Origin of the sequence: Streptomyces sp. DH10 (genome assembly GCF_029813805.1) — a bacterium.
Classification (GTDB): Bacteria; Actinomycetota; Actinomycetes; order Streptomycetales; family Streptomycetaceae; genus Streptomyces; species Streptomyces coeruleofuscus.
The window spans coordinates 114,787-310,701 of record NZ_JARVKU010000010.1; the positions used below are offsets into that span (position 1 = coordinate 114,787).

General features: G+C 72.6%; 176 protein-coding genes and 5 pseudogenes (1 of these 181 only partly in view). 76 read left to right on the forward strand and 105 right to left on the reverse strand.

Annotated features, from left to right (window positions below):
* Positions 1-389 carry the 5' portion of a MarR family winged helix-turn-helix transcriptional regulator gene (locus QC385_RS21680; protein ID WP_279542962.1) on the reverse strand. The gene continues 82 nt to the left of window position 1, outside the view, so the window shows 389 of its 471 coding nt (coding positions 1-389); the start codon lies at positions 387-389; its stop codon lies beyond the left edge, outside the window.
* Between the two features lie 75 nt (positions 390-464).
* Between QC385_RS21680 and QC385_RS21685 the strand changes: the two genes are divergently transcribed.
* Positions 465-947, forward strand: a complete 483-nt coding sequence (locus QC385_RS21685; protein ID WP_279542963.1) for an ester cyclase — start codon at positions 465-467, stop codon at positions 945-947.
* A 61-nt stretch (positions 948-1,008) separates the two neighbouring features.
* On the opposite strand, the gene QC385_RS21690 is transcribed toward QC385_RS21685, so the two are convergent.
* From QC385_RS21690 to melC1, 5 genes are all read right to left on the reverse strand, one after another.
* Positions 1,009-2,439, reverse strand: coding sequence for a polysaccharide deacetylase family protein (locus QC385_RS21690; protein ID WP_279542964.1), 1,431 nt, complete (start codon positions 2,437-2,439; stop codon positions 1,009-1,011).
* A 196-nt stretch (positions 2,440-2,635) separates the two neighbouring features.
* On the reverse strand, positions 2,636-6,367 hold the full coding sequence (locus QC385_RS21695; protein ID WP_279542966.1) for an nSTAND1 domain-containing NTPase: 3,732 nt from the start codon (positions 6,365-6,367) through the stop codon (positions 2,636-2,638).
* A gap of 185 nt (positions 6,368-6,552) precedes the next feature.
* Positions 6,553-8,070: a hypothetical protein gene (locus tag QC385_RS21700; protein WP_279542967.1), complete on the reverse strand. Its 1,518-nt coding sequence runs from the start codon at positions 8,068-8,070 to the stop codon at positions 6,553-6,555.
* A gap of 143 nt (positions 8,071-8,213) precedes the next feature.
* Entirely contained in the window at positions 8,214-9,035 is an 822-nt protein-coding gene (gene melC2, locus QC385_RS21705) for a tyrosinase MelC2 (protein ID WP_279542969.1), read from the reverse strand.
* 32 nt (positions 9,036-9,067) lie between these two features.
* Entirely contained in the window at positions 9,068-9,433 is a 366-nt protein-coding gene (gene melC1, locus QC385_RS21710; RefSeq protein WP_279542970.1) for an apotyrosinase chaperone MelC1, read from the reverse strand.
* A gap of 347 nt (positions 9,434-9,780) precedes the next feature.
* On the opposite strand from melC1, the gene QC385_RS21715 reads away from it, so the two are divergent.
* A complete protein-coding gene (locus QC385_RS21715) occupies positions 9,781-10,995 on the forward strand; it encodes an FAD-dependent monooxygenase (RefSeq protein WP_443032956.1) in 1,215 nt (404 codons plus the stop codon).
* An 8-nt stretch (positions 10,996-11,003) separates the two neighbouring features.
* On the opposite strand, the gene QC385_RS21720 is transcribed toward QC385_RS21715, so the two are convergent.
* Positions 11,004-12,728 (reverse strand): cholesterol oxidase substrate-binding domain-containing protein, encoded by a 1,725-nt coding sequence (locus QC385_RS21720; RefSeq protein WP_279542973.1) that lies wholly within the window; start codon positions 12,726-12,728, stop codon positions 11,004-11,006.
* 153 nt (positions 12,729-12,881) lie between these two features.
* Between QC385_RS21720 and QC385_RS21725 the strand changes: the two genes are divergently transcribed.
* Complete coding sequence (locus QC385_RS21725) at positions 12,882-13,865, forward strand: aldo/keto reductase (protein ID WP_279542974.1); 984 nt, start codon at positions 12,882-12,884, stop codon at positions 13,863-13,865.
* 60 nt (positions 13,866-13,925) lie between these two features.
* Here QC385_RS21725 and QC385_RS21730 read toward each other — a convergent pair whose 3' ends face one another.
* Positions 13,926-14,273: a hypothetical protein gene (locus QC385_RS21730; RefSeq protein WP_279542975.1), complete on the reverse strand. Its 348-nt coding sequence runs from the start codon at positions 14,271-14,273 to the stop codon at positions 13,926-13,928.
* 147 nt (positions 14,274-14,420) lie between these two features.
* Here QC385_RS21730 and QC385_RS21735 point away from each other — a divergent pair, with 147 nt between their 5' ends.
* Positions 14,421-14,918, forward strand: coding sequence for a DUF6328 family protein (locus QC385_RS21735; RefSeq protein ID WP_401480521.1), 498 nt, complete (start codon positions 14,421-14,423; stop codon positions 14,916-14,918).
* 89 nt (positions 14,919-15,007) lie between these two features.
* On the opposite strand, the gene QC385_RS21740 is transcribed toward QC385_RS21735, so the two are convergent.
* From QC385_RS21740 to QC385_RS21750, 3 genes are all read right to left on the reverse strand, one after another.
* Entirely contained in the window at positions 15,008-15,433 is a 426-nt protein-coding gene (locus QC385_RS21740) for an SsgA family sporulation/cell division regulator (protein ID WP_279542977.1), read from the reverse strand.
* A 66-nt stretch (positions 15,434-15,499) separates the two neighbouring features.
* Positions 15,500-16,531 (reverse strand): hypothetical protein, encoded by a 1,032-nt coding sequence (locus QC385_RS21745; protein ID WP_279542978.1) that lies wholly within the window; start codon positions 16,529-16,531, stop codon positions 15,500-15,502.
* A 95-nt stretch (positions 16,532-16,626) separates the two neighbouring features.
* Complete coding sequence (locus tag QC385_RS21750; RefSeq protein WP_279542979.1) at positions 16,627-17,598, reverse strand: LLM class F420-dependent oxidoreductase; 972 nt, start codon at positions 17,596-17,598, stop codon at positions 16,627-16,629.
* A 73-nt stretch (positions 17,599-17,671) separates the two neighbouring features.
* On the opposite strand from QC385_RS21750, the gene QC385_RS21755 reads away from it, so the two are divergent.
* Positions 17,672-19,105, forward strand: a complete 1,434-nt coding sequence (locus tag QC385_RS21755; protein WP_279542980.1) for a serine hydrolase domain-containing protein — start codon at positions 17,672-17,674, stop codon at positions 19,103-19,105.
* Here the strand turns inward: QC385_RS21755 and QC385_RS21760 are convergent.
* The 5 genes from QC385_RS21760 to QC385_RS21780 form a co-directional block, all read right to left on the reverse strand.
* Positions 19,097-20,758 carry a serine/threonine protein kinase gene (locus QC385_RS21760; protein WP_279542981.1) on the reverse strand — a complete coding sequence of 554 codons (1,662 nt, stop codon included), beginning with the start codon at positions 20,756-20,758 and terminating at the stop codon, positions 19,097-19,099. The genes QC385_RS21755 and QC385_RS21760 overlap by 9 nt on opposite strands.
* Positions 20,759-21,109: 351 nt before the next feature.
* A complete protein-coding gene (locus tag QC385_RS21765) occupies positions 21,110-22,213 on the reverse strand; it encodes a polyprenyl synthetase family protein (RefSeq protein WP_443032958.1) in 1,104 nt (367 codons plus the stop codon).
* On the reverse strand, positions 22,210-23,280 hold the full coding sequence (locus QC385_RS21770; RefSeq protein WP_279542982.1) for a tetratricopeptide repeat protein: 1,071 nt from the start codon (positions 23,278-23,280) through the stop codon (positions 22,210-22,212). The genes QC385_RS21765 and QC385_RS21770 overlap by 4 nt, the downstream gene beginning before the upstream one ends.
* A gap of 184 nt (positions 23,281-23,464) precedes the next feature.
* Positions 23,465-24,142 carry an AIM24 family protein gene (locus tag QC385_RS21775; RefSeq protein WP_279542983.1) on the reverse strand — a complete coding sequence of 226 codons (678 nt, stop codon included), beginning with the start codon at positions 24,140-24,142 and terminating at the stop codon, positions 23,465-23,467.
* A gap of 76 nt (positions 24,143-24,218) precedes the next feature.
* Complete coding sequence (locus QC385_RS21780; protein ID WP_279542985.1) at positions 24,219-25,658, reverse strand: CAP domain-containing protein; 1,440 nt, start codon at positions 25,656-25,658, stop codon at positions 24,219-24,221.
* A gap of 118 nt (positions 25,659-25,776) precedes the next feature.
* Between QC385_RS21780 and QC385_RS21785 the strand changes: the two genes are divergently transcribed.
* Together QC385_RS21785 and QC385_RS21790 are read left to right on the forward strand one after the other, a co-directional pair.
* Positions 25,777-26,034 carry a glycoside hydrolase family 95-like protein gene (locus tag QC385_RS21785; RefSeq protein WP_336621317.1) on the forward strand — a complete coding sequence of 86 codons (258 nt, stop codon included), beginning with the start codon at positions 25,777-25,779 and terminating at the stop codon, positions 26,032-26,034.
* A gap of 39 nt (positions 26,035-26,073) precedes the next feature.
* Positions 26,074-27,318, forward strand: coding sequence for an SGNH/GDSL hydrolase family protein (locus QC385_RS21790; protein ID WP_279542986.1), 1,245 nt, complete (start codon positions 26,074-26,076; stop codon positions 27,316-27,318).
* 42 nt (positions 27,319-27,360) lie between these two features.
* On the opposite strand, the gene QC385_RS21795 is transcribed toward QC385_RS21790, so the two are convergent.
* From QC385_RS21795 to QC385_RS21815, 5 genes are all read right to left on the reverse strand, one after another.
* The gene (locus QC385_RS21795; RefSeq protein ID WP_279542987.1) at positions 27,361-30,297 is read right to left on the reverse strand and encodes a helix-turn-helix transcriptional regulator; all 2,937 of its coding nucleotides are present in this window, start codon (positions 30,295-30,297) and stop codon (positions 27,361-27,363) included.
* Between the two features lie 115 nt (positions 30,298-30,412).
* Positions 30,413-30,766 (reverse strand): UBP-type zinc finger domain-containing protein, encoded by a 354-nt coding sequence (locus tag QC385_RS21800; protein ID WP_279542988.1) that lies wholly within the window; start codon positions 30,764-30,766, stop codon positions 30,413-30,415.
* On the reverse strand, positions 30,763-32,208 hold the full coding sequence (locus QC385_RS21805) for an ATP-binding protein (protein WP_279542989.1): 1,446 nt from the start codon (positions 32,206-32,208) through the stop codon (positions 30,763-30,765). The genes QC385_RS21800 and QC385_RS21805 overlap by 4 nt, the downstream gene beginning before the upstream one ends.
* The gene (locus QC385_RS21810; protein WP_279542991.1) at positions 32,205-33,881 is read right to left on the reverse strand and encodes an FAD-dependent oxidoreductase; all 1,677 of its coding nucleotides are present in this window, start codon (positions 33,879-33,881) and stop codon (positions 32,205-32,207) included. Before QC385_RS21810 ends, QC385_RS21805 begins: the two co-directional genes overlap by 4 nt.
* A 106-nt stretch (positions 33,882-33,987) precedes the next feature.
* Positions 33,988-34,341 (reverse strand): VOC family protein, encoded by a 354-nt coding sequence (locus QC385_RS21815; protein ID WP_279542992.1) that lies wholly within the window; start codon positions 34,339-34,341, stop codon positions 33,988-33,990.
* Between the two features lie 77 nt (positions 34,342-34,418).
* Here QC385_RS21815 and QC385_RS21820 point away from each other — a divergent pair, with 77 nt between their 5' ends.
* Entirely contained in the window at positions 34,419-35,300 is an 882-nt protein-coding gene (locus QC385_RS21820) for a universal stress protein (RefSeq protein ID WP_279542994.1), read from the forward strand.
* Positions 35,301-35,313: 13 nt separating this feature from the next.
* Here the strand turns inward: QC385_RS21820 and QC385_RS21825 are convergent, their stop codons facing one another.
* The 3 genes from QC385_RS21825 to QC385_RS21835 form a co-directional block, all read right to left on the reverse strand.
* Positions 35,314-36,546, reverse strand: a complete 1,233-nt coding sequence (locus tag QC385_RS21825; RefSeq protein ID WP_279542995.1) for a DUF4032 domain-containing protein — start codon at positions 36,544-36,546, stop codon at positions 35,314-35,316.
* 41 nt (positions 36,547-36,587) lie between these two features.
* A complete protein-coding gene (locus QC385_RS21830; protein WP_279542996.1) occupies positions 36,588-37,334 on the reverse strand; it encodes an MBL fold metallo-hydrolase in 747 nt (248 codons plus the stop codon).
* A gap of 114 nt (positions 37,335-37,448) precedes the next feature.
* Entirely contained in the window at positions 37,449-38,072 is a 624-nt protein-coding gene (locus QC385_RS21835; protein ID WP_279542997.1) for an alpha-ketoglutarate-dependent dioxygenase AlkB family protein, read from the reverse strand.
* Positions 38,073-38,174: 102 nt separating this feature from the next.
* On the opposite strand from QC385_RS21835, the gene QC385_RS21840 reads away from it, so the two are divergent.
* Both QC385_RS21840 and QC385_RS21845 read left to right on the forward strand, forming a co-directional pair.
* Positions 38,175-38,813: a TetR/AcrR family transcriptional regulator gene (locus QC385_RS21840; RefSeq protein ID WP_279542998.1), complete on the forward strand. Its 639-nt coding sequence runs from the start codon at positions 38,175-38,177 to the stop codon at positions 38,811-38,813.
* Between the two features lie 16 nt (positions 38,814-38,829).
* Entirely contained in the window at positions 38,830-40,503 is a 1,674-nt protein-coding gene (locus QC385_RS21845; protein ID WP_279542999.1) for an FAD-binding dehydrogenase, read from the forward strand.
* Positions 40,504-40,526: 23 nt separating this feature from the next.
* Here QC385_RS21845 and QC385_RS21850 read toward each other — a convergent pair whose 3' ends face one another.
* Positions 40,527-40,877, reverse strand: a complete 351-nt coding sequence (locus QC385_RS21850; protein ID WP_279543000.1) for a DUF488 domain-containing protein — start codon at positions 40,875-40,877, stop codon at positions 40,527-40,529.
* Positions 40,878-41,027: 150 nt separating this feature from the next.
* Between QC385_RS21850 and QC385_RS21855 the strand changes: the two genes are divergently transcribed.
* Entirely contained in the window at positions 41,028-41,471 is a 444-nt protein-coding gene (locus QC385_RS21855) for a DUF6098 family protein (RefSeq protein WP_279543002.1), read from the forward strand.
* 84 nt (positions 41,472-41,555) lie between these two features.
* On the opposite strand, the gene QC385_RS21860 is transcribed toward QC385_RS21855, so the two are convergent.
* Positions 41,556-41,807, reverse strand: coding sequence for a WhiB family transcriptional regulator (locus tag QC385_RS21860; protein ID WP_279543003.1), 252 nt, complete (start codon positions 41,805-41,807; stop codon positions 41,556-41,558).
* A gap of 103 nt (positions 41,808-41,910) precedes the next feature.
* A complete protein-coding gene (locus QC385_RS21865; RefSeq protein WP_279543004.1) occupies positions 41,911-43,128 on the reverse strand; it encodes a saccharopine dehydrogenase family protein in 1,218 nt (405 codons plus the stop codon).
* Positions 43,129-43,242: 114 nt separating this feature from the next.
* On the opposite strand from QC385_RS21865, the gene QC385_RS21870 reads away from it, so the two are divergent.
* Positions 43,243-43,950: a TetR/AcrR family transcriptional regulator gene (locus tag QC385_RS21870; protein ID WP_279543005.1), complete on the forward strand. Its 708-nt coding sequence runs from the start codon at positions 43,243-43,245 to the stop codon at positions 43,948-43,950.
* Positions 43,951-43,954: 4 nt separating this feature from the next.
* Here the strand turns inward: QC385_RS21870 and QC385_RS21875 are convergent, their stop codons facing one another.
* Positions 43,955-44,854 carry a LysR family transcriptional regulator ArgP gene (locus QC385_RS21875; RefSeq protein ID WP_279543140.1) on the reverse strand — a complete coding sequence of 300 codons (900 nt, stop codon included), beginning with the start codon at positions 44,852-44,854 and terminating at the stop codon, positions 43,955-43,957.
* Between the two features lie 69 nt (positions 44,855-44,923).
* Here QC385_RS21875 and QC385_RS21880 point away from each other — a divergent pair, with 69 nt between their 5' ends.
* Positions 44,924-45,541, forward strand: a complete 618-nt coding sequence (locus QC385_RS21880; protein WP_279543006.1) for a LysE/ArgO family amino acid transporter — start codon at positions 44,924-44,926, stop codon at positions 45,539-45,541.
* A gap of 81 nt (positions 45,542-45,622) precedes the next feature.
* Positions 45,623-46,912 carry an MFS transporter gene (locus QC385_RS21885; RefSeq protein WP_279543007.1) on the forward strand — a complete coding sequence of 430 codons (1,290 nt, stop codon included), beginning with the start codon at positions 45,623-45,625 and terminating at the stop codon, positions 46,910-46,912.
* Positions 46,913-46,916: 4 nt separating this feature from the next.
* Here the strand turns inward: QC385_RS21885 and QC385_RS21890 are convergent, their stop codons facing one another.
* From QC385_RS21890 to QC385_RS21900, 3 genes are all read right to left on the reverse strand, one after another.
* Complete coding sequence (locus QC385_RS21890; protein WP_086849192.1) at positions 46,917-47,372, reverse strand: cyclic nucleotide-binding domain-containing protein; 456 nt, start codon at positions 47,370-47,372, stop codon at positions 46,917-46,919.
* A gap of 258 nt (positions 47,373-47,630) precedes the next feature.
* Positions 47,631-49,109 carry an aminotransferase class I/II-fold pyridoxal phosphate-dependent enzyme gene (locus QC385_RS21895; protein ID WP_279543008.1) on the reverse strand — a complete coding sequence of 493 codons (1,479 nt, stop codon included), beginning with the start codon at positions 49,107-49,109 and terminating at the stop codon, positions 47,631-47,633.
* 69 nt (positions 49,110-49,178) lie between these two features.
* Positions 49,179-49,400 (reverse strand): hypothetical protein, encoded by a 222-nt coding sequence (locus QC385_RS21900; RefSeq protein ID WP_279543009.1) that lies wholly within the window; start codon positions 49,398-49,400, stop codon positions 49,179-49,181.
* 336 nt (positions 49,401-49,736) lie between these two features.
* Between QC385_RS21900 and QC385_RS21905 the strand changes: the two genes are divergently transcribed.
* The 6 genes from QC385_RS21905 to QC385_RS21930 all read left to right on the forward strand — a co-directional run bounded on the left by QC385_RS21905 (position 49,737) and on the right by QC385_RS21930 (position 53,919).
* The gene (locus tag QC385_RS21905) at positions 49,737-50,168 is read left to right on the forward strand and encodes an ATP-binding protein (protein ID WP_279543010.1); all 432 of its coding nucleotides are present in this window, start codon (positions 49,737-49,739) and stop codon (positions 50,166-50,168) included.
* Between the two features lie 207 nt (positions 50,169-50,375).
* Positions 50,376-51,239 (forward strand): SigB/SigF/SigG family RNA polymerase sigma factor, encoded by an 864-nt coding sequence (locus tag QC385_RS21910; protein ID WP_279543011.1) that lies wholly within the window; start codon positions 50,376-50,378, stop codon positions 51,237-51,239.
* 36 nt (positions 51,240-51,275) lie between these two features.
* On the forward strand, positions 51,276-51,542 hold the full coding sequence (locus tag QC385_RS21915; RefSeq protein ID WP_279543012.1) for a DUF5133 domain-containing protein: 267 nt from the start codon (positions 51,276-51,278) through the stop codon (positions 51,540-51,542).
* Positions 51,543-51,654: 112 nt separating this feature from the next.
* The gene (locus QC385_RS21920; RefSeq protein ID WP_279543013.1) at positions 51,655-52,512 is read left to right on the forward strand and encodes an ANTAR domain-containing protein; all 858 of its coding nucleotides are present in this window, start codon (positions 51,655-51,657) and stop codon (positions 52,510-52,512) included.
* A 104-nt stretch (positions 52,513-52,616) separates the two neighbouring features.
* Complete coding sequence (locus QC385_RS21925) at positions 52,617-53,456, forward strand: DUF1206 domain-containing protein (protein ID WP_279543014.1); 840 nt, start codon at positions 52,617-52,619, stop codon at positions 53,454-53,456.
* Between the two features lie 28 nt (positions 53,457-53,484).
* Positions 53,485-53,919 (forward strand): hypothetical protein, encoded by a 435-nt coding sequence (locus QC385_RS21930; protein ID WP_059416936.1) that lies wholly within the window; start codon positions 53,485-53,487, stop codon positions 53,917-53,919.
* A gap of 16 nt (positions 53,920-53,935) precedes the next feature.
* Here QC385_RS21930 and QC385_RS21935 read toward each other — a convergent pair whose 3' ends face one another.
* The 8 genes from QC385_RS21935 to QC385_RS21970 form a co-directional block, all read right to left on the reverse strand.
* Positions 53,936-56,176, reverse strand: a complete 2,241-nt coding sequence (locus tag QC385_RS21935) for an FUSC family protein (protein ID WP_279543015.1) — start codon at positions 56,174-56,176, stop codon at positions 53,936-53,938.
* An 84-nt stretch (positions 56,177-56,260) separates the two neighbouring features.
* Complete coding sequence (locus tag QC385_RS21940; protein WP_279543016.1) at positions 56,261-57,634, reverse strand: NAD(P)/FAD-dependent oxidoreductase; 1,374 nt, start codon at positions 57,632-57,634, stop codon at positions 56,261-56,263.
* A gap of 217 nt (positions 57,635-57,851) precedes the next feature.
* A complete protein-coding gene (locus QC385_RS21945) occupies positions 57,852-59,582 on the reverse strand; it encodes a PP2C family protein-serine/threonine phosphatase (protein WP_279543017.1) in 1,731 nt (576 codons plus the stop codon).
* Complete coding sequence (locus QC385_RS21950) at positions 59,579-60,997, reverse strand: ATP-binding protein/SpoIIE family protein phosphatase (RefSeq protein ID WP_279543018.1); 1,419 nt, start codon at positions 60,995-60,997, stop codon at positions 59,579-59,581. Before QC385_RS21950 ends, QC385_RS21945 begins: the two co-directional genes overlap by 4 nt.
* A complete protein-coding gene (locus QC385_RS21955) occupies positions 60,997-61,437 on the reverse strand; it encodes an anti-sigma regulatory factor (RefSeq protein ID WP_279543141.1) in 441 nt (146 codons plus the stop codon). The genes QC385_RS21950 and QC385_RS21955 overlap by 1 nt, the downstream gene beginning before the upstream one ends.
* Positions 61,437-61,856, reverse strand: coding sequence for an STAS domain-containing protein (locus tag QC385_RS21960; RefSeq protein ID WP_279543019.1), 420 nt, complete (start codon positions 61,854-61,856; stop codon positions 61,437-61,439). Before QC385_RS21960 ends, QC385_RS21955 begins: the two co-directional genes overlap by 1 nt.
* Complete coding sequence (locus tag QC385_RS21965; protein WP_279543020.1) at positions 61,853-62,740, reverse strand: STAS domain-containing protein; 888 nt, start codon at positions 62,738-62,740, stop codon at positions 61,853-61,855. Before QC385_RS21965 ends, QC385_RS21960 begins: the two co-directional genes overlap by 4 nt.
* A gap of 253 nt (positions 62,741-62,993) precedes the next feature.
* The gene (locus QC385_RS21970) at positions 62,994-63,395 is read right to left on the reverse strand and encodes an STAS domain-containing protein (RefSeq protein WP_279543021.1); all 402 of its coding nucleotides are present in this window, start codon (positions 63,393-63,395) and stop codon (positions 62,994-62,996) included.
* A gap of 337 nt (positions 63,396-63,732) precedes the next feature.
* Between QC385_RS21970 and QC385_RS21975 the strand changes: the two genes are divergently transcribed.
* Positions 63,733-64,104: a PRC-barrel domain containing protein gene (locus QC385_RS21975; protein ID WP_279543022.1), complete on the forward strand. Its 372-nt coding sequence runs from the start codon at positions 63,733-63,735 to the stop codon at positions 64,102-64,104.
* A gap of 51 nt (positions 64,105-64,155) precedes the next feature.
* Here the strand turns inward: QC385_RS21975 and QC385_RS21980 are convergent, their stop codons facing one another.
* Both QC385_RS21980 and QC385_RS21985 read right to left on the reverse strand, forming a co-directional pair.
* Positions 64,156-64,590: an ATP-binding protein gene (locus QC385_RS21980; RefSeq protein WP_279543023.1), complete on the reverse strand. Its 435-nt coding sequence runs from the start codon at positions 64,588-64,590 to the stop codon at positions 64,156-64,158.
* Positions 64,591-64,706: 116 nt separating this feature from the next.
* Positions 64,707-66,605: an AMP-dependent synthetase/ligase gene (locus QC385_RS21985; RefSeq protein ID WP_279543024.1), complete on the reverse strand. Its 1,899-nt coding sequence runs from the start codon at positions 66,603-66,605 to the stop codon at positions 64,707-64,709.
* A gap of 151 nt (positions 66,606-66,756) precedes the next feature.
* Here QC385_RS21985 and QC385_RS21990 point away from each other — a divergent pair, with 151 nt between their 5' ends.
* Positions 66,757-66,990 (forward strand): DUF6480 family protein, encoded by a 234-nt coding sequence (locus QC385_RS21990; protein ID WP_279543025.1) that lies wholly within the window; start codon positions 66,757-66,759, stop codon positions 66,988-66,990.
* A gap of 43 nt (positions 66,991-67,033) precedes the next feature.
* Here the strand turns inward: QC385_RS21990 and QC385_RS21995 are convergent, their stop codons facing one another.
* The 6 genes from QC385_RS21995 to QC385_RS22020 form a co-directional block, all read right to left on the reverse strand.
* On the reverse strand, positions 67,034-68,122 hold the full coding sequence (locus tag QC385_RS21995; protein ID WP_279543142.1) for a glutamate--cysteine ligase 2: 1,089 nt from the start codon (positions 68,120-68,122) through the stop codon (positions 67,034-67,036).
* Between the two features lie 111 nt (positions 68,123-68,233).
* Positions 68,234-70,441, reverse strand: a complete 2,208-nt coding sequence (gene glgB, locus QC385_RS22000; protein WP_279543026.1) for a 1,4-alpha-glucan branching protein GlgB — start codon at positions 70,439-70,441, stop codon at positions 68,234-68,236.
* A gap of 3 nt (positions 70,442-70,444) precedes the next feature.
* A complete protein-coding gene (locus QC385_RS22005) occupies positions 70,445-71,815 on the reverse strand; it encodes a maltokinase N-terminal cap-like domain-containing protein (RefSeq protein ID WP_279543027.1) in 1,371 nt (456 codons plus the stop codon).
* A gap of 28 nt (positions 71,816-71,843) precedes the next feature.
* Positions 71,844-73,562, reverse strand: a complete 1,719-nt coding sequence (treS, locus tag QC385_RS22010) for a maltose alpha-D-glucosyltransferase (protein ID WP_279543028.1) — start codon at positions 73,560-73,562, stop codon at positions 71,844-71,846.
* Complete coding sequence (locus QC385_RS22015) at positions 73,559-75,556, reverse strand: alpha-1,4-glucan--maltose-1-phosphate maltosyltransferase (RefSeq protein ID WP_279543029.1); 1,998 nt, start codon at positions 75,554-75,556, stop codon at positions 73,559-73,561. The genes treS and QC385_RS22015 overlap by 4 nt, the downstream gene beginning before the upstream one ends.
* A 70-nt stretch (positions 75,557-75,626) precedes the next feature.
* Positions 75,627-75,950: a DUF5133 domain-containing protein gene (locus QC385_RS22020; RefSeq protein WP_279543030.1), complete on the reverse strand. Its 324-nt coding sequence runs from the start codon at positions 75,948-75,950 to the stop codon at positions 75,627-75,629.
* 362 nt (positions 75,951-76,312) lie between these two features.
* Here QC385_RS22020 and QC385_RS22025 point away from each other — a divergent pair, with 362 nt between their 5' ends.
* Both QC385_RS22025 and glgX read left to right on the forward strand, forming a co-directional pair.
* A complete protein-coding gene (locus QC385_RS22025) occupies positions 76,313-76,825 on the forward strand; it encodes a pep a2 (protein ID WP_279543031.1) in 513 nt (170 codons plus the stop codon).
* Positions 76,822-78,978 carry a glycogen debranching protein GlgX gene (gene glgX / locus QC385_RS22030; RefSeq protein ID WP_279543032.1) on the forward strand — a complete coding sequence of 719 codons (2,157 nt, stop codon included), beginning with the start codon at positions 76,822-76,824 and terminating at the stop codon, positions 78,976-78,978. The genes QC385_RS22025 and glgX overlap by 4 nt, the downstream gene beginning before the upstream one ends.
* Positions 78,979-79,490: 512 nt before the next feature.
* On the opposite strand, the gene QC385_RS22035 is transcribed toward glgX, so the two are convergent.
* Positions 79,491-80,294: a VOC family protein gene (locus QC385_RS22035; protein WP_279543033.1), complete on the reverse strand. Its 804-nt coding sequence runs from the start codon at positions 80,292-80,294 to the stop codon at positions 79,491-79,493.
* Positions 80,295-80,546: 252 nt separating this feature from the next.
* Here QC385_RS22035 and QC385_RS22040 point away from each other — a divergent pair, with 252 nt between their 5' ends.
* On the forward strand, positions 80,547-80,867 hold the full coding sequence (locus QC385_RS22040) for an ANTAR domain-containing protein (RefSeq protein WP_279543034.1): 321 nt from the start codon (positions 80,547-80,549) through the stop codon (positions 80,865-80,867).
* Positions 80,868-80,900: 33 nt separating this feature from the next.
* On the opposite strand, the gene QC385_RS22045 is transcribed toward QC385_RS22040, so the two are convergent.
* Positions 80,901-81,692 carry an RNA polymerase sigma factor SigF gene (locus QC385_RS22045; RefSeq protein ID WP_279543035.1) on the reverse strand — a complete coding sequence of 264 codons (792 nt, stop codon included), beginning with the start codon at positions 81,690-81,692 and terminating at the stop codon, positions 80,901-80,903.
* Positions 81,693-81,903: 211 nt separating this feature from the next.
* Between QC385_RS22045 and QC385_RS22050 the strand changes: the two are divergent.
* A pseudogene (locus QC385_RS22050) lies at positions 81,904-82,032 on the forward strand (ABC transporter permease); the annotation flags it as partial.
* A 234-nt stretch (positions 82,033-82,266) separates the two neighbouring features.
* Complete coding sequence (locus QC385_RS22055; RefSeq protein ID WP_279543036.1) at positions 82,267-82,788, forward strand: hypothetical protein; 522 nt, start codon at positions 82,267-82,269, stop codon at positions 82,786-82,788.
* Positions 82,789-82,812: 24 nt separating this feature from the next.
* Here QC385_RS22055 and hemC read toward each other — a convergent pair whose 3' ends face one another.
* From hemC to ligD, 4 genes are all read right to left on the reverse strand, one after another.
* On the reverse strand, positions 82,813-83,748 hold the full coding sequence (gene hemC / locus QC385_RS22060) for a hydroxymethylbilane synthase (RefSeq protein WP_279543037.1): 936 nt from the start codon (positions 83,746-83,748) through the stop codon (positions 82,813-82,815).
* Between the two features lie 68 nt (positions 83,749-83,816).
* Entirely contained in the window at positions 83,817-84,839 is a 1,023-nt protein-coding gene (locus QC385_RS22065) for a questin oxidase family protein (RefSeq protein ID WP_279543038.1), read from the reverse strand.
* A gap of 99 nt (positions 84,840-84,938) precedes the next feature.
* On the reverse strand, positions 84,939-85,712 hold the full coding sequence (locus tag QC385_RS22070; protein ID WP_279543039.1) for an NPP1 family protein: 774 nt from the start codon (positions 85,710-85,712) through the stop codon (positions 84,939-84,941).
* A 140-nt stretch (positions 85,713-85,852) separates the two neighbouring features.
* Complete coding sequence (ligD, locus tag QC385_RS22075) at positions 85,853-86,833, reverse strand: non-homologous end-joining DNA ligase (protein WP_279543040.1); 981 nt, start codon at positions 86,831-86,833, stop codon at positions 85,853-85,855.
* 175 nt (positions 86,834-87,008) lie between these two features.
* Between ligD and QC385_RS22080 the strand changes: the two genes are divergently transcribed.
* Positions 87,009-87,524 (forward strand): MarR family winged helix-turn-helix transcriptional regulator, encoded by a 516-nt coding sequence (locus tag QC385_RS22080; protein WP_279543041.1) that lies wholly within the window; start codon positions 87,009-87,011, stop codon positions 87,522-87,524.
* A gap of 9 nt (positions 87,525-87,533) precedes the next feature.
* Here QC385_RS22080 and QC385_RS22085 read toward each other — a convergent pair.
* A pseudogene (locus QC385_RS22085) lies at positions 87,534-88,691 on the reverse strand (MFS transporter).
* 90 nt (positions 88,692-88,781) lie between these two features.
* Between QC385_RS22085 and QC385_RS22090 the strand changes: the two are divergent.
* The 4 genes from QC385_RS22090 (at position 88,782) to QC385_RS22105 (ending at position 92,853) form a co-directional block, all read left to right on the forward strand.
* Complete coding sequence (locus QC385_RS22090) at positions 88,782-89,528, forward strand: AraC family transcriptional regulator (RefSeq protein ID WP_279543042.1); 747 nt, start codon at positions 88,782-88,784, stop codon at positions 89,526-89,528.
* A gap of 76 nt (positions 89,529-89,604) precedes the next feature.
* Positions 89,605-89,985, forward strand: coding sequence for a DoxX family protein (locus tag QC385_RS22095; RefSeq protein ID WP_279543043.1), 381 nt, complete (start codon positions 89,605-89,607; stop codon positions 89,983-89,985).
* Positions 89,982-90,449, forward strand: coding sequence for a peroxiredoxin (locus tag QC385_RS22100; protein ID WP_279543044.1), 468 nt, complete (start codon positions 89,982-89,984; stop codon positions 90,447-90,449). The genes QC385_RS22095 and QC385_RS22100 overlap by 4 nt, the downstream gene beginning before the upstream one ends.
* Before the next feature lie 61 nt (positions 90,450-90,510).
* Positions 90,511-92,853, forward strand: a complete 2,343-nt coding sequence (locus tag QC385_RS22105; protein ID WP_279543045.1) for an ATP-binding SpoIIE family protein phosphatase — start codon at positions 90,511-90,513, stop codon at positions 92,851-92,853.
* A gap of 367 nt (positions 92,854-93,220) precedes the next feature.
* Here QC385_RS22105 and QC385_RS22110 read toward each other — a convergent pair whose 3' ends face one another.
* Positions 93,221-95,341 (reverse strand): amylo-alpha-1,6-glucosidase, encoded by a 2,121-nt coding sequence (locus QC385_RS22110; RefSeq protein ID WP_279543046.1) that lies wholly within the window; start codon positions 95,339-95,341, stop codon positions 93,221-93,223.
* 121 nt (positions 95,342-95,462) lie between these two features.
* Between QC385_RS22110 and QC385_RS22115 the strand changes: the two genes are divergently transcribed.
* The 4 genes from QC385_RS22115 (at position 95,463) to QC385_RS22130 (ending at position 99,999) form a co-directional block, all read left to right on the forward strand.
* Positions 95,463-96,527: a LacI family DNA-binding transcriptional regulator gene (locus QC385_RS22115; RefSeq protein WP_279543048.1), complete on the forward strand. Its 1,065-nt coding sequence runs from the start codon at positions 95,463-95,465 to the stop codon at positions 96,525-96,527.
* A gap of 146 nt (positions 96,528-96,673) precedes the next feature.
* Positions 96,674-97,918 carry a sugar ABC transporter substrate-binding protein gene (locus QC385_RS22120; protein WP_279543049.1) on the forward strand — a complete coding sequence of 415 codons (1,245 nt, stop codon included), beginning with the start codon at positions 96,674-96,676 and terminating at the stop codon, positions 97,916-97,918.
* A gap of 6 nt (positions 97,919-97,924) precedes the next feature.
* Positions 97,925-99,106 (forward strand): carbohydrate ABC transporter permease, encoded by a 1,182-nt coding sequence (locus tag QC385_RS22125; RefSeq protein ID WP_279543051.1) that lies wholly within the window; start codon positions 97,925-97,927, stop codon positions 99,104-99,106.
* On the forward strand, positions 99,103-99,999 hold the full coding sequence (locus QC385_RS22130) for a carbohydrate ABC transporter permease (protein ID WP_279543052.1): 897 nt from the start codon (positions 99,103-99,105) through the stop codon (positions 99,997-99,999). The genes QC385_RS22125 and QC385_RS22130 overlap by 4 nt, the downstream gene beginning before the upstream one ends.
* A gap of 135 nt (positions 100,000-100,134) precedes the next feature.
* Here the strand turns inward: QC385_RS22130 and QC385_RS22135 are convergent, their stop codons facing one another.
* From QC385_RS22135 to QC385_RS22145, 3 genes are read right to left on the reverse strand one after another with little or no spacing between them, the layout of a single operon-like run.
* Complete coding sequence (locus QC385_RS22135; RefSeq protein WP_279543053.1) at positions 100,135-100,377, reverse strand: hypothetical protein; 243 nt, start codon at positions 100,375-100,377, stop codon at positions 100,135-100,137.
* Between the two features lie 7 nt (positions 100,378-100,384).
* Positions 100,385-100,999, reverse strand: coding sequence for a DNA polymerase ligase N-terminal domain-containing protein (locus tag QC385_RS22140; RefSeq protein ID WP_279543054.1), 615 nt, complete (start codon positions 100,997-100,999; stop codon positions 100,385-100,387).
* A 54-nt stretch (positions 101,000-101,053) separates the two neighbouring features.
* Entirely contained in the window at positions 101,054-101,884 is an 831-nt protein-coding gene (locus tag QC385_RS22145; protein ID WP_279543055.1) for an aldo/keto reductase, read from the reverse strand.
* Positions 101,885-102,008: 124 nt separating this feature from the next.
* Here QC385_RS22145 and QC385_RS22150 point away from each other — a divergent pair, with 124 nt between their 5' ends.
* A complete protein-coding gene (locus tag QC385_RS22150) occupies positions 102,009-103,073 on the forward strand; it encodes a LacI family DNA-binding transcriptional regulator (RefSeq protein ID WP_279543143.1) in 1,065 nt (354 codons plus the stop codon).
* Here the strand turns inward: QC385_RS22150 and QC385_RS22155 are convergent.
* The 4 genes from QC385_RS22155 to QC385_RS22170 are packed head-to-tail and all read right to left on the reverse strand — an operon-like array spanning position 103,036 to position 107,640.
* Positions 103,036-104,412 carry a glycoside hydrolase family 32 protein gene (locus QC385_RS22155; RefSeq protein WP_279543056.1) on the reverse strand — a complete coding sequence of 459 codons (1,377 nt, stop codon included), beginning with the start codon at positions 104,410-104,412 and terminating at the stop codon, positions 103,036-103,038. The genes QC385_RS22150 and QC385_RS22155 overlap by 38 nt on opposite strands.
* Positions 104,409-105,263: a carbohydrate ABC transporter permease gene (locus tag QC385_RS22160; protein ID WP_150484839.1), complete on the reverse strand. Its 855-nt coding sequence runs from the start codon at positions 105,261-105,263 to the stop codon at positions 104,409-104,411. The genes QC385_RS22155 and QC385_RS22160 overlap by 4 nt, the downstream gene beginning before the upstream one ends.
* 14 nt (positions 105,264-105,277) lie before the next feature.
* Positions 105,278-106,234, reverse strand: coding sequence for a carbohydrate ABC transporter permease (locus tag QC385_RS22165; RefSeq protein ID WP_279543057.1), 957 nt, complete (start codon positions 106,232-106,234; stop codon positions 105,278-105,280).
* Positions 106,231-107,640 carry an extracellular solute-binding protein gene (locus tag QC385_RS22170; protein ID WP_279543058.1) on the reverse strand — a complete coding sequence of 470 codons (1,410 nt, stop codon included), beginning with the start codon at positions 107,638-107,640 and terminating at the stop codon, positions 106,231-106,233. The genes QC385_RS22165 and QC385_RS22170 overlap by 4 nt, the downstream gene beginning before the upstream one ends.
* 159 nt (positions 107,641-107,799) lie before the next feature.
* Here QC385_RS22170 and QC385_RS22175 point away from each other — a divergent pair, with 159 nt between their 5' ends.
* Positions 107,800-109,344: a glycoside hydrolase family 32 protein gene (locus QC385_RS22175; RefSeq protein ID WP_279543059.1), complete on the forward strand. Its 1,545-nt coding sequence runs from the start codon at positions 107,800-107,802 to the stop codon at positions 109,342-109,344.
* A gap of 94 nt (positions 109,345-109,438) precedes the next feature.
* Positions 109,439-110,413, forward strand: a complete 975-nt coding sequence (locus QC385_RS22180) for a TauD/TfdA dioxygenase family protein (protein ID WP_279543060.1) — start codon at positions 109,439-109,441, stop codon at positions 110,411-110,413.
* A gap of 130 nt (positions 110,414-110,543) precedes the next feature.
* On the opposite strand, the gene QC385_RS22185 is transcribed toward QC385_RS22180, so the two are convergent.
* The 4 genes from QC385_RS22185 to QC385_RS22200 all read right to left on the reverse strand — a co-directional run bounded on the left by QC385_RS22185 (position 110,544) and on the right by QC385_RS22200 (position 114,598).
* Complete coding sequence (locus QC385_RS22185) at positions 110,544-112,049, reverse strand: metallophosphoesterase family protein (protein WP_279543061.1); 1,506 nt, start codon at positions 112,047-112,049, stop codon at positions 110,544-110,546.
* A gap of 46 nt (positions 112,050-112,095) precedes the next feature.
* A complete protein-coding gene (locus QC385_RS22190) occupies positions 112,096-112,953 on the reverse strand; it encodes an MHYT domain-containing protein (protein ID WP_279543062.1) in 858 nt (285 codons plus the stop codon).
* 120 nt (positions 112,954-113,073) lie between these two features.
* The gene (locus QC385_RS22195) at positions 113,074-113,829 is read right to left on the reverse strand and encodes a dienelactone hydrolase family protein (protein WP_279543063.1); all 756 of its coding nucleotides are present in this window, start codon (positions 113,827-113,829) and stop codon (positions 113,074-113,076) included.
* A 148-nt stretch (positions 113,830-113,977) separates the two neighbouring features.
* Positions 113,978-114,598, reverse strand: a complete 621-nt coding sequence (locus tag QC385_RS22200) for an L-threonylcarbamoyladenylate synthase (RefSeq protein ID WP_059416624.1) — start codon at positions 114,596-114,598, stop codon at positions 113,978-113,980.
* 164 nt (positions 114,599-114,762) lie between these two features.
* Between QC385_RS22200 and QC385_RS22205 the strand changes: the two genes are divergently transcribed.
* The gene (locus QC385_RS22205; RefSeq protein ID WP_279543064.1) at positions 114,763-116,256 is read left to right on the forward strand and encodes a helix-turn-helix domain-containing protein; all 1,494 of its coding nucleotides are present in this window, start codon (positions 114,763-114,765) and stop codon (positions 116,254-116,256) included.
* 229 nt (positions 116,257-116,485) lie between these two features.
* Here the strand turns inward: QC385_RS22205 and QC385_RS22210 are convergent, their stop codons facing one another.
* Genes QC385_RS22210 through QC385_RS22235 form a run of 6 tightly spaced genes read right to left on the reverse strand, consistent with a single transcriptional unit; the run spans position 116,486 to position 122,011 of the window.
* On the reverse strand, positions 116,486-117,712 hold the full coding sequence (locus QC385_RS22210; protein ID WP_279543065.1) for a cytochrome P450 family protein: 1,227 nt from the start codon (positions 117,710-117,712) through the stop codon (positions 116,486-116,488).
* Complete coding sequence (locus QC385_RS22215) at positions 117,709-118,947, reverse strand: cytochrome P450 (RefSeq protein ID WP_279543066.1); 1,239 nt, start codon at positions 118,945-118,947, stop codon at positions 117,709-117,711. The genes QC385_RS22210 and QC385_RS22215 overlap by 4 nt, the downstream gene beginning before the upstream one ends.
* Positions 118,944-119,567, reverse strand: coding sequence for a GTP-binding protein (locus QC385_RS22220; RefSeq protein WP_279543067.1), 624 nt, complete (start codon positions 119,565-119,567; stop codon positions 118,944-118,946). Before QC385_RS22220 ends, QC385_RS22215 begins: the two co-directional genes overlap by 4 nt.
* Positions 119,539-119,901: a DUF742 domain-containing protein gene (locus QC385_RS22225; RefSeq protein ID WP_279543068.1), complete on the reverse strand. Its 363-nt coding sequence runs from the start codon at positions 119,899-119,901 to the stop codon at positions 119,539-119,541. Before QC385_RS22225 ends, QC385_RS22220 begins: the two co-directional genes overlap by 29 nt.
* Positions 119,898-120,320: a roadblock/LC7 domain-containing protein gene (locus QC385_RS22230; protein ID WP_086855613.1), complete on the reverse strand. Its 423-nt coding sequence runs from the start codon at positions 120,318-120,320 to the stop codon at positions 119,898-119,900. Before QC385_RS22230 ends, QC385_RS22225 begins: the two co-directional genes overlap by 4 nt.
* Positions 120,317-122,011 carry an ATP-binding protein gene (locus QC385_RS22235; RefSeq protein ID WP_279543069.1) on the reverse strand — a complete coding sequence of 565 codons (1,695 nt, stop codon included), beginning with the start codon at positions 122,009-122,011 and terminating at the stop codon, positions 120,317-120,319. The genes QC385_RS22230 and QC385_RS22235 overlap by 4 nt, the downstream gene beginning before the upstream one ends.
* Positions 122,012-122,356: 345 nt before the next feature.
* Here QC385_RS22235 and QC385_RS22240 point away from each other — a divergent pair, with 345 nt between their 5' ends.
* Positions 122,357-122,593: a hypothetical protein gene (locus QC385_RS22240; RefSeq protein WP_020276938.1), complete on the forward strand. Its 237-nt coding sequence runs from the start codon at positions 122,357-122,359 to the stop codon at positions 122,591-122,593.
* Between the two features lie 98 nt (positions 122,594-122,691).
* On the opposite strand, the gene QC385_RS22245 is transcribed toward QC385_RS22240, so the two are convergent.
* Positions 122,692-123,306: a hypothetical protein gene (locus tag QC385_RS22245; protein ID WP_279543070.1), complete on the reverse strand. Its 615-nt coding sequence runs from the start codon at positions 123,304-123,306 to the stop codon at positions 122,692-122,694.
* Positions 123,307-123,357: 51 nt separating this feature from the next.
* Here QC385_RS22245 and QC385_RS22250 point away from each other — a divergent pair, with 51 nt between their 5' ends.
* The gene (locus QC385_RS22250; RefSeq protein WP_279543071.1) at positions 123,358-124,677 is read left to right on the forward strand and encodes a hypothetical protein; all 1,320 of its coding nucleotides are present in this window, start codon (positions 123,358-123,360) and stop codon (positions 124,675-124,677) included.
* Between the two features lie 240 nt (positions 124,678-124,917).
* Positions 124,918-126,576, forward strand: a complete 1,659-nt coding sequence (locus tag QC385_RS22255) for a catalase (protein ID WP_279543072.1) — start codon at positions 124,918-124,920, stop codon at positions 126,574-126,576.
* Positions 126,577-126,580: 4 nt separating this feature from the next.
* Here QC385_RS22255 and QC385_RS22260 read toward each other — a convergent pair whose 3' ends face one another.
* Complete coding sequence (locus QC385_RS22260; protein ID WP_279543073.1) at positions 126,581-127,435, reverse strand: fructosamine kinase family protein; 855 nt, start codon at positions 127,433-127,435, stop codon at positions 126,581-126,583.
* A gap of 71 nt (positions 127,436-127,506) precedes the next feature.
* Complete coding sequence (locus tag QC385_RS22265; RefSeq protein WP_279543074.1) at positions 127,507-127,962, reverse strand: hypothetical protein; 456 nt, start codon at positions 127,960-127,962, stop codon at positions 127,507-127,509.
* 224 nt (positions 127,963-128,186) lie between these two features.
* On the opposite strand from QC385_RS22265, the gene QC385_RS22270 reads away from it, so the two are divergent.
* Entirely contained in the window at positions 128,187-128,510 is a 324-nt protein-coding gene (locus QC385_RS22270; protein WP_279543075.1) for a hypothetical protein, read from the forward strand.
* A gap of 27 nt (positions 128,511-128,537) precedes the next feature.
* On the opposite strand, the gene QC385_RS22275 is transcribed toward QC385_RS22270, so the two are convergent.
* The gene (locus QC385_RS22275; protein ID WP_279543076.1) at positions 128,538-129,071 is read right to left on the reverse strand and encodes a hypothetical protein; all 534 of its coding nucleotides are present in this window, start codon (positions 129,069-129,071) and stop codon (positions 128,538-128,540) included.
* A 265-nt stretch (positions 129,072-129,336) separates the two neighbouring features.
* On the opposite strand from QC385_RS22275, the gene QC385_RS22280 reads away from it, so the two are divergent.
* The 10 genes and pseudogenes from QC385_RS22280 (at position 129,337) to rfaE2 (ending at position 140,607) form a co-directional block, all read left to right on the forward strand.
* Positions 129,337-129,864: a hypothetical protein gene (locus QC385_RS22280; RefSeq protein ID WP_279543077.1), complete on the forward strand. Its 528-nt coding sequence runs from the start codon at positions 129,337-129,339 to the stop codon at positions 129,862-129,864.
* A gap of 761 nt (positions 129,865-130,625) precedes the next feature.
* Positions 130,626-131,591: an NAD-dependent epimerase/dehydratase family protein gene (locus QC385_RS22285; RefSeq protein ID WP_279543078.1), complete on the forward strand. Its 966-nt coding sequence runs from the start codon at positions 130,626-130,628 to the stop codon at positions 131,589-131,591.
* A 78-nt stretch (positions 131,592-131,669) separates the two neighbouring features.
* Positions 131,670-133,334 carry a carbamoyltransferase family protein gene (locus QC385_RS22290; protein WP_279543079.1) on the forward strand — a complete coding sequence of 555 codons (1,665 nt, stop codon included), beginning with the start codon at positions 131,670-131,672 and terminating at the stop codon, positions 133,332-133,334.
* Positions 133,331-134,404, forward strand: a complete 1,074-nt coding sequence (locus QC385_RS22295) for a glycosyltransferase family 2 protein (RefSeq protein ID WP_279543080.1) — start codon at positions 133,331-133,333, stop codon at positions 134,402-134,404. Before QC385_RS22290 ends, QC385_RS22295 begins: the two co-directional genes overlap by 4 nt.
* Positions 134,401-134,895, forward strand: a pseudogene (locus tag QC385_RS22300) (D-glycero-alpha-D-manno-heptose-1,7-bisphosphate 7-phosphatase); the annotation flags it as partial. The gene QC385_RS22295 and the pseudogene QC385_RS22300, both read left to right, overlap by 4 nt.
* 264 nt (positions 134,896-135,159) lie before the next feature.
* On the forward strand, positions 135,160-136,233 hold the full coding sequence (locus QC385_RS22305) for a glycosyltransferase family 9 protein (RefSeq protein ID WP_279543144.1): 1,074 nt from the start codon (positions 135,160-135,162) through the stop codon (positions 136,231-136,233).
* Positions 136,230-137,195, forward strand: a complete 966-nt coding sequence (locus tag QC385_RS22310) for a glycosyltransferase (protein WP_279543081.1) — start codon at positions 136,230-136,232, stop codon at positions 137,193-137,195. Before QC385_RS22305 ends, QC385_RS22310 begins: the two co-directional genes overlap by 4 nt.
* Positions 137,192-138,469 carry a glycosyltransferase gene (locus tag QC385_RS22315; RefSeq protein ID WP_279543082.1) on the forward strand — a complete coding sequence of 426 codons (1,278 nt, stop codon included), beginning with the start codon at positions 137,192-137,194 and terminating at the stop codon, positions 138,467-138,469. Before QC385_RS22310 ends, QC385_RS22315 begins: the two co-directional genes overlap by 4 nt.
* 99 nt (positions 138,470-138,568) lie before the next feature.
* Positions 138,569-139,204: a D-sedoheptulose-7-phosphate isomerase gene (locus tag QC385_RS22320; RefSeq protein ID WP_279543083.1), complete on the forward strand. Its 636-nt coding sequence runs from the start codon at positions 138,569-138,571 to the stop codon at positions 139,202-139,204.
* Positions 139,201-140,607, forward strand: a complete 1,407-nt coding sequence (rfaE2, locus tag QC385_RS22325) for a D-glycero-beta-D-manno-heptose 1-phosphate adenylyltransferase (protein WP_279543084.1) — start codon at positions 139,201-139,203, stop codon at positions 140,605-140,607. The genes QC385_RS22320 and rfaE2 overlap by 4 nt, the downstream gene beginning before the upstream one ends.
* Before the next feature lie 9 nt (positions 140,608-140,616).
* Here the strand turns inward: rfaE2 and QC385_RS22330 are convergent, their stop codons facing one another.
* The 4 genes from QC385_RS22330 to QC385_RS22345 form a co-directional block, all read right to left on the reverse strand.
* The gene (locus QC385_RS22330; protein WP_443032961.1) at positions 140,617-141,855 is read right to left on the reverse strand and encodes an MFS transporter; all 1,239 of its coding nucleotides are present in this window, start codon (positions 141,853-141,855) and stop codon (positions 140,617-140,619) included.
* 415 nt (positions 141,856-142,270) lie between these two features.
* Positions 142,271-142,834: a hemerythrin domain-containing protein gene (locus QC385_RS22335; protein WP_279543086.1), complete on the reverse strand. Its 564-nt coding sequence runs from the start codon at positions 142,832-142,834 to the stop codon at positions 142,271-142,273.
* Positions 142,835-142,913: 79 nt separating this feature from the next.
* Entirely contained in the window at positions 142,914-143,447 is a 534-nt protein-coding gene (locus QC385_RS22340; RefSeq protein WP_279543087.1) for a DoxX family protein, read from the reverse strand.
* A gap of 63 nt (positions 143,448-143,510) precedes the next feature.
* A complete protein-coding gene (locus QC385_RS22345) occupies positions 143,511-144,695 on the reverse strand; it encodes an amidohydrolase (RefSeq protein WP_279543088.1) in 1,185 nt (394 codons plus the stop codon).
* Positions 144,696-145,468: 773 nt separating this feature from the next.
* Here QC385_RS22345 and QC385_RS22350 point away from each other — a divergent pair.
* Both QC385_RS22350 and QC385_RS22355 read left to right on the forward strand, forming a co-directional pair.
* Complete coding sequence (locus QC385_RS22350) at positions 145,469-146,947, forward strand: aminotransferase class I/II-fold pyridoxal phosphate-dependent enzyme (protein WP_279543089.1); 1,479 nt, start codon at positions 145,469-145,471, stop codon at positions 146,945-146,947.
* A 102-nt stretch (positions 146,948-147,049) separates the two neighbouring features.
* A pseudogene (locus QC385_RS22355) lies at positions 147,050-147,538 on the forward strand (serine hydrolase); the annotation flags it as partial.
* Between the two features lie 62 nt (positions 147,539-147,600).
* On the opposite strand, the gene QC385_RS22360 reads toward QC385_RS22355, so the two are convergent.
* The 5 genes from QC385_RS22360 to QC385_RS22380 form a co-directional block, all read right to left on the reverse strand.
* A complete protein-coding gene (locus QC385_RS22360; RefSeq protein ID WP_279543090.1) occupies positions 147,601-148,977 on the reverse strand; it encodes an alpha-lytic protease prodomain-containing protein in 1,377 nt (458 codons plus the stop codon).
* Positions 148,978-149,138: 161 nt separating this feature from the next.
* Positions 149,139-150,803, reverse strand: a complete 1,665-nt coding sequence (locus QC385_RS22365; protein ID WP_279543091.1) for an alkaline phosphatase D family protein — start codon at positions 150,801-150,803, stop codon at positions 149,139-149,141.
* A gap of 235 nt (positions 150,804-151,038) precedes the next feature.
* On the reverse strand, positions 151,039-151,803 hold the full coding sequence (locus QC385_RS22370; RefSeq protein ID WP_279543092.1) for a metallophosphoesterase family protein: 765 nt from the start codon (positions 151,801-151,803) through the stop codon (positions 151,039-151,041).
* Complete coding sequence (locus QC385_RS22375; RefSeq protein WP_279543093.1) at positions 151,800-152,087, reverse strand: BON domain-containing protein; 288 nt, start codon at positions 152,085-152,087, stop codon at positions 151,800-151,802. The genes QC385_RS22370 and QC385_RS22375 overlap by 4 nt, the downstream gene beginning before the upstream one ends.
* A 16-nt stretch (positions 152,088-152,103) precedes the next feature.
* On the reverse strand, positions 152,104-152,781 hold the full coding sequence (locus QC385_RS22380; RefSeq protein ID WP_279543094.1) for a nucleotidyltransferase family protein: 678 nt from the start codon (positions 152,779-152,781) through the stop codon (positions 152,104-152,106).
* A 268-nt stretch (positions 152,782-153,049) separates the two neighbouring features.
* On the opposite strand from QC385_RS22380, the gene QC385_RS22385 reads away from it, so the two are divergent.
* From QC385_RS22385 to QC385_RS22395, 3 genes are all read left to right on the forward strand, one after another.
* Positions 153,050-153,295, forward strand: a complete 246-nt coding sequence (locus tag QC385_RS22385) for a hypothetical protein (protein WP_279543095.1) — start codon at positions 153,050-153,052, stop codon at positions 153,293-153,295.
* A gap of 142 nt (positions 153,296-153,437) precedes the next feature.
* A complete protein-coding gene (locus QC385_RS22390; RefSeq protein ID WP_279543096.1) occupies positions 153,438-154,013 on the forward strand; it encodes a hypothetical protein in 576 nt (191 codons plus the stop codon).
* Between the two features lie 15 nt (positions 154,014-154,028).
* Positions 154,029-158,366 (forward strand): cation-translocating P-type ATPase, encoded by a 4,338-nt coding sequence (locus QC385_RS22395; RefSeq protein ID WP_279543097.1) that lies wholly within the window; start codon positions 154,029-154,031, stop codon positions 158,364-158,366.
* An 86-nt stretch (positions 158,367-158,452) separates the two neighbouring features.
* Here QC385_RS22395 and QC385_RS22400 read toward each other — a convergent pair whose 3' ends face one another.
* Positions 158,453-158,902: an SRPBCC family protein gene (locus QC385_RS22400; protein ID WP_279543098.1), complete on the reverse strand. Its 450-nt coding sequence runs from the start codon at positions 158,900-158,902 to the stop codon at positions 158,453-158,455.
* Between the two features lie 96 nt (positions 158,903-158,998).
* Here QC385_RS22400 and QC385_RS22405 point away from each other — a divergent pair, with 96 nt between their 5' ends.
* On the forward strand, positions 158,999-159,451 hold the full coding sequence (locus tag QC385_RS22405; RefSeq protein ID WP_279543099.1) for a flavodoxin family protein: 453 nt from the start codon (positions 158,999-159,001) through the stop codon (positions 159,449-159,451).
* Between the two features lie 5 nt (positions 159,452-159,456).
* Here the strand turns inward: QC385_RS22405 and QC385_RS22410 are convergent, their stop codons facing one another.
* Both QC385_RS22410 and QC385_RS22415 read right to left on the reverse strand, forming a co-directional pair.
* Positions 159,457-160,584: a YihY/virulence factor BrkB family protein gene (locus QC385_RS22410; RefSeq protein WP_279543100.1), complete on the reverse strand. Its 1,128-nt coding sequence runs from the start codon at positions 160,582-160,584 to the stop codon at positions 159,457-159,459.
* A gap of 75 nt (positions 160,585-160,659) precedes the next feature.
* Complete coding sequence (locus QC385_RS22415) at positions 160,660-161,196, reverse strand: hypothetical protein (RefSeq protein ID WP_279543101.1); 537 nt, start codon at positions 161,194-161,196, stop codon at positions 160,660-160,662.
* 98 nt (positions 161,197-161,294) lie between these two features.
* On the opposite strand from QC385_RS22415, the gene QC385_RS22420 reads away from it, so the two are divergent.
* The 4 genes from QC385_RS22420 to QC385_RS22435 all read left to right on the forward strand — a co-directional run bounded on the left by QC385_RS22420 (position 161,295) and on the right by QC385_RS22435 (position 166,058).
* The gene (locus QC385_RS22420; protein WP_279543102.1) at positions 161,295-161,927 is read left to right on the forward strand and encodes a GNAT family N-acetyltransferase; all 633 of its coding nucleotides are present in this window, start codon (positions 161,295-161,297) and stop codon (positions 161,925-161,927) included.
* A gap of 219 nt (positions 161,928-162,146) precedes the next feature.
* On the forward strand, positions 162,147-162,818 hold the full coding sequence (locus QC385_RS22425; RefSeq protein WP_279543103.1) for a lytic polysaccharide monooxygenase auxiliary activity family 9 protein: 672 nt from the start codon (positions 162,147-162,149) through the stop codon (positions 162,816-162,818).
* Positions 162,819-163,070: 252 nt separating this feature from the next.
* Positions 163,071-165,113 carry a DUF1996 domain-containing protein gene (locus QC385_RS22430; RefSeq protein WP_279543104.1) on the forward strand — a complete coding sequence of 681 codons (2,043 nt, stop codon included), beginning with the start codon at positions 163,071-163,073 and terminating at the stop codon, positions 165,111-165,113.
* Positions 165,114-165,308: 195 nt separating this feature from the next.
* The gene (locus tag QC385_RS22435; protein ID WP_443032966.1) at positions 165,309-166,058 is read left to right on the forward strand and encodes a sulfite exporter TauE/SafE family protein; all 750 of its coding nucleotides are present in this window, start codon (positions 165,309-165,311) and stop codon (positions 166,056-166,058) included.
* Between the two features lie 10 nt (positions 166,059-166,068).
* On the opposite strand, the gene QC385_RS22440 is transcribed toward QC385_RS22435, so the two are convergent.
* From QC385_RS22440 to QC385_RS22450, 3 genes are all read right to left on the reverse strand, one after another.
* Positions 166,069-168,300, reverse strand: a complete 2,232-nt coding sequence (locus tag QC385_RS22440) for an MMPL family transporter (protein WP_279543107.1) — start codon at positions 168,298-168,300, stop codon at positions 166,069-166,071.
* Positions 168,301-168,358: 58 nt separating this feature from the next.
* Positions 168,359-169,348: a DMT family transporter gene (locus QC385_RS22445; protein ID WP_279543108.1), complete on the reverse strand. Its 990-nt coding sequence runs from the start codon at positions 169,346-169,348 to the stop codon at positions 168,359-168,361.
* A gap of 89 nt (positions 169,349-169,437) precedes the next feature.
* Complete coding sequence (locus QC385_RS22450) at positions 169,438-170,259, reverse strand: chitosanase (RefSeq protein ID WP_279543109.1); 822 nt, start codon at positions 170,257-170,259, stop codon at positions 169,438-169,440.
* Positions 170,260-170,488: 229 nt separating this feature from the next.
* Here QC385_RS22450 and QC385_RS22455 point away from each other — a divergent pair, with 229 nt between their 5' ends.
* Positions 170,489-170,662, forward strand: coding sequence for a hypothetical protein (locus tag QC385_RS22455; protein WP_279543110.1), 174 nt, complete (start codon positions 170,489-170,491; stop codon positions 170,660-170,662).
* A 13-nt stretch (positions 170,663-170,675) separates the two neighbouring features.
* Here the strand turns inward: QC385_RS22455 and QC385_RS22460 are convergent, their stop codons facing one another.
* Positions 170,676-171,404 carry an ankyrin repeat domain-containing protein gene (locus tag QC385_RS22460; protein WP_279543111.1) on the reverse strand — a complete coding sequence of 243 codons (729 nt, stop codon included), beginning with the start codon at positions 171,402-171,404 and terminating at the stop codon, positions 170,676-170,678.
* A 183-nt stretch (positions 171,405-171,587) separates the two neighbouring features.
* Here QC385_RS22460 and QC385_RS22465 point away from each other — a divergent pair, with 183 nt between their 5' ends.
* Positions 171,588-173,720 (forward strand): SpoIIE family protein phosphatase, encoded by a 2,133-nt coding sequence (locus QC385_RS22465; protein ID WP_279543112.1) that lies wholly within the window; start codon positions 171,588-171,590, stop codon positions 173,718-173,720.
* Positions 173,721-173,743: 23 nt separating this feature from the next.
* Here the strand turns inward: QC385_RS22465 and QC385_RS22470 are convergent, their stop codons facing one another.
* Positions 173,744-174,409: an ANTAR domain-containing protein gene (locus QC385_RS22470; RefSeq protein ID WP_443032967.1), complete on the reverse strand. Its 666-nt coding sequence runs from the start codon at positions 174,407-174,409 to the stop codon at positions 173,744-173,746.
* A 145-nt stretch (positions 174,410-174,554) separates the two neighbouring features.
* Positions 174,555-177,128: a SpoIIE family protein phosphatase gene (locus QC385_RS22475; RefSeq protein WP_279543113.1), complete on the reverse strand. Its 2,574-nt coding sequence runs from the start codon at positions 177,126-177,128 to the stop codon at positions 174,555-174,557.
* Positions 177,129-177,276: 148 nt separating this feature from the next.
* Between QC385_RS22475 and QC385_RS22480 the strand changes: the two genes are divergently transcribed.
* Positions 177,277-177,864 carry an AMIN-like domain-containing (lipo)protein gene (locus QC385_RS22480; RefSeq protein ID WP_279543114.1) on the forward strand — a complete coding sequence of 196 codons (588 nt, stop codon included), beginning with the start codon at positions 177,277-177,279 and terminating at the stop codon, positions 177,862-177,864.
* 48 nt (positions 177,865-177,912) lie between these two features.
* Here the strand turns inward: QC385_RS22480 and QC385_RS22485 are convergent, their stop codons facing one another.
* The 4 genes from QC385_RS22485 to QC385_RS22500 all read right to left on the reverse strand — a co-directional run bounded on the left by QC385_RS22485 (position 177,913) and on the right by QC385_RS22500 (position 182,130).
* The gene (locus QC385_RS22485; protein WP_279543146.1) at positions 177,913-179,016 is read right to left on the reverse strand and encodes a GNAT family N-acetyltransferase; all 1,104 of its coding nucleotides are present in this window, start codon (positions 179,014-179,016) and stop codon (positions 177,913-177,915) included.
* A 776-nt stretch (positions 179,017-179,792) separates the two neighbouring features.
* Positions 179,793-180,473 (reverse strand): hypothetical protein, encoded by a 681-nt coding sequence (locus QC385_RS22490; RefSeq protein ID WP_279543115.1) that lies wholly within the window; start codon positions 180,471-180,473, stop codon positions 179,793-179,795.
* Positions 180,474-180,556: 83 nt separating this feature from the next.
* Complete coding sequence (locus tag QC385_RS22495) at positions 180,557-181,624, reverse strand: LLM class flavin-dependent oxidoreductase (protein WP_279543116.1); 1,068 nt, start codon at positions 181,622-181,624, stop codon at positions 180,557-180,559.
* Complete coding sequence (locus tag QC385_RS22500; protein ID WP_279543117.1) at positions 181,624-182,130, reverse strand: SRPBCC family protein; 507 nt, start codon at positions 182,128-182,130, stop codon at positions 181,624-181,626. Before QC385_RS22500 ends, QC385_RS22495 begins: the two co-directional genes overlap by 1 nt.
* Before the next feature lie 321 nt (positions 182,131-182,451).
* Here QC385_RS22500 and QC385_RS22505 point away from each other — a divergent pair, with 321 nt between their 5' ends.
* Positions 182,452-183,804: a diacylglycerol/lipid kinase family protein gene (locus QC385_RS22505; protein WP_279543118.1), complete on the forward strand. Its 1,353-nt coding sequence runs from the start codon at positions 182,452-182,454 to the stop codon at positions 183,802-183,804.
* A gap of 47 nt (positions 183,805-183,851) precedes the next feature.
* Here QC385_RS22505 and QC385_RS22510 read toward each other — a convergent pair whose 3' ends face one another.
* Positions 183,852-185,096 (reverse strand): serine hydrolase domain-containing protein, encoded by a 1,245-nt coding sequence (locus QC385_RS22510; protein WP_279543119.1) that lies wholly within the window; start codon positions 185,094-185,096, stop codon positions 183,852-183,854.
* A 377-nt stretch (positions 185,097-185,473) separates the two neighbouring features.
* On the opposite strand from QC385_RS22510, the gene QC385_RS22515 reads away from it, so the two are divergent.
* Both QC385_RS22515 and QC385_RS22520 read left to right on the forward strand, forming a co-directional pair.
* Positions 185,474-186,673 carry a sensor histidine kinase gene (locus QC385_RS22515; protein ID WP_279543120.1) on the forward strand — a complete coding sequence of 400 codons (1,200 nt, stop codon included), beginning with the start codon at positions 185,474-185,476 and terminating at the stop codon, positions 186,671-186,673.
* Positions 186,670-187,398 carry a response regulator transcription factor gene (locus tag QC385_RS22520; protein ID WP_279543122.1) on the forward strand — a complete coding sequence of 243 codons (729 nt, stop codon included), beginning with the start codon at positions 186,670-186,672 and terminating at the stop codon, positions 187,396-187,398. The genes QC385_RS22515 and QC385_RS22520 overlap by 4 nt, the downstream gene beginning before the upstream one ends.
* A gap of 225 nt (positions 187,399-187,623) precedes the next feature.
* On the opposite strand, the gene QC385_RS22525 is transcribed toward QC385_RS22520, so the two are convergent.
* Positions 187,624-187,950: an antibiotic biosynthesis monooxygenase family protein gene (locus tag QC385_RS22525; protein WP_031116253.1), complete on the reverse strand. Its 327-nt coding sequence runs from the start codon at positions 187,948-187,950 to the stop codon at positions 187,624-187,626.
* 113 nt (positions 187,951-188,063) lie between these two features.
* On the opposite strand from QC385_RS22525, the gene QC385_RS22530 reads away from it, so the two are divergent.
* On the forward strand, positions 188,064-189,014 hold the full coding sequence (locus tag QC385_RS22530; RefSeq protein WP_279543123.1) for a TIGR01777 family oxidoreductase: 951 nt from the start codon (positions 188,064-188,066) through the stop codon (positions 189,012-189,014).
* 7 nt (positions 189,015-189,021) lie between these two features.
* Here the strand turns inward: QC385_RS22530 and QC385_RS22535 are convergent, their stop codons facing one another.
* Both QC385_RS22535 and QC385_RS22540 read right to left on the reverse strand, forming a co-directional pair.
* Positions 189,022-189,894 carry a hypothetical protein gene (locus QC385_RS22535; RefSeq protein WP_279543124.1) on the reverse strand — a complete coding sequence of 291 codons (873 nt, stop codon included), beginning with the start codon at positions 189,892-189,894 and terminating at the stop codon, positions 189,022-189,024.
* A 126-nt stretch (positions 189,895-190,020) separates the two neighbouring features.
* On the reverse strand, positions 190,021-190,167 hold the full coding sequence (locus tag QC385_RS22540; protein WP_167537512.1) for a hypothetical protein: 147 nt from the start codon (positions 190,165-190,167) through the stop codon (positions 190,021-190,023).
* 138 nt (positions 190,168-190,305) lie between these two features.
* Here QC385_RS22540 and QC385_RS22545 point away from each other — a divergent pair, with 138 nt between their 5' ends.
* Both QC385_RS22545 and pgm read left to right on the forward strand, forming a co-directional pair.
* Positions 190,306-190,734, forward strand: a complete 429-nt coding sequence (locus QC385_RS22545) for a hypothetical protein (RefSeq protein WP_279543126.1) — start codon at positions 190,306-190,308, stop codon at positions 190,732-190,734.
* Between the two features lie 274 nt (positions 190,735-191,008).
* Positions 191,009-192,649, forward strand: coding sequence for a phosphoglucomutase (alpha-D-glucose-1,6-bisphosphate-dependent) (pgm, locus tag QC385_RS22550; protein WP_279543127.1), 1,641 nt, complete (start codon positions 191,009-191,011; stop codon positions 192,647-192,649).
* A 54-nt stretch (positions 192,650-192,703) separates the two neighbouring features.
* Here pgm and QC385_RS22555 read toward each other — a convergent pair whose 3' ends face one another.
* On the reverse strand, positions 192,704-193,195 hold the full coding sequence (locus QC385_RS22555) for a DUF5949 family protein (protein ID WP_279543128.1): 492 nt from the start codon (positions 193,193-193,195) through the stop codon (positions 192,704-192,706).
* A gap of 173 nt (positions 193,196-193,368) precedes the next feature.
* Between QC385_RS22555 and QC385_RS22560 the strand changes: the two genes are divergently transcribed.
* Positions 193,369-193,656, forward strand: a complete 288-nt coding sequence (locus QC385_RS22560) for a zinc-ribbon domain-containing protein (RefSeq protein WP_279543129.1) — start codon at positions 193,369-193,371, stop codon at positions 193,654-193,656.
* Positions 193,657-193,714: 58 nt separating this feature from the next.
* Here QC385_RS22560 and QC385_RS22565 read toward each other — a convergent pair.
* Positions 193,715-193,930 (reverse strand): annotated as a pseudogene (locus QC385_RS22565) (winged helix-turn-helix domain-containing protein); the annotation flags it as partial.
* Positions 193,931-193,960: 30 nt separating this feature from the next.
* Between QC385_RS22565 and QC385_RS22570 the strand changes: the two are divergent.
* Positions 193,961-194,590 carry a flavin reductase family protein gene (locus tag QC385_RS22570; RefSeq protein ID WP_279543131.1) on the forward strand — a complete coding sequence of 210 codons (630 nt, stop codon included), beginning with the start codon at positions 193,961-193,963 and terminating at the stop codon, positions 194,588-194,590.
* A gap of 42 nt (positions 194,591-194,632) precedes the next feature.
* Here QC385_RS22570 and QC385_RS22575 read toward each other — a convergent pair whose 3' ends face one another.
* Positions 194,633-195,025 carry a hypothetical protein gene (locus tag QC385_RS22575; RefSeq protein WP_279543147.1) on the reverse strand — a complete coding sequence of 131 codons (393 nt, stop codon included), beginning with the start codon at positions 195,023-195,025 and terminating at the stop codon, positions 194,633-194,635.
* Positions 195,026-195,236: 211 nt separating this feature from the next.
* Between QC385_RS22575 and QC385_RS22580 the strand changes: the two genes are divergently transcribed.
* Positions 195,237-195,719, forward strand: coding sequence for an SRPBCC family protein (locus tag QC385_RS22580; RefSeq protein WP_279543132.1), 483 nt, complete (start codon positions 195,237-195,239; stop codon positions 195,717-195,719).
* Positions 195,720-195,915: the final 196 nt, after the last annotated feature.

Below are 195,915 nucleotides of genomic sequence, written 5' to 3' on the forward strand. Positions count from 1 at the left end.
TCGTCGGTGAAGTCGTTCAGGGCCTGGTCGAAGGCCCTGCCGGGTGTCTCCCAGGCGGCCTCGATGTGCGGGGTGCGCGCGGTGGTGAGGGAGACGAGTGTCTTGCGCCGGTCGTGCGGGTCGGGTCGGCGTTCCACGAGGCCGGCTTTCTCCAGCCGGTCCACGAGGCGGGTGGCTGCCCCGGAGGTCAGACCGGTCAGTTTCGCGATCTCGCCGGTGGTGTGCGGCCCGGGCTCCAGGCCGAGCAGGCTCACGCACTGCAGATCGGTGGGATGCAGGCCGAGCCGTTCGGCCATGGCCTGGTTGAAGAGGGTGTAGGCGGCGTGGTGGCGCCGGGCTGCCGCGGTGACCGCCGTGACCGCCGCCGCGCGGGTCGTCTGGTCTGGCATGAGGTGACCCCCTGGCTCCCTTCCCGGCAGATATCTGTGTTGCGCAGATGTTGTGTGATGCAGCATCTTTCTACCATGACCATACGAAGAGAGCCCACGGCCACACACAGCCGCGAGCAGATGCGCGCCCTCTACGACCGCTGGAGCCAGATGTGGCGTGGTGACCTCCGCCACGCCGAGGACATCCTCGCCCCCGGTTTCCTCGTCCACCAGGCGCGCCCCGACGGCAGCGACTCCGAGGCGGTCACCGGCCCGGCGCGGCTGCTGCCCGAGATCGAGCAGACCATGGCCGCCTTCGGCGACATCACCATCACGGTCGACCTCGGACCGATCGTCGACGGAGACATGCTCGCCGCGCGGTGGACCATGCGCGCCACCTACACCGGCGGCATCCCGCACGCCACCGCCCCCGTCGGCACGAAGATCTCCTTCAGCGGACACGACATCCTGCGCGTCGCCGACGGCAGGTTCGTCGAGTACTGGACCTGCACCGACATCCTCGACGGCCTGACCCAGCTCGGCGCCGTCTCCGGCCCCAACGGACCGGCTCGGCACTAAAGGGCGCGCGGGAGAGCAGCAGGGCGCCAGACAGGGAACCCTCCGTCCGGCGCCCCCGGCGTCACAGCGTGGCGCGCAGGTGGCTGACCGTGACGAAGTGGTAACCCCGGGCGGTGAGGGTGCGCAGGATCTCGGGGACGGCTGCGACCGAGGTGGCGTGGATGTCGTGCAGGAGGACGACGTCGTTGGGCTGAGCCTTGGTGATGACGGTGCGGGCCACCTTGGCGGGGTCGCGGTACTTCCAGTCCTCGGTGTCGACGTCCCACAGCACCGGCGAGAGGGCGGTGGCGGCCCTCACGGTGCGGTTGACGGCGCCGTAGGGCGGCCGGAAGAGGATGGGGGTCCTGCCGGTGGCGGCCTTGATGGCGGCGCTGGTGCGGTTGAGCTGGGAGGCGACCTGCTGCGGGGTGAGCCGGGTGAGGTCCGGGTGGTTCCAGGAGTGGTTGCCGATCTCGTGGCCGGCCTTCGCCTCGGCGCGGACGAGGTCGGGGTGGGCGGCGACGTTCTGGCCGACGGTGAAGAAGGTGACGCGCGCCTTGTACCGGGCCAGGTGCGTCAGCAGGGCCGAGGTCTCGGGGACGGCGGGTCCGTCGTCGAAGGTCAGGGCGATGCACTTGACCTTCTTGCAGTCGGTGTCGTCGTCTCCGGACGCGGTGTGGGTGGGGACGGCCGGGGCGGGGACGTGGGGCGCGCCCAGGTCGAGTGAACGGCTGGGGCTCACGGTCTGCCGCTGGGCGCGCTTGCCGAACGCGGACAGCCATGGCGTGATCGTCTTCTTGGGGATGGTCACCGTCTGGGCCCCGGCGGCCGGAACGCCCACGTCGCCGCGGTCGAAGTGCACCCGCAGGCCGCCGTCGGCGGTGAAGGCCATGTCGTCCAGGGCGACGTCGCGGCTCTCCGGGGCGGAGAACGTGTCGTCCAGGCCGGCTGCATCCACGCCCTCCCGGTCCTTGAGCTGATCCTTCAAGGCGGCGACGAAGGCGTCCCGGGAGCCGTCGGCGACAAGTCCGAGTGTCGTGCGGTACGCGTCGGCCTTGCCGTCGTACCAGTACGTCCTGGCGAACAGCCCGTCGCCCGCCGAACTCTGGTCCTGGGTGGTGAGGCGGACGCCGAGCACGTCGCCGGAGGCGACCAGGAACTGGTGGCTGATGTTGAGCTCGCGGCCGTCCGCTCCGCCCGAATCCGAGCATGCCCCCGAGCGGAAGGTTGCCAGGCGCCGCTCCACTTCCTTCTTCATCGCGGCCGTCATCGCCTCCGCGCCGGGAACGTCCGGGTAACTGGTCGCGAAGGGGCAGGAGCCGTTCTCGCTGCTGTCGCTGACGATCTCCAGGCCCTTGATCCTTGACGGGTCGACCGTCCGGGCCGGGGACGGCGACGCGCCGGGCCGTGCGCCGTCGGCTGCCGTGACCGGCGGCTCGGACGTGCCGTGCGCACAGGCCGCGGTGAGCGAGCCGAGCAGCACGAGGGCGGGGAGCAGGGTGTGAGAGCGCATGTGACCAGAACCCGAGGAGAGGAGACCTTCCGGGCGTCGCGGACCGGACGCCGGGCGGCCGCCGCGTCCGAGGGACGCCGACGGCCGTTGTGATCTCCGATCGTTCTGGTCAGGGGCGTTTTTCAGCGAGCCCCGGGGTCACCGTGAACAATTTCAGGGCCGGGTCCTGCGGCACTCTGTCCCTTTCTGCGTGCATTCAGCGCGCTCCTGGGCAGACCTGCCGGTACGGCGCGTCGGGGACGTACCGCCGCCACTGCGCCCGGGTGAGTCCACCCCCGGCGCGTTCGCAGATGGCGCGGACGGCCGCGTCCGGGGCGATGGGGCGGCGTTGCAGCAGCACGTTCGGGCCGGTGGCGTAGAGCGTGCCATCGTTCCCTCCGAAGGCGAGCGAGCGGACCTCGTCCCCGGACGTGGGCAGATCGCCGCCGAGCAGTCGCTGCCCGGCGGCGTCCCACAGCCGGAGGGTCCCGCCGGCTCCCCCCACGGCGAGAGTGCCGCCGTCGGAGGAGAAGGCCAGAGCGCCCACGGCCTCGGTCCGGCTGCTCGGGGCCGTGTCGGCGGTGCCGGTCAGGACACCCGTGGTGTGCCGCAGGTCGCCGTCCCAGAGGGTCACGTGCCCGGTGGTGTCGCCGACGGCGAGCCGGGTGCCGTCGGGGCTGAAGGCGAGCGCGGTGACCTCCCGGCCGTCGGCGAGCGCCCACCCGGTGACCTTGCCGGAGGGGACGTCGGCGTACTGGTCGGCGGAGCCGACGAGCAGCCGTCCGTCCGGCCGCACGGCCACACCCTGCCCGAAGAGGCCGCGCAGGGTTCGGGAGACACGGTGGGTCCGGGTGTCCCAGACCTCCGCCGCCTCGCCGTCACCCGCGGAGCGCACGGCCAGCAGTGTGTGCCCGTCGGAGCCCAGGGCGAGCGCGGACACGGGGCGGTCGGCCGCTCCGGAGGTGGTGAAGCTCGTACGGACCGTGTGGGTCCGTACGTCCCACACGGTGACGCGCAGCCGCAGGGAGCCGCCCGAGGAGGTGGTGTCGGCGACGGCGAGCGTGCGGCCGTCCGGGCTGAAGGACAGCTGCGGGGTTTCGTCGCCGGTGTCGCTCGGCAGGGGGCCGAGCGTGCTCCGGGCGAGGACGGCGCCGGTGCTGGTGGAGCGCAGCTCGAAGCGGTAGCCGTGCCCGGACCGGGTGGCGGTGGCGAGGGTGGTTCCGTCCGGGCCGAGGAGGGTGGCGTCGGCCGAGGTGCTCTGCCAGTGTGCGGCGAGGCGGTCGGTGAGGTCGAAGGTGTGGACGGTGGCGCGGTCGAGGTAGCGCAGGACGCGGCGGCCGTGGTCCGGGGTCCACGTCAGCCCTGTGACCTCCGCCCCGGCCAGCGGCCGGTGGAAGACCTGCCCGCCCCCTGACGCCAGCTGCCATACGGCGATCTCCTGGTCGTCGGTGGTGGCGAGGAACTCCCCGTCGGGCGAGAGGTCCGCCTGGGCGAACCCGGTGGTGCCGCCGCTGGCGAAGTCGGCGACGACACGCCCGCTGCCGACGTCCCAGACGGTGGCCGCCGTCCCGTGGACCGAGGCCAGCCGCCTGCCGTCCGTGCTGAGGCGCAGCAGCCGGTCCCCGCCGTCGGCTCCCGAGCCGGTGCCGCACACGGTTTCGTCCGCCTTCTGCCAGGCGCCGGGTACCTGCCTGCCGCGCACGGTGTCCCACACCTGGGGCGGGCTCTCGGCAGGGCAGAGGGCGACCAGACGTCCGCCGCCGGCGAGGGCCGCCGTGGTGATACTGCGAGAGACCCCGGTGGTGAAGAGGACCTCGCCGTTCTCCGTCCGGCGGACCTGCGCCTGGCCGGACCCGTCGAACGGCTGGGTGAGGTAGGCGCCTGTGTCGGGTGCGGTCGCCCCGAGCGCGGCGTTGCCCAGATCGGCGACGGACCTCCCCTCGGGGAGGTTCCACAGCGTGTCACTGTCCGACCCGGTCAGGACGAGGGACCGACCGTCCGGGCCGACGCCGGTCGCCTCCGCGTCGCTCGGCAGGTGGTAGGCGGCGGTACGGCGGTGTTCGGCCACGTTCCAAGCGGTGACGCGACCGCCGTCGGCCCTGAGCAGGGTGCGGCCCTGGTCCGTGAGGAAGCGCCGGACGTTCTGGCCGGTCTGCGGGTCGGTGAAGGCGTCCCGTTCCGGCTGGGCGAGCGCGCCCAGCAGGCCCGAGCGGGTCTCGGTGAGCGGGGCGATCCGCCACGCGGCGGCGCCGAGCAGGGACGCGGTACGGGGGTCGGTGGCGCGCAGGCTCTCGGCGACGGTGGCCAGGCGGCGGGCGGCGGCCTTGGCGGCCTCCTCCTCGCCCACCCGGTCGCGCTGCCAGGCGACGAGTCCCGCGGTCAGCGCGAGCACGAGGAAGACGGAGAGACCGACGGTGAGCGCGCGCGTGCGGCGAGCGGTCCGCGTGACCGCGTCCCGTTCGGCGTCACGGGCCGCGGCCGAGGCGGTCAGGAACGCCCGCTCCGACCGGGTGAGGTCGTCGGTGTCGTCCTTCTCCCGCTGCCCGCCGAACAGCTCCTCGGCGCGCTCCAGCCGTGCCCCCCGGAACAGCGCGCCGGGGTCACGCTCCAGCTCCTCCCAGGCCCGGGCGGCCTCGCCGAGGACCCGCTGGACGCGCAGGCGGTCCCGGCTCTCCTCGATCCAGCCGGCCAGGCGCGGCCACCCGGTGATCAGGGCCTCGTGGGCGAGTTCGACGGTGTCGCCGTCCAGGGTGACCAGGCGGGCGGCGGCCAGTCGTTCCAGGACGTCGAGCGCGCCCGGTCCCAGCTCGGACCGGGACGCCGGGCGGCGCGTGTCGGCCGCACGGTCGCCCGGGGCGATCAGTCGCAGCAGGATGCGCCGGGCCGTACGGGCCTGGCCCTCGTCCAGATCGCCGTAGACCTGCTCTGCGGTGGCGGCGATCGCCCCGCGCACGCCGCCCGCCTCCTCGTAGGCGGCCAGCGTCAGCGTGCGGCCCCGGCGACGGCGCCAGGTCTCCAGCAGAGCGTGCGAGAGCATCGGCAGCGCGCCCGGCCGGTCGCCGACCTCCTCGATGATCCGGGCGGTCAGGACCCGCTCCACGTTGAGCCCCGCCGCGGTGGCCGGGCCGGTGACGACTTCCCGCAGCTCGTCCCCGCTCATCGGCCCGACCAGCAGGTTCGCGTGACGGACCGCCTCCGCCAGCTCCCGGTGCTCGGCACAGTGACCGTAGAAGTCGCCGCGCACCGCGACCACCACCCGCAGGCGGCTCTCCGGCTCGCGTGCGCCGAGCAGCAGGTCCAGGAACCGGCCCCGTTCCTCGCGGTCGTGACAGAGGGTGAACACCTCCTCGAACTGGTCGATGATCACCCAGGTGTCCAGCTCACCGTCCTGAGGAATGAGCGCCTGCCCGTGTGCGTGGGCGGGGCGCTCGCCGGGAGTGAGCACCCGGACCACCGCCGGTCGGTCGGCACCCGTGCCCTCCCGCAGCAGCGGGACGAGGCCGGCCCGCAGCAACGAGGACTTGCCGCTGCCGGACGGCCCGAACACCGCCGCGAACCGGTGTGCGCGGGCCAGGTGCAGGAGTTCGCGGGCCAGTGCCTCCCGGCCGAAGAACAGATCGCTGTCAGCAGGTTCGAAGCGGGCCAGCCCACGGTACGGAGCCCGCTCGTCGGCCGCGGGAGCACGCAGCTCGGCGTCCGCCTCCCGCCAGCGGGCCTCCCACTCGTCCGGGTCGCCGCCGAGCGCCTCCACGTACGCGCGCACCACGGTCAGAGTCGGCAGCTGATCACCGGCTGCCGCCTGCGACAACGCGGTCGTGGAGTACCCCGCCCGTTCGGCCATCTCCCGGTACGGCGGCTTCCCGGCCTTCTCCCTCAGCAGGCGCAGGTCGTGCGCGAGGCGCTGCACCGGACCGGCGCTGGGATCCACCGGTTTCTCGCGTCGACCCACCTGGTGGCACCTTTCGACCCTCGAACAAGAAAACGGAGCTCAACCTACGTTTTCACCCGTCCGCAGGCAATTCCGGTCCACCACTCGGGGGCCCCTCAGGGCACCAGCTCGACGGCGTCGTACGACACCCCGGGGCTGAGGTAGGCGGTGCCGCCGGAGCCGCAGCGCTGAAAGACGCGGGGCGTTCACTGCCGGCGCAGCAGGTCCCACATGACGGCAGGAGGCAGGGACGGATTGGCCGCTGCTGATGCCACCACCTGCCAGTCCGGGTCGGCGAGCAGTTCGACGAGGACCGGCGGCGGCACTGCCGGGTGGCCGGCGGCTATGGGTCTGGCCTCGTCGTCCGTCAGGCAGACGAGCAGGGCAGAGGCCGTGGCGCTGCGATGCCGGGCAACCTCGCGGAACATCTTCTGCACGGCCGGTTTGTGCCGGACCAGGTCCTCCAGCAGCGCCGGGGACGCGTCCGGGTTGGTCGCTGCCTTGGCCAGGACACGGACGCCGTGTCGGTCGACCATGGCGCGCAACTGCGCTTCGGTGAGGCCAGGGTGCGGAGCGAGGGCCTTGACCACCTTCGCGTCGGGGTCGTCGGCCAGCCGGTTTCGGATCTCGGGCGGCAGATCGCGCCGTTGGGCCACGAGCATGCGGACAGCCGGCTCCGGTGACATGGCCAGCTCTTCGACCTCGGCGGGAGACGAGGCGGCGATACGGGGCAGCAGGCTGGAGCCGATCTTGGCAGTTCGGGCCAGGTGGATGAGTACGTCGAGCGGTACGCGTGGGTGGTGTGCGAGGCTGCGGCGCACGTCGGGGGCGCGGTCGCCGGCCAGCGCACGGATCAGGGCATCGTCGAGCGCGGGATTCTCGGCAAGGTCGGCGCGGATGCCCGCAGTGGGGTCCGAGGCGAGCTGTGCGCACGCCGGTCGTGGCAGGTCCTCGCGGGTGGCGAGCGCCCAGCGCAGCAGCGTCGACGGATGGTCGACGAAGCCGACGACGGCCTCGACAGGGGTGGCGGGGTTGCGGAGTGCCGCTTCCCGCGTGTCGTGGACGGCGGACTCGTGGGTGCCGTCACAGGAGGCGCCCGGTGGCAGATCGCAGTCGGGCCGCGGACACTGCGGATCGTGAACGAAGGGGGGCTCGTGGTGGTCGCAGACCGGGCAGCGTCGTGCCGCGGGCAGCCCCTCCCCGGTCACCAACGCCGCCAGTACGGCCGGGGGTGTCGCCTCGTTGCCCGCCACCGCGCGCCGGACCTCGGCGTGCGGATGGGCCGCGAGCCTGGCGGCCACGTCCGAGGTGGTCCCCGACGCGAGCGCGGCGACGACACGTACGTCCGGGTCCACCGCGAGCGTGTCCACCGCGTCGGACGGGAGGCCGGGGCAGGCCGCCAGCTTCTCGCGGCGTTCAAGGACCGGGTCCGCCGCGAGGAGACGCGCCCACTCAGGCAGGCCGGCGCCTTGGCCGAGCAGGGCGAGGGCGGCATCCGGCCGGAGAGAGGGATCGATGTCGGCGGCGGTCAGCCGGCCCTCGTACGCGAGATGCACCGCGCTCGCCTCGACGCGCCCGGCCAACGCGACCGCCTGTGCGCGGCTGAGGTCCGCGCGATAGGCGAGGTGTGTGGCGATGTCGTCGTCCGCCATGGATATGAGGCGGTCGACCAGCTCGGGCGGCAGGGCTGGATTGGCGGCGAGGCCGCACAGGATGGGATGCACAGCGGCATCCTGCCTGGAGGGTGCACGACGAGTCCGGCATTTTCGCTGCCCATGAGTCGCTGCCTGAGGCGCTCCTGGGAACGAGGAGAGCGAAGGGGCTGTCACCGCCGCGCCGGCACTGACAGCCCGCAACCCCCTGGGCGTCAGGCGTCGAACGTGTAGTGCGCCGTGTGGTCCAGCAGATCCGCCGGGCTCGTGTCGTGCCAGGGCCTCATCGTCTCGCGCAGGTCGATCACGTTCGGCGTGCCCGCGGCCGGCAGGTAGCCGGAGCCCGGGTGCCGTCGCTGCCACTCGGCCCACAGCTTGTCGATGAACGCGTGGTGCAGCCAGAACACCGGGTCGTTGGGGGACGCCCCGGTGGCCATCTGCCCGCCGACCCACACATGGACGCGGTTGTGCAGGTTGACGCCCCGCCACCCTTCGAGGTGATTGCGGAAACCGTCCGAGGCGCTGTTCCAGGGCGCCATGTCGTACGTGGGTATCGACAGCACCGACTCGACCTCGGCCGGCGTCGGCAGCTGACGCCCCCCGCCACCGAGAGACCGCCGCAGGAACGTACGGCCGTCGACCCGCACGTTGATCGACCAGTTCCCTGAAGTAGCGGAGAACGGCCCGTCCGTCACCCGGCCGTCCCGCTCGCGCCCGGTGCCCCCGAGGAAATCGGGTGCCCACAGCGAGGCGCGCGGCGAACGGTCGACGCTCCAGTCCCAGTACGGCAGCGCCACCGACGCGTCCACCGACTGCAACGCCCGCTCGAACTCCAGGAGGAATCTCCGGTGCCAGGGCAGGAAGGACGGTGAGCGATGCCCCGTCCGCTCCCCGTCGTCGGTGTCGGAGACGATGAACGCGTTGTGCGTCGTGACGAATTCGTCGTAGCGGCCGCTGCGCTTCAACTCCAGGAGCGCGGCGACGAAGCGCCGCTTCTCGTCGGCGGTCAGGGCGGACTGGTTCTTGCGGACGGTCATGTGCGGGTGCTCCAGGTGCCTTGCGGGAAGGGTCAGTTGGCGGGGAAGGGCAGCAGTGGCGCGCCCTGGAGCTCGTCCACGGCCGCGCGGGCGGCGGCGCGCGGGGTGGGCACCGGGTCGTAGTGGCTGACGACGCTGATCCACGTGCCGTCGGCGTTGCGCATCACGTGCAGTTCCACACCGTCGACGAACACCGCGTATCCCGCGCCGTGGTGGTGGTGACCGGCTCCGGCGGCCGGGCGGCCCTGTATTCGGCGGCCCTTGTAGACCTCGTCGAAGGTCCCCTTGGAGTCGTGATGCCCGGCGGCCGTGGCCGGGGCACTTGCCGACCATGTCCCCGCGGTCGTGGCGACGACGGCCGCGGCGGTGAGCGCACGGCGACGGCTGAGTTCCGGCATGCGGATCTCCTGAGTTCGTTCGGCTGATGACCTCACATGCCTATCGGCCCGCCCGGTACCGGGAGAAATCCGTGCGAGCCGGTTGGCTGTGAATCGGGCAAGTCCCCTTATGTCGTGCAAGGTTGAACCAAGATGTTCTTGCCGCCCGAGGGTGTCCCGGCGGGTGCGGAAGGGGAAGTTCCGCCCGTGGGGCGTGCTGTGACGGATGTTTCTCCCCGTGTGGCCCGCTGCCCGTGGTGCGCGTCACGCCGAGAAGGTGACGCGATTCGGCCGTCCGGCCGATGATGCTTTTGTCCTGCTACTCTGCGTCCACAATTGACAGCTCTCGGTAATCCTCAGGGGTGTGCGTGAAGGTCGCCTGTGTCGGCGGCGGGCCCGCCGGTCTGTATCTCTCGGTCCTGCTGAAGCGGCAGAACCCGTCCCACGACGTCACCGTCCACGAACGCGACCCGGAGGGCTCGACCTACGGCTGGGGTGTCACGTACTGGCGCGGCCTGTACGACCGACTCCACGAGCAGGATCCAGAGTCGGCGCGCGCCCTCGACCACGAGTCCGTCCGCTGGCGTGACGGCGTCGCCCACGTCCGGGACCTGACGGCCAGACACAGCGGCGACCAGGGGCACGGCATCGGCCGCCACCGGCTGCTGGAGATCCTCACCGCCCGGGCCCGCGAACTCGGCGTGCGCCTGGAGCACGAGCGTGAGATCACCGCCGACGACCTGCCCGACGCCGACCTCGTCGTGGCGGCCGACGGTGTCCGCAGCGCCCTGCGCACCCACCACGCCGCACACTTCGGCACGGAGGTCACGGCCGGACGCAACCCGTACGTCTGGCTCGGCACCACAAAGGTCTTCGACGCCTTTACCTTCGCCTTCGTCGAGACCGATCACGGCTGGATCTGGTGCTACGGCTACGGATACGGCCCCGACCGCAGCACCTGTGTCATCGAGTGCGCGCCCGAGACCTGGACCGGACTCGGACTGGACCGGGCGGGCGAGGACGACGGGAGGGCGCTGCTGGAAGAGCTCTTCGCCGGCGTTCTGGACGGCCACCCCCTGCTCGGCCGCACCGGCGGCACTCCCTGGCAGACCTTCCGCACCCTCACGAACCGCACTTGGTACCGCGACAACCTCGTCCTGCTCGGCGACGCCGCCCGCACCTCGCACTACTCCGTCGGCCCCGGCACCACCCTCGCCCTGGAGGATGCGATCGCCCTGGCCGCAGCGCTGCGCGAGCACTCCGCGCTCCCGCAGGCCCTCGCCCGCTACGAACGGGAACGCAAGGCGGCGCTCCTGCCCGTGCAGAGCGCGGCCCGCTACAGCGCCAAGTGGTACGAGAACCTCCCGCGCTATGTGCGACTGCCCCCGGAGCGGATGTTCGCCCTGCTCGGCCAGCGGCACTCACCCCTGCTGCCGCACGTCCCGCCGCAGCTGTACTACCGGCTCGACCGGGCGGCCGGGCAACTGGAACCGCTGCGCCGGTTCAAGCGCTGGCTGGGCCCGAGGGTAGCCCGGACCGTGCACGCGCGGACGCTGGCCGCCCGCGAACAGGCGCCGGGTTGAGGCGCGCCTCACTTCTCGGCGCCCTGCCCGAACAGCCGGTCCAGGAAGGCGTTGCCGTAGACGCGGTGCGGGTCCAGCCGGTCCAGCACCGCGTCCGCCTCGGCCCACTCGGCCGGCCCGACCGCGGCCGGCACCACCGAGCCCAGCACCTCCTCGTCGCTCCACACCCCGTCGTCCGTGTACGCCCACCCCTTGGACCACTCCACCCGGGTCAGGGCGGACCCTCCGTCGTACGTGCGCAGCAGGAACCGCTCGACCTCGCGCAGGAACGCCTCCGCGTCCGGCGTGCCCGGCAGCGTCAGGATGTCCAGCCACACGGCCGTGTCCCACTCGGGGTGGTCCGCGCGCGGCCGGAGAGCGGACAGCAGCGGCGGACGGGCCCCGGCCACCCCGGAGTCGCCCGGGTCGTCGAGGCCGGTCACCCGGATCTCCACCGAGCCGTTGACCGGGAAGCTGCCCCTGGCCGCGTACGCCGTCAGCCGCTCCCGGTAGAACGCGGCGAACTCGGAGACGACTTTCTGCACCCGGTCCCTGGAGGTGAGCACCGCGTAGCCGTTCGCGTGGACCCGCAGGGTGGTCGGCTTCAGGTACAGCAGCGTGTTCTTGGAAGGCCCCCAGATGTCCCCGGACAGTGTCGCCACCAGCCCGAGCGCCGCCGCGTCGTACTGCGCGGTGCCGAGCACGGGCGCGAGGTACCACGCCGCCTGAGACGTCATACGGCCCACCAGCTCCGCCACCGGGGTCGGGACGTTGTCGGAGAACGGGTAGTTGTACGGCCGTGTCACGTGCCGTGAGGGCAGCGGCCGCGTGGGGGAGACGCTCCACACCTTCAGCCAGGGATGCTCGGTGAAGGCGAACCAGATGGCCTCGACCCGCCCGGCCTCCTCCAGGAAGCTCGCGAACGTGCGCCCGCTCCCGGAGCCGGGCGCGGCGAACAGATCGCCGGCCGGGATGTCCGTACGGCTCACGCACCGCAGGTTGGTGTTCGCGCCCACCCGCAGCACCACCTCGGTCACCAGGGACCGCCCGAGATGGGTCAGCAGCGCGGCGCTGTCCACTTCGTCACGGTGGAACGTGCGCAGCGCGTAGGCGCCGGACCGGGAGTCCCACACCACCGCCGTGAGCGACAGGATCAGGTTGCTCAGCGAGCCGTACGTGTGCCCCGGAATGCGTCGTTCGCCCCGCGCGGGAACGGCGGTGCCGTGCGCGTCGATCGCCAGGGCGCCGCCCACGGTGAGGACACCGGGAGCGGGAGTCGCCGTGACACCGAGGCCGTGCTCCTCCAGGAAGGTGAGCAGGGCCTCCATGGTCGCGCCGGTGCCGGCGCGCACGGCGGCCGGCGAGTCCAGGGCGAGACCGGTGAGGTGGGGCGCGGTGTCGACGAGGAGGACGGGCGCACCGGACGGGGTCCCCTCCGTCACCGTCAGGGGCGACCAGCCGTGCGAGGCGCCGCGGGCGCGCACCCTCCAGCCGTGCCGCCAGGCCCAGTTGACGACGTCGACCACCTGGCCGGGGCTTCCCGGCGCACAGGCCCACAGCCCGTCGGCGGTGATCTCGCCGACCCAGTTCCGGTACGCCGAGCGGTACAGCGCGACGTCCGCCGGAAAGTCCGGCAACTCCGCCGCGGCGGCGGCCGGATCCGCCGGCAACCCCGGCACCACGGCCAGTGCGGCCGCGGTGAGGAAGAAACTCCGCCGCGACCGACGCGCCCCGTCCGACGGAGAGTTGCTCACTGAACCAGTTGTCACGTCAAGCCACGCTAGGGGCCCGTTGACACGTGACGCGTTCCTGTCGACTCTATTCACTCGTGTGAGTGAAGCTGGCGGGGCCGGCGGCCCGGATCCGGACGGTCCGCGCGCGGCTGTGACGGATGACAGACTGACGCCATGGACGAGCGCACATTCGACAGGTCGGGTCAGCACGCTTCCGTCGTCGGTCTCGGCACGTGGCAGCTGGGTGCCGACTGGGGAGACGTCGACGACAAGGAAGCCCTCGCGGTACTGGAGGCGGCGGCCGAGGCCGGGGTGACTTTTTTTGACACCGCCGACGTGTACGGCGACGGCCGCAGCGAGCAGACCATCGCCGCGTTCCTCAGCGGCAGGCCGGACCTGCACGTGATGGTCGCCACCAAGATGGGCCGCCGGGTCGACCAGATCCCCGAGAACTACGTGCTCGACAACTTCCGCGCCTGGAACGACCGCTCCCGGCGCAACCTCGGCGTCGACCGTATCGACCTGGTGCAGCTGCACTGCCCGCCGACGCCCGTCTACTCCGCGGACGAGGTGTTCGACGCCCTCGACACCCTGGTCGAGGAGGAGCGGATCGCCGCGTACGGCGTCAGCGTCGAGACCTGTGCGGAGGCGCTGACCGCGATCGCCCGGCCGAACGTGGCGAGCGTGCAGATCATCCTCAACCCGTTCCGCATGAAGCCCCTGCGCGAGGTGCTCCCGGCCGCCCGCGAGGCGGGCGTCGGCATCATCGCCCGCGTCCCGCTGGCCTCCGGCCTGCTGTCGGGCAAGTACACGCGCGACACGGTCTTCCCGGAGAACGACCACCGCACCTACAACCGGCACGGCGAGTCCTTCGACGTGGGCGAGACCTTCTCCGGCGTCGACTACGTCACCGGTGTCGAGGCGGCCGCCGAGTTCGCGGCGCTCGCCCCCGCGGGCTGCACCCCGGCCCAGCTGGCCCTGCGCTGGATCATCGACCAGCCCGGCGTCACGACCGTGATCCCCGGCGCCCGCTCACCCGAGCAGGCCCGCGCCAACGCGGCCACCGCCCGCCTGCCGGAGCTGTCCGGCGAGACGCTGACGGCGATCCGCGACCTGTACGACCGGAGGATCAAGGACCAGGTCGAATCCCGCTGGTAGGCGAGTCCCCCGCCACGGCACCGGGAGCTCACGGCACGAAGAGCTCATGGCACCAGCAGCTCACGGCACCAGGAGCAGCTGCCGCTCCTGCTCCTGGTCGCCGGAGGCGGCACCGTCGTCGCGGGCCGTGAAGACCCGGGTGAGCGTGTCGCTCGCGCGCCGCACCGCCTCCGGGGCGCCCTGGACGGTGACGGTCACCGGGGCGGACAGGCGCTCCGCCCCTGCCCCGGCATCACTCGCGGGACTCCCGTCCGTGCCTCCGTCGAAGGTCGCCATGTGCACCGTCGCGTTCTCGTCGCCGGGAAGCTCGTCCGGCGCCCCGAACGTGCCTTCCAGGGCCCGGACGACCGCTCGTGCGTCGTCGGCGCCCCCGCCGCTGAGCGTGACGGTGAGCTGCGTACCGGACATGCGTCCACGACCTCCTCGGGCTGTGCTTCAGTCGCCGTCCGTGTAACCGCCCGCTGATCGGTCAAACCGCCCCCGGGCCGCGGGACGACGGCCGCTTACGGGGAACACGCGTGAGAGAAGCACTCACGTCTCACCCGGGGAGGAACAGTGGCGGACACGGCAGAGGGCGCGCCGAGGCGCCGGGGGCGCAACGAAACGGAGGAGGAGAGAGCGGACCGGATGTGGCAGGAGCTCATCCAGGAGGTCCGCGTGGCCCAGATGGGCGTGCAGATCCTGTTCGGCTTTCTGCTCACCGTGGTGTTCACCGAGAAGTACGACGACCTGACCGACACGGACCAGACGATCTACCTCGTGACGGTCGTCCTCGGCGCGTGCGCGACCGGGGCGCTCATCGGACCGGTGTCCCTGCACCGCCTGGTCTCCGGGCGGCGCGTCAAGCCCCAGGCCGTGCGGCTGGCCTCCCGGCTCACCCTGCTCGGCCTCGTGCTGCTGCTCGCCACGACGACCGCCTCGCTGCTGCTGATCCTGCGCGTGGCGACGCACGACGGATTCGTGCCCTACCTCGTCGCCGGCGTGGTCGGCTGGTACCTGCTGTGCTGGTTCGTCCTGCCTCTGTGGACCCGGCACCGCTACACGGCGAAGTGACGGACTGCGGTGTGTCCGCCGTCAGCACCACTGCGTGGGCGGCGGCGGACAGCACGGCAGGTTCTTCGTCAGCGGGAAACGCTCCCGGGTCAGCCCCCGGCGATGACGTTCGCAAGGAAGTCGTCGACGCTGACTTCCTCGCGGCCCGGCGGGACCACCTCGTGCGTCTCGCGCAGGAACGCCGCGAACGCCGGGGCCCACGCGAACACCACCGCGTGGTGACGGCCGCCGTCGGGGCGGGCGTCACCGAGGAACTCCATGCGCAGCTCCTGCCACACGCCCCGTGACTCGGGACGCATCCGCACGTCCCCCACCCCGACCGGACGCCGCAGCCCCTCGCCGAGCATCTCGCGGTCCAGCTGCCAGCGGGCGAGGACACGGCCGTCATGGCTGAAGACCACGGTGACGGCGAACGGATCCGCGGCGTCGTAGCTCAGGTGGGCGAGCACGGAGAAACGGTCCGTGTCACCCGCCTGGAGCTGCACCACCAGGGTCTTGTGCACGAAGGAGTTCACGAGAGGGCCTCCGGGAAGAACCAACCGACGTAGAGCCCTCTAGTACCCCCTACACGCACAAGATGCTCAGCCCTCCGGGTGATTCCCGCGGGCACCGCGCAGGGACTCGATGCACACGGCCACGGCCCGCTGGAGCTCCTCCAGGCGCTGGACCATGTCGTCCTCGTAGAACTCCCCGGCGTCGTCGAAGGTCAGCTCCTCGAACACCTTGGTCGCCTTCTGGAGGCTGCTGTAGAACTTCGTGCGCCGCTCCCGCACCCGCAGCGCCGGGTCGGTCTCGACGGTCTCGACGACGAGCGACTTCATGGTGTCGTACGCCTCGGCGGCCCACTCGCCGGCGTCCTCGTCCTCGTCCAGCTCGTCGATGAGCGACAGGTGCCGCTCGGCCTCCTGACGGAGGTCGGCCGGCGCGTCCAGGGTCTGCCCGGCGGGCGTCTTGATCTGCCCCGATTCGGCGATCTGGCGCACGTATCCGATCCGGTCGGCCGCCCTGCTCTCGCCGGCGACAGCCTTCTTCAGCTCGTCCGTGCGAACGACGTCGCGGGCCAGCTCGGACTGGAGGTCCGGGTCCTCCCGGACGCGGTCCAGCAGGGCCTGGCGTGCCGCGCGGGCGGTGGCGGGGTCGGCGAGGATCGCGGCGCGCAGAGCGGTGGGGTTCTCCGCGACCTCCAGCGCCTTCGTGGGCCGGATGCCCTCCGCCTCGGCGGCCTCGGCGATGGCGGTGCCGCGCTCGGAGGTGGCGCCGGAGCGGGAGACGTAGTAGCTCAGCCACACGTCGGCGTCCGGGAGTTCCACCTCCTGCCCCGGCGTCAGGGCCTCGAAGTGCGGGACCAGACCGTCGTCGGCCGCCCGGTCCCACGCCTTGTAGTAGCGCATGACCCGCTCGGGGGAGCACCCGGCGAGTTCCGCGAACTCCTTCGCCGACACCTTCGGCGTCTCGTCCGAGCCCTGCCCGCCGGGCCGCACGCTGCGCGCCACCTTCAGCCCGAAGGCCCACCCTCCGGTCCGGGCGTACGCCCCGAACTCCCGCGCGTCCCGCGCGATCGGTTCAAAGACGGGCGCCGGGGAGCTTACGGGCGGGGTGATCGCTAGGGTCACGGACGACTCTCCTGAACAGACTGGCCGGTTGGGTATGTGCAGGTCGGCAGCCTATACGTGCCCATGGCCCGGGCCGGCCCGGAAGGGGGCGGACCTCAGCCGAACGCGTCGCGCAGGGCCGGGAGCAGGGTCTTCTCCGACCAGTCCAGATACGCCGGTTGCGACTCGCCTCCGATCTGGACCAGGGCGATCTCGGTGAACCCGGCCTCGGCGTACGGGCGGACGGCCTCGACGAACGCGTCCGGGTCGTCTCCGCACGGGATGGAGTCGGCGACGTCGTCGGGGGTGACGAACTGGGTCGCCGCCTCGAAGGAGTCCGGATGCGGCAGCTCCGAGTTGACCTTCCAGCCGCTGCCGAACCAGCGGAACTGGGAGTGCGCCCGTTTGATCGCCGTGTCCCGGTCGGGGTCGTAGCAGACCGGCAACTGGCCGACGCGGGGCTTGCCCTCGCCGCCGTGCCGGTCGAACGCCTCCAGCAACCCCGCCTTGGGCTCCGTGGCGATCACCAGATCACCCAGCCGGCCCGCGAGTTCGCAGGACCGCTCCCCGGAGACGGCGATGCCGATGGGCGGCGCCTCGTCCGGCAGGTCCCACAGCCTGGCCGACTCCACGTCGAAGTGCGTGCCGCGATGGTTGACGTGGCCGCCCTTGAAGAGGGCGCGGATGATGTCCACGGCCTCCTCGAACATCTCGTGCCGTACGTCGACGGACGGCCAGCCGCCGCCCACCACGTGCTCGTTGAGGTTCTCGCCGGAGCCGAGCCCCAGCCGGAACCGGCCCTCGGACAGCAACTGGACCGTCGCCGCCTTCTGCGCCACCACCGCCGGGTGGTAGCGGAACGTCGGGCACGTCACGTACGTCATCAGCGGGATACGTGACGTGGCCTGGGCGGCCGCACCGAGCACCGCCCACGCGTAGGGCGAGTGTCCCTGCGAGCGCAGCCAAGGGAAGTAGTGGTCGGAGGTCACCGAGAAGTCAAAGCCCGCCTCCTCGGCCCGCACCACATGGTCGACGAGCTCTCGGGGGCCGGCCTGCTCGGTCATCATCGTGTATCCGATTTGCACCATAACCGCCGGGTCCCCTGACAACGGCCGTGAAAACTGCTCGATCAAGGTCCGCCGCCGGGGGCAGGATGCCTCCATGAGTGCCTCCTCTCTGCCCGCGGACACCCCCGCCGCCCAGGGCGTCGACGCGTCCGGCGTCCACGCCTTCCTCGACGCCCTCGAAGCGGCCCCCGGGATCGAGCCGCACAGCCTGATGATCATGCGGCACGGCCGGCTGGTCGCCTCCGGATGGTGGGCGCCGTACACCGCCGACCGTCCCCACCTGCTGTATTCGCTCAGCAAGAGCTTCACCGGGACAGCCGCCGCCCTGGCCGAGGCCGAGGGACTGCTCGACTTCGACGCGCCGGTGATCTCGTACTTCCCGGAGCTCGAGGCCGAGATCACCGACCCGCGCAGCCGGGCCATGCTCGTACGGCACGTGGCGTCCATGTCGAGCGGCCACGAGCGGGAGACCGTCGACGCGGTCTACGGCCTGGACAAGGAGGAGCCCGTGCGCGGGTTCCTCCTGTTGCCGCCGGACCGCGACCCGGGCACGGTCTTCGCCTACAACCAGCCGACCACCTACACCCTCGCGGCGATCGTCCAGCGGGTGACCGGGCAGCCGCTCACCGCGTATCTGCGCCCGCGGCTGCTGGATCCGCTGGGCATCGGCGAGGTGTTCTGGCAGCGGGACCGCGCCGGCCGCGAGATCGGCTACAGCGGTCTGCACGCCACCACCGACGCCGTCGCCAGGCTCGGCGAGCTCTATCTGCGCGACGGGGTCTGGGAGGGCGAGCGGTTGCTGCCCGAAGGATGGGTGGCCCGGGCCACGCGCCCGCACATACCGACCGCCGGAGCCATGGGAGACGAGGACCGGCAGGACTGGGACCGGGGTTACGGATACCAGTTCTGGATCTCCCGGCACGGCTACCGGGGCGACGGCGCGTACGGCCAGTTCTGCCTGGTGCTGCCCGAGCACGACGCGGTGATCGCGACGACGGCGGCGTCCGAACGGATGCAGGACTACCTGAACCTCGTCTGGCGGCACCTGCTGCCCGCCTTCGGCCCCGGGCCGCTGCCCGGCCGGGAGGCCGCCGACGAGGCCCTGCGGGAGCGCCTCGCAGGGCTCGCGCTGCCGCCCGCCCCGGGCAGGGCGGCACCGCCGGACCGGGCGGAGGAATGGGCGGCCGCCGAGTTCACGACCTCCGGGAGGGGCGGTCCCGCTCTGTCTGCCGGGCTCGTACCGGGTGCGGACGGCTGGACGCTCGCGCTCACCGAGGGCGAGAACCGGCTTGACCTGCGGATCGCGGCGGAGAGCTGGACGGTGGCGGAGAAGCCGCTCCCGACCGCGGTGAGCGGCGGCTGGACCGACTCCGGCACGCTGGCCGTGGAGGTGGCCTTCCTGGAGACCCCGCACCGCCTGGCGCTGACGTGCTCCCTCGCGGACCGTACGCTCAGCGCGAGCTGGCGCACGCAGCCTCTCGGCGGCGGCCGGCTCACCTCCCTGCGCGCCCCGCGCGGCTCAGTCTGAGCCCGGCCGGAACGTCTTCAGGAAAGTCCGCAGCGCCTCCTGGTTCGCCTTGTCCTCCCAGTCGTCGTCCGGGGTCGTCCAGCGCAGCGAGAAGCTCCGGCCCTCGCCCAGCAGGAAGCCCCGGCCGAAGGTGTGCACCCGGGTGCCGTCGACGTCCGCCGTCCACTCCATGTCGGCGGCCTCGCGTCCCTGGTACGTCGTGGCGCGGATCTCGCCGATGCGCCGGTAGTCGCCGGACCGCTCCAGGTTGGGTTCGACTTCGTCCCGCCATACGGCCACGGGATCCGGGCCCACGCGTTTGCTGTAGGTGACGGCCAGCGTGCGGTCGTCACCGTCGGCGCCGAAGGTCACGCGGTACCGCAGATCGCCCTGGCGATCGGTGTCCAGCGGCTCCCAGCCCGCGGGGAGCGCGACGGAGAAGCCCTCCGGCGCGCGGTAGGTCCGGAAGCCGGGCGGCAGGCCCGTCCCCGGGGCTGACGGCGGGGGTGTCGGGGTGGGGGTCGGCTTGGGGTCGGGGGACGACGGAGAGGGCGTGGGGGAGGGGGAGCCGGTCCGGCCGGGTGGCTCGGAGGGCTCGGGGCTGCCGCCGCCGGTGCCCTCGCCCGGCGTGGCGGCGGAGGCCGGAGGCCGGGCCGGGGACTCCGCCACGTCGCTGCCCGAGTCGCCGCCGGGCAGCCCCTGGGTCGCGGCGAGCACGGCGACCGCGACGGTGACGACGGCCAGGGTGGTGCCGGCGACCATGGTCCGTCTGCTCCACGCCGGACCCCCCGGCCGCATCGCGGCGTACGCGCCGCGCAGCCGTGGCGCGGGCACCGCCCCCATGGCCGCTTCCGGGTCCTCGCTGAGCGCGCGGGTCAGCGCCTCCCGGACCACCGGGCGGGTCAGCCGTTCCCGCGCGTCCTTGCGGAGCAGCCCCTGCACGACCTGAGTGAGCGGCCCGGCGCGCACCGGCGTGCGCAGCGGCAGCCGGTCCACGGCCTTCAGGGTGTTCTCCGGCCGGCCCCGGTCCCGGAAGGGCGGGCGGCCTTCGACCATCGTGTAGAGGATCGCGCCGAGGGCCCATACATCGGCCGCGGGCCCGATGTGCTGGTCGCGGGCCTGTTCCGGGGAGGCGAACGCGGGTGCCGTGAGCCGGGGGGCGAGGGTCGCGCCGACCAGACCGTAGCCGGTGACGACGACCGATTGGTCCTCGCGTACGAACACCTGGCCGGGGCTGAGCTCGCCGTGCGTGATGCCCTCGGCGTGCGCGGCGTCCAGCACGTCGAGTACCCCCAGGCCGATACGGGCGGCCCGCACGTAGTTGAACGTGCCCTGCTCCGAGAGGAGTTCGCCGAGCGGGGTGCCGTCGATCCACTCGGTGACCGTCCACAGGGTGCCGGCCTCCTCGATGGCGTCGACGACCGTGGCGATCCGGCCGGGGCACAGCGATGCCATGCGTTCGGACGTGCGCAGCAGCCGTCCGGCGGTCCGGCGCTCGGTCTCGTACGCGTCGTCCGGGAGCCCGATCTGCGTGACGAGACACGGGCGGGAGACCTCGCCGGCACCGATGTCCTCGGCGTACCAGCAGATGCGGTTGGTCTCGCGCTGGATGATCTCGAGCAGCCGGTACCGGCCGGCCACCAACTGGTGTGTGGAGACGTGCGCCCTGCCCATGGCCATCCCTCGCTGGAAATCTGGCTCTCACCTTTTCCAGAAGTACGGGGCATGGACCGTGCTGCGTTCAACCGGATCACAACTCCGGGTTCATTCTTGTCTTTTATTCAAGAGAGAGGATCAAGTGTGCGAGAGAAAGCGGTGTTTCGCGGGCTCGGGAGCGGGCTCACCTCGGTCGCCCGGGGCCGCCGGGGGTGTCGGCGCGGGTGCGGAAATTCGTCCGCGCGGCCCGCGGATTCCACAATCCCCGGCTGGCCTGCTGGTAACCGACGGTAAATGCGATGGTGTCCACCGGCTGAACTCGGCACCCCTCCGACGAATTCACCGACGGATTCTCCGGGCGCGGTCGGCTCAGACGTCGCGCCGTACCAGGAAGCCGAGCAGTGACCGCAGTTCACCGAGGGCTCTCGCTTCCAGCGGGACCGCGGCGAGCGCCGTCTCGACGGCGGCGAGGTGACGCCGGGCCTCGGCCATGGCCGCCGTACGGGCGCCCGCCCGCTCGATCAGCTCCGCCGCCGCCCCGGGGTCTTCGCCCGCCTCCAGGAGCGCGGCGAGCCGGTCGCCGCGGGCCGATTCGAGCGCGGCCAGTACCGGGAACGTCTTCTTCCGCTCCCGCAGATCCCCGTGGGCCGGCTTGCCGGTGACCTGCGGATCGCCCCAGATGCCCAGCACGTCGTCGACGATCTGGAAGGCGATCCCGAGGTGCCGGCCCATCCGGTCGAGCGCGGCGGCCGTCTCGGGGGCGGCGCCGCCGAGTACGGCACCCAGCGCGGCCGCGCAGCCCAGCAGCGAGCCCGTCTTGTGCTCCGCCATCGCCCGGTACTCGTCCGGCCGGACCCGCTCCGGCCCCGTCCAGGGGCGGTCGGCGAACAGCAGGTCGTCCGCCTGCCCGCGCACCAGGTCGCCCAGCGCGACGGACAGCGTCCGCACGGCCGCGGCACCGCCCGGCTGCGCGGCGAGCGTCTCGACGGCCAGCGCGAACAGGGCGTCACCCGCGAGGACCGCGGGGCCCGTGCCGTAGGCCTTCCACACGGCCGGGCGACGGCGCCGGTCCGCGTCGCCGTCCATGATGTCGTCGTGCAGCAGGGAGAAGGCGTGCACCAGCTCGACCGCGACCGCCGCTGCCACCCCGTCCCGCCCGGCCGCACCGGCCGCCTCGGCACCGAGCACCGCGAGCGCCTGCCGTACGCCCTTGCCGCCCGAGGCGCCGGCGGGGGCACCCCCCACCTCGCACCAGCCGAAGGAGTAGGCGGCCATCTCACCGACCCAGGGGTGCAGTCGGCTGACGGCTTCGGTGAGGGCGGGGCGTACCAGGGTGCGGCAGCGGTGCAGGATCCGGTGGGGGTCGGCAAGGTGAGGCCCGTCCGCCCGGCGGCCGTCCCCGTGCTCCTGCTCCCCGTCACGCGCGACCCCGCCCCGCAGTGCCGCCTCCACCGCTGTGGAGGAGGCCGTCACCGTGCCACCTCCGCCGTGGGCCTCGCCCCGGCGCGCCCGGCGTCCGGTATGCCGAGTTCGTCGTAGGCGCGAGCCACCATCTTGCGGGCGTGCTGGAGGCCGATCCGCTCCAGCGTGCCGGCGAGCTCGGACAGTTCGGCCGCCGTCTCGGCGCGGTCGCGGCCCAGCCGGGCCAGGGACTTGGCGAGGCCCAGCCGCGACAGCGCCTCCCCGCGCGGTTCGCTCATCTCGCGGAACTCCGCGAGGGCCTGCTCGTACAGGGCACGTGCCTCGGCGTAACGCCCGGCCCGGTACAGGACGTTGCCGCGCATCTTGTGGTTGTAGGCCAGCGCGCTGGACAGCCGCATCGCGCGGCACGTCGTCTCCGCCTCGCTCAGCAGCTCCAGCGCCCGCCCGGTGTCCCCGTCGCGCACCGACACGACGTCGGCCAGGCCGCGCAACGCCCAGGCGTGACCGCGCCGGTCATCGGCGCGCGAGGCGATCTCGGCCGACTCCTCGAACAGGGCGTACGCCGTGTCGTAGTCCCCGGTGTTGCGGTGCATCTGCGCGATGCCCTCCAGCGCCCACACCGTGTGCCGCGCCTCCCCGCGCCGCCGGGCCTCGGCGAGCAACTGCTCGTGCAGCCGGCCGACGGCCTCGTAGTCGCCCTGGATGCGGCCGGTCTCGGCCAGACCCGCCAGCGAGTAGCCGCGTACGACGATGTCCCCGCCGCGTTCGCCCAGGTCGGCCGCGAGCTGGAGCAGCCGGCGAGCCAGCCGGAACGCCCCGCGCTGCCGGGCCAGCGTGCCGCCGCTCCACAGCGCCCAGGCCATCGCCGCGACGTCCCCGGCCCGGCGGGCGGCCCGGTAACTCGCCTTCCACGCCCGGTCCGCGTCCTCGACGCGGCCCAGCCGGCGGTGCGCCTCGGCCACCGCGAGTCCGGAACGCGCCGCCTCCCCGGGCTTCCCCGCGCGCTCGGCGGCCCTCAACTGCTCGATCCCGGCGGCCAGGACGTCGGTCAGGGTGGAGTTGACGGAGAGGGTGGTGAGCGCGCCCTGGTACTCCGGGGCGAATGCCTTGCCGTACATCGATGCCTTTCGGTCCGTATGCGCACCATGTATACACAGTGCGTATACATAGCGTGTATAGAAAGGTGGAAACCTGCCCTGGCCCATCAGGGCCAGGGCATCACCTGTTGTGGATCAAGACGTCGACCGCACGGACGGGGTTGCCTGTGAGGCGCAGATCACCATGGGGGCCTGCTGGCCGGCCTCAGTGCTGACCGGCCTTCTGCGGTGTCGCCTCGCTCGGCCGCACGACGACGTATCCCTCGCCCTGGAGCGCCAGTTGCACGGCCTCTCCGGAGCCGCCGCGCAGCATCGAACCGATGGACTGGGAGCGGTGCAGCGAGGTCTGGAGGCCCGCCGTCCAGCCGACGACCGCGTCGGTGTCGACGTACACCGGATACCGCGGCGAGACCGGGATGACCAGCGGATTGCCCTCGCACACCAGGCCCAGTTCGCCGTGCCCCGTGAAGACGCTGTTGAACAGGCCGCCGCCGGTGATGCCGGCGCCCTTCACGGTCGCGATGCGGTAGGACAACGTGGCGTCGAAGCACAGGACATTACGGCCGTTGACCGTGAACTCGTCGCCGGGTTCGACTTCGACGATGAAGCAGTTCTGCGCTTCGTGGGCGAACCAGGCCTCGCCCTGCCCGCGCACGGCCATCAGCGGAAGCCCCTCCCCGGTGACCGCGCGCTTGAGCATGCCGCCCACGCCCTGGCCCTTGCGCTCGAACTGGAGGTTGCCGCGGTAGGCGATCATCGCGCCCTGTCGGGCGAGCATCTCGCCGTTCACCGTGTAGCGGAGGCACTTGGCGTTCTCGACCGTCATACCCGGTGCGACGGCCGGCTGCGCCATGTGCCTGCTGGAAAAGAGGTCACCCTTCATACGCGCATCCTCGCCCGGAGAGTTCCCCTCCGCCAAGATCGGGGCGAGCGACGGCACGGCGCGCGGTGGTGCGGTGTCAGCCGCCGAAGAGTTGCGTCCAGTACGTTCCCGCCCGGCCGCCGCCAGCGAAGCCGACCCCGAGGTGCGTGAAGCCGGGCTTGAGGATGTTGGCCCGGTGGCCCGGGCTGTTCATCCAGCCCTCGACCACTTCGGCGGGGGAGCGCTGGCCGCACGCTATGTTCTCGCCGATGGAACGCCGGGTGGAGCCCGCGGCCGCCGCTCTGTCCCAGGGCCTGCTGCCGTCGGGCGCGGTGTGCGAGTAGAAGGCGCGGGCCACCATGTCCGCGCTGTGCGCCTGGGCGGCGGCGGTGAGCAGGGGATCGGCGGCCAGGGGCGGGAGCCCGGCCCGGACGCGCTCCCGGTTGGTGAGGTCGGTGACGGCCGCCGCCGCGCCCGCCAGCCCGTCCGGTGTGAGGGGCCTGGCCCAGAGCGCGGTCCAGTACGTGTCGTCGGTGGGGCCGTCGTGGACGTGGGCCACTCCGGCGTGGGTGAACGCCGGTTCATGAAGGACGCGGCGGGCCCCGTCCGTGCGCAGACAGTACGCGACGAACTCGGCTGTGGTGCGCGGGCCGGACACCAGGTGCTCGCCGACGGTGAGGTAGACGTACCCGGCGCCGACGACCCGCTCATACACGGAGACGCCGTCCCGGCTCTCGACACCCAGGCGCCCGGACGCGGCCATGGCGGCGGCGTGGGCCCGCGCCGCGGACACGAGCCGCGGGTCGAGCGAGACCGGTGGTGAACCGACGCCGGTTCGCGCGGAGTTGACCAGGGCGGTGAAGCCGTCCGGGTCGAGGGCGGACGGTACGGAGGCGGAGGGGCCGGGGGAGGGGCCGACGCCGGTTGCGCTCCCGGCCGGGGCCGGTGTCGGCGCGAGCGTGCGGGCGCGGGCCGCTCGCTGCGCGTCGCCGCCGGGGGAACCCGGCCGCACGCCCGGCCCACCGGCCGCCTGCGAGTCCGGCCCGGTCGCGGGCGTGTCGTCCACGACATCGACGCCGAAGTCCCTGGCGAGTCCCGCCAGTCCGTCGGCGTACCCCTGGCCCAGGGCGCGCAGCTTCCAGCGGTCGCCGCGCCGGTAGAGCTCCGCGAGCAGCAGGACCGTCTCCTGGCGGGGAGGCGGCGGGGTGAACCGGGCGAGCGGGCGGCCCGACGCGTCGGTGACGTGCAGCGTGGGGGAGGGCAGGCGGCCGAGGGGGGTTCCGGGCTCGGCGGGGCTGACGGCGACGGTGACCCGGGTGGCGCCGGTACGCAGCCTCGCCGGGTCCACGGAGAGCGCGTCGCCCCGCAGCGTCGCTCCCGGCGCTGCCGGCTGGTTGTAGAAGACGAAGTCGCCGTCGTCGCGCACCTTTCCGCCGTCGTCCGTGACGAGCGCGGACACGTCGAACGGGCCGGGCACCCGGACGGTCACCGCTCCGCCCGGAAGCGGCAGATTGCCACCGGGGACCAACTCGCTCATCACACCCCCCTGCTGTCGTCGTACCGGCCTCCCCATGGGGACGCGGATGCCCGGACAACGGCCGTGACGGCGCGAGGGTTCCCACGTCAGCCCCCTCCACGACCGCAAAGCCCGGCAGATGCTCGTCCAGTCGCGGCCGGGTCATGTGGAACTGCTGCCCGCCCTGCCCGAGGCGTGGGCGGACGAGGGCCGGGTACGCGGAGTCGGCGTGCGCGGCGGCCTCGTCCTCGACCTGCGCCGGCGGCACGGCAGGCCCACCGAGGCCACCCTGCACAGCGTCGGGGGCCGCACCACTACCGTGTCGTACGCCGGGACGGCACGCAGTGTCCGACTCGCTCCCGGTGGCTCCGCGACGATGCGGGATCTCGCCCCCTGACACCGCCCGCCCGTGCACACCGGCCGAAGGAGCGCCCCGATGCCACGCCCCGCCCGCCCCCGCGGCCGCACCGCCCTGGCCGCTCTCTCCTGCTGCCTGTTGCTGGGCTGCGGTTCCGGCGGCGCACCCCAGGGCGACGAGCCGGAACCGCCGGCCGGCGCGCCGACGGGGACCGGGTACGGCGTGGTCACCTGGGCCTCCTCCGCCGACCGCATCGGCGAGGCGGTCGACGGCCGCGGCTACCGGCTGGTCGTGCGCACCAGCGTCGGCGGCACCGGCCTCAGGGTGCGGCTGTCCAACGCCTTCGGGGACCGGCCGGTGACGTTCGGCAACGTCCACGCGGGGCTCCAGCGCGACGGAGCCGCACTCGTCCCCGGCAGCAACCGGCGCCTGACCTTCGGCGGCGCGCGCTCCGTCACGGTCCCCGCCGGCGGCATCGTCTACAGCGACCCGCTGCCCGGCCACGTCCCCGCCGCGAGCAAACTCGTGGTCAGCCTCTACGTCCCCCGGGCGGGAGGAGTGCTCACCGGGCACTGGATGGCGATGCAGACGTCGTACACCACCGCCGGCGACCACACCGCGGAGGAGAGCGGCGCCAACTGGGCACAGCGGACCGGCTCCTGGTTCTACCTCGACGCCGTCACCGTGCGGCCCAGGCCCGCGGCGGGCGCCGTGGCCGCCCTCGGCGACTCGATCACCGACGGCTGGCAGTCCACGACCGACCTCGACCGCCGCTGGCCCGACTACCTCGCCCGCCGGCTGCGCGCGTCCCCCGCGACGTCCGTCGAGGGAGTGGCCAACGCGGGCATCGCGGGCAACAAGGTCCTCATCGACGGCCCCGGACAGAGCGCCCTGAACCGCCTGTCACGGGACGTCCTCTCACTTCCCGGCCTGCGCACGGTGGTCCTCTTCCAGGGCGTCAACGACATCAAGGCCGAGCCCGGCGCCACGGCCGACGAACTCATCGACGGATACCGCACGCTGGCCGAGCGGGTGCACGCGGCCGGGAAGTGCGTCGTCGCCGCCACGATCGCCCCCTACAAGGGCTGGCGGGAATGGGACCCCGCCGGCGAAGCCGTGCGCCAGGAGGTCAACACCTTCATCCGCAGCAGCGGCGAGTTCGACGCGGTCACCGACTTCGACCGCGTCCTGCGCAGCCCCTACGACCGCGAGCGGGTCCTCCCCGCCTTCGACGGCGGCGACCACCTGCACCCCAACGACAAGGGGATGCGGGCGATGGCCGACGCCGTCGACCTGGAGAGCCTCGACTGCCGGACTCACTAGCCCGGGTCGGGGACACGCCCCCGCCGGCCGGCGGTCCGCCGGTCAGCCGGACGCCGACGGCTCCGGGGTGATCAGACCATCCCGGTAGGCGATCGCCACCGCCTCGCCACGGCTCGACGCGCCCAGCTTGGCGAGGATGTTGGAGACGTGGACGCTCGCCGTCTTGCCGGTGATGAACAGCTCCTCGCCGATCTGCCGGTTGCTGCGGCCGAGCGCGAGCAGCCGCAGCACCTCCTGCTCGCGTGCGGTGAGCCCCCCGGCGCGCTCGTCGGCGTCCGGCGTGTCCGCCAGGCGACCGCGCCGGACCAGGGCGTCCACCTGCTCCCGCAGCGGCGTGGCGCCGAGGCGGTCGGCGGTCTCCCGGACCTCACGGGCCTCGGCCGCCGCCTCCTCGCGACGCCCGGCCGCCATCAGGGCCTCGGCGTACCGGAGCCGGCAGCGCGCCTGCTCGTAGACGTCGCCGTAGCCGAACGCCGTCAGCGCCTGAGACCAGGCCGCGGCGTCCGGCCCCGAGACGGCCCGGATCCACTCCGCCTCCGCACGGGCCAGCCACGCCTGGCCCTCGGGGCCCTGCGGGGTGCCGTCCTCGCCGTGGGTGGCGGTGGCCCGCGCCAGCTCCACCAGTTCGGCCGCCGTGTCCGTCCAGCGGCGGGTCGTCGCCTCGTCGCCGGCCGACCGGGGCTCGGCGGCCGCGTCGGCCACCGCGGACAACGCCAGAGCGGCGAGCCGGACCGTGACGTCCGGGCGGGTCCCCGCCTCGCCGGTGAGGGCCGCGACCGTGGACCGCGTCCACCGCACCGCGTCCTCGGGATCACGCCGCAGTGCCGCGGCGTCGGTGAGTGCGATGCCCGCGATCAGGGTGGCCATCCAGTCGAAGGGGCCCTCCAGCAGGGCACGCGCCCGGTCGGCGGCCGTCATGTCCCCCCGCGCCAGGGCGACATACAGCGCGGGACCGACCGTGTAAGCGCCGGCGGACGGCCGCAGTTCGGCATCGGCCGCCGCCGCCCCCACACACTCGTCCCAGCGGCCCAGGACATGCAGCACCACCAGCCGCAGGTACCGCATCTCCAGCGGATACGGGGACGACAGCAGCCCGGCGCGCCGGGCCCGGTCCAGGCCCTCCGTCAGCCAGGGCACGCACTCCGCCAGCGCACCGGACTCGTAGCAGCCCATGGCAAGGTTGAACAGGGCACGCAGCTCCACGGCCGCGTTGCCCGAACCCCGGGCCAGCTCCCGGGCCCGCAGCAGCCGCTCACGGCCCTCGGGGCCGCGCCGCCCGCTTCCGTCGAAGACGGCCAGGGAGATCAGCAGGTCCGCCTGGGCGTCGGTCAGCCGCAGTTCCTCGGCCACGCTCAGGGCCCGCCGGGCGACCCGCAGTGCGGTCTCGTTCTCCCCGACGTGGCGTGCGGCCATGGCATGTGTGGCCGCCGCCCACACCCACGTACGCGACGGTGGATCCTCGGGGATCATCGCCAGGGCCTCGCTGCTGTAGGCGAACGCCGACGTCAGGCTGTCCACCCTCAGCAGGTTCCCGGCGAGGGTGTAGCGGACCCGAGCGGCGAGTTCGGAGTCGGCGTCCTGGCCGAGCTCCGCCAGCGCGGACCGCGTGAGCGAGACCGCCCGGTGCAGCTCCCCGGCGTGCGCGGCCGCCGCCGAAGCCCGCAACGTCAGCGTCACCCGGTCGACGCCTCCGCCCGAGGGCCGGGCCTCGGCACCCACCGCCGGCCACAGGTCGAGGGCCGCTTCGAGATGCCGCTGCTCCTCGGCCGGCGCGCCCACCCGCTGGGCGTGGTCGGCGGCCTCCAGGGAGGCGGTCAGCGCCTCGACGAGGTCGTGGCTCTCCCGGTAGTGGTGGGCACGCTCGGCGGCGCTCTCCGCGGTCCGCCCCTGCCCGGCGAGCAGCCGGGCGAACGCGCCGTGCAGCCGCGCCCGCTCCCCGGGGAGCAGATCGGCGTAGACGGCCTCACGGGCGAGGGCGTGCCGGAAGGAGTACGTGTCGTCGTCCCCGGCGACGAGCAGTTGCCGCCCCACCGCCTCGCGCAGCGCCGACTCCAGCTCCTCCTCGGGAAGCCCGACCGCCTCCCGCAGCAGCTCGTGCTCCACCCGGCGCCCGGCGACGGCCGCGGTCCGCAGCACTTGCTGCGCGGTGTCGGACAGCTGCTCGAAGCGGATCAGCAGCACGTCGGCGAGCCCGCTGGGCACCCCACCGGACTCCGTGTCCGTCGCCGCGAGCAACTCCTCCGCGTAGAAGGCGTTCCCCTCGGCCCGCTCCACGATCCGCCGCACCGTGGCCTCCGCCAGCGGTCGCCGTTCGAGCTGCCGCACCAGCCGGGCCACGTCGGAATCGCCCAGCGGCCGCAGCTCCAGCCGCTCCACGGCGGGCAGTCGTATCAGCTCCGCGAGCAGCGGCCGCAGCGGATGGCGCCGGTGCAGGTCGTCCGCCCGGTACGAGGCGAACACCGCCAGCCGGTGCCGCAGAACACCCCGGCCGAGCAGGAACCGCAGCAGATCCCGCGACGACTGGTCGGCCCAGTGCAGATCCTCCAGCACGAGCAGCAGCGGCGCGACATCCGCCACATCGGCCAGCAGCCCCGCCATCCCCTCGAACAGCCGCAACCGCCCGTCGACGTCCCGCGCGGAATCGGTTCCGCCTCCGAGCATCCGCCCGACCACGGGATGGGCGGCCAGGGCGGAAGCGAACCGCTCGTCGGCGGCGAGCACGCCCAGGATCTCGGTAAACGGCAGATAGGGCAGACCGACGTCACCGAGATCCACGCAGTGCCCGGTGACCACGGTCATGCCTGAAGCGGCGGCCCGCCCCCCGACCTCATCCAGAACCCGGGTCTTGCCCACTCCGGCGTCCCCGGCAATCAGTACGGCCCGCGCCTCACCTCCGCGCGCACGCTCCAGCATCCCGGAAAGCCGCTCGAGTTCGGCATCCCTCCCGATAACGGGCGTGTCAGACGAAGCCTGCGGCACAGAACCAACCTTCTCTTTCAGGGGCGCGGGGCTGTGACATTATGCGGCTCCGCCGCGTGGGCGCGATCAACCCCCGACAACCCGCAGCCGCCACCAAACAGAAGCTCCCGGGCTCCTAGGCCCGCAAGACCCTCGCCCAATCATCCGGCACCCGCCCCGCAGGCCCCGGCACCGGCTGATCCGCGGGATGACTCACCGGCGCCGCCAGCTCCGGCCCCGACTCGTACAACTCGTTCGTCGAGTAGTCCCAGTACCAGCCCTCACCCGGCTCGAAGCTCTGCACCAACGGATGCCCCGACTCCCTGAAATGAGCCGTCGCGTGCTGCGCGGGCGAACTGTCGCAGCACCCCACGTGCCCGCACTGCGCACACCGCCGGAGGTGGTACCACCACCCGCCGGCCGCCTCGCACTCCGCGCACCCGCTGCCGCTCGGCGCAGCACCCGGGTCGATCCCGTTCTCACCACTCATGGCGACTCCTCCTCGACCGCTGTCAGCGGAAGCAGCACCTGGAACCGCGTGTCCCCGGGCTCCGACTCCACCTGAATGCTCCCGTGATGCTTGTTGACCACGATCCGCCAGGAGATGTCGAGCCCGAGCCCGGTCCCCTCACCCACCGGCTTCGTCGTGAAGAACGGGTCGAAGATCCGCCCCCGGTCCTCCGCCGGGATACCGACGCCCGTGTCCCGGAACTCCACCAGCAGCCGGTCGTGGTCCCGGGCCGTCCGTACGGTCAACGTGCCTTCCCCGCCGGCGCTGTTCATCGCCGAGACCGCGTTGTCGACCAGGTTCGTCCAGACCTGGTTGAGCTCCGCCGGGTACGCCGGGATCCTCGGCAGCGTACGGTCGTAGTCCTTGGCGACCTTGATCTGCCGGCCGATCTTGCCCGACAGCATCAGCAGTGTGCTGTCGAGGAGTTCGTGGACGTCGGCGTTCTGGAAGGGCGCCCGGTCGAGCTGGGAGTACTGCTGGGCCGCGTCGACGAGATGCGAGATGCGCGCGGTGGAGTCGTTGATCTCGTCCATCAGCAGCTCGGTCTCGACGGTGTAGTTGAGCCACCCGACGGCGCTCGGCAGGAGCTCCTCGTCCACCGCCGCCGCGACCTGGTCCAGCCAGTCCTCGTCGAGACCGGCCTGGACGAAGGCGGGCGCGATCCGCCAGCCGTCCGGGATGCCGTGGTCGTCGAGCCAGTCGGTGAGCGCGTCCTCGCGGTCGGAGGCCTCCAGCGGACTCAGCACCGGGGCCTTGGCGACGCGCTCGGCGGTGCGTTCCTGGAGGTCGATGAGGTTCGCCATGACCTCGGGGGAGTACGAACCCTGCGCGATGACCGCAAGCTTGTGCCGCATCTTGCCCACCCGCTCCCGCAGCGTCGCGGTCGCCCGTACGGCCGCCGCCGCGGGGTTGTTGAGCTCGTGGGTGAGGCCGGCGGACAACGAGCCGAGCGCCAGCAGCCGTTCGCGCTGCCCGACGGCCCGCTGGGTGTTCTTCGAACCGAAGAAGAGCCCCTCCAGCAGATGCACCGCCATCGGGAACCAGTCCTGCATGATGCCCGCGAACGTGTCGGCCGGCAGCACGAAGAACCGCGTCGGCTCGGTGACGCGCATGGAGTTGTTGTAGACCTGCGGCACCCGGTCACCCAGATACGCCTGCATGGACCCGGCGTACACCCCGCGCTGGGAGGTCCGGGTCACCTCCACGTCGTCGCCGCCGACCCGGCGGTACAGCACGACCGTGCCCTCCAGCAGCACGTAGAAGCAGGTGGCGGGGTCGCCCTCGGTGTAGACGGGGCCGGGCTCGAACGTCTCCACCCGCCCCTCGCCGCACAGCCGCCCCAGCTGCTCGGGCGTGAGCTTCTCGAACAGGAACAGCGAGCCGATCTCCTGCGGGCTGCACGGCGCGGGCTGCCCGCTCACGACTGCTCCAGATAACGGTGGACGAGCATCACGGCCATGGCTCCCTCTCCGACGGCGGACGCGACCCGCTTGGCGGACTCGGAGCGGGCGTCGCCCGCCACGAAGACGCCGGGCACACTGGTCTCCAGGTGGTACGGCGGCCGGTCCAGCTCCCAGCCCTCCGGCGGGCGGCCGTCGGCGGTCAGGTCGGGCCCGGCGAGGATGAACCCGCGCTCGTCCCGCAGCACCGTGCCGTCGAGCCAGTCGGTCCGCGGGGCCGCGCCGATGAACACGAACACCCACTGCGCGTCGACCTGTTCGGTCTCGCCGGTGTCCACGTCCCGCAGGCTCAGCCGCTCCAGGTGACCGTCGCCGTGCGCTTCCTCGACGACCGTGCGGGCGCGCACCTGGATGTTCGGGGACTCCTCGATCTGCTGGATGAGGTAGTGCGACATCGACGCCGCCAGCGACTCGCCGCGCACCAGCAGCGTCACCGACTTGGCGCCCCGGGACAGGTACATCGCAGCCTGCCCGGCGGAGTTGGCGCCGCCGACGATGTACACGTCCTGCCCCTGGCAGGAGGGAGCCTCCGTCAGGGCCGACCCGTAGAACACCCCGCACCCGGTCAGCTCCTCGCAGCCGGGCGCCGCCAGTTGCCGGTAGGACACGCCGGTCGCCAGGATCACGCTGTGCGCGGCGACCGCCGAGCCGTCCGAGAACCGTACGATCCGGGCGGCGCCGTTGACCTCCAGTGCCGTCACCTCGCGCGCGGTGAGGATCTCGGCGCCGAACTTCGTCGCCTGCCGCCGCGCCCGGTCGGTGAGCTGGGCCCCCGACACGCCGTCGGGGAAACCCAGGTAGTTCTCGATGCGTGAGCTCTGCCCGGCCTGTCCGCCGGTCGCGGACCGCTCCACGAGCACCGTCCGCAGCCCTTCGGAGGCGCCGTAGACCGCCGCGCCGAGCCCGGCCGGACCGCCGCCGATCACGACCAGGTCGTAGAACTCGGCCGTCGGCGTCGTCGCCAGCCCGACCCGGGCGGCGAGGTCGACGGCCTCCGGCTCCACCAGCGGTGTCCCGTCCGGCGTGATCACGACCGGCAGTCGCATCCCGTCCTCACCGGCCGCGGCCAGCAGCCGCCGCCCCTCCGGCTCGTCGGAGGAGTACCAGCGGTACGGCACCTGGTTGCGGGCCAGGAACTCCCGGACGTCCGAGGAGTGCGCCGACCAGCGGTGCCCGACGACCTTCGTGCTGGTCACGGGCCGGTGGTCGCCGGTCCGCCATGCCCGGAGCAGATCGTCGAGGACCGGGTAGAGCTTCTCCTCGGGCGGGTCCCACGGCTTGAGCAGGTAGTGGTCGAGGTCGACGACGTTGATCGCGTCGATCGCCGCGTTCGTGTCCGCGTACGCCGTCAGCAGCACCCGCCGGGCGCCCGGGTAGACGTCCAGGGCCTGTTCGAGGAACTCGATGCCGTTCATCTGCGGCATCCGGTAGTCGGCCAGGATCACGGCCACGAGATCGCCGCGCAGCTTCAGCTCCCGCAGCGCGTCGAGCGCGGACTCGCCGGACTCCGCGCGCACGATCCGGTACGACGCGCCGTACCGCCGCCTCAGATCCCGGGCCACGGCCCGGGAGACCCCCGGGTCGTCGTCCACGGTCATGATGACGGTCCGCGCCGCATCGGCGGCCTGTGCCATACGTCCCCCACACCGGGCGGTCGACTCACGGCACGGCAACCCGGGGCACCGCGCCGACCTTCGCCCATCGTATGTTCGATCGCCGCGGTGCGCTCCGATACGGAGATCAGCTCCGGCGGGCCCCCAGCACGCAGAACTCGTTGCCCTCCGGGTCGGCCAGCGTCACCCACGGCTGCTCGCCCTGCCCCACGTCCGCGTGCCGCGCGCCGAGCGCCAGCAGCCGGGCCACCTCGGCCTCCTGGTCGTCGGGCCGGAAATCGAGGTGGAGGCGGTTCTTGACCGTCTTGCTCTCCGGCACGGTCGTGAAGAGCAACCCCGGCAGCCGGTCCGGTGCGGGCCGGATCTCGAACTCGTCGGGTTCGTCGTTCACCACGGTCCAGCCCAGCGCCTCGGCCCACCAGCGGCCCAGGGCCTCGGGATCGGCCGAGTCCACCATTACCTGCTCCCACTCCAGAGACATGCGGGAAGAATAGTGAAAACTGATCATCGTCGCAGTGACTTTTCCATGCAGCGGCATTCACACAAGGAGGCAGCCGGATGACACGCCCGATCACCGCAGGGGTCGACGGAACGCAGGAGAGCCTCGCGGCCCTCGCCTGGGCGGCCCGCGAGGCGGTGCGGCGCGACCGGCCGCTGCGCGTGGTGCACGCCTGGCGGTTCCAGCCGCAGGAGGCGCTCGAAGCCGGGATCGCCGGGGACGCGGACAGCCAGGCGGAGTGGGTGCACAGCGCGGTGACCGAGGCGGTCGGGACCATCGCCGAACGGCACCCGGACCTGGAGGTGACCACCGACGTCGTGGAGGGCGCGGTCGTCGACACCCTGGTCGCCGCGGCAGCCGAGGCCGAGCTGCTGGTGCTGGGCTCGCGCGGCCACGGGCCGATCGTCGGTTTCCTGCTCGGCTCGGTGGGCCAGCAGGTCATCGCCGAGGCCACCTGCCCCGTCGTGCTCGTCCGGGCCGGTGACCAGCCCTCGGTCGAGGCCGCCGGGCGCGAGATCGTCGTGGGCCAGCAGGGCGACCCGGAGGACAGCGCCGACGCGCTGCGGTTCGCGTTCGAGACGGCTGCCGCGCGCGGGGCGACCGTGCGGGTCGTACGGGCCTGGACCCTGCCGCCGGTGTTCGCCTACAGCCCCGGCTCGCTGAAGCTCCTCGACGAGGCCGGGGGACTGGAACCGTACGAGAGGAAGGCCCTGGCCGCCGCCGTCCTGCCGTGGCGGGAGCGGTTCCCCGACGTGCCGGTGGAGGAGCACGTCGAAATGGGCAGCGCCGGGCAGGTGCTGCTGTCGGTGGCCGGGACGGCCCAGCTGATGGTCGTCGGACGGCGGGCCCACCGTACGGCCGTCGGTGCCCGGATCGGCTCGGTGGCGCACGGGATGCTGCACCACGCGGACTGCCCGGTGGCCGTGGTCCCGCACGCCTGACGGTGGCGGTGGCTCAGTCCGCCGTCGGCTGGAGCGTCTTGCGGGCCTTCGGGAGGATGTTCTTGATGTAGTCCTCGACCGCCGTTTCGATGCCGATGTCGTGCTGGGCCCGCTCGGACATGTACCAGCGGTGTTCGAGGAGCTGGTGGTAGATCTCCGCCGGGTCCATGGAACCGCGCAGTTCGGGCGGCACCGCCCGCACGGTCGGCCGGAACACCTCTCGCACCCAGCGGTGGGCCAGCACCTCCGGGCGGGCGCCGAGGGGGTCGCCCGGGGCGTAGTCGTCCTGGGTCGCCATCCAGCTCTCCAGGTCGTTGAGCAGCCGCCGGGCCTGGTTCTCCTCGGCGTCGAGCCCGGTCAGGCGCAGCAGCTGGCGCTGGTGGTGGCCCGCGTCGACGACCTTGGGCACGAAGGTGACCGTGTCGCCGTTCGAGGCGTGCTCGATCTGCATCTCGGCGACGTCGAAACCGAGGTCGTTCAGACGGCGGATCCGGCGTTCTATGTAGTGGTGCTTGCCGGCCGGGTAGACGGAGGTGCGGGTCAGTTCGTCCCACAGGCCGCGGTAGCGGGCGCAGATCTCCATGCCGAACTCGACCGGGTCCACCGACGGATGCAGCGCCCCGGACGCCTCCAGGTCCAGCAGCTCCCCGCTGATGTTCACGCGGGCGAGGTCCAGGTCGTACTCGCGCTGCCCGGAGCTGAGCCGCGGATGCAGGTCACCGGTCTCGGCGTCCACCAGATACGCGGCGTAGGCGCCCGCGTCGCGCCGGAAGAGGGTGTTGGACAGCGAGCAGTCGCCCCAGGCGAACCCGGCCAGGTGCAGCCGCACCAGCAGCACGGCGAGCGCGTCCATCAACCGGTGCATGGTGGCGGGGCGCATGGTCGTCTCGAACATCGAGCGGTACGGCATCGAGCCGCCCAGGTGCCGGGTGATCAGCACGCTCTCCAGCGGGGCGCCGTCGCGGTCGGTACGGCCGGTGACCACGGCCAGCGGGTCCACAGCCGGGATGCCGATCCGGTCCAGGTCGCGCAGCAGCCCGTACTCGCGCTGCGCGGGCCGCTCGGCCAGCTCCTTGACGGCGATCACCTCGTCGCCGGCCCGGGAGTAGCGGACCACGTGCCGGGAGATGCCGCGGGGCAGCGGCACGAGGTACTCCTCCGGCCACTCCTCCAGGGGCAGGTCCCACGGCAGCTCCAGCAGAAGCGCGGGATGCTCCGGGTTGGTCGCGCTGATCTGAAGTGCCATGAGCCGGGTGTCCTTGTCTCGCCGCTGATCGTCACCTCAGATTAGAGGGCGCGCTCCCGGGCCCGTTGTGCGGCGTCCTTCAACGAGCCGCGGTGGACCGGACCGTGCCCGGGCAGCAGCAGCTCGCCCTCCAGTTCCGCGAGGACGTCCAGGGACGCCACGGCACGCGGGCGCTCGTGGTGGAACATGTCCGGCAGCAGCTGCGGCCCCTCGGCTCGCGAGGTGGGGTGCCCGCTGACCAGGGCGTCGCCGGAGATGAGCACACCGGTGCCCGGCAGGTGGTAGGCGCAGTGCCCGTCGGTGTGGCCCGGTGTGTGCACCGGCACGGGCCGCCCGGGCAGGTCCAGGGGGCCCGCCGCCGGGAACGGCTCGGGGGCCGTGACCGGGTTGTGCGTCGTGCCGCCGGAGCGCAGCGCGTGCACGGCCCAGGGCAGTACACCCGGCCGCCAGCCGTTCCTCAGCACCGTCCCGACGGACACCTGGTGCAGGAACTCCCGGCGCGCGTGCGGTGCTTCGGCCTCGTGCAGGTGGACGGGCGTGCCGTACGTGGCGCGCAGGTACTCGGCGGAACCCAGGTGGTCGTTGTGCGCGTGCGTGATGAGCACCGCCGCGACCGCCTCCGGGGCGCTTCCCACCGCCGCGAGCGAGGCGAGGAGCCGCTCCCGGTCGCCGGGGTAGCCGGTGTCGACGAGCGTGACGGCGTCCCCCTCCGCGAGGATCACCCAGTTGGTGTCGGAGCCGTGCACCAGGTAGGTGCCGTCCGCGACTTGGTGTACGTCTGCCCGCATGATCTGCCCCGCGTTGGTGTGGTTCCAGCCCGACGGGAGAAGGAAAGCAGACCCCACGGCAAGGGGAATGGGCAGGTCCTCATCAACGGACCGGCGGGGCACGGTCGTTCGGGCTCAGTGCACGCCGTGCGGGCGGAACTGGATGCTGATCCGCGGCTCCGTCGCGCGGGCGCTCTTGGGGACGGAGTGCTCCCAGGTGCGCTGGCAGGAGCCGCCCATCACGATCAGGTCGCCGTGGCCCAGTGGCCGGCGCACGGTGTCGCGACCGCCCCGCATCGGACGCAGCAGCAGGTCACGGGGCGCTCCCACCGACAGGATGGCGACCATCGTGTCCTCGCGCGCACCCCGCCCGATCCGGTCGCCGTGCCAGGCCACGCTGTCCCGGCCGTCGCGGTAGTAGCACAGCCCGGCCGTGGTGAACGGCTCGCCCAGTTCCTCGCCGTAGTGGGCGCTCAGCGCGTCGCGCGCCTCGGTCAGGACCGGGTGCGGCAGCGGGTCCTCGGCGCCGTAGAAGGCGAGCAGCCGGGGGACGTCGACGACGTGGTCGTACATCGTGCGCCGCTCCGCCCGCCACGGCACCTCGGCGGCCAGCTGTTCGAACAGCGTGTCGGAACCGCTGAGCCACCCGGGCAGGACGTCGAGCCAGGCGCCGAAACCGAGGTCGGTACGGCTGATCCCGTCGAGGGGCCCGAGCCGCAGCTCGTCCGTCTGGTCGAAGAGGGAGCCCTGGAGGTGCATGGCCTCAGCGTACCTCGTAATCGAAAACTTGTTCCATGTAAATCGGAGGCTTTCGATACATCGATGTATCGAATACAGTCACGTATCGAAAGGAGGCCGGGCATGGCCGTGGAGAGAACGACCGGGCGTGTGACCAGGCGCCGAGTCCGCACCCGGGCCAACCTCCTGGACGCGGCGTTCTCCGTGTTCGCGGCCAAGGGCTTCGGGCGCGTCTCGATCGAGGAGGTCTGCGAGGCCGCCGGCTACAGCAGGGGCGCCTTCTACTCCAACTTCTCCAGCCTCGACGAGCTGTTCTTCGCCCTCTACCGGGAGCGGGCCGACCTGATCGCGGAGCAGGTGTCCGGGGCCCTCGCGCTCGACGGGCCCGGCCTCGACGTCCCCGCCGCCGTGGACCGCGTCACCGACGTGCTGCTCCTCGACCGGGACTGGCTCCTGGTGAAGACGGACTTCCTGGTGCACGCCGCCCGCGACCCGGACGTGGCGCGCAGTCTGCTGGAACACCGCGCGCGGCTGCGGCAGGCGATCGCGGACCGGCTCGCCCGGGCCCGCGGGCACACCGCACTGCCCGCTGTCCTGGGCGACACCGACGGCGCCGCCCACGCCGTGGTCGCCGCCTACGACGGCGTCACCACGCAACTGCTGCTGGACCGGGACGTCGAACACGCCCGCGCCTGGCTGAAGCAACTGCTCACGGCCCTGCTGACCGACGGCAGCGGCACCCCCGACCACAGGCAGAACTGAAGAAGGGAACGTCGCCATGGACGCCGACGTCATCGTCGTCGGAGCGGGCCTCGCAGGCCTGGTCGCGGCACACGAACTGACCAGCAGGGGTAGGAGGGTCGCCCTCGTCGACCAGGAGAACGCCGCCAACCTCGGGGGACAGGCCTTCTGGTCCTTCGGCGGGCTGTTCCTCGTCGACTCGCCGGAGCAGCGGCGGCTGGGCATCAAGGACTCCTTCGACCTCGCCTGGAGCGACTGGCGGGGCAGCGCGGGCTTCGACCGGCTGGAGGACGAGGACTCCTGGGCCGTGCGCTGGGCGCGCGCCTACGTGGAGTTCGCCGCGGGGGAGAAGCGGTCCTGGCTGAACGGGCACGGCATCACCTTCCTGCCCACCGTCGGCTGGGCCGAGCGCGGCGACCTCACGGCGCACGGGCACGGCAACACGGTGCCCCGCTTCCACATCGCCTGGGGTACCGGCACCGGTGTCGTGGAACCCTTCGTCCGCTACGCCAAGCAGGCCGCGCGCGACGGACTGCTCACCTTCCACCACCGCCATCGCGTCGACGAACTGGTCATGGAGGACGGCAGCGCCCGCGGCGTGCGGGGCACGGTGCTGGCCGAGGACCCCTCACCCCGGGGTGTCGCCTCCAGCCGCGACGCCATCGGCGAGTTCGAACTCACCGCCCAGGCCGTCGTCGTCACCAGCGGCGGCATCGGCGCCAACCCCGACATCATCCGCCGCTACTGGCCCGAGCGACTCGGCACCCCGCCGAAGGAGATGGTCACCGGCGTACCGGCCCACGTCGACGGACGGATGCTCGACATCAGCGCCGAGGCGGGCGCACGGCTGGTCAACCGGGACCGCATGTGGCACTACACCGAGGGCCTTCAGAACTGGGACCCGATCTGGCCCGGCCACGGCATCCGCATCCTGCCCGGCCCTTCCTCGATGTGGTTCGACGCCCTCGGCCGCCGCCTGCCCGGGCCCTACCTGCCCGGCTACGACACCCTCGGCACCCTGAAGCACCTGCGCACCACCGAGGACATCGCCGGGTACGACCACTCCTGGTTCATCCTCACGCAGAAGATCATCGAGAAGGAGTTCGCCCTGTCGGGCTCCGAGCAGAACCCCGACATCACCGCCAAGGACCGCGCCGGGTTCCTGAAGGAACGCATCCTCGGCAAGGGCGCGCCCGGGCCGGTCGACGCGTTCCTGCGCAAGGGCGCCGACTTCGTGACCGCGCCCAGTGTCGAACAGCTCGTCGAGAAGATGAACGAGCTCACCGACAAGCCGCTCCTCGACGCGGCCGGGATCAAGCGCCAGATCGAGGCCCGCGACCTCCAGATCGCCAACCCCTACGCCAAGGACGCCCAGGTGCAGGGCATCCGCAACGCCCGCCGCTACATCGGCGACCGCCTCGGCCGGGTCGCCACCCCGCACCGCATCCTCGATCCGGCGGCCGGCCCCCTGATCGGCGTCAAGCTGCACATCCTCACCCGCAAGACGCTCGGCGGCATCCAGACGGACCTTGACTCCCGTGCCCTCGGGATGGACGGCAAGCCGGTGGAGGGTCTGTACGCGGCCGGTGAGGTCGCCGGATTCGGCGGCGGCGGTGTCCACGGCTACAACGCGCTGGAGGGCACGTTCCTCGGCGGCTGCCTGTTCTCGGGGCGGGCGGCGGGGCGGGCGGCGGCGAAGCAGACCGCCTGACCGTGCCCGGACGGCCCGCCTCCTCAGCTCCGCACGAGGCGGGCCAGCACCGTGGCGTGGCTCTGTTCCGGCGTCTTCGACGCGGTCAGCAGCGTCACACCGCCCTTGCGGGCCAGGTCGCGGACGTGGTCGAGGAGCTCGGCCGCCTCGTCGGCGGCGAGTTCCGCCTCGTACCGCCCGGCGAACTCCTCGTACGAGCCCTCGCCGGCGTGGTACCAGCGGCGCAGCTCCGTCGACGGGGTGATCGCCTTCGGCCACTCGTCCACCCGCGCCGCGTCCTTCGCCAGCCCCCGCGGCCACAACCGGTCGACCAGGACGCGCACCCCGTCCTCCGGCTCGGGCGGATCGTAGACGCGGCGTACGCGGACGCTCATGCTCGGCCCCTTTCTGCTGCTGGGACAGACGATGTGCCGCGAGCGTAACCCCGGCCCGGCGCCGGCACCCGTCCGCGCCGAAGGGCCGATTCCGCTCGCGCCGAGCGGGTACTCCGTCCGCCTGACGGCGTCGAGGGAGGAGGACACGACATGAGTGGATCGGACGACCTGCCGGTCGTGCGCACACTCGCCGAGCTCACCGAGCTGGTCGAACAGCATCAGGGCCTGTACGTCCGCTGGTCGCGCGGCCCCGCGACCGATCTCCGCGACGTGTCCAGCACCGACGATCTGACGGGCGTGTCCATGCCGGGCCTGTCCGCCAATCCGCTCGACGTCGAGGACTGGTGGGAGGACCGGCCCGTCCGGGTGTGGGTGGCGCGCCGTCTGCACGACTACGCCCATCTGCCGCACGAGAAGGGGCCCGGTGTGCGGGCCTGGGTGCTCGCGGGCCAGGAGACCTCCCGCGGACCCGACAACGAACCGCTGGTCACCGACGCCCGGCCGATGTGCTGGATCGACCAGCAGGTGATCGACGAGGCGAAGGCGGAGGTGTCCCGGCAGGAGAACCCCTGGGGGCCGCTGCGCCGCAGCTGAGGCCCTCAGGGGGGTGGGGGCGCCGGCCGGAGCGGCGGCGCCCCCTTCTTTGGCGGAGTGGCGTCCTTCTTTGGCGGAGTGGCGTCAGCCGGAGCGCCGCCGGGCCGCCGCCCGCCGCTTCAGCGCGCGCCGTTCCGTCTCGCTGGTTGCGCCCCACACACCGATGGACTGCCCCGTGTCCAGCGCCCACTGCAAGCACGGCTCCTGGACGGGGCAGCGCCGGCACACCGCCTTGGCCTGCTCCGTCTGCATCAGGGCCGGGCCGGAGGTGCCGATCGGGAAGAAGAGCTCGGGGTCCTCGTGCCGGCAGGCAGCGTGGTCTCGCCAGTTGTCCATCGAAGTCACCTGCGATCGCAGTAGAAACGTGCCCGTTCGGATGATTGCTCCTCTTCGGGTCACCTGTCGACGCGTGGTGAAACAGCGCCGCCCCGGACATTGCTCACTGCTCGCGCATGCCCCAGGGCGAGCCGTAAGCGGTCAGCAGGTCGAGGAAGGGCCGGGCCGGGAAGGCCTCCGGGCCGAGCACGCCCGCGCCGGACCAGGCGCCCGTGGCGAGGAGTTCGAGCGCGACGACGGGGTTGACGGCGGTCTGCCACACCACGGCCTGAGAGCCGTACTCCGCCATGGACCACTGGTTGTCGACCACGTGGTAGAGGTACACCTCCCGCGGCTTCCCGTCCCGCACGCCCCGCACCCACGTGCCCGCACACGTCTTCCCGCGCATGCGCTCCCCGAGCGTCGCCGGGTCGGGCAGGCATGCGGCGACCACGTCCCGGGGCGAGACCGCCACCGGACCGTCCGGACCCGGCACGGTCACCGGATCGGTGCTGTCCAGGCCCAGCAGGTGCAGCGTCTTCAGCGTCTCGACGAACTCGCCGCCCAGGCCGTACTTGAAGGTGACGCGGCGCGCGTCGACCCAGCGCGGGACGAGCAGCACCTCCTCGTGCTCGACGTTCACGCACTCGACCGGGCCGATGCCCTCGGGGAAGTCGAAGACCTCGGGCTCGCTGAAGGGTTCCGTGGTGAACCAGCCCCGGTCGGCCTCGTAGACGACCGGAGGGTTGAGGCACTCCTCGATGGTGGTCCAGATGCTGAACGAGGGCGCGAAGCCGTAGCCGTCGACCGTCAGGTTCGCGCCGTCGCGGACGCCGATCTCCTCGATCTCGTCGAAGAGTTCGTCGGCGGCGTACCGCGCGAAGACGTCCGACAGGCCCGGCTCCACGCCCATGCCGACGAGGGCCAGCACACCCTCCTTCTCCCAGTCGGCCGCCTGCGCGAACTGCTCGTCGCCGAGCTTGAGCCCGCACTCCTCGTACGGCCGCTCGGCGTGCGGCCGGGACAGCGACATCGCCATGTCGACATACGTGGCGCCCGCGGCGCGGGCCGCGCGGAACAGCGGCATCACGAACCGGGGATCGGTGGCGTTGAGCAGGACGTCGCAGCGGTGCCGCGCCAGCAGCCCGGCCACCGCCGCCTCGTCGCCGGCGTCCACCTGCCCGGCGGTGAACCGCGCGTCACCGCCGAGCGCCGCGACCGCCGCCTCGGCCCGGCCCAGGTCGTAGTCGGCCACCACCATCGCCTCGAAGAACGGCCGCCGGGCGGCGATCCGGGTGATCGCGCCGCCCACGCCTCCGGCACCCACGAGCAGTACACGCATGACAGAAACTCCCTTTTTGCGAAGAACGTGGCGCGCCCTCGGGGAGATACAACGCCGCCTCGTCACTTAAGGTCAATGGCGTTGGCATAAGGAGCCGCGCGGAGGGAGCCCGTCGTGCCGAAGCCCGTGGTGCCCGAGGAGAAGCGCCGCCGGCGCAGGCCCACCAAGAGCGGCACCGTGCTGTCCGAACAGCTGATCGTCGACACGGCGCTGCGCATGCTGCGCGAACACGGCAGCGCCGGGCTGACCGCCCGCAGGCTCGGTCTGGCCCTGGACGCCGACCCGAGCACGCTCTACCGGTACTTCCGGGGCATGGACGACCTGACGCTCGCCATCGGTGACGCGCTGATCGGGCAGGCGCTCCGCGGCTGGGCGCCGACGGGGCAGTGGCGGGCGGACCTGCGGGCCGTCGGGCTGCGCATCCACGCCGCGTACGTGGAGCATCCGCAGGCGGCCGTGCTCACCGCGAGCCGCGTCTCCGGCCGGGCCCACGAACTCGCGGCCGACGAGGCCGTCCTGGACATCCTGCGCACGGCGGGCTTCCCGGTGCCGGACGCGGTGCGCGTCTACCACGCCTTCGTCGACACCACACTGGCCTTCGCCGCGCTCGACGCCGCCTCCCTGGCCCTGCCCAGCGCCGCGCTGCGGGCCGACGAGGAGATGTGGCGCTCGACCTACGCCCGCCTGCCCGCCACCACCCACCCCCGCATCGCGGAGGCGGCACCCCTGCTCGCCACGCGCATGCTCACCAGCGCCTATCCGACCGCCCTGGACATGCTGCTGGACAGCGCGGCGGCCCAGCTGGAGGGCGTCCGGGAGTAGGGCGTCACACCCGCAGTGCCTCCCCGGCGGTCGCCGTCACCGTCTCGGCCACCTGCGCCAGCGCGGGGGAGTCGAGCTTCCACTGCTGCCAGTACAGCGGCACGTCCACCGTCCGGCCCGGGGCGAATTCGACCAGCCGCCCGGTGCGCAGCAGCGGGTCCGCCTGGGCCTCGGGCACCAGGCCCCAGCCCAGTCCGGCGGCCACGGCCTCGACGAAACCCTCCGAGGTCGGCACGTAGTGCCGCAGCGCGCTCGCGCCGCTCCGTCCCGGGGCGAGCCGGCGCACGAAGCCGTCCTGGAAGTCGTCCCGCCGGTCGAAGGCCACCACGGGCAGTCCGGGGAGCACCTGTTCCAGCGGCCCGTCGAGGTGGCGCGCGGCGAAGTCCGGCGCGGCCACGGGGAGGTAGCGCATACGCCCCAGCGACCGGACGGAACACCCCGGCACGGGATCCGGTGACGAGGTCACCGCCGCCATCACCACCCCCTCCCGCAGCAGCGCCGCCGTGTGGTCCTCGTCCTCGCGGCGCAGTTCGAAGTAGAGCCGCAGCTCCTCCGGCACGCGCGTGAGCACCCGGAGGAACCAGGTGGCCAGCGAGTCCGCGTTCACCGCCACCGAGACCCGGGTCGGCTCCCCGGCCCCGCTCAGCCCGAGCTCCGTGTACGCGTCCCGTTCCAGCCGGGCCACCTGCCGGGCCAGCCGCACCAGCACTTCGCCCGACTCGGTCGGCCGCACCGGCTTGGTCCGCAGCAGCAGCACCCGCCCCGTGCGCTGCTCCAAAGCCTTCACGCGCTGACTGATCGCCGACGGCGTCACATGCAGCGCGGCCGCCGCCGCGTCGAACGTCCCCTCGTCCACGACCGCGAGCAGGGTCCGCACCTGATCCAGCGGGAGATCGGTCATCATCACGACTGCTAATGATACGTAAGAATCTTTAGCTGGACCCGGATCGGGCCCGTCCGTAGCGTCGACGCCATGACCAGCACTTTCACCGTCGGCGCCGCCGGTTTCGGCACTGGACTGTCCCTCATCGTCGCCATCGGCGCCCAGAACGCCTTCGTCCTGCGCCAGGGGATCCGCCGCCAGGCCGTCCTCGCCGTCGTCGCCATCTGCGCCCTGTCCGACGCCGCGCTCATCGCCCTCGGCGTCGGCGGGGTCGGTGCGGTGGTCGTGACCTGGCCGGGCGCGCTGAAGGCGGTCGGCTGGATCGGTGGCGCGTTCCTGCTGGGCTACGGCGCCCTGGCCGCCCGCCGGGTGTTCCGGCCGGACGGAGGCGCGCTGGGGACGGAGGGGGAGGCGGCCGGATCCGTGCGCCGGGCGGTCCTCACCTGCCTGGCGATGACCTGGCTCAACCCGCACGTCTACCTCGACACCGTGTTCCTGCTCGGCTCCGTCGCCGCCGACCACGGCCCGCTGCGCTGGACCTTCGGCCTCGGCGCCGTGCTGGCCAGCCTGTGCTGGTTCACCGCCCTCGGCTTCGGCGCCCGGATGCTCGGCCGCTTCCTCGCCAAGCCCGCCGCCTGGCGGGTCCTGGACGGCCTGGTCGCCGCCACCATGATCGTGCTCGGCGCCGTGCTCATCACCGGAAGCTGAGACCGGCCGCCGCGCGCTGGGCGACCGGTGCGATAGTGATCCCCGCCCAGAAAGATGTAGCGGACATCGAGGAAGCGGCGAGTGGACACGAGCGAGAGCAGGACGGCAGAGCAGGACCCGGAGCCGCACGCGCCCCGGCGGCGCGGCTGGCGGCGCTGGGCCATGGACACCCGCCCGCTGCGCCGCCCCGCCTACCGACGGCTGTGGGGCTCGACCATCGTCACGGCCGTCGGCAGCCAGCTCACCGCCGTCGCCGTGCCCAAGCAGATCTACGACATCACCGGCTCCTCGGCGTGGGTCGGCGCCGCGAGCCTGGCCGGCCTGGTGCCGCTGATCGTGTTCGCGCTGTGGGGCGGGGCGATCGCCGACACCATGGACCGGCGCAAGCTGCTGCTGATCACCAACACCGGCATCGCCGTCACCTCGCTGCTCTTCTGGCTCCAGGCCTTCACCGGCCTGGAGTCGGTGGCCGCGCTCATGGTGCTGCTCGCCGTGCAGCAGGCCTTCTGGGGCCTGAACGCACCGGCCCGCAGCGCCTCCATCGCCCGCCTGGTCCCCGAGGACGAACTGCCCGCGGCGAACGCCCTCGGCTCGACCGTGATGCAGACCGGCCAGGTGGCGGGCCCGCTGCTGGCCGGCGCCCTCATCCCCGTCATCGGACTGCCCGAGCTGTACCTCATCGACGCGCTGGCCCTGTGCGTGACGGTGTGGGCGGTGTACCGGCTGCCGTCGCTGCCGCCCCTCGGCACGGTGGTCCGCCGCGCGGGCGTGAAGGAGATAGCCGCCGGATTCCGCTACATCTCCGGGCACACCGTGCTGCTGCTGTCCTTCCTCGCGGACATCATCGCCATGGTCCTCGGCATGCCCCGGGCCCTGTTCCCGCAGCTCGCCGCCCAGACCTACGCGCCGTACGGCGAGGGGCTGGCGCTGGGTCTGCTGTTCGCGGCGATCCCCATCGGGGCCGTGCTCGGCGGACTGTTCTCCGGCACCTTCTCCCGGGCCCGCCGGCACGGCTGGATGGTCATCGGGTCGGTGGTCGTCTGGGGTGCGGCCATCACGGGCTTCGGGCTGAGCGGCAACCTGTGGGTGGGGGTGGCGTTCCTCGCCGTGGCCGGAGTGGCCGACATGGTGTCGATGGTCTTCCGCGGGTCGATCCTGCTGTCCGCCGCGACCGACGAGATGCGCGGACGCATGCAGGGCGTCTTCACCGTCGTCGTGGCGGGCGGCCCGCGCCTCGCCGACGTGCTGCACGGCACCGCCGGCTCCGCCTTCGGCCCCCGCACCGCCGTCGCGGGCGGCGGGCTGCTGGTCGTCGCCGTGATGCTGGTCCTGGCCGCCGCCGTACCGGCGCTGCGCCGCTACCGCGTCTGACGTCTCACAGCGCGCCTCGCCGGTGCAGCGTGTACTGCTCCATCAGCTTGCCCCGGGTCATCTCCAGCCGGTGCGCGAGCACCTCGGCGACGTTCCGCACCAGCATCAGCCCGAGCTCCGTGTCCTCCTCGCACCGTGCCAGCACGGCCCTGGCGTCGAACTCGTAGGCCCGTACGGGGCTGAACGCCACCGCGCCGAAGTCCCAGGTGTACGGCGGGAACAGCCAGGACCAGCCGAGCAGGTCGCCCGCGCCGAGGCTGGCCACGGTCACCCGCTGGAGCGAGTTCACCTGCTGGTCCAGGGAGACCGCGCCGGAGCGGATGACCCAGAAGCGGTCGGCCGTGCCGCCCGCCTCGAAGATCCGGGCGTCCTCGGGGAAGGACACCTCCCGGGCGAGCGTCATCAGACGCTGCCGCTGGGGCGGAGGCAGGGCGGTCAGGAGTTTGATCGCTTTGGTCATGCGGAGCTCCTCGCCGGGCGGTCGACTTCCGGTGCTTTCCCTACGCCCATTTCAGCCGCTGGCGGGGCCCAGGGCACCTCGGCGTGCGCAACTTTCCCGGGGCATGAAAAAGCCCTGGCTGGACGGGGGAGACCAGCCAGGGCCGTAAGCGGTGGTGCGGAGGACGGTGGGTCGACTCCGGCACCACGTATGAGTGAACGGTAAACCATCCAGGGGGCGTGCGCGTACCCAGGACCGGGTTGCGTGACCCGTTTCACTTCAGTCCGCGTCCCCGGCGAGGACCCGCACCGTCTCCAGCTCGGGGTTCGTGGGGTCGGGCAGGTGCATGCCCGCGGCCAGTCCGGTCCGCAGGTAGGCCAGCACCGGCTCGGTGAGGCGCTCGCCCGGCAGGACGGCCGGGATGCCGGGGGGATAGGGCGTGATCATCTCCGCCGCGACCCGCCCGGCCGCCCGCGCCACCGGCACGTCCTCGGCCGGGCCGAAGAACGCGTCGCGGGGCAGCGCCGCCTGTTCCATCCGCAGCTCCGCCGGTGACGGCACCTCCACCCGCGGCGCCCGGGGCAGGTCCCGCGCGGCCCGCGCCAGGTCCCGCAGCGCCTCCAGCAGCTGCCCGGTCGTCTCCTCGTCGTCGCCGTGGGTGATCTGCGCGCCGATGCGGCGGTGGTCCACCAGATGCGCGTCGATCTGCCGGTGCTCGCGCAGCCAGTCCGCCGCCTGGAAGCCCGTGATCCCGAGCCCGTCGAGGTCGATGACGCCGGGCAGCGGGTCGAGGTCGTCGGACAGGCCCGGGCCGCAGAAGTCGTCGCGGTCGTTGACGTGCAGCCCGTCGATCTCCTCGATGGCGGACCGGACGTCGGCCGCCAGAGCCAGCGCGCCGCCCATCAGCTCCTCGCCGTGCAGCGCCATCTGACGCCGCCAGCCGTCCAGACCGGCGAAGATCAGCACCGACGGGCTCGTGGTGCCCAGCAGGTCCGCGCGCATCCCCAGCAGCGCCGGCGGGACCAGATCGCCCTGGAGATGGAAGACGGAGCCCTGTTCCAGGCCGCTGCCCATCTTGTGGATGCTGGTCACGCAGATGTCCGCGCCCGCGTCCATCGCCCAGGACGGCAGATCGGGGTGGAACGGCAGGTGCGCGCCCCAGGCCTCGTCCACGATCAGCGGCCGCGAGCGCCGGTGGCACACCTCGGCGACCGCCCGCAGGTCCGCGCTGCCGCCGTACGGCGTGGGGCTCGTGACCAGCGCGCCCCGTGCGTCCGGGTGGGCGTCGAAGCCCCGGTCGAAGTCCTCGGCGGACGGGGGATGGGCGAGGTGCCGTTCGGCGTCCCAGCGGGGCTCGATCCAGACGGGCTCGATACCGGAGATGATCAGTCCCGCCACCACCGACTTGTGGGCGTCCCGCCCGATCAGCAGCTTCTCGTGCGGCCCGGCGACCGACAGCATCGCGGCCTTCACCGACAGGGAGCTGCCGCACGTGCTGAAGAACGTGTGCTCGGCGTGCACCGCGTCGGCCATCAGCTCCTGGGCGCGTTGCAGCACCCGGCCCCGGGTGAGCCGGTCGTCCAGACCGCCCGAGGCCAGCACGTCGCCGTGGAAGACCGCGTCGCCCAGGACCTCCCGGACCGCCGGGTCGGCGCCGCGGGCCTGCTTGTGGCCGGGCGGCGTGAACGACAGGTGTCCCTTGCGGCGGTACGCGTCCAGGGCTTCCAGGACCGGTGCTCTGGTGTGGTCGACTGTCATGCGCACCGGGTTCCCGGCACGTGACCTCACAATCCGCCGTTGCCCGTCACCGGGCAACGGCCCTCCTGGTCAGCCCTCCTCGGCGTGTTTGCCCGGAGTCACGATCTCGTCCAGCACCCTGAGCACCGCCTCGTAGGACATCTGCCGCACGGTCGCGTCCCGGGCTGCCTGTGGGTCGGTCGCGCCCAGTTCCTCGCTTCTGCTCCGCCACGTCCGCTCCTCGTCCACCGCGCAGGCCCTCGCGCGCTGGATGCGCCGCAGCAGTTCGTCCGAATCCACCACATCGGTCATGGACACCGCGTACCCCGAGGACGCGTGGTGATGGCATCCATTCACGGCCGTTGGCACCGGTTCACGGCCGTCGGCATCGATTCACGGCCGTCCCGGGGCTCCCAGGGGTCTTTTCGGGCTCTTTTTCCGGCAGTGGGGCGGACCGAGGTTTGCAGGTGCGGGGAGAGGTCAGCCGAACTAGGAGACCCGCGGCGTTCGAGCGATACGCGCTCCCGAAGCCGCGGGCGGTGGAAGGGAACACCGACAGCGGGTCCGTGAGCCCACGGCGTGCCCGGGCGGGCGGCCCCGGTACGCGGCCGGACCCGGCTCATGCCTGACCGAGCAGGGAGCTTAAGGATGTGCGAGGAGCACATGATCGAATCGGTATTCGAACCGCCCGGTGTGAACCGGGCCCGGCCGAGCAAACCCGCCGAGGCGCGCCGGGCCGTGGAGCGCGCCGTGGCCGAGCGCTGCCGCACCACCCACACCGCGTGTGACGCGAACGCCCTGTCCGACGCGCTGCTCGTCGCTTCGGAGCTGACGACCAACGCGATCCTGCACGGCGGCGGAGTCACCGACTTCCGGGTCGACATCGACGGCCCCGGCGTACGGCTCTCGGTGAGCGACCGCAGCGACGAACTGCCGGTGATCGCGCCCGCCGATCCGCACGGACGGCTGCGGCACGGGGGTCACGGCTGGCCCATCGTCTGCAGGCTCTCCCGCGACGTCCGCGTGTCCGACCTGCCCGCCGGTGGCAAGTGCATCACCGCCGTCGTGCCCCTTTCCTGAACGCCCGTGGACTGGTTCCCTCCACATTGCACAGCAAAGTGGAGTTTGTTCCACCGGGGGTAGGGCAGACGCAATCTCGTGCTTCGGACCGGAGGCGCGCCAGCGGGAGCGGTATGCATGACTGCCCCGGAGGCCCTCCAGGCGATCCGGGCGGCGACCGTCCCGCGGTAAGTCCCTGAGACCATCGTTGTTCAGGAGCGAATCCGCATGCTCATCGATACGCCCACCAACCGTCCCGGCACGCCCGAAACGACGGCCACCGCCACCCGGCGGCGGCACGACGACGCTCCGGACACCGCGGCCCTCTTCGCCCGGCTGGCGGAGCTTGAGGAAGGGCCGGACCGGGAAGCCGTTCGCGACGAACTCGTCACGCTGTGGCTTCCCATGGCCCACCGCATCGCCGGCCGCTTCCGCGACCGCGGAGAGTCGATCGAGGACCTCCGGCAGGTCGCCGCCCTGGGGCTGGTCAAGGCCATCGACCGGTTCGACCCGAGCCGGGGAGCCTTCGAGAGCTACGCCGTCCCTACCATCACCGGTGAGGTCAAGCGGCACTTCCGGGACCGCATGTGGGCCCTGCGGGTCCCCCGCCGTGTGCAGGAACTGCGCAACAAGGTGCGGGTGGCACGCCGTGAACTCACCCAGAACCCGGGCAGCCCCGAGCCCTCCGTGGCGGACATCGCCACCCACACCGGCCTCAGCGAGGAAGAGGTCAACGCCGGGCTCGAGGCGCTGGAGAGCTTCAGCACCCTGTCGCTGGACGCCGAGCTCTCGGCCGACGACGACGGCTACAGCCTCGCGGACACCCTCGGCGCGGCCGACTCGTCCTACGACGTCGTGGTCGACCGCGAGTCCGCCAAGGAGGGCCTGCGCCGCCTGCCGGAACGCGAACGGGCCATCCTCTACATGCGCTTCTTCGAGGACATGACACAAAGCCGCATCGCCGATCACCTGGGCATCTCCCAGATGCACGTCTCCCGCCTCATCAGCCGCAGCTGCGCCCGCGTGCGCGACGAGGTCCTGGGGCAGCGGACGGGCACCCGCGGTACCGGCGGCACCTCCACGACGGCCTGACCACCCGACCCCGACCCCCAGAGGAGCGAGGAATTGATGCTGAGGCCCCACCCCGCCGTGCTGCGCCGCCTCGTCGACGAGTACGAGGCGCTGTCGGCCGCCGTGGCAGCGAGCGAGCCGGCCGATCTGAGCACCCGGGTACGCGACCTGGCGTACACGCTGTGCGTGTCCACCGGTACCCGGAACGTCGAGCGCGCCCTGGAGGCCGCTCACCAGTGGCTCGGGACCGCACCCGCACCGGCCCGCGGGACCACCCCGCCGACCGTCACCGACAGGCGCGTGGCGACCCCGGAGCCCGCGTGATCCGAGTGTGCGCGTGACGTGACGGGGAAGGCGTGGCAACGCAGGGGCCCGGCCGACGGCGGAAACCGCGGCCGGGCCCCCGCATGTCACGCCACCTAGACCGGGGAGTTCCATGTCCACAGCGGGACCGGCAGCCGCCGACGACGACAGCGACCTGGAGCGTCTGCGCGCCGAGGTGCGCGACCTTCGTGCCAGGGCCCGCGTGTACCCGCTCGTCTCCCAGGCCCAGGGCATGCTCCAGGAGCGGTACGCGCTGCCCGACGGGGAGAGTGCCTTCGCGCTGATGCAGCGGGCGTCCCAGCGGTACAACGTCAAACTCCGGACCCTGGCGGGATTCTTGCTGACCGCACCACGTCCCGGGGGAGGGGAGCGGCTGTGGTTCCCGCGCCGCGTCCGCCGGCCGGAACCCGACCTCACCTTCACCTCGGCCCACCGGTCAGGGTCCGGCAGTCGCGGTGCCGTCCTGAAAGCCGTGCTGAGCCACACTCTGACGGTGACCGGCGCCGACATGGGCAACGTCCAGCTCACCGACCGGGCCCGCGGCGGCCTGCGCATCGAGGAGCACACCGGACACCCCCCCGAGTTCGTCGACTTCTTCGCCCACGTCGACGACGACGGAACCGCCTGCGCGCGGGCCGCCCGCGACGTCGCCCCGGTCACCGTGCGGGACGTGGAGAGCGACCCCGTGTTCAGCGAACCGGCCCGCCGGGCCATCCTTGCCGCGGGCAGCAGAGCCTGTCACAGCGTCCCCCTGACCACCGCGTCCGGGCTGTGCGTCGGCATGGTCTCGGCCCACCTGGACCGGCCCGTCCAAGGACTGACGACGGCCCAGGCCGAGGCCCTCGACACCGTGGGCGGCCAGGCGGGCCGGTGGCTCGCCTGGCACGACCACACGGTGGTCCTGGACGCCCTGGAGCACCTGCACGCCCTCGGCCGAGCCGGCCGGGGATCGAGGTTCCGGCGGTCCTGAAACCGGCGCGGCATGGCCCCGCCGTGACCGGAATCCCCTGGTCCGCAGGCCGTGCCGGGTGTGGGGTGGCCCGGCCGGGGCATCCGGAGTGCCGGGAGGTCGACATGAACACGAGTGCGATGGCACAAGGCGGTCGGATCCGGGCCCGGCGAGCGGCGCGGGGTTCGGTGACCGAGGGGGCGGCACGGGCGGGCCTGGCCGCCCGGGGTGTGATCTATCTGCTCGTCGGGGCCCTCGCCCTGCAGATCGCCTTCGGCGACAAGGGCGAGCAGGCCGACCGCGGGGGAGCCCTGGCCGAACTGTCACAGAAGCCGTTCGGCGCGGTGCTGCTGTGGGCCCTGGGCATCGGCCTCGTCGGCATGGCCCTGTGGCGGCTGTCCGAGATGCTGTTCGGCTCCGTCGGACAGGACGGCCGCAGCGCACGCAAGCGGCTGCTGGCGACGGCCCGCTTCGCGTTCTACGTCTTCGTCGCCTACTCCGTGCTGTCCTTCGCGGCGAACCGCGGCGGGAGCGGCTCCGGATCCAGCGACCGGCAGTCCCAGGACGCCACCGCCAGGGCACTGGAGATGCCCGCCGGTCAGTGGCTCGTCGGCGCGGCCGGCCTCGCGATCGTCGCGGTCGGCGGGTGGATCGGCGTACGGGCGGTGCTCCGCAAGTACCACGACAAGCTCCGGCTCGGGCAGATGAGCCCCCGGACACGGCGGCTGGTGGACGTCACCGGCGTGGCCGGCGGCGCCGCCCGCGGGCTGGTCTTCGCTGCGGCCGGCGTCTTCGCCGTCCGCGCCGCGGTCGACTACGAACCCGACCGGGCCAAGGGCCTGGACGACACCCTGCGCAGCTTCGCCGACACCCCCCTCGGCCCCTGGCTGCTGGTCTGCGTCGCGGCCGGGCTCGTGCTGTTCGGGGTGTTCTCCTTCGCCATGGCTCGCTGGCGCCGCGTCTGAGCCGCGCCATGCGGGGAACACGAAGCCAATGAGCGATTCCGAGATTCCGCATGGCGACGGCCGGCCCGTGGACGTGTACCTGGACCTCCTGCGCATCCGGATGGACACGGAGGACTACCGCCTCCTGATGCGCGTGGTGGAACCCGTCCTCGAGGCGATCGACGAGGAGCGCCTGTCCAGCCTCGACTTCGCACTCGACTCAGGGGCCAACGACGAACTGCCCCAGGAGGTCCGTGACGAGGTGGCCCTCGTCATCGCCACCGCCGTCACCGGCCGCCTGGACAACGAAGTGATAGAGCTCGACGTCGACGAGACCGGCCCGGTCAGGATCGTCACGGACGCGTCCACCGCGTCCGACCCGGTCCGCCTCGGCGAGATCGCCGACTACATCAAGGAACGGCACCGGCAGACGGAGGAGCTGCGGGGCATCGCCGAGGTGAGCGGACTGCCCACCGACTTCTGAGCGGCCCCGGCTCCTCTCAGGCCCGGGGCTCCGCCATCGGCACGCCCAGCGGACGTGCGAGACCGACCACGGCCTCGTCCAGCCGCTCCAGATGCCGCAGCACGCGGTCGGTGATCCGGCCGTAGCGCGGTGTGCCCGCGTCGGAGCCCAGCAGCGAGGCGATGCTCGGCCCGGTCTCGACCCGGGCGGCGGCGTGCTCGTCCGCGACCCGGGCCGCGATGGTCTCGATGTTGCGCACGGTGCGCCCCGCGGCCCCGCGCAGCCGTGGATCCGCCGCGATCGAGGGATGCGTGGGCAGCAGCTCGGCGGTGGCCGCCAGCGTCCGCGCGTGGTACGCGCACGTCTCCAGCAGCGCCACCACGTACCGTGCGGTGTGGCGCCGGGCCCGCAGCGGCGTGACCGGATGGGTCAGCGGCTGCGTCGCGGCCCGCAGGTCGGCCAGCGCCTGGTCCAGGTCGCGTGCCTTGTCCAGCAGCTCGTCCGCCGGCCCGCCGCTCAGCTGGCCGACCGCGGCCTCGGTGACCTCGGCCAGCCGGTCCAGGACGGTCCCGAGCAGCTCGTTCGTACGGCGGTCGGTCCGCACCGGCAGTACCAGCGCCGCCGCGATCACCCCGCAGGCCGCACCCAGCGCCGTCTCCTCCACCCGCAGCAGGAGCACGTCGAGGCTGTAGGTGTGCAGCAGCGTGTACAGCAGCCCCAGCATCGCCGTCACGAAGAACGACATCAGCGTGTACGACAGCGGCGCCACGTAGAACATCGCGAAGATCAGCACCAGGACCAGGCCGAACGCCGTCCAGGTGTGCTGCCCGACCAGACCCGCCAGGACGATGCCCGCCACCACGCCGAACACCGTGCCCAGCAGCCGGCGGTAGCCCTTGACGAGGATCTCGCCCGTCGAGGCGGTGTTGAGGAAGACGATCCAGCACGTCAGCACCGCCCAGTACCAGCGCTGCGTGGACAGCAGCTCACCGCCCACGATCGCCAGCGTCGAGCCGACGGCGACCTGCACGGCCGCGCGCGTGGTCGGCCGCCGCAGCCCCGTCTCCTGCTCCTCCGCCGGCTCCTCGCCGCCGTCGATCGCGGCGTCCTCCGCGTCCAGTTCCTCGCGGGAGCGGGCGGTCGAGGGGGTGTCGTCCGACTCGTCCTGCGGGCCGTCCAGCGCGATCCGCAGCCCCAGCACCGAGCGGGCCGCCTCGCCGATGCCCCGGAACACGTCCTGCACGGCCGCGGGCGCGGACGGCAGGTTCTCCTCGTCCCGGTAGCCGAGGAGACGGTTGCGCACATGGGCCAGGGCGGTCCCCGAGTCCCCGCTCCCGGCCCGCAGCACGAGAGCGCGCAGCGCCTGGAGATCACGGCGGAGCGTGGCGGTGGTCTCGTCCGGCACGGCCGGCTGCCCCACCGACGGCGCGGGAGCGCCCGGCAGGTGCAGGGTCAGCGTGTCGGCCCGTTCGGCGCTGCGGGAGGTCAGCAGCAGCAGACCGAGCCGCTCGGCGGCGATCTCGGCGTCCGCGATACGCCGCTGCACGAGACGGGCCGCCGACTCGTCCGGGGTGCCCTCCTCCAGCTGTGCCTGGATCATCATCGCCGTCTCGTGCAGCCGCGCCGTGCCGTCGCGCACGGCCTCCAGGGCCTTGTCCATCTCGTCCGGGGCGGCGTCGAGAAGGTCGAGCTGCGCGGACACCAGCTGGGCCAGCCGGGCGCGGAAGGCCAGACGCAGCCGCAGCAGGACGCCCGTGGGGGTCGCGGGCACGACCGCGAAGCGCAGCAGGGCACTGGAGCAGAACGCCACGGCGATGGCGCCGCACAGCGTGGGCAGCGCGGACACCTCGGCGCCGACGAACAGGGACAGGAAGTAGACCTGGAAGCCGATCAGCCCGAGCGCCGTGCCCCGGTCGCCGAAGCGGCGGCCGTAGACCGCGCAGAAGATCAGGACGACGAAGAAGACGTCACCGACGTACAGACGCGCGTTGAGCACCGCGCCCAGCGTCACGGAGACCAGCGCCACGGGAAGACCCAGCGCCAGCGTCACGGCCTGGGCGCCGAGCTGCTTCTCCCGGATGGCGAAGGTGGCGACCATCGCCGCCATGGCCCCCGCCACCAGGAGATGCACGTCTGCCCCGAGCGCGGTGAGCACGGCCAGCGTGAGGGCGATGGCGCCGACCGTCCGCAGCCCGGCCGTCAGGCGCAGCAGACCCGGGTCGGACGCCGCGATCCGGTCCCGCAGTCGTGCCCGCACCGACCGTCCCGCTGCCCTCACGCCGCCGCACTCTCTCCCGACTCACACCAAGATCCGCACCTCAGCATGACATGCCACGAGCGGAAGGCCCCCTCCGGCCCGGCCCTACTCCAGCCGGGCTGTTCCCTCGACGTGAGCCCGCACCTGCTCAGGCGTCAGATAGGCGTCGGTGTACTCGAAGTCCTTCAGCCTGGCGGCCTTGCGGGCCTGGAACCCGGTCCGTACGAAGTCGTCGCCGGCGACCGCGTTGAGGAGCCAGTTCGTCATCACCCGGGTCTTGGCGACGTTGGTGCGCAGCGCCGACCAGTGGTAGCCGCGGGCGACTGCCTGGGCGGGCAGGCCGCGCAGTTCGATGCCCAGCGGCTTGGAGACCGCGTCGGTGCCGCCGAGGTCGACGACGAGCCCCAGGTCCTTGTGGACGTACGGCTTGCGGGCCTGACCCCGCAGCGTCGCGATGACGTTGTCCGCGACGTGCTTGCCCTGCCGCAGGGCGTGCTGCGCGGTGGGCGGGCACATGGCGCTGTCGTCGCCCTTGGCCAGGTCGGGCACGGCGGCCGAGTCGCCGAGCGCGAACACCCCGTCGTTGCCCGGCAGGTTCATCTCGGGGGCGACCGCCAGCCGCCCCTTGACGGTCTCCGCGCCCAGCGTGGCGATGAGAGGGCTGGCGACGACCCCGGCGGTCCAGATGAGCGTGCGGGTCGGGATCACCCGCCCGTCGGTGAAGGTGACCTCCTCCGGGCCCGCCTTCGCGATGGAGACGCCGAGGGAGATCTCGATGCCTCGTCGGCGCAGGATCTCCTGGGCGCTGCTGCCGAGCTTCTCGCCGAGCTCCGGCATCAGCTTCGGCGCGATGTCGATCAGATGCCACTTGATCAGGCCCGGGTCCAGCCGCGGGTAGCGCTTGACGGCCGCGTGGGTGAGCCGCTGGAGGCACGCCGCGGTCTCGGTGCCCGCGTAGCCGCCGCCGACCACCACGAACTGGAGCCGCGAGGCCCGCTCGGCCGGGTCCTGGCTCGCGTCGGCCAGGTCCAGCTGCGAGATGACGTGGTCCCGGACGTACGCCGCCTCGGCGAGCGTCTTCATCCCGAACGCGTGCTCCGTCAGCCCCGGGATGTCGAAGGTGCGGGTGATGCTGCCGGGGGCCAGCACGATGTAGTCGTACGGCTCGTTGACGATCTGGTCGGTGATCGTGCGGATGACGCAGACCTTGGACTTCAGATCGACGCCGATGGCCCCGCCCGGAATGATCCGCGTGCGGTACTTCTTGCTGCGGCGCAGCGAGACGGCGATCGACTGCGGCGTCAGCACGCCGGAGGCGACCTGGGGGAGCAGCGGCAGGTAGAGCTGGTAGGCGAACGGCGTCACCAGCGTGACGTCGGCCTCGTCCGGGGAGAGTTTCCGTTCCAGACGGCGGACGCACTCCACGCCGGCGAAGCCTGCGCCAACCACCAGGATCCTGGGTCGTGTCACGGTGTTCATCCCTTTCTGCGGCTCCAGGCGGTCTGCCTCGAACGCCTATCGACTGCCCCTGGATCGCTGGTTCGCACCCCATTGATCCCACCGCGTCTTCGACCGGCACGCCAGTCGGACGCGGCGGGCAGACGAACGCGTCGATCACCACCATGCCCGCCTTGTGGCCGAAAAGCACCAGGCGGGAGTGAAGAACGCGTGCACACACGGCCGGCCGGCCTGCCCGTCAGGACTCGGCGTCCCCCTGGATATGACACAGCAGCAGACACACGTCGTCGTCGCGCTCCGAGTCACTCAGCAGCGGATGCAGGATCCGGTCCGCCGAACCCTCCAGGTCCGCGTCCAGCTCCGCCGAACGGAACCCGCCGAGCGCCGAGGCCAGCCGCTCGATGCCCGGGTCTATGCCCTGCGCGCGCCGTTCGACCAGCCCGTCCGTGTAGAGCGCGAGCGTCGAGCCGGGCGACAGACGGACCGTGTGGTCGCCGATCTCCTGGGTCAGGGGGATGCCCAGCATGGCGCCCGGTTTGGCGTCGAGGGTGCGTACGGTGCCGTCGGGCAGCCGCAGCACCGGCGGCGGATGGCCCGCGGCGGCCCAGGTCAGCGTGGGCTCGTCCGGGTGGAGCCGGGCGATGACGGCGGTGGCGTACAGATCCGGCTGGAGGTGGTGCAGGAACCGGTGCAGCCGGGTCAGCAGCCGGCCCGGGCTGTCGCCGTCGACCGCGTACGCCCGCAGCGCGGTACGCAGCTGGCTCATCATCACGGCCGCGTGCAGACCGTGCCCGGTCACGTCGCCGACGACGGTGATGAGACCGCCGTCCCGCTGGGGGAACGCGTCGTACCAGTCACCGCCGATGTTCAGCCCGTGGGTGGCGGGCAGATAGCGCGCGGCCAGGCCGAGACCCGGCGTGGCCGGCAGATCCGTGAGCAGGGCGCGTTGCAGCGTCTCGGCGATGTCGCGGTTGTGCTCGAAGCGCCGGGCGTTGTCGATCGCGATACTGGCCCGCCGGGTGAGCTCGATCAGCATCACCGCGTCGTCGGGGTCCCAGCGCGCACCGGGCGGTGACAGGGTCAGCACCCCCAGCGGCGCCCGCCGCGTCGGCAGCGGCACGCACAGCAGCGGCCGGGTGGGATCCAGCGCGGACGGCGGCTGGTCGTCGACGCCGGGCAGGCCGCCCGGATGGTCGGCCGCGTACTGCGGCCGCCCGGTCCGGGCCGCGACCACGGCGGCGGCCGGATGCGGCGTCGACCGGTGCTTGTCGTCCTCGTGGTCGAACAGCCAGACGTCGACACTGCGGGCGTACTCCGGCACCAGCAGGTCCGGCAGCCGGCGCACGATCTCCTCGTGGTTGAGCGAGGCGGTCAGCACCGCGCTCGCGTCCGCGAGGAACGTCAGTCTGCGGCGGGCGCTCTCCGCCTCGTTGCGTGCCCTGCGCTCGGCGGCGAAGGCCTCGCGCTGGGCCCGGCCCGCCGCGTCCAGCTCGGCGTGCAGCGCCAGGACGCCCTGGTTCGTCTGGTGCAGCTCCTCGCGGTGGAAGGCGACCAGATCCTCCTGCTCGCCGAGCTTGTCCAGCACCACGGCCGTGTCCTCGTCGGCACCGAGCAGCGCCTCCGCGAGGGCGGCGGGATCGTCCTCGACGGCACCGCCCTCCGTGGCCCGGGCCGTCTCGGGGCAGGGGACCGTGACCTCCCACGGCGGTTCCCCGGCGGCGGCGGACGCGTCCGGCGACGGCGTCACCACGGCGTGCAGCAGTCCCTCCTCGGCGGGGGACCCGGCCATGTCCAGGGTGAGCAGCCAGGTGCCGCCCTTGGTGAGGCACTGCCGCAGGTGGGCACTGAGAGCGGCGGCCAGCCTCGTCCGTTCGACGGTGGGCACACCGTACGCGGCGGCCAGGCGCGCGAGGGCGATGCGGGCGCGAGCCGCGTCGGTGACGGTGGTGATCTGCCAAATGCGCATCATGGGTGTTCCGGCGGGGTCGTAGTCAGCACGGCCACGGCGGTGTCGTCCCGCACCGGACGGGCGGGACTGCTCGCGTCGCGTATCGCCAGGGCGGCCGTCACGGCCGGGTCGGCCGCGGGCAGACCGGCGTCGGACGGCGGCGTCCAGCGGCTGGGCAGGCCGTCGGTGTGCAGGACGAGCAGCCGGTCGGCCGCCCAGTCGGCCTCCTCCTCGCGGAGGGTGGTGGGCCGGTGCACGCCGACGATGCCGGGCCGCGACAGCAGCGGACGCCAGGTGCCGTCCGCGCGCAGCCGCGCCCCCACGTTTCCTATGCCGGCGAACCGCAGCCGCCCGGCCCGCACGTCGAGCTGGGCCATGGCGACGGCCGCGCCCCGGGTGCCCTTCAGGGCGTCGTGGAGCCGTTGCAGCGACTCGGCGGGGGAGAGGTGAGCCCAGCGGTGCAGCGCCGCCACCGCCGCGGACGAGGCCCGGGCCGCCTCGGGGCCGTGTCCCAGACCGTCCGCCAGCATCAGCGTCAGCCGGTCCCCCGAACGCACCCACGCCCAGGCGTCACCCGAGTACTCGGCTCCGCCGTAGGGGATGTTCACACCTCCGGCGCGCACGCCGGCGACGGGCAGGGACCGGTCGCCCGCGACACCGGACCGCTCGTCAGGCTCCGGTGCGCCGGGGCCCCGCACGTCGCCGCCCGGAACACCGGGGACCTGCTGGAAACGGGGCTCGTTCTCGACGGCACCACTGTGCCCGGGCATCTCGGCGAACCCCGGCGAGCCGCCGGGCACCGCCGCGTGCCCCGTCAGGGCGCCGCACGCCACGGCTCCCACGGGTGCTTCGCCGCCTTCTGAGGCACCGCCCGGCCACCAACCGCCGGTGGAGGCGGAGGCCCCGCCCTCGGGCCACGCCGGGGCGCCGGGAACGGCCGAGCCGTCCGCCGCACCGCGGCCGCCCGACACCACGTCGGCCCCCAGCCCCGCGGACGGACCGCCGCCACCGCGGGGCGTGGTGCCCACGCGGGCCACCGCGACCGTGCCGCGGCCGGGCGTGCTGTGCAGGGCGAAGTCGTCGGCGAGACGCTGACACGTGCCGAGGCCCGCGCCGAGCGAGCCGGTCGTGGAGAAACCGTCGCGCAGGGCCGCCGGTACGTCCGCGATACCCGGGCCGTGGTCGATCGCGGCGATCTGCACCACCCGGGACTCCGCACGGCCCTCCCGCGGCGCGGGCGGCGCCACCACCTCGATGAGCACCTGACCACCCTCGGCGTACTTGAGCAGATTCGTCGCGAGCTCGGTCGCGACCAGCGCGGCGGCCGCGGTGCGCCGCTCGTCGAGACCGGCCAGCGCGGCCGCGCCCTCCGCGGCGACCCGCGCGTCGCGCACCCGCGTCGAGTCGCGCACCGGGACGTCCCACACGCGCGGCATCAGGCCTCCTCGCGGGGCCGCGGCGGCCGGCCCACCCAGCACGTCACCCGCACGGTGGTGCCGTCGCCCGGCGCGCTCTCGATGTCGAAGTCGTGCACCAGGCGCCGGGCGCCGCTCAGCCCCATCCCCAGCCCGTCGCCGGAGGTGTAGCCGTCGCTGAGCGCCTGGTCCAGGTCGGTGATGCCCGGCCCCTCGTCGGTGAAGGCCAGCCGGAGCCCCTGCGCACCTCCGCTGCTGAGGTGCGTCGCCTCCATCTGTCCGCCACCGCCGTGCACCAGGGTGTTGCGGGCCAGCTCGCTGGCCGCCGTGACCAGCTTGGTCTGCTCCACCAGGCCGAAGCCGAGCCGGGCCGCGGCCTGCCGCACGTGTTGTCGCACCCACACCAGGTCCATGTCCGACCGGATGGGCAGGCAGGCCTCCACGCCCGCGGCAGTGTGCATCACGGACTCTCCTGACGCGGCCTGCCCGGGCGGTAGGCCGGGGTCTGCTGCGAGAGGAGCTCCATGCCCGCCTCCGTGCTGAGTGCCGTGGTCAGGCCGGGCAGCGTCAGGCCCAGTTCCGCCAGGGTGATGGCGACCGCCGGGCGCATGCCGGCCACCACGGTCCGCGCGGCCAGCAGCTTGGCCTGCGCGGCGATCTCGGCCAGCACCCGGCCGAGGAAGGAGTCGACGATCTCCACACCGGAGATGTCGATGAGGACACCACGCACCCCGGTACGGGAGATGGTCTCCGCGAGATCCTGCTGGAGCTGCTGCGCCGTGCTGTCGTGCAGGTCCCCCTGGAGCGTGACCAGCAGGACGTCACCGAGCCGGAGAACCGGCACGTGGCCCGTGACGGGACGGGAGTACGCGTCGCTCACCGCTGACCCGCACCCGGGTTCACGATGTCCGCGCCGAGCTCGTGCAGCGCGTAACCCAGCGCGTCGGCGAGGCTCGCACGGGTGATCACGTCGAGGTCCAGTCCGAGGTGGACGATGGTCTGCGCGATGGCGGGGCGGATGCCCGAGACGATGCACTGGGCGCCCATCAGCCGCGCCGCGGCGACCGTCTTCATCAGGTGCTGCGCCACCAGCGAGTCCACCGTCGGGACCCCGGTGATGTCGAGGATCGCGAACCGGGCGTGCTGGTCGACGACGGCGTTGAGCAGCGTCTCCATCACCACCTGGCTGCGGGCGCTGTCCAGCGTCCCGATCAGCGGCACGGCCACGACACCGTCCCACAGCCGGATGACGGGCGTCGCCACCTCCATCAGCTGGAGCCGCTGGCGGTCGCTGAGCGCCTGCCACTCGCTGAGCGCCGTCTGCATGGCGACCAGCCGCAGGGTGCCCATCAGCACGGTGAGCGTGGTCGAACACGCCCGCAGGTGCTCGGGCGGCGCCTCCTCCAGATCGGACGCCAGCAGGTTCTCCACCGGCGGCCGCAGGGCGGCCAGCTCGCTGGCGACCTGGGTGTTCGACAGCCCGGCCCGCGAGCGGGCCGCGCCCATCCGGGCCAGCTGCTCGCGCACCCCGCTGAATCCCGCGGCGTCCGGGTCCTCCACCTGCTCCGAGTCGGCCACCTGGGCCAGCGCGTCCACGACGACCTTGCTCGCCTCCACCGCCTCGTCACGCGAGACGGTGAACACCGTGCGGAACAGGGGCTCGTCCGCCCATCGCTGCGCGATCTGCTCACGCCTGCGATGCAGGAAGTCCCTGACCTCGTGTGTCGGCATGGCGAGCTGTCCGTCCGCTTCGTGCTCCGGCACCTGGTTCTCTCCTCATCCGCGTTGCGTCGACCGAGCCCGCATCAGGCAACGGGACGGTGCTGTGACACTTGCCGGGCGACAACTCTAACCATGCGCCGACCTCGTACGACACCGGATCCGGCGCAACCGATGCGGTTCGGGACAACGGGGGTTGGCCACCGCCGTCACCGGCGCGCGCAAGGAACGAACACCGTCCGGGCGGGGCGGAGCGAGCGCACCGGAACGCCGGTTCCGCCGGCGGCGCGCCGACCCGTCAGGCGCTCTGTGCCCCCGACTCCTCCGGGGTGTCCGGCACCTCGTCGGCGCGGGCCAGAGCCTCGTCGACGCTCTCCGATATCGGCACCGTGATGCTGACGCCGGTCAGGTCGAGGACGCGCCGCACGGCCGGCGTCGGGCTGATGACGTGCACGCTGCCGGCGGTCCTGCGGGTCTCCTGGTACACGCGCAGGATGATGTTCATCCCGGACGAGTCCATGAAGGGGACGGACGAGAGGTCGAGCAGGAAGTGCCGTCGGCCGTGGTGGAGTTGGTTGGCCAGGTGGGCCTGGAACTCGGTCGCGGTGTCGACGTCCAGGTAGCCGTCGACCGTGATCAGGGCCACGTCCTCCCGGGGCAGTTCGACTTCCACGGACAGCGGGTTCTGGGCGAGGGGCACGGGTACCTCCATCAAGTGCTACGGCCTGGGCAGGTCACCTCTGTGGATGACCGCGGTGCGGGGCGATGCCGGTCGTGACGCGGGCTCTGCTGCTGTTTCTCACGTTCCTCCCTCCGCTACCGGGCTCCGAATTCCACCGCGCCCCCGCGATTACCCCGGAAACCGCCGTCCATGCCCCCGGGTGCGGAACCCTGCCGAAGCCCGCCGACGACGTACGGTGGACGTGTGTGCGCCGAATGCGCTTGCGGCAGGAGGGTAATTGGCCTGTGGAGAGGGACGGGCGGGAACCGCCCGCCGGGCTCTACGATCCGCACACCGTCAGGGAGGATGGAGCAGCGTGGCCATCGACAGAATCTGGTCGTACGCGCCGGACAGCGGTCACATCGAGGGGCAGGACCTGGCCGGTTTCACCGTCGCCGCGACCGACGGCACGATCGGGCACGTGGACCGCGAGGACGCCCCGCACGGCATGCGGCACCTGGTCGTCGACACCGGCGTCTGGGTGTTCGGCCGCAGCGTCCTGGTGCCGGCCGGAGTCGTCACCGGCATCGACACGCAGGGCCGGAAGATCACACTGGGCTGCACCAGGGGAGACGCCAAGGCGGCACCCCGCTTCCAGACCGACAGCGAGACCCGGGACCGGGGGTACCTCACGGCCGTGGGCGACTACTACGACCGGCTGCCACCGCGCACGACGACTTCGGCATGACCGAGCCCTGAGCCGGTCACGGGCGGGCCGCGCTCGGGACCGGCTCAGGGCTCACCAGGGCAGGAACACGTGTACGTCCTTGCCGCGCTCGTCGCTCACCACGCTCACCTGGTCGCACAAGGTGTGGATCAGGTGCCAGCCGATGCCGCCGCCCCCGCTGCGCGGATCGAACGGGCGCGGAGCCGGCTCCGTGGAGCTGGTGTCGTGCAGGATCACATGCACGCCGTCGAAGGTCCGGCGCATCCGCAGCGCGAACGGACCCGGGGCGTACTGGACCGCGTTGGCGGCCAGTTCCGTCACCACCAACAGAATGTCGTCCCAGTACTCGGGGGCAGAGGGGGGAGAGGAGCGTGACAGATCACGCAGGAACTCCTCCGCGGCCAGCCGCGCTCCCGTCACGTCGTGCGGCTCGCCCACGAAGCTGTTCGTGCGGCTCGGGATCTCCTCGGAGGTCAGTGCGTCATCCCCACGCGGCTCGGTTGACATATCGCCTTTCCGGCCCGGCGTCAGCAAGGGCTGTCGTCAGGGCTGTCGTCCTTTCTCTTGCGTCGCCACTGTTGCGTGTTCCCGAGGGGCCGAGGCCTACTCGTCCGGTTCCGTGCTCAGCGGAACACGTTGTCCGCGTCGTCCCAGTTCGATGGCTCTTCCCGGGGGCTGGGACGGCCGGGACGCCTGCGCGACTCGTACATCGCGTCGATCTCGGACGAGTAGTGCCGCACGATCTCGTCCCGGCGCAGCTTCATCGAGGGCGTCAGCAGCCCGTTGGTCACGTCGAACGGTTCCGGCAGGACCCGGAACACCCGGATCGACTCCGACCGCGACACGGCGCTGTTGGCCGCGGCCACGGCACGCGCCACCTCCTCCCGCAGCGCGTTCTCCTCCCGCGCCTCCCGCATCTCGCCCTGAAGCGCCAGCGCCGCCCGCCAGTGCGCCAGGAAGTCCGGATCCAGCGTGATCAGGGCACCGACACACGGCCGGTTGTCGCCCACGACGACCGCCTGGTGAATGAGCGGGTGCATCCGCAGCCGCTGCTCCAGGGCGGCCGGGGCGACGCTCTTGCCGCTGCTGGTGACGATGATGTCCTTCTTGCGGCCGGTGATCGTCAGGTAGCCCTCGGAGTCCAGCTGCCCGAGGTCCCCGGTGGCCAGCCAGCCGCCGCGCAGCGCGGCCCGGCTGGCGGCCTCGTCACCGACGTATCCCTGGAACACCGACGGGCCGCGCACCAGGATCTCCCCGTCCTCGGCCACCCGGATCTCCGTGCCCGGCAGAGCCTGCCCGACGGTCCCGGACTTCTCCCGGCCCAGCGGCTGCATCGTCACCCCGCCGCCGGTCTCCGTCAGGCCGTAACCGTCGTTCACGTAGATGCCGATGCCCTCGTAGAAGAGCGACAGGTCGCGGCTGAGGGGAGAGCCGCCGGACGTCGCCCGCCGCACCCGGCCGCCCAGCGCGGCCCGCAGCCTGCGGTACACCGTGCGCTCGTACAGGGCGTGCTGGAACCGCAGGTCGAAGCCGGGCCCGCGCCCCCGGCCCAGCCGCTGGCGTTCCAGGGCACGGGCGAAGTCCCGCGCCGTCTCGGCGGCCCGCTCGAACAGACCGCCATGGCCTCCCTGCTGGGCCGTGCGCAGGAAGTTCTTGTAGATCTTCTCGAAGACCGACGGGACCGCGTAGAAGTACGTGGGTCTGAAGGAGCGCAGCGCCGACGACAGTGCCTCCCCGCCCAGCTCGGCCTGGTGTCCCATCAGCAGGCCGCCGCGCAGGCACAGTCCCTGGATCATCAGCCCGTACACGTGGGAGAAGGGCAGGAACACCAGCACGGAGCCCTGTTCCCCGCGCGGTGCCGCCGTGTGTCCCCAGCCCGTCAGCAGCGTGTCGCAGGGGGCGGCGAGGTTGCGGTGGCTGAGGGCGCAGCCCATGGCGTGGCCGGACGTGCCGGAGGTGTAGGCGATGACGGCCGTGGAGTCCGGCAGCACGATGCGGCGCATCGAATCGACCGTGGCGTGCGGGACGAACTCCCCGCGCGCGGCCAGTTCCTCCAAGGCGCCCGCGTCCAGCTGCCAGACGTGACGCAGCAGCGGCAGCGAGGCGCACACCGAGCCGACGGTCATGACGCCCTGCTCGTCCTCCACCACCACCGCCACACAGCCGGCGTCCCGCAGGATCCACTCGACCTGGTCGCGCGACGACGTCGGGTACACCGGGACGACCTCGGCACCCACGGCCCACAGCGCGTAGCACAGGACCGTCCACTCGTACCGGGTGCGCGCCATGATCGCCACGCGCTGCCCGGGTGCTAACCCGGAGGCGATCAGCCCCTTGGCGACGCCCACCACCTCGTCGCGCAGCTCGATCGCCGTCACCTCCTCCCAGGAGGCGGAGGCCGGGTCGGCGCGGCGCGCGAGCACCGGCCGGGTGGGTTCGCGGTCCGCCGTCTCGAAGACGCTGTCGGCCAGTCCGCCGGTCAACGGCGAGACGGCCGGTGGAGCGAGGGCGAGGTCGCGCATGCACTGCTCCTGACGTGTACGGGGTGTCACATTGCCGACGGGTAGCGTCATCGGCGGGGCTCGAATGTAGTCGAGCCGCGGCCGTCAGGGGTCGGGAAATACGGAAGTCGTCCCGCTGATGATCTCGGCGTGATCGGGGGACCCGGACGGCATGAATCACATCAGTCCCGATCCCGAACCCGAACGCACCTCCGGCCTGGAACCGGGCGGCGGCGTACCGCCGGGCGAGACCCCGCCCGCGGAGAGCAGCATGCCCGAGGCGGGGCCCAGAGAGACGCACAACCCGCCCAAGGGCTGGGCCAAGGCACCGATGGCCGTGATCATCGTCCTCGTGGTGCTGATCGCGGCGTTCTTCCTGGCCTACGCCCTCGTTCTGATCCTCTGAGGTCCGGATCCTCCGAGCCCGCCTGAGGAAGCAGGCGGGACGCTCACGCCTGGGTGTGGCGGACGCACTCGGTGACGACGTCCCGCAGGCTCCCCGTGCGCTCCATCAGCGCGCGCTGCACCTGTGCGCCGTTGCCGTCCCGCAGCAGATCCTCGCAGGAGGCCCGGGCCCGCTCCAGGTCACCGGAGTCCGCGAGGGCCTCCTCGACGTGGTCCAGCAGGGCCCGCACGACCGCCTCGGCGGGCAGGCGCCGCATGGTCGCCGGGTGCAGCAGCTCGCCCGAGAGACCGGACCGGGCGGCCATCCAGTCGGCCAGCCGCAGCAGGCTGACACTGTGCTCGAGCGGCTCCCGGCCGGCCCGCCACTCGCGTGCGGCGGTCTCGACCAGCCCGCGGACGAGCGTGGCGACCAGCGCGGCCGTGCCGGAGTGCAGACAGACGTCCGACACCCTGACCTCAACCGTCGGATACCGCTGGGACAGCCGCGCGTCGAAGTAGATCATCCCGTCGTCGAGGAGAGCGCCGGTGGCCACCATGTCCGCGATCAGCCGGTGGTACCGCTCGGCCGAGCCGAAGATCTCCGTCGGGCCGGCCGACGGCCAGCGCAGCCACACCCGGCTGCGGTAGCTGCTGTACCCCGTGTCCTTGCCCTGCCAGAACGGCGAGTTCGCACTGAGCGCCGTCAGGACCTGGAGCCAGGGCCGCACCCGGTCGATGACCGCGACGCCCTCCTCGTCGGACTCGACGGACACGTGCACGTGGCAGCCCAGGACGAGCTGCTCCCGAGTGGCTATGCCGTACTGCTCGGCCATCCACTGGTAGCGGCGGTTCACGCCGACCGCGGGGCTGACCGGCAGCGGGGACGTGGCGAGCGCCGCGACCGTGCAGCCGATCTCCCCGGCGTGCCGGGCCGCCTCCTTGCGGCAGCGGACGATCTCCGCGCGCAGGCTCTCCATGGACGACTGCGGATGGGTGGCGAACTCCAGCATCTGGTCGTGGAGTTCCTTCTCGAAGACGTCCTGATCCGCGTCGTCCTGCTCGGCCCGGGCGAGCACCGCCGCGGACCTCGCCTGCGGTTCCCCGGTCTCCGGGTCGACCAGGAGGAGTTCCTCCTCCACTCCGACGGTGCGCACCCTGATGCCCGCCCTTCTGTGCCCCTGCGGCGTCCGCCACCGGGTGTTCCCGGTGGTAGACACCCAGTGCCCCTCACAGGCGGGTCGGACACCTGGTGCGGGCGCGGGACTTCACGCAGCGAACGGCGTCAGCCACACGGTGGCCAGCGGCGGCAGGGTGATCCGGACACAGCCGTCCTCCGGTTTGACCGGATCCGGGTTGGTGACGCCGCTGCCGCCGTAGCGCGGGTCGTCGGTGTTGAGGGTCTCCTGCCAGGCGACGGCGTCGCCCGGGACCCAGAGGCCGTAGTCGTGCCGGACGACCGGGGAGAAGTTCGACACCGCCAGCAGTGGCCTGCCCTCGGCGTCGTACCTCAGGAACGCGAAGACGTTGTCGTCGGCCGAGTCCACCGCCACCCACCGGAAGCCCTCCGGGCGGGTGTCGCACTGCCACAGCGCCGGCGTCGCCAGGTACGCCCTGTTCAGGTCACGCACCAGATCACGCACACCCCGGTGGTCGCCCGCCGAGTGGTAGCCGTCGTCGAGCAGCCACCACTCCGGCCCCTGCTCCACCGACCACTCGGCGCCCTGCGCGAACTCCTGCCCCATGAACAGCAACTGCTTGCCGGGGTGGCTCCACATGAAGCCGAGGTAGGCGCGGACGTTCGCGCGCCGCTGCCACCAGTCGCCCGGCGCCTTCGACACCAGCGCCTGCTTGCCGTGCACGACCTCGTCGTGGGAGATCGGCAGGACGTAGTTCTCGCTGTAGGCGTACACCATCGAGAAGGTCATCTCGTGGTGGTGGTACTTGCGGTGCACCGGCTCGTGGGCGAGGTACTCCAGCGAGTCGTGCATCCAGCCCATGTTCCACTTCAGCCCGAACCCGAGCCCGCCGGTGTAGGTGGGCTTGGTCACCCCGCCCCAGGCGGTAGACTCCTCCGCGATCGTCATCACGCCCGGGGCACGCCGGTACACCGTCGCGTTCATCTCCTGGAGGAACGCCATGGCCGCCAGGTCCTCCCGGCCGCCGTAGGCGTTGGGCTCCCACTGGCCGTCCTCGCGCGAGTAGTCCAGGTAGAGCATCGAGGCGACCGCGTCGACGCGCAGCCCGTCGATGTGGAACTCCTCGCACCAGTACACCGCGTTCGCCACGAGGAAGTTGCGCACCTCGGTGCGGGCGAAGTCGAACTCGTAGGTGCCCCAGTCCGGGTGCTCGGCGCGCCGCCCGTCCCCGGGCTCGTACAGCGGGTCCCCGTCGAACCGGGCCAGCGCCCAGTCGTCCTTCGGGAAGTGCGCCGGCACCCAGTCCATGATCACGCCGATGCCCGCCCGGTGGCAGGCGTCGACGAAGTACCGGAAGTCGTCCGGGCTCCCGAGCCGCGCGGTCGGCGCGTAGAAACCGGTGACCTGATAGCCCCAGGAGCCGTGGAAGGGGTGCTCCGCGACCGGCATCAGCTCCACGTGCGTGAAGCCGAGGTCCTTGACGTACGCCGGGAGTTCCTCGGCGAGCTGCCGGTAGTCCAGCCCCGGACGCCAGGACGGCAGGTGCACCTCGTACACCGAGAACGGCGCCTCGTGCACCGGCGTGTCCGCCCGGTGCGCCATCCACTGGGCGTCGCCCCACTCGTAGTGCGAGGCCGTCACGACCGACGCCGTGTTGGGCGGCTCCTCGGTGCGGCGGGCCATCGGGTCCGCCTTCAGGAAGCGCTGGCCGTACCGGGAGGTGATCTCGAACTTGTACGCCGTGCCCTCGCCCACCCCCGGAAGGAACAGCTCCCAGACGCCGGACGCGCCGAGCGAGCGCATCGGGAACTGCGTCCCGTCCCAGTAGGTGAAGTCAGCGGCGACCCGCACACCCTGCGCGTTGGGCGCCCACACCGTGAACCGGGTGCCGGTCACGCCCTCGTGGGTCATGGGCTGCGCGCCGAGCGCCTGCCACAGCTGCTCGTGCCGGCCCTCGCGGATGAGGTGCAGGTCGAGCTCGCCGAGCGCGGGCAGGAAGCGGTACGGGTCGTGCACCTCCTGCTCACCGCCCTCGTACACCACGTGCAGCGTGTACGCGGGGATCTCCGTCAGCGGCAGCACGCCGGAGAACAGGCCGTCGCCCTCCGAGACGAGCGGGGTGCGCTTGCCGCCGGTCACCACGCTCACCGAGCGGGCGAAGGGGCGCAGCGCCCGGAACGCGATCCCGCCGGGGACCGGGTGGGCGCCCAGCAGCGCGTGCGGATCGTGGTGGGCGCCCGCCAGCAGGCGCCCGCGGTCCTGAGGGTTCAGGGCGGGCGCGGTCGCGCCCGGGACCGGGCCGGAAGGCTCCGGGATTGAGGTGTCGCGCAGGGCCACGGCTCAGTCTCCTCTCACAGCGAGGCGCTCGATCGCCGCCATCGGTACAGGCAGCCAGTCGGGGCGGTGCCGTGCCTCGTACAGCACCTCGTACACGGCCCGGTCCGTCTCATAGGCCCGGAGCAGTCCGTGCTTCTTCCGCGGGTCCCAGCCGGCGCGGGCGGCATAGCCCGCGCAGTAGGCCTCGCGGCAGCGTCGCGCCCACTCCGGGCGCCAGGGGCGGCGCTGCCGGGCGGCGTAGTCGAAGGAGCGCAGCATCCCGGCGATGTCCCGCACGGGGGAGTGGGCGCTGCGCCGTTCGGAGAGCGGCCGGGACGGCTCGCCCTCGAAGTCGATGACGAACCACTCGCGTCCGGCCCGCAGCACCTGACCCAGGTGCAGGTCGCCGTGGATGCGCTGGGCCGGCGGCCCGGCGTCGCAGGTGGCGAGGGCGGCGAACGCGGCTCGCAGGCCCGGCACGTACGGCTGGAGCGCGGGCACGCAGTGCGCGGCGGCGGCCAGCCGCTCGGACATCGCGGTCGCCGTGTGCCCGTTCTCCCCGGGCTCGCCGACCGGGAAGGCCGAGGCGAGCGCGAGGTGCACCTCCGCCGTGGCCGCGCCCAGCGCCCGCGCCTGGACCGTGAAGTCGTCCCCGGCCGCCAGGGCGTGCAGCGCCAGCGTCCAGCCGTCGGAGGCGTCCCGCAGATACGGCTGGAGCACGCCGAGCGTGGCCTTGAACGGATGCTTCGTCTGGAACCAGGCCACGGGCGCGGGCACGCGGTGACAGCCCTGCCTGGCCAGCGCCCCCGGCACCTCCAGGTCCGGGTTGACGCCCGGCTGGATGCGCCGGAAGACCTTCAGGATGTACTCGTCGCCGTACACCAGCGAGGAGTTGGACTGCTCGGCGTCGAGCAGCCGCGGCACCAGACCGCCGGGCACCGGCTGGTCCGGGTCGCAGTCGAACCGCAGGGGGCCGGCGGTGCCGGGGTGCCGCAGCCGGTCCAGGAGCAGCTGGGCCGAACGGGGGTCGTGCAGGGCGTCGTAGACCGTCAGACCGGCCAGCGGCCCGTCCTGCACCCGCCCGATGAGCGCCCGCCCAAGGCGTGGCGCGGGATGGTCCCGTACGCCGAGCAGGAGCTGGTAGCAGTCGCCGGCCGGGGGAGCGCCGCCCGGGGACGGCACGCCCGTGTGGCCGGCGTGACCGGCGTGGACCAGCAGGTGCAGACAGCCCGGGAACAGCTCGGTCATCGACAGCAGGCCGAGCTCCGTCACGGGCCGGTCCTTGCCCGCGAACCAGCGCTGCCGCGGCAGCCAGTCGCGCAGCAGCCCGCCGAGCGACTCCATGGGCTCGGCCAGGCGCGTGAGGCTCGGGCGGAGGGATGCGGTCTTCGGCATGGTCACGCCTCCTTTCGTCGGCGCGTGCTCACAGTCGCCTGCCGATGCGGGATGCGACTCGGGTGAGCCGGAACCAGTAGAAGCCGTGGCCCCCGAGGGTCAGCAGGTACGGCAGTTCGCCGATCGCCGGGAAACGGACCCCGCCGAACAGCTCGACCGGATGGCGCCCGGCGAACTCGCGCAGATCGAGTTCGGTGGGCTGGGCGAACCGCGCGAAGTTGTTCACGCACAGCACCAGGTCGTCCTCGTACTCCCGCAGGAAGGCCAGCACCGCGGGGTTGGACGAGGACAGCTCGGTGTACGAGCCGAGGCCGAAGGCCGGGTTCTGCTTGCGGATCTCGATCATGCGGCGGGTCCAGTGCAGCAGCGACGACGGCGACGACATCGACGCCTCGACGTTGGTGACCTGGTGGCCGTAGACCGGGTCCATGATCGCCGGCAGGTAGAGGCGGCCGGGGTCGCAGGTGGAGAATCCGGCGTTGCGGTCCGGGGTCCACTGCATCGGCGTGCGCACCGCGTCGCGGTCGCCGAGCCAGATGTTGTCGCCCATGCCGATCTCGTCGCCGTAGTACAGGATCGGCGAGCCGGGCAGGGCCAGCAGCAGCGCGGTGAACAGTTCGATGGTGTGCCGGTCGTTGTCCAGCAGGGGAGCGAGGCGCCTGCGGATGCCGATGTTGGCGCGCATGCGGGGATCCTTGGCGTACTCGGCCCACATGTAGTCACGCTCTTCGTCGGTGACCATCTCGAGCGTGAGCTCGTCGTGGTTGCGCAGGAACATGCCCCACTGGCAGCCCGAGGGGATGGCCGGGGTCTTGGCCAGGATTTCCGAGACCGGGTAGCGGGACTCGCGCCGCACGGCCATGAAGATGCGCGGCATGACCGGGAAGTGGAAGGCCATGTGGCACTCGTCGCCGCCGGCCGCGTAGTCGCCGAAGTAGTCGACGACGTCCTCGGGCCACTGGTTGGCCTCGGCGAGCAGCACGGTGTCGGGGTACTGCGTGTCGATCTCGCGGCGGACGCGCTTGAGGAACGCGTGGGTGGCGGGGAGGTTCTCGCAGTTGGTGTCCTCGGCCGCGTACAGGTACGGCACGGCGTCCAGCCGGAAGCCGTCGATACCGAGGTCCAGCCAGAACTTCAGCGCGGCCAGGATCTCCTCCTGGACGCGCGGGTTCTCGTAGTTGAGGTCCGGCTGGTGCGAGAAGAAGCGGTGGAAGAAGTACTGGCCGCGCACCGGGTCGAACGTCCAGTTCGACGTCTCGGTGTCGACGAAGATGATCCGCGCGTCCGGATAGCCCTTGTCGTCGTCGGCCCACATGTAGTAGTCGCCGTAGGGGCCGTCGGGGTCCTTGCGGGACTCCTGGAACCACGGGTGCTGGTCGCTGGTGTGGTTCATGACGAAGTCGATGATCACGCGCATGCCGCGCTGGTGGGCGGCGTCGACGAACTCCACGAAGTCGGCCAGGTCACCGAACTCCGGCAGCACGGCGGTGTAGTCGGAGACGTCGTAGCCCCCGTCACGCAAGGGCGATTTGAAGAACGGGGGCAGCCACAGGCAGTCGACGCCGAGCCACTGGAGGTAGTCGAGCTTCGAGGTCAGGCCCTTCAGATCACCGACGCCGTCGCCGTCGCTGTCCTGGAACGAGCGGACGAGTACCTCGTAGAAGACGGCGCGCTTGAACCACCCCGGGTCCCGGTCCCTGACGGGGGTGTCCTCGAAAGTGTCCAGCACGGGCTCGTTCACGGTCATGACGTTCCTGCCCCTCCGTTCCCTTGCGCGGCGGGCGGCGACTGGACGTGGAAGACGTGCGCGGGAGCCCGCCCCGGCTCGAGACGCACGTAGTTGTTCCTGCTCCAGCGGTAGGTCTCGCCGGTGAGCTCGTCGCGCACCGGCACCGACTCGTGCCAGTCCAGGCCGAGTTGCGGCATGTTCAGCGAGACCGTGGCCTCCTGGGTGTGGTGGGGGTCGAGGTTGGCGACCACCAGGACGACGTCGGACCCGGTGCGCTTGCTGTACGCGATGAGCGCGTCGTTGTCGGTGTGGTGGAAGCGGAGGTTCCTGAGCCGGTGCAGCGCGGGGTGTTCCCGGCGGATGGTGTTGAGCCTGGTGAGCAGCGGGGTGATGGTGCGTCCCTCGCGTTCGGCGGCTTCCCAGTCGCGGTGCCTGAGCTGGTACTTCTCCGAGTCGAGGTACTCCTCGCCGCCCTCCTTGAGCGGGGTGTTCTCGCACAGTTCGTAGCCGGAGTAGATGCCCCAGGTGGGCGAGAGGGTCGCGGCGAGGACGGCCCGGACCTCGAAGGCGGGGCGGCCGCCGTGCTGGAGGTAGGCGTGCAGGATGTCGGGGGTGTTGGCGAAGAAGTTCGGCCGCATGTAGGAGGCGGCCTGGCCCGACAGCTCCGTGAGGTACTCGGTCAGCTCCTCCTTGGTGTTGCGCCAGGTGAAGTACGTGTAGGACTGCTGGAAGCCGATCTGCGCCAGGGTGTGCATCATCGCGGGGCGGGTGAACGCCTCCGCCAGGAAGATCACGTCGGGGTCGGTGCGGTTGATGTCCGCGATGACCTGCTCCCAGAAGACGACCGGCTTGGTGTGCGGGTTGTCCACCCGGAAGATCCGCACCCCGCAGTCCATCCAGTGCCGCAGCACCCGGCACGTCTCGGCGATCAGGCCGTCCATGTCGGCGTCGAAGGCGATGGGATAGATGTCCTGGTACTTCTTCGGCGGGTTCTCCGCGTAGGCGATCGAGCCGTCGGGGCGGTGGTGGAACCACTCGGGGTGTTTTTGTACCCAGGGGTGGTCGGGGGAGCACTGCAACGCGAAGTCCAGCGCGATCTCCATGCCCAGCTCGCGGGCCTGCCCGACGAACCAGGTGAAGTCCTCCAGGGTGCCCAGATCGGGGTGGACGGCGTCGTGGCCGCCCTCGGGCGAGCCGATCGCCCAGGGCACGCCGACGTCGTCAGGGCCGGGGGAGAGGGTGTTGTTCTTGCCTTTGCGGAAGGTGGTGCCGATGGGGTGGATCGGGGGCAGGTAGACCACGTCGAAGCCCATCGCCGCGATCGCCGGCAGCCGGCGGGCGGCGGTGCGGAAGGTGCCGTGCGGCTGCTGCCGGGTGCCCTCCGAGCGGGGGAAGAACTCGTACCAGGAGCCGTACAGGGCCCGCTCCCGCTCCACGAGCAGGGGCAGCGGCTCGGAGGTGGTGACCAGGTCCCGCAGCGGATGCCGGGCCAGCACCTCGTCCACCTCAGGCGTCAGCGCCGCCGCCAGCCGCGCCGCCGGGGACAGCGAGTCGTCGCGCAGCGCCTTCGCGGCGTCGAGCAGCACACCGCGGCCGGCTTCCCTGGGGACGCCGGCCGCCGCTCGCTCGTAGAGATCGGCGCCCTCTTCGAGGACCAGACCGGGGTCGATGCCGGCCGGCACCTTTATGCCCGCCGTGTGGCGCCAGGTGGCCACCGGATCGCTCCAGGCCTCCACCCGGTACGTCCAGCGGCCGACGGCGTCCGCGGTGACCTCGGCGCCCCAGCGGTCGCTGCCCGGCGCCAGTTCACGCATGGGCGTCCACGGCCCGGGGCGGCCCTCGGGATCCTTCAGGACGACATTGGCGGCGACCGCGTCGTGCCCCTCCCGGAACACGGTGGCGGTGACCTCGAACGTCTCTCCCACGACCGCCTTGGCCGGCCGGTTGCCGCACTCCACGGCCGGGTGGACGTCCCGTACCGGGATACGGCCGATGGCCCGGGTCCTACTCATGGTCCTCACCTCCACCGTGCTCGGAAGCCGGGCCACGGGCCCGGTTCAGGGGACAAGCTGTGCGGTGCGGCTACCGTCCCGCGGGGGAGCGCCGCTCCGCCGCCGGCGGTCTTCGCCGGACCGCGGCGGCCGGGCGGGGCCGTTCGGTCTGTTCCTGGAGACAGGTGACCTGCTGTTCCTGCAAATAGGTGACCTGGTTCGTGCGCAGGTACCGCTCGGCCGCGTCCGCCGCCTCCCGCGCGCAGCGCTTGCCCATCAGCACGCAGAGCGTGTAGCCGGAGTCCTCGAACGTGGCCCGCACCGTGCGGTCGTTCGGTGCCGCGAGCATCACGCGTTCCCAGGCCCGGTAGCGCCGCAACTGCCGGGCGACTTCGGCTTTGGCGGGTAGCAGCATGGCGCCGATCACCTTTCGGGCTCGAGGGACACGGTCTCCCGACGGTCGGACGGCGGCCGTGCCCACAGCGGCACGGACCCGTAACGGCGATCGAGTTCTTCACACATGGTGCACGTGTGACGACACAGCGTCTTGTTGGATCCTCAACCAGTAGCGGCTCGACTGAGCCGTTGAGGCCAACCGGAAGTGCTCACTTGGGTGTCCAAGCGCCTCAACTGTGCGCTCGTGTTGCACGAACGGGCTAGCACCCTCAGGCTGAGGGTGACTCAGAAGCGATACGCGCTCACGTTCCGTGTTCGGGGCTCGTCCCGCAGGACCGCGGGAGCGAGGAGGAGCTGAGCTTCGCGGTGAGGAGCCGACCGATGAAGACCGCAGTGCCCTGCTACTACCACCTCGATGTGGAAGTCAGCCCGGAACGGGTGGGACAGGTCAGCCGCATTCTGGCCGCTCACCTGAAGTTCTGGGACCTGGACAACCTGGTCCAGCCCGTCTGCGGCGGTGCCGAGATGCTGCTCAAGGCCATCGACGAACACGCCACGAACAAGAACACGTCGATCGAGATGTGGTGGAACGGCCAGCACCTGATCACCGCCATCGGGGACAACGACCGCGCCCTGCGCCCGGACCAGGAACTGCGTGGCTGCCTCGAACACCTCGCCGCGATGAGCGACGGCTGGGGATGCTGCGCCACCGAGACCGGCAGCAAGGTCATCTGGTTCTCGCAGCGCGCCCGCGCCGGCGAACGCGTCCCGCTGGTGCCGACCGCGCCCGCCCCGCAGGAGAGCGAAGGCCTCGAGGTGCCGCGCGAGGTGCGCGTCGCGCAGCTGGCCGGTCCGGCCGTCCTCCCGGACGAGGTCCTGGAGGACGCCCGGTGACCCGGCGGCAGACTCGGAAAGGGGTGTCCGCGTGGAGCGGACGCCCCTACCCGCTGGGCGCGGAGTACGACGGCGAGGGCACGAACTTCGCCCTCTTCAGCGAGGTGGCCGAACGTGTCGAGCTGGTCCTCGTCGACGACGACGGCACCCACACCCAGGTGCCGCTGACCGAGGTCGACGGCTTCGTCTGGCACGGCTACCTCCCCGGCGTCGGCCCCGGCCAGCGCTACGGCTACCGCGTGCACGGGCCGTGGGCCCCGGCCGCCGGCCACCGCTGCAACCCGGCGAAGCTGCTCCTCGACCCCTACGCACGCGCGGTCGACGGGCAGATCGACAACCACCCCTCGCTCTACGAACGCAACCCGGACGGCCCCGACCCGGCCGACAGCGCCGGGCACACCATGCTCGGTGTGGTGACCGACCCGGCCTTCGACTGGGGCGACGACACCCGGCCCTGCCGGCCCTACGCCGACACGGTGATCTACGAGGCACACGTCAAGGGCCTGACCCGCACCCACCCCGACGTGCCCGCCGAGCTGCGCGGCACCTACGCCGGGCTCGCCCACCCCGCGGCCGTCGAGCACCTCACCTCACTGGGCGTCACCGCGGTGGAGCTGATGCCGGTGCACCAGTTCGTCCACGACGGTGTGCTGCACGACCGCGGCCTGGCCAACTACTGGGGCTACAACACGATCGGCTTCTTCGCGCCGCACAACGGCTACGCCGCCCACGGCACCCGCGGCCAGCAGGTCGCCGAGTTCAAGTCGATGGTGAGGACCCTGCACGCGGCCGGGCTCGAGGTGATCCTCGACGTGGTCTACAACCACACCGCCGAGGGCAACGAGAAGGGCCCCACCCTGTCCTTCCGCGGCATCGACAACTCCTCGTACTACCGCCTGGTCGACGGCGACTGGGAGCACTACTACGACACCACCGGCACCGGCAACAGCCTGCTGATGCGCCATCCCTACGTGCTCCAGCTGATCATGGACTCGCTGCGGTACTGGGTCACCGAGATGCACGTCGACGGCTTCCGCTTCGACCTCGCGGCCACCCTCGCCCGGCAGTTCCACGAGGTGGACCGGCTGTCGGCGTTCTTCGACCTGATCCAGCAGGACCCGGTGATCAGCCGCGTCAAGCTGATCGCCGAGCCGTGGGACGTCGGCGAGGGCGGCTACCAGGTGGGCAACTTCCCGCCGCTGTGGTCGGAGTGGAACGGCATGTACCGCGACGCGGTGCGCGACTTCTGGCGCGGTGAGGACCACACGCTCGGCGAGTTCGCCTCCCGGCTGACCGGCTCCTCCGACCTGTACCAGCACAGCCGTCGCCGGCCCCGCGCCAGCGTCAACTTCGTCACCGCGCACGACGGGTTCACCCTGCGCGACCTCGTCTCCTACAACGACAAGCACAACGAGGACAACGGCGAGGACAACCAGGACGGCGAGAGCACCAACCGGTCCTGGAACTGCGGCGCCGAGGGCGCCACCCGCGACCCGGCCGTGCTGGAGCTGCGCGCCCGCCAGCAGCGCAACTTCCTCGCGACGCTGCTGCTGTCCCAGGGCATCCCGATGCTCTGCCACGGCGACGAACTCGGGCGCAGCCAGCGCGGCAACAACAACGCCTACTGCCAGGACAACGAGATCTCCTGGATCGACTGGCGGCTCACCGAGGAACAGCGCGACCTGCTGGAGTTCACCCGGTACGTCATCCGGCTGCGCACCGGGCACCCCGTGCTGCGCCGGCGCCGCTTCTTCCTCGGCGAGACCCTGACCCGCGCGGACCAGCCGCTGCCCGACCTGGTGTGGCTGGCACCGGACGCTCAGGAGATGACCGACGACGACTGGCAGCGCGGCGACGCGCACTGCGTCGGCGTCTTTCTCAACGGCGACGCCATCGCCGAGCCCGACGCGCGCGGCCGCCCCGTGGTCGACGACTCGTTCCTCCTGCTGTTCAACAGCCACTGGGAGCCGGTCGCCTTCCGCCTCCCGGACGCCACCTACGGCGAACGCTGGACGGCCCTGATCGACACCGCCGAGCCGGAGGGCACCCCCGACGAAACGGAACACAAGGCGGGCACGGCCCTGACGGTCGGGCCCCGCAGCATGGTCCTGCTGTCCCGGCCGTCCCGACGGGCCCGCGACGAGACGGAGTGACAGGCGCAGCCGACCGGGGCCGCCATCGGCCCCGGCGTGCGCGGTGGGCCTGTCACTGTTCCGGGTGGCCCGTCAGCGTCCGCGGTGGGTGACCCGGTACGGACGCCGGCGGGCGGGTCACCGCTCCCGGCGGGCCGTGTTCCGGGTGGGCCGTCAGGGTTCGCGTGGGCGAGTCACTGTTCCCGGTGGCCCGTCACCGTCTCCGGTGGGTGTGTCGCCGCTCCCGGCAGGCCGTCACCGCTCCCGGCGGGCCGTCATCGGCCCCGGCGGGCGAGTCGGCGTTCGCGGTGGGCGGGTCATTGGTCCCGGTGGCCCGTTACCGCCCCGGTGGGCGGGTCACCGCTCGCTCCCGGCGGGCCGTCACCGCTCCCGGTGGGCCGCCATCGGCCCCGGCGTGCGCGGTGGGCTTATCACTGTTCCGGGTGGGCCGTCAGCGTCCGCGGTGGGTGGGTCACCGCCCCCGGTGGCCCACCCACCGCCCCCGGTGGGCGAGGCGCCGTTCCGCGCGCGGGTCACCGCTCCCGGCGGGCCGTCACCGTGAACTGCGCGCCGTCGTGGTCGCGCAGCACCGCCTCGTCGCTGCCCTTGGACAGCACGCTGCCGCCGTGCAGTTCCGCGGCCCGAGTGCAGGCCTCGACGTCGTCGACGGTGAAGTGGACCTGCCAGTGAGGCCGGATCGTCGGATCGGGTGCCGCGTCCAGTGCCCCCGACTCGATCCGCGCCACCACGTCGCCACGGCTGCGCAGGACGACCTCCCCGCCCTCGTAGTGGACCTCGCAGCAACCGGGACTCTCCGACGCCCAGTCGAGGACCTCGCCGTAGAAGATGGCGGCGTCGAAGGCGTCACGCGTGTGCAGCGTGATGAAGGCCGGCTGCGCGTTGCGCCAGGTCTCCCAGTCGGTGAACAGGTCGCCCTCCCAGATCCCGAAGGTCGCCCCGTCCCGGTCGGCCAGCAGCGCCGCCCGCCCCGGCGGCAGCGAGATCGGCCCGACCGCGACCGTGCCCATGCGCTCCTGCACCCGCGCCACCGCGTCGTCGGCGCTCCGCACGGCGAAGTACGGCGTCCACGCCACCGCCATCTGCCACATGGTGGCCACCCCCGCGATCCCGGCCACGGGCGAGCCGTCCGCCAGCGCGATCCGGAACCGGTCGCCGAGCTTGGCCGGCCGCCATTGCCAGCCCAGCACGGCGCCGTAGAACTCTTCGGTCGCCTTGACGTCCCGGCTGGTCAGACTCACCCAACAGGGTGCGCCGAATACGGAGTGTGATGAGACGACGTCCTTTGTGCCGGAGGGGGTGGGGGTGTCGTGGTTCATGGCAGTCGCGTCCTGATCTCGTCGGCCTGGCAGCCACCGGAGGAATGACACCAGTGTCCAACCGGAACCGCTGTGGGCGCCTGCCGAGTACCCCGGCGACGGCGCCGAAACGGTGTGGTGGACCGGCCTGGACCGCCCCGGTGGCACCGGGCGGGCCGAGTGACGACGATGGAGGCGTCGGACACTGCGTCAAGGCACTCAAGCACCCCACGAGGCCATGGGGACAGCGGCGCACCGGACCCGGAGGTGACCATGCCCACGGACGGGGGCTCGGAGCGGATCTTCGAGTTGCAGGAAGAAGTCCGGCAGCTGAAGGAGGCGGTCGTCTCCCACGCGGTCGTGGACCAGGCGATCGGGATGGTCGTCGTGCTCGGCCGGATCTCGCCGGACCAGGGCTGGGCCGTGCTGAAGGAGGTCTCCCAGCACACCAACATCAAGCTGCGCAACGTCGCGGAACTGATCCTCATCTGGGGACGCACCGGTGTGATGCCCCGGGAGATACGGGCCGAGCTGGAGGACGCCCTCGACCGTGCCGGACCGACCCAGATCCCCGAAGCGCCGCCGGAGCAGTGACCTGCCCGGCGGCGCCGGCCTGGGGTTGTGGCCTCACCTGGCCTCGGTCAGCAGCTCCTCACGCAGATGGGCGAAGCAGCTGCTGAGCAGCCGCGAGACGTGCATCTGCGAGATCCCGAGCTGCTCCGCGATGCGGCTCTGCGTCATGCCCTTGAAGAACCGCAGGTAGAGGATGATCCGCTCGCGTTCCGGCAGCGCCTCCAGACAGGGCTTGACGGCCACGCGGTTGACGACGGTGTCGAAGGCCGGGTCCGGCCCGCCGATCGCGTCCCCGAGGGCGTAGCCGTCCGTGCCGGGCATCTCCGCCTCCAGCGACAGGGCGGAGAAGCACTCCAGGGCCTCCATGCCGGTGCGCACCTCGCCCTCGGTGAGGTGGGCGTACTCGGCGATCTCGGCGACCGTGGGGGAGCGGCCGGGGGTGGTCTGCGACAGCTCCTTGGCGGCGTGCCGCACCCGGTTGCGCAGGTCCTGGACCCGGCGGGGGACGTGCAGCGTCCACATGTGGTCGCGGAAGTGGCGTTTGATCTCGCCGGTGACCGTCGGCACGGCGTAGGCCTCGAAGGCGTTGCCGCGCGCCGGGTCGTAGTGGTCGACGGCCTTGACGAGGCCGAGGGCCGCCACCTGGTAGAGGTCCTCCAAGGCCTCGCCACGGCCACGGAAGCGGACGGCGATCCGCTCGGCCATGGGCAGCCAGGCCTCGACCAGTTCGTCGCGCAGGGTCTTGCGCTCGGGCCCCTCGGGCAGCCGCGCGAGACGTTCGAACGCCTCGGCGGTGTCGGGGGCGTCGTCGTGGGGGTGCGTTCTGGTGCTGCCGGCGATACGCATGGTGCGCACCTCCCTGAGCAGGTGCCGAAAGGACAGACACCGTGGGAAGCGCGGACTCGGACCTACGGAGGGCACCGCGGGCCGGGGCGGCTCCCACGGACGTGCCTCCTGTCCGAAGCACTTCATCGCCCATTCCCGGGCGGGGAGACTACGAAACATTTCCGACAATACGCTCATTTGTGACCCCTGGCGCCCCTGGGGCGGTTGCGCCCGGGCGGTCCAGCCGGCCCTCTGGCTGCTGATCTTCGGTCAGGCCTACTTCGGCATCCGCGCCATTTCCACCGGCGGCATCCCCTGCGTCGACCGCCTGGCGCCCGGCAGCATCGCCCCGTCGGCGATGCTCACGTCACCGTTGCCCACTACTGGGCCGTCCGACCCGTTGATCTTCACTCGTGGAAGTGATGTACGGCACGCCGGGGCAAGCGCTTTCGCGAACTGTTCCCGGATAACCGCTGGGCACGGCTTGATCACCGATCAAAAGGGATGAACTGCCTGGCCACAGCGCATTCTGCTCATTTGACAGTGCGCTGAGACCACAGATAGGAAGCAGCTTCCAGAGGTCGAGAGGTGCAGCGTGTACGAGCCGAACGTGGTCGGGGACTGGCAGGAGTACGACGAGCATGCCGGTCTGCGCGTCCGCGTCCACCGTCTGGAACTGGCCGAGCCGCCCCGCGGCCGCGACGACGCCGCGGAGGGGCTGACCTACTTCAGTCTCCGCGTGACCGTCGAGAACCGCGGCAGCCGGCACCTCGGCATCCACCTCGAGGACGGCCAGATCGACGTGCGGATCGGTCCGGAGGGCGAGAGTGCCTTCCTCGACTGGCGCAACTCGCAGTTCATCGAGGGCTTCGACGTCTACCCGCTGCGCCGGGCCACCGCCGTGCTGTACGCGGCCGGCGCCGAGGCGTCCCTGAGCCTCGTGGACGTCCAGGTCCAGCTGCGTGTCGAGGAGGAGTGGGCCGACCGCCGCCTGTGGTCGGGCGGCATCGGTGCGCACGAGGGACCCGGAGGGGCCCAGCAGGGTGCGGTGCGCGACAGCCTCGCCCACCAGGTGAGCGTCTTCCTCCAGGATCAGGCGGGGGAAGGCACCGCCTGATCCCGCGTCAGGGCGCCCGGCCGGTCAGTGCGGGATGCCGTCGATGATCTCGCGGGCACCCTGGCGCAGCAGCGCCACGGCCACCGACGTGCCGAGCGTGGCCGGGTCGAGCCGGCCCGCCCACTCGTGGGCGTTCAGCCGGGTCTTGCCGTCCGGGGTGAACACACAGGCCCGAAGGGACAGTTCACCGCTGCGGTCCACCTGAGCGAACCCGGCGATCGGGCTGTTGCAGTGCCCCTGGAGCACGTGCAGGAACATGCGCTCGGCGGTGGTCTCCCGGTGGGTGTCCGGGTCGCCGAGACCGCTCACCGCGTCGATCAGGTCGGCGTCGTCCTCACGGCATTGCAGCGCCAGCACGCCCGCGCCGATGGGCGGCATCATCGTCTCGGTGGAGAGGATCTCGCTGATCACGTCCTGCCGGCCGATGCGCTCCAGGCCGGAGACCGCGAGCAGCAGCGCGTCGGCCTCTCCGGCGGCCAGCTTCGCCAGGCGCCGGTTGGCGTTGCCCCGGAACGGCACGCACTCCAGATGCGGGTGGGTGGCGGCCAGTTGGGCGACCCGGCGCACCGAGGAGGTGCCGATCCGCGTCCCGGCCGGCAGCTCGTCCAGGGTGAGGCCGCCCGGGTGGATGAGGGCGTCCCGGACGTCGTCCCTCTTGAGGAACGCGGCGAACACCGTCCCCGCCGGCAGCGGCCGGTCGGCGGGCACGTCCTTCACGCAGTGCACGGCGAGATCGGCCTCACCGCCCAGCAGCGCCGCGTCGACCTCCTTGGTGAACGCGCCCTTGCCCTCGACCTTGGACAGGTCGCCCATCCACTTGTCGCCGGTGGTCTTCACCGGGACGACCTCGGTGCGCACTCCGGGATGGGCGGCGGACAGCTCGGCCCGGACTCGCTCCACCTGGGCGAGCGCCATGGGGGAGTCGCGGGAGACGATGCGGATCAGTTCGGGGACGGACATGTGGACACGATAGTCCCTCCCGGGCGTCCGTCCGTGCCGTTCCTCTGCCGACGGCCCGTCGGCGTACGTCAGTTCGGGACGAGGGGCTCGCTGAGTTCGACGGCGCGCAGGGCCGCGGCCAGGGCCCGCTCGTCGCCGACGTCGACGGCCGTGTCGGTGAGCTTGATGACGTGTTCGTCGCCATGGGCGAGGGCTCGTTCCAGCACCTCCTGCGCGGTGCGGCCGGGTGCGGGGACGTGGGCTGCGGGCTCGGCGGGGGCGTACATGGCGGTGACCGCCGCGGCCGCGGTCCACGCCGCGTGCAGGCTCGGTGTCCACAGCTCGCGGGGCAGGGAACCGAGGGTGCGCAGAACGGCGTTGGGGGCCGTCGCGGCGTGCACGAGCATGGTCGCCTCCCCATGACCATGGGTGGCGTACCGATGGGTCGCGGCCCGCACCAGCTCGGTCAGGCGTGCCCGTGCGGTGTCCGGGTCGGTCACGTCGCCCGCCCACAGCGGCAACCGCCGTACGGCCGCCAGCCGGTCGGGAAAACCCCCTCGGGGATCGGCGATCGGCGGCACGGCGTCCAGGGACCGCGCCGCACTCGGCGCGGCGGGCAGTTCGGTGATGCCGGACACGGGGCGGTGCCGGGCGGCCCAGTAGCCCAGCCCGTGGGCGAGTTCGGCGAGCCGCGGCGCGCTCTCGCCGGCTTCCAGAGCCCGTACGGCGTGGCCGACGCGGATGACGGGGTGCGTGGAGCCGCCGTACAACCCGGGCAGCAGCCGCGGCCACCAGGTCGCGAGGACGTCCCGCCACGGCTCTTCGGCGAGTGCCCGGCCGAAATAGCCGATCCAGTCGGCGGCCCGGCGTGGATCTCCCAGCGCCTCGCGCCAGTTGGCGTCGGTCACGGGTGCCACGGGCGTGGGGAAGTCCTCCAGCTTGGGCCGGTACAGATCCAGCCAGCGGTGCACGGCGCCCGTCTGCCCGTGCGCGGCGAGCGCCTCCACGACCATGGGGGCGTGGTTGGTGAGCCGGCCGAGCCGCTCCGGCCCCGAGGCGTGGAGCCGTTCGAGGGCTTCCTCGAGTGTCCCTGTCGTGTCGTGCGCGTCCATGAGGGGACGCTATGCGGCCGCCCCGCGCCGACGGATCGGCCGCGGGGCGGAGACCGGACCCTGCCGGGGACCTAAGTCCCCGGCAGGAGTGAGCCCGGATCAGGCGTAGGGATCGAACGGGATGCCGGAGGGCTTGGCCGACGCGAGGTGGTTCGCGAAGTTGGTGTCCTTCAGGCCGAAGTTGGCGCTGCCGAAGTCGTAGGCCGTGAGCTTGTCGCGCACTCCGGCGGGGTAGCCGTTCCAGCCGACCAACGCCGGGTACTGCCAGGTGCGCTTGTGGTTCTCCGGCGGCTCGTCGTTCGAGTTCGCGAGACGGAAGCAGTGCGTGCTCACGCCGTCCTTGTGGTAGACGATCTTCGGGTGCGTGCCGTCGAAGCGGACCTGCGACGCCGCGTGCACGTCGAACGATCCGTGGGCGGACGTCGACACGTACTTGACCTGGTTGTCCTGCACGAACACCGCGACGTGCTCGAAGTCGTGCCGGTGGCCGCCGATGCCGCTGCCGGCCACCGCCTGGTCCTTCTCGAAGTAGAGGGCGTACAGGATGGCGCACCAGCCGTTGTTGCACTTGGAGCGCGCGTAGCCGTTGGTGTTGTCCAGGTCCGAGGCGTCGCGGCAGTCGCCGTTGAGGGCTCCGGTCGGGTTGAGCCCGCCGTTGACGGTGCCGTCCGCGCCGACGGCGGGCGTGGAGTAACAGCCGTCGGTGTCGTAGTCGTAGGCGGGCTGGAACGTCTTCTCCAGCGACTCGGCGTTGGCGGGCAGCGCGCGCGGCGGGGCGGCGAAGGCCGTGGCGGGAAAGGCGAGGACGAGGGCGGCGGCACCGGCCAGTCCGGTGAGCCATCTCCTGCGGGGGGCGAACGGGCGTGACGACACTGCGTCCTCCTCTTGGGCGCAGCCCAACGGCTGTGGGGGGAAAGGGAGGTTCAGCTTCCTGGCTGAACGCGTCCATGCCAAGAGGAAGGTGTGATCCCGGAGGTGAATCGCATCCCAACAACCGGAATCCGGGCGCCGTTTCAGACCATGTCGTCCGGGATGTCGGCCGCCGCCTCCTCGGGCGCGAGATCCGGCCGGAGCCGCAGCCACGACGGCTGCCGCAGCAGGCCCTCCCGCGTGCGGGTGCTGTAGCGGACCTCGCCGACCAGCCGGGGGACGACCCAGTGCGCACCCGGCGCGCGCGGGGCGGGGTCGAAGGGGCAGGCGTCGGTCGCGGCGGCCCGCAGCAGCCCGGCGAGTTCCGTCCGCTCGGCCTCGCTCCAGCCCGTGCCCACGCTCCCGACGTAGCGCAGCCGCCCCGCGGCGCGCTGCCCGACCAGCACCGCGCCGGGCAGGCCGGTGAGCCGTCCCCTGCCGGGCTGCCAGCCGCCGACCAGGACATCCTCGGTGCGCATGTTGCGGATCTTGATCCAGGCCCGGGAGCGCACCCCCGGTTCGTACACCGAGTCCAGCCGCTTGCAGACCAGGCCCTCAAGTCCGTGCTCGCGCGTGGCGGCCAGGGCCTCGGCGCCGTGGCCGACGATCGCGGCCGGGGTCGACCAGGAGGGCCCGGCGAGGCCGAGGTCCTCCAGCGCCGCGCGGCGTCGTGCGTAGGGGAGCCGGATGAGCGACTGGCCCTCCAGGTGCATCAGGTCGAACAGCACGAGCTGGACCGGCACCTCCGCCGCCCGCCGGGCCGCTCGCGCGGGCGCGTGCGCCAGACCCATGCGGGACTGGAGCAACTGGAAGCTCGCCCGGCCCTGTTCGTCCAGGGCCAGGACCTCCCCGTCCAGTACGGCCGGCACGGGGCCCAAGGCGGCGCCCAGCGGCCGCAGTTCGGGGTACGCGGCCGTGATGTCATCCCCGGACCGGGCGCGCAGCAGCACGCTGCCGTCCCCGGGGAGATAGACCACCACGCGCTGGCCGTCCTGCTTGGTCTCATAGGCCCAGCGCGCGTCCTGGGAAGCGGGCGGGAGGGCGCCGGGCGTCGCGAGCATGGGCGGGATCAGGGGCAGGTCCACGGGTGAGTTGTGGACGTCCCGGGGCCCGGTCACGCGCGTTGCGCGGGTCTTTCCCCTGAACGGCGTCGATCCGGGCGCCGGCCTCACCGGCACGCAGCGGCGGGCGGATGCCCGGCCCGACTCTTCCCGGCGCTATATTGCTTGAGTTAGGCAACGAGATGGTAAAGTGGCTCGTATGTCCACACCACCGCTCCCCGACGTCCCCTCACCAGAAGTCGTCGAGATCGAGCGTGCGCTCACCCGCATCACCTACCTGAGCACGCGCGCCCGCCAGCACGACCGGCTGATGGCCCTGGCTGGCGTGCCGCTCGACCGTGCCGCCGTCGCGCTGCTGCGGCAGGTCGCGGACTCCGAGCCGCTGCGGCCGGGGGAGCTCGCCGCCCGGCTGGGAGTGGAGGCCTCGCACGTCACCCGGACGGTGCAGCAGTTGCAGAAGTCGGGCTACGTCACGCGCGTCCCCGACCCCGACGACCGGCGCGCCCAGCGCATCGAGCTCACCGACGCCGGCCGGCAGGCCATCACCAAGATCCGCGAGGTCGGAGTACGCGGCATGCAGATGGCTCTGTCCGACTGGTCCCCCGAGGAGCTGCGCCAGCTCGCCACGCTCTTCCACCGCATGGTCGACGACTTCCTCGCCCACTCCGTCGACGAGATGCCCGAGCCCCAGTCCGCCCCGGCGGGCCGGACCTGATCCCCCCGGTCACCGTGCGGCCGGGTCACGCGGATCCGCCCGCTCGGCGACAGCCGGGCCCGGCGGTCCGGGCTCGCGCAGCCGGCACAGCAGCAGCCGGGCCACCGCGGGCAGGGCGATGAGCGGCAGCAGGGCCGTCCGCAGGGACGTCGCGTCGGCCAGCGCCCCGAGCAGGGGAGCGGCGAGGCCGCCGACGCTCACCGTCAGCCCCAGAGTGACCCCGCTCGCGGTGCCCACCCGCCGGGGCAGACAGTCCTGGCCCAGCGTGATGTGCAGCGAGAACGGCACATACAGGCCCGCCGACGTCAACGCGACGAACACGTACACCGCATGCCCGGGCACCAGGACCAGATCGGCCACGGCGACCACCGTCAGGGCGTACGACCGGCGCACCACCGCCAGCCGCCCGTACCGCTCGGCCAGCCGTCCCCCGGCCAGCGTGCCCACCGCACCACCGGCGTAGAGCACGAACAGCGCCGCCGTACCGGCCACCTCACCGCCGCCGGTCCGCTCCCGCACGTACAGCGAGACGAACGCGCTCAGGCCGACGAACACGACCGAGCGGCAGACCACGGCCCCGGACAGCCGCAGGAAGGCCGGCCAGTCGTCCCGGCCCGCGGTGACGAACGCGCCGGTCCCCGCCGCGCCGGACGCGGCCGCGCGCACCGCTGCCGCACACAGCGCCGCTCCCGCCACCGCCGGGACGGCCAGCAGGGGAGAGGCGCGCAGCCCGCCCGTCGCCACCACGGCGAAGACCAGCAGCGGTGCCAGGGCGAAACCGGCGTTGCCGCCGAAGGAAAACCAGCCCATCGCCGAGTGCCGGCCGTGCGCGACCGCCCGGGCCACCCGGGCGGCCTCCGGATGGTAGGCGGCCACCCCGGCCCCCGACACGGCGACCACCGCCAGCGTCGACGCGTAGGAGCCGGTCACCCCGCTCAGGGCGACGCCCGCCCCGGCCGTCAGCGCGCTGAGCGGCAGCAGCCACGGCATCGGCCACCGGTCGGTGAGCACCCCGAACAGCGGCTGCACCAGTGACGAGAGCAGGGAGGCGGCCAGCACGACGCCGGAGGCGGCGGCCTAGGAGTAGGCGCGCTCGGCGACGAAGTACGGCACCAGAGCGGCCACGGCGCCCTGGTACACGTCCACGCAGGCGTGTCCCAGGGACATCAGAGCGACGGGCCGGTTGCGGCGGGAAGCGGTCACCCGGCGATCGTCGCCGTCGGAGCACCTGGCCCGCTTCCGATAATCTGCCGGACTGTGCCGAACATCCGCCACACCCCGATGGCACCCACCCGTGCCCAGCGGCTGACCGCGGGCGACCGTATCGACGCGCACCGGCACGACGACCACCAGATCGTCTACGCGGGTTCCGGCGTCGTCGCCGTCACCACCGACGCCGGTACCTGGTTCGCGCCCGGCACCCGCGCCATCTGGGTCCGCGCCGGCACCGTGCACGCCCACCGCGCCCACGGCCGGCTCGACCTGCACCTGGTCGGCCTGCCCGCCGACGACAACCCCCTCCTCCCGCACCACCCGGCCGTCCTCGCCGTCAGCCCGCTGCTGCGCGAGCTGATCCTCGCCTACACCCGCGACCCCGGCGACGACAGCCCCGAGCGCCGCCGGCTGCGCGCTGTCCTCCGCGATCAGCTGCGCCTCTCGCCGCAGCAGCCGCTGCGTCTGCCCACGCCTGCCGACCCGCGCCTGGCCGCCGTCTGCGCGCTCGTGCACGCCGACCCGGCCGACGCGCGCACCCTCGCGGCCCTCGGCGCCGCGACCGGGGTGGGGGAGCGCACCCTCAGCCGGCTCTTCCGCGGCGAGTTCGGCATGACGTTCCCGCAGTGGCGCACCCAGTCGCGGCTCTATCACGCCCTGCGGATGCTGGCCGACGGCCTGCCCGTCACGACCGTCGCCCACCGCTGCGGCTGGTCCTCCGCCAGCGCGTTCATCGACGTCTTCCGCCGCTCGTTCGGCTACACCCCGGGCACGCACAACCGCCGCGGCTGACCCGTCGAAACCCCCGCCGCGGTCACCCCTTTACCGTCCAGTAATATCGCGCGGCAGGCCATCAGAGGAGAAAACCGTGTCCCGGTCCGAACGCTCGCCCCTGCTGCTCGCCGGCCTGCTGGCCGCAGCGGGGGTCGCCCACTTCGCCGCCCCACGCCCGTTCGACGCGACCATCCCGCGCGGCCTGCCGGGCACGCCCAGGACCTGGACCTACGCCAGCGGCGCCGCCGAGCTCGCGCTGGCCGCGGGCCTGGCGCTGCCGCGAACCCGCAAGGCGGCCGCGCTGGCCTCGGCGGCCTTCTTCGTCGGGGTCTTCCCCGCCAACGTGAAGATGGCGGCCGACTGGCGCTACCGCCCCGCGCCGCAGAAGGCCGCGGCCTTCGGACGCCTGCCGCTCCAGGTGCCCCTCGTGCTCTGGGCCCGCGGCGTCGCACGGAACGCCGAGGGCCGGTCGTGACCGCGCGCGTGGAGGCCGGGGACAAGGTCGAGGACTTCTCCCTGCCCGACGAGACCGGCGCCGTCCGCAGCCTGTCCGGACTGCTCGCCGAGGGGCCGGTCGTGCTCTTCTTCTACCCGGCAGCCCTGACCCCCGGCTGCACCGCACAGGCCTGCCACTTCCGGGATCTCGCCGCCGAGTTCGCCGCCGTCGGCGCACGCCCCGTCGGCATCAGCGGGGACCCCGTCGAGCGCCAGCAGGAGTTCGCCGGACAGCACGCCCTCGGCATGCCCCTGCTGTCCGATGCCGACGGCACGGTCCGCGAGCGGTTCGGTGTGAAGCGCGGCTTCTCCCTGGCACCGACCAAGCGCACCACGTTCGTCATAGGGCAGGACCACACCGTCCTCGACGTCGTACGCAGCGAGCTGCGCATGAACGCGCACGCCGACCGGGCGCTCGCCGCCCTGCGCGCGCACCGGGGCTGACACTGTCACGAAAGCTCCGTCACTGTTGATACAGGGCGACAAAGGGATAATCCTGGATGATATGGAGGACGCCTCCGCTGCTGCGATCATCGACGCCCGCGGCACCGTGACGGGGTGGAGCGAGGGTGCCCGGCGACTGACCGGCTACCCGGCCGAGGAGGCCGTGGGCCGGTCCGTACGGGGACTGCTCGCCGAGGACGTGTCGCCCGAGGCGGTGTCCGCGCGGTCGGGCACCGTCATGGTGCGGCACCACGACGGCTATCTGGTCGGGCTCCGCGTCAGAGCCTGCGCCGTGACCGGCCCGGACGGGGCACCGGACGGCTACGTGATCACCGCCGAGCCGCCCAGCGGCGCCGAGACGTCTCTCGCCGGACAGGCCTTCCAGCAGGCGTCCATGTCGATGTCCGTGTTCGACACCGACCAGCGCTACCTGCGGCTCAACGACGCCGCCTGCCATGTGATGGGCGTGCCCGAGGAGACCCTCCTGGGGCGGCACTTCCCGGAGACCGTCGAGGAAGCCGAGCACAGCCTCGGCTTCAACTGGCACCTTCGCCACGTCGTCGAGACCGGCCGCCCGCTCCGCTACGAGAGCTTCACGGGCGCACCGTCCCTGAACCGGGAGCACGCCTGGAGCATCGAGATGTGGCCCGTCCGGGACGCCTCCGGTGAGGTCCTGGGCACCGCCCTGGCTGCGTTCGACAGCACCGAGCAGTACTGGGCGCGGCAGCGGCTGGCCCTGCTGAACGAGGCCGCCGCGGCCATCGGCACCACCCTGGACGTGGTGCGCACGGCCGAGGAGCTGATCGAGGTGGTGGTGCCCCGGTTCGCCGACTTCGCGAGCGTGGACCTGTTCGACTGGGTCCTCGGCGCGGAGGAGTCGCCGACCGTGCCCCACGACGAGATCGTGCTGCGCCGTGTCGCCCACGGCTCCGTCACCGAGGGCACCCCCGAAGCTGCGGTCCACCTGGGAGAAGTGGACGCCTACCCCGGGTTCTCGCCCATCGCGCGGGCGATGCGGGAGGGCCGGGCGATCGTCAGCCAGGCGGGGGAGCCGTCCTTCATGCGCTGGGTCGCGGAGCGCAACACACGCGCTCCCCAAGGCCGCCCCTACCGCCAGGGCGTCCACTCGATGATGGCGGTGCCGCTGCGGGCCCGCGGCACCACGCTCGGCGTCGCCGTGGCCGTGCGCATCCGGCAGGTGGACGACTACGCCGCCGACGACGCCGTGTTCGCCGAGGAACTCGCCAGCCGCGCCGCGGTCTGCGTCGACAACGCCCGCCGCTTCGCCCGTGAACGCACCACCGCCCTCACCCTCCAGCACAGCCTGCTGCCGAGGGGACTGCCCGGCCAGGCCGCCGTCCAGGTCGCCCACCGCTATCTGCCCTCCGGCTCGGCGGCCGGCATCGGCGGCGACTGGTTCGACGTGATCCCGCTATCCGGCAGCCGGGTCGCGCTCGTCGTCGGTGACGTCGTGGGCCACGGCATCCCCTCCACGGCGACCATGGGCCGGCTGGTCACGGCCGTACGCACCCTCGCCGACGTGGACCTGCCACCGGACGAACTCCTCACCCACCTCGACGACCTGGTCACCCATCTCGCGTCGGACGACGACGGCGACGAGGTCGCCGAGCTCGGCGCGACCTGTCTGTACGCCGTCTACGATCCCGTCACGCGTCGGCTGAACCTGGCCGCCGCCGGGCACCCCGCCCCCGCCCTGGTGCTGCCCGACGGGTCCGCGCGGCTGATCCCCATGAGCGCGGGGCCGCCGCTGGGCGTCGGAGGGCTGCCGTTCGAGGCGACGGAGCTCCAGCTGCCCGAGGGCTCCGTCGTCGCCCTCTACACCGACGGGCTCGTCGAGGACCGCGACCGCGACGTCGACCACGCCACCGACGAGCTGTGCCGCGCGCTGACCGTGCCCGCCGAATCGCTCGACGCCCAGTGCGACATCGTGCTGAAGGCCGTACTGCCGGAGGAACCCGGCGACGACGTGGCCCTGCTGCTCGCCCGCACCCGGGCGCTGGGCGCCGACCAGGTCGCCACCTGGGACGTGGACCCGGACCCGGCGCAGGTGGCCGCCACGCGCCAGGCCGCCACCGAACAGCTCACCGCGTGGGGGCTGGACGAGACGGCCTTCGTCACCGAACTCGTCGTCAGCGAACTGGTCACCAACGCCATCCGGTACGGCGCCACGCCCATCCAGCTCCGTCTGATCCGCGACCGGACCCTCATCTGCGAGGTGTCCGACGGCAGTTCGACCTCCCCGCACCTGCGGCGGGCCCACCAGGACGACGAGGGCGGACGCGGACTGCTGCTGGTCGCCCAGCTCACCCAGCGCTGGGGCAGCCGGCAGACCACCCGGGGCAAGACCATCTGGTGCGAACAGCCGCTCACGCCACTGTTCTGACCGGACCGCTCACGCTCACGCGGCAGCGCGTTCCGACGGACGTTCCCGCAGAGCAGCATGCCGTCACGGGGCCACTCGGCGAACGCGGTCGAAGTCGGCAGACGACTGGGTCGCGAGCGCCTCCACGATCTCCGGATGGGTGTGGTGTCGTTCGGCGGCGGCCCGACCGGGACAGCAGCGTCACCCGCTCGCCCTCCCGGACCGCCGGAACGCGGATGTCGTCCAGCTTCATTGGTGCGCTGTTGAGGTGTCCACGGCACAGAAGTCAAGGACAGGGTCTGCCCTTGTCCGCTGCCCACGGCTTCCAGCTGTCGGTGGCCATCCCGCAGCGTGGTCTGCGCGACGGGGCCGGCTCGGTGACGCGGCATCAGGGTCCAACCATGGCCAGCCTTGCCGGAGCGGTCATGTTTACCGTTCCGTCCGCCGTTACCGTGACGTCCAGCTGGTCTCCGCCGACTTGGAGCCCCGTCACCCTGAGCGGTGCGTACGTCGCGGCGAAGGCCGGCGCCACCGTGACCGTACCGCCCGGGACGTCCGCGCTCAGGCCGAGGGCCGCTTGGAGCACGAGGATCGCGGACGTGGCCGCCCATGCCTGCGGCCGGCAGGACGCCGGGTAGTGGGCGGGAGTCGGGCTCTCCTGGCTGCCGTGGCCGGCGAAGAGCTCCGGGAGGCGGGCGTCAAAGGCCGTCGACGCGGTCAGCAGGCCGGCTGCCAGTGAGGCGGCAGCGTCGGAGAACCCGGCCTTGACCAGGCCGTGGACCGCGATCGCGGTGTCGTGCGGCCAGATGGACCCCACGTGGTAGCCGTAGGGGTTGTAGCCCGCCGCGTCACTGCTCAGCGTGCGCAGGCCGTGGCCCGCGTCCAGGTCCCCTCCGGCGATGCGGGCCGCGAGCAGCGCGCTCTCCTCGGCGTTGAGCAGGCCGGTGCCGAGGAGGTGGCCGAAGCCGGAGGTGACCGAGTCGACCGGCTTGCCGTCGCCGTCGAGAGCCACGGCCGGGTAGGGGCCGTGTTCGTCGCTCACCCAGAAGCGGTCGCGGAAGCGGGCGGCGAGCCGCTCGGCCCATGCCTCCCACTCATCGGCTCCCGGGCGGCCGAACGCCCGCAGGAGTGCGGCTCCGCAGCGCGCGGCCTCGTAGGCGTACGCCTGCACTTCGCACAGGGCGATGGGTGCGTGGGCGCGGCTGCCGTCGCGGTAGCGGATGGAGTCGTCGGAGTCCTTCCAGCCCTGGTTGGACAGGCCCTGGCCGGTCTGGTCGATGTACTTGAGGAAGCCGTCGGCTGCTGCCTGGTCGCGCATCCAGGCGAGGGCGGACTCGGCGTGGGGCAGGAGCAGTTCGACCTCGGCCGGATCGAGTCCCCAGCGCCAGGCGTCGTGGAGGAGGGTGATCCACAGTGGGGTGGCGTCGACCGTGCCGTAGTACACCGAGGGCAGTGAGAGCCGGTCGCCGAGCTTGATGTTGTCGCGGCGGACTTCGTGCAGGATCTTGCCCGGCTGTTCCTCCGTCGCGGGGTCGGTGACGGCACCTTGCCGACGGGCGAGGGTGCGCAGCGTACCGGCCGCGAGGCCGGTGCCGAGGGGGAGCAGCATGCGGGCGGCCCACAGGGCGTCGCGCCCGAAGAGAGTCAGGAACCAGGGTGCGCCCGCCGCGAGGAACTGGTCCGGCCGGTCCTTCTGTGACCGCGGGTCGGTCAGGCGCAGGCGGTCCAGGTCGGCGAGGGACTGCTTCAGCCAGCGGTCCAGGCTGCGGTCCGCGCTGCGCAGCACGGGGATGCTCCATGGCATCTGGTCCGCGGGCGGGGGCGGGAACTGATCGCCGCCCGCGTACGCGGCCGTACAGGACAGCGTCACCGACCACGAGGCACCGGGGGCCAGCTCGACGTCGTACGACAGCCGTCCCGTTTGCACGTTCAGTTCGTCCGGCGCCGGTTCGCTGACCAGGCGGGCGGTGAAGCCGTCACCCGCCCATGCCAGACCGATGGTGGCGCTGTCCGAAGCCTGGGGCGGCACTTCCTCGCGAGCGCGTCCCGACTTGACCTGGTCCATGGTGGCGAGGTCCGTCCCGGCGGTCACCGTCAGCCTGAGGTGGACGTGTCGGCTGCCGGCGTTGGCGACCTCCAGGTGCTCCTCGAACCGGCCTGCCGTCGTGCTGCGGCGGCGCCGGAGGGCCACGGCCGGGTCGGGTGTGACCTCGCCGAGACCGCGCAGGACGGCCCGGAACTCCGCACGGTCCGCACCCCGCAGGCCCCCCGTGACCGGCGCCAGCGGGATTCCTTCGGCGGCGACGGTGAGGCGGGAAAGGGCCCGGCGGTCGCCGTGATAAAAGCCGTCCGCACCCCCGTTGAGCTGCCCGTCCGCATGCGAGATGACGAGGCTCGGCGCGTGCAGCGTGACGACCGCATCATGCAGGAACGGCTGCAGGCCCGCGCTCGCGGACGGGGCTGCGGTGACCGAACCGCCTGTGTCCTGGGGCTTGACAGTGGTGTCCAAGGAAGTAGAACCTCTCTGCATTCGAACGTTCCAAAGACAGTAAGCACTCTTCAGAGCGATGACAACGTATTTGGAACGCTAAAACCGAGTACACAAGATCTTCTGCACGTCGGAGAGCCGCATGCCCCGCTCAAGTAAGAACCCCTCGCCCAACGGGGGACCGGTGACCCTCGCCATGGTCGCCGCCCGGGCCGGGGTCTCGATGCAGACCGTGTCCAACGCGATCAACTCGCCGGACATGCTGCGGCCCGAGACCCTGGAGCGGGTCCGCCGCGCGATCGATGAGATGGGCTACCGGCCCAGCCGGGCGGCGCAGACACTGCGCAGCGGTTCGAGCAAGCTCATCGGCTACGGCATCCAGCCCACGCCGCCCGGCACCGCGGGCGCGGTCATGGACCGCTTCCTGCACGCCCTGTCGGATGCCGCCGACGAGGCGGGGTACCGGATCCTGCTGTTCGCCTCCCCGCCCGACGGCCCGAGCCTGGAGGGCTACGAGGAACTGCTGGCTCAGCACGAGGTCGACGGCTTTGTGCTCAGTGGCACAGAGCGCGGTGACCCACGCCAGTCATGGCTGACCAAGCGGGACGTGCCGTTCATCGGGTTCGGCCGAATGTGGTCGGGACGGCCCCTCGGCGACTGGGTCGACGTCGACGGCGCCTCGGGCACGGACGCGGCGGTCGAGCACCTGGTAGCCCTCGGACATCGCAAGATCGCCTTCCTCGGCTGGGAGCGTGGCACCTCCGGCGCGGGTGACGACCGTGCCCAGGGCTGGCAGCGGGCCATGCGTCGGCACGGATTTCCCACCCGCGGCCGGCGCGGGCAGAGCATCGTGAACGACATCGAGGCTGCGCGTGCCGCGGCGAAACCGCTGCTGGACGGCGGCGCGACCGCCATCGTCGCGGCAAGCGACATACTCGCTCTCGGCTGCTACCAGACGCTGCGCGAGCGTGGCCTCACCCCGGGCCGTGACGTCGCCGTGATCGGCTTCGACGACTCGCCGACCGCCGAGCTGCTCTCGCCCGGCCTGTCCTCCGTCGCCCAGCCGCTGGAGGAGGTCGGCCGGGAGTGCGTACGACTGCTGCTGGCCCGGATCGCCGCCCCTGACTCCCCGCCCGAGCGGCTCCTGCTGAAGCCGTCCCTGATCGTGCGCGACAGCGCCGGCGCGCCGCTGTCCGCCCAGGCGTAACTCCCTCGACCGTCCTGCCTTCCCTGCCCGGCAGGTCCCGCCCCACCTCGAAACGTTTCTTCTCCTCCACCCCCACACCCCTGGCCCACGCCCTCGTGTGCCCGGGAGGAGCCGCACGCACCACCCCGTAACCCTCGGAGGAAGCAATGCCCAACCGTACGGCCGTCGCGGCCCTCGTCACCTGCGCGGCGCTCCTTGCCGCCACCGGCTGCTCGTCGAGTTTCGGCAGCGACAAGAAGACCGCGCAGGACACCAGCTCCAAGCAGCACCTCACGGTGCTGATCGCCTCCTCCGGTAACGCGGAGACCAAGGCCGTCAAGGATGCGGCAGCCGCCTGGGCCAAGCAGTCCGGCAACACGGTGACCGTGGACCTGGCCAAGGACATCAACCAGCAGCTTGGTCAGTCCTTCGCCGGGAACAAGCCGCCGGACGCCTTCTACGTCGACTCCAGCCAGTTCGCCAACTACGCCAAGGGCGGCTCCCTCTACCCCTACGGCGACCAGATCAAGGACACCGACGACTTCTCCGCCCAGCTGCGCACCTCCTTCACCTACGACGGGAAGCTGGTGTGCCTGCCCAAGGACACCTCCACCCTCGCCCTGGCGATCAACACCGACCTGTGGAAGAAGGCCGGGCTGACCGCCAAGGACTACCCGACCACCTGGGCCCAGCTGAGGACCGTCGCGGCCAAGCTGACCAAGGGCAAGGTCACCGGGCTGGTCACCAACGGCGAGTACGCGAGAGTCGGCGTCTTCATGAAGGAGGCCGGCGGCTGGATCACCAACAGCGACCAGACGAAGATGACCGCCGACAGCACACAGAACACCAAGGCACTCGACTACGTGCAGACGCTGCTGAAGTCCGGCTCCATGAAGTACGCCAGCCAGGTCGACACCGGCTGGGGTGGCGAAGCCTTCGGCAAGGGCAAGGCCGCCATGACCATCGAGGGCAACTGGCTCACCGGCGCCATGAAGGCGGACTTCCCGGACGTGAAGTACACGGTCGTCCCGCTGCCCGCCGGTCCGGCCGGCAAGGGCACCCTCGCCTTCAGCCAGTGCTGGGGTGTCGCCCAGGACAGCACGCACCGGACTGCGGCCGTGGACCTGGTGAAGTATCTGACCTCCGCGACCCAGCAGCTGAAGAACGCCGACGCCTTCGGTGTGATGCCGTCCCGTACCAGCGCGCTTGCCGAGTATGCGAAGAAGTACCCGGCGGTCAAGGCGTGGGCGGACGGCACGGCCTACGCACAGGGCCCCGTGACGGTCGCCGGCTTCGACAAGGTGCTGACCCAGTTCAACACCGACCTCGCCGCGCTGGGCACCGGTGATGCGAAGAAGATCCTCTCCGACCTGCAGCGCAATGGCGAGCAGGCCCTGACGAAGGGCGACTGAGCCGCCATGCCCTCCAGTACGTCACAGACTCCTCGCCCGAACCCGCGTTCCCGCGCGGGCGGGGGTCCCCGTACGGCCGACTCGCCGGGCGTCCCTGACGCGCCCGGCGGGCCCGGCTCGGCCGCGGCGTCCCGCATCAAGCCCGCCCCGCGTGTGGGACGCCGCGGCGAAGGTCCCTGGGGCTGGCTGTTCGTCAGTCCCATGGTGATCGTCCTCGGCCTGTTCTTCGTCCTGCCGATCCTGATGGCGCTGTGGGTGAGCCTGCTGCACTGGGACGGCCAGTCCAACCCCTTCAGCGGCCAGGCGAAGTTCGTGGGCCTGGACAACTACCGGGCCCTGTTCGCCGAGGACGGCCTGGACCGCACACTGTTCGCGACCTCACTGCGCAACAACGCCTACTACGTGCTGCTGACCGTGCCGATCCAGACGATCCTCGCCCTGGTGCTGGCACTGATCGTCAACCAGCGGATACTGCGCGCCCGTAGCGCTGTGCGCACCGCGTTCTTCTTCCCCTCGGTCACCAGCTCGATCGCGGTCTCCACGATCTTCCTCTTCCTGTTCCAGGGCAGCGGCGCCGTCAACACGGCGCTGTCCTGGATCGGGGTGAAGGGCCCCAGCTGGTTCAACGATCCCCGTGGCGTGCTCTCCCTGCTGCTCGGTGCACTGGGCATCGTCGACTCGGACCACCCTTCGGGCTTCCTCGCCGACCACCACGTGATGGGCCTGTCCTGGTTCGACTGGCTGTCCGGGCCGTCCGTCGCCATGTGCGTGATCATCATGCTCGCGGTGTGGACGACCTCCGGCACCTTCATGCTGATCTTCCTCGCCGCCCTCCAGGGCATCCCGCGCGAGCTGGAGGAGGCCGCCGCCATCGAAGGCGTCAGCCGCCTCCAGATGCTGCGCCACGTGATCCTGCCCGCGCTGCGGCCCGTGATCTTCCTCGTGGTCACCCTCGGCCTCATCGCCACCTGGCAGGTCTTCGACCAGGTCTACGTCATGAGCGGCGGCGCCCCCGGCAACACCACCCTGACCCCGGCCTACCTGTCCTACTCGAACGCCTTCGACGACGCCAACTTCGGCCAGGGCGCGGCCATCGCCTTCGTCCTGCTGATCATCATCCTCGCCCTCACCGCCGCACAGCGCTTCCTGTTGCGCGAACGCACCCCCCGAACCCGGAGGAACCGATGAACGCCAAGGCCGCCGCCCGGGCACAGGGGCGCCCGGTACTGGAACGGTTCCCCCTGCCGCTGCGCATCCTCGGCTACACGACCGTCATCGCGCTCGGCCTGCTGTACCTGTTCCCGTTCATCCTGCAATTGGTCACCGGCTTCAAAACTGACCCGGATGCGGCCGCGCACCCCCTCGGGCTGATCCCCACCACCCCCACGACCGCCGCCTACCAGCAGCTGTTCGGCCTGAGCCAGTCCGGCGACGCGGTGCCCTTCTTCCGCTGGCTGGGGAACTCCGTCTTCCTGGCTGTCACCGTCACGGCCGGACGCGTGCTGTTCGACTCGATGGCCGGCTATGCGCTCGCCCGCCTGAACTTCCCCGGCCGCAGGCTCCTGTTCGCCTTCGTCATCACCATCCTGGCGGTGCCGCCCGTGGCCCTGCTGATCCCGAAGTTCCTGGTGCTCAACATCTTCGGGCTGTTCGACACCTACGCCGCCATGATCCTGCCGCTGCTGGTGGACGCCGTGGGCATCTTCATCATGAAGCAGTTCTTCGAGTCCATCCCCCGCGAGGTCGAGGAGGCCGCGAAGATGGACGGCGCCGGCGTCTTCCGCACCTTCTGGTCGATCGTCCTGCCCATGGCCCGCCCCGCCCTGATCACCCTGACCATCCTGTCCTTCCAGGGCTCCTGGAACGAGTTCACCAACCTCCTCGTCGCCACCCAGTCCAGCCAGTACGAAACCCTCACCACCGGCCTCGCCCGCTTCGTCTCCGGCAGCCTGGGCCAAGGCACCCAGTACCCCCTGAAACTGGCAGCTGCCCTGATGGCCACCATCCCCGTCGCCGCACTGTTCTTCTGCTTCCAGCGCTACTTCGTCCAAGGCGCCAACGCGGGCGCCGTCAAGGAATAGCCCCACCGCGACGGCGCCCTCCACCCGGGCACCGTCCCGCGCGGACCGCCCCCGGCCCCTGGCGACTACGGGTCCGCACGGCACCCGGCGCCCGCCTCGGCCACACCATCGACGCGTGGGAGGGAAACACCCCTTTCAATCCGCCAGGGCCTGTCCGGTGTAACTCCCCGCTGACCGGACGGGTCCTGGCCCACATGGACAATGGACAGCCCCGAACCCTGTCCAGGACTTCCGCTCGAACACCCACTCCTCCTCCGAGAAGTCGCGCCGGTCGCTCAGCGTGGCGAGCATCGGGCGCGCCGCCCGTTCCGCCCCCGGACGGGCCGCCCCGAGCAGCCGCCGCTGCCCCTCGGGCAGGGTGTCCACGAGACCGGCCATCGCCGTTTCACGATCCGGCCGCGTCCGAGGCGACCTGGGCGAGGGTGCGCCCGGACATGGCCGATCGCGCCCGGCGCGGGTCGGGAGCGCCGTGCGTACGGGCCCGGCCACCGGCCCGCTTCACCAGCAGCCAGGCCTCCTCCCCGTCACCGCCCTGACCGCCGCGGAACCGGGTCAGTGCGTACTCGCCGCGCAGTTTCGCCCCGCTCAGCCGGAACGTGGCGTGCCCGCGCTCCAAAGACTCCGCGAAGTCGACGGGCCGCCCCTCGCGGTCGTGGCTCAGCGGCTCGTACGTGCCGTGGTCCCAGACGATCACCGTGCCGCCGCCGTACTCGCCGCGGGGGATCACGCCCTCGAACTCCTCGTACTCCAGCGGATGGTCCTCCGTGGGCACGGCCAGCCGCTTGTCCTTCGGGTCCGCCGAGGGGCCCTTGGGGATCGACCAGGACTTCAGGACGTCGTCCACCTGCAACCGGAAGTCGAAGTGCATCGTGCTCGCGTCATGGATCTGCACCACGAACCGCGGCCGGTCCCCGGCGGACTCCCCGCTGCCCCGGGGCTCCGCGGTCCGGCCGAAGTCGCGCTTGCCGCGGTAGTCCCGCAGCCGGTCCCGCTCAGCCACCTGCGGCTCCTTCCTGCCTCGCGGGCAGAACTCCTCGCGGGCCCCGGGTACCCGTCAGAACTCCTCGTGCACCTCGGGGTCCCCGCCGACGCGCCGCTGCGCCCGGTCCGCGACGGCGGTCATCTCGTCCTCGCTCAGCTCGAAGCCGAACACGTCGAGGTTCTCGCGCTGCCGCTCGGGGTTCGCCGACTTCGGGATGGGCACCGCGCCGACCTGCGTGTGCCAGCGCAGCACGACCTGCCCGGGCGTCACCCCGTGCGCCTCGGCGATCCGCGCCACGGCGGGGTCCTGAAGCAGGGACGTGCCCCGGCCAAGCGGGCTCCAGCTCTCGGTGAGGACGCCCTTGCCCGCGTGGAAGGCGTGCAGCTCCTCCTGCGGCAGGAACGGGTGCAGCTCGATCTGGTTGACGGAGGGCAGCACCCCGGTCTCCTTCTCCAGCCGCTCGATGTGCCCGGCCGTGAAGTTCGAGACGCCGATGGAGCGTACGAGTCCCTCCTCGCGCAGCCTGATCATGGCCTTCCAGGAGTCGACGTACCGGTCCACGCGCGGCAGCGGCCAGTGGATCAGGTACAGGTCGACGTACTCCAGACCCAGACGCGTCCGGGACTCCTCGAAGGAGGCCAGCGTCTCCTCGTAGCCGTGGTGGCGGCCCGGGAGCTTCGTCGTCACGACGATCTCCTCGCGCGGCACCACGCCGGAGGCCACGGCCCGGCCGACCCCCGTCTCGTTGCGGTAGTTCGTCGCCGTGTCGATCAGGCGGTAGCCCGCTTCCAGGGCCGAGAGCACCGCCTGCTGCGCCTCGTCGTCGCCGAGCGGCCAGGTGCCCAGCCCCAGGGCGGGGAGCGTCGTACCGTCGTTGAGCGTGTGCGTCGGGATGCTGATCACCGTCGGACCTTCCCGTTGACGTGTGTCGTCTGTCTGTGTCTTCTGCCTGTGTCGTCCCTCCAGCGTCACGGATAGGGTGAGCAATGATCAACCGGACGGGTGGGGGATGAGGACGGCGGACGGCATGGGCAGCGCCGAGGAGAAGCCGGCGGCACGACCGGGGCGTCCCACCTCGAGGGACGTCGCCCGGCTGGCCGGTGTGTCGCACACCGCGGTGTCCTTCGTGTTCAACGGCCGTGCCGAGGGCAACCTCTCGCCCGCCACGCAGGAGCGCATCCGGCAGGCCGCGGTCCAGCTCGGCTACCGGCCCGACCCCGTCGCGCGCGGTCTGCGCCGCAGCCGTACGGCCGTGATCGGCCTGGTCACCGACGAGATCGCCTCCTCGCCGTTCGCCGGGCGGCTGCTGCGCGGCGCCATGGACACCGCCTGGGCCGGCGAGCACCTGGTCCTCACCGTCGACTCCGGCGGCGACCCGGCCAAGGAGGACGCGGCGGTCGCCGAGCTCCTCGACCGGCGCGTCGACGGCATCATCTACGCGGCCATGTCCCTGCGCCGCGTCCGCGTCCCCGAGGGCCTGCACCGCACCCACTCCGTGCTGGCCAACTGCCTGCCCGAGGACGGTTCGCTGCCCGCCGTCATCCCCGCCGAGCGCGCCGGCGGCCGTACGGCGGCCCGGCTGCTGCTGGAGCAGGGGCACCGGCGGGTCGCACTCGTCGGCGGGCACGACGACATCGCCTCGGCGGAGCGGCTGCGCGGTTTCCGCGACGCGCTGCGCGCCGAGGGCATCACCGTGCCCAGAGACTGGGTCGTACGGACCGGAGGCGAGATCTCCGGCGGCTACGAGGGCGCCGTCCGCCTCCTCGACGGAGCCCCGGCCGACCTCCGCCCCACCGGGATCTTCACCTACAACGACCGGGTCGCGGCGGGCGTCCTGCACGCCGCGACCCGGCTCGGGATCTCCGTACCCGGCGACCTGTCGCTGGTGGGCTACGACGACCAGGAGCACATGGCCGCGTACCTCACGCCGCCCCTCACCACCGTCGCGCTGCCCCACCGGGAGATGGGCGAGGCCGCCGCCCGGCTCCTGCTGGACTCCATCGTCACCGGCCGGACCCCGCCCGCCACCGTGCGGCGCCTGGCCTGCCCGGTGATCAGCCGTGCGTCGGTGGGACCAGCTCCCATCCGGTGACGGTCGCACCGGGCGTCACGCTCAACTCCCGTATGTCGTCCGGCCGGTGGTAGACCCGCTCGGTGACCGTGGCCCGGTCCCCGACGAACAGCTCGTACAGCGAGCCGTCGACGAGAACGCGCACCGTGAGCTCCTCGTCGGGCGGCACATGGACGACGACAGGCGCCCCGGCCTCCGCACGGGGCCAGTCGCCACGGTCCAGGGTCACGGTGCCCTCGCCCGGGTCCAGCCGGACCGTCAGCTCGGCGCCCGAGGCCGAGCGCAGCAGACTCACGGTGGTGTCCCCGCGGGCGCTCACCGTCAGGTCGTAGGCCGCCGGCAGCGCGGCCCGGGCCGGGGCGGTGACGAACGGTTCGGCGGCGCGCAGCCGGTGCAGCTCCGGGGCGGGGGTCACCCGCAGTGCCCCGTCCGGATGGACGTCGACGACCCGGGGCGCGGTCAGGACGCCGGCCCAGCCGGTCTCGCCCTGCTCGCGGGCCTCCCACGACCAGCCCCACATCAGGGCCCGGTCCGGTTCCTGGAGCACGGCGGGCGCGTAGAAGTCGCGGCCGTGGTCGAGCAGGCCGCCCGCCCGGGCCGAGAAGCGCAGATCGTTGTTCAGCCGTCCCGTCAGGTAGCCGGTGGTCCACGGGTCGCCGTCCCACAGGGACACGACCAGCACCCACTCGCCGCCCCGTGTCGCGTACAGCTGCGGGCACTCCCAGCCGGTCGCCCGGTCGCCGAACACCGCGGCGGCTGCCGGGTCCCGGCCATCCAGGAGCACACCCGCGAAGCGCCAGTCGGTCAGGTCGTCGCAGTCGTACAGCAGGACCGACGGCGTACCGTCGGCATGCCCCGCGCCGACCAGTGCCCACCGCCGTCCGTCGTGCCGGAAGACGAACGGGTCGCGGTACATCACCACGTCCAGCCCCTCGGGCGGGCCCGTCACCACCGGCGTGGGCAGGGGAGTCCAGTCGGTCAGCGCGGGGTCGTCCGGATCCGCCGCCCGGGCCAGGCAGATCGTGCCGAGCCCGCTGTGGTCACGGTCGACCCCGGTGTAGACGGCTGTCGGCACGCCCCCGTCGTCGACCACGCACCCGGACCAGCAGCCCGCCTCGTCCGGGCCGCCCGGGGTCGGGGTGAGGGCGATCGGGTGGTGCTCCCAGTGGGCGAGGTCGGGGCTGGAGGCGTGGCCCCAGTGGACGTTGGCGTGCACCGGGGCGTCGGGGTTGTGCTGGTAGAAGAGGTGGTAGCGGCCGCGCCAGCGGAACGGGCCGTTGGGGTCGTTCATCCAGTTGGCGGGCGGGCGGACCCTGAAGCGCGGGGCGTGCGGGTCCTGCGGGGGAGCGGCGAGGCTCAACGGTTGACTCCTGCGGACGTGATGCCCTCACGCAGAGGGCGCTGGCCGACGACGAACACGGCGACGGCGGGAATCATGGACAGGACGACACCGGCGAGCACCACGGAGACGGAGCCGGTGCCTAGGTTGCCCTGGAGGGAGACCAGACCCAGCGGCAACGTGTAGTTCTGGCCGGACGTTTCGAGGATCAGCGGCCGGAAGAACTCGTTCCAGTGGTAGTTGAAGGCCAGGACGCCGACGATCGCGAGGCCGGGCGCGGCCAGCGGGGCGTACACCGACCGGAACGTCCGCCAGGGGCCGGCACCGTCCAGCATCGCCGCCTCGCCCAGATCCTTGGGCATGCCCAGGAAGTACTGCCGCATCAGGAACGTGCCGAATGCGGTCGGGAAGGCCGGGATGATCAGCCCGAGCAGGGTGTCGGTCAGGCTCATCGACTTCAGCACCAGGAACACCGGCACGATCGTGACCTGCAAGGGCACCATCATCGTCGCCAGGACCAGGGCGAACAGCGGCTTCTTGAAGCGGAACTCCAGGCGGGCGAAGGCGTATCCGGCCAGCCCCGCCGTGATCATCTGGCCGACCGCGATCAGTCCGGTGACCAGCGTGGAGTTGAGGGCGAGCAGCCACACGTCGATCTGGCCGAACACCCCCCGGTACGCCTCGGTCGACGGGTCGGACGGGATGAGCTGCGGCGGCAGGTCGAACGCCTCGGCGGGCGTGCGCAGCGAGGTGGACACCGTCCACACCACCGGGCCGAGCGTGAGCAGGGCGCACACCGTCAGCCCGGCGATCCGCGCCCACGGCGCCAGCCCGTGGCGCGCACGGCTGAAGGACAGGGTTGCTTGGCTCAAGGGACTCACCCGGCTCACTGGTAGTGGACGAAACGCCGGCTGAGCCGGAACTGGAGGGCCGTGACCGCCATGATCAGCACGAACAGCAGCACACCCACCGCGGACGCCTCACCGAAGCGGAGCTGCTCGAACGCGGTCTCGTAGATGACCATCACGACCGTGCGGGTCGAGTCGCCGGGACCGCCGTTGGTCAGGACGTACGGCTGCTCGAAGACCTGGAGCGCGTTGATGATGCCGACCACCGAGGCGACCAGCAGCGTCGGCGACAGCAGCGGCAGTGTGACGGAGAGGTGCTTGCGCAGGCCGGTCGCGCCGTCCAGGGCGGCGGCCTCGTGGATCTCCTTCGGGATGTTGTTCAGACCGCCGACGAACAGCAGGAACGAGAAGCCGAACTGCTGCCAGACGTAGACCAGCACCACGGTCGCCATCGCCGCGTTCTCCGAGGTCAGCCACGGCACCGGCGCGATCCCGACGAAGCCGAGCAGCCAGTTGATCACCCCGAAGTCCTGGTTGAACAGGTACTTCATCACCACCGAGATCGACGCGGCGGACAGCACCAGCGGGAAGAAGAACGCCGAGCGGAACACCGACCGCAGCCACACGGGCATCCGCCCGGTCAGCGCCAGGGCGAGCGCCAGCGCGACGAGGAGTTGCAGTGCCACCGCGAGCACCATGAAGACGAGGGTGTTGCGGAAGGACACCAGCACGGTCTCGTCACCGAACACCGCGCCGTAGTTGGAGCCGCCGGCGAAACGCGGCGAGTCGATCACGTTCCAGTGGAAGAGGCTCAGCACCACCGAGCCGACGATGGGGACGACCGTGAAGACGACGATGCCGACGATCGTCGGGGCCAGGAACAGCGTGGCCAGCAGTCGGGTGCCGCGGTCGCGGGCCGAGGGACGCGGTGCGTCCTTGGCGGGCGGGGCCTCGGGCCGTCCGGCTCGGGCGGGCGGTATCCGGGTGTCCGTCATGCGTCACGCTCCATGGCCTTCTCCAGGTCGCCCTGCAACCGGCGCAGCGCGGGACGCACCGAGCGCGAGGAGGCCAGGGCCGTGCCGGTGTGCTTGAGCAGCAGTTGTTCGACCTCGGCGACCTGCGGCGGCGCCGGGATCGGTCCCGTGTCGGGGAACCGGTCGAGGGTGTCGTAGAAGACCTGCCAGTGCGCCGGGCCGGTCTCCTCGTAGCGGCCGGCGGTCAGCATCGAGCGGCGGGCCGGGGTGGTCTGGTTCGTCGTGAACAACTGGCTCAGGGTGTCCTTGCGGGCGGCGTACTTGATGAACTCCCAGGCCTCTTCCTGCCTCTTGGAGGTGCGCAGCAGCGCGTAGCCCGCCGCGCCGTACTGCATGCGCTGGGTGCGCCAGCGCGGGAAGTACTGCACGTCGAACCCGTCCCGCTTCATCCCCGCCAGGTGCAGGCCGCCCGCCCAGAAGCCGCCCGCCGGAGTGACACCGACCCGGCCGGTGGAGAACACGCCGATGAGGTTCTGGCCGTTGCCGCCCTCGGGGCGGGTGCACAGGCCGTCCCGCACGAGCGAGGCGAGATAGTCGTAGACCTCCTCCACCCGGTCGTGCGTGGCCTGCGGCGTCGTCCACCGGAAGCCGCCCCCGCGGCCCCTGCGTTGGCCGGCCGGGTAGAAGGAGTCCCACAGCCACTCGCCGCCGGGCGCCTTGGACTCCGCGAGCAGATTGGTGTCGTTCGCGAACAGCCAGGGCACCACACCGCCCCACAGCCGGTTGGTCCAGAAGTAGGGAGTGAAGCGCGAGCCGCTCGCCTGCTTCATGTCCCGCAGCAGCGTCGTGAAGTCGTCGCGGGTCCAGTCGGCCGGCGGGTACTGCGCCCCGGCCCGCCGCAGCACCTGGTGGTTGAGGTACATGTCGGCCGCGTTGAACTCCACCGGCAGCTGGTAGAGGCTGCCCTCGTACATCATCGACTCGACCAGCGACGGATGGACGTCGGCGAAGTACTCCTTCAGCTCGGCCGCGTCCCGCTTCACCCACTTGTCCAGGGCCACGCCGAGCCGCTGCGCGAACAACTGCACGCCCTCGGTGGCCACATACACCAGGTCCGGTGCGGTGCCCGCGGCCACCTGCGTGAGGATCTTCGCGAAGAAGTCCGACCAGTCCACGGCCTGCACCGCGTTGATCTGGAGCTTGATGTCGGGGTGCAGCTCGCGGAAGCCCTCGCGGAGCGTGCGGATGGCCTCCGGCCCGTAGGCGGGGCCGAGTGTGGCGACGACGAGGGAACCGTCGTCACGTCCGGGGATGTCGGCTCCGGTGAGCCGCTCCCAGCTCGCGGCGGTGCCTCCCAGGGCGGCGGCACCCGCGCCGTAGGCGCCGTACCGCAACAGCCTGCGGCGGGTGAGGTGCGAGTCGGTCATCGTGGGGCCTAACTCGTGTTAGTTGAGGACTGATGCCCCAGATGATGTGAGCGTCGCCCAGACGTGTCAAGACCGCGAGACCGCTTGACCTTTAACGAGTTAGGTCTCAAAGTCCTGAGGCACATGAGCCACCGTTTCCGACGAGAGGAACGAGGTGTGATGGGCGCGATCACGAGGAGGGCCCTGTTCGCCGGGTCGGCCGCGGGCACGGCCGGCGCGTTGCTGCCCGCCGCGGCGGGCACGGCCGGGGCCAGGCCACGCAACGGCTGCGCGAGCTACCGCGCGGCCTACCACTTCACCGTCCCCGAGCAGTGGAAGAACGACCCGCAGCGCCCGGTCTGGATCGACGGCGCGTATCACTACTACTACCTGCACAACGCCGACTACCTGTCCGGCGCGATCGGCACCGCCTGGCGGCTGGCCACCAGCACCGACCTGGTCTCCTTCACCGACCGGGGGATCGCCGTGCCCAAGGACACCACCCCCAACGGCGATGTCTGGTCGGGCTCAGCGGTGGTCGACACGGAGAACACGGCGGGCTTCGGGGCGGGGGCGGTCGTCGTCCTGGCCACGATGTCGCCGCACGACGGTCCGAGCGACCAGGCGCAGTACCTGTACTACTCCACCGACGGCGGCCGGACGTTCACCCCGCACGGCACCGACCCGGTGCTGCCCAACCCGGGGGTGCGCGACTTCCGCGACCCGAAGGTGATCCGCGACGAGGAACGCGGCCGGTGGGTGATGACCCTCGCCGAGAACGACAAAGTCGGCTTCTACCACTCCGCCGACCTCAAGTCCTGGACGTACGTGGGCGGCTTCGTCAAGAGCGGCATCGGCGTGCTGGAGTGCCCGGACCTGTTCCGGATCCGCGCCGCGGACGGCACGCCCAAGTGGGTGCTCGGGGTGAGCGCCAACGGCAAGGGAGCCGGGCTGCCCAACACGTACGCGTACTGGACGGGCTCCTTCGACGGCAGCGCTTTCACGGCCGACGCCGAAGAGCCGCAGTGGCTCGACCACGGCTGGGACTGGTACGGGGCCGTCACCTTCGACAAGCGGACGGCGGACGGCGCCGTCGACGAGCGGACGCGCTACGCGATCGGCTGGCTGAACAACTGGGACTACGCCCACATCACGCCCACCATCGACAGCGACGGCTTCAACGGCACCGACTCGATCGTCCGCGAGATCACGCTGAAGCGCGCGGCCGACGGCACGTACCACCTGGCGTCCCGGCCGGTCGCCGCGCTCGACCGGTACGTCTCCCGCACGGTGCGGCTCGGCGACCTGGCGGTCGAGGGCACCCGCGTCCTCGACTACCGGGGCACCGCCTACGAACTGACCTGCGAGGTCACCTGGGACCAGCTCACGGGCGCGGGCGTGCAGCTGCGGCGCTCCCCGGACGGTGTCCGGCACATCGACGCCGGCGTCCACCGCGACTACGCCTACCTCAACCGCCGCCCCTCCGTGTCACCCGACCTGTCGGGCAGATGGCAGGAGAGCCGGAGCCCCTTCGACCCGGCCCGGCGGACGGTGAGTCTCCGCATCCTGGTCGACCGCACCTCCGTGGAGCTGTTCCTCGACGACGGCCGGTACGCGCACGCGTCGGCGGTCTTCCCGTACCTGGTCGACACCGGGCTCGCGCTGTTCACGGTTGACGGCAGGGCGGTGTTCCGGAACACCGTGATCCGGGAGTTCGAGGTGTGAGGGGCGGGGGCGCTGGTGCGGTGTCGCCCTGGGCGGGGATCGCTGTCACGATCTTCCGGTAGGCACGACCACGCCCACGACCAGCGGAGTGCGCATGACGACGGACAGCCCGATGACGGACGAGGCGGTGCGGGACGCCGGGGTGGAGGTGAGGCCGGTCGCGGGGCACATCGGCGCCGAGATCGGCGGGGTCGACCTGGCCGCGGACCTCGACGACGCCGTGGTCGCCGCGATCAGGGCGACGGTACTGCGGTGGAAGGTGGTGTTCTTCCGGGGGCAGCGGCTGGACCACGCCGGGCATGTGGCGTTCGCGCGCCGGTTCGGGGAACCGGTCGTGCTGCCGCGGCGCGGCAAGGTCTCACCCCCGGACTTCCCCGAGGTCGAGACGACCGCCGACCGGCTGGAGCTCGGCGGGCGGTTCGGCATGGAGCACGACGAGTGGCTGCGGCGCCGCCGCCACACCCTGCTGCGCGGCTGGCACTGCGACCACGGCGCCCGCGTCGACCCGCCCGCCGCGACGATCCTGCGTGCCGAGACGGTGCCGCCCTACGGCGGCGACACCACCTGGTCGAACCTCGCGGCGGCCTACGCCGGACTCTCCGCGCCGCTGCGGGAGTTCGTCGACGGCCTGCGGGCCGAGCACCGGCTCGGTGTGGGCTACCAGCCCCGGCCCGGCGACGACGCGTACGTCCGCCACCTGCTGGACCGCCAGGTCGCCTCCCTGCACCCCCTGGTGCGCGTCCACCCGGAGACGGGCGAGCGGATCCTCTACGTCAACGGCTACTACGTCGAGCAGATCGCCGGCCTCTCCCGGCCCGAGAGCGGCGCGATCCTGGACATGCTGCTGGAGCAGGCGGTCCGGCCCGAGTACACGGTCCGGTTCCGCTGGGAGCCGGGCAGCGTGGCGTTCTGGGACAACCGCGCCACGATGCATCTGGCTCCCGGCGACACCGCACACCTCGACCACCCGCGGATCATGCACCGGGTGATGCTCGCCGGGGACGTGCCCGTCGGGGTGGACGGCAGGGCGTCGGAGCCGATCACCGGGACTGCGCCCGGGCGCTGGTGACCTGCGCCGGTTCGGCGGGCCGGACTGGGAAGGGGTGCCGTCGGGGTGGCTCGGGACCGGTGGGGACGCAGATCAACGGTGTGCACCTGTGCCACCCGCCGGCGGACCGCGTTGTTCTCGGGGGACCGGGTCAGCGCAGCGGGATCGTCACCTCGTCCTCGACCGGCGGGTCGAGTTCCTGGGCCCGGTTGCCGGTGGCCGCGAAGCAGCGCAGGCGGATCGCCTCCGGGGAGACGTCCAGACGCAGGAAGCACTTGAAGAACGGTGGGCTGTAGGTCGCCGAACTCGGCGAGAACAGCGACGTGTAGATCTTGCGCACGGGCAGCCGGAACCGCTTGGCCCGGTCGGGCCGGCGGCCGGTACCGAGCAGCCCGGCGACCAGCCGGACGCGCCGGGTGACGCGGGTGGCCGCGCCCGGGACACGGGTCGGCGGGATGCCCAGGCGCTCGGCGATCACGGCCGTCGCCTCCGCCTCGGTGAGTGTGAAGAAGCGGGGCATGCGCAGCCTGCGGCCGTAGAGGCGGCTGTAGAAGGCGAGGGAGTCGCCCCGCAGCGGATAGCAGCGGAAGTCCCGCTCGGTCACGTTCGCGACGTTCACGCGGGGGATGGTGTGGGTGGCGTGCATGAAGGCACCGCCGCCGCCCGCGACCACGTACTGGAGGGTGCGTCCGTCGTCCAGCCGGACCGGGTACCGCTGGTAGTTGTGGATGTCGCCGCCGATCGCCGCCACGTAGTGGTGGGCCGGGTCGCGGACGATGTCGTCGACGGTGCCGCCCCCTTCGATGGCGCACGGCTCGTGTCTGCCGTCCACGTACAGGGGAGACCCGGTGACAAGGATCTTCGGGCGGGATCCCCGGGAGACCTCGCGCAGCCAGGCGCCCTGCTCGGCGTCGAGGGTGCCCAGCAGGCCCGTGTCGATGCCTATGATCCGTACCGGTCCCGCGTCGATCGCCCAGTACGGGCCCGGCTGGACGGCCTGCTGGGCGGGTGCCGAGCGCAACGTGCGGGCCTCGGCGAGGTGCCGGCCGTCGTCGGGGCGCGGCCGGTGCCAGAGCAGGGACCGCAGCCAGGCGCGGGTCAGGGGACGCGGCCGGGGTTCGGGTGGCAACGGTGGGGCGTCGTCGCAGAAGACGCGCATGAAGCCGCCGAGGTCCTCGTACCAGTCGTGGTTGCCGGGTATCGCGTAGATCGGCGCCCGGTAGTCCCGGTACGGGCGGAAGAACTTGGTGCCGTAGTCGTCCGCACTGCCCACCGGGTAGATGACGTCACTGGCCAGCACGGCGAAGCTGGTGTCCTGACCCGTCCTCAGAAAGCCCGGCACGACGGCGTACTGGGGATCGTCGCCCTCGCCGGTGTCGCCGATGACCAGGAAGGAGAACCGGTCCGGGTCGTCGCGCCGGATCACCTTGTCGGCCGGGGCGCCGGAGGCCGCGCGCTGCGCCACCCACCGGCCGCGGGTGCGGCCGGTCGGGTCCCCGAACCAGGAGGCCAGCACGCCGTTGCGGGCGGCCCACAGCATCTTGGGGTCCAGCCAGGAGATCTTCTCGGCCTTCGGAGGCATCAACTGCTGGTACGCGCCGCGTTCGTCGGTACCCCAGCCGGCGCCCTCGGCGGTATCACGTGAGGAGTCGGACACCGCTGCACCGTAACAATGATCTACGAGCCGTCCGCGGGCGGCTCGTTCACCGGCCGCGGGTGGGCGAGTCCGTGTCGTGCCACGAAGTGCGCGGCGCCGGAACGGCGTTGGCGGTCCGGCCCCTGGCGGAGGCGTCCGGTCGCGGGGCGGGCTGGCGTTTTCCGGCCCGCTCGCCGTGGACCAGCAGCGGATCGAACATGACCACGACCCCGGCCAGCAGCAGGAAGACGACCGGCCCCAGCAGCATCGGCAGCAGCAGGGACAGGGGCGAATCACCCTCCCACGTCCCGCCGGTCGCGTCGTGCACATGGACGCTGACGGCGGCCATGCCCGTGTAGTGCATCCCGGACACGGCCACGCCCATCACCAGGCTCGCCCCGACGCTCGTCAGGAAGCCGCGGATCGTGACGGCCGACCACAGCGCGGCGGTCGCGGCGGCGATGGCGATCAGCACGGACAGGGCGACGCCGACCGGGTCGTAGCCGATGTCGCCGTGCAGCCGCATCGCGGCCATGCCCAGGTAGTGCATGGCCGCCACCCCCAGTCCGGTGACGACACCCGCGACCGCCAGGGTGACACGGCCCGTGCCGCGGTAGCCGACGATGAACACGCCGATGCCCACGACGGCGACGGCCACGACGAGACTGAGCACCGTCGTGGCCGCGTCATAACGGACCCGGGTCTCCTCCACGTGGAAGCCGATCATGGCGATGAAGTGCATCGTCCAGATGCCGCACCCGATGGAGGCGGCGCCTAACGCCAGCCAGCCGGGCTTCCACGACCGCGCGCCGGGCAGCGAGCGCACGATGCACCGCAGCCCCAGCGCCCCTCCCAGACAGGCCATCAGATACGCCGCCACCGGGGTCACCGCACCGTAGCGGAACCCGTCGACCGTGCCGTCCATGAGCCAACTCCCCCCGAGTCATGGCTGGTTTCCAGCAAGGTCTACGCGCAGGGATCGAGGGAAAGCAAGCCCTTACCGTCGGTAGGACGGCAACTTCTGTTCAGCAGGAGTCGATTGAGGTCAGAATGCGCGCTTCAGCAGGTCGAGCAGCGCCGACCAGTGCCGCTCGTCGGCCTCCTTGTCGTACGACGCCGTGTCGGCCTGCGTGAAGCCGTGGGACGCGCACGTGTACACCTCGCACCGGTGGCGGACGCCCGCCGCGGTCAGGGCCTCCTCCAGACGCTCGATCTGCTCCCGGGGCAGCGAGGGGTCCTGGTCGGCGTGGCCGAAGTACAGCTCGGCGGTGACGTTGCCGGCCACCAGGTGCGGGCTGTCCGGCGTGTCCGTCGCCAGCCGCCCGCCGTGGAAGCCCGCCGCGGCCGCGACCCGCTCCGGGTAGGTCCCGGCCGTGAGCAGCGACAGGCGCGCCCCCATGCAGTAGCCGGTCAGAGCCACCGGACCGTCGGCCACCGCGGGCGACTCGGCCAGCAGGCGCAGATAGGCACCGGCGTCCCGCATCGCCAGTTCGGGCGTCAGGGCCCGCATGACCGGCATGATGCGCTCGAATATCTCCGGCCGCGCCCCCGGGTCGATGAACTCGGGCAGATCGAACAGCGGGGCGCGGCCGTGCCGGTAGAACACGTTGGGCACCAGCACCGTGTAGCCCTCGCCGGCCAGCCGGTCCGCCATCGACCGCAGTCGGGGACGCAGTCCGAAGGCGTCCATGTAGAGCAGGACCGCCGGATGGGCGGCCCCGTCGGCGGGGTGGGTCAGATACGCGTCGGCGGTGCCGTCCTCGGTGGGGATGTCGACAGCGGTTCCCTGTACGGCGGTCATGGCTGTGCTGCCTCTCTGCGGGGGTCTCGGCCAGGAACCCGTCCGCGTGACCGGGCGGATCACGGGCATCGTGACACGCCGCTTCCCGGGGCATTTCGCCCACCCCCCCCGCAGGCGGTACGACCGTGAACGCCCCTTGGCGCGCCCTTTACTCGAACCGTGTCGTGTCGCCCGCGCCGTGCCGCACGATCTCGGCCTCGCCGCCGGAGAAGTCGATCACCGTCGTCGGCTCGGTGCCGCAGTCACCGGAGTCGACCACCCCGTCCAGCACATGGTCGAGCAGGTCCTTGATCTCCCAGCCCTGCGTCATCGGCTCCTCCTCGCCGGGCAGCAGCAGAGTGCTGGACAGCAGGGGCTCACCGAGCTCGGCGAGCAGGGCCTGGGTGACGACGTGGTCGGGGATCCGCACGCCGACCGTCTTCTTCTTGGGGTGCTGGAGCATGCGCGGCACCTCCTTCGTCGCGGGCAGGATGAACGTGTAGCTGCCGGGCGTCGACGCCTTGATCGCGCGGAACACGTCGTTGTCGATCCGCACGAACTGGCCGAGCTGCGCGAAGTCCTGGCATACCAGGGTGAAGTGGTGCCGGTCGTCCAGCTTGCGGATCGTCCGGATCCGCTCGATGCCGTCACGGCTGCCCAGGCGGCAGCCCAGTGCGTAACAGGAGTCCGTGGGGTACGCGACAAGAGCGTCCGCACGGATGCTGTCGGCGATCTGGCCGATGGTGCGGGGCTGGGGGTTGTCGGGGTGCACGTCGTAGTACTTCGCCATCCGTCGAGCTTATGCCGCCCGTGGGGTACGGCGGCGCAGGGCGGGGTGCCGGCCTGCGGGCGGGCGTCGGGGCGCGTCCGCCCGTGGTGAGAGCGCGGGACGTGTGAGGTAACGTCCCCGACCGGTGCGCCGGAGGCGGCGCGAGGAGCGAGGGGAAGGCCGAGGTGGCTGGCCGAGAGGACGGGAACCGGCAGCGGGAGACGCAGGCCGGGCAAGGTCAGACGTGGGCGGAGGAACTGCTCGAGCACCTGCGCCCGGCGGGGCGGGACGTGCGCAGGGTCGTGGGCTGGCTCTCAGGTGCCGTGCGCGGGTCCGTGGCCCTTCAGGACGCCGCCGGCAACCTCATGGCCGGAACCCGGATCCCGCTGGACGAGGACCTCGTCACGGACATCACGGCCGGCCGGATCGCCTCCGCCGCCTGGCAGAGCCGGGAACGTCATCTGCGCCTGGTCAGGGTGGAGCACCCGTCCCACACCTGCGTCCTGGCCGTCTCCCGCGAGACTTCCTTCGACCGCCGGGCCGCCGACGTCGTCACGCACACCGCCCAGGTGATCGAGCTCCTGCTGACCGCGCGCGAGTCGACGGCGGCCGGGCACCGGCTCCGGCGGGCCACCTCCGACCTGCGCCTGGCGATCCTGCAACTGCTGATGGTCGAGGACACCATCGCCGCCCGCCGCGTCGCCGCCGGACTCTGGCCCGGACTGCTCGACGCCGACTCGGCGTGCGTGTACGTCGTCGAGTCCGACCCCGCCGTACGCGACCGGATCGCCGAGGAGTGCCTGGACAGCACCGGGGAAGACGCCCTGGTCGTGCGCTGCCCGGCCATGGACGGCCACGTGATCGTCGTCAGCCCCCGCGACACCACCGGCGAGGCCCTGCGGTCACTGATCGGCCGACACCCGGACATCTTCCTCGGCGGCAGCGTCCGGCAGAGCCTCGCCCGGACCGCCACCGCCTACGGACAGGCGGTCAGCGCCCTCGCCGTAGCCCACTTCCGGCCCAACAAGACCGCGGTCTACGCCGAGCGCACCCACCCCGAACGCCTCATGGACCCGCAGGCGCTGCGCGGCTGGACGGCCCGGGTGCTGCGCCCGCTCGACACCCTGCCGCACCACACCCGCGCCGAACTCCTCGCCACCACCCGCCTCGGCCTTGAGTTCACCGCCGTCAACGCGGCCAAGGTCCTCGGCGTCAGCCGCAACACCGTGCGCGCCCGCATGGAACGCGTGGAGGCACTGCTCGGCACCGACTTCGCCGACCTCACCGTCCGGGCCGTCGTCCACCTGGCGCTCAACACCCAGATCGGCCTGACCGACGCCCAGTTCACCGACGGCACCGCGAACTCCACGCTCCGGCTCTCCGATCTGCTGTCCGGGCCCGCCGTACGGACCTGGGCCCAGAACCTGCTGGGCCGGCTGGACGCGGACGCCAGGAACCCGCGGCGGACGCTGCGCACCTGGATCGCCGTCGGCGGCAACGCCGAACGGGCCGCGCAGGCCCTGGGCATGCATGCGCAGACCGTGCGCGAGCACGTCCGCAGCGCCGAACCCGTCCTGGAACGCCAGTTGCTCGCCGCGGGCACCGACCTGTACGAGGTCGTACTGGCGCACCTGGCCGTCGGCGACCTCGACCTGCCGGTTCTCCACCGCCACGACTGACCGGTTTGCCTCGGAGGCAATCGATCGGCCAGATCGGAGCGGGACGAAACCGGGCCATCCGGACTCAGCTGTGCACGGGTGAGCCCTGTTGAGCACGCAACGGGCATCGACGCGATTCACAAGGCCTCCGCCCTGCACGTAGTTTCAACGAGCCGCGGGGGCTCGACCGGAACGGGGGACCGGTCGCGCTCCCGCGAGCTGCCCGTGAGGCGGCGTCCCTGCGGTGGCCTCAGCCCCGCAGCCGCACCGGGATCTCCTGCCAGCCGAAGGCGATGAAGGACGGCACCTGCCGCAGGCCGTCGTCACCGGTGGCCAGGCTCAGGCGGGGGAACCGGTCGAACAGCGCCGGGAGCGCGGTCAGCGCCTCCAGACGGGCCAGGGGCGCCCCGATGCAGCGGTGGACCCCGATCCCGAACGCCAGATGGTCCTCGGCGGCGCGGGTGGCGTCGAAGACGTCGGCGTCCGGCCCGTAGTGCTCGGGGTCGAGCCCCGCGGCGGCGTACGTCGTGATGATGGCGTCACCGGCCGGGATCGTGACGCCGCCGACGGTGAGGTCCGTGACGGCGAACCGGAGCGGCAGCGACGCGATCGACGGGTGCGCGCGCAGCGTCTCGTCGACGACGGCGTCCCAGCCGATCTCCCCGGACCGTACGGCGGCGAGCTGCTCGGGGCGGCGGAGCAGGGCGACGGCCGCGTTGCCGATCAGGTTGACGGTGGTCTCGAAGCCGGCCCCGATGACCAGCAGCAGCGTGTACAGCAGCTCCTCGTCGCTGAGCCGGTCGCCGTCCTCGTCCCGGACCCGGATCAGCTCGGTGGTCATGTCGTCACCGGGATGCGCGGCTTTGTACGCGATCAGCGCGGGCAGCACCGTGCCGATCTGCCGCTGCACGGACGCCGCGTGCTCCGGGCTCGGGTCGGAGGTGTCCATGATGGCCGCGACGAGCCGGCCGGTGTCCTCCCACAACTCGTCCGGGACGCCGAACAGTTCGCAGATGATCCGCATCGGCAGCGGATGGGCGAACCCCTCCTTGAGGTCCACGACCTCGCCGTCGGCGGCGTCGAGCGCGTCCAGCAGCTCCGCCGTGATCGCCTCCACCCGGGGCCGCATCGCCTCGGTGCGCCGGTGCGTGAAGCTGGGCGCCACCAGCTTGCGCAGCCGCGTGTGGTCCGCGCCGTAGGCGGAGAGCATGTTGACCACGCCCACCCAGCCCAGGATCCAGCCCCAGGACGGATGCCCGCCGATCTCGGGCCACAGCCGCCAGTGCAGCCGCGGGTCCTTGCTGACCCGCGGGTCGAGGATGAGTTCCTTCAGCGTGCCGTAGCGCGTGGGCGCCCAGGCGGGGATGCCGCCGGGCAGTTCCACGGGCACGATCGGGCCGAGGGCGCGCAACCGGGCGCTCTCGGCGGCGATGTCGGCGCCTAACGGGTCGAGTGCGATGCGGTCGGTGACGGTCACGGTCGTCCTCCAGGCTGGTCGGGGGAGCGGGCAGTGAAACGGACGGGCAGCGCCGTCAGCGAGCGGTGGAACGGGCCGGGCCGCCAGGTGAGGCGCTCGCGGGGCAGGACGGGTTCGAGGTCGGGCAGCCACTGGGTGAGCCGTTCGATCGCCTCGGTGGCGATGAGCAGGGTGGGCTGCTTGACCGGGCAGGCGTGCGGGCCCGCCGACCAGGACAGGTGGGAGGCGTCGCCCGGGCGCCGGTCCGCACCGCGCTCCTGCTCGGTGGCCTGCGCCAGCGCCCCGTACGAGATCACCACCGGCACCGCGGCCCTGATCCACACGCCGTGGAAGGTGACGGGCGTGCGGGCGTAGTGGATGCCGTAGTTGGCGAGCGGCGTCTCGTGGTGCAGCACCTCCAGCACCGCGTCCGTCACCGGCCGGGCGCCGCTGGTGAGCGTCGAGTAGTAGGCCGGGTTGCCGAGGATCCTGGACAGCGCGTTGGACACCAGGTTGGCCGTCGGCTCGTGTCCCGCGCCGAGCGTGAGGAACACCTGCCAGGTGACCTCCTCGGGGGTCAGCCCCGCCGGATGGTCCAGCAGCCAGCTCGGCAGGTCGTCGCCGCGCCGGTCGGTCTTGGCCGCGATCAGCTCCAGCACGTATCCGGCGTACTCCGCCTCGCCCTGAGCCGCCTGCGCGCCGCCCTCGATCAGCTTGCCCAGCGCGGCGTCGAGCCGGTCGCTCGCGCTGTCCGGCAACCCGAACAGGCTGTTGAACACCAGCGCCATCAGCGGCCGGGTGAACTCTCCGACCAGGTCGGCCTCGCCCCGCGGTCCGATCCGGCTCACCAGCAGATGCACCGCCCGGTGCACCCGGGCCCGCAGGTCGTGCGGCTCCACCAGGTCGAAGGCGTCGATCAGCGTGGTGCGGTAGCGGATGTGGGCGGCACCGTCGGCGAACAGGGTGTTGGGCCGCCAGCGCATCATCCCGAGGACGGGGGAGTCGTCGGGGACGGTCGCCTGCCACGGCCGGGGATCGTGCGAGAACGTCTGCGTGTCGTGCAGCAGATCCAGCGCCGCCCGCCGGTCCGTGACGACGTACGCCGGCACACCGGGCGCGAGTTCCGCCCAGCCGACCGGGCCCTGGGCGCGCAGGGCGGCGTAGTACGGACGGGGGTCGCGGGCGAAGCCGTCCTCCCAGAGGCGGACGGCCGCCGCGAGGGAGAAGGTCTGCTCGGCAGGGGACGGGTGGGTCACCGGTGCTCCGCGGGTCGGTCGATCAGGTGCTGGACGAGGGCGAGCAGGGCGTCGATCGAGGAGTCCGCCTCGCGCGCGTCGCAGGTCACCATCGGGGTCGTCGGTTCCAGGTCCAGGGCGGCGCGCAACTGCTCGGGCGTGTGGTGCCGGGGCGCGTCCGGAAAGGTGTTGAAGGCGACCGCGTACGGCAGCCCGCTCTCCTCCACCAGCCCGAGCACGTCGAACGAGGCGTCGATCCGGCGGGCGTCGACCAGCACGAGCGCGCCGAGCGCCCCGTGGGCGATGTCGTGCCACAGCGACCGGAACCGCTCCTGGCCGGGCGTGCCGAACAGATACAGCACGATCCCGCCCGGCAGGCTGATCCGCCCGAAGTCGATGGCGACCGTGGTGGTCGACTTGTCACGGACCCCGGCGAGATCGTCGACCTGCGCGGACGCCTCGGTGAGCCGCTCCTCGGTGTGCAGCGGGCGGATCTCCGAGACGGAGCCGATCAGGGTGGTCTTGCCCACCCCGAAAGGCCCCGTGACCAGGATCTTCACCAGGTCGCGGGCGGTGTCCGGGAGATGGATGCCGACGCCGCCGGCGGTGGTGTCAACGGTGCTTGAGGTCGCGGAGGCCATCGGCCACTCTCTTCAGCAGGTCGGGGTCGAAGCGCCGGGCGGGCGGGATCGGCGGGCGGGCCAGCACCAGGTCGCGGTCGATGAGGTCGGCGGCCAGCACCAGCACCGCGGAGACGGGCAGCCGCAGCAGGGCCGCGGCCTCCACCACCGTCAGCGTCCCGTGCTCCAGCTCCTCCAGCAGGGCCGCCTGCGCGGCGGGCAGATCGGCGGGAGCCGGCTCGCCGCTTCCGGTGAGGACCGACAACCGCTCCAGATGGGCACGGCTGGGCCGGGCCACCCCGCCGGTCGACAGATACGCGGGAACCAGGGGACGGCCGCCTCGGCGGCCGGTCATGCCGGCGTGTCGCCGTCGGCACCTCGGGGCCCGGCGGCCATCGCCTTCTCACCGAGCCGCGCGACCTGGGAGTGCACCCGGTGCGCGAGCAGGTCCAGGCGGACCTCGGGATCCCCGTACGCGGCCACACACGTGCCGTGGTCCGTCGGCACGATGAGCACATAGCCGTGGTCCGACTCGATGACCACCTGCCGGATGTCGGCCCGGTCGGTGTCCGCGAACGCCGCCGCCGCGGTACGGCACGCGCCCTGCACGGTGCTGGTGATGGCGGCGACCCGCTCGGCCGACGGCTGCGACAGCGCGTCGGTGTAGCCCTTCACGAGCCCGTCCCGGGTGAGCAGGACGGCCGCCACGACGTGGGGCACCTCCAGGACCGGTTCGAGCACCCAGGCCGTGTCCCCCGTTGCGCGGCTGGTCATCGAGCCGTTCCCCCTTCGTGGTCGTTCCGGTCTCGGCCGGTGTCGTCGGTCGCCCCGTCGGCCGTGGTCGCGGCCGGGGCATCATCAGGTACGGCTGGAACGGCGCCGGTGTTCGGCCGGGCGGCGAAACGTGCGGCAGCCGTGCCGGACTGGAGGGCTCCGAGGGCGGCGGCGGACTCCTCGGGGCGCCGGGGCCGGCGCTGCGGTGCGGGTGCGGAGGCAGGGGCGTCCGGCGGGGGCGTGGCGCGGCTGCGGCGACGGCGCTGGGGGAGGCCGCCGCTGTCACGGGGGCCGTGGTGGCCGGGGGCCTGGGGGGAGGCCTGGTCGTCCTGGTCCGTGCCGTAGCCGTGATCGTCGGACGGGGCGGGATGGGTGGCGGTGGTGGTGGACGGCTGCTCGGGCCTCCGGGACGCGGTGTCCGTGGCCGGCTCGGGTTCACGGGCCGGGCCGGCAGGGGTGGCAGGGGTGGCAGGAGTGGCTTGGGCGGAGGCGTCCGGCTCGGCACCGTGCGACGAGGAGGCCCTGAGGGACGGGGCGCCGCCGGCGGACGGGGCACCACTGGGGGACGGGACACCACTGGAGGACGACGCGTCGCCGCCCGCCGTCTCCCGCTCCGCCCTGCGCGTCGAACGCGGCGCGCTGGCCGCCGGGGGCAGTTCGGCGGGGTCGATGCGGGTCAGCAGGTGACTGTCGACCCGCAGCACCGCCCGCACACCGCCGTACGGGGAGGGTGAGGACAGGTCCACGCTCAGATCGAACTGCCGGGTCAGCTGGCCGATGGCGGCGAGTCCCATGCGCGGCGGGTCGCCGAGCTCGGTGAGCAGGATCGGTTCGGAGCCGGCCACCAGCCACTGGGCACGGGCCCGTTCGTCCTGCGTCATGCCCAGCCCGACGTCGTCCACGGTGACGCAGACACCGTGGTGGACGTCCTCCAGGTTGACCACGACCTCGGTGTCGGGCGCCGAGTGGCGCAGCGCGTTGTCGAGGAGTTCGGCGACGATGATGGCGACCGGCTCGACGGCGTGGGACACCAGGGCGGTGCCCGCCGCCAGGTGGTTGTGGACCCGGACGCGCCGGTAGCCCGCGAGCCGGGCCTGACCGCCCGTCACCGCGTCCACGAGGTGGGACTCCTCCCGGGCGAGTCCCACCCAGGCCCCGCACACCACCGCGGCGATCTGCGCGCGCCGCAGCGACTGCTCGTTCTCGTGGTCCAGCTCGAACAGGGTCTGTGCCAACTCGGGGTCGTCGTAGCGCTGTTGCAGACCGCGCAGGGCGTCCTGCAACCGGTACAGCGCCGCCTGGATCTCCCGCGTGGCCCCGCGCATCCCGGCCTGCGCGGCGGCGTCGATCCGGGTGCGCTGCGCGGCGAGTTCGGCGTGCAGCCCCTTCAGCACCTGCTCCAGCGCGACGCCCAGGGGCGAACCGGCGAGCTGTGGGTTGAGCGGGCCGGGCACGGTGACGTGCGGATGGGCCGCCTGCCGCGCCGCGGCGGGCACCCGCCGCGCCGCCAGGTGTTCGACCTCGGCCGTGAACGTCCGCGAGGTGCCGTCGAGTTGAGCCCGCAGTGCGGCCGTCTTGGCGCGCTGCGCGGCCAGTTGCCGTCGTGAGCGCAGCCACCCGCCGCCGAGGGCGAACGCGGACAGTGTGCCGACGGCGAGACCGCCGACGACCAGGTCCGGTATTTCGATCATCGAGTCGAGTCCAGGGGGAGTCGGGCATGGCGGAGTCCGAGGTGGTCTGACGAGCCACCCGCAGCACAGTACACACCGTCATCGACCGATCTCGCACGGTGGATCGGCACTTCCTTCGGAAAGTGACCGGCGTCTGTTCGCATCTGTGGCAACTGTCGGGATTGCCTTACGGGGGAGGGGAGTTGGTGGTGCGTACGAATCTGGCCGCCCGGTCGGCAGCCCCTTCCGGGAGGGCGTGATCGAGCGGTCACTGAAAGTGATGCGGTCGGGCTGTGTGTCCGTCCTGAGGACGGGTACCCGTCCGGCGCCTGAAGAGAGGTCCGCTCCCGTGAGAAGGAGGTCCGAATGACCAGCGAGACGGAGACCGGCGGCGTGACCGGTACGCAGGACAAGGACTACAACCTGATCTGGTACGTCGAGGCGTGCCTGAACAACGCCCTGCGTCTGGAGAGCTACATCCAGGACGCGGAGCGTGCCAAGGACACCGAGGTCGCGGACCTGTTCCGCAAGGCCCAGGCGGACAGCCGCAAGGGTGCCGAACTGGGCAAGAACCTCCTGCGCGCACGCCTCAACGGCGGCTGAGGCCCCACCGGGGTCACGAGGCCCGGACACCGCCGGCCGGCGGGTCCGGGCTCTTTACAGGTCTGCGGCCCTTTGGTGTGCCCGGCTCTTCCATGAGGTCAGAGCCGGAAGACCCGGCTCACCCGCTCGGCGAGTTCGTCCTCCGACAGCGTGAGGTCGACGGTGACGGTCGGCAGCCGGAGGCGTGCGGTCTCCTCGCGGAGGCGCTCCGTGAACATGTGGTCCCGTGCCGCGATGTTGCGGTCCGCCCGCTCCGGGTCACTGGTCCTCCCCGTGAAACTCCCGCCCGGCGTGGCCCGGCTCGTGAACGCGGCCTGCCGGAACTCCGGTGTGGGAAGGAGCCAGACCGCGTGTCCGGGCTCGGTGAGCAGCGGTTGCACGAGGTGCGGCAGCAGGCGGAAGCCCTCCACGACGACACACGCCTCCCGAGGCATGCGCAGCAGGTCCTCGACGATCAGCCCGAAGCCCTCACCGCGAAACCAGTGGAACGTCTCCAGCATGGTCTCCGGAGACCGCTTCACCCAGCGCTCGTCCATGTCCATGGCCATGAACTCGTGCAGCAGCGGGGCCTCGTCGGGAGTCGCACGGCGGGCGTGATCCCCCATCACATCGTCGGTCGAGTACACACGCCAGCCCTGCGGCTCGGCGAGCCTGCGGGCGATCGTGGACTTGCCCGCACCGCTCCCGCCCCCGATCCAGTAGACGTGCCGCATGCCTCTGCTCTCCCGTGATCGCGCTCTGAATTGTCAGTGGTGGATGCCACGATGCCGACAGCTCACCATCCCATCCCGGACGAGGAGGAGCTGATCGTGCGCAGGCCGGTCGAGGGAGAGGTTCATGTGGATTACGGCCAGATCTACGTCGAGACCGATCCGGACAATTTCGGGCAGGGCCTCTCGGAGGCGTTCGCGGGGCAGAGTGTGGGACTGTGCGGGGCGGCGACACCGGGCGCCCTGTGGCTGAACACCGGGCTGCACACGGGCGACGTCGGTTTCACGGTCGAGGTGCACGAGCAGGCGCCGCCGCTGGATCCGGCCTGGGAGGACGTCGTGGAGGTGTCCTTCCGCCCGGTGTCGGCGGACAGCGCGCTGGTGGAGTGGGGAGGGGGAGCCTCCTGGCAGCTCGGCCTGGAGGAGACCGACTACCGGGTGCGGTACTGCGCCCAGGGCATGGACCGGGCGAGCGAGCGGGACGTCCGCCTGGACGGCGAGCCCCCGCTCGACTGCTACCTCCTCCAGTTCTGGCCCGCCCCGCCCGAGCCGGACCGTGTGCTGAAGCAGACCTCGCAGGCCGCCGCCTATTGGCACCGCCACGCCCGCGAACTGCCGCCGCCTCCCACGCCCGCCGAACGCGCCGAAGCCGAACGCCAGATCCGCCTCGCGCAGGAGACGGCGGAACGGGAACGCAGGCTCGCCTTCGAACGATGGCAATGGGGCGGACAGCCACCGAGCCAGGCCCTGCGCGACGTCGGAGGCAACGTCAGCGGCCTGCTCGAGTTCGACCCCGCCCTGGTCCACGCGATCGACGCCTCCGGCCCCGCCACCCAGCGCGCGGTGGCCGTGTTCGCGGCCCGCCGGGCGTGCGAGGTGGCCGGTCTCACCGCCCTCGACTGGGTCGCGGACGCGCTCACGGCCGTGGCCGAAGGCCGCCCGCTGCCGCCGCCGTTCGACGACGAAGCCCGCATGTGGCAGAGGCTTGCCACCGACCCGCGTGTACCGGCCCGGACCGTCGGCAGGGCCGTCCCGCCCGAGCGGCCTCCCTTCCGGCCGTCCGCCTCTGCGGACGATCCCATCCCGCAGCCCCAGCAGGCGGCACCGGCTGTGGTGGGCCCGGCGGCCGCCGTGGTGGAAGCGGCGGCCGCCAACTCCGCCATGTGTGCCGGGGCGTTCACCATCGGCCGGCCGGATCCGTCCGTACGGATGTCGCAGCCGCACATGGCCCTTCCCGCGGTGACCGGCGCCGCCGAACCCGCCCCGCTCCGGGCGGCCCTCGACGCGGTGTCCGCGGCCGTCGACGCCTACGGCGAGAACCACCCGGCCCTCCTTGCGGAGGTGTGGTCCGTGTGCGAGGGACGGCACGGGTAGCCGGCGTCTGACCGGTCCCTGGTTCACGCACACCGACCAAGGCCGGCAGCGCCCTGGAAACGAGGACCGCGGTGGCGGTGCCGGGCACAACTGGTCGCGGTTCGCAAGTGCGGCGCGTACGGGCAGCGGCACGTGACTGACCCCGCTCCGCCGGGTACCCGGGTCCGCCAGGACCGGCCGGGCGGCCGCTCGGCGCCGACCCGGTCGGCCGCCGGTCATGAGCCGAAGGAGCCCACGCATATGACGGACGTATCCGGTACCGGTCCCGCTCCGGGCGATGACCGCGAGGTCCTCACCAACCGCCAGGGCCATCCGGTCTACGACAACCAGAACCAGCGCACCATCGGCGCCCGCGGGCCCGCCACGCTGGAGAACTACCAGTTCCTGGAGAAGATCAGCCACTTCGACCGGGAACGCATCCCCGAACGCGTCGTGCACGCCCGCGGCGTCACCGCCTACGGGCACTTCGAGGCCTACGGCACCTGGGGCGACGAGCCGATCAGCCGCTACACCCGGGCCAAACTCTTCCAGGAGCGCGGCAAACGCACGGACGTGGCCGTCCGCTTCTCCACCGTCATCGGCGGACGCGACTCCTCCGAGGCCGCCCGCGACCCGCGTGGTTTCGCGGTGAAGTTCTACACGGAGGACGGCAACTGGGACCTGGTCGGCAACAACCTCGGTGTCTTCTTCATCCGTGACGCGATCAAGTTCCCCGACGTCATCCACGCCCTCAAGCCGGACCCGGTGACCTTCGAGCAGCAGCCCCGCCGCATCTTCGACTTCATGTCGCAGACGCCCGAGTCCATGCACATGCTCGTCAACCTGTTCAGCCCGCGCGGCATCCCCGCGGACTACCGCCACATGCAGGGCTTCGGCGTCAACACCTACAAGTGGGTCAACGCCGACGGGGACACCAAGCTGGTCAAGTACCACTGGATGCCCAAGCAGGGCGTGCGCAGCATGACCGAGGAGGACGCTGCCAACGTCCAGGCCGACTCCCTCGGGCACGCCACGAAGGACCTGTACGAGTCGGTGGCCCGCGGCGATTACCCGGAGTGGGAGCTGCTCGTCCAGATGATGGACGACCACGACCACCCCGAGCTCGACTTCGACCCGCTGGACGACACCAAGACCTGGCCCGAGCAGGACTTCCCGCCGAAGCCGGTCGGGCGGATGGTGCTCGACCGGATGCCGCAGGACTTCTTCGCCGAGAACGAGCAGATCTCCTTCGGCACCGGCGTCCTCGTCGACGGCCTGGACTTCTCCGACGACAAGATGCTCGTCGGCCGGACCTTCTCCTACAGCGACACCCAGCGCTACCGGGTCGGCCCGAACTACCTGCAACTGCCCGTCAACCAGGCCAAGAACGCGGATGTGCGCACCAACCAGCGCGACGGCCAGATGGCGTACCACGTGGACGGCGGCGGCGAGAACCCGCAGGTCAACTACGAGCCGTCGATCACCGGCGGCCTGCGTGAGGCCCGCTACCCGACCCACGACGAGCAGGGGCCCGTGATCGAGGGGCGGCTCACCCGCAAGCGCATCCCCCGCACCAACGACTACATGCAGGCGGGCCAGCGCTACCTGCTCCTGGAGGACTGGGAGCGCGACGACCTGGTGAAGAACTTCACCGACCTGCTGTCCCAGTGCGACCGGCCGGTGCAGGAGCGCATGGTCTGGCACTTCCTGCTGGTCGAGAACGACCTCGGTCTGCGGGTCGGCGAGGGGCTGGGCATCGGCCCCGAGGACGTGGCCGGTCTGGAGCCGCTGGCGAGCCAGGACCTCACGGACGAGGACCGAGAGCGCCTGGTCAACCTGGGCAAGAACCCGCCGCGCGACGTCGAGGGCCTCACCATGACCCACTGCGTGCCGGACGAGCGGCACGTCGTGACCCGGTGACCGGTCACCCCGTCAGGGCGCCACGGGCCACCGCGAGGGCCTGGTCCGCGTAGCTCCGGCCGAACAGCACGGCGTGCACCAGCAGCGGGAACAGCTGGTGCACGCCGACGCGCTCCGGCCAGCCGTCGGCGAGCGGCGCCTCCTCCTGGTAGCCGTCCAGCACCTCCTCCAGGTGCGGGCAGCCGAACAGACGCAGCATCGCCAGGTCGGTCTCGCGGTGTCCGCCGTGCGCGGCCGGGTCGATCAGCCGGACCTGTCCGTCGGCCGCCCACAGCACGTTGCCGTTCCACAGGTCGCCGTGCAGCCGCGCGGGCGGTTCGGCGGGCCCCGCCAGCTCCGGCAGTCGCTCGCACAGACGCTCCACGTCGGTCGCCTCACCGGGCTGGACGGTCCCTTGGTCGACCGCGCGCCGCAGATACGGCAGCACACGGTGCTCGGCGTACCAGCCCGGCCAGTCGGTGCCGGGCTCGTTGCGCATCGGGGCGAGCCCGATGTACGCGTCCGCCGGACCGTCCGGGGGCGGCGCGCCGAACGCGGGCGCCCCGGATGCGTGCAGGGCGGCCAGGTCACGGCCGAAGCGGACCGCCGCCTCCCGGCTCGGCCGCCCTTGCGCGACCCAGTCGACGACCAGCCAGTTCCCGTCGTGGCCGTGCACGGCCGGTACCCGCACCGTGCCCGCGCCGGCCAGCCAGCGCAGCCCGGCCGCCTCGGCCCGCGTGGCCTGCGGATCGTCGGCACGCTTGGCGATCACCACCCGCCCGTCGTCGAGTGTGACCTCGGCGAGGGCCCCGGACAGCGGCCGTTCCCCCGTGACAGCCCGCCCCGTGAGCCGGGCCACGACATCCGCAGGGGTGGTCATACGCGCTCCTCCCTCGGGTCCGAGCTTGATCGAACACCCAGAGTACGACCGCGCCCCCGGTGGCCCGGCACTCAGCCTTCGGACCCGCAATCGACGTCCAGCAACTGGATCGGCCGCGTCGCGTCCAGGTCGACGTACGCCGTGAAGTCCGCCTTGTCGGACCCGCCGTTCCAGTACGTGCTCACGGTCGCCCAGCCGACCCCGGCGGACTGGGCCGTGGTGACCGGACCGATGTCGATGGACGCGGGGAGGTTCTGCGCGCACAGCAGGACGTCGAACTCCGGGTTGGCCGCCACCTTCTCCTTGAGGTGCGGCGAGATCCCGTACGTGCGGGCGAAGTCGCCGGGGCCGTGCTCGCCGTAGAAGTCCTCGAGGAAGGTGTGGATCTCCTCGGCGGTGTACCGGTCGCCGGTGCCGGCGGTGGACGCGGCGGCGGCCGGGACGGCCGCGGCGGCGATGCCGAGGGCGGCGACGCAGCCGACGGCGAACGCGCGCCGGCGGCCCGGACGGGCAGTGGTGCGGAACATTCTGGTACCCCCGTTGTGGTCTTCTCTCCGCGCTCCCCGGGTCGCGGCGGACCGTTCGCCGGGGGAGCCGATCCCTGGAGTAGACCTCTCGTACCGTGCCGCCGTTGCGCGGCGCTCTGCGGCCGTTTCCATTCCGGGACATTCGCCACGTCCCGGTCACGCGGGACGGTGAAATCCCGCCGCCCGCCGACAGAACCGGCCGCAGCCGGGGGACCAGTCGGAGCATGACGAGTTCATCGTTCCAGCGCACCATCGCCCTGCCCGCCCCTGTGTGCGAACAGGCCGCACAGCACCTGGAGCAGGCCGCGCACCGGGCCATCGACGGGGCCGCGATCCCCCTGAAGGCGTTCCGCGCGGCCGCCGACAACGACTTCATCCTCCCCGCGACGATCGTCGAACAGGCGGCGGCCTGCCTGCTGGTCCTGGCCACGGAGACCGCCCAGACCGTCCGTCCCTCCGCCCTGCGCGCCACCATCAGCGTCGCGCTGCGGCTGCGGGACGCCGCCGAGCTGTCGCACCAGCCGGCTATCAGCAGCAGGTTCTGGTAAGGCGGGGGTGGCGGCGGGGCCTGTGCGTCAGGTCTCGCGGAAGGCGACATCGACCTGCTTGCGGCGCAGTTCCTCCAGCGTGACGCGCTGCCGCCGGGCCCGTTCGATGAGGTCGTCGAGCTGCCGCGCGTCGAGGCGCGGGTCCGTGGCGGCCAGGTCGCGGAGCGTCTGCCAGCCGGCCGTCTTGCCCTCCACGCCCAGGCCCATCGCCTCCAGCTCCCACAGCGTGCTCAGCGGGGAACGCCGCACCAGGCTGCCGTTGCTCTTCAGCCGGCCCATCTGCTCGGCCGCGCGGCCCGCGTAGACCTTGTAGCGCCGCACCGGCACGTCGAGCCGCCGCATGATGTGGAGCAGGCTCGCCCGGTCCTCGGCGATCTCGGCGGCGACCGGGGCCAGGGCGTCGCCGAGCGCCGTACCCCGGCAGGAACGCAGCAGATAGCGAATCCGGGCGGTCCCGGCGGTGGCGCCGGCGAGATGGTCGTTGAGGTAGATGCCCAGCAGCGACATGTCGGTGGCCGGAGCACGGTGGGCGCCCGGCGGATCCGTTCGCTGTTCCGTCATGACACTGCTCCTGTCCTGCTCCGGCCCTGCCCCGGGCCGCGGCCCGAACAGGGGATTCACCGGACTTGTCCGGCTGCGGAAGGCTACGCGGGGCGGGTGCCCGGGACCTTCCCGGCGAAACGGGATCAGCTCCCTGCGTGCGGGCCTCGTCTCGGTGTGGCCGAGGCCACAGCCTGGACGAGGTCCCGATCACGTCCGGGGGCGCGGGGCGGCGGCTACCGTCTACGGGCAGATCCCCGCTTCCCACCCCTCGGACGGCCTGGCAGTGCAAGCAGACCTCTCTCCTGTCATCGCGGCGACCGCCCAGTGGCTCACCCGCGCCTTCCCCGCCACCGGCGGGGCGCTTGCCTCCGCCCTGTGCGAGGTGCAGGCCCGGCAGGCCGTGACGGTCGCGGCATGGCTCAGGTACCCGACGGTGATGGACGCCGCCCTGGTCGACGTGGCGGGCCCGGGCGGCTCCGCGCGGCTGGACTGGCTCACCGGCGCCGACGCGTCCCTGGGCGACGACGTGGACGCACACGCCTGGCGCACCTGGGTGGACGAGGTCGTGGCCAGCTGGGCGGCCAGTCTGCTCACCGACCCGGAACTGGCCGCCCTGGCGGTGGCCGCGCTCGCCGAGGGCAGCCACAGCACCGGCGCACCGGCCGAGTTCCGCCGGCTCGTCGCCCCCGACGACAGCGACCAGCGCGCCGCGGCCCTGCTGCGCCACCCCGACCTACTCGCCCCCGTGGCCGAACTGCACCACTCCCAACTCCTCCACCGCCTGCTCCCGGGCCGCACCCTGATCGCCTGACGCGGGGGCTGCTGCCCCTACCGGCTCACGGCGGCCTCGGCCCGCCGGCCTTGGGCGTGCCTGGCTGCCGGTCCACGAGGGTTGGCTCGCCGGTGGGTCGGGGCCGCCGTTGCCCTGCCCGGATGGCGCCGGCCTCTCGGCCCGCGACGGGCCGCTCGTCCACGAACGTGCTGATTTCCCGTTCTGTGATGGCGCCGACCATCTAATCCGCGACCCCGTGCTGGACCACGGGCCCGCGGCGACGTCGGTTCCCCGGTCCGCGACCGGGCCGGCCCCCGTTCGCGACCCGCACCGGGCCCGTCCGCGACGGTGTGGGTCCGCCGGTCCGCAACCGGCTCGGCCCCGGCGCGAACCGCGCTGGTTCCCCGCCCCGCGACTGCGCTGGCCAGCCCATCTCCGACCGGGCTGGGCCTCGGTCCGCCCGGGCGGTGCCCTCCTCGGCCCGCAGCCCTGCGGCGGCCTCGATCCGCCGGTCAGCCCCGGATGTGCCCACCGATCCGAGCCCTGTCCCCATCGCTCCACGCAGGCCGCGCGAGCACCCCCGCTCCCAGCTCCCTCCACCCACCCCCGACCTGCCCGAACACCCGGTAACCCCACCCCCTCACCCTCCGTGACTCACCGGTTTGCCGTACGCGACCGTGCCGTGGTCGCGGCGTCGGCGGACGCTGATCGTGGGCTCGACGGCCTCCGGCCACCCTCAGCGGTCCGAGGCGCACACCGTCGTGCCGGGCCGTACGCCGCTGACGGAGGAGAGACCCGAGATGACCACCGCCCTCTCACGGAGCTGGGAACACGCCGTCGTCACGGGCGGCGCCGGGTTCGTCGGTTCCCACCTGTGCGCCGCCCTGCTGGACGCGGGCGCGGCCGTCACCTGTGTGGACGACTTCTGCACCGGCCGGCCCGAGAACATATCCCCGCTGCTCGAACGGCCCGGCTTCACGCTCGTGCAGGCCAACGTCGCCGAGGGCCTGCGGATCAAGCGACGGCCCGACCTCGTCCTGCACTTCGCCTCCCCGGCGTCCCCGGCGGACTATCTGCGACTGCCGCTGCACACCATGGAGACGGGCAGCCTCGGCACCCGCAACGCCCTGGAACTCGCACGGTCCTCCCGGGCCCGCTTCGTCCTCGCCTCGACCTCCGAGGTCTACGGCGACCCGCAGCAGAACCCCCAGGACGAACGCTACTGGGGCAACGTCAACCCGGTCGGCCCGCGCAGCGTCTACGACGAGGCCAAACGCTTCGGCGAGGCGCTGACCACCGCCCACGCCGACACCCACGGCACCGACACCTGCATCGTGCGGCTGTTCAACACCTACGGCCCGCGGATGCGCGGCCACGACGGACGCGCGGTACCGACCTTCGCGCGGCAGGCCCTGGCAGGCGAGCCCCTCACCGTGACCGGCGACGGCCGGCAGACCCGGTCGCTGTGCTACGTCGACGACACCGTCCGCGGCATCCTCGCGGCGGCCGCCCACGGCATGCGCGGCCCCGTCAACATCGGCAACCCGACCGAGATCACGATGCTCGACCTGGCCCGGCTGGTCGTCGAACTCGCCGGCTCCCCGTCGGAGATCCGCTTCATCGAACGCCCGGTGGACGACCCGGCCGTGCGCTGCCCGGACATCACCCTGGCCCGCGACAAGCTCGGCTGGGAACCGCGGGTGCGCGCCGAGGAGGGGCTGCGGCGCACGATCGCCTGGTTCCGCGAGGACGGAACCGACGTCTGACCCACGACCGACCCGCCCGGGCACCCCCGCACGACCGCGTCCGGATTCGTCCCGACCGCCGAAAGGCCCGCCACCCCCATGCGCATCCTCGGAATCAACGCCCTGTTCCACGACCCCGCCGCCGCCCTGGTGATCGACGGGCGGACCGTCGCCGCCGCGGAGGAGGAGCGCTTCTCCCGGCGCAAGCACGGGAAGCGACCCCTGCCGTTCTCCGCCTGGGAGCTGCCCGAGAAGGCCGCCGCCTGGTGCCTGAAGCGGGCCGGGCTGCGCCCGCAGGACCTCGACGCGGTCACCTACTCCTTCGACCCGGCACTGGCCCGGCCCGCCGAGGACATGGGTCTGGACGACCCGTGGGACCACCTGCGGCTGACCTACGCCCGCGAGGCACCCGGGTTCCTGCGGACGGCCCTGCCCGGCCTCGACCCCGGCATCGTCCGCTTCGTGCCGCACCACATGGCCCACGCCGCGTCCAGCGCCTTCGCCGCACCGGACGCCGGCGACTCCTCCGTACTGGTCCTGGACGGCCGCGGCGAACGCGCCTCCCACCTGGCCGCACGCCGCGTGGGTGACCGGCTGGAGGCGCTGCACGCGCAGGACCTGCCGCACTCGCTCGGACTCGTCTACGAGGAACTCACCGAACACCTCGGCTTCCTGCGCTCCTCCGACGAGTTCAAGGTGATGGCGCTCGCCTCCCACGGCACGCCGCGCATGCTCACCGAACTCCGCCGCCACGTGTACCCGACGGGCGACGGCGGCTTCCACGCCACCGGCGTGCCGTGGCACGAGCTGTGCGCGCCGCGCGGCGCCGACGAGCCGTGGACGCAGGATCACGCCGACGTCGCCGCCAGCGCCCAGGCCGTGCTGGAGGAGACCCTGCTCGACCTCGTGCGCTGGCTTCACGGCCGTACCCACGACCAGGTGCTCACCCTCGCCGGAGGCGTCGCCCTCAACTGCGTCGCCAACTCCCGTATCGCACGCGAGGGCCCCTTCTCCCGGGTGTGGGTGCAGCCCGCCGCCGGAGACGCCGGCACCGCCCTGGGCGGCGCCCTGCTGCTGTCCGCCGGCGAGGGCGACGAGCCGGAGCCCATGACCGGCGCCGACCTCGGCCGGGACTGGTCCGACGCGGAGCTCGGAGCCTGGCTGAAGACGGCCGCCGTGCCCTTCGAACGGCCCCCGGACATCGCCGCCACCGCCGCCCGCGCCCTCGCCGACAACGCGATCGTCGCCTGGTTCCAGGGACGCTCCGAGTACGGCCCCCGGGCGCTCGGCCACCGCTCCCTGCTGGCCCACCCGGGGCACGCGGGCAACCTGGAACGGCTCAACGACGTCAAGGGCCGTGAGCAGTTCCGGCCCGTCGCCCCGATGGTCCTCGCCGACCGCGCCGCCGAGATCTTCGACGGCCCGCTGCCCAGCCCGTACATGCTGTTCGTGCACGACGTCGCCCAGGAGTGGCGCGAACGCATCCCCGCCGTCGTCCACGTCGACGGCACCGCCCGCATCCAGACCGTCGACCCGGGCCGCGAACCGCTGGTGGCCCGCATGCTCGGCGAGTTCGAGCGGCTCACCGGACTGCCCGTGGTCGTCAACACCAGCCTCAACACCGCCGGGCGGCCCATGGTCGACGACCCGCGCGACGCCCTGGAGTGCTTCGGCTCCTCGCCCGTCGACCTGCTGGCCATCGGCCCGTACGCCGTCCGCCGCGGTGACCTGTTCCGTACCGAGGACGCCGGAGGCCTGCGATGACCGGGCCCGAAACCCGTACGCGGGACGCCGAGTACGCCGTCGTCGTCCCGACCCTCGGCCGGCCCAGCCTGCGCGCGTGCCTGCACGCCCTGGCCGAGGCGAGCGGACCGGGGCCGGTCCGGGTGGTCCTCGTCGACGACCGGCCCGGCCCGGCCGGCCCGCCCCTCACCGCCGACGTCCCGCCCTCCCTGCGCTCGCGCACCATCGTCGTACCCGGCGGGGCGCGCGGACCCGCCGCCGCACGCAACCTCGGCTGGCGGGCGGCCGGTGACGTGCCCTGGATCGTCTTCCTCGACGACGACGTCGTACCCGGCCCCACCTGGGGCGACGACCTGACGCTCGACCTGGCCGCGGCGACGGAGCGGACCGCCGGGATCACCGCCCGGATCGAGGTACCGCTGCCCGCCGACCGCCGCCCGACCGACTGGGAACGCAACACGGCCTCACTCGCCACCGCCCGCTGGATCACCGCGGACATGGCCTACCGCCGGGCCGCGCTGACCGCCGTCGGCGGATTCGACGAGCGCTTCCGGCGGGCCTTCCGGGAGGACGCCGACCTCGCCCTGCGCGTCCTCGACGCCGGCTGGACGCTCACCGGTGGCCGGCGCACCACCACCCACCCCGTGCGGCCGGCCGGGCGCTGGACCTCCGTCCGTTTCCAGGCCGGCAACGCCGACGACGTGCTGATGACCCGGCTGCACGGCCGCCACTGGTGGCGCCGGGCGGAGGCGCACCGCGGGCGGCTGCCCGTCCACCTGGCCGTCACCGGGGCGGGGGTGACCGCGCTCGGCTGCGCCCTGCTCGGCCGGCACCGGCCGGCAGGGGTCTGTGCCGCCGCGTGGCTGGCCGGCACGACCGAGTTCGCCCTGGCCCGGATCCTGCCCGGGCCGCGCACCCGCGACGAGGTGCTCACCATGGTCGTGACCAGCGCGCTCATCCCGCCGGCCGCGACCTGGCACTGGCTGCGCGGGCGACTCGCCCATCGGACGGCCCGGCCGCTCACCCCGCTCGGGACCGGCGAGCCGGCGCCCGCGGCCCGCCCGGCGGTCAGGGAACGGCTGCGGTCATGACCCGGCCCACCGGTCCATGGCTGCTCTCCGGGGCGTACGGGCCCACCGGCGTGCGGCAGCCCCCGCACGAGCCCGGCGGCCGGCTCCCCGCGGCTGTCCTCTTCGACCGCGACGGCACGCTCGTCGCCGACGTCCCCTACAACGGGGCCCCGGCGCGGGTCGCGCCCATGCCGGGGGCCCGGGAGGCCGTCGACGCGGTGCGCGCCGCCGGGATTCCCGTCGGCGTCGTGACGAACCAGTCGGGCGTGGCCCGTGGTCTGCTGACCCCCCGCCAGGTGGAGGACGTACGCCTGCGCGTGGAGGAACTGCTCGGGCCGTTCGCCGTCTGGGCCGTGTGCCCGCACGGGCCGGGGGAGGGCTGCGGCTGCCGCAAGCCCGCACCCGGTCTGGTCCTGGCCGCGTGCCGCAGGCTTGCCGTCCCGCCCGAACGCACCGTCGTCATCGGCGACATCGGGGCCGACGTGGAGGCCGCGCGCGCCGCCGGGGCCCGCGGCATCCTGGTCCCCACGGCCGCCACCCGCCCCGAGGAGACCGAGGCGGCCGACACCACGGCAGCCGACCTGCTCGCCGCGGTCCGCCTCGCCCTCGACCCGCCCCCGGTCGCCGCGCCGGCGGGACCGGCACGACCGGATCCCGGTAGGGCGACGGGGGAGTGGCGGAGCAGCCCGACCGGGCCGGCCGGCGAACCGCGCCGCCACCGGGCCGCGCCGGCGGCGGTACCGCGGTCACCCCGCCCTGCCGACGGGGGAGCCGCGATGATCCCCTTCCGTTCCCGCGGCCGCCTGCCCCGGACCCTCGTCGTCCGCCTCGACAGCGCCGGAGACGTGCTCCTGGCCGGGCCCGCCGTGCGGGCCGTCGCGGCCGGGTCCTCGTACACCGCGCTGCTGTGCGGGCCGCAGGGCGCCGCGGCGGCGCGGATGCTGCCCGGGGCCGACGACGTGCTGATCTACGACGCCCCCTGGGTCGGGCTGGAGCCGCCGCAGGTCACGCGGGCGGCCACCCGCCAGTTGATGGAGACGCTCACGGCGGGCCGCTTCGACCGGGCGCTCGTCCTCGTGTCGTACCACCAGAGCCCGCTGCCGATCGCCCTGCTGCTGAGGCTCGCCGGAATCGGATGGACCGCCGCCGACAGCGAGGACTACCCGGGCGCGCTGCTCGACCTGCGCCACCGCAGACCGCCGCACCGCCACGAGGCCCTCGCCGCCCTCGACCTGGCCCGCGCCGCCGGCTACGCCCTGCCGCCCGGCGACGACGGCGGGCTGCGCGTCACACCGCCGCCCCCCACCACCCACCTCACCGGCCCCGAGCCGTACGTCGTCGTCCACCCCGGCGCCGCCGTCCCCGCCCGCGCCTGGAGCCCCGGCCGGGCGGCACGGGCCGTCGCCGCCCTGTCCGCCGAGGGATACCGGGTCGTCGTCACCGGAGGCCGCGCCGAGCGGGAGCTGACCGCGCGGGTCGCCGGGCGGCACGCACTGGACCTCGGCGGCGCCACCGACCTGCCGCACCTGGCCGGAGTCCTCGCCGGGGCACGGGTCGTCGTGGCCGGGAACACCGGCCCGGCCCATCTCGCCGCCGCCGTCGGCACCCCCGTCGTCAGCCTGTTCGCACCGGTCGTGCCGGCCGAACGGTGGGCCCCCTACGGCGTACCGCACGTCCTGCTCGGCGACCGGTACGCCGCCTGCGCGGACACCCGGTCCCGGCACTGCCCCGTGCCGGGACATCCCTGCCTGGACGGCATCGGCGACGCCGAGGTGCTCGCCGCCGTGGCGGCCCTCACGGACGACCCGGCGGACCAGGGAGAACAGACGGAGCGAGGAGCGGCCGTATGAACATCCTGCTGTGGCACGTGCACGGTTCCTGGACGACCGCGTTCGTCCAGGGCCCGCACACCTACCTCGTCCCCGTCACGCCGGGCCGCGACCCGGACGGCCTGGGGCGGGCCCGCACCTTCTCCTGGCCCGCCTCCGTGCGCGAGGTCACGCCCGGGGAACTCCGCGACACGTCCGTCAACCTGGTCGTCCTGCAACGGCCGCACGAGCTCGACCTGGCCGAGCGGTGGCTCGGCGGACGCCGCCCCGGCCGGGACGTGCCCGCGCTGTACCTGGAACACAACGCGCCCGACGGCGACGTACCGGACACCCGGCATCCCTGCGCCGACCGCGCCGATCTGACGATCGTGCACGTCACGCACTTCAACCGGCTGTTCTGGGACTGCGGAACCACCCGCACGGAGGTCGTCGAACACGGCATCGTCGACCCGGGCCACCGCTACACCGGCAGGCTCGCGCGCGCCGCGGTCGTCGTCAACGAGCCCGTGCGACGCGCCCGGTACACCGGTACCGACCTGCTGCCCGTTCTGGCCGAGGCGGTGCCGCTCGACGTGTTCGGCATGGGCACCGAGGGCCTGGCCGGCCGGCTCGGCCTGCCACCGGACCGGTGCCGCACCGCCGACCTGCCCCAGAGCGAGCTGCACACGGCCATGGCCGAACGCCGCATGTACCTGCACCCGGTGCGCTGGACCTCCCTCGGCCTGTCCCTGTTGGAGGCGATGCACCTCGGCCTGCCCGTCCTGGCCCTCGCCACCACCGAGGCCGTCGAGGCGGTACCGCGCGGCGCGGGCGTCCTCTCCACCCGCCCCGAGGTCCTGGCCCGTGTCGCCCGCCGCTACCTCCACGAACCCGAGGCCGCGGCCGCGGACGGAGCCCGCGCCCGGCAGGCGGCCCTCGAACGCTACGGGCTCAAGCGCTTTCTGGCCGACTGGGAGCGCCTGATCACGGAGGTGTGCTCATGACCCCGTCCCTCAGCCCCTTCCCCACCGGGCCCCTCGGCGGCGACCCCCTCGACCCGGGGGTCCTCGCGATCGCGCTCGTCTCGGAGCACGCGAGTCCCCTCGCCGCGCTCGGCGGGGTCGACGCCGGCGGTCAGAACGTCCACGTCGCCTGCCTCGCCGGGGCGCTCGCCGACCGCGGTCACCGCGTCACCGTCTACACCCGCCGGGACGCGCCCGACCTGCCCTGCCGGGTGGAACTGCGCGACGGCGTCGAGGTGCACCACGTCCCCGCCGGACCGGCCGAGCCGCTCCCCAAGGACGAGCTCCTGCCGTACATGGGCGAGTTCGGCCGCTACCTGGCCCGCGGCTGGCGCACCCGGGCCCCCGACCTCGTGCACTCGCACTACTGGATGTCGGGCCTGGCCGCCCTGCGGGCGACCCGCGCGCACGGGCTGCCCCTGCTGCACACGTACCACGCCCTCGGCACCGTGAAGCGACGGCACCAGCGCCACGCCGACACCAGCCCGCCGGAGCGGATCCCCGGCGAGACCGAGATCGGGCTGGGCTGCGACCGGGTCGTCGCCACCTGCCGGGACGAGGCCGCCGAACTGACCCGCATGGGCATACCCCCGCACAAGATCGGCATCGTGCCGTGCGGAGTCGACCCCGATCGGTTCAGCCCGAAGGGCCCGGCCGCGCCACGCGGACCCCACCCGCACCGGCTGCTCCAGCTGGGCCGGCTGGTGCCGCGCAAGGGCGCCGCGGTGGCCGTCGCCGCGCTGGCCCGGCTGCCCGGAACCGAGCTCGTCGTGGTCGGCGGGCCGCCGGCGGACCGGCTCGACGACGACCCGGAGGTGCGGCGGCTGCGCGGCATCGCCCGGGACGCCGGCGTCGCCGACCGGGTCCGCTTCACCGGCGCCGTGCCCAGCGAGGAGGTGCCGCCGCTGCTGCGCTCCGCCGACGTCGTGGTGTGCCCCGCCGACTACGAACCCTTCGGCATCGTCCCGCTCGAAGCCATGGCCTGCGGCGTGCCCGTCGTGGCCAGCGCGGTCGGCGGGCAGCTCGACACCGTCGCCGACCCCGGCACCGGACGGCTGGTGCCGCCCCGCGACCCCGAGGCCCTGGCCCGCGCCGTTGCCGGGCTGCTCGCCGACCCGGCGGCCCGCGCCGCGTGCGGGGCGGCCGGCCGCCGCCGGGTCCTGGCCCGCTACGGCTGGGGCCAGGTCGCCGCGGCCACCGAGGCCGCCTACTGCGAGGTCCTCGACGCCGAGCCCGCCGCGACGGGCGCCGGCTGAAGCGATCCGTCCCCGACCCGCCGGCCGTCGCCGACGCCCGAAGACCGAAGGAGGTGCGGGTCCGCCACCGTCCACCGGGCGGCGGCACGCCCGAACAGCATGAGCGAACACCCTGCACACCACGCGCTCGATGCCGCCCGCCTGCACTGCCGGTCACTGGACGAGGCACTCGGCCGGTTCCGCGGGCACGGCCTCGAACGGATCGCGGACTGGGGCAGCCGGCTCGCCGACGTCCTCACCGGCGGCGGCCGCCTGCTCGCCGCGGGCAACGGCGGCAGCGCCGCCCAGGCCCAGCACCTCACCGCCGAACTGGTCGGCCGCTACCGCCAGGAACGCCGCGCCTACTCCGCGCTCGCCCTGCACGCCGAGACCTCCAGCATGACCGCCATCGGCAACGACTACGGCTTCGACCACGTCTACGCCCGCCAGGTCAGCGCCCACGGCCGCCCCGGCGACGTCCTGATGCTGCTGTCCACCTCCGGCCGCAGCCCCAATCTCATCGCCGCGGCCGTGACCGCCCGGCAGGCCGGACTGCGCGTCTGGGCGCTCACCGGGCGCGGCCCCAACCCCCTCGCGGAAGCCGCCCACGAAGCCCTGTGCGTCGACGCCGGCAGCACCGCGAACGTCCAGGAGATCCACCTCGTCGCCGTCCACCTGCTCTGCGAGTGCTTCGACACGGCCGTGTCCACACCGCTCGCACGGCGCACGGTCCTCACCCACGGGAGCACCTCATGACCGGACCGGAACCGCTCGCGGTCGTCGGTGACGTCCTCCTCGACGAGGACATCGAAGGCGTCTCCACCCGGCTCTCCCCGGACGCCCCCGCCCCCGTCGTCGACGTCACCGGCGACCGGCGGCACCCGGGAGGAGCCGGACTGGCCGCCGCTCTCGCCGCCCGCGGCGGCCGGGACGTGGTCCTGGTGACCGCGCTCGGCGACGACGACGCCAGCGAGGCTGTACGGCGTGACCTGCGCGGGCGGGTCCGGCTGCTGGAGCTCCCGCTCAAGGGCACCCTGCCGGTCAAGACCCGCGTCCTCGCGGGCGGCCGGCCCGTCGTCCGCATCGACCGGGGCGGTGGCACCCCCGGCGAACCCGACGACGCGGTCCGGGAGGCACTGGCGAACGCGAGCGCGATCCTCGTCGCCGACTACGGGCGCCACACCGCGGGCGCTCTGCGGCCGCACCTGGAGGACGCCGCCCGCCGCACCCCCCTGGTGTGGGACCCGCACCCCAAGGGCGACCCGCCCGTGCACGGGGCCCGGCTCGTCACCCCCAACGCGGCGGAGGCACGAGCCCTGTACCCCGGCTCCGGAGGGACGTCACTGGGCGCGTACGCCGAGCGCGGGACGCGGCTCGCGGAACGGTGGCGCGCCGCGGGAGTCGCCGTCACCCTCGGTGACCGCGGGGTGCTGCTGGCCCGGCCAGGCTCCGGTACGCCGATGCTCGTGCCCGTGCCCTACCGGGCCGCCGGGGACCCCTGCGGCGCGGGCGACTGCTTCGCCGCGACGACGGCGGCGGCCCTCGCCGACGGCCTGCTCCCCGAGGAGGCGCTGCAACGGGCCGTCGCCGAGGCCGCAGCGTTCGTCGCGGCAGGCGGCGCGGGCAATCCCGACCTGTGGCGCACCGAGCCGCCGCCCGGCCCCGCGGACGACGCCGAGACCGACGCCTTCGCCCTCGCGGAGAGCGTCCGCGCCCGGGGCGGCACCGTGGTCGCCACCGGCGGCTGCTTCGACCTGGTGCACGCCGGTCACGTCGGCCTGCTGGAGAGCGCCCGGCGCATCGGCGACTGCCTCATCGTGTGCCTGAACTCCGACGCGTCCGTCACCCGCCGCAAGGGCCCGGGCCGCCCGCTCAACCCGGCGGCGGACCGCGCCCGCGTCCTCGCCGCGCTCGGCAGCGTCGACGCCGTCGTGGTCTTCGAGGAGGACACCCCCGAGGCGGTACTGGCCCGACTGCGCCCGGACGTCTGGGTCAAGGGCGGCGACTACTCCGTCCAGGACCTGCCCGAGGCGCAGGCGCTGCGCACCTGGGGCGGCCAGGCCGTGGTCCTGCCCTACCTCGACGGCCGCTCCACGACCTTGCTGACCCGTCGGGCGGCGAAGGCGGCGACGGTGGCTCTGCGGCCGTCGGGTTCCTGATGTCCCCGCTCAGGCCGCCGTGCTCAGCGCCGGCTGCCCCTGGACGTCGCCCTCCGTCCGGATGACCACCGGCGTCGTGCTGCGGCGCTGTCGCAGCAGGTAGCCCGCGCCGATCGAGCCGGCGATGAGCAGGCCGCCGGTGACGAGGGCGCCACGGGCGCCGGCCAGTTCCATCAGCAGGCCGAGCGCGGGCGGGCCGCCCAGGCTCCACACCGTGCCGATGCTGCCCCACACGCCCAGCACACGACCCCGCAGATGGGCGGGCGGATCGGTCTGGAGGACGGCCGTGCCGGCGGTGTCGGATACGGACTCCACCACCGCCATCGGCAGCACGAGCACGATCAGCACCACGAGGGACGGCGACAGCCCCGCCACCACCTGGAGCAGCCCCCCGGCCGCCGCCAGCGCCCCCACGAGCCGCACGGACGGCCGGCGCAGCCGGGCGCCGAGGACCGCGCCGAGGATGCCGCCGACGGCGAGCACGGTCGACACCGTGCCGAACGAACCGGCGCCACCCGCGAGCGGCCCGGTGACGAGCACGGCCAGGGTGAGCCCGTAGTTGCGGCCGAACACCGCGCTGATCCCGGTCACCCCGGCGAGCGCCATCAGACGCGGCCGGCGCGCGAAGAAGGCCAGCCCCTCGCGCACGGACATGTCCGAGCCGGTGCGCTTCGGGCCCACGGCGACCTCCCGCACCGCTCCGGCGGCCGGCCGCAGGAACGGAATGACCGAGGCCACGAACAGGAACGACACGCCGTTCGCGAAGTACGCCGCGGACGTGCCGAGGAACCCCACCGCCACACCCGCCATGGCCGCTCCCACGAGCCGGCCCGACTGGTGCACCAGCGCCCCGACACCGATGGCCGAGGGCACGTCCTCCGGTGGGACGAGATCGTTGCCCAGCAGCGCACACGCCGGGTTGTCGACGGTCGCGACGACACCCGTGACGGCGGCCAGCACCATCAGCGAGGTCATGTCGAGCCGGTCCAGTGCCACGAGCACGGCCGTCGTGAAGGCGATCGCGCCGAGCAGCGCCTGGCTCACGGTCGCCGTCAGCTTGCGGGGCCACCGGTCGACGGCCGCGCCGCCGAGGACGCTCATCAGCAGGGCAGGGGCCGCCTGCACGGACATGGAAAGCCCCGTCGCGGCGGCGGACCCGGTGATCTCGAGGACCAGCAGGTTCTGCACCGTGAGCTGCATCCACGTACCGGCGTTCGACACGAAGTTCGCGACGGACCACCAGCGCATGCTGCGGTACCGCAGGGACCGCCAGGGCGAGCGCGCGGCGGGCTGGGCAGGGGAGGGCGACGAAGACACAGTGCTGTACTCGCAAGACGAGTCGGAGGACTCAGGAGGAGGAGGGCGGGGGAACGAGAAGCACCGGCTGCGCTGCGCGGTGGTTCCCCTCGCCGGATACGGCGCCGACCATCGTGGCAGAGCAGACCCCCGAGTCGGATCCATCCGTACCTCGTCCACCGCCCCGACACGCCCAACCGCCCTCAGTCTCCGGGCATTTGAGGTCACGAGTGTGGTTGATCACAGTTGTCGATCATGAACCTCGCCCGGGCCGCGTCACGTGACGGCGGCCACAGCGGACAGAGAAGGGCCCGTCGCCGGGGCGACGGGCCCTTCTCTTGTCGGGCGCTGTGCGGCAGCGGCCGCTCTACTCGGACTTGCCGCGACCGGTCAGCGCGTCGCGCAGGCGGTCGACCATCCCGGTGCCCGGAGCCAGGAGCTTGTTCGCCGGAGGCTTGTCGGGGGCGGCCGGGTGCGGCCGGGTCGGGGCGGTCTTCTTCGCCTTCCGGACCTTCTCGCCCAGCTCGTTGAGCGCGTCCATCGGACAGGCCTGCCGGAGCGCCGGGAAGAGGTTGCCCTCCTCATCGGCGATGTGCGAGCGGATCTCGCTCATCAGCATGCCCATCAGCCGGTCGAAGTCGGCGTCGCCCGGGTCACAGCCCTCCAGGTCCTTCATGATCCGCTCGGCCGTGGCGTGGTCCTGGAGCTCCTGGTCGGCGAGAGCGTCACCGTTGGCCACGTGCTCGCGTACGGCCGGATAGAGGTAGGCCTCCTCGGCCACCGAGTGCCGCACCAGCTCGATCGTCACCTGGTCCGCGTACGTCTTGCGGTCCTTGTGGCCGGACGGCAGCGCCTCGATCTTGCCGAACATCTCCTCGACTTCGCGGTGATCGGTCACCAGCTCGTCGATGACGTTTCCTCCGTGTCCCATGTCCTTCACCTCCAGCCCCCGGGTCCCCAAGGCCCCAGGGGGCTAACGCGCGGTCCGGGGGCGGGGCCCCTTCGATGGCTCAGACCGGGAGCTTGGCCCGGACACGCCCGGCCGCCGCGGCCGGGCCCGTGGTGGCGCGGACGGAGCGCCGCACCAGACCCGCGTCCCGTCGCAGGCCACGGGCGGCGTGGCTGCCACGCCACACCACCGAGGGGCGGGCGCCGGTGTCGTCGGCGGCGATCAGCAGCCCGCCGAGCATGGACAGGTTCTTGAAAAAGTGGATCCGCTGCTGGGCCCGCTCCGAAGGATCCTCCGCCTCCCAGAAGCGGTGCCCCGCCAGCGTCGTCGGCACCAGCGTGGCCGCGATGGCCAGCGCGGCCGGACGCGGCATGCGCCCGGTGGCCAGCATCAGCCCGGCCGCGACCTGCACGGCGCCGTTCAGCCGTACGACCTGCTCGGTGCGGTCCGGCAGCGCCGAGACGCGTTCGGTGACCGGTTGTACGACGGGCTCGGCGACCGGGGCGACCTCCTTCGGGTCGCGGACGGAGTTCAGGCCGCCCGTGAGGAACATCGAGGCCAGCATGGGACGGCCGAGGACGCGCAACAGACTCATGGCCCTCTCCAGGGTGTCGGTGGGTACGGCGTTCGCCGGGTTCCCCACCCGGGGCGGAAGCACTCACCCCGTTCGCGCCGCCCGGTGCCGCGCCCAGGCCTCCTCGCGCAGCTCCTCGGACAGCAGGACGTCCACGGCGGTGCACGCGAGGGCCTCCGTCGCGGCGACCAGCACCTCGCGGGCCCGGGGAGAGGCGGCGGCCTCGGCGAACTCCGGGGTGTGGTCGGAACCGTCCTCGTCCATGATCGCGACGAACGGGTGGATGGCGGGCACCCGCGTGCTGACGTTCCCGATGTCGGACGACCCCAGGTACACGCCGGGCACGGGCGGTGACAGCGGGATCCCGGCCCGGGACAGATGCGCGGCGAACCGCTCGGACAGCGCCTCGCTGTCCCGGAAGTGCTCGTAGCGCACGGTGGCCCGTTCCACCTCGGCGGTGGTGCCCGTGGCCCGGGCCACGCCGCCGGCGCACTCCCGCAGCCGGTCCGTGAGGTCCTCCAGGGCCTTCGTCGTGGCCGCGCGCAGACCGAACAGGCCCTCGGCGTACTCCGGGACGATGTTCGTAGTGGTGCCGCCCCGGGTGACGATGCCCTGCACGTGCGAGCCCTCCGGCAGCCGCCGCCCCAGCACGGCCAGCACGTTGAACAGCTCCACCAGCGCCGCGAGCGCGTCGATGCCCTCCGTCGGGTTCCCGGTGGGGTGTGCGGCCCGGCCGTGGAAGGCCACCCGGTACTGCACCTGCGCGGTCAGCGGTGCCCGCGCCCAGCTGTAGACGCCCGGATGGAACATCAGCGCCGCGTCGACGCCGTCGAACACCCCCGCCTCCACCTCCAGGGCCTTGCCGCCTCCGCCCTCCTCGGCGGGCGTGCCCACCGCCAGCACCGACCCGGCGGACTCCTCCGCCACGGCCCCCACCGCCAGCGCGGCTCCCAGGCCCGCCGCCGCGATGAGGTTGTGGCCGCACGCGTGGCCGAGGCCGGGCAGGGCGTCGTACTCCAGCAGCAGCGCCACCGCGGGCAGGCCCTGCCCCGAGCGCGCCGTGAACGCGGTCGGCATCCCCGCCACGCCGCGCTCCACGGCGAAACCGGCCCGTTCCAGCTCGTCCGACAGCAGGGCCGCCGCCCGGTGCTCGGCGAAGGCGTACTCGGGGTCGGCGTGCAGCCGCGAGGCCACACCCCACAGCGCGTCGGCCCGGACCGCCACCTCCTCCCGGACGGCCTGGTGTACGTCGTCACGCGTGCGGTCCACAGGTGCCTCCCCGGCGTCGGCTGCGGTGTGTCCCCGACCGGGTTTCACCGCCCGGTGCGGCGACACCCGCCGCGCTTCTACCGGGAGCCCGTGACCCTTGGCGGGTCTGTCCCCGCCGCGGTCCTCCTGTGTTCCGCCTGGCGGGTTGTGCATGTGGGCGGGGTCTGCGCTGGTTGCGGCGGCACATCCGTGTCTTCTCCGGTGCGCAGGCGCCCTGCGGAGGGTCTCCCGCCGCGGTACTCGCTGTGCTTCGTCTGGTGAGCTTGGGACTTGGGCAATGTCTGAGCTGGTTGCGGCGGCGTCGGCGTGCTTCTTCCGCTGCGCATGGGGATGGTCCCTGCCGGGTCCCTGCCGGGTGCGGCGGCACTCGCCGCGTGTCGTCAGGTGCGGCCGCGCTCCCCGATCGGGGTTCCTTGCCGGGATGCCAGCTGTGTTTCTTCTGGTGTGGTTGCGCCTCTCGGCAGGGTCTCCGCCGGGCGCGGCGGCGCCGCCGCGCCCGGGCCGGTTCCGCCCTGCCGCGGTACTCGCCGCCTTCCGGCCGGTGGGTTTGTGCCTCCGGGCGGGTTCACGCCGGGTGCCGGCGGCACCGCCGCGCTTCGGCGCGGGCGGCCGTGCCCTGAACAGGCCCAGCCCCCTGAACAGGCCCAGCCCGTTGCCGCCGCACCCGCCGCGTTTCGACCGTTGCCCGAGTGCAACACGGTCGGTGTACCCGCCGGACCACGACAGTGTGGACGCCGCGGCGGCGGCCGGGCGGGCCGGACCTGGGAGGAACCATGGACCACTCGCGCGTGCCCGTCCTGGAGGCGCTGGAGGACTTCCGGCGCCGCGGCGACATCGCCTACGGCCCGCCGGGCCACAAGCAGGGCAGGGGAGTGGACCCCCGGGTCGCGGAGATCGTCGGGCTCGACGTGTTCCGTTCCGATGTGCTCTCCCTGAACGGCCTCGACGACCGCCGCCAGTCGCAGGGTGTCCTCAGCCGGGCGCAGGAGCTGATGGCGGACGCGGTCGGTGCCGAGCACGCGTTCTTCTCCACCTGCGGCAGCTCCCTGTCCGTGAAGACGGCCATGCTCGCCGCGGCCGGCCCGGGCGAGAAGCTGCTGCTGTCGCGCAACGCCCACAAGTCCGTCATCGCGGCCGTCGTCGTCAACGGCGTCGAGCCGATCTGGGTGCACCCGAAGTTCGACACAGAACGGCATCTGGCCCACCCGCCCGAGCCCGACGACGTCCGCCGGCGGCTCCGGGAACACCCGGACGCCAAGGGCATGCTGCTCATCACGCCCACCGACTGGGGCTCCTGCGCGGACATCGGGGGAGTGGCCCGGGTGTGCCACGAGTTCGACGTCCCCGTCATCGTCGACGAGGCCTGGGGCGCCCACCTGCCGTTCCATCCCGCCCTGCCCGCCTGGGGCATGGACGCCGAGGCCGACCTGGTCGTGACCAGCGTGCACAAGATGGGCGGAGCCGTGGAACAGAGCTCCGTCTTCCACCTCCAGTACGACCGCGTCTCGCCCGAGGTCCTGAAGCAGCGGGAGGACCTGCTCGGCACCACCAGCGCCTCCTCCCTCGTCTACGCCACGCTCGACGGCTGGCGCCGCCAGATGGTGGAACAGGGGCACGAGCTCCTGGAAGCCGCCATCCGCCGGGCCGAACGCATCCGGGCCGTGGTCGCCGACCTGCCGGGTCTGCGGCCCATGGGCCGCGAGGTCGTGGAGGAGGGACTCGCCGCCGACCTCGATCCGCTCAAGCTCGTCATCGACGTACGCAAGCTCGGCATCAGCGGGATGCAGGCCGCGGAGTGGCTGCGGACCCACCGCCACGTGGACGTCGGCGGCTCGGACACCTGCCGCATCAGCGCCTCGATCACCTACGCGGACGACGACGAGACCGAGACGGTCCTGGTGGACGCCCTGGCCGCGCTCGTCGAGCGGGCGGACACCATCGAGCGGCGGCCGCCGGTCCACCTGCCGGAGCCCTCGGCGCTGGAGCTGGAGCAGGCGATGCTGCCCCGCGAGGCGTTCTTCGCCCCGGTCGAACACGTGCCCGCCGAGCGGGCCGCCGGACGGATCTCCGCTGAGATGATCAGCCCCTACCCGCCGGGCGTGCCCGTGGTGGCACCCGGCGAGGTCGTCACCGACGAGGTCCTGGACTACCTCCGCAGCGGCGTCGAGCACGGCGTTCTCATCCCCGACGCGGCGGACTCCTCCGTCCGCACCCTGCGCGTCGTGGCACGAGGATCAACCGCCCATGCCTGAGATGTTGAACAAGTTATTTAAGTGAATTCTGAGAAAGTTGCTTTGTCCGAATCCGGTGATCCGAAAGGTGAAGGTACTCGCTCAGCTCAGGGAGATGGGTAGGAGGACCTGCTAACCGGCCACGTCCTGCGCCCGCTCGGCCTCGACGGCACGACGCTGCGCGCGGACGACTCCGGGCTGGACGCCGCAGGACACGGCAGGGACGGTGAGATGCCCGTACCCCCCTTCGACGCCGGAGGCTTCCAGGCGGCGGGCGCCGTACGGGCCACGCCGCACGACCTGCTCACGTTCCTCGAGGCCCATCTGGACCCGGCCGGCGCACCCCCGCCGCTGGCCCCCGCCCTGCGCGCGGTGCGCCGCCCGGTGCTCCGCCGGGGGCTCGGGCACCGCCATGTGCACACCATCGCCTGGTTCCGTCACCCGACCGACGGCGGACCGATGTTCTTCCACGGCGGCGCGACCCTCGGCCAGCAGGCGTTCCTGGGCTTCCGCCCGGACACCGGCACGGCCCTGGCCGCGCTGTGCACCCGCCGCTTCCGCGCCCGCGACCCGTTCGTGGCCTCCGCGTACGCGCTGCTGGCGGAGGAGTAGCGGGGCCCGCCCGGCGGCCGACGGCACGGACCGCGCCAGCGCCGGACAGCCCTGACCCTTCGTCACATCCGTTGCCACAGGGCCGGAGTGCGGGTGGGCGCCCACACACCCTGGGCCTGGTGGCTCTGGAGGCACTGGTAGCGCACACCGGCGTGGCTCACGGTGGACCCCGCCTCGTAGACCCGGCCTACGGCCCACGGCTTCGCGACGGCGTTGTCCTGCGGCGCCGGTGCCGGGGAGTCGGCCCCCGCGGTCTTCAGCGTGAGGCCGAACTCGCTGAGCAGCGGGTTGATCGGCTGGAAGAACGTGGTGCCGCCGCTCTTGCAGTCACCGGTGCCGCCGGAGGTCACGCCCTGCGCCTGGACGCCCGCGACGTACGGCCCGCCGGAGTCGCCGGGCTCCGCGCACACCGTCGTCTGGGTCAGCCCGTCCACCTTGCCCTCGGCGTAACTGACACTGGTGTCGTGCTGCTCGACCTTGCCGCAGTGCCAGCCGGTGGTCGAACCCGAGCGGCAGACAGCCGCCCCGACGAGTGCCTGGACCGAACCGGTGACCTGCACCTTCTGCTCGCCCTCGCCCTTCACGTTCGCCGTCGCCGTCCACTTGTCGTTGACGGCGACCCACGACATGTCCTTGCCGGGGAACGTGGAGGCCTGGAACGCCCCCTGCTCGGCCTTGTCGAACCCGGTCGTCTTGGCGCCCTGCTTGCCGCAGTGTCCCGCCGAGGCGAAGCCCGCCTGCTCGCCCTTGGTGACGGAGAAGCCCACGGAGCAGCGGGCGGTGCCGTCGATGTAGTAGGCGTCGCCGCCGGTGATGTCCGCCATGAGCCGCGGCCGGTTCGCCGTCACCTTGACGCCCACGCTCTTGCCGTCGAGCTCTGCGGCCTTGACGAACGCGGCCGCCGCGGCCTTGTTCGCGGCCTGCACCACGACCCGGTTCGCCGGGACGTCGACGTACCACAGGGGCGTGTCACGGGTGCTCACACGGGCCGCGGCCGCGTCCAGCTTCGTCTTGGCCGCGTTCAGGTCGCGCAGCGACTTCTTCACGACGGCCGCCTTCGCGCCCTGCGCCTTGATGGCGGCCACGTCCGCGGTGTCCGTCGTCGCCACCACGAGCCCCTGCGACGTCGTGCCCCGCAGCCAGGCCCCCGCGAACCGGTCGCCCAGGGCGTTGCGCAGCCGCCCGGCCCGGGTGCCCGCCTCCGCCTCGTTGACCAGCCGCCGCGACGCCTGAGCCGGGGTCAGCCCGAGATCGCGCTCCAGGGCGCGCAGCACCGGAGCCGACGGCCGGTCGGCTCCGAGCGTCTGGGAGGCGGTGGGCAGCGGGCCCGCCGCGGGAGTCGGCTCGGCCGCCGTGGCGGAGGGGAGCCCGGTGGCGACGAGCGCGCCGAGCGTGGCCAGGGCCGCCCGGCGGCCGGTGACGGCATGTCTGTGGACCATGCGAGGTGTCTCCCTTCGTTCACGGATGCAGCTGCCGCAAAGCCTTAGGTCTTGCCCGGACGGCCTCGCGCGATGTCCACGGCGGCCCCGTTTCGCGCTTTGGTGCGGCGAAGGGCGCCAAGTGCAGTACGACAAGCGCGGTACGACGCTCGCCCCGCGTCTCACGCGGACTTCAGGCCGGGCGAACCCACCTCCGTGACGAAGGACGCGGCCGTCGAGATGGCGGCCCCCGGCTTGGTGATGGCCGAGACGGTGCGGAAGTCGACCTGGGCGTTGTCGCGGCCCAGTTCGACCCGGACGTAGCCGCGCCTGCCGTCGAAATATTTCATGTGCGGGTTGGCCTTCATGTACGTCTCCCAGTCGGCCGGCTTCTCGGCGCCGTTCCCGCCGCTGGCGATGGAGGTACAGGTGAACTCCGTGCCGACCGTCTCGCTCTGCGGGTCGTCGAAGTCGTCCTTGATGTCGAAGGCGTAGCCGACGTGGACGTCGCCGGTGAGGACCATCCAGTTGTCGATGCCCGCGGCCTTCGCGCCCGCCATGACGCGGTTGCGGGAGGCACGGTAGCCGTCCCAGGCGTCCATGGAGATCCGGGCCGGCGCGGTCAGGTCGAACTTCCGCTGAGAGAAGCACACCTGCTGGGGCATCACGTTCCACAGGGCGTCGGAGGCCCGCCACCCGTCCAGCAGCCAGCGTTCCTGCTCGGCGCCGGTCAGGGTGTGCGCCGGGTCGTCCGACTCGGTGCCCGGTGCGTGCGGACGGTCGTTGTAGGCCTGGTCGGAGCGGTACTGGCGGGTGTCGAGGATGTCGAACTGGGCGAGCGAGCCCCAGGCGAGCCGGCGGTAGAGCCGGGCGTCGGGCCCCTGCGGCAACTGCTCGGCGCGCAGCGGCTGGTTCTCCCAGTACGCCCGGTAGGCGGCGGCCCGCCGCACCAGGAACGCCTCGGGGGGACTGTTCTTCTCGTCGACGGCGCCCGCGTAGTTGTTCTCCGTCTCGTGGTCGTCCCAGGTGACGACGAACGGGTGTTGGGCGTGCGCGGCCCGCAGGTCGGGGTCGGTCTTGTAGAGCGCGTACCGCATCCGGTAGTCCGCCAGGGTGGTGGCCTCCCGGTTGAACACGTCGGGCAGCTTGACGTCGGTGTAGCGGCGGGCCCCGCCCGCGGAGTCCACGGCGTACTCGTACAGGTAGTCGCCGAGGTGGAAGACCACGTCGATGTCCTCCTCCGCCAGGTGCCGGTGGGCGGTGTAGTAGCCGTCCTGGTAGGCCTGGCAGGCGACGGCGGCCAGCCGCATGCCGTCGGCGTCGCTGCCCGCCTCCGGTGCGGTACGGGTACGGCCCGTTGGGCTGATCCAGGCACCCACCCGGAAGCGGTAGTAGTAGTGGCTGTCCGGCATCAGGCCCTTGACGTCGACGTGCACGCTGTGGGCGTACTCGGGATGGGCCGTGGCGACCCCCCGGTGTTCGACGAAGTCGAACCACTCGTCCATGGCCACTTCCCAGTAGACGACGACCCGCTGCTGGCCCAGGCCGCCGTCCTCCGCGAACGGCTCGGGGGCGAGCCGGGTCCAGATCAGCACCGAGTCGGGCAGCGGGTCCCCGGATGCCACGCCGAGGGTGAACGGGTCGTCGGTGATCCGCGCCGCGTCGAGCTCGGGGGCGGCGGTGGCGCCGCGGGCCGGCCGGTTGGTGGAGAAGGCGAGCATCGCGGCCGCCGCGGTGACGGTCAGGAAGCGACGGCGGGCGACATGCGGTGCCGCGGTGCGCAGTACGGCGTCGTGCGGGGAGAAGGCATGCTCGGACGGTGGTCTTTGACGGCCCGTCAGCGCCATCCGATGTCCTCTCGTACGGGGCGCGGAGCAAGCATGCTAAGCAGACAAAATGCCTGAAATCGCACGACTTGCGGGGCGTTCACACCAGAGGCGGTACGGGAGCGGCTGGCGACCTTACGCAGCCGTACGGGGCGGACCGCCGGCAGGCGCCGCGTGTCGAGGGGGTACGAGCGGGGCACGAAGGCACACGAAAACGCCGCCGGCGTCGGCCGGCGGCGGATGGGCGGTGGGCTGTCTAGTGGGCCGCCTGTGCTGCGGCGCCGGTGGTGGCGTGTTCGCGGACGGGCAGGTGGTAGACGTGGAAGGCCCGCCCGATGACGGGCTGGGCTACGTTGCGCACCCGCACGCCGCCGCTCGTCATGCCGTGTTCCGTGCCGGCGTGCGCGTGCCCGTGCACCGCGAGGTCGGCGCCGGCGGTGTCGATCGCCTCGGCCAGCAGATAGCTGCCCAGGAACGGATAGATCTCCAGCGGCTCGCCCGCCAGCGTGTCCGGGACGGGGGAGAAGTGGGTCAGGGCGATCCGCGCGTCACAGCCCTCCTCGCCCAGCTGCTCCAGGGACGTGCGCAGGCTGTCGGCGCACCGGCGCGAGTACCTGACGAACTCCTTCATCACCGGCTCGCCGAACTCCCCGGCGCAGCGGCCGACGAAACCGCCTCCGAACCCCTTGGTGCCGGCCACGCCGATCCGCGCCCCGCCGCTCGCCACGACCGTGCCCTGCCCCTCCAGGACATGGGCACCGGCGTCCCGGAGGATGGCCGTGACCTCGTCGGGCCGGTCGTCGTGATGGTCGTGGTTGCCCAGCACGGCGACCACCGGAACCCCGAGGTCCCGGACCTCCCGGGCCACCACCCGGGCCTCCTCGGGCGTGCCGTGCCGGGTCAGGTCCCCGGCCAGCAGCAGGAGGTCGGCGCACTCGGGCAGGGTCTCGAAGGCGGGGCGGAGCAGGCCCTGGCTGTCGGGCCCCATGTGGATGTCTCCGACGGCTGCGATGCGGATCATGCGAGTTCCTCCGCGTGGTCGGGGGAGGACGTCTCGGTCACCACGAGGTCGCTGTGCACCGGGACTCCGGCGAGCTCCTCCTGGACGGTGCGGACGATCTCGTCGCGGCAGGGCGTCGAGGGCACGGTGCCGGTGAGCAGCACCGTCCGGCCGCGGGCCTCGACCCGTACGCCCAGTTCACCGAGTTCACCGGAGGCGAGACGGTCCTGGAGGTGGGCGATCCGGTACTCCAGGTTCTGCTCCGGCTCCCCGCCGCCCGGGGGATGTGAGCCGTGGGTAGTCATGGGTGTTCCTTCCGCGTCAGATGACGTTCAGGCGCTCCAGGAGGAAGAAGAACGCGGCGGGCATGGGCGCGTCCCCGCACTCGCGCCGCACCCGCTCCCAGTCGACCTTCTCGCGCAGGGCGCGCGCGATGGGCAGGGCCGCGCCGAAGTCGCAGTGGTGCTCGGAGAAGGCGGCGATCAGGCTCCACAGCAGGTCGGTCGGGGCCAGCACGGGCATGCGCACCGAGTCGACCGACACCTCCTCCGCCCGCTCCAGCATGTCCGCGCCGACCGGCCGGTGCGCCAGCTCGAAGATGATGTCCACCGGCTGGCCGAAACACGTGGCCTTGATCAGCCAGTCCTCCGGCGGGCTGTAGACCGTCAGCCCGGCATCGCGGAGCGTGGCCGCCACCGCGTCCGCGTCCTCGGGGCGGATGGCGAAGTCGACATCGTGCTGGAGGTTCTTCTCGCCGCCGTGGGCGTAGGCGGCCACGCTCCCGGCCAGCGCGAAGAGGTGCCCCTTGCGCTTCAGCAGGGCACCGACCTGCTTGGCCGCCTCCAGGATCGCCTGGTTGCGGTCCAGGGGCAGCTCCTGCGGCGGCTCGTCGGCCTGCGGGTCCTGCGGTGGCGCGGGCTCGGGCTGGTCCGGGGCCAGCCGGAAATCGGGGATTCCCGGTTGCCGGACGAGCGTCGCGTCATCACCGTTCTGCGTCATGACCACTCCATTCGCCAAACCGGACACCCCGCCGCCGCGCGGTGCCCGGACCCGTGACGGCCTGCCTGCGTGCCTGCTCTGAGTACCCGGAGCCGTCGCACCGACACGGAACGCCCGCGAGGACAACCCGACCGAGGGCCGGTTTCCGCCGACGCCCGCACCCGTCCTGCTCGCGGGGCCCGGGCGGACCACGTGCGGTGGCAGCCCGTGCCCGCCCTGGTGACGCCGGCATGGCACCGACACCCCGCCCCGCACGAAGGAGTCCCCCATGACCAAGCCGCCGTACGCCCTGCTCACCGCCCTGGCCGTGGCGTCGCCCGCCGTGCCCGCGCACGCCGCGTCCCGTCCGGCGGACGTCACCGCGAGCCAGTGCATCGCCGGTGGCGGCATGGTCATCATCTCCGCCGTGGGCGACGGATCGCACGCGTTCACCAAGCGCTGCGAGGGCGGCGTCCACGACGGCGAGACCGTCCTGCGGGACCTGGACCGAGACCTCGCCCGAGACCTCGCCTGAGACCCCGGCCAGACCTCGACCGAGCCCGCGCCCGAGATCTCGGCCGCACAAGACAAGCGCTCGCTCCAGCAAAGGCGGAATATGGGCGATAGAGCTGGGAAACCGGTTGAAGCCGCTGGACAACGCGCTTGTGGAGGTCGCCATGAACCAGGAGACATCACGTTCGCCCGATCTTCCGCAGCCGTTGCGGGCCGTCGCCTCGGGTCTGAGGCATCTGCCGGGTGCGGAGCAGGTGGGCAAGGTGGCCGGAGACGCCCTGGACCGGATCGGCGCGGTGTCGCCGCGCGGCCGCCGGATGGCCGTCTACGCCGGTGCCGGAGTGCTCGGCGTGGCCGGGGTGGTGGAGTGGCCGGTGGCGCTGACCGGCGCGGCCGTCGCCTGGCTGACGCAGCCGAAGCCCGGACAGCGTCCCGACGGCGCACCAGGGAACGCCGGGACACGGACGGGGCAGGCCGGAGAGGGCCGTTCCGGAGCCGGCGGCGAGGGCGGTGAGGACCTCTCGTCCTACGGCCCGGGCGACAAACTCGCCACGTCCCACTACCGGCACGACCGGCCGGAACACCACGTCCACGAACAGCCCGCGAAAGTGGGCGACACCGCCACCGCCTCCGCGCTGAAGCAGGTCGCCGAGGCCACCGCGCACCACGACCCGCACGGGGAGGAGCCGGACCGGGAGCAGGCCGGCCGGCAAGGACACGACAGCCGGCCCACCGGCTGAGTCGGGAAACAGCAGATGCTCACACGTTTCGACGTCGCCCCGCTCGTCGGGGCCATGGCCGGGGCGGCGGCAGGCGCCGCCCGCGGCACCGCCCAGGGCGTGACGTCCGTCTACGACACCTCGCGGCGCGTCCGCAACGTCGCGCGCAACGCCCTGTCCGGCGGACAGCGGTGGAAGGCGGGCCGGCGCCTCCACATCGCCCTGCGGCGGCCCGACGGCGACATCGGCGGCCTCGCCCGCAAGGTCGCCGGGGAACTGGTCGAGCACCCGGACGTGCTCGCCGCGTACTGGGACGAGGGGCTGTCCCGCCTGGTGATCACGGTGGTCGAGGACGCCGTCACCGACCGCGTCAGCGAGCGGGTCGCAGCGCTCGCCGCCCGACTCGGCCTGACCGAGGGCGCCGACCCGGTCGCCCAGGAGGCCGCCCACCCGGGCGACCCCGGCGAGGTGCGCCTCACCGCGGCGGCGATCCTGCTGGACGCCGCCGGCGCGGCCGGTGCCCTGGCCGGCCGGTCCCTGCGCCTGCCGCCCACCTCGCGCATCGTCACCGCCACCGTCACGCTGCTGCGGGAGAACCCCCGCTTCCGGGCCATGCTCCGGCAGCGGTTCGGCACCTCCGGCATGGAACTCGTCCTCGCCGCCGCCAACGCCGCCACACACGGCGTCGGCCAGACTCCGCTGGCGCTCGTGCTCGACGGCGTGCTGCGCGGCAGCCAGCTGACGGAAGCCGTCGCCAGGGCCGCCGCCTTCGAGGCACTGCACGACGACATCTGCCACGAACGGCGCACCAGTCTGCCCTGCCCTGCGGACACCCGGCCGCCGCTCAAGGTGACGCCCGCCCAGGAGTACGCCTCCCACGCCAGCACCGGCAGCCTCGCCGGCGCCGCCGCCACCCTCCTCGTCACGCACTCCGGGAGGGAAGCGGCCGAAGCCGTCCTCGCCGGATCCCCTAAGGCGGCCCGCTACGGTCCGGCCGCCTTCTCCGCCACCCTCGGCACCTTCCTCGCGCAGGCCGGGATCCTCGTGCGCAGCGGGGAGCGCCTGCGTCAGCTGGAGATCGCCGACGCCCTCGTCCTGCACGCCGACGCCCTGCGCAGCCGGCGGCAGGACGCCGAAGGCGACTCCGAGGGGCTGCCCGACGACCCGGTCCATCCCTTCGCCGAGGCCGTCCTCGACGCCGCCCGCCGGGCAGGACTGCACGTCGTGATCGCGGGCGGCTCCGACCTGAAGGACATCGTCCGGCTCGCCGACGAGGTCGCACCGGGCGCGAAGCCGTTCGGAGACGTCGTACGGGCCCTCCAGGACGACGGGCACGTGGTGGTGACCGTCGCCCGCCTGGACGGGTCGGGCGACGGGCACGTGGCCGCCGGGCTGCCCGCCGGCGACGTGGCCATCGCCCTCACCGACGGCCGCGCGGCCGTCTCCTGGGGCGCCGACGCCCTGGCCTCGGGCGGGCTCGCCGACGTCTGGCGGCTGCTGACCGCGATCCCGGCGGCCCGGCGCGTAGGACGCCGTTCGCAGACCCTGGCCCGCGCGGGCGCCGCCCTGTCGGGGCTCCTGGTCGCACGGGGCGGGCAGCCCCCGGGCCGCCGGCTCCTGTGGCCCCTCACCCGGCACGCCCCCGTCAACATCGCCGCCGCGAACGCCCTGCTCGCGGGCTGGCTCGAAGCCGTCCGGGTGGCCCGGGCCACCCCGCCCCAGCCCCGGCTGCACATCCCCTGGCACGCCCTGGAACCCGACGAGGCCCGCGACCGGCTGGGGCGCACCCGCAGCGACGACGAGCCCACCGGACTCGCCCTGCTCGCCGACCGCTCGCGGCACCAGGCCGCTCGCCTGGGCCGCCACCCGGCCGTGGCCCCCGTCCGCTGGACCTGGCAGGCGGCCGGAGCCGTACGCCGCGAACTCGACGATCCGCTCACCCCCGTCCTGGCCACCGGCGCCGTCGCCTCGGCACTGCTCGGTTCGCTCGTCGACGCGCTGCTGGTCGTCGGCGCCATGGACCTCAACGCCGTGACCGGCGGACTCCAGCGGATGCGCGCCGAACAGGCGCTGGCCCGGCTGGCCGCCCGCCAGCAGCCCAAGGCCCGCAGGCGGGACGGCCGCAGGCGCACCGTCACCGTCGACGCCGCCCGGCTGCGCCCCGGTGACGAGATCACCCTCGGCGCCGGTGACGTCGTGCCCGCCGACGCCCGGCTGCTCGACGTGGACGGTCTCGAGGTCGACGAGTCGGCGCTCACCGGCGAGTCCCTGCCGGTCACCAAGGCCGTCGAGGCCACCCCCGGTCTGCCGGTGGCCCAGCGCGCCTGCATGGTGTTCGAGGGCACGACCGTCGTGGCCGGACGCGCCACCGCGCTCGTCGTGAACACCGGCGACCAGACCGAGGCGGGCCGCGCCGTCACGCTCGCCGCCCGCACCCCGCCGCCCGCCGGCGTACAGGCCCGGCTCCAGGAACTGACCCGCAAGGCCCTGCCGGTGACCTTCACGGGCGGCGCCGCCGTGACCGGGCTGTCCCTGCTGCGCGGCAGCCCCGTACGACGCGCCGTCAGCGGCGGTGTCGCGGTCGCGGTCGCCGCCGTGCCGGAGGGACTGCCGCTCGTCGCGACGGTCGCGCAGATGGCGGCCGCCCGCCGGCTCTCCCGGCGCGGCGTCCTGGTCCGCACCCCGCGCACCCTGGAGGCGCTCGGGCGGGTCGACACCGTCTGCTTCGACAAGACCGGCACCCTCACCGAGAACAAACTGCGCCTGGTCCGTGTCGCCACCGCAGACGGAACCGTGCTGTCCGTGGAGGCCGGACGGGCCGAGCCGATCGTGCGCCTGGCCGCGCGGGCCTGCCCGCAGGAGGAGACGGGCCAGGGCCGCCGCGTCGCACACGCCACCGACGAGGCCGTCCTCGACGTCGCGCCGCCCGACCAGGGCTGGACACCGACCGGCGAGCTGCCCTTCGAGACACGGCGGGGCTACGCCGCCGCGGTCGGCCGCGACGGCGACCCGGACTTCGGCGAACTCCTCGTCGTCAAGGGCGCCCCGGAGACGATCCTGCCCGCCTGCCGGGACCTCCCCGACCACGCGACCGACACCGCCCACGAGCTGGCGGGACAGGGACTGCGCGTCCTCGCCGTCGCCCGGCGCCGCTGCCGGGCCGACGACGCCGACGCCGAACTCGACGCGCCGCTCGCGGACCTGGAGTTCAGCGGGTTCGTCGCCCTGGCCGACGTCCCGCGCGAGACCTCGCACGCCCTGCTCGCGGAACTGCGCCGCTCCGGCATCCTGCCCGTCATGCTCACCGGCGACCACCCGGAGACCGCCCGCGCCATCGCCCTGCAACTGGGCTGGCCGGAGGAGACCGAGGCGGTGACCGGCGACGAACTCGTCGCCATGGAGCGCAGCGAACGCGTCCGGGTCCTGCGCGGCGCGGGCGTCATCGCCCGGGTCGCACCCGAGCAGAAGCTGCACGTCGTGGAGGCCCTGCAACAGGCCGGGCGGGTCGTGGCGATGGCCGGCGACGGAGCCAACGACGCCGCCGCCATCCGCGCCGCCGACGTCGGGGTCGGCATCGAGTCCCGCGGCTCGGCGGCCGCCCGCAACGCCGCCGACCTCGTGCTCACCTCCGGCGACCTGTCCGTCCTGGTCGACGCGGTCGTCGAGGGCCGTGCCCTGTGGCGCAGCGTGGCCGACGCGGTGAGCATCCTCATCGGCGGCAACGCCGGGGAAGTCGGCTTCAGCGTCCTCGGCACCCTGCTGGCCGGCGCCTCGCCCCTGTCGACGCGTCAGCTGCTGCTGGTCAACCTGCTCACCGACATGTTCCCGGCCATGGCCGTGGCGGTCACGCCGAGCGACGACCCCTCGACGGCCGAGCACGCCGCGACCGGCCCGATGGGGCTCAACGTCCTCGGCGCGCCGCTGCTGCGTTCCATCCGGCGCCGGGGCGTCACCACCTGCCTCGGAGCGGTCACGGCGTACCTCATCGGCCGCCTCACCCCAGGCACCGAACGCCGGTCCACCACCATGGCCCTGTGCGGCGTGGTCGGCGCCCAGCTCGTGCAGACCCTCTCCGGCCGACGCCACAGCCCGCTGGTGTGGGTGACCGCCCTCGGCTCGGCCGCCGTGCTCGCCGCCCTCGTCCAGACGCCCGGCGTCAGCCACTTCTTCGGCTGCACCCCGCTGGGCCCCGTCGGCTGGGCCGGCGTGGCCCTGGCCATCGCCCTCTCGGCCCTGGCCCCGCGCCTGGAACACCTCCAGGCGGTCCACGCCCTCTACGACGCCGCGGCACGACTCGCCCTGCGCCTCAACGACCTGGGCCAGCAGGCCCGGGAGCGGCTCCAGAGCGGGGTGGCCCGGCCGGTGGGGGCGTAGCGGGCGGGACACAGGACGACGGCAGAAGGCGGCCGCCACCACGTGCAGTGGTGGCGGCCGCTCTTTGCGCCGGATCCGACGCCGGGTCAGACCTGGCCGCGCCAGGCCCCCGTCTCCGTCCCACGGGCCTCCATGAACTGCTTGAACCGCCGCAGATCACCGGAGACCTGCCGCTTGACGAACCCGAGCTTGTCGCCCACGGTCTCGGCCACGCCACTGGGGTCGAACTCCATCTGGAGCATGACCTTCGTCGTGTCGTCCTGGATGCGGTGGAACGTGACCACACCGGCCTGCCTGGCCTCGCCGTTCACGGTGGTCCAGGCGACGCGCTCGTCGGGGATCTGCTCGGTGATCTCCGCGTCGAACTCCCGCTCCTGGCCGCCGACCTTCGTCACCCAGTGCGTCAGGGTGTCGGTGCGCTGCTCGATGCGCTCGACGCCGTCCATGAACTGGGGAAAGTCCTCGAACTGCGTCCACTGGTTGTACGCGGTGTGCACCGGGACCCGGACCTCGATGGATTCCTCGACCTGTGACAAGGCGAATACCTCCCTTTCTCGTACGGAGAGCGACGGACGGGTACCAGATCTCGCGCCGGGCACGCATGGTCGTCACGACTTGTAAGGTCGGGTGACGTGGCCACCTTGCTGATCGTCCATCACACGCCGTCGCCCAACTGCCAGGCGATGTTCGAAGCCGTCGTCTCCGGGGCGACGGACCCCGAGATCGAGGACGTCCGGGTCGTCCGGGTGCCCGCGCTGTCCGCCACGGCGTCCGACGTCCTCGCCGCCGACGGCTACCTCCTGGGCACCCCCGCCAACCTCGGCTACATGTCCGGCGCCCTCAAGCACTTCTTCGACCAGGTCTATTACCCCTGCCTGGACGCGACCCGAGGCCGGCCCTTCGGCTACTGGGTGCACGGCGGGAACGACGTCACCGGAGCCGTGCGGGGTATCGAGGCGATCACGACGGGCCTCGGCTGGCGCCGCACCGCCGAGGCCGTGACCGTGACCGGCGAGCCCGGCAAGGGCGACGTCGAGAAGTGCTGGGAACTGGGCGCGACGGTCGCCGCCGGACTCATGGGCTGAACGGATCAGGACCCTTCCATGCGGCGCCGGTCCTGTTCGTCCCACGCACGGGTGTCACGCGGCTGCGTGTACGGCTCGGCCTCGGGCGGATGACCCCCGGCGATGGCCCGCTGCCGGACCGTCTCCGCGTCGAACTCCAGGCCCAGCAGGATCGCCAGGTTGGTGATCCACAGCCACACCAGGAAGACGATGACGCCGGCCATCGTGCCGTAGGTCTTGTTGTACGAGGCGAAGTTGGCCACGTAGACCGCGAAGCCGGCCGACGCGACCATCCAGATCAGCAGCGCCAGCAAGCTGCCCGGCGTGATCCAGCGGAATCCCTTCACCTTGGCGTTCGGGGTCGCCCAGTACAGGATCGCGATCATGATCGTGACCAGTACCACCAGGGCGGGCCACTTCGCGATCGACCAGACGGTCAGCGCGGTGTCCCCGATCCCGAGCGTGGTTCCGACCTGCTGGGCCAGTGCGCCCGTGAAGACCACGATCAGCGCGCTGATCACGGCCAGCACCATCAGCACGACTGTCACGGCCACCCGCACCGGCAGCAGCTTCCACACCGGCCGGCCCTCGGGCATGTCGTAGACGGCGTTGGCCGAGCGGATGAAGGCCGCCACGTAGCCGGAGGCCGACCACACCGCGAGGACGAGACCGACGATCGCCATCAGCGAGCCGATACCGGCGTTGGCCTGCAACTGCTCGACGGCCCGGGTGATGATGTCGCGGGCCGAGCCGGGGGCGAGCTGCTGGACGTTCTCGAGCACCTTGTCGGTGGTCGACCTGCCGGTGATGCCCAGCAGCGACACGAGCACCAGCAGCGCCGGGAACAGCGCCAGCACCCCGTAGTACGTGAGCGCGGCAGCCCGGTCGGTCAGCTCGTCGTCCTTGAACTCCCGCACGCTCCCCTTCAGTACCGCCCCCCACGACTTCCGGGGAAGGTCACTCGGGCTGTCCGGTGCCGCCCGCTCCACTTCGGGTCCCGGGCCGGGCTCCTCGTCCGGCCTCGGAGCGGGCCTCTCCGCGGCCGGGCCGGGATCTTGCCCAGCCGGAGCGGGAGCACGGGCAGGGGCGGGACCCTGCCGCGAAGCCTCGGAATCGTGATGTTCTTTTCGCCCTGGAATATGCAGCTTCACCATGTGAGACGGGTAACCCCGGGCTGGGCGGTTAAGCCGCGCTCGGTATGCCGGCGCCGGCCGTCCGCCGCCGAGTCATCACCGCAGGGCGAGCCCTCGCTGCTCCAGCGCCTCCGAGAGCACACGCACCGCCTTGGGCCCCACCCCGTGCAGCGCGAGAAGTTCCGCCCGCGAGTGCTGTGCCACCTGTTCCAGCGTCGTCACGCCGGCGCCGCGCAGGGCCTGCGTGGCGGGCCTGCCGATTCCGGTGGGCAGGTCGCCACCGGGGCTGCCGGTCCCCGCCTCCGCCGCGGCGAGCGACGCGGCTAGACGCTTCGGGGCGCGGCTGAACCAGGCCCCCCGGACCAGGGCGTTGAGGTCCTTGCCGTCGATGTCGGCGAGCGATACGCGGAAACCGATCGGCGTGCCCCGGCGCACGAGGCGCTCACCGGCCGGATGCGCGGCCAGGGCGGCGTCGGACTCCTCCTGCGCCAGGTGCAGCTGCACCCGGCCGTCCTTCGTCACCGAGGCGAAGCCCGTGCCCCGCACGGAGAAGGCGACCATGCCGAAGCGCGTCCCCTCCTCCACCTCCGGGAGGGCGAGCGCGGCCTTGCGCAACCGGGTCACGGTGGTCATGGCCGGAGTTTCGCACAGCCATCGCCCGGTTCCAGAGGCCTACGGGAACTCCCCGAATCGGGTTGAGGGAGCGCTCCCGGCGCGGGCACGATGCCGCCATGACCAAGCTCCCCGCGATCCGCCCGTACCGCCCCGAGGACCGTCCGGCCCTCGACGACATCTGCGTCCGCACCGCGCACAACGGCCAGGACAGCCGCCCCCATTACGCGGATCCGGGCATCTTCCCGGCCACCTTCGCGGCCCCGTACGTCCATCTGGAGCCGGACCTGGCCTTCGTGCTGGACGACGGGGGCGGACAGGCGGTCGGCTACATCCTCGGTACGGCCGACACCCCGCGCTTCGTCGAGGCGTTCCGCGCCGCCTGGCTGCCGCTGGTCGCCGACCGTTACCCGAAGCCGCCGCGGCCGCCCCGCACTCCGGACGAGGCGATGGCGGGGCTGCTGCACGACCCTGAGCGGATGGTGCTGCCCGAACTCGCGGCCTACCCCGCCCACCTGCACATCGACCTGCTGGCCGAGTGGCAGGGGCGCGGCCACGGCCGCCGTCTGATGCGGACGTTCCTGGCCACCCTCCAGGACAGGGGAGTACCGGCCGTCCACCTGGCCATGGCGACCGCCAACACCCGGGCCAGGGCCTTCTACGACCGCATGGGCTTCCATGAACTCGACGTCCCCGAGCCCGGCTCGGCCACCTACCTCGGCCGCACCACGAAGGAACTCGACCGGCTCTGAAGCACCCTCCGTCGAGCGCGTCGAAGAAGAACCCTCCGTCGAAGGTATCGAACGCATCGAACGCGCCAGGAGGCACGGAAGTGGCGCAAACGTACGTTGCCGACATCGGGCATCGGGCGCAGCCTGGGGCTTGCGGGAGCGCTCCCACGCAAGCGCTCCCGCACCCCCACGGAACGACATCGAGAGCACCGAAACCCCCACATCCGAAAGAAGGAGATCATGAATTGTCATGGTCATGTCCTTAGGGTCCGCTCCCGCCTGACGCTCCTCCTGAGCGTCCTGGTCGCCGCGCTGCTCAGCCTCATCCCCTGGAGCGGCACCGCCGTGGCCCACGGCTCGGTCGTCGACCCGGCATCCCGCAACTACGGCTGCTGGCTGCGCTGGGGCAGCGACCACCAGAATCCCGCGATGGCGCAGCAGGACCCGATGTGCTGGCAGGCGTGGCAGGACGACCCCAACGCCATGTGGAACTGGAACGGCCTGTACCGCAACGGCTCGGGCGGCAACTTCCAGGCCGTGGTCCCCGACGGCCAGCTGTGCAGCGGCGGACGCACCGAGGGCGGCCGGTACAACTCCCTGGACACGGTGGGCGCCTGGAAGACGACCGACATCACCGGCGACTTCACCGTGAAGCTGTACGACCAGGCCAGCCACGGCGCCGACTACTTCCTGGTGTACGTCACGCGGCAGGGCTTCGACCCCGCCACCCAGCCGCTGACGTGGAACGACCTGCGGCTCGTCGCGCGCACCGGCAAGTACGCGCCCAGCCAGAACTACGAGATCCCGGTGAGCACTTCGGGCCTGAGCGGCCGCCACGTCGTCTACACGGTCTGGCAGGCCTCGCACATGGACCAGACCTACTTCCTGTGCAGTGATGTGAACTTCCGCTGACCTGCGGTTCCCCGCCGGTCCACGAGACCGGCGGGGTCCGTGTGTTTCGCGGCTTCATGAGAGTTCTCCGAAAATTTTCGAGAGACGTGAACACGCCGGTGCTCCCGTACGTATGGGGCGAGGGGATTTTCATGCCCGGTTCGCCACAAGCGCAGGAGAGCACCCTTGGGACGCAACACGCGAAGACGCCCTACCGGACCACGACGCGCGACCTTCGCCGCATTCGCACTGATCCTCGGCGGAGGCGGCCTGATGGCCGCGAACGTCTACGCCTCCGCGACCGACGGCGGTTCGGGCGGTGACTCCGCCCAGACGCGGTCCGGTACGGGGGTCCGGACCGCGGGCTCCACGATCGACTGCCCCGACGTCGGCAGCAAGCTGACCTCGGTCCCCGAGCAGGCGCGGGGGGAGGTCGACAAGGAACTCGCCCTCCTGGACGAGCAGATCGCCAAGGCCTACCAGCGCCTGAGCGAGTCCGCGCAGCAGGTGCAGCAGGACTCCGGCTTCGCCGACAACGCGATCATGAACCCGCTGAAGGACAAGCGGGCGGCGACCCTGGAGCGCATCGCCATCGCCATCGACCGCGTGGGGGACCGCCCCGGCGGGCTCGAGGCCCTCGCCGCCTGCACCGTACGGGACTCCGGCAACCAGGCCCCCGCGCAGGGCGAAGGCCAGGAAGGCGACCAGCAGCCCGGCCAGGAGCAGGGGCAGGACGGCCAGCAGCAAGGCGCCGGCCAGGGCCAGGGCGCCAACGGCGGACAGGCGGGCAACGGCCCCGTCGCCGCCGACTTCGCGCCCATCACCAGCGTCCAGCCCGGCGCCGGCGGCCCCAGCCAGGGGACGAAAGCCTCCCGGGGCTCCTTCACCACCGACTGCGGCGTAAACGAGAACGGCCTGTTCAACTCCGACAACATCATCGCCGCCCCGGGCGTCACCAACGGGGCCCACCACTTCCACGACTACATCGGCAACCAGGCCAACAACGCCTTCGCCAGCGACCAGGACCTCGCGAACGCCGAGACCAGCTGCGCCGACCAGGGCGACAAGTCCTCCTACTACTGGCCCGTGCTGCGCCTCCAGAACGGCGCCCAGGAGCAGGACGCCAAGTCGCCCGGCGGCGGCATCGAGGGCAACGCCGGCGAGATCGTCACGCCGAAGCAGGTCACGCTGACCTTCGTGGGGAACCCGCGGGGCAAGGTCACCGAGATGCCGCGGCTGCTGCGCATCATCACCGGTGACGCCAAGTCGTTCGTCAACGGCCCGGCCAACGCCAACGCCTCCTGGAGCTGCACGGGCTTCGAGGACCGCCAGCTGAAGGACAAGTACCCGCTGTGCCCGCAGGGCAGCGACGTGGTGCGCACCTTCAAGTTCCAGAGCTGCTGGGACGGCCGCAACATCGACAGCGCCAACCACCGCACCCACGTGGCCTTCGCGGACGCCGCCGGCAACTGCCCGTCCGGCTTCCGGCCCATTCCGCAGCTGGTCCAGCGCATCGTCTACGACGTCGACGCGCCGAGCCTGGAGGACGGCGGCCGTACGACACCGCTGTTCGCGGTGGACTCCTTCCCGGAGCAGCTGCACAAGCCGGTCACGGACCACGGCGACTTCATCAACGTCTTCGACGAGGACCTGATGCGGGAGATGGCCGACTGCATCAACGACGGCCGCAAGTGCGGCGCCGGAGCAGGCGCCGAGCCCGGCGACAAGCCGGAGGAGGAGCCGCAGGAGCAGCCGACGAAGGCCCCGGAAGAGCCGACGAAGGCCCCCGAAGAGCCGACGAAGGCCCCCGAGGCCCCGCAGGAGCAGCCCACGCGCACCCCGGACGCCCCGCAGGACGGCAACGCGGGCGGAAAGCCCGGCGACACGGCTGACGGTGACGGCGGGAAGGGCGACGGCGACGGCGGCAAGGACCAGGCCGCCAAGCCCCCGGTGACGAACAAGCCGGCCCCCGAGCCGGAGCAGCCGGAGCAGGCCGGTTCGCCCACGGCCGCGCCGGGCGCCGGTGAACCGGAGGTGTTCGCGACGCCCACGCCCGGACAGGGCACCGCGAACGCCGGTGAGCAGGGCGGCTCGAAGGACGACGCGGGCGAGGACACGGACGGCCTCGGCCAGTCCCAGGCCGTCGGAACGGCGACCAGCGCCGCGCCGACCCCGTCGCTCCCGTCCAGGACCGAGCCCCAGGCGGTCGGCAGCGGCGGTCTCGCCGACACCGGCGCCCAGCTCTGGCCGGCCGCGGCGGGCGCCGTCCTGGTCATCGCGGGCTTCGTCGTCCTGCGCCGCGTCAGGCGAGGCTGAGACGACGGCACCGCCACGACCGGCGAACGGCGGCAGGATCCCCACCGGATCCTGCCGCCGTTCCCCGTCCCCGGTCCTCCACGACCCTTCGACGGCCGCCGAACCGCCCACCGTCTAGCGTGATCCCATGAACCTCACCAGGAACGCCGGACGCGGTGGTGCCATAGGCGGAGCGGCACTGTGACGCCGGGCGAGATGGCCGCCGTGTTCGCGGCCGGTACGGGCGCGGGCGCCGTCAACGCCGTCGTCGGCTCGGGAACGCTGATCACCTTCCCGGTCCTGCTCGCCACCGGCCTGCCCCCGGTCACCGCGACGGTGTCCAACGGGCTCGGCCTGGTCCCCGGCTCCATCAGCGCGGCCATCGGCTATCGCGAGGAACTCCGCGGGCAGCGGCGCCGCGTTCTGCTGCTGGGCATCGGCGCCGTGCTGGGCGGCCTCGCGGGCGCCGTACTGCTGCTGACCCTGCCCGAATCGGCCTTCGAGCGCATCGTTCCGGTCCTCGTGAGCCTCGCCCTCGTCCTCGTCGCCTGCCAGCCGCTGATCGCCAAGAGGGTGCGCCGCCGTCGCCCGGCGGACGGTACCGCCCGCCGTGACGGCGGCCCGCTGCTGTTCACCGGCCTGACGCTCGCCAGCGTCTACGGCGGCTACTTCTCCGCCGCCCAGGGCATCATCTACGTGTCCCTGATGGGCATGCTGCTCGACGACACCCTCCAGCGGCTCAACGCCGTCAAGAACGTGCTGGCCGCCGTCGTCAACACCGTCGCCGCCGTGCTGTTCGTCTTCTTCGCCGATTTCGACTGGACGGCCGTCCTGCTCATCGCCGTGGGTTCGGCCCTGGGCGGCCTGATCGGAGCCAGGACGGGCCGCCGCTTCAGCCCGGCCGTCCTGCGTACCCTGATCGTGTCGGTCGGCACCGTCGCCCTGGTCCACCTGGTGCTCCGCTGACAGCCACCGCCTATGCCCGTCGCCCCTCGGCGTCGATGTGCGGCAGCACGCTCTCCAGCCATCGCGGAGCCCACCAGGCGTGCCGGCCCAGCAAGGTCATCACGGCCGGCACCATGAGCAGGCGTACGACGGTGGCGTCGATGAGCACACTGACGGCCAGCCCCAGTCCGAGCATCTTGACCACGATGTTGTCGCTCACGATGAACGCCGCGAACACGCTCACCATGATCAGCGCGGCACACGTGATGACCCGGGCCGTGATCTCCAGGGCGTGCGCGACCGAGGCCTTGGCGTCCCCGGTGCGCAGCCATGCCTCGTGGATCCGGGACAGCAGGAAGATCTCGTAGTCCATGCTGAGGCCGAAGATGATGGCGAACATCATCATCGGCACGTAACTCTCGATGGGCACCGTGCCGTTGACGCCGAGGGCGGAACCACCCCAGCCCCACTGGAACACAGCCACGACCACGCCGTACGAAGCGGTGATCGACAGGACGTTGAGGACGGCGGCCTTCACGGCGACGAGCAGCCCCCGGAACACGGCCAGGATGATGACGAAGGCCAGGGCGACCACGACGGCGATGATCAACGGCAGCCGGGAGGCGACGATGTCGCGGAAGTCGACCTGCGCCGCCGTCGTGCCGGTGACGTAACCCTCGGCGTCCGTGCCCTGGACGACACCCGGCAGCGTGTCGTCGACCAGACGGTTGGTCAGGTCCGTGGTCGTGGCGCTCTGCGGGGACCGGGCCGAGTAGACCGTGCCGATCAGGACGTCACCGTCCTGCGTGGGCGCCAGGGGTGTGACGACCGCGGCGTCTTCGACCGAGTCGAGCGTCTGCTGGGCCTTCGAGGCCAGATCGGAGCGCTGCGAGTCCGGCACTCCCGTCTGGTCGATGACGACCGTCAGCGGACCGTTGGACCCTGGCCCGAACGCGTCGGTCATCAGGTCGTACGCCCGCCGGTCGGTGAAGGACGTCGGGTCGGCACCGTCACCGATGTGCCCGAGCCGGATGGACAGCACCGGGATCGCCAGGACGACGATCACGGCGACACCCGCCGCCAGGAACCACAACGGCCTGCGTTCCACCCGCTGCGCGTACCGGTGCCAGGTGCCCTGCGACGCGTCACCCGCCTCGGTCTCGGCGACGGGGCGGCGCACCCGGTAGCGGTCGATGTGCCGGCCGAGAAGCCCGAGCAGGGCCGGGACCAGGGTGAGCGCCCCGATGACGGCCGAGACGACGGTGACGGCGGCGGCGAGCCCGAGCTTGGCGATGAAGGAGACCCCGGACGCGGACAGGCCCGCCAGCGCGATGATCACCGTGCAGCCGGAGACGAGGACGGCGCGCCCGCTGGTGGCGGCAGCCTGCCCGGCGGCCCGCACCGGGTCCGCTCCGTCGAGGACGTTCTGCCGGTGACGGGTGATCAGGAACAGGGCGTAGTCGATCCCGACACCGAGGCCGATCATCGTGGCCAGGGTCGGTGAGACGGTCGCGAAGGTGAACGCGGCGGCCAGCAGCCCGAGGACGGCGAGACCTCCGACGACGCTGATCAGCGCGGTCAGCAGCGGGACACCGGCGGCGAGCACGCTCCCGAACCCGACCAGCAGCACGACGACGGCCACGCCGAAGCCGATCAGCTCGCTCACCCGGTCGTCGGCGGCCGGCCGGGCGAGCTCGCCGAGCGGCCCGCCGTACTCCACCGCCGCTCCGGCCGAACGCAGCGGCTGTACGGCGTCGTCGACCCCCTTCAGGTAGTCGTCGCCGAGGGTCGACGGCTGCACGTCGAAGCGGACGGTGATGTAGGCCGTCTTCCCGTCGTCCGACAACGGCCCGACGTTCTGCTGCGACTGCCCCGAGGACGAGCCGGGGCCGGAGAGCGGGTTCTGGGCCGACAGGACGTGCGGCAGCTTCTGCAGGTCGGCGACCGTGGTGGACATCTGGGAACTCAGCGAGGACAGGGACTGCCCGTCGTCGTGCAGCACGATCTGGCTGCTGTAGCCGCCGGCCTGCGGATCGTGCTTCTTGAGCACGTCCAGGCCCTTCTGCGACTGCGCCTGGGGCAGGGTGAAGTTGTCGGAGTACGTCCCTCCGGCCGAGTGGCTGACGACCTGGAGAGCCACCAGTGCCACGAGCCAGGCGATGACGACGACCACGAAGTGGCGCGCGCACCACTCGCCCAGCCTCCGAAGCAGACCCGCACGCGCGGCCTTCTCGTGCCCTTCAACGGTGCGGGTGTGCAGCATGGACCTGGGCTCCTGTGTGGCCGGGACGTTCGACGCCGTCCATTAGATGCGCGCGAGATCACTCCGGCATGCCGGACGCGGCGTCGCCACGCGCCTCGGGGCGGCCGTTCCCCCGGAAGGCGGCGGCCGGGGGAGTAGGGCCGTCCGCACGGATCACCGACGGCCCGCCTCTGCCCGTCCGCGTCAGCGCCCCGGAGCCCAGGGCGACGCCGAGGCCGACCAGCGCGCTGCCCGCCGCCTGCGCGAGACCGTAGGAGCCCGTGCCGACGAGCGGTGCGGTGCAGGCCGCCGCGACGGGGATGAGACCGGAGAAGAGGGTGGCGCGTTCCGCGCCGATCCGCTGCATGCCCATGTACCAGCACACGAAGCCGACCACCGTGACCACCACGGCCTGCCACAGCAGCGCGGAGGTCTCGACGGCGTCCGGAGGCCGCAGCCACCCGGTGCCGTCGGCCAACAACCCGACCGCCGCCGACTCCAGCGCGGCGACCGCGCACACCGTGGCGGACAGCAACCGCGGGCCGAGGGGCCGCAGTACGGGTACCGCGAGCACGGCGAATCCGACCTCCCCCGCCAGGGCGCACACGGAGAAGGCGATGCCCGCGCTGTCGGTGCGCCCCCAGCCCTGGACGGTGCAGGCACCGACGGCCACGAGCAACGCCCCGTACAGCACCGCCCGTTGTGGCCCGCGCCCGTCCAGGAGGGGCACGAGCACGGCGACCACCACCGGCGCACAGCCCACGAACACGCCCGGAACCGCCGGCTCCGCCGTGCGCTCCGCGGCGATGACCGCCAGGTTGAAACCGACCATGCCGACGGCGGCGAGCAGGGCGAGCCGGATCCACTGACGTGATGTCAGCGCCCGCAGCCGGGCGGCCGCGCCCTTCCCGGCCAGCGGTACCAGCAGCAGGCAGGCCAGCCCGTAGCGCAGGAACTGGCCGCCCGCGTACGGGTAGTCGCCCAGGAGGCTGTTGGCCGTGAAGGAGCCTCCGACGAGGACGCAGGCGAGCGCGGCGAGAAGAGCTCCCCGCGTGGTGGTGGCGTTCATACGAGCGACGCTAGGCAGCCGGGCGGCCCGGGAAGGGGTCCACTTCTGTGCCTGCTTGGTGGACCAATCCCTCCCCGGGCCGCGGTGGGTCAGCCGATGTGGTAGCTGTCCCCGTAGACCTTCCAGTCCAGCGGCGGATCGAGATCGAGGTTGCGCTTGCGCAGGAAGACCCGCTGCGCCGTGTCGACCCTGCTGGTGTCGCTGTGTGCCTCCTCCTGCCTCATGGCCCACACGCGCGCGTCCAGGAAGGCGTCGAGGTACGTCACCTCGTCACCGCCCCATGCCGGCGGGTTCGCCGTGCGCAGGGCCCGCTTGCGGATGTTGCGGAAGCTCAGGGGGTCGTTTCCGTCGCCGTGCATCACGATGGCGTCGTAGTACGCGAACTGGCCCAGCACGCGCAGCCCGTCCGCCTTCCCTTGCCGTACCGCCGGGCCGAAGTACACCCGGTCGCGCTCGTGGTCCTGTGCCCGCCGGAACTCGGCGTCGCGGGCCGCCCGGCGCCAGTCGCCGGGGAAGCCGGGGTCGAGGCCGTCGTGCGAGTCGGTGCCGTCGACCCGGCGCAACGCCGGCAGGTATTTCGCCAGGACGTTGCCGGGCTTGCGGTCCGTGTAGAGCTCGACGAGGTCGAGCATGTCACCAGTGCCGGAGCAGAAACCGATGATGCCGGCGGTGTAGCCGCGGCCGTCGCCGATGTCCTCGATGTACTGGTACTGCGCCTTCCAGTCGAGCGAGGAGTTCTCCGCGCTCGACACGAGCTGCATGGCGATCTCCTTCTTCGCCGGGTCGTCGAGCCCGGCCGCACGGACGGAGGCCGCGGCGTGCGGTGGCTTCAGGAACGGGGCGGTGGCGAGAGCGGCGCCGAACAGCGCCAGAACGGTGCGGCGCGCTGCCGGGGTCGAGGGGTGTCTCACGGTGCCTCCAAGCAGGGTGGGGGGTTGGAAGAGCCGGCCGTGCAGAACTGATAGGAAGGTTTACTATCACTCGCGCGCCACAAGGGAAACAGCCGAGCGGAAAGTTCGTAGGGTCGGACAAGCGATCCCCCGGGGAACCATGCGGCCCCCTGGTACGTCAACTCATTGCCCGGGAAGGCCGATCGGTCCAGGAGACCAACCGGAGAGGGGAATCGCCGTGGAGGACGCGATGTCGCAGCGGACCAGCGAGACGGAGGCCGCGGCAGCACGCCAGGCCCGCTTCGGGGCGCTGCCGGAGCCGGTGCGCGTGGAGGACATGGTCGAGGAGCGCGCGGCCAGCACGCTCGACCCCGCGCGCACCGCGTACAACCAGGACGAGTGGCTCGTGCGCTACTGCTTGTGAGACCTCGCGGACGCTACGAGCGGCTCCGCGCACCGAGGCCGCGCAGCCACCGCACGACGTCGTCGGCGTCCTGGGCGCGGGCGATGTCGAGCGGGGTCCGGTCGTCGTAGCCGCACCAGTCGATGTCGGCGCCGTGCCCGTGGAGGTACTGCGCGGTGGACAGCCGACCGCCGTGGCAGGCGCCCCAGAAGGCGCTGGTGATCTCGTCGGGCGAGGGCGGCTCGTCGGCCTCGACGTACGCCCGCACCCGGTCCAGCAGGCCGAGCGTGGCGGCGTCCTGGAGGGTGGTGCGGGCGCCGTGCTCGACGAGCCGGCGCGCGGCACGCCACTGGCCGAAGGCGCGGGCGTCGGCGAGCGGTGTGCCGCCGGCGATCACCGCACCCGGGGCCTCGATGTCGGCCCCGGCGGCGATGAGCGCGTCCAGGACGGGCACGTCGTTGCTGCTGGCCGCCCAGTGCAGCGGCGTCTCCTCGTGCGCACCGCCGAAGCGGGCGTCGGGGTCCGCCCCGGCGGCGACGAGGACGGCGATCACCTCGGGGCCATGGGGATAGTGCCCCGGCCAGTCGGTCGCGATGTGCAGCAGACTGCGCGTGCCCTTGCCGTCCTCGCCGTGCTCGGTGACGCGGACGGTGGCCAGGCCGGGATGCTCGGCCAGCAGGTGCCGGAGCCCGGGCAGATCGCCGCCCCGGATCGCTTCGGTGACGGCGACGGCCAGTGGATCCTGCGATGTGAGCGTCTGCAAGGCCGGCCTCCCGGTCGCCGTTCGAGGGCTCCGATTCTGCCAGCACGGCACCCGCCCGGCCATGCCCTTCGGCACAACGCCCGGCCATGCCCTCCGGCACCACGCGTCCCTCCGCGGCCCGGCCCGATGACGTGCCCCCACGCCCCGTGAGGCGTAGCGTCCGGGTAAGAGCGGGAGGACACCATGCCCGGGAGCAACGAGCCGCCCGGGGGCGCCGGAACGCCGGACGACGCCCTGGGAGTGGCGCTGGCCGACACCGTGCGCGGCACCGGCGCCTCGATCGGCGGCCTCTACCTGATCGAGGAGGCGGAGCCGGTACTGCGCCTGGTGGCGCTCTGCGGTCTGCCGGTGGCGTTCAGCGCCCCGTGGCAGCGCCTGCCGCTGACCGCACCCGTCCCGGTCGCCGACGCGATCCGCGACGACGGCCTGGTCTGGGTCGGCAGCCAGGACGACATGGCCCGCCGCTACCCGCGGGCCGCCGCCGTCCTGCCGTACCCCTTCGCCCTGGCCGCGGTCCCGCTGAGCGGCGTACGGCGCTGCTGGGGCGGCATCGTGCTGATGTGGCCCGCCATGCGGCCCCGCACGATCACGCCCCGCGAACACGGCCACATCACCTCCAGCGCCCGCCGCGTGGCCCGCCTGCTGGACGAAGCCTCCCGGCCGCCCACCCTGCCAGAGCAGCCGCGCGTCGTCCCCGTCGACGCCGCGCACCACCCCGTGCAGACCGGCCTGGCCGCCGCCGACTACCTCGAACGGCTCCCCGAGGGCGCCCTCGCCCTCGACCTGGAGGGACGCGTCACCTTCGCCACCGCGACCGCCGCCCGCCTGCTCGGCCGCCGCGCCGACCGGCTGCTGGGCACCCGCCCCTGGCAGTCCCTGGCCTGGCTGGACAACCCCGTCCACGAGGACCACTACCGCACGGCGGTCGTCAGCCGCGCCCCCGTGTCCTTCACCGCGCTCCGCCCGCCGGACCAGTGGCTGACCTTCCAGCTCTACCCCGACACCAGCGGCATCAGCGTCCGCGTCGCCCCGGGAGGAGAACAGACCGAGGACCCGCCGCCCGCCGCCACACGGCCCCCCGGGGCCGCGCCGACGGGACGCCTCTACCAACTCGTGCACCTCGCCGCCGCCCTCACCGAGACGGTGACCGTCCGCGACCTCGTGACGCTGATCGCCCACCAGATCCTGCCCGCCTTCGGCGCCCAGGGCCTGGTGCTCTCCGCCGCCGAGGCCGGCCGTCTGAAGATCACCGGCTACCACGGCTACCCGGCCGACGCCGTGGAACGCCTCGACGCCCTGACACTCGACACCGGCCTCACCCCCGCCGGCCAGGTCCTCGCCAGCGGCGCCCCCGCCTTCTTCGCCGACCCGGCCGAAATGGCCGGCAACTACCCCCGTGCGCCCCAGATCAGCGGCAAACAGGCCTGGGCGTTCCTCCCCCTGATCATCTCCGGCCGGCCGGTCGGCTGCTGCATCCTGTCCTACGACCACCCGCACACCTTCACCGCCGACGAACGCGCCGTCCTCACCTCACTGTCCGGCCTGATCGCCCAGGCCCTGGACCGCGCCCGCCTCTACGACGCCAAGCAGCGACTCGTCCACGAACTGCAACGCGCCCTGCTGCCCCGGGCCCTGCCGCGCCTGCCCGGCCTCGACGTCGCGGCCCGCTATCTGCCCGCCGGCCACGGCGTCGAGGTCGGCGGCGACTTCTTCGACGTCCTGCGCCTGGACGACACGACCGCGGCCGCCGTCATCGGCGACGTGGAAGGCCACAGCATCGCCGCCGCCGCCCTCATGGGCCAGGTCCGCACCGCCATCCACGCCCACGCCACCGCGGGCGCCGCACCCGGCCAGGTCCTCGCCCGCACCAACCGGCTGCTGGCCGACCTCGACTCCGAACTGCTCGTCTCCTGCCTCTACGCCCACCTCGACCTGGCACGCCACCGGGCGGCCTTCGCCAGCGCGGGCCACGTGCCCCCGCTGCTGCGCCCGGCCCACGCCGCCGCCGGCGTCCTCGACGTCGAACCCGGCCCGCTGCTCGGCATCGAGACCGGCGCCCGCTACCCGGTCACCACCACGCCCCTGCTCCCCGGCAGCACCCTCGCCCTGTACACCGACGGCCTCGTCGAGCTCCCCGGCACCGACGCGACCCGGACCACCTCCGACCTGGCCGGGCAGCTGGACACCGGCGACGGCCGCGACCTGGAACGGCTCATCGACAGGCTCGTCCGCCACACGACACCCACCGGACAGCACGCCGACGACATCACGGTGCTCCTCCTGCGCACCACCCAGCCCGACGGCGGCCCGGCGTGAGGCCACCGCCCCGGCCGCTCCGGTCAGCCCTGACCGGCGGTGTCGACCCGGACGTGCCGGGCGACGTCACGCAGCTTGATGTTGTGGTGCTGGGAGATATGCCGCAGCACGTCGAAGGCCTCGTCCTCGCTCATCCGGTGGCGTTCCATGAGGATCCCCATGGCCTCCCCGATGGCGTGCCGGGTCTCCAGGGCGTGCTCCAGCTGGTCGACGGTGCGGGCGGTGGCCAGCGCGACGGCGGCGTGGGAGGCGAGCAGCCAGCCCGCGGCCTCGATGTCCTTGCCGAAGGCCCCCGGCCGGCGCGAGTACAGGTTGAGCGCGCCGAAGTCCTCCTGGCCCGTGTAGAGCAGCACACCGGTCATGCTGCCGATGCCGAGGTCGCGGGCCGCTTGTGAGAACTGCGGCCACGACGGCTGCGGCTTCGTCATGTCGGCGATGCGGAACAGCCGCTCGCCGTCCACGCGCCGGGCCGCGTCGAAGCACGGTCCCTCGCCCAGCTCGCCCTGCAACCGGTCGGACTCCTCGACCATGTCACCGCACACGGAGAGCGTCACGGCCCGGCCCTTGGACACCGCCAGGATCCCGGCCGCGTCGCAGCCCTCGACCAGCTTCACGGCGGCTGCCGAGATCTCGTCCAGCGTCGCCTGCACCGAGTCCTGCGCCACGAGATCCCGGGCGAGATTCGCCATCTGCTCGGCGTACTGCTGCCACTCCACCGCCACCACCGCCTCGCTCACCGGTCCCGCCCACCGTACCCCGCGCCACGCCGTCCAGGCCGATCGCGAGAGACCGGGGGGCCTGCGGCAAACCGGGGCCACCCGGCAGCCCACCCGCTCAGCGATACGCCGTCAGCAGCAGTGCCACGTCGTCCGGCCGCTCCCGGGCGCGGCGCGCCGTCCGCACCAGCTGGTCGGCGAGATGGTCCACCGAGTCCGACGGAGTGTCGGCAAGGCAGCGGCGTACCTCCTCGATGCCCGTCTCGATGTCAGTGCCGGGCTGCTCCACGAGCCCGTCGGTGTACAGGGCGAGGACACTGCCGGGAGCCAGCGTGAGCGCCGTGACGGGATAGACCGCGTCGGGCTGCACGCCCAGCATGACGCCGCCCACCAGGTCCAGCGGCTCGGCGTGCCCGTCGGGGTGGCGCAGCAGCGGCGGGGGATGCCCGGCCCGTACGGCGAACGCCCGCCCCGTACGTGGGTCCAGCTCGATGTAGCAGCAGGTGGCGCAGACGTCCGCCTCCAGCTCGGCCAGGTGCCGGTTGGTGTGCGTGATGACCTCCTGCGGCGGCCACTCGCTCGCCGCGAAGGCGTGCACGGCACTGCGCAGCTGGCCCATCACCGCGGCGGCGCCGACGCTGTGGCCCTCGACGTCCCCGATGACCAGGGCCACCCCGCGCCCCGTGGTGATCACGTCGTACCAGTCGCCGCCGATGGCCATGCCCTGGGTGCCGGGCAGATAGCGGCCGGTGGTGCGCAGCCCCTCGACGGCGGGCAGCCGGTGCGGCAGCAGCCCCTCCTGGAGACCGCGGGCGACGGCGGACTCGGCGTCGTACAGCCGCGCCCGCTCCAGCGCCTGAGCGGCCAGACCGCTCAGCGCGGTGAGCGCGGAACGCTCGTCGGCGGTGAACCGGTGCGGGGTGTCCCAGCCGAGGATGCACGAGCCGACGGGATGCCCGGAGGCGATCAGCGGCAGGAACGACCAGGCGCTCATCCGGTCCAGGATGATGCCCGGGTAGGCGAGGGAGAGGTCCTCCGGCGACTCGAAGAAGAGCGGCAGCCGCGTGGTCAGCGCGTGCACCCCGGGCAGCTGCGTGTCGAGGGTGACGCCCTCGAACGGCGCGAGAAACCCCTCCGGGTAGCCCGACTCCCACAGCAGGTACATCCGGCCCTCGCGGACCGTGTACAGGGCGAGCTCCCGGACGTCGAACGCGGGCAGCAGCTGCTCGGACACGGCCCGGCAGACGTCCTCGACGGTGACCGCCTGGGTGAGCACGCTCGCCATCTGCACCACGTGGTAGAGCGCCCCGGCACGCGCCGCGGCGACCGGCCCGGGCGGCGGCGCCACGGCCGCGGCCTCCGGCACGGGACCGGCGGCGGACCCGGCCTCGCGCCCCGCCTCGGCCCCGCTGGGCGGGCCGGTCGGATGGACCCGGCCCGTCAGCCCGTGCACGTCCGGGTACAGCACGAAGCTCAGCCAGTTCCCGGCGGGATGCCGCACGAGGAAGGACACCTGCTCCTGCGACAGCATCGCCGCCCGGTAGCGGTCCTCGTACGCGGGATCCCGGAGCCAGGTGATCACCTCCCACGGATAGCGGCCCAGGAGCGCCTCCCGGCCGCCGCCCAGCAGTTCCTCGCAGCGGCGGTTGGCGTAGGTCAGACGGCCGTCCTGGTCCAGTGAGAAGAGACCGTCGGGCAGCCGCTCCGCGGCCTCGGCCGCGGCGAACCCGCTGCCCGCGTCGACGAGGGCCCCCACCAGGATCCGGTCGGAACCCGTGCCGCCGCGCACGAGATGCCCCCACAGCTCGACGGGCCGGTAGCCTGCCTCCTCATCGCCGGCGGGGTCGTCCCGCACCCGGAAGTGACGGCATCTGACCCGGCCGAGCGTGAGCGCGTCGTGCCGGCTCGCCCGCAGCTCGTGCAGGTCGTCGGGGCTGACGCGGGCCTCGATGTCCGCCATCGTGCCGCCGAAGTCCGCCCGGCCGATGCCGAGGAGAGCGAGGGCCTCGTCGTCCGCCGTGCACCGGTCGGTGTCCAGGTCCCAGTCGATGAGCCCGACCCGGACGGGCTGGACGGCGGGCGTGGGCAGCCGCACGCCGACCGGTTCGCCGTCGTACTCGATCCGGTACGCGGCGGAGCCCGTGCCCGGCGGGCCGGCGGCGAGGCGGGTGAGACGCTCCTCCATGAGCTGCCCGGCGGGGCGCAGTGCCGGCTCCACCGCGTCGGCGTCCAGCGGCGACCGGGCGGCCGAACGCAGCACGACCAGGACACCCACGACCTCGCCGCCGGCCCGGACGGGCCGGTAGGCCGAGCCGAAGGAGTACGGCAGCCCGGCGGTGAAGTGCGGGAAGCGCACCATGGTGGCGCGCTCGTCCGGCAGCCACAGGGTCTCGTCGCGCCGGTAGGCCTCCGCCATGGGCAGCGCACCGCCCACCGGCACCCGCCACCAGGTCCTCAGCAGCGACCGGGGCACCCCGGTCACCAGCGCGAGCACGAGCGAACGCCGGTCGCGGGAACGCAGGTAGACCAGCCCGCCGTAGCCTCCGAGGTCCCGTACGGCCTCGATCAGCGGAGCGGTCAGGGCATCCTCGATCCGGCCGGTGTCCCCGGTTCCGACCCGGCCGTCACCACCGCCCCCGCTCCGGCCCTCGGGTGACCGAGGCCCGTCCGGTACGGCGGCTGACTCATCCATCTCGCGTCCTCCCGGTACGGACGCACCGGACCCCATCGCTCCCCACCAGGATGTGCCATGGTCGGCGGTCCGGCGCGGCGGGTGCAACCTTTCGGTCTCTTCGGCCGTCTCACCCGATATCAGCAACATGCAAGCCTTGGGGGCGGTAATGGTACAAATCAGAACAGCATGCGCGACTCTCGCGCTCGTGGGCGCCACGGTGGGCGTCGCGGCGGTGCCGGCCGGTGCCGCACCCGTCGCGGCCCAGGCCGCCACCCAGGTCACGGCCTGCCCGACCGGCTGGGGGAGCCTCCCCAAGACCGACACCAGCGCCACGATCGCGCCGGTGAAGGACATCCGGACCGGCCGTCACACCTGCTTCGACCGGATGGTCGTCGACATGCCCGGCGCGGGCAGCGACGTCGGCTACTCCGTCCGCTACGTCGACCAGCTCCACCAGGACGGATCGGGCCGGCACATACCCGTGGCCGGCGGAGCGGTCCTCGAGGTGCGGGTGGCCGCGCCCGCCTACGACCCGGAGACCGGCGCCGCCACGTATCCCGGCCGGGTCGCGCGCCCGCTGCCGGGCGTGGACCTCACCGGCTACCGCACCTTCCGGGACACCCGGTTCGCCGGCAGCTTCGAGGGCGAGACCCAGATCGGGCTCGGCGTCCGCGCCCGGCTGCCCTTCCGGGTGTTGCAGCTCGACGGCCGCGTCATCGTGGACGTCGCGCACAGCTGGACCGCCACGAGGTGATCGCGGTGCGCCCGGTTCCCCGGAGCCGGGCGCCCGGGCGGAGCGGTCTCAGTGACCGCGCAGCCGCCCCACCCCCTCCAGCGTCCGCGCCGCCGCGCCGGCCAGGCGGGGCCGGTTGCGGACGAAGCGACGGGCGGCCCGCGCGGGCTCGCGGGCCAGCCAGTGGGCGGCCCCGCCCGGCACCGGCCGAACCACCACCCCCTCGAACACCCGCAGGTCACGGGTCTTGAGTGACTCCTTGTAGCGGGCCGGACCGCTCCCCAGGTCGACCGTCTCGACGCCGTCGGCCGCCGCGGCCTGAAGCATCTTCAGCTGGAGGACGAGGCCGGGGGAGTACTTGGCGTAGTCGCGGTCGTACGCCGGGAACCACCAGGACAGCACCGTGCGCGAGCGTAATCCGAAGTGCGCGGCCACGGGCCGGTCCGCCGCGTACAGCACGGACAGCACGCCACGGCACTCCGGTTCCTCGCTCTGACCGAGCAGCCGCACCAGCCGGGTGATCCACTCCTGCGCGAACCGGTCGCGCCGGCCGGTCCGCCGGTACTGTGCCGACTTCCACTCCATCAGCGCCCGCAAGGCGCCCGGGTCCCGGGCGTCGTACACGAACCGCACCTCGCCGACCTGCCGGGCCATCCTGCGCTCCTTGGCCAGGGTCTGTCTGAGGAAGCTCGGCGACTTCGCGCGCAGCCGCTCGGCGTACCGCTCGAACCCCTCGCCGATGTCGACGACCGGGGACGCGAGCTCCTCGACCGCGTGCGGCACGAACACCCTCTGGCCGGCTTCGAGGTTGTCGAACTCCCAGGACGACAGTGCGCAGGACCGCAGTAACCCGCGGGCATCGACCCGGATCCCGGGGCGTAACACGGCACCCTGACTGTCGGACACCCCGAGCCCGATGGCCCGGCCCTGCCCCAACGGTCCCCTCTCGTACGGGAAGAACCCGACCGGGGAGCCGTCGTCCTGGAGCACCGCCACTCTGGCCGCGGGCCTGACCCGCCCCACCGCCGTCGTGAACGCCGGGTCGAGAAAAGGATTCGCCGGAGCTCCGGACTCCGTCCGGATCTCCCGCCACATCTTCTGGTCGGTCGGGCTCAGTTCGTCCGGCTTCAGGATCAGAACACACTTTCCGGGCAACTCCGCCTCCTGTGTCATCGGCAAGGGGACACACGAAGGCCTGCACCTCACCGCGTACCGGCACCAGGCAGTACTCGGGCCGTACGGCGCAGGCCCTGTCGGCACCGCCGTCACTCAGCAGCGAAACGTCTGTAGCTCGACGGCGTTCGGGGCGGGCGCGACCGCCCCGGGACGCCGGGCCGTTCCCGCAGCTCGGACGTCCGCACCACCCCGGTCCACCGTGGGCGCGCCGCTCACCACGGCACCGGCCCGGGCCGCTCCCGCCGCCCTCGGCGTCCGCGCCACCGGCTGCCCGACCGACGGCTCCTCCCCACAGGGACAGGGCTCGCCGGCTCTTCCGGCTCCGGCCCGTTTGGCTCCGGCCCGTTCGGCTCCGGCCCTCTCGCCCCCGGCTCCTTCGGCCTCGGCGCCCGAAGTCGCCCCCGGCTCCAGTGCATCCCCGGCATCCACCGCCGCCGTGACCGCGGCCCCCACCGTGTGTTGCCCGGCCCGCGCCAACCCCGGGGCGACGAGATGCAGCAACAGCAGGCACGCCACCAGGCCCACCGCCGCTGCCCATCGTCGCCGCACCATCAGACCCCTGACCCGCGTGCCGGTGGGGGAGGACGGAGCTGTTCGGCCCGCCGGGCCGGCACCGGACCAGACCCCCGACACGGCCGGCTGCGCCTTCCAGTAGGCCGAGCACATCCCGCCCCGTCAAGCCCTTGTGAGCCGATTCGCCCCGCTCGGCCAATTGCTGCCGAATTCCAACGGAAAGCGCTGTCGACGATCGCTCGCTCTCCCGTGACGGCGGGTCAGCTGCCGCCCGGCACGCTCAGCACCTCGCCCGCCTTCGGCGCCCGGATGCCGAGCGGTTCGTCGAAGGCGCTGAAGGAGGTGGTGGTGTGCTGTGCGGCGCTCTTGTAGACCGTCCTGAGCAGGTACGGCTTGCCCTCGGCCGCCACGTAGAAGGTGTACGTCCCCGCCTTGTCCGCCTTGTCGGTCACCACCAACCTGACGGCCTTCCTGCCCTCGACGCGGGCGGAACCGTCCTTGCGCGCCGTGCCGAACGAGTCGAAGGGCCGTTCGCAGGAGGCGAGACCGTCGCGTCCGGCGCCGGCCGGGTCCACCGGCGTCTTCACCCACAGCTTCTGCTCGTCGGTGAGGCCCGGATAGTTCTTCCACTTCTGCAAGTAGGCCCGGTTCGGCCGGACGTAGTCGGTCTCGCCGAGCCGGATCTGCTCCAGTGCGCTGCCCCCGGACCACGTGGTCCTGGATCTGCACCGGCTGTCGAGGTCGGTCACGAGGCGGTTGGTGACCGAACCCCCGCTCGTCGTGCGGTTGGTGATGTCGACGGTTACGGAGTTCAGCTTCCGCATCGTCGCGTTGGCCTCGTCGAGGATGTCACCGGCGGGCTTCTCCTCGCCGGTGCCGTCGGCGCCGCAGCCGGTCAGGACGGCGCCCGTCAGAAGGCACGCGAGTGCGGTCGTCGTCATCACGGTAGCCCTGGCCTGCACGGAGTCCCCCTGTTGGTCGTGCCGTCCGGTGATCAGCACGGGAGCCTACCTGCCCGCAGGGCTCAGGCCGCGCCGCCGATCCTGCCGGTTTCACGGACCAACTCGATCGCCCTGCCAAGGGTGTTGAGCCGGTCCTCCAGGGTCTCCCCGGCCGGGTAGAGACGGACCGTGTCCACCCCGGCGTCCCGCCAGACGCGCAGCCGCCGCCGCACCATCTCCTCCGTGCCGATGAGCGTGGTGGCCAGCACCATCTCGTCGGTGACCAGACCGGCCGCACCGTCCCGGTCACCCGCCTGCCAGCGCTCGCGCACCTCCGCAGCGACCTCGGCCCAGCCCTGCCTGCTGTAGGCCCGGTTGTAGAAGTTGGCCGACGCGGAGCCCATGCCACCCAAGCTGAAGGCGAGTTCCTTCTTCCGGCCCGCGACCATGGCGCCCAGCGCCTCCTCGTCCCGGGCGAAGGCGACCTCGGCCCCTTGGCAGACGTCGAAGCCGGCGCGGCTGCGGCCGGCGGCGGCCAGCCCCTCGTCCAGCGGAGCGAAGTAGGCGTCCGCCGCGCCCTCCGGCACGAAGCTCGTGCCGAGCCAGCCGTCCGCGATCCGGCCGGTCAGCCGCAGCATGGCAGGCGACAACGCGGCCAGATAGACGGGCACGGCGTGCTCGGCCCGCATCGACAGACGCATCGGCACCGCCTCCCTGCCGGGCAGCGGAATCCCGAACTCGGAGCCCGAGTAGGAGATCTTGCCGCCCGCGAGCACCTGCCGCACGATCTCCACCGTCTCGCGCACACGCGCCAGAGGACGGGCGAACGGCACCCCGTGCAGGCCCTCCATCACCTGCGGACCGGACGGGCCGAGACCGAGCAGGAAACGTCCGCCGGAGAGGTTGGACAGGGTGATCGCCGTCTGGGCGAGAGCCACCGGTGTGCGCGTCCCGACCTGCATGACGGCGGAGCCCAGCAGCATCCGTTCCGTACGGGCCGCGTAGAAACCCAGGGCGGACGGGGCGTCGGACCCCCACGCCTCGGCCACCCAGCAGATGTCGAGCCCCAGTTTCTCGGCCTCGACCACGAAGTCGGCCTGCCCGGACCAGGAGCCAAAACCCGACGCCTCGACGGTCGTCGCCGTCCGCATCACGCCTCCGCCCACTGCCGGACGCACTCCAGCGTGGCGGTCATGCCGCGCTCGAACTCCCGCAACCTCACGAACACGATCTTCTGCTCCTTCTCCGGCATGGCGTCGATCGCGAAGGAGAGCCCGGAGCGCCCGGGTCCCATCCGCATCCACTGCGACAGCTCGGTCCCGCCGTTCCTGGGTGCGAGGCCGAACCGCCAGACGGCACTGGGCTCGTCCGGATCCCCGACCGCCCAGGAGAACACCCGCCCGGGCTCGTACGCGACGACCGTGGAGGTCGTCTCCCACTCGCCGAACGCCTCGTGCCTGTTCCGCCCGACGAACCGGGCCCCGACCGCGGGACCGGCGGCCCCGTCGACCCACCGCACCGACTGCACCTCCTCGCTCATCCCGGGCATCCGCGTCACGTCCGACACCAGCGCCCACACCCGCTCCGGCGGAGCGGCGATCCACGTCGTCACCTCGACCGTCGGTCTGTCCGCGTAGCGCGCGCCCGTCCACTCCATCTCGTGCCGGCCTCCTCGTCGACAGGGACTGTGCCAGCAGAGTTGCGTAATAAGACTCACTAGGTCAAGAGGGAGTGCGGGCCTGCGGCCGGCAGCGGCGGCGCGGGTGTGCGCCGACGTGCCCCGGTGCGCGGAACCGCGCTCGCGGGGCCGCGTACGCTACCGATGGCTCCGCCCCGGAAGATCGTCACGTCTGACGTGATTCACGGCGGGGGAGCCATCAGGGATGGCGGTAGCCATGCCGATCCGTCGGCGGGCACGATGTTTCACGGCCGGGCGCGGTCCGGAAGGTCCGCCCGCGCCTTCGAGCGGAGGAACCACATGGGATCGGCGATGAGCGAGCGGAATCACCGCCGGCAGAGATGGGCGGCCAGGGGAGCCCTGGCCTCGGTGGCGCTGGCGGCGTCGCTGCCCCTCGTGACCGGCGGTCTGAAGGGACTGCTGCTGCTCGCGGCCGGGCTGGTGGGACTCGCCCTGACCGCGGCCGCGGTCTGGTGGGTCCTGTCCCGCCGGGGACCGGCCCGTACGGCGGCGGCCGCGCTGGCCGTCGTCGCCCCCGTCGCCGTCATCACCCTCTTCGCGGTCGCGAATCTGCTTTGGGTGATCTTCGCATCCCTGCTGCTGTGGTGCCTCGCGGTCTGGAGCGGCCGCTACGCCCTGCGCAGCACGGGTCTGCGGCCGGTACGGGTCAAGGAGTACCGCACGCCACCGCCGAGACGCCCCTTCCTGCTGCTCAACCCCCGCTCCGGCGGCGGCAAGGTCGGGAAGTTCGGCATCAAGGAGAAGGCCGAGGCGCTGGGTGCCCGCGTCGTCCTCCTCGACCCGGACCAGTACCAGGACGTCACGACCCTGGCCAAGGCGGCCGTGGCCGAGGGAGCCGACCTGCTCGGCGTCGCGGGCGGTGACGGCACGCAGGCACTGGTCGCCGCCGTCGCGGCGGAACACGGCCTGCCGTTCCTCGTCATCTCGGCCGGCACGCGCAACCACTTCGCCATGGACCTGGGCCTGGACCGCGACGATCCGTCCACATGCCTCGACGCCCTCACCGACGGGGTGGAACTCCGCGTCGACCTCGGTTTCGCCGACGACCGCCCCTTCGTGAACAACGCGTCGTTCGGCGCGTACGGGGCCGTCGTCCAGAGCCCGGGCTATCGGGAGGACAAGATGGGTGCGGCGCTGGAGCGGCTGCCCGAGCTGCTCACCCGGCAGAGCGGCCCGCGGCTGACGGCCGGCGCCGACGGCACCACCATCGCCGACCCGCAGGCCGTGCTGGTGAGCAACAACCCGTACCGCATGGACGATCCGTTCGGCTTCGGCCGGCGCCAGCGGCTCGACTCCGGGAAGCTGGGCGTGCTCGCCGTCCGTGTCGACAGTGCCGTGGAAGCGGCCGAACTCCTGCTGGCCCCGCGCCCGGAGGGGCTCACGGTGCTCACCGCCCAGCACGTGGTCGTCGAAGCCGACGCACCGCACCTGGAGGTCGGCCTCGACGGTGAAGCCCTCATCCTGCCCTCTCCCGTCCACTGCCGCATCGCCCGCCGCGCCCTGCGCGTCCGGGTGCCCCGCAACCGCCCCGGGGTTCCCGAGGCGCCACCCCGCCTGGACTGGCGCCGGCTCCGCAAGCTGGCGGCGGCGGTCGGCCGTACCGCCGCACCGTCACGCTCCTGGCGCCCCTGAGCACCGGACCCGGCCGCCGTCCGCGGGGGAGGTGGCACCAGGCCCTGTCACCTGGGCCGTACGGCCTGCCTCCCTTCCCGGCACAACGCGTTCGCGACCAGCCGCACACCCGCCCGGTGCTGCCGCAGCACGTCCTCGACGGAGGTGGCCCACCCGGTGGACATCGAGGCGGTGACGGCGACCCGGCCGTCGTCGCTCACCGCGTTCCGGCTCATGTAGCCGATCTCGTCCCCGCCGTGGCCCCAGGCCCAGCCGCCGCACGGCAGTCCGGTCCTCATCAGCCCGAGCCCGTACCGCGCGCCCGGGTACGGCACCTGGAACTCGTCGTTCAACGGAACCGTGCGTTTCATCTCCCTGAGCTGGGCGGGCTTGAGGACCTTGCCGCCGAGGAGGTCGCGGAAGAAGCGGTTCAGATCGGCCGTGGTGCCGATGAGGCCGCCGGAGGCGTTGGGGTCCTCGTACAGGGTCACGTCGACGAGCTTCGGCTTCGTGCCGAACCGCTGGTAGCCGCGCGCGTGCGGCTTCCGGACGGCGGGCGAGCCGCCCGGGTAGTACGTGTGCCGCAGTCCGAGCGGCTTCAGCAGCCGTTGCCGTACCTGGTCGTGCCAGGTGTGGCCGGTGGCCTTCTCGATGACCATGCCGAGCAGGATGTAGCCGACGTTCGAATAGCCCCAGCCCTCGCCGGGCCGGAAGTCCGGGCGGTGCCGCATGGCCCGTTCGACCAGCTGCTCGGGGGTGAACGGGTGGAAGCGGACCTCGTAGTACCTCTTCGCCGTCTCGATGGCGGGGTAGTCGTCGTGGATGCCGCTGGTGTGCTGGAGCAGCTGGCGGAGAGTGATCTTCCGGCCGTCGTTGCCGTTGCCGCGCACCACGCCCGGCAGCCACTTCTCGACGGTGTCCTCCAGCGCCACCTTCCGCTCGCCGACGAGTTGGAGCACGACGGCGGCCACGAAGGTCTTGGTGTTGCTGGCGATCCGGAAGTAGCCGCCGTCGGGCACGGGGCGGCCCGTACGGATGTCGGCGGTGCCGCTCGTCACGGTGGCGGGACCGTGCCGGCCGCCGCTCACCCGGGCCTGCACGCCGATGGCGCCGGTGTCGCGTACGGCGTCGGCGTCCCGCTGGAACGGCGTGTGCCGCGCGGCGGTGGAGGCGGAACCGTCGTCGTTCATCCCCGCGACGGCTTCGGTGACGGCCGTCGGCACGGCGGCCGCCATGACGAGTGCGGCGGCGATCGCCGCCGTGACGTGGCGGCGGCGCGACTGGGAAGGCCGTCGGGACGGGTTGGCTGGCACGGGATCCTCCAGAGGTACGGACGCTGTGTGCGGAAGTACCACCGACGCTAGGAGCGGGGCCCCTGCGCGGGCGTCGTCCGCCGGGAGGGGCGGGCGGGGCAACTTTCGTTCCGTGCCCTGCGTCTCCTGGGATCGCCGGTCATACGATGCCGGGAGGGCCGCAGGGGCGAAGACCGCTCAGTGGGCGGTGAGTGGGGATCGGGACGGGGACGGGGACGGGGTTGGGCATGACGGGGGGTTCGTGGCGGAGACGACACGGAGCGGACCGGTCCGTAGGGTCCTCAGGGGCGCCGCGCGGTTCCTTACGGGCGACGGCCGGTTCCTTACGGGCGTTTGCCGCCACGCTGCGCCGCAGGCTCGCCGGGCGCCCCGCGGAGGTGCTCGTCGCCGCAGTCCTCACCGGCATCGCCGTACTGCTCCGGCTGCGCCTGCCGTTGCCCGACGGCGCTGGCCCGACCGCCGCCGTCATGGCACCGCTCGTCGGGGCGGGCCTGCCGCTGGTGTGGCGGCGTTCGCGTCCGGAGCTCGTGCTGGCCGCCACAGCGGTCTGCTATCTGACGGGGGAACTGCTCGACCCCTTCGGTGACAACGCCCAGAGCGTGTTCCTGGCCTGCTACTCGGTGGCACGGCACACGCCCGCGCCACGCAGCCTCCTGGCTCCCGTCGCCCTCACCACGACGCTGTTCGTCCCGGAGTGGGCCGACGGCCGGCTGAACGTGATCTCCTCGGCCGACAACGCCATCCCGCTCGGCCCCGCCGACTACCTGGTGGCCGCCGCGATGGCCGCCGCCGTATGGCTGCTGGGCGCGTCACGGCGCCGGCTGCACGCGGACGCCGCGCGCCTGCGCGACCTGGCCGAGCGCCTCCGTGCCGAGCAGCGGGTCAGCGCCCAACGCGCGGTGGCCGCAGAACGCGCCCGGATCGCCCGCGACCTGCACGACCTGGTGGCCCATCACGTCAGCGCGATCGCCTTGCAGGCACGCGCGGTCACCGTCGTTCTGCCGGACGACTCACGCGCCGCCGGTCAGGGGGTGGAGGCGATCAGCGAGGCGGCGGACACCGCGCTGGACGAGATGCGGGGCCTGGTCCGGCTGCTCGCGGACCCGCAGCCGGAGAGCGGCGCCGCGCCGCTCCCGCAGCCGTCGCTGCGCCACCTGGAACGGCTGACCGGGGAGTCGGAGGCGGCGGGCTGCCCGGTCACGCTCACGGTGAACGGGCCGGTGGCGGGGCTGCCGCCCGCCGTGCAGGTCTCGGCGTACCGCGTCGTACAGGAGGCGCTGTCGAACGTACGCAAGCACGCCGGCGCCGTCCCCGTACGCGTCGCGCTGGCCTGCCGGGACGGCCGTTTGACTGTCACGGTGGAGAACGTCGCACCCGCCCCGGACCGCCGCCCGATGCCCGGCTCCGGACTCGGGCTGATCGGCATGCGCGAGCGCACCGCGCTGTTCGGCGGCACGTTCCGCGCGGAACCCCTCCCGGACGGCGGCTGGCGGGTCGTGGCCATGTTCCGGCCGCAGGACGGCAGTAGTCCGTACGTGCTCGCCGACGGCGCGTACGCGCCGGAGGAGGGCCGATGACGCCGCCGGTGCGGGTGCTGACCGTGGACGACCAGGAGCTGGTCAGGACGGCGCTGCGGGTGATGCTGCGGCGGCGTACGGATGTGGAGGTGGTGGGCGAGGCGGCGGACGGCGCGCGGGCCGTCGAGGCGGCGTACGAACTCCGCCCGGACGTGGTGCTGATGGACGTACGGATGCCCGGCATGACCGGGGTGGAGGCGACCGCGCGGATCCTCCGGGGCTGGCCGCACCCCGGGCCGCGACCGCGCGTGCTGGTGCTGACGACCTTCGACCTGGACGAGTACGTGCACGCCGCGCTGCGCGCCGGGGCCAGCGGGTTCCTGCTGAAGAACACCACGCCGGAGCTGCTGGCCGAGGCGATCGGAGTGGTCGCGGCGGGCGAGGCGATGCTCGCGCCGACGGTCACGCGGCGGCTGATCCGGACGTTCTCCGACCTGCCGCCGCCGCTGCTGTCCGGCGTGCGGCCCCGCCCGTCACCGCCCGACGGGTCGCCCGGCGGGCCGGGCGACCCCCTGGAGGCGCTCACCCGGCGCGAACGGGACGTCGCGGAACTGATCGCCCGCGGGCTCTCGAACGCGCGGATCGCCGGGTCGCTCGGCCTCAGCGAAGCCGGTGTGAAGAGCACCGTCAACCGCATCCTGACCAGGCTCGGACTGGAGAACCGCGTACAGATCGCGATCCTCGTGCTCGCGGCCGAACCCACGACGGAACAGGGCGACGGCTAGGGCGCTTTCCTTTGAACCACTAGGGTCTGTCGTTTGGATCAGGCCGCAGGAAATCGACGGTGCTGTTCAGTGCCGGTGAGCGGGGTCTGGTGTGTGCAGCTGCAAGGCGGAGGAGGGCGTCGACGCGGAGCGTCGGCAACCGACGACAACGCGGCAGATGCGCGTGCCAGACCCCGCGTCTGCGGCGTGATCCAAACGACAGACCCTAGGCGCCCTTCTGAACCACTAGGCGCCCTTCGGCCCCGCCTGCTGCACCACCTCGAACGACCAGAGCGTCGAGTCGCTCGCCGCGGGCCTGGGGCGCTCGCCGCCCTCGCCGCCGCCCTGGTGCGCGGCCTTCATCGGTCCTTCCATCCAGGCCTGGAAGGAGGCCTCGTCACGCCACCGGGTGTAGACGAGGTAGGTGTCGGTGCCCTCCACCGGGCGGAGGAGCTCGAACCACTCGAAGCCGTCGGAGCTCTCCACGGTGTGCGCGCGGGAAGCGAACCGCTTCTCCAGCGTCTCCCGCTGCTCGGCGGGCACGGTCAGCACATTGATCTTGACTACGCTCATGGCCCCATCTTGCCCGATGGCACATCCGCGCAGGCTAAGTCCTACGCCGTCGAGAGTTTTGAACGCGTTCAAATATGAGCTAGGGTCACTCCTATACATCGAGGGGGAATGGCATGAAGATCGTGATACCCGGCGGGACCGGGCAGGTCGGCACCGTTCTGAAGCGCGCGCTGAGCGCGGCCGGACATGACGTGGTGGTGCTCAGCAGGCGTCCGCGGCAGCGGGACGAAGTGCACTGGGACTGCACGACCCTGGGCCCGTGGGCGGGGGAGATCGACGGCAGCGATGTCGTGGTCAACCTGGCCGGCCGGAGCGTGAACTGCCGCTACACCCCCGTCAACCTCCGCGAGATGATGGACTCGCGGGTCCACTCCGCCCGGGTCGTGGGCGAGGCGATCGCCGCGGCCGCCCGGCCGCCCCGGGTCTGGCTCCAGATGAGTACCGCGACCGTCTACGCCCACCGCTTCGACGCACCCAACGACGAGGCCACCGGCGTGATCGGGGGCACCGAACCGGACGCCCCCGGCTACTGGGCCTACAGCGTCGACATCGCCAAGGCCTGGGAGCGGGAGCAGGAGACGGCCGGTACCCCGCACACCCGCAAGGTGGCTCTGCGTGCCGCCATGGTCATGAGCCCGGACCGCGGCGGTGTCTTCGACGTCCTGCTGCGGCTGGCCCGCCTGGGCCTCGGTGGCCCTGTCGCCGGCGGCACGCAGTACGTCTCGTGGATCCACGACCAGGACTTCGTCCGGGCGGTCGAGTTCCTGGTCGCCCGGGAGGACATCACGGGCCCGGTCAATCTCGCCGCTCCCGCGCCCCTGCCGCACCGCGACTTCATGCGCGCCCTGCGTACGGCGTGGGGTGTCCCGGTGGGCCTGCCCGCGACTCGCTGGATGGCCGAGGCCGGCGCCTTCGTCCTGCGCTCGGACACCGAACTGCTGCTCAAGAGCCGCCGCGTCGTCCCCGGCCGCCTCCTGGACGCGGGCTTCACGTTCGGACACCCCGACTGGCCGACGGCCGCGGACGACCTCGTGCGGCGGCTCCGCGGCCGTGACGCGGGATGAGGCCGGGTCAGCCCTGCTTCCTGCCCTGCTCCAGGGCCTTGCCGGTCATGTCGGTGACCTGTCCGGCCGGGGGCGCGTCGGCCTCCACCTCGGTGCCGAAGTCGGTGAAGTCCATGACCGTGCGCACCGTGACCCGCTGAGGCGACGGCGAGGCGTCGGTGGAGGACCGCTCCGTCGACCCCGGCGCGGTCTTGAGGGTCATGTCGACCTGCTGACGGCGCATGCGGCCCTCTTCGTCCAGCCACACGTCCATCGGCAGCGTCGGCCCGACCTGCTGCCGCAGCGCGTCGCCGTTGGGCAGCTCGGCGACGTCGACGGAGACGCGGTAGTGCGTGGTCTCGACGCCGTCGATCGTGGCCGTGCCCTTCTTGGTCACGTCCTTGTCGGTGATCGCCTTCGCGTACGCAGCGGACTGCGCCGGATCGCTCATGGACCGGTCGCCCGCGCCCTGCTGTGCGGAGACCTTCCCCAGGTCGATCTTGATCCAGGGCTTGCCGCCCGGCGCCTGCCCCTTGGGCATCTTCTGGTACAGCACCTGATCGACCACCCGCTGCTCGATCCGCTGCCCCTGCACCGTGAGCGTCATGACGCTGTCGCCGTCGTCCAGGTCCACGGCGCCCTGGCCGTTCGCGGACTCCGAGGCGCCCTGGGCCGAGGTCTGCACCCGCAGTTTCACCTTGGCGGTGTCCTCCTCGGCCGTCCTGTCGTAGGCGGAGCGCACCGCCTGCGTGCCCTGCTCCTGTGTGTCGCCCTGCGCCGAGGAACCCCGTGCGCCGTCACCCGTGCCGTCCTCGTCGCCGCAGCCGACCAGCACCGTGCCGGCCAGCACGCCGGCGACGCATAACGCGCAGACCTTCCGGCCCTTGCCTGCCGTGCCCATCGAACCAGCTCCTCTCCGTGTGATGCGACACAAGTGCCCATGCCGGGCATGAACACACTTGCGTGCCCGAAGAGTTGGTTTCCGGGACGATCCCCTCCCCGGCCGGTGTGGTCGGTGCGGGCCCGGTCAGCGGCGCCCGCGGAGCTTGCCCAGCAGCCGCTGGGCCTGGGCCCGCTTGCGCGGATCGGCGGCGGCCCGCCGTGCCTGCTCGACGGCCTGCCGCCCCTGCGGGCTCCGGGCGAACTGCTTGATGCGATTCAGGATGCCGGCCATGATGCACTTCCCTCGTGTTCTGACGTCGTCTTGTCTGTAGCTCGCTTACCCCTCCGACGAGGGGCTCAGCCCTCCGCCCGCCCGGACGGTGCGCGCCCGAACGTGTTTGCCGCCGGAGTCAGGGGCAAGTCGCAGTCCATGACTGAAGAGAACAAGCGCACGAATCAGAAGCCGACCACCATACGGACCACGGAGTCCAAGGCCCGAGGCGCCGCGGACAAGGCGACCGCGCCGACGGCCCAGGCCGCGAAGCGCGCGTCGGCCAAGGCCGATGACGCGGCGTCAGCCGTCAAGTCCGGCGCCGAACGCTCCGCGGAGACGACGACGGCGGCCGTGCAGACCGCGGCCAAGAGTGTCGAGGCGGGCCGCCAGGCGGTCGTCGCGGCCTCCGGCCAGGTCGCCGCGACGGCGAAGACGGCCTGGACGGTGATCGCCCACCGCAAGGCCGTCGCCGCGGGTGTCGGGGCGGGCCTGACCGCCCTGAGCGCAGCGTCGTACGCCGTGGGCCGCCGCGCGGGACGCCACACGCAGGGCCCGCTCACCCGGCTCACCGGCGGACGGATCTGACCCGAGGCGGGGCTTCACGGACACCCTCTGGGCAGGACGCCCACAAGGCCGGAAGGCGGCGCGGCGCAACACCGGGCATCCCGGTGGTACGCGGCGCCGCCTCCTTGCGGGGCGTTGCGCCGCCTCGTTGTGGTGCGTGGCGTGGTCCGTCGGTCCACCGCGTGGCTTGGCACACATCCGGCCCTCGCAGCGGTGCCCCTCTCGCGCGTCACCGCTGTGACGAGGAAGGATGAGAGCGCAAGCGAAGGATCACAACCAGTGGAGGAGCGGGCCCATGCAGCACGAGCGAGCGGGCAGTCCGGCCGGTCCCGAAGATCTCGTCGATGTCGCTCGGCTGGTCACCGCGTACTACGCGCTCCACCCCGACCTGGACGACCCGGGGCAGCGCGTCACGTTCGGGACCTCCGGACACCGCGGAACCTCACTGGCCGGCGCGTTCAACGACGACCACATCGCCGCGACCAGCCAGGCCATCTGCGAGTACCGCGCGGCCCAGGGCATCGACGGCCCGCTGTTCCTGGGCGCCGACACCCACGCCCTGTCGGAGCCCGCGCGGGTCACCGCGCTGGAGGTGTTCGCCGCCAACGAGCTGACGGTGCTGATCGACGACGCGGACGGCTACACGCCGACCCCGGCCGTCTCACACGCCATCCTCACCCACAACCGCGGCCGCACCACCGGCCTCGCGGACGGCGTCGTGGTCACCCCGTCCCACAATCCGCCCGCCGACGGGGGGTTCAAGTACAACCCGCCCAGCGGCGGCCCGGCCGCCTCCGACGCGACCTCCTGGATCCAGGACCGGGCGAACGAGATCATCCGCGGCGGCCTGAAGGACGTCCGGCGCATCCCCCACGCCCGGGCCCTCGCCGCGGCCACCACCGGCCGCTACGACTTCCTGGGCACCTACGTCACCGACCTGCCCGGCGTGCTCGACCTGGACGCGATCCGCTCAGCCGGGGTGCGCATCGGGGCGGACCCGCTGGGCGGGGCGTCCGTCGCCTACTGGGGCCGGATCGCCGAACAGCACCGCCTCGACCTCACCGTGGTCAACCCGCACACCGACCCCACCTGGCGGTTCATGACGCTGGACTGGGACGGCAAGATCCGGATGGACTGCTCGTCGCCGTACGCGATGGCCTCGCTCATCGCGCAGCGCGACCGCTTCGACGTCGCCACCGGCAACGACGCCGACGCCGACCGGCACGGCATCGTCACCCCGGACGCGGGCCTGATGAACCCCAACCACTACCTCGCCGTCGCCATCTCCTACCTCTACTCCCACCGCGACCGCTGGCCCGCCGCCGCCGGTGTCGGCAAGACCCTGGTGTCCTCCGCCATGATCGACCGGGTCGCCGCCGACCTCGGCCGCGAACTGGCCGAAGTGCCCGTCGGGTTCAAGTGGTTCGTGGACGGGCTGGTCGACGGCACCATCGGCTTCGGCGGGGAGGAGTCGGCCGGGGCGTCCTTCCTGCGCCGGGACGGCTCCGTGTGGACCACCGACAAGGACGGCATCATCCTGGCACTGCTCGCCTCCGAGATCACGGCGGTCACCGGGAAGACCCCGTCGGAGCACTACGCCGCACTCACCGCCCGCTTCGGCGAACCGGCGTACGCGCGGATCGACGCCCCGGCGTCCCGGGAGGAGAAGGCCCTGCTCGCCAAGCTCTCGCCGGCACAGGTCAGCGCGGACACCCTGGCCGGGGACGCCGTCACCGCTGTGCTCACCGAGGCCCCCGGCAACGGCGCACCCATCGGCGGCATCAAGGTGACCACCGACAACGCCTGGTTCGCGGCCCGCCCCTCCGGCACCGAGGACGTCTACAAGATCTACGCCGAGTCCTTCCGCGGCCCCGACCACCTCCATCAGGTCCAGGAGGAGGCCAAGACCGTGGTGCTGACGGCGCTTTCCAGCTGAGCACCGGCACGCCACGGCCCGGGCCACCCCACGGTGGCCCGGGCCGGGCGGGCTTCAGCTCCGCAGGCTGCGGGCGGGCAGGACGACGTGCGCCGCCGAGGTGAGCACGTCCTCGTCGGACGTGAAGGCGGCCAGCGTCTCGACGTCGCCGGGCTCGGCGCCCTCCGGCCACGGCCGGGTGGCGAAGATGAGGTAGGCGTACCCGAGCTTGCCCACGGCGTCCAGCCAGGTCTCCGGCGGGACGAACTGCGACCTGAGGTGCCGCACGGTCAAGACGGCCGACCCGGGCACGACGAGCAGGCCGACCGGCAGACTCGGCCGCTGGGTCGCGTGGACGAGGCCCTCGCCCGGAGGGAGGCCGGCGTCGGTCAGCAACTGCTCGATGGCCTTCGACGTGGCCTCCGGGCCGTTCGCACCGTCTCCGAGGGAGCAGGCCAGGAGGTACGGAACGTCCCCGTCGGGGGTCGTGCTCCGCCAGGACAGGACGACGAGGGAGCCCAGGTCGTCGGTGTGCACGGACTGCGCTTCGGGTGAGATCGAGGTCACCGCGGAACCGTATCGGCGCACCGGCGGGCACCCGGCCCGCTCTCACCCGACTGGACCACGCCCCGCCGGGCTCTCCACACCGAACGAGGCACATCTCCCGCGGGTACCGGTTCGCCGGGGTGGAACGCGATACAGGACACTGGGGGAAGATCCGACCCGGGAAGGACCGACAAGTGATCATCTTCGGCACCAAGGGGTACCTGTACCAGCTGGCGATACTGACGCTGGTCTGCGGTCAGTGCGGCAACCCCGCCGCGCACACGCTCAGGAAGCGCGTCACGAAGTTCACGCTGTTCTTCGTGCCGCTGTTCCCGATCTCGACGAAGTACCTCACGCAGTGCACCTTCTGCGGTGCGGAACAGAAGGTGACCAAGGAACAGGCGGAGCAGTTGCAGGCCCAGAGCACGAGCGGCGACGGCGGCCAGACGTACGGGCAGCCGCAGCAGCAGCACCGGTTCTGAGCCGGTCGGCCGTCCCGGGGCGGGGAGGTGCTCAGCCGGTCGTGAGCACCTCGTCCGCCAGGCCCAGGTGCCTCGTGGCCGTGGACGGGGCGACACCGGCGAGGCGGGCCACATCGGAGGCCGTCCAGGCCCGGCCGTCGAGCAGGGCGAGACAGATCGCGGCGCGCGTGCGATCGGTGAGCAGCGCCCCCAGTGAGGCGAGATCCGGTTCTTCGGCACGGACGTCGGGGCTGGTCACCGGCCGATTGTCCCCGGCCGACACTTCGACGCGCATCGAAACGTCCCGCCCGTAGCGTCCTGAGCCATGACGACCGACACCCACCGCGTGATCCAGCCCGGCGTCCTGTACTTCGGCACGCCCGTCGTGCTGCTGACCACCGAGAACGACGACGGCTCCTGCAATCTCGCCCCGATTTCCTCCGCGTGGGCCCTGGGACGCCAGGTCGTCCTGGGCATCGGCAGCGAGAGCCGGACCGTGGGCAACCTCGCCGAGCGCCCGGAGCTCGTGATCAACATCGCCTCGCCGGAGTTGTGGGAGCACGTGGAACGCCTCGCACCGCTCACCGGGGCCCACCCCGTGCCGGAGGCCAAGCGGGCGCTGTACCGCTACGAGCCGGACAAGTTCGCCGCGGCCGGACTCACTCCGGTCGCCGCCGACCTCGTGAAGCCGCCGCGCGTGGCCGAGTGCGCGCTCCAGCTGGAGGCCCGGGCACGCGCGCTGACACCCGGCGGAGCGGGCCTCTTCTTCAGCGTCGAGTGCGAGGTCCTGCGCGTCCACGCCGCCGACCGCGTCGTCGTACCCGGCACCCACCACATCGACCCGGCCGTCTGGAGTCCGCTCATCTACAACTTCCGCCACTACCACGGGCTGGCCCACGAGCTCGGTCACGGCTTCCGCTCCGAGACGGCCAGGGCCACCACCCCCGCCGCCTGACCCGCCCGCGCCGTGACCGATGGCGGATCCTGCCCCGCCCGGTCACGGTGCCAACGGCGGCCCGTCCACCCGGCGGCGCCTTTCCAGCAGCAACGCCGCCCCCGTGGCGACCGCCCCGGCGCCCTCCCACAGGCCGACACCGACGAAGACGCCCGGCGCTCTCCCGCTGAGCGCCGCGATGGTGAAGACCGTGCAGGTGAGCAGCCGGAACGGAACGGTCCACCGGAAGAAGGCCCGCCAGTCGGCCAGCGCCGCCAGTACGTAGTACACGCCCATGTTGAGCGCCGCCATGGACGACGCCGTCAAGAACGCGGGCGTGAAGTCCCCGGCGGCACGCTCGCCCGGGGCCGCCAGCCCCAGCAGCGACAACTGCGTGGCCGGTGAGGCCAGGCCCACCGCCCCGAGGGCGGCGGCGAGCACACCGAAGACGGCCATGGTCCAGCCGGAGGCCGAGCGGGGGAGCGGAAGACGCACGCCGGGGATCGTATCCGTGTTCGACCGGTGGCGGGGCCGGTTCCGTTTCCCTTCCCGGACGGCACGCCGAACCGTGTGGCAACCGCAAGATCCCGGGTACTCGTCCTGGGCCCGGACCTCTGTGTGGGCCGATGGGCCTCCAGCAGTCGATCAGGAAAACGGAGGCGAACAGATGAGCACCGTCAAGGAAACCGTGGAAGTCGACGTCCCCATCCACACTGCCTACAACCAGTGGACGCAGTTCGAGGAGTTCCCGAACTTCATGGAGGGCGTCGAGGAGGTAAGGCAGCTCGACGACCGTCACAACCACTGGACGACCAAGGTCGCCGGAGTGCGGCGCGAGTTCGACACCGAGATCGTCGACCAGCTGCCCGACGAGCGGGTCACCTGGCGCACGACAAGCGGGGACACCCACCAGAAGGGCACCGTCCGCTTCCAGCGCCTGGACGACACCCACACCCGGGTGGAGCTCGTGATGGACGTCGAGCCCAGCGGGGCCGTGGAGAAGGCCGGGGACATGCTCGGCGCGATCGACCGCCAGATCAAGGGCGACATGCAGCGCTTCAAGCAGTACATCGAGAAGCGCGGCGGCGAGTCCGGCGCCTGGCGCGGACGCATCCAGCCGGGCGGCGACACCGGCCCCACCCCCCTCTGACACCCAGGGCGCCCGCTCTTCCGGCCCCGGCCTCCACCACAGACCCGGTGGAGGCCGGGGCCTTTTGTGTCCGGCCCTTCTCCGCCGGCCCGTGTTCCTGAAGCGTCCGTGTCCCCGACGCGGGGAATGTGTGGTGTTTCGGTCATCTCGGTGACATGCACCTGTCCATATCGCTCTCCTGGTGGCACGCTGCCCT

Coding starts and splice junctions, on each gene's coding strand:
- QC385_RS22575 (WP_279543147.1), bottom strand. CDS start 195,025: ATGGCCGTCTTCGGTGTGCTCGCCGCCGCCCTCGGGGCGGTGGGCCTG.
- QC385_RS22065 (WP_279543038.1), bottom strand. CDS start 84,839: ATGGACGCGCACGACACGACAGGGACACTCGAGGAAGCCCTCGAACGG.
- QC385_RS22335 (WP_279543086.1), bottom strand. CDS start 142,834: ATGGGACACGGAGGAAACGTCATCGACGAGCTGGTGACCGATCACCGC.
- QC385_RS21940 (WP_279543016.1), bottom strand. CDS start 57,634: ATGAACACCGTGACACGACCCAGGATCCTGGTGGTTGGCGCAGGCTTC.
- QC385_RS22230 (WP_086855613.1), bottom strand. CDS start 120,320: ATGACCAGCCGCGCAACGGGGGACACGGCCTGGGTGCTCGAACCGGTC.
- QC385_RS22485 (WP_279543146.1), bottom strand. CDS start 179,016: ATGACACAGGAGGCGGAGTTGCCCGGAAAGTGTGTTCTGATCCTGAAG.
- hemC (WP_279543037.1), bottom strand. CDS start 83,748: ATGTCCGTCCCCGAACTGATCCGCATCGTCTCCCGCGACTCCCCCATG.
- QC385_RS22080 (WP_279543041.1), top strand. CDS start 87,009: ATGTCCACACCACCGCTCCCCGACGTCCCCTCACCAGAAGTCGTCGAG.
- QC385_RS22225 (WP_279543068.1), bottom strand. CDS start 119,901: ATGACCGGCCGCCGAGGCGGCCGTCCCCTGGTTCCCGCGTATCTGTCG.
- QC385_RS21845 (WP_279542999.1), top strand. CDS start 38,830: ATGGACGCCGACGTCATCGTCGTCGGAGCGGGCCTCGCAGGCCTGGTC.
- QC385_RS22425 (WP_279543103.1), top strand. CDS start 162,147: ATGAATTGTCATGGTCATGTCCTTAGGGTCCGCTCCCGCCTGACGCTC.
- QC385_RS22165 (WP_279543057.1), bottom strand. CDS start 106,234: ATGACGGACACCCGGATACCGCCCGCCCGAGCCGGACGGCCCGAGGCC.
- QC385_RS22025 (WP_279543031.1), top strand. CDS start 76,313: ATGAAGACCGCAGTGCCCTGCTACTACCACCTCGATGTGGAAGTCAGC.
- QC385_RS22475 (WP_279543113.1), bottom strand. CDS start 177,128: ATGGATGAGTCAGCCGCCGTACCGGACGGGCCTCGGTCACCCGAGGGC.
- QC385_RS22125 (WP_279543051.1), top strand. CDS start 97,925: ATGCCCTCCAGTACGTCACAGACTCCTCGCCCGAACCCGCGTTCCCGC.
- QC385_RS22535 (WP_279543124.1), bottom strand. CDS start 189,894: ATGGGCACGGCAGGCAAGGGCCGGAAGGTCTGCGCGTTATGCGTCGCC.
- QC385_RS21755 (WP_279542980.1), top strand. CDS start 17,672: ATGAGTGCCTCCTCTCTGCCCGCGGACACCCCCGCCGCCCAGGGCGTC.
- rfaE2 (WP_279543084.1), top strand. CDS start 139,201: ATGACCGGACCGGAACCGCTCGCGGTCGTCGGTGACGTCCTCCTCGAC.
- QC385_RS21915 (WP_279543012.1), top strand. CDS start 51,276: ATGCTGAGGCCCCACCCCGCCGTGCTGCGCCGCCTCGTCGACGAGTAC.
- QC385_RS22570 (WP_279543131.1), top strand. CDS start 193,961: ATGACGACCGACACCCACCGCGTGATCCAGCCCGGCGTCCTGTACTTC.
- pgm (WP_279543127.1), top strand. CDS start 191,009: ATGCAGCACGAGCGAGCGGGCAGTCCGGCCGGTCCCGAAGATCTCGTC.
- QC385_RS22465 (WP_279543112.1), top strand. CDS start 171,588: ATGCCCGGGAGCAACGAGCCGCCCGGGGGCGCCGGAACGCCGGACGAC.
- QC385_RS22260 (WP_279543073.1), bottom strand. CDS start 127,435: ATGACCACCCCTGCGGATGTCGTGGCCCGGCTCACGGGGCGGGCTGTC.
- QC385_RS22005 (WP_279543027.1), bottom strand. CDS start 71,815: ATGCCGAAGACCGCATCCCTCCGCCCGAGCCTCACGCGCCTGGCCGAG.
- QC385_RS21920 (WP_279543013.1), top strand. CDS start 51,655: ATGTCCACAGCGGGACCGGCAGCCGCCGACGACGACAGCGACCTGGAG.
- QC385_RS22540 (WP_167537512.1), bottom strand. CDS start 190,167: ATGGCCGGCATCCTGAATCGCATCAAGCAGTTCGCCCGGAGCCCGCAG.
- QC385_RS22245 (WP_279543070.1), bottom strand. CDS start 123,306: ATGCGGCACGTCTACTGGATCGGGGGCGGGAGCGGTGCGGGCAAGTCC.
- QC385_RS21775 (WP_279542983.1), bottom strand. CDS start 24,142: ATGAAGGGTGACCTCTTTTCCAGCAGGCACATGGCGCAGCCGGCCGTC.
- QC385_RS22375 (WP_279543093.1), bottom strand. CDS start 152,087: ATGACTACCCACGGCTCACATCCCCCGGGCGGCGGGGAGCCGGAGCAG.
- QC385_RS22320 (WP_279543083.1), top strand. CDS start 138,569: ATGAGCGAACACCCTGCACACCACGCGCTCGATGCCGCCCGCCTGCAC.
- QC385_RS22150 (WP_279543143.1), top strand. CDS start 102,009: ATGGGCAGCGCCGAGGAGAAGCCGGCGGCACGACCGGGGCGTCCCACC.
- QC385_RS21835 (WP_279542997.1), bottom strand. CDS start 38,072: ATGCACCTCCAGGGCTCCCTCTTCGACCAGACGGACGAGCTGCGGCTC.
- QC385_RS21830 (WP_279542996.1), bottom strand. CDS start 37,334: ATGCGGGCAGACGTACACCAAGTCGCGGACGGCACCTACCTGGTGCAC.
- QC385_RS21930 (WP_059416936.1), top strand. CDS start 53,485: ATGAGCGATTCCGAGATTCCGCATGGCGACGGCCGGCCCGTGGACGTG.
- QC385_RS22440 (WP_279543107.1), bottom strand. CDS start 168,300: ATGCTGCACACCCGCACCGTTGAAGGGCACGAGAAGGCCGCGCGTGCG.
- QC385_RS21810 (WP_279542991.1), bottom strand. CDS start 33,881: ATGGCACAGGCCGCCGATGCGGCGCGGACCGTCATCATGACCGTGGAC.
- QC385_RS22255 (WP_279543072.1), top strand. CDS start 124,918: ATGACGGACGTATCCGGTACCGGTCCCGCTCCGGGCGATGACCGCGAG.
- QC385_RS22235 (WP_279543069.1), bottom strand. CDS start 122,011: ATGATCGAAATACCGGACCTGGTCGTCGGCGGTCTCGCCGTCGGCACA.
- QC385_RS21850 (WP_279543000.1), bottom strand. CDS start 40,877: ATGAGCGTCCGCGTACGCCGCGTCTACGATCCGCCCGAGCCGGAGGAC.
- QC385_RS21790 (WP_279542986.1), top strand. CDS start 26,074: ATGCCACGCCCCGCCCGCCCCCGCGGCCGCACCGCCCTGGCCGCTCTC.
- QC385_RS22315 (WP_279543082.1), top strand. CDS start 137,192: ATGACCCCGTCCCTCAGCCCCTTCCCCACCGGGCCCCTCGGCGGCGAC.
- QC385_RS22445 (WP_279543108.1), bottom strand. CDS start 169,348: ATGAACGCCACCACCACGCGGGGAGCTCTTCTCGCCGCGCTCGCCTGC.
- QC385_RS22420 (WP_279543102.1), top strand. CDS start 161,295: ATGACCAAGCTCCCCGCGATCCGCCCGTACCGCCCCGAGGACCGTCCG.
- QC385_RS22180 (WP_279543060.1), top strand. CDS start 109,439: ATGACGACGGACAGCCCGATGACGGACGAGGCGGTGCGGGACGCCGGG.
- QC385_RS22175 (WP_279543059.1), top strand. CDS start 107,800: ATGGGCGCGATCACGAGGAGGGCCCTGTTCGCCGGGTCGGCCGCGGGC.
- QC385_RS21980 (WP_279543023.1), bottom strand. CDS start 64,590: ATGTCAACCGAGCCGCGTGGGGATGACGCACTGACCTCCGAGGAGATC.
- QC385_RS22470 (WP_443032967.1), bottom strand. CDS start 174,409: ATGGCGAATCTCGCCCGGGATCTCGTGGCGCAGGACTCGGTGCAGGCG.
- QC385_RS22410 (WP_279543100.1), bottom strand. CDS start 160,584: ATGGTGAAGCTGCATATTCCAGGGCGAAAAGAACATCACGATTCCGAG.
- QC385_RS22430 (WP_279543104.1), top strand. CDS start 163,071: ATGGCCGCGAACGTCTACGCCTCCGCGACCGACGGCGGTTCGGGCGGT.
- QC385_RS21760 (WP_279542981.1), bottom strand. CDS start 20,758: ATGGGCAGGGCGCACGTCTCCACACACCAGTTGGTGGCCGGCCGGTAC.
- QC385_RS22045 (WP_279543035.1), bottom strand. CDS start 81,692: ATGCGTATCGCCGGCAGCACCAGAACGCACCCCCACGACGACGCCCCC.
- QC385_RS21865 (WP_279543004.1), bottom strand. CDS start 43,128: ATGCGTGTACTGCTCGTGGGTGCCGGAGGCGTGGGCGGCGCGATCACC.
- QC385_RS21955 (WP_279543141.1), bottom strand. CDS start 61,437: ATGCACACTGCCGCGGGCGTGGAGGCCTGCCTGCCCATCCGGTCGGAC.
- QC385_RS22500 (WP_279543117.1), bottom strand. CDS start 182,130: ATGGAGTGGACGGGCGCGCGCTACGCGGACAGACCGACGGTCGAGGTG.
- QC385_RS22380 (WP_279543094.1), bottom strand. CDS start 152,781: ATGACGCAGAACGGTGATGACGCGACGCTCGTCCGGCAACCGGGAATC.
- QC385_RS22020 (WP_279543030.1), bottom strand. CDS start 75,950: ATGCTGCTACCCGCCAAAGCCGAAGTCGCCCGGCAGTTGCGGCGCTAC.
- QC385_RS22365 (WP_279543091.1), bottom strand. CDS start 150,803: ATGGCGCTGACGGGCCGTCAAAGACCACCGTCCGAGCATGCCTTCTCC.
- QC385_RS21690 (WP_279542964.1), bottom strand. CDS start 2,439: ATGCGCTCTCACACCCTGCTCCCCGCCCTCGTGCTGCTCGGCTCGCTC.
- QC385_RS22310 (WP_279543081.1), top strand. CDS start 136,230: ATGAACATCCTGCTGTGGCACGTGCACGGTTCCTGGACGACCGCGTTC.
- QC385_RS21985 (WP_279543024.1), bottom strand. CDS start 66,605: ATGCGCGACCTCGCCCTCGCTCCACCGGCCGTCTCGCCGTTGACCGGC.
- QC385_RS22220 (WP_279543067.1), bottom strand. CDS start 119,567: ATGGCCTCCGCGACCTCAAGCACCGTTGACACCACCGCCGGCGGCGTC.
- QC385_RS22190 (WP_279543062.1), bottom strand. CDS start 112,953: ATGGACGGCACGGTCGACGGGTTCCGCTACGGTGCGGTGACCCCGGTG.
- QC385_RS21925 (WP_279543014.1), top strand. CDS start 52,617: ATGAACACGAGTGCGATGGCACAAGGCGGTCGGATCCGGGCCCGGCGA.
- QC385_RS21770 (WP_279542982.1), bottom strand. CDS start 23,280: ATGTACGGCAAGGCATTCGCCCCGGAGTACCAGGGCGCGCTCACCACC.
- QC385_RS22435 (WP_443032966.1), top strand. CDS start 165,309: ATGGCCGCCGTGTTCGCGGCCGGTACGGGCGCGGGCGCCGTCAACGCC.
- melC2 (WP_279542969.1), bottom strand. CDS start 9,035: ATGACCGTCCGCAAGAACCAGTCCGCCCTGACCGCCGACGAGAAGCGG.
- QC385_RS22105 (WP_279543045.1), top strand. CDS start 90,511: ATGGAGGACGCCTCCGCTGCTGCGATCATCGACGCCCGCGGCACCGTG.
- QC385_RS22040 (WP_279543034.1), top strand. CDS start 80,547: ATGCCCACGGACGGGGGCTCGGAGCGGATCTTCGAGTTGCAGGAAGAA.
- QC385_RS22350 (WP_279543089.1), top strand. CDS start 145,469: ATGGACCACTCGCGCGTGCCCGTCCTGGAGGCGCTGGAGGACTTCCGG.
- QC385_RS22530 (WP_279543123.1), top strand. CDS start 188,064: ATGAAGATCGTGATACCCGGCGGGACCGGGCAGGTCGGCACCGTTCTG.
- QC385_RS22290 (WP_279543079.1), top strand. CDS start 131,670: ATGCGCATCCTCGGAATCAACGCCCTGTTCCACGACCCCGCCGCCGCC.
- treS (WP_279543028.1), bottom strand. CDS start 73,562: ATGACCGTGAACGAGCCCGTGCTGGACACTTTCGAGGACACCCCCGTC.
- QC385_RS22360 (WP_279543090.1), bottom strand. CDS start 148,977: ATGGTCCACAGACATGCCGTCACCGGCCGCCGGGCGGCCCTGGCCACG.
- QC385_RS22135 (WP_279543053.1), bottom strand. CDS start 100,377: ATGGCCGGTCTCGTGGACACCCTGCCCGAGGGGCAGCGGCGGCTGCTC.
- QC385_RS22520 (WP_279543122.1), top strand. CDS start 186,670: ATGACGCCGCCGGTGCGGGTGCTGACCGTGGACGACCAGGAGCTGGTC.
- QC385_RS21875 (WP_279543140.1), bottom strand. CDS start 44,854: ATGATGACCGATCTCCCGCTGGATCAGGTGCGGACCCTGCTCGCGGTC.
- QC385_RS21820 (WP_279542994.1), top strand. CDS start 34,419: ATGACACGCCCGATCACCGCAGGGGTCGACGGAACGCAGGAGAGCCTC.
- QC385_RS22385 (WP_279543095.1), top strand. CDS start 153,050: ATGACCAAGCCGCCGTACGCCCTGCTCACCGCCCTGGCCGTGGCGTCG.
- QC385_RS21880 (WP_279543006.1), top strand. CDS start 44,924: ATGACCAGCACTTTCACCGTCGGCGCCGCCGGTTTCGGCACTGGACTG.
- QC385_RS22395 (WP_279543097.1), top strand. CDS start 154,029: ATGCTCACACGTTTCGACGTCGCCCCGCTCGTCGGGGCCATGGCCGGG.
- QC385_RS22580 (WP_279543132.1), top strand. CDS start 195,237: ATGAGCACCGTCAAGGAAACCGTGGAAGTCGACGTCCCCATCCACACT.
- QC385_RS22295 (WP_279543080.1), top strand. CDS start 133,331: ATGACCGGGCCCGAAACCCGTACGCGGGACGCCGAGTACGCCGTCGTC.
- QC385_RS22330 (WP_443032961.1), bottom strand. CDS start 141,855: ATGCGCTGGTGGTCCGTCGCGAACTTCGTGTCGAACGCCGGTACGTGG.
- QC385_RS22505 (WP_279543118.1), top strand. CDS start 182,452: ATGGGATCGGCGATGAGCGAGCGGAATCACCGCCGGCAGAGATGGGCG.
- QC385_RS21800 (WP_279542988.1), bottom strand. CDS start 30,766: ATGAGTGGTGAGAACGGGATCGACCCGGGTGCTGCGCCGAGCGGCAGC.
- QC385_RS21785 (WP_336621317.1), top strand. CDS start 25,777: ATGCTCGTCCAGTCGCGGCCGGGTCATGTGGAACTGCTGCCCGCCCTG.
- QC385_RS22495 (WP_279543116.1), bottom strand. CDS start 181,624: ATGCGGACGGCGACGACCGTCGAGGCGTCGGGTTTTGGCTCCTGGTCC.
- QC385_RS21945 (WP_279543017.1), bottom strand. CDS start 59,582: ATGATGCGCATTTGGCAGATCACCACCGTCACCGACGCGGCTCGCGCC.
- QC385_RS22490 (WP_279543115.1), bottom strand. CDS start 180,473: ATGACGACGACCGCACTCGCGTGCCTTCTGACGGGCGCCGTCCTGACC.
- QC385_RS21685 (WP_279542963.1), top strand. CDS start 465: ATGACCATACGAAGAGAGCCCACGGCCACACACAGCCGCGAGCAGATG.
- QC385_RS22115 (WP_279543048.1), top strand. CDS start 95,463: ATGCCCCGCTCAAGTAAGAACCCCTCGCCCAACGGGGGACCGGTGACC.
- QC385_RS21905 (WP_279543010.1), top strand. CDS start 49,737: ATGTGCGAGGAGCACATGATCGAATCGGTATTCGAACCGCCCGGTGTG.
- QC385_RS22200 (WP_059416624.1), bottom strand. CDS start 114,598: ATGGCGAAGTACTACGACGTGCACCCCGACAACCCCCAGCCCCGCACC.
- QC385_RS21780 (WP_279542985.1), bottom strand. CDS start 25,658: ATGAGCGAGTTGGTCCCCGGTGGCAATCTGCCGCTTCCGGGCGGAGCG.
- QC385_RS22130 (WP_279543052.1), top strand. CDS start 99,103: ATGAACGCCAAGGCCGCCGCCCGGGCACAGGGGCGCCCGGTACTGGAA.
- QC385_RS22275 (WP_279543076.1), bottom strand. CDS start 129,071: ATGACGGAACAGCGAACGGATCCGCCGGGCGCCCACCGTGCTCCGGCC.
- QC385_RS22370 (WP_279543092.1), bottom strand. CDS start 151,803: ATGATCCGCATCGCAGCCGTCGGAGACATCCACATGGGGCCCGACAGC.
- QC385_RS21890 (WP_086849192.1), bottom strand. CDS start 47,372: ATGACCAAAGCGATCAAACTCCTGACCGCCCTGCCTCCGCCCCAGCGG.
- QC385_RS22120 (WP_279543049.1), top strand. CDS start 96,674: ATGCCCAACCGTACGGCCGTCGCGGCCCTCGTCACCTGCGCGGCGCTC.
- QC385_RS21730 (WP_279542975.1), bottom strand. CDS start 14,273: ATGTCCGGTACGCAGCTCACCGTCACGCTCAGCGGCGGGGGCGCCGAC.
- QC385_RS21860 (WP_279543003.1), bottom strand. CDS start 41,807: ATGGACAACTGGCGAGACCACGCTGCCTGCCGGCACGAGGACCCCGAG.
- QC385_RS22390 (WP_279543096.1), top strand. CDS start 153,438: ATGAACCAGGAGACATCACGTTCGCCCGATCTTCCGCAGCCGTTGCGG.
- QC385_RS21725 (WP_279542974.1), top strand. CDS start 12,882: ATGGACGAGCGCACATTCGACAGGTCGGGTCAGCACGCTTCCGTCGTC.
- QC385_RS22415 (WP_279543101.1), bottom strand. CDS start 161,196: ATGACCACCGTGACCCGGTTGCGCAAGGCCGCGCTCGCCCTCCCGGAG.
- QC385_RS22545 (WP_279543126.1), top strand. CDS start 190,306: ATGACTGAAGAGAACAAGCGCACGAATCAGAAGCCGACCACCATACGG.
- QC385_RS21815 (WP_279542992.1), bottom strand. CDS start 34,341: ATGTCTCTGGAGTGGGAGCAGGTAATGGTGGACTCGGCCGATCCCGAG.
- QC385_RS22285 (WP_279543078.1), top strand. CDS start 130,626: ATGACCACCGCCCTCTCACGGAGCTGGGAACACGCCGTCGTCACGGGC.
- QC385_RS22480 (WP_279543114.1), top strand. CDS start 177,277: ATGGTACAAATCAGAACAGCATGCGCGACTCTCGCGCTCGTGGGCGCC.
- QC385_RS21900 (WP_279543009.1), bottom strand. CDS start 49,400: ATGACCGATGTGGTGGATTCGGACGAACTGCTGCGGCGCATCCAGCGC.
- melC1 (WP_279542970.1), bottom strand. CDS start 9,433: ATGCCGGAACTCAGCCGTCGCCGTGCGCTCACCGCCGCGGCCGTCGTC.
- QC385_RS22455 (WP_279543110.1), top strand. CDS start 170,489: ATGTCGCAGCGGACCAGCGAGACGGAGGCCGCGGCAGCACGCCAGGCC.
- QC385_RS21910 (WP_279543011.1), top strand. CDS start 50,376: ATGCTCATCGATACGCCCACCAACCGTCCCGGCACGCCCGAAACGACG.
- QC385_RS22170 (WP_279543058.1), bottom strand. CDS start 107,640: ATGACCGACTCGCACCTCACCCGCCGCAGGCTGTTGCGGTACGGCGCC.
- QC385_RS21990 (WP_279543025.1), top strand. CDS start 66,757: ATGAATCACATCAGTCCCGATCCCGAACCCGAACGCACCTCCGGCCTG.
- QC385_RS22340 (WP_279543087.1), bottom strand. CDS start 143,447: ATGAGTCTGTTGCGCGTCCTCGGCCGTCCCATGCTGGCCTCGATGTTC.
- QC385_RS21950 (WP_279543018.1), bottom strand. CDS start 60,997: ATGCCGCGCGTGTGGGACGTCCCGGTGCGCGACTCGACGCGGGTGCGC.
- QC385_RS21840 (WP_279542998.1), top strand. CDS start 38,175: ATGGCCGTGGAGAGAACGACCGGGCGTGTGACCAGGCGCCGAGTCCGC.
- QC385_RS21855 (WP_279543002.1), top strand. CDS start 41,028: ATGAGTGGATCGGACGACCTGCCGGTCGTGCGCACACTCGCCGAGCTC.
- QC385_RS21895 (WP_279543008.1), bottom strand. CDS start 49,109: ATGACAGTCGACCACACCAGAGCACCGGTCCTGGAAGCCCTGGACGCG.
- QC385_RS22195 (WP_279543063.1), bottom strand. CDS start 113,829: ATGACCGCCGTACAGGGAACCGCTGTCGACATCCCCACCGAGGACGGC.
- QC385_RS22015 (WP_279543029.1), bottom strand. CDS start 75,556: ATGAGTAGGACCCGGGCCATCGGCCGTATCCCGGTACGGGACGTCCAC.
- QC385_RS21750 (WP_279542979.1), bottom strand. CDS start 17,598: ATGGTGCAAATCGGATACACGATGATGACCGAGCAGGCCGGCCCCCGA.
- QC385_RS22270 (WP_279543075.1), top strand. CDS start 128,187: ATGACGAGTTCATCGTTCCAGCGCACCATCGCCCTGCCCGCCCCTGTG.
- QC385_RS22240 (WP_020276938.1), top strand. CDS start 122,357: ATGACCAGCGAGACGGAGACCGGCGGCGTGACCGGTACGCAGGACAAG.
- QC385_RS22305 (WP_279543144.1), top strand. CDS start 135,160: ATGATCCCCTTCCGTTCCCGCGGCCGCCTGCCCCGGACCCTCGTCGTC.
- QC385_RS22265 (WP_279543074.1), bottom strand. CDS start 127,962: ATGTTCCGCACCACTGCCCGTCCGGGCCGCCGGCGCGCGTTCGCCGTC.
- QC385_RS22525 (WP_031116253.1), bottom strand. CDS start 187,950: ATGAGCGTAGTCAAGATCAATGTGCTGACCGTGCCCGCCGAGCAGCGG.
- QC385_RS21825 (WP_279542995.1), bottom strand. CDS start 36,546: ATGGCACTTCAGATCAGCGCGACCAACCCGGAGCATCCCGCGCTTCTG.
- QC385_RS22035 (WP_279543033.1), bottom strand. CDS start 80,294: ATGAACCACGACACCCCCACCCCCTCCGGCACAAAGGACGTCGTCTCA.
- QC385_RS22250 (WP_279543071.1), top strand. CDS start 123,358: ATGCCGACAGCTCACCATCCCATCCCGGACGAGGAGGAGCTGATCGTG.